The sequence below is a fragment of the Synechococcus sp. KORDI-49 genome, assembly GCF_000737575.1.
Taxonomy (GTDB): Bacteria; Cyanobacteriota; Cyanobacteriia; order PCC-6307; family Cyanobiaceae; genus Parasynechococcus.
Genome location: NZ_CP006270.1, coordinates 489,779 through 710,154, shown reverse-complemented (window position 1 = coordinate 710,154; position 220,376 = coordinate 489,779). Strand labels below are relative to the sequence as shown.

The window sequence follows — 220,376 nt, the reverse complement described above, 5'->3', positions numbered from 1 at the left end:
CCACCACGTCCAGGGAGGCGCCGATGCGGGCGACACGCCTTCTCAGTTCAGACCAGCTCACCGTCATCGCGGAGCACCGAACAGCTCGCCTAAGCGACGATTCTGAAGCCTGTGCAGCGCTCGTCAACGCTCTGCTTCCGCGGCCGGTTGTTCGGATGGTTGCACCGGTGCTGTGGTCGGCTTCTCCTGCAGCGGCGGGAGAGGCAGCACGAGCGCTGCCGCGACGCTGGAGGCCAGGGCGAGACCGCCGAGCACGGGGGCACTCAGGCGGCGCTGCAGAGGAATCTTCTCCACCAGCTCCTGACGCGGCAACGGCCTGTTCTCGGCCAGCTGCCAGCTCAGCTGGACCCGCTGATCGAGTCGAAGCCGGTCCAGGCAGCGCACGAGATCCGAGAGCTCGGCGTCATCGAGCATCAGCCGCAGCGGCTCGATGCCGTCCTGACTGCTGCGCAGCAGCAGCTGATGCTGGGCCCCTGCCGGTTCAATGGTCACGACGTCACCATCGGAGGCGAAGGACCGCCCCACGCCGGAGAGCAGGTGGCGGGCGTAGGGCATCACCACGGCCATCAGTGCTTCCAGGTGTTCGCGGGTTCCCTGGAGTTCCGGGGCTGCCACCAGCTGCATCCGCCATCCGGAGAGGATCCCGATGGCATCCACGGGTTGCCCTGAAGACAGATCCGGGTAGCCCTCCACCAGCAGTCGCGCAGCGGTCTGTTCGTAGCGGTAAGCGTTCTTCTGCATGCTGCGGTGAGTCAGGGCGTCGGGTCGAGGAGGGTGGCCCGCAGGCGATCGATGCCACCGGGCCCGGCCACCAGCGCCAGTGTGCTGATCAGCTGACGGCGGATCGGCGCACCGGATTGCTTGTCGAGCAGCCGCAGAACGGCTCCCCGCCGGGGGTTCATGCGTTCCTCGATCAAGTCATCCAAGCGGGTTTCGAGCAGCTGCCATCGCTGGCGGGTGAGCTGCTCCGGCTCCCGGGAGGAGAGCAGCTGATGCAGCATCGGATAGATCCGTTCCGCCATGGCGCAGACCAGACAGATCAGAGACTCCGCATCCAGCGGTGCCAGCTGTTCCCGCCGTGTGGTGCGCCGCAGTGGGTTGTGACAACGCCGTTTCCAGAGTTCAACCCGGTTGGGAAACTGGGATTGCAGCCCCATCTGGTGGCTGGTCCAGAGCATGAACTCGCCGGCATTGAGGTCGAGAGCCTCGATGGTGAGCAGCAGCAGATCCAGTCGTTCCACACCACGTCGGCCGAGGCGGGCACCCTGGGGGGCAGAGGCATCAGTCATGGCTGCGATGATGCCAGGGGTTATGCCTCTGCGTCATCAGGCTTTGGATCTTCAGCCTTTCATTCGATCAATCCCTGATTTTCCCAAGCCAGGCATTCTGTTCAGGGACATCAATCCCCTGCTGAGCTCCCCCCAGGCCACGGCTGAAATGCTTCGCCGTCTCGGAGAGGTCTGCGACACCCTGCGTCCCGATCTGATCGTGGGAATCGAGGCCCGGGGGTTCATCATCGGTGCCCCGCTGGCTCAGCGTCAGTCCCTCGGGTTCGTGCCTGTGCGCAAACCGGGAAAACTTCCGGGCGGGGTGATCGGCATCGATTACAGCCTCGAATACGGCAGCGATCGCCTGGAGATTCAGGAGGACGCCCTCAACGGCAAGCCGAGGGTGCTGGTGGTGGATGATCTGCTGGCCACCGGTGGCACGGCATCGGCGGCAGGTGCCCTGGTGGACAAGGCCGGTGGCACGCTCTGCGGTTTCGCCTTCGTGATCGAGCTCGATGGACTCGGTGGTCGCGCGGCCCTGCCGCAGGGGCTGCCTGTGGAAGCCCTGCTCGTCTATTCCTGAGTGTTCTCCCAATCGAGCACCTGCTGAAACTGCTCGAGGCTGAGCAGACCGAAGCTCCAGAGCACGATCGGCAACGGTGCCTGCTCCAGTTCGGCCTGGCGCAGGCCGAGATTCAGGGCGTTGTCACTCAGCCCGAGCCGGCGCTGCAGAAAGTGGAGCAGCGCCTCCGATGGAAGCGGCTGAGGGTGACTGCAGACAACCATCACCCGACTCCGGTTCAGTTCAGTCTGGCAGGGGGCGTCCAACCCGCAGCGGGCCATCGGTCATGGCACTGAGGCAGAGGCGCCGAAGTGGGGAGCTGAGGGCCAGGCAGGGCAGAAGCAGCTGCCGGAAGGCCACCAGCAGGGGGTGACGGTTCGAGAATAGCCGCACGAGAGCATCCGTGGCCAGTCCCACCATCAGCAGATCCGGCCAGCGTCGACGGCTGTAACGGGCGGCGGTGCGTGGGCCGATGCCTTGGCTGGCCACAAGGTCCGTCAGCGTCTCGACATCGCGCCAGCAGAGATTCAGGCCCTGCCCCCCCACCGGATGGCAGCGGTGACCGGCCTCTCCCACGAGAACGGCCGGGCCGTGACGGAGGCTCCGGGCCAGCATCCAGGTCTGGGGGAAGGCGGCCGGTCGGTCAAGGAGCAGATCCGGTTCCACTCCTTCCGGCAGAACCGTGGCCAGGGCATCGAGGAACGCTCCATCGGCCAGGTCTGCGCGGTCGAGGCAGTGCTGCATCGGAGCACTCCAAACCACCTGATAGGAGCCATCGGCCATGGGAAGCACCGCCAGGGGGCCTTCCGGTCGGAACAGCTCGTAGGCCCCACCGGGTTCGACACCGCGCAGAACCACCTTCGCCGTCAGGCAGCCCTGCCGGTAACGGTGCTGAACCACGTCGATGCCCCAGGACTGTCTGGTGGGAGACGACGGACCATCCGCTGCGACGACGAACGCAGCTGGCTCCCTGGTCATTTGATCCTGATCTCGGCCCAGACCAAGGGTCACATGGGGCGACTTCTCCAGCCTGGCCAGAAGCAGCCGCATCAGCGGACGGTGGTCGAGGATCCAGCCGATGGCCTGGTGACGACGGTTCCTGCGGCGCAGATCCTGCTGGCCGAACAGCACACGACCACCGCTTCCCGCATCGCGCAGGTCCAGCCGGGTGAAGGGAACGAGAACATCGCCCAGGGATGTCCAGAGGTCCAGGCGCTGAAGTAGCCGCCGACTGGAGTGGGTGATGGCATAGGCCCGGCTGCGACTCTGCAGCTCCGGGGCCGTGAGGGGGTCTTCAAGCAAGACGCTCTGGCCTTGATGGGCCAGAGCCAGAGCGAGGAGAGATCCTGTGGGACCGGCTCCTCGAACATGAATGGACGGTGATGTGTCCGGGGGTGAGGCGACCATCAGCAGAGTGTGGCTGAGGTCACCCCTTCAGCGTGAGCCTCAGCCCAGACCCAGCAGACCGTGGGTGAAGGCTTCTCCGCCCAGGGCGATCTCGGTGGCGAGAAGGGCGATGAAGCCCAGCATGGCCATGCGGCCGTTCAGCTTCTCGGCACGCTCGTGAAAACCCCAGCCACGCTCTGCTTCCACCACTTCCATGCGGGGCTCGGAGGCGAAGGCATTCAGGCGACCGCCGTCTTCGGTGGTGACGGTGGCGCCGCGGATGACGGGAGCGGAAGGGGTCTGAGCCATGGTCGCCTGGGGTGTGATTGCAACGAAGTGTAAACCAGGTTTAAGAAATGTATTGCGATGGGGGTCAGCGGCGGGCCAGGCGCAGTTGGCACAGCTCCTCGAAGGCCGGTCTGAGCAGGAAGGGATAGTCGCCCACCCAGAGGCGCAGCCCTGGAATCCAGGCGTCACTCAGGGCGCTCACCCGAGAGAAATCCTTGCGATCACTCAGAACAAGGCAACGAACCACCGTGCCCTGGCGGATCACCTGATGTTTCTTGTCCATCGGAAAGGCCAGGCGTCCGAGGTAGCCGTCCTCGTCCTCCAGCTCCAGCAGCATCCAGGTGCGGCGGTTCTCCACCAGCTCCAGTTTCCCGCTGCTGTCGGCCTGCTCATGGCGGTTTTCGATGCGCTCGCGGGTGGTCACCTCGGCGACTTCGCCTTCAAACAGAGCTGCCGAGGGATACCGGCGAAGCGTGGCGTTGCGCTGGCCTGCCTGCACGATCGGCCCCCAGAGCACATAGAGAAGGAAGACCACCCCCGTCACCAGCCAGAACGGTCCCCAGCGACTGGCCATCTGGCTCTGGCTGATCAGCAGCGTGATCACGCCGCCGATGGCAGCCACCATCACCCGCTGCAGGATCTCGCGCGGCGAGCCCAGCGCGGCCCTGAACTGACTGCCGGTGGCCACCGCCGGAATCAGGCGCTGCAGCTCACCGGGGCGTAGGGGGATCAGCATGGGATGGGGCGATCAGATCAGTCGTTCGAGGCCGTAGACCAGGCTCTCGAGAGAGCGCACCCTGCGAACCGTCAGCAGCACTCCCGGCATGTAGGCGGAGCGATCGATGGTGTCGTGACGCAGGGTGTAAGTCTCACCCGGTGCGCCGAACATCACCTCCTGATGGGCCACGAGCCCGGGAAGACGCAGCGAGTGGAGTCTCAGGCCACTGTCGCGCCGACCGCCGCGGGATCCCTCCAGTGATTCGTGCTCATCCACCTCCGGTGGATTGAAGCTTTTGCCCAGCTCCTCCATCAGTTCAGCGGTCTTGATGCAGGTGCCGCTGGGAGCATCGGCCTTGCGGTTGTGGTGCAGTTCCGTGAGTTCCGCGTGGTCGTAGAAGCGTGCGGCTGCAGCGGCCGCCTGCTGCAGGAGCACCATGCCCACCGAGAAGTTGGGAATCACCGCCCCGCCGATCGAGGCCTTCGCGGAGAACTGGGTCAGATCATCCAGCTGCTGCGGGGACAACCCTGTGGTGCCGATCACCGGGTGAACGCCGTAGGCGATCGATGCACGCGTGTGGTCGTACACCACCGAGGGATGGGTGAAATCCACCAGCACGGCACCGGCCTCGGCCGCCCGCACCGACTGACTCACGGCGCAGAGGCATCCCTCGAAGTCGGCGGTGACCGCCACCTCCAGCTCACCGAGGCCGAGTTCCAGACCCACGTCACAGCCTTCCTTCCCTGGAGTGTTGTCGATCGCTCCCACCAGGGTGCAGTCCTCGGCTCCTTGCACGGCTCTGATCACCTCGGCCCCCATGCGTCCGAGGGCACCGGCCACGACAACGGGAATCAGGGCGGTCATCGCTGCGCTGCAAACATCCCAAAGCCTATGGGGCTGATGTTGTAACGCCGCACTGGAAATCGTCGCAACGGACCGTGCCTGAACGTAGGGTTCTTCACATTGCTCAAAGTGCGCAGATGTTCACGCAGGTCCGCTCCGCCGATCGTCGCGTTGCTCCTGTGGAGGGTCAGAACCACAAGTCCGTGATGAAGGCGGTGTATGTGGTGCTGGAGCCTCAGTATCAAAATGCGCTCACCCAGGCCGCCACGGCGCTGAACGACTCGGGGGGCGACCTCGGGATCGAACTGAGCGGCTATCTGATCGAGGAGCTGCGCGACGAGGACAATTACGCCGGTTTCTGCGCCGATGTGGCTGAGGCCGATGTCTTCATCGCCTCGCTGATCTTCATCGAGGATCTGGCCCAGAAAGTGGTGGAGGCCGTCGCCCCTCATCGGGATCGTCTGAAGGCGGCTGTGGTTTTCCCGTCGATGCCGGAGGTGATGCGCCTCAACAAGCTCGGCAGCTTCTCGATGGCCCAGCTGGGTCAGAGCAAGAGCGCCATCGCCGGTTTCATGAAAAAGCGGAAGGAAGCGGGTGGCGCCGGCTTTCAGGACGCCATGCTCAAACTGCTGAACACGCTTCCCACCGTTCTCAAATACCTGCCTGTCGAGAAGGCTCAGGACGCCCGCAGCTTCATGCTCAGCTTCCAGTACTGGCTGGGAGGAACGCCGGACAACCTGCGTAACTTCCTGCTGATGCTGGCGGACAAGTACGTCTTCCCTGCCGCTGAGGGTGAGGGGCGGCCTGCGATGGAGGTGGCCGAGCCTGAAGTCTTCCCTGATCTGGGCATCTGGCACCCTCTGGCCCCCTCGATGTTCGAGGACCTCAAGGAGTACCTCAACTGGACCTCCAGCCGCACGGATCTCAGCGACAAAGCACGCAAGGGCCCGGTGATCGGCCTGGTGCTGCAGCGCAGTCACATCGTCACCGGCGATGACGCCCACTACGTGGCCACCATTCAGGAGCTGGAGTTCCGCGGTGCCCGTGTGATTCCGATCTTCTGCGGGGGCCTGGATTTCTCCAAGCCGGTGAACGCCTTCTTCTATGACCCGCTCAACCCCGAGCAGCCACTGGTGGACGGAATCGTCTCCCTGACCGGCTTCGCTCTGGTGGGTGGTCCCGCCCGTCAGGACCACCCCAAGGCGATCGAATCACTGAAAAAGCTCAATCGCCCCTACATGGTGGCGTTGCCACTTGTCTTCCAGACCACCAAGGAATGGGAGGACAGCGACCTGGGTCTGCATCCCGTGCAGGTGGCTCTTCAGATCGCCATACCGGAGCTGGACGGTGCCATCGAGCCGATCGTGCTCTCCGGTCGTGATGACGCCACCGGCAAGGCGCACACCCTGCAGGACCGCGTCGATGCCATCGCCGAGCGCGCCATCCGCTGGTCATCCCTGCGGATCAAGCCCCGCACCGACAAGAAGCTGGCGATCACGGTCTTCAGTTTCCCCCCCGACAAGGGCAATGTCGGGACGGCGGCTTACCTCGACGTCTTCGGTTCCATCCACCGTGTGATGCAGGAGATGAAGGCCAAGGGGTACGACGTGCAGGATCTGCCGGCCACACCCAAGGCATTGCTGGAGGCGGTGATCAACGACCCCGAGGCGATGCAGGGAGCTCCGGAGCTGTCCATCGCCCATCGGATGAGCGTCGAGGAATACGAGCGTCTCACCCCGTATTCGGAGCGATTGGAGGAGAACTGGGGCAAGCCTCCGGGCAATCTCAACAGCGACGGGCAGAACCTGCTGGTGTTCGGCCGCCACTTCGGCAACGTGTTCGTCGGCGTGCAGCCCACCTTCGGTTACGAGGGTGATCCGATGCGTCTGCTGTATTCCCGCAGTGCCAGTCCTCATCATGGCTTTGCGGCCTACTACACCTATCTCGAGAAGATCTGGGGCGCCGATGCGGTGCTCCATTTCGGCACGCACGGTTCGCTGGAGTTCATGCCCGGCAAGCAGATGGGCATGAGCGAAACCTGCTACCCGGATTCGTTGATCGGCGCTCTGCCGAACCTTTACTACTACGCGGCCAACAACCCATCGGAGGCCACGATCGCCAAGCGCCGGGGCTATGCCTCCACCATCAGCTACCTGACGCCCCCGGCTGAAAACGCAGGGCTCTACAAAGGTCTGAAGGAACTGGGTGAGCTCGTCGGCTCCTATCAGCAGCTTCGCGAGGGCGGGCGCGGCATCCAGATCGTCAACACGATCGTGGAGACAGCCCGTCAGTGCAATCTCGATAAGGACGTCGAATTCCCTGAGGACGATGCGGCGTCCATGGATCTCGATGGACGTGATGCCCTCGTCGGTGCGGTGTACCGCCAGCTCATGGAGATCGAGAGTCGCCTGCTGCCCTGTGGTCTGCACACCATCGGCAAGCCGCCGACGGCGGAGGAAGCGATCGCCACGCTGGTGAACATCGCTGCCCTGGAACGCGAGGAAGATGGCCTGCGCTCTCTGCCCGGTCTGCTTGCCGAGGCGATGGGCCGGAGCATTGAAGAGGTCTACAGGGGGAATGACGAAGGCGTGCTCGCCGATGTTGAACTCAACCGCACGATCACCGAGACGTCCCGCGCCGCCGTTGGAGCGATGGTGCGATCCCTCACCGGCCGTGACGGTCGTGTGAGTCTGCGCAACAGCTTCGGCTGGTTCTACGACCTGCTCGCCAGGTTCGGCTTCCAGCTGCCCTCCCCCTGGCTGCGAGCCTGCTGCGGAGCCGGCTTCGTCCAGGTCGATGCCACGGAGCTCGACAAACTGTTCGGCTACCTGCGTTTCTGCCTCGACCAGATCTGTGCCGACATGGAGATGCAGAGCCTGCTCAAGGCACTCGATGGCGAATATGTGCTGCCCGGACCGGGTGGAGATCCGATCCGCAATCCAGGCGTGCTGCCCAGCGGCAAGAACATTCATGCCCTGGATCCGCAGGCCATTCCCACCCGTGCCGCCGTGGCTGCAGCCAAGGGCGTGGTGGACAAACTGATCGAACGCCAGCGTGAGGAGCAGGGCGCCTGGCCCGAGACCATCGCCTGCGTGCTCTGGGGAACCGACAACATCAAGACCTACGGCGAGTCGCTGGCTCAGATCCTCTGGTTCGTCGGTGTCAAACCGATGCCCGATTCCGTCGGTCGCGTCAACAAGCTTGAGCTGATCCCCCTCGAACAGCTCGGCCGCCCTCGGATCGACGTTGTCGTGAACTGCTCCGGCGTGTTCCGCGATCTGTTCATCAACCAGATGGCGTTGATCGACCAGGCCGTGAAAATGGCGGCTGAGGCCGATGAACCGCTGGAGCAGAACTTCGTTCGCAAGCACGCACTCGAGCAGGCTGAGAAAGAGGGCACCAGCCTGCGTGATGCCGCTTGCCGCGTGTTCTCGAATGCCAGCGGCAGCTACAGCTCCAACGTGAATCTGGCGGTTGAGAACAGCACCTGGGAAGAGGAGGGCGAACTGCAGGAGATGTACCTCTCCCGCAAGACCTTCGCCTTCAATGCCGACAACCCCGGCGAGATGAATCAGAAGCGGCAGGTGTTCGAGAGTGTGATGAAGACCGCCGATGTCACGTTCCAGAACCTGGATTCAGCGGAGATTTCGCTCACCGACGTGAGCCATTACTTCGATTCCGATCCCACCAAGCTGATCAAGGGGCTGCGAGACGACGGCAAGGAGCCCACCAGTTACATCGCCGACACCACGACAGCCAATGCTCAGGTGCGCTCCCTGAGCGAAACGATCCGCCTCGACTCCCGCACCAAACTGCTCAATCCGAAGTGGTACGAGGGCATGCTCGATTCCGGCTATGAGGGGGTGCGCGAGGTGGCCAAGCGTCTCAATTTCACCCTCGGCTGGAGTGCCACCAGCGGTGCTGTTGACAACTTCGTCTACGAGGAGGCCAACGAGACCTTCATCAACGATCCCGAGATGCGCAAGCGTCTGATGGAGCTCAATCCCAACAGCTTCCGCCGGATCGTGGGAACGCTTCTGGAGGTGAACGGTCGTGGCTACTGGGAGACTTCAGACGAGAACATCGAGCAGCTCCAGGAGCTTTACCAGGAAGTGGAGGACAGGATCGAGGGCGTTGTCACCGACTGAAGCGACCCTCTGATGCGCGCTCGCTGATGGTCCGGCCGGCGAAATCCACGCCGGCCCAGCGTTGATAGTCGTCCAGGCTTCTCTTGTCTCCAAGCCCGTAGCGATCAAGATCGTTGACGTCGTCAGGAGTCGGTCTCAGGCGATCCTGTGGAACGGTCTCAAGCGTTCCGAGCAAGGTATGCACCCGCACCAGGGAGCGCCGGTTCAGCAGAAACCAGTCGCTGTGGTCAGACCAGTGCGTCGCTGATGCGTCGTTTCCGTTGCTGCTGGATTTGTAGAGGTGAAAGAGCAGCAGCCGGTGAGGGCTGTACAGGTTGAAGCCATGGGTCCAGAGCCGTGCCGACATGGACACCTCTTCGCCGTAGAAGTACAGGCTGGGGTCGTAAGGCACCTCCGGCACGATGCAGCCTGGACCGAACAGGAAGCCGCCGGCCATGAAGGCATTGGCCAGAGGTGCCGCCGGCTGTTGCTCCGGCAGTTGATAGCGGCTGATGCCCTGGAACTTGAGGATGCCGAAGTCATCAAACCGGTGTGCCGCCATCACGGGCAGGGTGTTGAGCTGGAGGCTGCACGGCAGCTGGAAGCCGTTCGGATACACGCTCAGCACCGCCTTCGGATCCAGGCAGGCCTCCCATGTCTTCACCAGGTCGTCATCCCAGTTCTGCACAGCCCGCATGTGGCTGTCGATCTGCAGCAGAAAGTCCTCTCCCCCGTAGAGCTGCTGGGCCTGATGCCGCGCCCAGCAGGCCCCCCGGCTGTCTTCCGCCCTGAACGGAATCAGCGCCAGGCTGCAATCCTGCGGGAAGGCTGTGGCGTTCCAGGCTGCAGGATCGCTGTCCGCGAGCTGAAGGCAGATCCCGAAGCGCAGCCGCTCGGGTTGGGCGGCCCGTTCGATGAGGTTGTGCAGTGTCGCCGGCAGATCCGGATCTCTGTAAGCCGCGATCTGAACAAAGATGCTGGGCGACGGATCAGTCACGCGGTTCAGGCCAGGACCAGAGTGTGGCCGCCATGCGCAGGGTCTGGTGCATGGGTCCAACATCGTGCACGCGCAGCACGGCGACACCGGCCTGGCTGCAGCGGCAGGCCACCGCGGCTGTTCCCCAGATGCGGGCCTTCGGTTTCGGTTCATCGAGCACCGTTCCGATGAACCGCTTGCGGGATGGGCCCACCAGCAGTGGGATGCTTCCGCGGCTGAGCTGTTCCAGGCCCTTCAGCAGCTGCAGGTTCTGCTCGGCAGTTTTGGCAAATCCGAGGCCGGGATCCCAGATGATCTGATCCATGCGGATCCCGGCCTTGAGGGCTGTTTTGGTCCGCTCCTCCAGTCCCTCGCGAACCTCCTGGATCACATCGTCGTAGTCCGTGAGGCTGTCCATCGTGCGGCTGTTCCCCCGGCTGTGCATCAGCACCACCGGGCAGCCGGCTTCGGCGATCAACGGAAGCATTGCGGGATCGCGACGGCCTGCACTGATGTCATTCACCCAGTCGGCGCCTGCCTCCAGGGCTGCCTCCGCCACCGGTGCGAGAAAGGTGTCCACGGAGATCAGGGCATCCGGGAAGCGTTCGCGGATGCGACGGAGCGGGGGCAGCAGACGACGCAGTTCCTCATCAGCACCCACCTCGCTGGCTCCCGGACGGGTGCTCTGGGCACCGAGGTCGAGCACGTCGGCCCCCTGGCGCAGCTGAATGGCCGCCTGGGACACGGCCTGGTCGACCTGCAGAAAGCGACCGCCGTCGCTGAAGGAGTCGGGGGTGATGTTGATCACCCCCATCAGCGTGGTGCGCCTCCGCCAGCCCTCAGGCCAGGGGCGACGGTCAGGGCGTCTGGTAGTTGGCAATGCGGGCGAATCCATCCGGCTTGAGCGAGGCACCTCCGACCAGCACCCCGTCGATGTCACTCATCGCCATCAGCTCATCGATGTTGGCCGGTTTCACCGAACCGCCGTACTGGATGACCAGATCCATGGCACCCACCCAGCTGCGGATCAGCCCGCAGATGCGGTTCGCTTCCGATGCCTCACAGGTCTTGCCGGTGCCGATCGCCCAGATCGGTTCATAGGCCACCACCAGCCTGTTGGCGTCCAGGCCCTCGAGTCCCTGTTCGATCTGGCGACGGATCACCCGTTCAGCTTCCCCGCGTTCCCGCTGCTGATCGCTCTCGCCGACACAGACGATCGGGATCAGTCCGTTGGCCTGGGCGCACCGGGCCCTGTGGTTGATCTGCTCATCACTCTCACTGAAATACTTGCGCGGCTCGCTGTGGCCAACGATCGTGTAGTGCACCTTGTGCTCCAGCAGCATCTCGGCGGAGATCTCAGCTGTGAAGGCACCCTCGGCCTGCCAGTGCACATTCTGACTGGCCAGCTGCACCCGACTGCCGTCGGCGAGGCCTGCCATCGTTGAGATGGCTGTGAAGGGAGGAGCCAGCACCACATGGCGGTCGTCCGGTGTCGCTTCGATCAGCGGCAGGAACACACCCATGTAGTCCCTGGCCTGGGCACAGGTCATGTGCATCTTCCAGTTGCCGGCGATCACCCGTCTGCGCACGCCCAGATCCTCTGCAGAACTGCGGGCCAACTTACGGCGCGATCGTTGTGGCCTCCCCGACGACACCGTCCTCTCCGGCCAGGCTGACCCGGTCCCCCTCCGCCAGCTGGCGTCCACGGCGGGTCTCCACCGTGCCGTTGACGCTGACCTCGCCGTTCTGGATGCGCTGTTTCGCCTCTCCACCGGTGGAGACCCAGCCCTTCCACTTCAGGTACTGATCGAGCTTCATCGCCCACGGGCGTGTGTCACAACATTGATACTGTGCCCGGATGTTCACCCCCTCCCAGGCCGGATTCCGCCGGCTGCTGCCGCTGCTGCGTCCCCACCTGCGACAGCTCAGCTGGGGTGTGCTGTGCATGCTCATCTACGTGGGAAGTTTCCCGCTGCTGATCCGTCTGGCCGGTCAGTTGTTCCCAGCGCTTGGCTCAGGCGATCTCAACAGGGTTCTGGGGTTGATCGGACTGGCGCTGGTCATCTTCGCGGTGCAGAAGCTGGCCCAGTTCGGTCAGGATTCCCTGCTGGCCGGTCCTGCCCTTCAGGTGAGTCAGCGACTGCGCAGTGATCTGTTCCGCCGGTTGCAGACGGTGGAGCTCGGAGCGTTGGAGAAACTGTCGGCGGGTGATCTCACCTATCGGCTCACGGAGGATGCCGATCGGGTCAGTGAGGTTCTCTACAAGACCATTCACGACACCCTTCCCAGCCTGTTGCAGCTTCTGGCTGTTCTCGGCGTCATGCTCTGGCTCGACTGGAAGCTCACCACAGCGATCCTGCTGCTGGCACCGGTGATCGTGTGGCTGATCAGCCTCTTCGGGGCCCGGGTGATGGTGGCCACAGAACGCAGCCAGAAAAAGGTGAGCGAGCTGGCGGGTCTGCTGGGGGAGGCGATCGAAGGTCTGCCGCTGGTTCGGGCCTTCGCCGCCGAGAGCTGGCTTCAGGATCGCTTCGAAGGGGAGATCGACCAGCACCGTCAGGCCCGTCATCTCACCTACAGCCTGGTGGCGTTGCAGCATCCGGTCGTCGGCAGCATCGAGGTCGCGGGCCTGTTCGCCGTTCTGGCGATGGGAGCAGCCCGTATTCAGAGCGGGGATCTGGACATCAACGGTCTGAGCAGTTATCTGACGGGCCTCGTCGTGCTGATCGATCCGATCGCCCATGTCACCAACAACTTCAACGAATTTCAGCAGGGACAGGCTTCACTGCGGCGTCTTCGCCAGATCGAACAGGAACCACAGGAGCCCCCGGATCCGGTGAACGCCGTTTCCATCGGATGCCTGCAGGGAGATCTCAAGCTGGAGCAGGTGTCCTTTGGGTATGACCCCGCACAGCCTGTGCTGCGATCGGTTGATCTGAGTGTGCAGGCCGGAGAGGTGCTTGCGCTTGTCGGCCCCTCCGGAGCGGGCAAGAGCACCCTGTTCTCGCTTCTGCTGCGGTTCAACACCGTGCAGCAGGGGCGGATCCTCCTCGACGGTCATGACCTCAGCCGATTGCGGGCGCGGGATCTGCGCCGTCAGGTTGCGCTGGTTCCCCAGCGCACGACGGTGTTCTCCGGAAGCGTTGCCGAGGCGATCCGTTTCGGCCGGCCGGCCTCGGATGAGGACGTGGAGCAGGCCGCCAGGCTGGCCAATGCCGATGACTTCATCCGGGCCTTGCCTCACGGCTATGGCACTCAGCTGGAGGAACGCGGCAGCAATGTTTCGGGCGGTCAGTTGCAGCGGATTGCGATTGCCAGAGCCGTGCTCGGGAATCCATCCCTGCTGCTGCTGGATGAGGCCACCAGCGCTCTGGATGCAGAAGCCGAAGCAGCGGTGCAGCTTGGCTTGAAACAGGCGATGGCCGGCCGCACCGTGCTGGTGATCGCGCATCGTCTCGCCACGGTGCAGGAAGCGGACCAGATCGTGGTGCTGGAACAGGGACGGGTCGTCGATCGGGGCACGCACGATGCGCTGATGCAGCGCGGTGGTCGTTACCGGGATCTGTGCGAACGACAGTTCATCCGTGATCTGCAGAACGGCTGAACGCTCTTAAAGTCGGCATGCCGGATCCGATCACTCCCGGCAGCGACTGATGACTGACTCCGCAGCGAACAATCCCAACCCCGTGCTCACCTTCGAGGGCAAGCGATACGACCTCAACACCCTCCCTGATGATCTGAAGGAACTGGTGCGGGGCATGCAGGTGGCTGACGCCCAGCTGCGCATGCATGAGGACACCCTCAAGGTGCTGGCGGTGGGACGACAGAGCCTTGCGATGCAGCTGAATGAAAAGCTCCAGAACGTCACGCCTCTGCCAGAGGGTCAGGGTTGACCCTCTGGACATCCGCCTCTCCTCAGGACCTGAAGTTGTAGGACCTGGAGAGGCGGAACACCGTTCCGCTGAGCAGCAGCAGCGCCACAAGATTCGGGAGAGCCATCAGACCGTTGAGGGTGTCGGCGACACCCCAGAGAGCTCCTCCGGTTCCAGCCACGGACGCAAACACGACCATAGCGACCCAGAACAGACGGAAGGGCAGAACAGCCGCTTCGCCGAACAGATAACTCGTGCAGCGCTCTCCGTAGAAGCTCCAGCCGAGGATCGTGGTGAAGGCGAACACGATCAGTCCCACGGTGACAACGACGCCGCTGCCGGGGAGGCCGCTGTTGAAGGCCGTGATCGAAAGGGTCGCTCCGCTCAGCCGTTCACCGGCACTGTCCATCACCGTGTAGGCCTTGGTGGTGATGATCACCAGAGCTGTCATGGTGCAGATCACCAGGGTGTCGATGAAGGTGCCGAGCATGGCCACCGTTCCCTGACGGACGGGATCATCGGTCCGGGCCGCGGCATGGGCGATCGGAGCACTGCCCAGACCGGCTTCATTGGAGAAGATGCCTCGTTTGAAGCCCATCAGAACCACCTGCCCGAAGGCTCCGCCTGCGGCAGCTTCGCCGCTGAAGGCGTTGGTGAAGATCGTGCCAAGGGCATCAGGAATCGCACCGGCGTTGAGGGCCAGTACCACCAGGCAGGCTCCCACGTAGAGAACAGACATCAGCGGCACGATGGCTGAAGCGGCCTGGGCGATCCTGCGGATGCCTCCAATAACAACGGCGAAGACCAGCACGCCCAGGACGATGCCGGTGAGCAATCTCGGAACACCGGCGCTTTCCAGGGCAGAAGAGACTTCAAAGGCCTGGACGCCGTTGCCGATTCCGAATCCGGCCAGCATGCCGAACAGGGCGAACAGACCGGCCAACCAGCTCCATCGCTCACCAAGGCCGTTGCGGATGTAATACATCGGGCCGCCGACATGATTTCCCCGCTCATCGGTTTCACGGAACTGCACCGCCAGAACCGCTTCGGCGTATTTCGTGGCGATGCCGAAGACGGCGATCACCCACATCCAGAAGACCGCACCGGGTCCACCCACAGCGATGGCACCGGCAACACCCGCGATGTTTCCGGTGCCGATGGTCGCCGACAGCGACGTCATCAGGGCCTGGAACGGCGTGATCTCGCCCTCCTTGAGACCGGCCGCCGGTCGCAGCATCATGCGGACGCCGTAGAACAGCCGCTGCAGCGGCATGAACTGCAGACCCACCATCAGCACGATGCCGGTGAGAGCGATCAGCGTGACCGTTGGCGGCCCCCAGACGAATGAATTAATCGGGCTGTTGATGGCCTCAATGGCACCGTTCAATTCCATCACCACCAAAGCCGAAACGTTTGGAGATGGTGTCACAGCTGATCAGCTGCTGCAATCCAATCAAAGCGCTTGAAGATCTTCGAAGCGGAAGGTCTGGCCGCCATCATCGGGATCGTTGTCGTTCTCGATCACGCGCTCCTGCAGCACCCAGGGGCCTCCGTCGGGAAGTTGGGTGAAGGTATCCGTGAACCTGTTGCGCGCACCGCGGGCCTCGCCGGTGGCAGGGTCGGCATAAGCACTGGTGTACGTGTGGCTGAGGTAGCCGGCTCCCGTGTCTGTGACATCCGTGGTGAAGATCGTCACAACCGTTCCATGAATGTGTCGATGCACCATCGTCACAACGTCGTCCTTGATGCGATAACGATCGCCTTCATTTTTGCCGCCCACAATCACCTCAGTGCCCACCGCATCGGTGTCGCCAGCGGTGAAGGTGTTCTCACCATGGGTCTGCTCAAAGCTGCGTCGCACCCGATGGATGGCGACTTCCCAGAGTTGGGAATTCACGGCTTTCAACACCTCAGCATCCTCGATCCCCTGCACCTGGGCCTTCAGGTCGGCTCCGACTTCGAATGTTCCTTCAACCTGGCGATCCCCCTGCAACCAGAGGCAGCGGCCGCGGTAACCCTGGAAGCCTGGCTCCCAGGTGTAACGATTCTCGTAGCAGCGTTGGAAGGCGGTTTTCAGATCACTTCCAGGCATCACAGGTGCGGATGTGGTCACGACGGTTCTGCAGCTCAACCAACCCTATCCAGCCAGCGTCGGTGGCGTTCAGCCTGCAGTGTTCTGGAATGTTCCGAAGGATGACTCCAGTAGCGACTTCACGATGGGCACACCCGTTTCGAGACTGTCTTCCCAGGCACCGGGGACGTAGATGAGCTGCTGAGAATCAGAAACATCGAGAGCGGCTGATGTCGCATAGAGCGAGAGGACCATGCCATCGGTGAAGGGATGGAGCTGCCCATCGCCATCAATGTCGGCTTCCTCGAGAGATGGCGCGATCCCTTGAAAAAGACCGGCGACGGTGTCGTCGAGGTAAGTGAGGATGTCCTCGGCGGATTGTCTCTGGGCCGTCCCTGTCACGAGATCAGACAGATTGATGGCGGCGGACGTGCCCAGCTCTGGATGCCCCAACTGTCTGGGTCGGGGTCGGTTGGGGATGGGTGGTGCCTCGATCAGGGTGTCCACATCGATGGCAATCGTGTCTGAAGCAAGATTGCCATTGCCGTAGGTATCGCTGAATCTCTCTTCAAGCACCTTCAAGGTTGCTGTTGTCGTGACATTGACCATGGGAGTGAAGGTGGCCTCAAAGGTTGTGCCTTCACCGGAGAGTGCTGAAAGGGTTCCGCCGCTTACAGAGACATCATCGAGTCCGAAATCACTGGAGGGTTCTGACAGCGTGAACCGGATCTGTGTGCTTTCACCGATGCCGAGGGTTGAGCGGTAGCTGCTGAGGGTGAGTTCCGGTGCGATCGTGTCAATCGTGAGCATCAGCGACTCAGCTTGGATGTTCTGATTTCCGGCGGCATCCGAAAAGCTGCCGGCTTCAATCACAGCACTAGCTGTGGTTGTGGTATCGGAGAAAGGGGTAAACAATGCTGTGTATTGCGAGGCATTCACAACGGTGAAATCCGTGAGTGCACCGCCACTGACGTTGAAGTCATCCAATGTGAAATCAAAGGAAGGTTCCGAGAGTTCCGCCGCCAAGATTGTTGATTCACCGATCGTCAGAGTTGGATCGCTGCTGCTCAGCGCGACAGTTGGAATGGTTGTTTCCACAGTCATCACAATGTCGGCTGATGCGGTGTTGGAATTTCCAGCAGCATCCGTGAGGGTGTTGGCATCCAGAAAGACCGAGGCATCATCCGTGCTGTCCGGCGTCGGCGTCATGACGAAGGTGTATTCCGTGTCACTGACGGTGTTGAAGCTGTATTCCGAATCGCTGATCTTGTTGAAGCTGGACGTGGCTTTACCGAAATCTGAAATCTGACCTCCGCTGACGCGGAGGTCGTCTGCGGAAAAGGTGGCGATCGGCTCTGAGAGGGTTGCTCGGATCGTGGCTTTCTCTCCCGCCGTCAGAATGTCATCGCTGCTGCTGAAGGAGATGGTCGGCACGGTGGTTTCCACCGTGAGATTGATCTCGGCATCCGCGCTATTGGTGTTTCCGGCAAGATCTGAAAATTCCCCGATGGCGATGGAGAGAAGGCCTTCGGCGGTGCTTTCAGCGGATGGTGTGAAGATGCCGGAGTAAGACGTGGCACTGCTGGCTTGCAGTTGGGACAGTTCTCCTCCCTGGATCAGCAGAGAGTCCTGGGAAAAATCCGGAGACTCCTCCGAGAGCGTGATGGTGATCGTTGCGGTTTCGCCAGCTTTCAGGTTGTCGTCTGAGCTGGTGAAGACCAGAAAAGGCTCCGTTGTTTCAACAGGGATGGACAGGGTTGTGTCGTCGGCATTGTCATTGCCTGCAAAGTCGGAGAACGTTGCCGCATTCACCTGCACGATCCCGGTGGTCGTGCTGTTGACGGAGGGGGTGAACGTCGCGGTGTAGAGGCTGGTGCTGATGGCCTGGAAGTCGCTGAGCTCGCCGCCGCTCACGATCAGGTCGTCTTCCGTGAAGGTGAGCGAACGTTCCGACAGTTGCGCGGAGATCGTGGCGCTTTCCCCGACGGTGAGCATCGCATCGGATCCCAGTCCACTTGCCGTCAAAACGACCGAAGGAACGGTGGTCTCCACGTCCATGGAGATCTCGGAGGCCGTGGCGTTGCTGTTGTCCTCCAGATCGGTGAAGGCCCCGATGGCAACGGAAATCACACCATCGCTGGTGCTGTCCGCTGCCGGTGTGAACAACGCGGTATAGCGAAGCTCGTTCACCTGAGTGAAATCGGAGAGCACCCCGCCGCTGACATCGAGATCGTCTTCCCCGAAATCCTCGGAGACCTCCGAAAGTGTGGCGCCGATCAGGGCGGTCTCTCCTGCCGTCAGTTTGTCGTCGGTTGTTGTGAGCGAGACCCACGGGATCGAGGTGTTCACCGTGATCGTGACCAGCTCGTTCTCTGTGTTCAGATTTCCCGCGGCATCGGAGAACGCTCCGGCACCGATGGTCACGGTGCCATTGACGCTGCTCTGGGGGGTCGGTGTGAACAGGGCCGTGTATTCCGTTGCGCTGATCCGATTGAAATCGCTGATTTCGCCCCCGGTGGCGATCAGGTCTGCGGCAGAAAAATCCTCTGATCCTTCAGACAGGACGGCGGTGACGATGGCTGTTGCCGAGGTGGTCAGCGTGGAGTGGGTCAGCTTGACGCTGGGTGGTGTCGTGTCTGTTGTTGAGGCCTGGCTCTGCAATGTGAGGACACCATCGATGACCTCTGTGGTGGTGAGAGTCGCCGAGATCTGATCTTGCGTCGATCCCGTGATCAGGACCTCTTCCAGCCGAAGATCCAGATCGATGCTCTGATCCAGGGTTCCTGCCGGTACCCGGAAGACGAGGCTGCCCAGATGGAGGGGATTGGACTCACTGATGCTCTCGGCATCATCCACTGACAGGCCCACAGGACCGGCGCCGACGATGTGGAACACCCCCCCCGTCGCTGTTTCCGTCAGCATTCCCGCTATTGCGGTGAGCTTGGAAGCACCCTCTCCGCTCTGTTCCGTCGCTTCATCCACAAGCCAGCCGGCAGCCGAACCACTCAGCTGTGAGATGGCATCCATCAGGGGGATGTTGTCGGCGAGGATCTCGAGCGACTCTTCCTCGCTTTGAATGAGATTTAAGGCCGATGAATCATAATGAACCTTGATATTGAAACCGTTGATCGATGTGATCCCGTCATCGAGTTTTGTGATGTCGATGGGGATCGTGATGACCCTCTCAATGCTCGTTGCAGAAGGCGCGTCCACGCTTCCGATCCGGACGATCGGATCGAGAGGGCTTGTTTGATCGTCGTCCTGACCTGACAGTGCCTGATTGCTGTTCAGATGATCACTGGCTGAGGCGGATGATTGGAGTAATAAAATATCGCCGTTATTATTGATCCAATTGGGTTGTCGTGAGGTTAAGCCTGTTTTCACGACATTAAGGGCTAATCTTGATCAGATTAGCAACATGCTTTCATTCGGGCCACTGAATACATCGTCGGTGACAAACGCACTGGATGACATGATCGCGCTGTCTGCGTCTGTGCGGCTTTTCATGCTTGTTGCTGATCCGGTTGCTCGTCAGGACGGTCAGCTGTGGACATCCTGCAACGCATGGATGCTCAGCGTGGGCTGGCCCTGAAGGGCCGCGATCGCTTCCACGGCGGCCCGTGCACCTGCCAGCGTTGTCACGGTCGGCACGGCGTAATCAAGGGCGGCACGTCGCAGGTACTTGTCATCGTGCGCGGCTTGGCGGCCAATCGGTGTGTTGATGACGAGCTGCACCTGTTTCGAGCGAATCAGATCCTCGATGTTCGGGCGCCCTTCGTGCACCTTGAGCACGGATGTCACCGCCAGGCCGGCGTCCGCGAGGGCGTTGGCGGTGCCGGAGGTGGCGATCACCGAGAAGCCGAGCTCGATCAACCTGGCAGCGACCGGGATCAGCGCCTGTTTGTCCCGGTCATGGGTTGAGAGAAACACGGTTCCACCGGTTGGAAGGGCTTCACCAGCCCCCAGCTCAGCCTTGGCGTACGCCATGCCGAAACTGTCGGCGGAACCCATCACTTCACCGGTGGAACGCATCTCCGGTCCCAGGACCGTGTCCGCGCCGGGAAAGCGTCGGAACGGCAGCACAGCTTCCTTGATGGTCTGCAAGGGAGGCTTGGGTTCATGATTCAAACCGACTTCGGCCAGGGTTTCGCCCGCCATCAGGCGTGTGGCGATCCGTGCCAGTGGCTGCCCCGTGGCCTTGGCGACAAACGGCACCGTGCGGGATGCTCTTGGGTTGGCTTCGATGATGTAGACGATTTCCCGTCCTTCGCTGTCACGCTGGACGGCGAACTGCAGGTTGATCAGTCCTTCCACCTTGAGTGCCAGGGCCAGCCCGCGGCTCCACTCGCGAATGATCGCAAGGGCTTCTTCGCCGAGGGAAACGGAGGGCAGGCAGCAGGCGGAATCCCCGGAGTGGATGCCAGCCGGCTCGATGTGCTCCATCAAGCCACCGATCACCACGTTGCCTTCCCTGTCGCAGAGTGCGTCGACATCCACTTCCACGGCGTTTTCCAGGTACTGATCGATCAGCACCGGGTGATCGGGCTCCACCTGAACCGCTTCACGCATGTAGCGGTTCAGTTCCTCTTCGTCGAACACCACTTCCATGGCGCGCCCTCCCAGCACATAGGAGGGTCGGACCACCACCGGGTACCCAACCCTGGTGGCGACGTTCCGGGCTTCCTCTTCACTGCGGGCGAGGCCGTTTCTCGGCTGGCGGATCTCCAGGGTTCTGAGGATCGCCTCGAACTGTTCCCGGTCTTCAGCGCGATCGATCGATTCCGGTGAGGTGCCCCAGATGCGTGTCCCGGTGGCACGTCCCGCGTCCGTGTCCAGCCACTCAAGCAGGGGGATCGCCAGTTTGAGCGGGGTCTGACCGCCGAACTGCACCACCACGCCATCGGGGTGCTCCGCCTCGATCACGTTCAGCACATCCTCCAGGGTGAGCGGCTCGAAGTAGAGGCTGTCGCTGGTGTCGTAGTCGGTGGAGACCGTCTCTGGGTTGCTGTTCACCATCACGGTGCTGATTCCTTTCTCCTGGGCCGCGAAGGAGGCGTGGCAGCAGCAGTAGTCGAACTCGATGCCCTGGCCGATCCTGTTCGGTCCACCTCCGAGGATCATCATTCGACGACCTGATCCGGAGCTGTGCACCTCATTCGAAGGGGGCATCGTGATCAGCTCACCGGCGTCATTGAGCTTCTGCAGCGGCCTCTCGTAGGTGGAGTAGTGGTAAGGCGTCGTCGAGGCGAATTCCGCGGCACAGGTGTCGACGGTCTTGAACACCGGGTTCACCCCCAGGGTCTGCCGCCGATCCCGAACAGCCAACTCCGTGGAATCGGTCGCCCAGGCGATCTGCCGGTCGGAGAAGCCGAGTTGTTTGAGCTGGAGAAGCTCCTCCGCATCCAGGCTCGCCAAGGCACGTCCCGTTAGCAGCTGTTGCTCCGCATCAATCAGCCGTCGCAGCTTCGCCAGGAACCAGGGGTCGATCCCGCTGATCCTGTGCAGGTCGTCATCACTGCGTCCGATCAGCATCGCTGTGCGAACCCAGAGAATCCGTTCCGGGGATGGGGTCCGAAGCAGACGGTCGATCTCTCGCTCGGAGATCTCCGGTTCCGGTCGATCGCAGCCCCAGCCGGACCGGCCGATCTCGAGAGATCGCATCGCCTTCTGAAAGGACTCCTCGAAGCAGCGTCCGATGGCCATCGCTTCCCCGACCGATTTCATCGACGTGGTGAGAATCGCCGGACTTCCGCGGAACTTCTCGAAGGCGAAGCGAGGGATCTTGGTGACCACGTAATCGATCGTGGGCTCGAAGCAGGCCGGCGTTTTGCCGGTGATGTCGTTGAGGATCTCGTCGAGGGTGTATCCAACGGCGAGGCGAGCGGCGATCTTCGCGATCGGAAAGCCTGTGGCCTTGCTGGCGAGGGCGGAGGACCGGCTCACCCTGGGGTTCATTTCAATCACCACCACATCGCCGTTCACGGGATTGACGGCGAACTGGATGTTGCTGCCGCCGGTGGCGACCCCGATCTCGCGGATGATCGCGATCGACTGGTCGCGCAGTCGCTGGTATTCCCGATCCGTCAGGGTCTGGGCCGGGGCCACCGTGATCGAGTCTCCGGTGTGAACCCCCATCGGGTCGAGGTTTTCGATGCTGCAGACGATCACGACGTTGTCGGCCAGATCGCGCATCACCTCCAGTTCGAATTCCTTCCAGCCCAGCAGGGACTGCTCGATCAGGATCTGCGAAACCGGGCTCGCCTCCAGTCCGCTCTTGCAGATCGCCGCATATTCCTCCGGGTTGTAAGCGATCCCACCGCCGCTGCCCCCCAGGGTGAAGGCGGGACGGATGATGCGGGGAAAACTGCCGATGGCGGCACCCACGGCCTCCGCCTCCTCCAGGGACGAGGCGATCCCGGAGGGACAGACCCTGACGCCGATCCGTTCCATCGCCTGCTTGAACAGCAGGCGGTCTTCGGCTTTCTGAATCGCCTGCAGATCGGCACCGATCAGCTCGACACCGAAACGCTCCAGTGTTCCGTTCTCGGCCAGGCTCACCGCCAGATTCAGGGCGGTCTGCCCGCCCATGGTCGGCAGCAGGGCGTCGGGACGTTCCCGTTCGATCACCTGCGTCACGAGATCCGGGGTGAGCGGCTCGATGTAGGTCCGATCCGCCATTTCCGGATCGGTCATGATCGATGCCGGGTTGGAATTGACCAGGATCACCTGGTATCCCTCGGCGCGGAGAGCTTTGCAGGCCTGGGTTCCGGAGTAATCGAACTCGCAGGCCTGGCCGATCACGATCGGGCCTGATCCCAGCAGAAGGATGCGTTGCAGATCTGTCCGCCGGGGCATGGAGGTCGTTCTGGGCCAGACATTGAAAGCCTCTCACGCAGCAGTTCCCCCACGGCACGAACGGTGAGGGACCGGGGCCTCGCTACCTTTGACACATCAAAGGAACCCAGACGCGATGAGTGAGCTCCAGCGCCTCAAGGGGCTGCTGCCACCGGAAATGCAGAGCTGGGTGTTCGTCGAGTCTGCTGCCGCTGTGGACCCGCCGCTGATCACCCTTGAAGAGATCGGCCGCGATGAGGTCGAGATCCAGGTGGATCTTGAAAAGTGGGACAGCATGGCTCTCGATCACCGAAACCTGCTCTTCTGGCATGAGGTCGGTCGCATTCAGAACGACACGATCCCCAGGGATGGCTGGGAGATGGCTGCCCTCGCCATCGGTTTGGGTGGTGCCATCGGCGAACTCTGGGTTCAGGACGGCCTTCTGCTGTTGATGGCCCTGGGGCTCTCGGGTTTCGCCGGTTACCGCCTCTACCTCAAGAACAATTCCGAGAAGCGTCTGCAGGATGCGATCACCGCAGACGAGCGGGCCATCGACCTTGCCTGCCGATTCGGATACAGCGTTCCGAACGCCTACCGCAGTCTGGGTGGTGCGCTGAAGGAGCTGGTGGAACAGACCCGCAAGAAGCGCCGTCGCAGCTTCTATGAAGATCGCCTGGAGGCGCTGCGTAAGAGTGCCAGCAAGGCGCGTGCCGAGATGGCGCAGCAGGAGGGATCCCGCAGTTCCGTCACCAGCGAAAACGTCTATGGATAGTGAACAGCTTGCCGAGCTCGCTGCGGATGCCTGTGACGACCGCAAGGCCACGGACATCCGTCTGATCCGAGTCGACGAGGTTTCAAGCCTGGCCGACTGGCTGGTGATCGCAGGGGGACAGTCGGATGTGCAGGTGCGGGCGATCGCTCGCTCGGTCGAGGACCGGCTGGAGACCGAAGCGGAGCGACTCCCGCTGCGAAAGGAAGGTTTGAATGAGGGGCGATGGGCGCTGCTCGATTACGGCGAACTCATCGTTCATGTGCTCATGCCCGATGAGCGGGGGTATTACGACCTCGAGGCCTTCTGGAGCCACGGCGAGACCCGGGTGTTTCTAGGTTCGCCGCAGGATGTTCCTGCGGGGTCATGACCGAGTCCGTCGCCTGTCCGGTTCCTCCCGAGCAGCGTCCACTGGAGGAGTTCCAGCAGTTGACGGAATCCTGGTTCTTCTCCTGGCCTGCCGGGGCTAACCCACGGCTGCGCTGGCGTCTGGCAACGGCATGGTTGCTGATGCTTCCCGTGTGCACGCTGATCGCCAGCGGCAGTTGGACGCTGCGTGGCGACCCACCGCGGCTGGTGATGGCAGCTTCCGTGGCAGCGCTGGTTCTGCCTCTGTTTCTGCTGATGCGCCAGTGGCTTGGCTGGACCTACGTGATGCGCCGCCTGCTGGCTGAATCGGTGGATTACGAGGAGTCAGGCTGGTACGACGGGCAGACGTGGGAGAAGCCCGTGTCCTGGCGTGAGAAGGATCAGCTCGTGGCCCGGCATGAGGTGAGGCCGATCCTGGGTCGGCTGGCACGTGCCATGGCCCTGGCCGCCGCACTCATGCTGGGGGGGGCGAGCCTCTGTCAGGCTCTCTGAAACGAGGCTCGTTCGAGGATGCCCCTCTCCTCCGGTTTCAGCGGCGCATCACGCTCCGGGACTGCGCCATTGGAGGTGACCCTCTGCCGCGGCTGCATCGGCGAGTCAAAGCACAGGGTGCACGCAGTTGTCTGTGACGGGCGCGGACGGGTTCTGATGTCTGCCGGTGATCCCGGCTACGAGACTTTCATCCGCTCCGCTCTGAAACCGTTCCAGGCCCTGCCGTTTCTCAGCAGTGGGGCCGCTGCCCAGATGGAGGCCGGTGATCGGGGCATCGCCATCAGCTGCGCGTCCCACTCCGGCAGCAATGAGCATGCCCGTGAGGCGTTCAGGCTGCTCTGGAATGCTGAGCTGGAGGCCTCCCATCTGCAGTGCCCCGTTCCTGAAGGGTCCGACAGCCCGTTGCAGCACAACTGCTCCGGCAAACACGCCGCCTTCCTGGCCACGAGTCGAAAAATGGCCTGGCCCCTCGACAGCTACCTGCAGAGCGACCATCCGCTGCAGAAGGAGGTGAACCGGAGGGTGGCGGAACTGCTGGGGCTGCCGGCAGCGGAGCTGGTGGCGGCACGGGATGACTGCGGTGCTCCGACCCTGCGACTGCAGCTGGCGCAGATGGCGCTTCTCTATGCCCATCTCGGGGCTTCGCGCCATGCGGAACTGGAGCAGATCAGCCGGGCGATGCTGGCGCATTCTGATCTTGTGGCCGGTGCCGGCCGCTTCGACACCGAGTTGATGGGACGAAGCCATGGTCAGGTGCTCTCCAAGGGAGGCGCCGAGGGAATTCAGTGCCTCAGCCGCATCGGTGAGGGCCTTGGGGTCGCCATCAAGGTGGAAGACGGCTCAAGACGTGCCAAACAGGCTGTGGCGCTGCATCTGCTGCGTCAGTTGGAATGGCTCACGCCCATGAGCCTTCAGGAGCTCGAAGAGCAGGTTCTGATCCTGAATCCCGGCGTGCACCTCGAGGTGAACGGTTCTCTGCAGTTCCAGCAAAGCTGAAAGGATTCTGTGTCCGGCGACACCGATGTGTATGATTTCAGAGGGCAACGCGGGGTAGAGCAGTCTGGTAGCTCGTCGGGCTCATAACCCGAAGGTCGGGAGTTCAAATCTCCCCCCCGCCACCACTTCTGTTTGGATTGAAGATCCCTTCGGGGATCTTTTTTTGTACCGGATCCGTTGCCTGTGAGCTCTTCTTCTGAGCACGTCAACGCCAGCTGGGATGCGATCGTCGTCGGCTCCGGAGCGAGCGGTGGTGTCGCTGCCATGACCCTCGCCGAGGGGGGCGCCAGGGTGCTGGTGCTGGAGGCAGGTCCGGATCTGAGCCGTGCGGTGGCCTTCGGAACCCCGGTCGGAAACATGCTGCGTCGGCTCGCGGGGATCAGCAGCGGCCGGCATCGCCGTCAGGCGCAGCATCCCGGCTACTGGAAGGCCAACCCGGAGCTGTATGCGGATGAACGCCGTCATCCCTATGAGCACCCTGTCGAGCGCCCGTTCCTGTGGACCCGGGGTTGGCAGGTGGGAGGCCGCAGCCTCACCTGGGGGGGCATCACTCTGCGGCTCTCGGACGAGGATTTCGCGGGGATCCGCAGCAAGGAAGGCGTGATCCGCTGGCCGATCGGCTTTGCTGATCTGGAGCAGCACTACAGCGATCTGGAGCGGCAGCTCGGGGTCTTCGGTGCCAGGGATGGGTTGGCTCAGCTTCCCGACGGTGTCATGTCAGATGCGCTGCCGAGCACCGACGCCGAGCTGCGCTTCGCTGAGGCGGTCCGCGAACGTCTTGGCCATGCCGTGATTCAGTCGCGGGGATTCGCGCCTCATGCTCCGCAGCGGACGGATGACTGGCCAGCTTCCAGCAGCCGAGGCAGCACGCTGCAGCGGGCGATCGCCACCGGACGCGTTGAAGTCATGGCCGATCAGATGGTCGAGCGGCTCTGTCTGAGTGCGGATGCGTCAACGGCGACCGCGGTGGTCGCCGTTGACCAGACCAACGGCGAGCGCAGAACGCTGAGTGCTGATCTCGTCATCCTGTGCGCCTCGACGATTCAGACCCTGTCCATCCTGCTGCGGACACGTCAGTTCTCATCAGGAGGTGCTGCGGTGGATCCCTCAGGGCGGCTCGGGACCCGTCTGATGGACCATGTCTCCACCAGTCAGTTCTTCGCCATGCCGGGTTCCGGGGAGCGGCCGCAACCGCCTCTCAGCGGAGCTGGAAGCTTCTTTCTGCCGTTCGGGCGTCATCTCTCCCAAGCGTCGTTTCAGGGCGGTTACGGACTCTGGGGAGGCATCGGCCGTTTCGATCCGCCGACGTGGTTGCAGCGGCGTCCCGGCACGGTCACCGGCTTCCTGATCGGCCACGGTGAAGTGGAACCGCGGCTTGAGAACCGTGTGACGCTGAGCGACAGAACCGATCGATGGGGGGTGACGGTGCCCCACATCGACTGTCGCTGGGGCGAGTCGGAACGGGCGATGGTGACGCATATGCAGCGGACGATGGCGGAGTGCATCGAAGCCGCCGACGGGCAGGCGCTGGAGATCCGGGAACTGTTTCACCTTCCTTTCGTGGAACCGCTTCTCGGCGGCGCTGTCGCCCTGTCGAAGCAGGCAGCTCCTCCGGGTTACTACATCCACGAAGTGGGTGGAGCCGCCATGGGGAAGCAGGCCTCCGAGAGTGTCGTGGACCCGGACAACCGGCTCTGGGGATGTCGGAATGTGCTGGTGGTGGATGGAGCCTGCTGGCCGACCTCGGCCTGGCAGAGCCCGACCCTGACGATGATGGCCATCGCCCGGCGCGCCTGCAGCAGAGCTCTCAGCTCTCGGGACGGCTGAACAGGTCGTCCAGGTAGCGCTCCATCACGGCATGGTCCTCGCAGCCGTTCTGAAACAGAAAATGGGCGAGCGCGGAACTCATCACGCGGTACTGATCCCAGTGGGGGTGGCCTCCGATGAACTCCTTCATCCCTCGGTAGAGGACTTCCGGGATCTCTGTTTCGAGACTCACGTACGCCGGAACTGTCTCTGTCGTCGTCGCGGCCAATCCCATGTCATGGCATCGCTCAAGGTGATTTCTGTCCATCAAGGCAGGTCGCTCAACCCGTACTGCGAATAAGAAAGCCACATCGGGCCGTCCTGCGTCAAAAGGGTGAGCGAATTGGGAAATTCGCTTGAGACTGTATGAGACAGCAGTGACGGATAGGGGTCTTGTTGCCAGGGCCCGCGGCTGATCCGCGGTTGAGCACCATCTCAGCACTTGTCAACCTTTCCGGAGGGTTAAGAGGCTTCCCCACAGCGCCGGACGAGATGGCTGGCATCACTGGAGCCCGGGGAGGCTGCTGTTCAGCAGCCTGTGGAAAAGGCGGGGACAACGCCGGCTGCCATGGACTGATCAGAAAATCTCATCGGCGGAAAAATCCAAGCTGTCCCCCGCGAGAACCGGCCGATCCGTGCGTCCGGACCAGGGTTATCTCTTAAGACTTCTGTGAGGAATCGGAACGTTCGAGACTCGCCGGGCCGAGGGGGTGGCCGCTGTGGGGATAAGGGGGGTGATGCGCATGGTCGTGTCCGTGCTCATGGTCGTGACCGTGCGCATGGGTGTGAGCGATCGGGGTTCCATCCGGCTGGCAGGCGCCGGTGCACTCCCGTTCGCAGAGGGTGCAGCTCTCCGCCAGTCCCTCCACGTGGTGATGGTGACTCTCCTGAACCCGACCGACGTCCTGTTCAAAGCCCAGCACCTGTGCTCTGTACTTGCAGAGCGAGCAGTTCATGGCGGTGTCACCTCGGAGAACATCGTCCACCCGCTCGCGGAAAGTCTCCAGCACCAGGGGGTGGTCACCCAGATACCCGGCGGAGATGAAGTTGATCCCCGGGTGGTCCTGGGCCACCCGTTCGGTGTGCTGACGGATGCGGCTCACCAGGACACCGGAGAACAGGAAGTAGGGCACGACCACGATGCGGCGGAAGCCGAGCCTGACGACGTGGCGCAGTCCGGGCTCCACGAGCGGAAAGGTCACCCCTGAATACACCGTTTCCCCCCAGCCGAAACCGAAGCCCTCAACAAGCATTCGCGTCACCTTGGCCACATTGGAGTTGGCATCGGGATCGGAGGACCCCCGTCCGACAACCACCAGAAGCGTTTCCGAGAGCGGTACGTCATCGCTCTGACGCTCGATCGCCTCTCGGACCCTGGCTCCCGCTGCCGCCACCATCAGGCGATCGACACCGAGCTCTCGCCCGTAATCGATCGGAAGGCCGGTTTCCGCCGTGTAGGTGTTGAGCACCGAAGGGATGTCGTTCTTGGCATGCCCTGCCGCGAAGAGCATCGCCGGGATCGCCAGGATGCGGTTCACCCCTTGCTGCCTGAGCGCCTCAAGGCCGTCGCGCAGGATCGGGCGGGCGAATTCGAGATAGCCGTGTTCGACAGGCATCGGGGCCAGCCGAGGCCGCAGCTGTTCGACCATTCCGGCGAATTCCTCCACCGCCAGACGGTTGCGGCTGCCATGGCCGCAGATCAGCACCCCGAGCTTGTCCTCGGAGCCTGCGGTGCTGAGATCCGTCAAGACGTTGGGTCCACTGATCGAATGGGTTGACCCTATTCGCCGAAGCGGGGCCAGCTGTGCATGTCGGATCTGTTCAATCTCCAGGCGGCTGATGCGGCCATCGCCGGTGTGATCTCTCCGCAGGCAGACGACTTGCCGTCCCTGCTGCAGGCCTGGAGTGGCCCCCGTCCGCTGAGGGTCTGCAGTGGCGGCACCAGTTCCCGCTGCGCTGTCGACGGCTGCTGGAGTCTCGATCTGCGTCCTGGATTCCAGGACCTCACGCTGTCCCCTGATCGCACGACGGTGCGGGTCGGTGCGGGGCGGACCATGGGGTCGCTGCTCGAGGTGCTGGCGGCTGAGGGTCTCACGATCACGGCCGGCCTGTCGGGGCATCCCGGCATGGGGTATGTGCTGACCGGAGGCATGGGACCTCTGAGTCGTCGCCGGGGACTCGCCATCGACCAGCTCAGCGAGATCCGCGGCGTCTGGGGCAACGGCCGCTGCTTCGCGCTGCAGCCGTCAGATCATCCGGAGTGGCGGGCCCTGTGCGGTGCAGCACCGTTTCTGGCGATCGTCACCGACGTCACGCTGGCCTGCCTGCCGCTGACTCCGCTATGGGTGGCACGGCGTTCCGGTCCGCCGGAACAGCTGGGGGAGTGGATCGCCGAGGCGGAGTCCTGGCCCGATGTGCAATCGCTTCAGTGGTGCTGGCGCGGATCCGAGGTGCAGGGGCTGCAGGTGAGCCTGGAGCCGTTTGAGGGGGGAGTGCCCATCGCCGGCCAGCATCAGCTGCCCTCGCTGGCATCGTCTCCGGTTGATGGAAACCGTCGCCATGGTGAGGTCGTCGGTCTGCTGGGTCCGGCAGCTGCTGCGGGCTGGGGGCGTCTGGTGCCGGATCTGACCAGGCTGATGCGCCGGAGCCCGGACGGTTTCTGCAGCCTGTCGGCCCAGCAGCTCGGTGGAGCCACCGCGAGAGTGCCGGTCGATGCCTCGGCGTTCCGGCACCGCGATGCGGTCTGGAAACCCTGGATCACGGCGGTCTGGTCGGCCGGCGATTCCGAGGCGCGTGAGCGAAGCCTGGCCTGGCTCGAGGAGGTCTGGGCGCTGCTCCAGACAGTCTGTCCCGGTGTTCACCTGGCCCAGCTGCATGACCATCTGCCTTTTCACCAACGGGAACTGGAGCTTGCCTTCGGTCCCTGGCTGTCGGAGTTGCGGCTGCTGAAGGCACGTCTGGATCCCGCCGGCAACCTGCCTCAGCTGTGATCTACGGTCGCCGCTGCCCGCGGCGTCACAGAGCATGGCCCAACGCTCCAGTCCTTCGCTGGTGAATCAATGGTTCGCCAATCCGAGCAGGGATCTCCTTTCCGGTCTTGTGGTGGCGTTCGCGATGATTCCGGAGGCGATCGCCTTCTCCGGCATCGCCGGGGTGGATCCCGCCGTCGGATTGTTCGGTGCGTTCTGTCTCTCGCTCACCATCGCGGTGGTGGGGGGGCGCATGGCGATGATCACCTCCGCCACCGGCTCCACCGCGCTGCTGATGACCGGTCTGGTGGCCACCGGGGAGGCCAGGGGGGCCGGTCTGGGTGTGCAGTACCTGATGGTGGCTGGGTTGCTGACTGGAGTCCTGCAGTTCCTGTGGGCCTATCTGCGTCTGGCCTATCAGATGCGATTCGTTCCTCAGGGTGTTCTCAGCGGTTTCGTGAATGCGCTCGCGCTGCTGATCTTCCAGGCGCAGCTCCCGCAGCTTGGGCTGGATGTTCATCACGGTGAGGCCACTGCCGGACTTCCCCACGGGGGGCAGATCCCGATCGTGCTCGTGCTCGTGCTGATCGGACTGCTGATCATCTATGGCCTGCCGCGACTGACGCGGGTGGTGCCCTCTCAGCTCGTGGCGATCATCGTGCTGACCGCCATCAGCATCGGGTTCGGCTTCGAGATTCCAACCGTCAGCAGCCTTGGGGCGCTGCCTTCCGGACTTCCCTCCTTCAGCCTGCCGTTCGGGGAGGGGGGCGTCCCCTTCAATCTCGACACGCTCGGGATGGTGCTTCCCACGGCGCTGGCGATCTCCCTGGTGGGTCTGATGGAAACCTTCCTGACCCAGGACATCCTCGACGACAAGACCGACACCACCACGGACAAAAACGTCGAGGCCCGCGGGCAGGGCATCGCCAACATCGTCTCCTCCCTGTTCGGTGGCATGGCGGGCTGCGCGCTGGTGGGTCAGTCGGTGATGAACGTCGACAACGGCGGGCGCACGCGGCTCTCCACGTTCTTTTCCGGTGTGAGCCTTCTGGCGATGATCCTGCTGGCCGGCCCCTGGCTGAAGCAGATCCCGATGGCGGCTCTCGTGGCCGTGATGATCAGCATCGCCGTCAGCACGGCGGATCTCAACGGACTGCGCAACATCCGCCGCATTCCGAAGAGCGATACCTCCGTGATGCTGATGACGTTTGCGGTGACGATGCTCACCACCCCCCACAACCTTGCCCTTGGTGTGCTGGCCGGCGTCGCTCTGGCGGGGATCCTGTTCAGCCGCAAGGTGGCCAAGGTGATTCAGGTGGAAACGGTCGATCTCAGCGACGACGAGCGGCTTTACCGCGTCAAGGGACAGTTGTTCTTCGTCAGCAAGATCTATTTCGTGCAGGGATTCGATCTGCACGATCACCCGGCCAGGATCAGCATCGACATGTCCTCCGCTCACATCTGGGATCAGAGTGGCGTGGCGGCTCTCGACCAGGTGATCCGCAAGTTCCGCGTCGGCGGTTCAGCGGTCTCGGTGGTCGGTCTCAACGAGGAAAGCCTCGATCTGTTCGAGCGGATCGGTGGTCAGGAGAGTGCTCACGCCTGATCAGCGTTGGGGGGTGTCACTCGGGCGCAGGACGATGACGATCGTGCCTCCCACGATCAACAGGATCAGCACGCCACCACCGATCAACGGAAGCAGAAGGTCGGTGTCCATCAGGCGTTCTCGGATGACCGCATCATGGCGGCTCAGCGGGAGGCCAGAGGGTTGTAGAGAACGGCCAGGCAGCTCGTCAGATCGGTGCGCATCCCGGCCAATCGCGTCTGAATCACCTGATCCGCGGGGTTGAGCTGCACGTAACGCAGCGTCACGTCATTGCCGATGCTCATCAGGATGCAGAGGGTCTCCAGGTCGCCGCTGCTGGTGGCGCGATCCTTGGCACCATCCACCAGCACCTTCAGCAGAGCCATCTTGTTGTTGTAAGCCTGTCGGTCGCCTTCCTCCCAGGCCATCGCAGGCATCTGCAAGAGCAGGCTGATCAAGGGTGCCACCAGCCACCGGATGGCGGGCATGAAGAAGGAACTGAGGATCTGCAGAACCTAGAGGCTTCAATGGGGTTCAGCCCGGATCTGGGACAATCCCACCCGATCTGTCCCATGGCCATGACCCGATCCGGAATCCGCGTTGTGATCGGCGCCCTCGGGGGCCTGGCGACGCTGCTCAGTTCCTGTGCCTCCCTCGGCAGTGCCGACAGCACGCGTCTGGATCTCGTGAAGCAGCGCGGTGAGCTGATCTGCGGCGTCAGCGGCAAGATTCCGGGCATGAGTTTTCTGCGGCCGGACGGCGGCTACGAAGGCTTCGATATCGATATCTGCCGAGCCATGGCTGCGGCGTTCCTCGGAGATCCGGACAGCATCCAGTACAGGCCGCTGACGGCCCCGGAACGCTTTACAGCCCTGCGCTCCGGGGAGATCGATCTGCTCTCCCGCAACACCACTTTCAACCTGAGCCGGGATGCCTCCGGAGGCAACGGACTCAGTTTCGGGCCGATCGTCTTCCATGACGGTCAGGGTTTGATGGTCAAGACCGGCAGTGGCGTCACGTCTCTCGAGCAGCTGTCAGGCAAGGCCATCTGTGTGGGCTCAGGCACCACCACCGAGCAGAACCTCAACGACGTCTTCGAAACGCGTCAGCTGCCGTACACCCCGATCAAGTACCAGGATCTGAATCAGGTGGTGGGCGGCTATCTGCAGGGGCGCTGCGCCGGCATGACCTCGGATCTCACGCAGCTGGCCGCCGCCCGCTCAGGGTTTCCGGATCCCGAGCAGCACACGATCCTCGAGGAGCGGCTGAGCAAGGAGCCGATGGCTCCCGCGGTGGTGGGAGGCGACCAGCGCATGGCCGATGCGATGCGCTGGGTGGTCTTCGCTCTGATCGAGGCGGAGGAACGCGGCATCACCCAGGCCAATGTCGATGAGGTGTTGAAGACGGCGCAGGCAGATCCGAGCCAGGCGGCCCTTCGCCGCTTCCTCGGGGTGGACGGTGGGCTCGGCAGCAAGCTGGGACTGCCCGATGATTTCGTGGTTCAGGTGATCAGAGCGACCGGTCATTACGGCGAGATCTACGACCGTCATCTCGGTCGCGACAGTGCGGTGACGATTCCCCGGAGTGTGAACCGTCTGGCTGGCGACGGCGGCCTGATGGTTTCCCCTCCCTTCTCCTGACGGACCTGCCGCGATGCATCGCCGACTCTGGATTCAGATCGCTGCCGCGGCACTGCTCCTCGGTCTGGCCGCGGTCCTGATCAACAATCTCGCCGTGAACCTGATCCGCACCGGACTGGGTCTGAGCTTCGGCTGGCTTGCGCGTCCTGCCGGTTTCGCTCTCGCAGAGACGGCTCTGCCGTACAGCCCCTCGGACAGCTACGCCTGGGCTCTCACCATCGGCTGGCTGAACAGCCTCAAGGTCATCCTCAGCGGCCTCGTGCTGGCCACACTCCTGGGTGTTGCAGCAGGGGCTGCCCGCAGCAGTGGCAACCGCCTTCTCCGCCGGTTGGCGGCGGCTTATGTGGCCCTGATCCGTCAGGTGCCGCTGCTGCTTCAGCTGATGTTCTGGTACTTCGTTGGGTTTCTGGGGCTTCCGGAGACTCCTGTCGGCGGGTTGATCGGGTTGTCCAACCAGGGCATCCGTCTTCTGGGGCTGGATCTGAGTGTCGAGTTCTGCGCCGTGCTCACCGGTCTGGCGGTGTTCACCGGTGCCTCCATCGCCGAGATCGTGCGAGGTGGGATCAATTCCGTGCCGAGAGGGCAGTGGGAGGCCTTCCGCAGTCTCGGCCTCGGTGAGGGGCTGGGGATGCGGCGGATCGTTCTGCCTCAGGCGCTTCCGGCGATTCTTCCGGCCCTCACCAGCCAGTACCTGAACCTGGCCAAGAACAGCACCCTGGCGATCGCCGTCGGCTTCGCTGACCTCTACGCCGTCAGCGACACGACGATCACTCAGACGGGCCGTGCGATCGAGGGCTTTCTGCTGCTGCTGCTGAGCTTTCTGCTGCTCAATCTGCTGATCAGCAGCGGCATGGCCGTGCTCAACGGTCTGGTGCTTGGACGTCTGAAGGGGAGCCGTTGATGAACCGCGTCATCGATCGACTGCTGACGCTCCTGATGCTGGCCCTGCTCGGATGGGCCGGTTTCAGCGGGGTGCACTGGCTGCTGTTCGCCGCCGACTGGACGGTGGTCACGGCCAATCTGCCCTTGTACGCGGTGGGGGGGTATCCACCGGATCAGCGTTGGCGGCCCCTTGTGTGGATCGCTCTGCTGATCCTGATGACCGCAATCACGCTGATGGGCCCCCGACGCGGCTGGCTGCGTCGGGGGCTTCCGGCGCTCTGGAGCCTGATGGTTCCGCTGGGAGTGGTGCTTCTCGCCGGTGGACTGGGTCTTCAGCCAGTGCCCACCCGTGAGTGGGGCGGCTTCAGCCTCACGCTGCTGCTCACCGTCTGCAGCGCCCTGCTGAGTCTTCCGGCGGGGGTTCTGCTCGCGCTTGGACGGCGCAGCGAACTGCCGGTGCTGCGTGTGGCCAGCACCGCTTACATCGAGGTGATGCGGGCGGTGCCATTGATCGCTGTGCTGTTCTTCGGACAGCTGCTCATTCCCCTGTTTCTGCCTCCGGGGCTGGAACTGAACCGGGTGTTGAGAGCCGTGATCGCCTTCGCTCTCTTCGCTGCGGCATACATCGCTGAGGACGTGCGTGGTGGGTTGCAGGCGATCCCACCCACGCAGACGGAAGCGGCCGCGGTTCTGGGACTCTCGCCGTTCCAGAGCCTGCGACTGGTGGTGCTGCCCCAGGCGCTGCGCATCGCTCTGCCCGCCCTGACCAATCAGGCGGTGGGGTTGCTTCAGAACACAAGCCTGATGGCGATTCTCGGCCTCGTCGAACTGCTGGGAATCAGCCGCAGCCTGCTGGCCAATCCGGCGTTCATCGGCCGCTACCTCGAGGTGTATGTGTGGCTGGCTGCGGTTTACTGGCTGGCCTGCACCGCCATGGCGCTGCTGGCCCGCCATCTGGAGATCCAGCTCGACCCCCTCCGTTCCTCCTGATGACCGTCGCCATCCGAGCCATCGATCTGGTGAAGAGCTACACCCCAGGCCAGCGGGCTCTCGATGGGGTGGGCCTCGAGGTGATCAGCGGAGAGGTTCTGGTGGTGATGGGCCCCTCCGGATCCGGCAAAAGCACTCTCATCCGAACCTTCAACGGTCTGGAGACGCTGGATTCGGGCCGGCTGGATGTGCTCGGGATGCGCCTGGATGCGAGCCACGACGAACGGGAGGTGCGGGCGATCCGGCAGCGAGTGGGAATGGTGTTCCAGCAGTTCAATCTCTTCCCGCATCTGTCGATTCTCGACAACATCACCCTGGCTCCGATCAAGGTCAAGAAGATGTCTCCGTCGCTGGCGGAGCAGCGGGCGGTTGATCTTCTCGAGCAGATGGGGATCGCCGAGCAGGCCAGGAAATATCCGGCCCAGCTGAGTGGCGGCCAGCAGCAGCGCGTGGCGATCGCCCGTGCCCTGGCCCTCGATCCGGAGGTGATGCTCTTCGATGAACCCACCAGCGCTCTGGACCCCGAGCGTGTGAAGGAGGTGCTGGATGCCATGCGTCAGCTGGCGGCTGGCGGCATGACGATGGTGGTGGTCACCCATGAACTCGGTTTCGCCCGGGAGGTGGCGGACCGGGTGATGTTCATGGATCAGGGCAAGGTGGTGGAGACCTCCGACCCGGAGACCTTCTTTAGCAATGCAAAGGAAGAGCGCAGCCGCCGGTTTCTGCGACAGATGATGTGACCTACGCGATGCGCCTCCGGCCGCCGCTTCCTTCAGCTCTCGCAGAGCGGCATCCGTGCCAGCGCTCGTTCAACGGCCATCAGTTCCCGCTCGGTGTCCAGCCAGCTGTCGTTGCCGAGGGGCAGGGTCTGCACCTGTTCGGACAGTCGCAGCCTGAGTTGTTCAAAACGCCGCTGCAGAGTTCGACGGAGCATGGCGGTCAGTCGATGGACGGTTGCCACCCTGGCACAGGGGTGGTGCGGTCGTGCCGGCGGTCCTTGGAAACCTTCACGCCATGCTGCTGAGCCTGATCCCCTGTCTTCTGGTCGGGTTCTGGATCGGAGGACGCCATCCCGATCTCTCGGGTCGCCTGGCGTTGCCTCTGGTGCGTTTCGGTGTGCCGCTCAGCGTGATGGGTCTGTTGCTCAAGGGCGGCTTGAGCGGCCAGATGCTGCAGGCGGCGCTGCTGGCGGCCGCGGCGATCGGGGTGGTGCTCGTGGTCGGCGCCAGGGTCCCGCCGCTGCGTCGCCTGCTTCCCGGTCCCTGCAGCAGGCTCGGAAGTTGCGTCGGCAATACGGCCTATGTGGGCATTCCCCTGGCGCTGGCGTTTCTGCCCGCCTCGGCTCTGCCGATCAGCATCGGCTACGACCTCGGAGCGACGCTGCTCACCTGGAGTGTCGGTCCAATGCTGATCGCGGCGCCTTCTCCCCGAGAGGGCGGCAGGGCGATCAGGCTGCTCATGAGCCTCACCGCCAGCCCGGCGGTGAGGGGGCTGGCCGGAGCTCTGCTCGTTCAATGGACCCCGTGGCGTGCAGGGGTCGCCGAGGCGATGTGGATCCCCTCGCAGGTGGTCATTCTTCTCGCTTTGGCGGTGGTGGGTCTGCGTCTTGGCAGCATCGCCCGTGATCGTCGGGCGCCGGGGCCTCTGGCGGCTTCCGTGGCTCCGGTGCTGCTGGCCAAGCTGATCGGTTACCCGCTGCTGCTGCTGAGCATCGGTCTGCTGCTGCGGCTTGATCCCTTGATGATTCAGGCCCTGACGCTTCAGGGTGCTGCTCCGGCGGCCATCTCCCTGCTGTTGATCGCCGAGTCCGCAGGACGGGATCAGGACCTTGCGGCCGGGCTTGTGCTGTGGAGCACGGTCTGTGCTGCGCTGACAGCCCCGATCTGGGGTGTTCTGGTCACCATTCTGTTCAATCAGGCGTGATGATTTGAAGTGCGGCAGTGATCAACAAAGTGCCGCTCAAAAATATTCATCTTTCTTCCTACGTTTTGTTAAGAGCGCGTCGGCGGGGCGGGATTCCGCCTTGTGACGGTTGATGGATCGTCGTTACATTGGAGCTGTGGGTTTCGTCGGAGATGTCGATGGGAGAGGTTGATCTCGTTGGGTCCGTTGTTCTGGTGTTCTTGATCACAGTCCTGACCGTGATCGGCTACCGCATCAATCAGGTGGTGTGAAGTCCTGTACTTCTGCCTAGACCCTCTGGATCCTCGGTTGCTGCAGGATTTCCTGTTGTTTGATGTGTTGTCAGATACAAGTGATTGATGCGTGCTGTCTTACTGCAAGCCTGCGCTGATCGTTGCCGTTGAGCTCATCCAATGCTCAGCTCCCCAGGTGCACACGGCAGATCAATCCACTGGCGGAAACTGTTGCAACATTGCTGACTTCCCGGAACGTTCAGGGAAGAAAACAGCGAAAGGTCAGGTTCACGCGTGATGTCCTGATTCGACGCCGGCTCGGAACCCCATGCATCCATTGCTGCTGGCATCCGGGATGCATGACCAGCAGGTCGCCGTCCGCCAGGGCAAGGGTCTCCCTCCGCATAGGGTCCTGGCGATGGCGCAGGCAGAAATCGCGGGTTGCCCCCAGCGACAGTGAGGCGATCGGCCGGGTCTGGTCAATCTCCTGTTCGTCATCGGCATGCCACCCCATGCGGTCCTCACCGTTTCGGTAGAGGTTGAGCAGGCATCCGTTGAAGCACGTTCCGCAGGCTTCGTTCACCTGCTGCCGCAGCAGCTCGAACCAGCTGGGCCAGCCCTCACCGCAGTGGGTCGTGCCGCTGTATCGGTAACGCAGTCCTTCGCTGGCCAGGAACCCCGTCAGGCGAGGCACGGCGTGTCGGCGGCCGTACACCTGGACCATCGGCTGCTGCCATGCCATCTCCTGCGTGATGGTGCGCTGCCAAACGTTGCTCCGCTCCGGCGGCAACCAGCCTCGGTGCAGCGTCCAGGGCTGCCGGCTCGGGCACACAGGCGGTGCCATGTCCGGACTGTTCATGACATCCACCCTGGTTGTCGATGGCGCCAGCCTGAATGATTCAGGACCGTCTCGTGTTGCAGGCACAGCCCCTCATCGCCCTGCCTCCGGGGCTGCCGGCTCCGTGAAGGGGGATGACAGGCCTGCTCGGTCTGCGGCAACCAGCCCATACAGTTCCGTGATGGCGGCACGCATCACCGAAACCGAATTCCTCAAGCGGGCGGAGCAACGCTTCGGCGATCAGTTCGACTACAGCGAAATGCGCTGGCGCAGCTACAAGAGCCCGGTCAAGATCCGCTGCCGACGCCATCCGGTTCAGCTGATCTGCATCACCCCGGAAAAGCACCTCCAGACCCTGGGGGGCTGTCGACATTGCCTGAGGGAACGTCGCATCGCCACGCTTGAGCGGGAACTGAACCGCAAGGCTGCTCCGGAGCGTTCCGAGAGCCTGGCCCTTCAGCCTCAGGCGGTCAGACTCACCCGCTGATAACAGAACCAGAGCCACTGCTGAAACAGCAGGTTGCGATGCGACCGCCAGAGCGTCTGGGGATGATCCGCATCGAAGTTCTCCGGAGGCGGTACATCGCCCCGAGCCCGGTCTCGTTCCATCTCTCCCAGAATGCGTCCCACGTTGTATTCCGGGTGGCCGAGATGCATCAGCTGTCGCTGATCCGGGGTTTCAAAGATCGTGTATCCAACCCGCTCGCCATGGGAGAGCAGGCGAAGGCGTCCCTGACGCTGGGCTGATTCCATCGCTGCATCGGAGAGGCCGGCATGGCGACTCTGCGGACAGAAGAAGCGATCATCCTGCGTCCCCATCAGCGGATGGCCCGGAACCAGGCTTCGCATCGGGTAGATCCCGAACAGCTTGCGCTCGAAGGGGATCTTGTCGACCCCGGCGAGATAAGCGAGAGCGAATCCCGCCCAGCAGAGTCCCAGGGTGCTGGCACAGCTGCTGCGGGCCTCTCCCACCAGCTCCACCAGCTCGCTCCAGTAGGTCACCTGCTCGAAGGGCAGATGCTCCACCGGAGCCCCGGTGATGATCAGACCATCCAGAGGGCCCTGCGCCAGGGCTTCCTCCCAGGTGACGTAAAGCTGATCCAGGTGTTCCTGGTCCCAGCTGCGGTAGGCGTGTGAACGCAGACGGATCCAGATCGGTTCGATCTGGAGCACGGAAAGCCCCAGGGGATGCAGCAGGTTGAATTCGTACTGCTTGCCCAGAGGCATGATGTTCAGGATTCCGATCCGCAAAGCCCGGATGTCCTGGCGTTCCGCCTGCTCGGGCTCGATCCAGGAGATCCGGTTGCGTTCCACCGCACCGATCTTGTGATAACTGCGGGGAAGAATCAGTGCCATGGGGCTGTCATCGGCATCTAGCTGAGAACGGCGAGCGCCTGATCGAAGTCGTCCCTGATGTCGTCGATGTGTTCCAGACCGACGGAGACCCGCACCATGGTTGGTGTCACGCCTGCGGAGGCCTGTTCGGCTTCACTCAGCTGCTGATGGGTGGTGGAGGCCGGGTGGATCACCAGGGTCTTGGCATCGCCGACGTTGGCCAGATGGCTCGCCAACTTGAGGCTGTCGATGAAGCGAACGGCATCCTCATAGCCGCCGTTTAGGGAGAACATCAGCATGCAGCCCATGCCCCGCCCGGTGAGATATTCCTTGGCGCGTTCGTGGTAGGGGTCCGCGGGCAGGCCGGGATAGCTGACCTGTGCCACCTTCGGATGCTGCTGCAACCAGCTGGCCAGGGCCATGGCGTTCTCCGTGTGGCGTTCCACCCGCAGGCTCAGGGTCTCCAGTCCCTGCAGCAGCAGGAAGCTGTTGAAGGGGCTCAGGGCCGGACCCCAGTCCCGCAGGCTTTCCACGCGGGCACGCAGGGCGAAGGCCACATTGCGGTTATCGGGAACGCCGAGCATCTTGCAGATGTCGCTGCCGAAGCCGAAGGCATCCCAGTGCACCAAGCCGTGATAAGCCGGGCTGGGCTGGCTCATCAGTGGAAATTTGCCGTTGCCCCAGTCGAAGGTGCCGGCATCGACGATCACGCCACCAAGGCTGGTGCCATGGCCTCCGATCCATTTCGTGGCGCTTTCCACCACCACATCGGCGCCATGCTCGATCGGGCGCAGCAGGGCTCCGCAGGCCCCGAGGGTGTTGTCGACGATCAGCGGAATGCCTCGCTCCTTGGCGAGAGCGGAGAGGCCCTTGAAGTCGGGGATGTTGAAGCGGGGATTGCCCATCGCCTCGACATAGATCCCTTTGGTCTTGTCGTCGATCTGTGCGGCGAAGCTCTCCACGTCATCGCCATCGGCGAACCGGACGTCGATGCCGAGGCGGGGAAACTGCACCTTGAACTGGTTGTAGGTGCCCCCGTAGAGGAACGAGGTGGAGACGAAGTTGTCTCCTGCCTGCATGCAGTTGGTGATCGCCAGGAACTGGGCCGACTGCCCCGACGCGGTGGCCACGGCTGCCATGCCGCCCTCCAGTGCTGCCACCCGTTTCTCGAACACGTCTGTGGTGGGATTCATCAGACGGGTGTAGATGTTCCCGAATTCCTTCAGGCCAAACAGATTGGCGCCGTGCTCCGCATCATTGAACACATAGGAGCTGGTCTGATAAATCGGCACCGCTCGGGCGTTGGTCGCCGGATCCGGCGATTGGCCGGCATGCAGCTGGAGGGTTTCGAAGTGAGGGGACATCGTGCGTGGGAGGGAGCGTCGTCGCTCCGATCTAGTTGTCCTGTAGCTCGGGTTTGTCGGTCTCGGCCAGGGATGGGAAGGTTCCGCGCAGAAAAGCCTGGATTTCGCTGAGGGCGGTGCTGCGGAACTGCACCGCCGTTTCGGCGGAGAGAACCGGGTAACGGCGGTCCGCGCCTTCGCCATCGCGCAGGTGACGCCAGCGGTTCGGTTCCTTCTCCTTCAGGGTGTTGAGGGCTGCCTCGAAGTCATAGTCCTTGATGGTTCCCAGTTCCGCTGCCTGCCCGGCCAGGGTCTCGCGCAGCGGGCCCAGCCCCTTGGCCTTGAGGGTGTCCGGCAGACCGAGCACGGGGGCGTAGTGATCGAGCAGGCGCAGTTCGGTCTCCAGCATCAGCGGCCAGGCCCCCTGTTCCTCCTCGGCGATGCTCATCTCCGCTTCAGCGGAGCGCATCGCATCGCGGTGGAAGCTCAGCCACTTGTAGTAGGTCTTGTCCTGGGTGGGTTTCTTGGCGGCGGCCCTGCCTGAGAGGATGGCGGGAAGAGCATTTTCCGCCTTCCTCAGGAACAGGCGATCCTCCCGCTCCAGATTCATCGCGCCCCAGCGCTGCCGGTACTCCCAGAGCTCGACATAGCGGGAGACATCCTGGGCAGTCCAGCCCAGGGCCTTGAGTTCATCGCCCCGATGAGAGGTTTCCTTGGGCACGCGCTGCTCTTCAAGCTCGTTGTCAGCGTAGGTGGCGATGCTCAGTCGGCCGGTGGTGCGCTCTGCGGATGTCGGCGCAGGTAGTCCTGCACCGGCACGCGGCGCGATTCGTTGTAACCCACCGGCAACCACAGATCGCCTGCGTCGGCATTGAAGTGGATTTCCCAGTGATACAGGCCTGTGTACGCACGCGGATCCTCACGGATCAGAGAGGCGTAGAGCAGGACCGCTTTGCCGTAGTAGTCGCTGTTGTTGTAGCCCCAGAGGCCGCGACGGATGTCCTTGAGGCCTCCCCGTCTCACCAGATAGCGGGCGGCTGCCTGGATCGCATCATGGGGATCGCGGATGTCCCCAGCGCCGATGCCGGGTTCCGCCCAGGTGGTGGGAAGAAACTGCATCGGTCCACGGGCGTTCGCCACCGAGATGCCGTCAATGCGTCCCATGCCCGTTTCCACGAGGTTCACGGCTGCGAGCACCTCCCACTCGATGCCGGTGGCCGCCTCCGCTTTGCGGTAATAGGCGATCAGCTGTTCGGCTGGTTCGGGCTGGATGATCCGCCAGGCCGGAAGCGAGGAGGGCCCTGTGCCCCTGCTCATGCGCAGGAATTCCCGCCGTGCCGCCAGATGCCGTTCCGCGATGCTCCGCCAGCGTGCGGGCAGAGCCGCCACAACCCTCTGCGAGCGCGGACGGTCCTTGGACAGCACCCGATAGATGACCTGCTGCTGGTGGCCGAGGTCGGGCAGGGCATCGGCAGGCGTGGCCGGATCCCGCAGAGCCGACTCCACGCTCAGGAGCAGCTCGGCTGCCGCTTGATCATCCGCAGGCACCCGCGGGTAACGACGCTCGGGGGGGGTGGGGGCCGACGCCACGATCGGTTCTGTGGCCGGTGCCGGTGTGGAGGCAGCGGAGTCGCCGGCTCTGTTCTGGTTCCCCAGAGCGGTGATGGTCAGGCCGAGACTGGCTAGCACCACTGGGAGCAGCAGGGCTGGGCGGAGTCGCATGACCGCTTGTGCGTGACGACTGGACCTTACGGCGAAGATCAGGCCTGAAGGAATGTGCTGCGGTCGTGAAAATCGGCCTGGTGCTGCGGATGGCGTAAAGCCCAGTGACTAAGCCCGGCCTCGCCTCGGTCGAGCACGCAGCTCAGGGCCAGGTCAGGACAGATCTGCTCAGGCCACCAGGGAGTCAGTGGAAATCTTGCGTCCAGCCGCAACTGATGGTGCCAGCGGCGCAGGCGGATCAGAGGGGCTTCCGCCAGGTCCTGGGGGTGCTGTCCCTGCCGGTAGGCATCGAAGCGGTAAAGGGCCCAGTCGCCGCTCGCCGAGAGATTGATCTCCCAGTAGTCCGGGCATCCCGGGAGAGCCAAGAAGGCTTCGAAACAGGTGGTGGTCCAGAGACCATCACGGCGTTCACCGTTCGTCTGCAGTCCGTCGATGAGCCCATCCGGAGTCACGAGATCCGCCAGACCGGAGGAGGCGGTCGTGAGCACGCCATAGCTGAGCTCAAGCCATCCATCCCGGCTCCAGATCATCTCTGCACTCACCTTCAGTCCGGAGGGAAGCCCCCCCTCGAAGGGGACCAGGCGCGAGGCCTGGCGCAGCATCACGGCAGGGCGAGGCATCTCAGTGTCCGTTCCCGATGTCGGCTCCGAGCTTCCGCACCAGGGCCCGGATTGCGTCCATCTGTGCTTCGATGCTGGCCGTCAGACGGAACTGCACGGCTGCTCGGTGCAGGTTGTGATCGGGCCGGTTGGTGCGGAAGTAGACATCCCCCTCCAGATGGTCCGTCAGAAATCGCAGTCCCAGTTCGAGGGGGATCAGACGGATGCAATCCGGAAGGTAGTGAAGATCCCATCTGCTCAGGAAGCCTCTGGCGACTGTCAGGTAGCCGTCGAGGATCGCTTCGCAGAGTCCGAGATCGAAATGCACGGCGTCGAGGTTGGTTTCCTCCTCGCCGACGGGATTGCAGCAGGACCGCAGGCAGTCGCCGATGTCGTAATGGACGAGGCCCGGTTTGACGGTGTCGAGATCGATCAGGCCGACAGCCTTGCCACTGGCCTCATCCATCATCACGTTGTTGATCTTCGGGTCCCCGTGAATCGGACGGTGCCGGAGTTCTCCCCGTTCCAGTGCGGCCTCGAGCACGTCGATGCCCCCGCGGCGTCCGTCCACGAAGGCGATGGCCTGAGCAAGCAGGGATCCTTCGGGGCAGGCAGGCCTGGCCACGGAGTCGAAGTGCTTCAGATATGCCGGTGTGACGTGAAAATTCTCAAGGGTGTCGGCGAGGTGTTCGGCCGGCAGGTCGCTGATCAGGCTGTGAAACATTCCCAGGCCGTAGCCCACCTCTTTGGCCTGATGGCGATCGCGGATCACGTCAGAGGTCGTGGCGGCTCCGATGTAGGTGATCGACCTCCAGAACTGGCCGTCCTGCTCCACCCAGTGGGCGTCCTCCCGGCAGCGAACGACGGTGGGAACCTCCCAGCGGCGCCCGCTCAGCTCCGGGGGAGGGGAGGCCAGCCGACGCTGCACGTGATCGCCCAGGGCCACCAGGTTCCGCATCACCAGATCGGGCCGTTCGAACACCGTGGTGTTGAGGCGTTGCAGCACGAAGGCTCCTCCCTGGGCATGCCCGTCGTGCGTCACCAGAAAGGTCTCGTTGACATTGCCGGAGCCAAGGGCCCTGATCGCGGTGATCCGCTCGCGGGGATGGAAGCGATCGGCGATGGCTTCCACAGCCTCGGTCATCAGCGATCGCAGCACACTCAGACCCGAACCATCGCGCTGTTCCTGGGCGAGTCCGGTCTGTGGTGTGCAGAAAAGCAGCCGACTCAGATGTCGAGCTGGCTCTCGATCACGTCCATGAGCTGCAGATAGGCGGGGAGCCCGGCGTTCGCCTCCTCCAGGGTGACCTCGCCGCGCATGGCGCGTCGTGCGTTGTCCGCGATCACAGCGTTGACCACCAGATCCATGGCTTCGGGTACCTCGAGGTTCTGGAGCGCCTCGGCGTAGCGACGGGCGTGGGTGGGACGGACCGACTCCTGGCAGTAGTTCGACAGTTCGCGGCTTTCTGTCATCACCCGGTAAGCGGTCTCCTTGACGGCCGGACGGCCGTAGACGGCCATGTAAAGCAGGTTCACCATCGACGCGTCATGGATGGGGATGGCGTACTGCCGAGCGATCAGGGGCCAGTAGCGGAGGGATTTCAGACCTTCCAGGGCGCCCTTGCGCAGCCCGGCCTGCTCGCACCAGGCTTCCAGCTCCTCCATGGAGGCGGGGCAGCGCCCCGATTCCCGCATTTTGTCCGCCAGGACCTGACCAGCCTGGAAGTTGCGGGTGGGACTGCCGGACACCGGCAGCATCATGCTGCCGCGGACATCCGCCACCATCGCGGTCAGCTGGGAGAAGGTGTGATCGCGCACCTTCTCGAAGTCACCGTCGCGCACCAGGGTGGCTTCAATCCGGGGAACGGCGTAGCCGAGCTCCGTGAGCGGAATCGGCTGACGGTGGTAGAGCTTCTGTCGATCGGTGCGGGCCATGGAGACCGTGGCGGCCTGATCCAGACACTGATCAAGGAGCAGGGTCAGCAGCGTCGGCAACACGCCGGGGTTGTCCTGGTGGTAGGCGTAGCCGAAACCGGCGAACACCGAAGCCATGTTCTTGGCGGCCTTGATGTACTGGCCTTCCACGTTGTGAACGCCCGCCGCAACCTGGATGTTCGGGGAGAGGCGATCCAGCAGTTGCGCCCCCAGCATCGCCGTCAGCGCATTGGGATGGCAGAAGTTGGCGGTGAAGCTGTCGAAGGGGTTGCGCAGAGCTCCATGGCGGTGGAAGCCTGAGAAGAAGGCAAGGTTCGGCTGCTTCTCACACAGCACATAGGCGGTGTTGGAAATCGGGTCGTGGTTGAAGGATCCCGCCAGACAGGCCAGCACCACCTGGTCTCGCCCCAGCTCATCGCGCAGCCGGCAGGCTTCCTGCAGGTCCTCCTCAACGTGGTTGCTGTTGGCGCTGAGCACCACCAGTTCGCAGCGTTGAATCAGATCCCGGAGGGTGTTCGGCACCTGATCGCCACCCTGTGAGCTGGTGCCCATGCCGATCACCGTTTCCACGTGACCGGTGTCCATGCTGTCGATGGCGTCCTGGCTGAAGGCCCCGAGCAGGTCCCGTCCTGGCCGGGCTGCGAGCATCAGCCGCCCGGCCGCGTTCTGCATCGCGCAGTTGTAGGCCAGCGAGGCGGGATACAGGCCAACGCTGTAGAAGCCCACCTTGGCTGAATCGAGCTCCAGCACCCGCCGCCGGATCGACGCCGCGTCGACACTGCAATCGAAGAACGAGTTCTGCATGGGGAGAGCCTACGGAGCCCACCTCTGCTGAGACTGTCGTTGTGCTGCTTCCCATTGATGTCCCTGACCCTCTACGGCGCTCCCCGCACACGCGTTTCGATGCCGCGCTGGTATCTGGAGGAAAAGGGCATTGCCCATGAGCTGGTGATGCTGGATCTCGCGGCCCAGGAACATCGTCAGCCCCCCTACCGGGCGATCAATCCCTTCGGCAAGCTGCCCGCTCTGGTGGACGACGGCTTCCAGGCGCCCGACGGTGGGCCTTTGAAGCTGTTTGAGTCGGGGGCGATCCTGCAGCATCTGGAGGATCACCACAGCGGCGAGGATCGCACCGCTGCTGAACGCAGCCTGACCAGCCAGTGGCTGCTGTTCGCCAACGCCACGCTGGCGATCGCCCTGTTCGTGCCCAGCAACCGGGAGCGGGAGTTCCCTCGCCTGATGGAGGAACTGAACCATCAGCTGGGTTCCGGCGGGCCTCTGGTGGGGAACCGATGGGGGGCAGCGGACTGTGCGGTGTCCGCTTACCTGGCCTATCTGCCGATGTTCTTCCCTCAGGAGGATCTGACGCCGTATCCGGCTGTGCAGGAGCTGATCACAGCGACGCAACATCGACCGGCCTATCGACGGGTGATGGGGCTCGACTAGATCTCGCTCGTCCGGGAGAGGGCGCGGGGGAACGTCTGTGCATCCGTCAGCCCGGCTTCAGCGCACCAGTGCCGGAAGAACGGAGCGATGTCGTTGTGGTTGTAGTCGGTGAACAGCTCCTCCCCTGGGGCGATCTCGCGGCTGGCGATCAGATCCATCCAGGGGCCATCGAGCCGGTGCAGCAGGTTGGCCGGGATGTTGTGGTTGAAATAGGCGCTGACGCTGTTGATGTAAGCGATGCCCCCGGTTCCGGCCACGAACCAGGAGAGGTGTCGGGCGATCTCCGCCGGGGTCTCCTCCCTGGCCGCGGCCAGGTAGAAAATCAGTGCCTCCAGCTCTTCCTGATCCCGGAGCAGAAGCACGATGTTCTCCCCTTCGCCATCGGCTCCTCCAGCGGCGAGGCAGTCGGTGAAGGGCAGCATTCGGCTGCGTCGCACCAGTTGGCCGCTGCTCAGCGGCTCCAGGGTGAAACGACCGTCTCCGGCACCCGGGAGGGTGGATGCAGCAATGCGGGATCTGATCTGAAATCCTGCATCGCTGCGACGACGCCAGAACAGACGGCTGGACGCGGCCATGACTTGCGCGTGCTCACGCGCCAAGGCTGTTCACCGCAGATCGATCTGTCCGCGTGCTGGATCACCTCGAGCTGTTCCGAGGCGCCAGTCCGTCTCCGGCCAGCAGTCCCTGCTGCCAGCGCGCGGTCTGCCGGAGCAGCACAGCTGAGATCAGTGCCATGAGCACGCCAATCCAGTTGAACGGGCTGATGCCGATCAAGGCCGCTGAACCCCACAGAACTCCCCAGAGCCAAGGACGCAGGGCCCGGATGCGGCGAAGCGCCGTTGAGCAGCTGCGGCAATTCACCGTATGGCTGTGATAGCGATCCATCAGCGCTGCGGTCTCAAGACGCGGCGGCAGAGGTTGCCCGACGAAGGGTCCGCCGCCATTGCCGTTCAGCCAGCGATGCAGCGCCGTGACGTAAACATCGGCGCTGGTCGGCAGGAAGAAGGCCCGTTCCGCTTCCGCGCTGCCGCCGGCCTGCTCCAGCACGCGCTCCTGCCAATGCAGAAAGATCTGGTCGTCTTCGAGAACCTTGTGGTTGCCGATGTGCTGCAGCCAGCGAGGACGCAATCCGATCAGCAGCCGCGGGACCGCTGACTGGAACTGAAAGGGGAAGCGGGCGAACAGGCGGCATTCCCCCCGGCGGATCGGCACGGCGTAGACCACCGTGAGGATGCGTGCGAATCCCTTCGCGGTCAGGTCGTGCCACATCAGTTGTGGAGCATCGAACCTGGTGGCCTGGGAACCGAGCGTTCCCCTGCGTGGCCCCTCCTCCCAGAAGGCCTCGAACCCGTCCTCGCCTTCGCGGGTGATCACCGCCTGAACTGGGGAAGCGTTCTCCCGTTTTCCCACGGTCTTGTGGTGCGTGAAGGGCACATGGCTCACATCCAGAACGTTCTCCAGCAGGGTCACCGCATCCATCGGCAGGTCGCGGAAGGTGTCCTGAACGGTCCAGCTGTCCGGGGTCTCCTCCAGAGCCGGCACCAACGGCAGACGTTCCTGGTCTGCGGATTCGGGCGCACCCGTCCAGACAAACAGCAATCCCTGGCCCGTGGCCGTGGGCAAGCTGGCGCAGCTTGAGCGTCGCCCTTCCGGACGGGTGCTCTCCTCGGCCTGCGGGATGTGACGGCACTGTCCGTCTCCATCGAAACTCCAGCCGTGGTATGGGCATTCCAACTGCCCATCCCTGTTGATCCTGCCCTCGCTGAGCGGGACGAGCCGATGCGGGCAGACGTCGGGAAAGACACGCCAGCGATCTCCGGAGCTGTCCCACCAGATCACCAGGTCGCGTTCCAGCAGGGTGAACCGACTGGGCTTCGCCGGATCGAGGTCCTGCAGGTAGGCGACGGGCCACCACTGCTCGGTCCAGGTGGGATGCATGACGTGCCTTGGGAAGGGGCCATGATCGCCAGGTTTTCGGCCCGCCGCGTCGCCATGCCGCGCCTCACTCCGGATCAGCTGCTGCAGGAACTGGCCGTCGTTGATGACCTGCTGATCGTGCAGGACCTCGATGGTGTGTGCATGCAGTTGGTGAAGGATCCGCTCACCCGCCGGATGGATCGCAACTACGTGGAGGCGGCGGCTCTCCTCGAGGGGGCCTTCGTGGTGCTCACCAACGGCGAACACGAGCGGCGCCGTGGTGTGAACCGTCTGGTTGAACAGGCACTTGAGGATCAGACGCGACCAGCGCGTGAAGGGTTGTACCTGCCTGGGCTGGCAGCGGGTGGGGTGCAGCTGCAGGATCGCCACGGCAACGTCAGCCATCCAGGGGTGAGCGATGCCGAGATGGCTTTTCTGGCCGCGGCACCGGCACGGATGGAAGCGCTGCTGAAGGAACGGCTCCCGGCGGTTCTGCCCGAGGTGGGCTCAGGCGATCTCGAACGGTTTGCCCATGTGGCGGTGCTGGACACCCAGGTGTCTCCGACCGTCAACCTCAATGCGGTGTTCGGTCTGATCCCGAACGACGTGCCACGGCAACGGCAGCTGCAGAGCCTGCTTGAGGCGTTGATGGAACAGCTGCTGAACGAGGCGGTGGATGCCGGATTGGCGGGGTCTTTCTTCCTGCATGCGGCGCCGAACCTTGGCCGTGATGCGGCTGGTCGCGAACGGTTGAAACCGGCGGAGCGTGGTGATGTCGGAACCACCGACATCCAGTTCATGCTCACCGGTTCCCTGAAGGAAGCGGGGCTGCTGGTGCTGCTGAACCGACACATCGCGGCGCGTTGGGGGGAGGCACCCCTGGGGGATGACTTCCATGTGCGGACGGCGCCTCGCGACCATCAAGGACTGCTCGAGCTGGCACGGACCCGGATCCCGCCTGAGCGGATGCCTCTCCTGGTGGGAGTGGGGGACACGGTGACGTCCACGGCCTCTCCCGACGGATCGGGCTGGCTGCGGGGTGGCAGCGACCGCGGCTTTCTGACTCTGCTGCAGGAGCTGGGGGCCTGGAGCGGCCAGGACAACCGGGTGATCCTGGTGGATAGCAGTCATGGTGAGGTGGACCGTCCAAGCCTCGCCGATGGGCAACTGGTCGGGATCAGTGATCCGCAGGATCCGTTGCGGCTGGATCTGCTGATGCCTGAGGGACCGTCGGCCTATGTCAGTTGGTTTGGGCGGCTGGCTCACGCTCGCTGCTCGTCGGCAGCTGATGATCGACCCACTCCCGGGTCGGCATGACCCGCAGCAGGAAGGGCATCTGGGTGATCGAGGGCTTGCCCCCGCTGACCCAGACCGCCTGTTCCTGGCTCCACGGCCGTGTCCCGGGAATGATCAGACGGGACTTGGAGGCGTGATCCGGCAGATAGGCCGCCAGAAAACCCTTCTGCTCCACGAAGTGCTTCAGGTCCCGGAAGTGGACTCCATCGGCGGTTTCCACCAGTTCCAGCTTCCCGTCCGCCCGCAGCCCGTAGACGATCCGGACATCAGCGAGGTGCATCTCGCCGTAGACCCCTTCATAGGTCTCGGGAGCGACCCGGGTGGTGTTGGTGAAGGCGTGGAGCCCTCCGATGAACATCCGAAGGTTCTGTTCCAGCTCGGGGGTCAGCGGGCCGTACCCGAATTCCAGAGCGCCGTCCCGGGTGATGCCCATCCAGGCCCGTTCCCGGGCTGCTGTGAGATTCCCAGCCCGCCAGGTGCCGTTGGCCAGCATCAGGTCACCGTGAAGACGCATCCCCAGCTCGCCGTTGCCCCGTCCGCGGGCAAAGGTCGGCCCCGACGTGAACAGCAGGGCATCGGTGTCTTCGTTGGCGTCCATCTCCCGGTTCCAGCCCCCGAAGAATTCAACGTCGATCCAGCGGGGATCAACGACAGCGCTGTGGTAGCCGATGCTCACGCTGGTGCCGTCCGGCCGAAGCAGGTCCAGGTTCCGGTCCGGGTGGAACCGCACCAGGTCCTCGCGAGGCGGAGGTGGAGGTGGAGGGGGCTCGGGCTCTGCGAGCATGTCGCTGATCACCGCCGGCAGCTCTGCCTGGTGGTTCTCCCATCCGTGCCACCACAAGGCACAGCCGACCCCCACCATCGCTGAAAGCAGGCACCACGTGGCCAGACGCAGGGTTCTCACGGCAGGACCGGGAGGAGTGGGACCGGGAAACGCATTCAGTCTGAGGAGTTAAGAGAGTTGAAGCAACATCACGAATGCATCAATGTTTCTTCGAGAACATTGCCAGATGAGTGATCAATCACGACAGTGACAGCATGGATTCGGAGGCTCCCAGATGGATGACACTCCACCCCGCCAGCAACACGGAGTGTGCTGACGTACAGGTCCCTGCTCCAACAGTCTCAATTCACGAAAGAAGTCATCAGGATGTCTGAGACCGTTTCAAGGTCTTGGATCCGTCCTGTTCCCCGATGCATCGTCTCAGGTGCCCCCGGGCAATCTGACTTCATGCTTGGACGTCATGGCCCCAGGGCCCTTGGCAGTAACTCCGTCTGAAAACTGAATTTCTTTTTTCGCAATCAGCTGGCCTGATTGTCTCGATCACAACGATCTGGATGTCAATGACCATCGGATCGCGAGGTCCGATCTGAAAAGATCGGACCTTGTTGTGGATGCTGTTGACGTTGACTGCCGGTTCCGAGCCGTTCCCGTCCCTGCAGCGCGGCAGGTTGAGCACCCTTCAGGTGAACCTCGGCTACCGCTGCAATCAGAGCTGTCGCCACTGCCATGTGGACGCCGGACCCTGGCGCACGGAAATGATGGCCGACGCTCTGATGCAGTTGATTCCCCAGGCGGTACGGACGCAGCGCATCTCCTGCCTCGATCTCACCGGTGGAGCGCCGGAGCTGCATCCGGGTTTTCGAAAGCTCGTTCAGCAGGTGCGGGCCGATGGCGTCGACGTGATCGACCGCTGCAATCTCACGATCCTGTCCGAGCCGGGACAGGAGGATCTCGCTCTTTTTCTGGCGGATCAAGGGGTGCGGGTGATCGCCTCTCTGCCCTGCTACAGCGAGTCCAATGTGGATCAGCAGCGGGGAGAGGGAGTCTTTGAACGCAGCATCAGTGGGCTTCGCCAGCTCAATGCTCTTGGCTACGGCAACGGAGATGGCCGCCTGGAGCTGCATCTCGTCTACAACCCGCAAGGACCATCACTGCCTCCGGCTCAGGCTCCACTGGAGGAGGCTTACAAAAAAGAGCTGGCCGTTCTTGGGATCCGCTTCGATCGCCTGCTCACCCTGGCCAACATGCCGATCAAGAGGTTTGCGCGAGATCTGGCCCTGCGCGGGGAACTGGAGCGTTATCAGCGCCTGCTCGAGGGGGCTCACAACCCTGCCAACGCCTCGGCGGTCATGTGCCGTGAGCTGCTCAGTGTCGACTGGCAGGGCAATCTCTATGACTGTGATTTCAACCAGCAGCTGGAGATGCCGCTGTCGGGTCGGATCCGTCGTCTGGAGGATCTGGTGCTGGACGACACCGTGGTCACTGGCCAGGTGATTCACACCGATCGCCACTGCTTCGGCTGCACCGCCGGCGCCGGCTCCAGCTGCGGTGGGGCCCTTCAGGGATGACCGGTGTCGGGATCGGGGCTCTGGTCCGCGCGCGAAAGCCAGTCCAGCCGGATCGAGGCCGGGGCGAACAGCAGCACGTTCTCGCCCACCCGCTGCTGGTGACCATCGAGGGCATGAACGCCTCCGCTGACGAAGTCGGCGGTGCGCTGGGCCTGGTCCGGATCCATCCGGGACAGATTCAGCAGCACCGTTCGCTGGTCCCGCACGGCGAGGACCGCTTCCAGACCTTCCTCAAAGCGCTGAGGTGTCATCACGATCACGTCGTGCCAGCCGTCGGAATGGGAAAAGGACATGCGTCCATGATGGTGGGATTGGAACAACGTCCAGATGCAAAAGTCGCAGATTGCTGGCAGCACCCTGATGGTGTTGTTCGGGCTCGGCTGTCCGGCTGCCCTGGCAGACCATCACGGCGGACAGCCCAAACAAGCCATGTTCAAAACCAAGGCTGAGGCCGAAGCGGCGGCACCTGGATTTGGCTGCACGGGAGCACATCAGATGGGAGCGATGTGGATGGTTTGTGCCGAGCATTCCGATGCCGGACACAAGCAGGCCCACTGACGGATGACTGCTGAATCAGGTCACTGCGGAAGCAAGCCGAAACGGATCGCGGTCGGTGTCGCCCCGCTCGGAACCATCTCCATCGGCATCGTGCCGATGGGCGTCATCTGCATCGGTGTGGTGCCGATGGGAGTGGTTTCCATCGGCGTTGTCGCGATGGGGGTGATCAATGCCGCCGTTGTCGGCATGGGTCTTGTCGCTGTCGGAGTCAACACCATGGGAGTGATCACGGCCGGCCCGATGAGCATGGGGCTCATCCAGATCCGCTCCACCACCAATCCGCGATATCTGGCCTACCCCAGCCGTGAACAGGCGGAGGAGCAGGCCAAAAAGCTGGGCTGCCTCGGTGTGCATCGCATGGGGGATCGCTACTGGATGCCCTGTGATGAGCATCCCCGTTGAGCGGAAGCCTCCGGAGGCTCAGGGCTTGCAGTCCGGGCAGATGGCGCGGACCTTGAGGCTGGATTCGATCAGTTGAAATCCGAATCCATCCGCCGCTGCCGCTCCGGCGGCGAGAACAGGCTCGCTTTCGAACTCCTCGGTTCGCCCGCAACGGATGCAGACCACGTGGTGGTGGTCGCGATGGTCCGCTCCGGTGAGCTCGAAGCGACGTCCTCCCTCACTCAGCTCCAGCTCCTGAAGAAAGCCCATGTCCGCGAGCAGGCGCAGGGTGCGGTACACGGTCGCGAGGGAGACTTTCATCTCCCGATGGGCCAGCTGCTGATGGACGTCCTCCGCGCTGAGGTGGCATCCGGCTCCCAGCCGTTCGAAGAGATCCAGCACTCGCCTCCGCTGAGGCGTCAACCGACGGCCACCCTGATGCAGGCCCTGCTGCAGAGCACCACTTTCAGAGATCGACGGCGGGGGTATGGACAACGCTGCCGGGCTGCTGTTCTCAACAGTAACCACTAATGAGAGTGGAGACCAGGCGTGTCGGATGCTCCTGGCGTGAACACGGAATTCAGCGGACGGTGGTGATACCTTCCGGGCGACCTTTTCCCTGTCTGCTGGTGGAAACACACGTGCTCACCTTCAGGATCACCACACCCTTCGATGAATGGGCGAAGACCTACGACGGCTCCGCCGATCTGCAGAAGGCCGCAGGCATCACCTCTCTGTACCGCGGCGTCAGCAAGGACGACCCGAGCCGATGCTGCGCCGTGATGCAGGCGGAAGCCGGCGTGATGGAGCGGTTCATTGCCGACAACGCTGAGCTGATCGCTTCCTCCGGCCACGTGCTGGAGAGCACGACCGCCCAGGTGTTCCTCGATCACGCCTGACCCCATCCGCCTGAGCGAGATGCGCATCCTGCAGCTCACCGATCCCCATCTGGTGGCCGCAGATGCTGCCCGGGTGCGCGATCGCCCTGCCCTGCCGCTGTGGCATCGCGCTCTCGACCAGGTGGAGCTGCTGCAGCCGGATTGTCTGGTGGTGACCGGTGACCTCTGCCAGGACGAGAGCTGGGGTGGCTATGCCCGGCTGAGGGATGCGCTGCAGCTGCGTGTGAACTGTCCTGTCGCCCTGGTTCCCGGTAACCACGACCATCCGTTGCTCCTCGATGCGGTCCTGGGTCGGTTCTGCACCACCGCGCCGGCTGAGTTGGTCGTGAGCGGTGTGCGTCTGCTTGTGCTCAACAGCCATTGGAGCGGTCATTCCGCCGGTCGCCTGGGGGCTGGTCAGTTGCAGTGGCTGTCCGAACGCCTTCAGCAGATCGCTGGTGATCCGATGCCCCTGGTGGTGGCGCTGCACCATCCACCGATGGCCATCGGTCATCCGGTGATGGACACGATGAACCTGATCGATCATGGGGCGCTTCGCCGCTTGCTCCTCCCGCTTGAGGCTCTGCGGGCGGTGGTCTTCGGTCACATCCATCAGCACTGGGAGGGATGCTGGCCTGATCGCGTGGACGTGCCTCTCCTCGGCGCCCCTTCAACGCTGAAGAGTTTTCAGAACGTTCAGCCCTGCCCTCTCAACCGGGCTGAAGATCCTGGTGGTCGGCTGCTTGAGATCGATGCCAGCGGTCGGCTCAGCCATCGTGTGCTGCGCTGGCCGACGCTCTGATCTCAGCTCCCCTGGCCCTGCGCAGCCCGGAACGCCTTGAGTTTGTCCATGTCCTTCTCGTGGTCGATCGAGTAGTCGGTCAGCACCAGGGCCTTGCCGATCGTTCCAAGGGCATATTCCATCCGATCCAGGTCTCTGCGCCCCTCCTGGGTCTCACGGGCTGCCCGGATCACATCGGGCGTCAGGTCAGCGGCGATTCGTTCGATCGCCTCGGTGAGAGCCCGGGCCTGATCGAGCGGACTGGTCGACTCCATCGGATCCCCCGGAGCTGGTCCAACGAACTCTGCCAGTCGTTGGTCAGAAGCGGATCGCCGGCGGACGCCTCTGGCCGGGAACGGCAACGACGTTGAAGGCAAGTGACCAGCGTTCACCGTCTCCGCGGAAGGGCATCACCGAGTGCGGCTGCCAGGCGGGAAACACATAGAACTCTCCGGGAATGGGCAACACATAGTGAGCCATGCCTGTGCGGAATGACTGGAGATGCCATTCCTCCGGGCCGTGAAAACAGAGCTGTCCATCGAAGCTGTCTCCACTGATCTGATTCGGCACCTTCAGGAAGATCACACCCGAGAAGCTGCCTCCATGGGTATGCATCGGGTTGTAATCACCTGCCCGCTGGCAGTTCAACCAGAGATCGATCATCTGCAGTCCGTAGCCACCCTGAACCCAGGGACCACGCCCCTGGGGTGGTTCACGGTCCACGACGTGACGGATCCAGCGGTCGCAGGCCGGCAGCAGATGCTGATCAGCCAGCTCCTGGACACCGGGCTGGTTCGGCATCAACTGGCGTTGCTGGCTGAGCTGACCGGCGAGTTTCGGCGATGCATCCGGACTGGCCTGCGGATTGCTCAGAACCGACTCGCTCAGCTGCATCAGTGTTGATTGCAGAGGAGCCGGCAGTGTTCCCTTGAGAATCGAGCGAGGGAAGAGGTCAAGAACTTCCACGCATGCGCCCGCAGCTGCAGGACATCCTGACAGCGCCAGAGTGAAGGCTCTGTCCACCACGATCCCCATGGCTGCTGCCGTGCTGCTGACCCTGGTCGTGCTGCTCAGCAGCTCTCTGCAGGCTGGGCGAACGGCTCAACCCCTGAAGGTTGACAGCTCACCGCCCGGTCAGCGTGGCCCGACCGCCGAGCTGTTGCAGGGAGGGTCCCTGACGCTCACCACACGACGCACGCGTGCGCGTTTCCCCGATGGCAACCGGATCTGGAAGCTGGACCTGCGGCGCGATGGGCTGCTGCTGGCCAGCTGGGATGCGGTCAGCGGCATCGCTCAGCGCCAGGATGCCGACCGGCTCTGGAGCCCAGGCAATGCGGCACCTCTGCCAGCCGGCCGCTACCGCCTCGGACCGCCTGAGCCATGGGGCGCGGATCTCTGGTTCGATCTGCAGCCGCGTTTCAAGACCACACGCAGCGCCCTGGGCATCCATCACTGTTATCCCGGCACCGGTTGCATCTGCATCCCAAGCCGTGCGGATATCAATGCCCTTGCGGCCTGGGTCAAACGCGGCGAAATCCGCACTCTGACCGTGATCAACTGAACCAAACAGATCACAGCCTGAGGTCAACTGCAGCACGCCATCTGAGGGATTTCATCTCTAAAAACACTGTGAACCCACTCCCCGGAACGGATTCATGGGCGACGTGAACATCTGGATGATCGTCGGCTTCCTGCTGGCGGCGTATTCCGTGGTGGCCAACGACTCTCTGCAGACGCTGGGTACCTACATCTCCTCGAACAAGACCCGCACCCCGAAGGTGGTGCAGATGGGCTTCATCTGCTCCGTCACCGTCACCGTCATCGTGCTGATGCTGGGCTTTTTTCTCAACGATGGTGATCCGGCCTGGGGCCGGCTTGAGAAGTTCGAGCTGCCTGAGCCGTTCGGCTGGGTTTATGTGATTCCACCCATTGCGGTTCTGGCCCTGACGCAGTGGGGAGCTCCGGTGAGCACCTCCTTCCTGGTGCTCTCCTCCTTCAAACCGGCCAACATCGGCAAGCTGCTGGGCAGCTCCCTGAGTGGTTACTTCCTCGCCTTTGCGTTGGGACTGGCCGGCTATGGCCTCGGCATGTGGCTGCTGGAGCGCTGGGTGTTCCGCCGCACCCAGGAAGGAAAGGATTTCAACAGGGTCTGGTACGGCCTGCAGTGGGTCTCCACCGGCTTCCTCTGGAGCATGTGGCTGGTGCAGGACCTGGCCAACATCTTTGTGTTTCTGCCCCGCAAGCTGGATGTCTTCCCGATGGCCATCTGCACGGCCGTTCTTTGCGTGGGTCTCTGCTTCCTTGTCGCCAGTGGTGGTGGCCCGATTCAGGCGGTCTTGCGATCGAAGACCAACACCTCCGACCTCCGCTCGGCAACGGTGATCGACTTCTTCTTCGGTCTCTGCCTTCTTTACAAGGCCTTTCTCTCCACCTTTCCGCTCAGCACCACCTGGGTGTTCCTCGGATTGCTGGGTGGCCGTGAAATCGCTCTGCGCATCAAGGAGCAGGAATTCGAGTACACCTTCACCAATCGAGAGAGCGGCAATCTGGGCAAGATCATCGGAAGCGATCTGTGGAAGGCCTTCATCGGTGTGGTGGTCAGCCTGGTGATCGCCCTCGGCATTCAGCCCCTCCTGAGTGTCGGTTGATCCAGAAGAGCTGCTCGGTGCGGCCACCGGGCAGCTCGACCACGCGTTATAGTTTAAGGAATAATTAAGTGGGCAAAGCTTGACCATCGCTGCCCATTTCGGCGAAATGGCGTCAATTCGTTCATCACTGCACTGACAAGCTCACACTCCCACCCGCGCGATCACAGCGGCCGCTTCCGATCCAGCGGTGCTCCCAAAGCGAGGGCCGTTCAGGTCTGGCTCAAGCCCGATGTTCTCCAGAGGCTTGACGCTTACTGCGCGATGTACGGCATCGGCCGGGGCAAGGCCATCGGCCATCTTCTCAAGGGAGCCCTTCCCGATCCCAGCTGGGTTCCCCATGATCTCGCCTTGCCGGGGCATGGCGATACGGAGTCGGCGGTCACGGGGGGGATTGATGTCCTGGAGGAGGAAGGTGCTGGTGATCCTGCATCCGATCCTGAGCTTGAGCATCTGCGACGGCAGCCGCGGCCGGCAGCCCGGTTCCGGGTGGGCGATCGGGTGAGCAACAACAGCGGTGGGCGTTTCGGGGTGATCGCACCGGAACCCAAGCAGTGGACCGATGCGGTTCGGCTCCCCGGTGGAGACCTGCGCGCCGGTCACTGGAGCTATGCCGTTGCCTGGGATGGGCAGATGGGTCTCACCATCCGTTACGCGGAGGATCTGCTCCGGTCGGCGCGCGAGTCGAGAAAAATCTGTTGAATCACTCCTTGGCGAGAGTGCATAGCTAGGGAGAGGGAAGTCCAGACCCGTCATGGGACGCTCGCTTCTTCCTCTCGTTCTCGTCTCACTGCTGGGGTCTGTGGCTCAAGCTGCTCCAGTGCAGGAGCTCATCGCGCGTCAGTCCATCCTGGATGCCGATCGCTCTCTGGTGGCAGCCGGCTGGCGACCATCACCGCAGCAGCAGCCGTCCGCGGCGGAGCGGGAGTGGTCCAAGGTGCCGTTGAAGAGTCTCAGCACCTGCTCCGGAACCGGTGCCGGTTTCTGCCGTTTCGACTACGTGCGGGATTCTCAGCGGCTGTCGGTGGTGACGGTGCCGTCCAGTCCGGGCAGGCCGTCGGTCGGGCGTGTGGAGCGCTGGTGGTGATCAGGGGTTGAGCCGCTGTTCGGCCCACCGCTGCGCCAGGGACCAGGTCAGCCTTCGGTGGGGGTGATGGCCGAGATCCAGCAGCTCCACACGCTCAATGGTGAGCGTCAGCACCAAAAAATGCTGAGGTGGTGGAGTCGTTTCCTCGATCTCGACCGGATACTCCACCCCGGCGTTGAAGGGCTGACCCGGCTCCGGCCAGGCCCACAGCGCCCGACCGCCAGGAGAGAGCTGTTTCCAGTGGTTGCGGCAATGGTCGGGGTCCTGCGCGATGGAACACAGTTCGATGGCTCCGCGGAACCGGTATTGCTGTTTGGCCTTCGGCAGCAGCCAGCAGGTCTCCACGGCCGGTTGATGGGTGAGTTCGGCGGTCTTGCTGCTGCGCCCGTCGGTGTAGAGCAGCATCCGGCTCTGCGCATCCCAGCCGCGGAACACCAGGGTGCGGACCCGTGGCGTTCCATCCGCTGCCGTGGTGGCCAGTTGCAGCCAGCGTGCTGCCGGTGTGCGGCCTTCGCGCTGCAGGGCGCTGCGCAGCAGAGGCCGCCAGGGGGGCAGGGTCATGACGATTCAGAGTCCATAAAGCCGCGCCTGTTCGACGGCGGCACGCACGACGATGGCGTGTCGCCTCACCAGTGGCTGAAGCGTGTCGTACCCCCCGCCGATCACGGTCGCGACCGGAAGGCGGCGCCTCAGGCAGGCATCCAGCACCAGTCTGTCGCGCTGCATCAGACCCTCATCGCTGAGGTCGAGTCGACCCAGCCGATCATCCCGGTGGGCATCGACACCGGCGTTGTAGAGCACCAGCTGGGGGCGGATCTCATCCAGCAGCCCGGGCAGCCTGTCACCGATCACGGCTAGGTATTCCTGATCGCCGGTGGCATCGGCAAGGGGCAGGTCATGATCACTGGCCACCTTGCGCAGTGGGAAATTGCTTGCCGCGTGAACCGACACGGTCACGACCCGGGGGTCATCGGCGAAACAGGCGGCGGTGCCATCCCCCTGATGCACGTCCAGATCCAGCACCAGCACGCTCTGCAGCTCGTTCCTCTCCAGCAGCACCCTGGCTGTGACGGCGCAGTCGTTGAAGATGCAGAAGCCACTACCGAAGTCCGGATGGGCATGGTGTGTTCCGCCTGCGAGATGGCAGGCCAGGCCATGACGCAGGGCCAGCCGGGCGCAGAGCAGCGTGCCTCCAACGGCCAGCCAGGTGCGCTGCACCAGCGGCCGTGTGGGCGGGAGTCCGATGCGTCGCTGCTCCGGACGTGTCAGCCGGTCGCCGCTGAAGGCTTCGTGGTAGCGGCGCGAATGAACCCGTTCGAGATCCCGCCGCGCCACACTCACCGGTCGGTGAAGTTGTGAGTGGCTGATCACACCCTGCGCCAGCAGAAGGTCGTGCAGCATCCGGAACTTCGCCATCGGAAACCGATGGGTGGATGGCAGCGGCGCCGAATAGAGCGGGTGATAGACGACAGGGATGGGCACAGGAACGGACCTTGTGGCCGTGAATGCCTGTTGATGCTGGATGGCGGAGCCTTCGATCGAGGCCGGTTGAAGGCCGATGCGTCTTAAGCCGAGCGGCGCTCCATCAGCCAGGCATTGAAGCCGCTGGTTTCCAGCTCGCTGATGCAGTCGCGGATCTTGTTCAGGTGGCTTCGCTTGATGCTGCCAAGTCGCTTGCCTTCTGTGCTGCCGAGCCCGGCTGACAGCCGGCGCTGATTGAGCAGATCCAGCTCGCGGTCGAGATGTTCCATCAGTGCGAGCAGGGAATAGCCGTGCCGGATCTGCTGTTCGCTAAGGGATGTGATGAAACGCCGCATCGGCCGTTCCTTAAGCCTCTTTTAACTCTGCCACGCTCCCCGCAGCACCTTCCAAAGAAAAAGGCTCCTGGCGAATGCCGGGAGCCTCACGTCCGTGTGAGGGGTGTCTCAAGCCCCTGCGGCCATTCTGACCTCCACTGATCGGCTCAAATGTGAAACAGAATGGCTGGACTGTGTCCAGGTGCGACCAAAACCTCGGATTGAGGTTCAGGGCCGCAACTCCGGCATCCCGATCTGCAGCTGCGGCCAGGTGAGCGTGGTCCCCTGCTCTGCGCTGCGCACCAGCAGCCCATAGGCCGTGTCGTTCTGCAGGGTGATCTTCACATTGCAGCTGTCCACAGCTGTCGCTCCCTTGCCGTCGCTTCGCCAGCGTCCGAGGCGACGGGCGGCGATGGTCCTTCCGTCCTCCAGGCTCAGCTCCAGAGTGTCCGGGGTCTGCAGGACCTCACAGGCTTGAGCCACTGCGTTGATGACGCACTGGGTGGTCCGTGCCTCCCTGGATGGTTCGGCTGTGGCGGGAAGCGTTGTGATCATCAGGCTGATCCAGCCAGCCAGCGTCAGTCGTCGGGAACGGCCCATCAGTTGAGGATCACAGTGTCCGTGGCCACGCAACGCGTCCAGGCTGTTTTGGGCAGCTTCGGGTTGTCGCGATCGGCGATCTTGTACATCAGCTTGAACTGGCAGAAGCCCTGTGTGTCTTTCAGAGGCGGGACATGAACCCGTACTTCTGGAAGATCCAGCTGGAACCGGGCTGATTTCTCCGGCTGGGAGTAGAAGATCGTTCCCGGTTTCACAGTGAAGATCCCCGCCGCTGCAGGCTGTGCCACAGCCGCCAGAGTCAGTGTTGCGGCCAGAATCGATCGCATCGTGCGTCTGAAAGAGGGCGACGCTAGGGAGTGAGTTTCCGAGCGTCAAGCGTCATACCCCTGCACCGCTATGACAATCAGGCATCTGTCTACGCCACATATGGGGCACAAAAAAGCCCCATGCGTCGCACGGGGCCGGGTGATGGGGACAACTTTATTCTGCATTGTCGGGTCAACGCCATATCTGGTGATTGCCAAATGAGTGACACCAGACCTATTGGTGAAGCGTGTGCTGGCGCCGGGGTTTCTCCTGATTAGTGTCAGCCCATGCCGGGTGATGGGGATCACCCGCGTCGATCATCAGCTCCGGGCGACCACGTCGGAGCTCTTTCCCTCTCCCCATCCCGGCCGCTCTGTTTCGTGAGTTGTCAAGCGTTTTCAGGTTCGTCCGGTGGAATCGTCTGCCAGCCGCTCTGCCACTGCGTTCGGTCCTGCAGTTCCTGAAAACTCTGTCTCAGCCTTACTTCTGGCGTGAGCACTGAAACCAGTTCCACCCAGCGCCCTGAGCCACGCCCCCCCTGCAGCACCAACCTGAAATGGCGTCGCCCCTCGCGGGGATGGCGGCTGGTCCACGCCAAGGCCGGTTTCCATGTCACAGAGATGCTGTGAGCGGATGGACTCCACGATCGTGATGGATGGGACGTCGATCGGTTGATCTGTCCGATCAGACGTTGCCGCTTCAGGCCAGACTTTGATGCTCATGGACCCTGGCCTTGACGAACTTCCGCATCGTTCGCGATGACAGCGAGGAGGACGCCATCACGCGCCTGCGCTTCGGCAGTTACGACGAGGCCTACGACGAACTGGAACGCTTTTATGCCGGTCTCTGTTGTTCGGATGACCGTGTGGAGTATTCGATCAAGAAGGTCTGCAGCCTTCCTTGAGGCAAGCCGCTGATAGCCACATTTTATTTTCCGGCAAGAGAGGTTATTTAAAGAGTTGTTACCTGAAGTCCAAAGACTTCCGTGGGTTAAATCAGTAGAAAAAATAAAAACGGAAGAAAACCTTATAAACGGCTCAGGTCGCTCCGTAGCAGGAGCCACGGTGTGGGAGTCCACCTTCACAAAGTTTTTCTTATTTAGGAAAAATGAAAACACCTCTGCTCCTAACTGCGCTTCTCCTGGCGGCTCCAGCGGCTGTTCATGCAAGCGTCGCCGGCTCGGATGACCCGAACATGGAGGGCTCCACCCAGCGCATGTTCATCATCAATGCCACCACGCCTGGCGGACTGACCTTCTCCGGTGCCGGCACAGCCACCTTCAACAATGCCGTCGGCACCTCCAACCAGTTCAACGTCGGCTCCAACACCAGCATCGGTGTGAACGGAAGCGTGTCGGCCACTCAGGAATTTGATGGCTTGTCCAACGGTGTGATGCAGATGGGGGCAGGCAGCAGCCTGATGCAGACCAACGGCACCTCCTCCTCCGCTGCTGCCACCCAGGCTGCTTCCTCTGCTGCCAACTCGGTTGCAACGGAAACGGCCATGCGTGAATCTCACAGCACGGGCTGGGAATCAGCCACGACGGCAACGAACCTGTCCTCCACGGAGACCGGCAACTACGGCAGCTACAACCGTGAGGGCGAGTGGGAGTGGACTGCTGATTACGACACCTCTTGGGGGGATCTGACTGCTGCGCAGCAGGCTTCCTATGGGACTTCAGGCCAGACCGCTTACGAAACCGAGCAGAGCAACTTCAACGAGTTCAAGAACGCCTACACCACGTCCTACAACCAGAACTACAACTCCAGCTACAGCTCTGCTTACAACAACGTCATCACCAACAGTTCCTCTTCCGCAAGCGAGTCATCAGCGACTGGCATCATCAAGGGTGAATTTCTCACCACGGAAGACTCCGTCACCGCCATCGGTCAGGAAGGGCAGTTGGGTGCCATCGTGAGCTCTGCCTTGGCAGCAGCGACCAGCACCGGAGCTGACGTTGGCTCATCATCCTGGACCGCTGCCTTCAACGCAGCGTATGAGGCTGGCTATCAGCAGTCCGTCGGTTCGACTAGCACTGTCAGTGACAGTCAGGTTTCCATCGAAGGCCTGGGTGCCATCGCCAGTGTGAATTCCGACGAAAATTCCAGTTTCACCGTGAATCTGGATCGCCTGGAAGCGTTCAAGTCCACAGGCACGCAGACCAATTCATCTGCGACAGCCAACGGTTCTGCCACAGCGACGTTGTCCACCAACTCCTTCGCGACTCAGAACAACCAGCGCACCGCGTCCGCCTTCATGCAGGCCTTCGCTGCCAATTGATCAAATCGCAAGTTCGATTGATTTGGGAGGGGCTTCGGCCCCTCCTGGTTTAAAACTGTTCAGGGATTGTTCATTTCATCAGCATGATCAGCTCTCGATGTCAGTGCTGATCATGCTGATTTTCTGTATCAGCCGCTGGCCACGATTGCCGACGTTGTTGTTCTGAAAGTACTTCATGTCCATGCATCGTTATCAGGTTTTCTACTGCGAGCAGCCTGACGGAAACGCAGGGTTTGAGCCCGTCATCGCGTCGGATGCCTACGAGGCCTGTCGGGAGATGGAACGCAGGCACCCAGGCGCTTTATTGGCTTCGATTGATGGTGAACTGACGGATGAGGTCACGGCAAGGAAGCTGTTTGCGCACTGGCTTAGCTCCATCTGACTGACGGGATTCCACCTGGATCACACAGGGATCTCCGCTTCGATGGTCCATCCTTCCTTGGTCAGCGCATCGGCTGCGTCAGACGCATCGCGAGAGCAAACATCCACGAGGCGAAACAGCTCGCCCTTGTAGCAATACAGCCTGGTTAAACCGATCACGGCGGGGACTCCCGGGTGTCGACAACGTCATCCAAGCTTCTCGGACCAGTTCGCGCAAGTCACCAGCTCCCATGCTTGCGGTTGGCGCGAATGGTGTGGTGAGCACAAAAAAACCGCTCCAGAGGTGGAGCGGGAGTCTTGGCCGTAGTAATCCCCATCACCCGGCACACCACCACATCTTGAGGTGTCGAGACGATTGTAGTACGAGATGTACCACAGATATGGGGCGTCAAGATTTCCTCAAGGAGTTTGTTGAGTTTGGTTTGTTCTGTGTCGTGTATCACTGCAGCACTAGATCTGGTGGCTTAGGGGGGGTAAGTTAGGTATCCCCATCACCCGGCCTGCCCCAGAGGCAGGCTTTTTTATTGGTCGGACACCATGTGTGGTGTTTTTGAGTGCGACGACGCCAGGTCAGCCTCGAGAACGATGGGTGGTGGCCTGCAATCGGAAGCATCTGATCAGAGGAAGGCAGGACCAGCCCGTGACCGGGCCGCTGCAGTCCAGTCAAGAGAACAGATCCAGAAGCTCTTCTTTGTGAGCACGCCGACGTTGAGCGGAATCCAGCGAGGATCCAGCAGAATCAGTAAAGATGCTCAGCCGACAGGCCAAAGCACGACATGGACGGTGGGTGCCATCATCAACGATGGTTCCGACCGCGGATCCGTTGGATAAATGAAGGGTCATCGAAAATCTTTGAATGCCGATGGTCTATCGAAAATTTCACAGATCTTCAGGACGGTTTGCCGTACTCAGTTCATCAAGGATGAGCCAATCGACAAGGTTGATTCCTTATCTCGGCTCAATCCCCAGTTTCTGGATCCGCATCAAAGCAATAACAGATCTTCAATGCTTTCGATGACTGGACTTGTTCATTCAATCCGGACCTTGGCTTGGCTTCATCTGTTGGATCTGAAATCACATCCTCCAACTGAGGGATTGAAGCAAAGTCCGACATCCCCTAATTGGGGGATGTCGGATCCGTTTCTTTGAACAAAACTTGAGCTCACGACTGTGAGGTGCCGTGGTTGTTCTTCCACAACTGAAATTGAAGGCTGAACGTGATGAACTCATCAGGTTGATGTGCAGACCCTTGCATCAGCAGGCCAGTGACCAGTGCATCAAGGAGTCATTCACCACGTTCGTCTATGGGATGGGCAATAGGAGTGTGCTGGACTGCCTTGCTGTGATGAAGGTGTCATCAGCCGTGAAGTAGTTGTCAGAACCAATCACCTCTTTCTTCCAGCCAATTGCTGAGTCGGCCAGAAACTTTGATGATTGTTTTGATGAATAAATGGAAAGTTTGTGATCAACGTGTGATCAATCTCAACTCAGTCAGATCAATCGGATAATCTCTCCATCGTCTGTTACGAGGTGAGTCGAAGTCTTCTCTGGCCGGCGTTCACAATGGTCTCCCAGGCGTGACGGGTGTGGGTCATGTCTTGTCAGAACGACCCCAGAAACCATGTGGTGATTGGGGTGTGGGAGTGGAGTGAACCATGATTGGTCCCTCGTTCTGCGCTTTGAGTTTCGCCTGCTCGTTCAGCTCCGCTTGGAGAAAGATGCCAACTAGCGAAAACATGACGATCACAAGCACTGCTGCGACCAGATACATGACAGATCGTGCGACAGCTTCGTCTTGCATTCGGCTTGATTCGCTCACGGCGCAGCGCTGAAAGGCCTTGACGGTTTATCAGGCTCAGCGTGCGAGTGCGATTACGAATCATTCTCTTTTGTATTGGCGTTTAACGAACTGGGTAGGGGTTGACACTTCTGACAGTCTTGGTGAGTTTCCGTGTTGTTCCTCCCCACAGGCTAGAAACATCGATATCGCCTGGCCCTAATGGGTCTGCCTTGAGGCATTGCCGTGGGGTATCAAACACCTGAGATTGAACGTGGGGCTTCAGTCACCGCAAGAACATCCGCACGATCCTGCCCCATGGCAAGGTTCATGATTCAGGTGTCCTGTCGAACAGGCTTCTGAGCAAAAGACTTTGCCTCCAACAACGACAGCCTTGGCTTCTTCAACTTGGCATGTGCACTTCAGGCAGGCACACGGACTTGTCGTGGTCATGTTGAATTATCGATTTACTATCAGTCTACTGCTGCCGGGCACGTTTTCATTGGCCCCGGACGAGCCGTCGTTCCGTAGGTTCTAGCAGTGCCACACTGGCCACCTCGTGTGGGTGTGCCATGGCCCTGGATCAGCTCAAGGCGTTCATCCTGAAAATGCAGGCTGACGACGCCCTCAAGCAAGCCGTTTTGGCGGCATCGACAGCGGATGATGTCGCCAAAATCGCCGACGGGCTGGGTTTTGAGTTCAGTGGCGATGAGCTGCTGCGGTTCAATGGGCAGAAAGTTGGAACGGTCACTGTGGTGAAGCCGGATCACCCGGGCGAGTACCACTGATGCTGGGAGCCACTGAGCTGGTGCTCCTCGGTATCGCGTTCCTCGGTCTTCAGGCTTGGTGGCTCGGCAGGGTTTTTCTGGCTCGTCCAAGGCAGCCCAGACCGCTAGGCAAGCCAATGAGAGCGAACTCACTCCAGGGTGAACGGAATGTGCTGCAGAGAATCTTCGATCAATCCTGATCAGCACCCAGCGGATTGCATTCCTATCGGAACGCGGTTTCATGATTGAAATACAGATATCCCGCGTGATGCCCGAGCTCCTGAAGCGTCAGATTGAACGCCTGGAAATCGCCATTGACTTGTCGACGGACTGGCTCGAGATCCAATACCTGATTTCTGAGTTGGATCAACTCAAAGCCCTGTACGACGAAGCAGAGATTGATGCGGCTTAGCCCTTTTGAACTTGATGAGAGCCGTGGTTGTTGTTCAACCAGCCTCGTGTCATCCATTCGCGTCACCCCTGGGGTGATGAAGGTTCTGGATCGGCGCAAGGTGGTTGTGACTTTGGTAGCAGCTGAGCCTTGAACAATCAGGTTCAGGGGAGTTATGAGGGCTCCAGCTGGTTCATGAACCGTTGTCTGAGATCCACAGCTGCATCTCATTGATCGAGCAAGCTGCCGGTTTACCGATCACTGCACCGGCTGAGATTGCCGATCTCACGTTCCAGCTCTGCAACATGGGTGGCGAGCTGGTGTCAGTGGAAGGCTTTGGCGAAGGCCTTGGCAATGCGCTGAATCATGCAACGGGCTCCAGCGCCTGGATTGCTCAGGGTTAGTGTTCGCTGAAGCCGTCTGCCTCTCAAGCCTCCGACTCCTGATGCGGGCTGTCAATGGAGCTTGGAGGCTCCGATCGGGCATTGGGCACTGGCCATTTGTCGCAGAACAGCTGCCGTGGCGCTGCGGTTGTTGAATGCTCGATAGACGGCGAGCTGATTGCTCAAGTCCTGGCATTGCCTGTTTTGGGAGTCCATGAGAGATGTCCTGGATGCACAAACCATGACTCCTGACCCGCAGCAGGAGATGTGCCAGATGCCACCAACCGATGCCTGGGCTCATGGCCGAGGTCGTCGAGGGTTGGGTGGATTTGCATTCCGCAACACAAATCCTGATATTTGTGTGTCTGTGAGATAATCAATAAACGCGAATGGCCAAGAGACCACAACGCGCGATCCAGATAACGGAGCAGACCAAGTGAGCAAGAAAGGACTCCAACCATTTCTGATGGGTTTGGCCAAGACCATTCGTAAGAACAAAAGCAAAAAACAGGTTGAACTGACCGGTTACGAATCGGCTCAGCGCAAACGCTTTCTCCGTTCTGAAGCGGAAGATGCCTCTTGAGCTCCGGGCAAGGTGTTCGCACCAACCTCAGCAAGCCTGCATGCATTCCCATGAGGAACAGGGTGTCTGTTGGTCGTCCATGGGGAAGTGCGGAGAGCTTGTCGCCTACCGAACGCTTCGTCTGTACACAGCCTGTTCAATCTCTGGAAATGCGTAGGGAGACTGATTGACCTGCTGCTTGATTGCTTTCAAGCATGCATGTGATCCGTCGGAATACCCTTCGTCAATGACAGTCTGGAGTGCATTTCTCCAGCGCATTCCCTCTGCCAGCAAGCTCTCAAGCTGGTAAGCAGCTTCGTAGCTCATGCATGTGCCCGCCTGAGCAGCCGCGGGCAACATCAAACCAAGGGCAAGGATGGAAAGCAATGGCTGATGCGATGCAATGGACTCAGTCAGGAGCCTAATCCGCTTGATCGGGGCCACTTCACTGGCCCATCGGTCCGGCAGTCACAACCGATACAGATTCTTGGTAAAGTATTCAAATCGTTGGCCTGGGATTCCCGGGTGCAGTTCGTCTCAAGCCATGCAACGGGGGCTTGGGCGCTGTGGAGCGACGTTATGTCTCCTCTCCCTCTGATCCAGGCTCGTCTTCTGCGTGCGCAACGTCTTGCTGCCGCTCAGAAGCTGATGGCCAGGACGTCACTTAAAAAGTGACACTGCAGCCGCTCCTCCTGGGGCGGCTTTTTTTGCTTTCCGATCGTTCATCACGCTGGATTGCCTGGACCCATCACATCAGCGCATTGAATCCTGTGAAGTACAGAATTCCACTGCAAACCAGGCCGAGCATCCAAAACACTGATCTGGCGAGTGGCACGTTGAACACATAGGCGCTGATATAGGCCACTCGAAACAATGGGTGTGCCAAAGCGGCATACAGGGTGATCACGGGAAGCGTCTGACCGTTGAAGCTTGCAATCACGGCCAGCAGTGTTGCTGGTGCGTGGATCGTGAACGATTCAAAACTATTTTGCTGTGCCCAGCTAGCACGTTTCCCCCAGGCAGGGTACCGATCAAACATTGTGCGAAGCGCAGCCAGATCCTTGATTTCAAGCTTTGCTTGAAAGCGAGCGATATAGATCAGAATGATGCTGATCAGCAGCGTGCCGAGTGAAAGGACAAGTGACCAGACGTATGGTGTAGTGCTTACAACCGAGGAGTGCGATAGCGCAGTCATCAGGCGTTTGTGGTGGCATGAACTGCTGACAATTTAGAAAGTTGGGGCGAAAAAATCCTTGCCGTGGGAGAGCGCCACTTTTTTAATCGGATCTGGCTAGCAATCTGCTGCGTGTGTTCTCAATGCCAACTCCCATTCGGCAGGATCCTGTTTCAGGCAGGTGTCACCTCCTGCGAGACGGGGCTTGTCAGCCGCCATTGCAATATCGAACGGCACCGGCCATTCCATTCAATTCAATGGATCCCGGCCTTTGGTTGGCTGGAATGTTCATGATTGTGTAGACGCATGCGTTGTGGTTTTTGGCTTGTTGAGAATTCTGTGCAAGGTTGGACAGGCCGGCATCGACGATGAGCAGGATGCCGACCAGCGTTCCTGTTGAGACTGTCGCCAGGAGTGGCAGCAAGTGTGCATTGAGAAGGTCGCGCGTTTTTGACATTGATGTTGTGCTTCTCTCCTGGTTCTAACGCCATCGCAATGGCTGTGTTCAGCTCCATTGCTCTCTGTTCGGCTTCTCACGCTACGACGGATGAACCTGTTTTTCCCAACGTGCTGACAGGAAGGAAATGCTTTGTCTGTGTGGTTGTTGCTTAACGGCCTTCACAATGCTCGACAGCTTTTAAGTAATTGACCTTGCCGGGGCCTTGCTGGCTCTCGGGATTGATGGCGTTGCGCATCTGAATCTGCGCATCGACGCAGCGATTGAAACGATGGTGCCTGACCGCCTGTGGCACGAGCAGCACTCCGATGCTGATCAGACTCAAGGTGCAGAGAGCGGAAAGGACCGGATAGGCATGGGCGCGGACCATCTCGCGGACAGACAGCGGGCTGTTGCTGTGGTCGGTCATGACTGTGTGGTGGGCGTTGTTGCTTGTGGCCCCCATCTGCTCGATGGATCAAGGGGCCGAATGAAACCCATTTCGCCGAAGATAAGCGGCAGCTCTGCGCCTGGGCGTGGATTTGGCATCCGGGGCTGCCAGAGATGCCTCGAGTCGCAGGACAACGGCCTCGCGCTTCGCCGATGTTCGATCGCGCGGAACGAATGCTGAGCCGTTCCAGAACAGTGACGTCATGATCACTCAACATCGATGCCCAAGCCCCCGTTCCCTGGCTTGGATCGAGCTGCGCTCCCCGGGTGGCGGAGTGAACGATGGGTAGCTGTTGCTACAAAACCGTTGTAGTCCGGCTGGCCTTCGCTGTCCACGGCAGCCGTGGGAGGTTGTGGGCGTCAGCAGGAATGGTGTTCGTCGTTCTCCTGTTTGTCCTGGATTGGATCAAGTGGACGTGGCTGTGGCGATGCCCCGATCGTGTCCTGGCTGTCCAGGCAGGAGGAACACAGCAGCTTGCCTTTGTGGCGCCAGTAGGTCGCCATGGATCGTTCAATGCGCATGTTGCAGCCATGGCATCGGAACAGAGGCATCGTTTGCGGGCAACGCAGGCCTTCTAACGCGGCAGCATTCTCCGCCTTGTGTCTATGAAGGCAGCTTTGCAGGCGAGCAGGACGTGTCAGGGTCGTGTCGGGGTGGTGCCGGCAGCGGGATGCCTTGCCAAGCAATTGCCATCAGCCCCCGAGGTGGCTCACCACGGCGCTGAGGTTCATGCCTGCCTTCTGATACCCGGCGACAGCCAGAGCGACGACAGAGAAATTCAGCAGCAGAAACGTTGTGACCAGCTTGATTTCATCTTTCATCAATCCACGATGATCGGCCATTCCGGTGACTGTGAGCGAGGTGTTCAGCCCGTGACCGTCTGTCAAAACAACATGAACGCGCTGGGCGGCCGCAGCCGTTAACGTTTCTTCATAATATTTGCGATGCAGATGCTCGGAATTCTTTTTCCGTTGGCCTACGCCGTTGTGTTCATTTGTTTGCTCCTGCAGGCCTTTCGAATGATGAGAGTGTCTGCCAACTCAGCGTCATCGGCGCCATCGGACAGAACAGGGTTGCAAACTGTTCATCCGGAATTGCTGGATCAAAACGGACGAGTCACCAGTGAAGAGCTTTGGGCTGTTCGTTTTTCAGAGCAGGGAGAAGCCGGCTGGGCAGCCGAGGCGGGCTGACGTCGAGAGTCACGGCCGCTGGGCGAATTCCATCCATCGAGGTCAGAGCAGGCCTTTGGCTTTCAGCACTGCGACCCGGATGCCGCCGAGCTTTGCCCAGCAATTCAGCGCCGCTTCTCTGGAGCTGTGCGGTCGCCAATCATCTTCCGCCACCCTGCGGTCGATCAAGGCGGCAACACGCTCAACAACGGCCTGATCACTGGGAACGCTCAGCTTGATGATCTGACCATTCACCGTGATTTGAGATTGGAGGGATCTGTCGGAGCCCTGCTGATTTCGTGCCATGGCAGAAGCGCTGATTGGACATCTCCCCAATCACCCGCAGGAAGAGAGAGGTTGAGCTCACGGCAGGACGATCCGCGCATCGTGATGATCTCACCCTGGCGATAAAAAACCCGATGCCGACGGCACCGGGTTCGCGTAAGCGGTTTGGGGCACCGCTCAGATGGCAATCGGGGAGACAGGATTCGAACCTGCGGCATCTTGCTCCCAAAGCAGCACCCCTGTTTCGCGTCTGACTCGTTTACTCCAGTCGTGATGCGAGTTCTGACTGGGTTTGGCTGCCATGAGGTGTCACCTGCTGTCACTAGCTGCTTGACGTTTTGCACACATTTTGCACACACTTTGGTAGCAACATGCCTCTCCCGGGATGCCAGCCATCTCCTTCAGCGAGCCCTGGGTCAAGCCCTTTCGCGATCAAGTGCGTGTGTCATGTGGATCGGGCTGGAAGGTGCTCAACAGCCGTGGTCGGATGCGTTTGCAAGTTCAGGACGTTGGCAGCGTTTCTCTGCCTTATGCCTGGACCCTTGAGGGCTCCACTCAGGCCCTGCCCCGCATTCAGCAGATCTTCAAGCGGTGGGCTGGTGGACAGATCACCCTTGCCGCTGCAGCGCAGAACGCCAACACCGCCAGCAGCCATCAGCAGCTGGATTGCAGCCAGTTGATCGAAAAATATCGGCAGTTTGTCCCTAACGCTGGTGATACCACCTGGAAGACGTTCTATCTGCCAGTCCTGCGTAACTGCACCAAGGCATTCGAAGGCAAACCACCCGTGGACGGCGAGGCGTTGGCGATGCAATGCCTTGCGCAATGGGAGCAGGGCTCACGCATGCGTCAGACGTCTCGTCAGAAGCTGTACGGCTTCCTGAACTGGGCGGTGCAGCGCGGACACCTCAAGCCCATTTACAGCCCGCCTGCGGCGCTTCCAGAGGTGCTGAAGGCCAAGCGCATCGGATACCCCCTCAGTGATGCTCAGATCCTCCAGCTGCTGGACAACCTCCCCAAAGGCGAAGTGCATGACCGCTGGCGGTTCGCTATTCAGCTCTGTGCTGTTTATGGGCTCCGTCCTGAAGAGCTACGCCACCTCCGCATCAAGGACGGGGCAGACGGACCGGAGCTGTGGACGATCTATCAGAAATCGATGGGCGGCACTAAAGGAGCCAAGACGGAACCCCGCAGGCTGCACCCGCTGCTTCTGCGTGATGCCGATGGCACTGCCATCGATTGGAATCTCCAGGCACGCCTGCAGGTCGGTGAGCAGCTCCCGCCGTTAAACCGCAACGGCGATGGTGGGCAGGCGCTGAATCAGTACCTGCGCCGTCGTGCGTTCTGGATGGCGCTGCGTGATGAAGCCGAGCACCAGGGCGAACAGCTGACGCCGTACAGCTTTCGCCATCGATATGCCAAACAGGCTCACGCGGCACGGCTTGCCGTTGCAGAGATCAGCGAGGCGATGGGCCACACCATCGAGGTGCATCTGAAGTCGTATGCACGTTTCAAGCCAGATGCGACGGCAGCAAATTTTGCGGCGGTCAACCGTTAATGACTCTGCACGTCAATCAACTCGCCGTTAACTGGCAGCAGATTGTTAACCCGGTTAACAACTCTCAATAAGCGACGCTAGTTGAAAACCGTGCCGCAGGATGACCCATGGCCGTTTTGGCCAGAAAGGACCCAAGCCGGTGGGGTTCGCTCACCGCTTGTCGGATTTCGCCATGGAAGCCACCACTTGCTGCAGCTCTGCTGGTCTCAGGATGAAAATCTCAGTTCCAGGCCGCCTGTAAGCAGCAAATTGCTTGTGTAGCTCTTTCTCCCGATGCAGAGCTGCCGGTCCATCCTGATGGGCTTCATGAGCGATCAGCTCACAGGGTCCGAACTGCTTGATTCGGTTTGGGATTGATGAGGCCTTGCCGATCTTGAAGAAGCCAGCACCGCTCGCGGTCTCCTCGAACGTGAGCAGCCGGACGAGATAAACAAATGAATCTCGCCGTATCTCAAGGGATTCGACTGCGAATGCTTGCCCCCCTTCACGCTTAAGGATTCGAGGCGGGTTCCCCCAGCGCTGCGCAATGGATGCCATGAGTGGCTTTGTTGCTTGGGGGCTGGAGCGAATCGTGAATGAAGTTCCGTCTTCCCACGTCGCTGTCCACTTCGTGCCCCGCCTGCATTCCCTCGGATGATGCCCGCCCATCAGGCAGTCCATCCCCTCCTCTAAGCGAGGGACTCCAGCATGTCTAAACGCATCGGCTTTCCAGTACGTCCACACCGTTCCCTTGGACTGATTCGCGGGGTCTTTCCACTGTTTGCAATACCAGTAATTTTCCAAAGCCCCGGCATAAAACTGCTCCAACAAGAGAATGGGACTGATCAGCTCAGACCACATCCCCTGAAAGGGGGAGTGTGGCGGTCGTGAAATCCGTCCCCAGCACAGGTAGCCGTGTTGGCCAGACTTCATCCCATGCCGAGCAAGGATCGTGCCACGCATGACCCCCCGGAGAAGCCCGGTGGCGAAGGATGGCTGGCGAATGCTGATCAGCAGAAGCTCGTTCAGTTCAAGCCCGATTCAGCGACCGCTCATGCACAGTGGGTTGCCGTGCGCACCTACAGATGGGTGCCACCCAGGCCACCCGAACCGATGACGCGCAGACGGATGCTGCGGCATAACGCGATCGAGGCATGGGAGACGATGATCAAAACAGGCTGGGTCCGGTGCAGACCGCCTGTGCGGTAGTCATCCGTCAGTTGAGGGAAGCAGAGCTGCGATCCATACTTGGGGCATGAAACGCCTCCTGTTGCTATTGCCGCTGCTGGCAGCAGCTCAACCAGTTGAGGCGAGCATCTACGCCGATTTATTTGCGCGCACTGTTACCGGAAGAAATGACGGTTCAGCTGACCTTGTAATTACTGACGGCACAGAAAATGTGATGACGGTCTCAGAAGCGGCAAAGACACCACCGGGGACAACGGGAATGAAACCCAATGAAAAACTTACCGTCCCAATGAACCGGGCCGGTTTCAGGTATTACAACAATCAATTCAAAAGATTGCAGTCCTTGAAATTAGAAACACTAAATACCCGCTCCCTTCAGAAGGGAGGTGACAACAGTTGGAATTCAAATCAATGCCCACCAGGAAAAAGGGTGTATCGAAAAACAGCTTTGTTTGGCTTGATAAAAGGCAAAGAGATTTGCCTCAGTGATTATGAGGCAGAGTCATTGCGCGCTAGACAGCTTGAGAGCTTTCAGGAAAATATTAGAAACATGGAAACTCAACGCAGGCTTGAAGACATAGAAAGACAGGTGAGATTCAACGGTTTCCCAGCAATTATACCGTAGACAATCTTAATCACGAAAGCTAGGCAGAACAAAATGATGCAGCTGCTCAAGGATTCCCGATAACAGCTTCTCAGTTTCTGAGCGATCTGCTGCGTCTTACTGCTTCACCAGTGCTGCAGTACATGCGGTTTTTGTGTTGGTTTTGCAAGATAAGGGAGGCCAATCTACCCAGGGGCCCTTGCTGGTGAAGCAAGCCTCAATTGGATCATCTGAGATACTTGACAGTGAGTCACGACTCGCGCGAAAATAATAGTATTCGCTTTATGGAAATCGACAAAATGTAGAGATATACTGGATCTTCCAGCTTTCGAATTCTCGAGACTTGCGCAGGGCTCAGTGTTTCATGGCTAAAAATTCAGCAAGAAAATCAGTGCATCTAATAGATTCGATTCCATGGTGGAATCTAGTTTTTAGAATCTCTGAGTGGAGTGGCTATGCAAATTCTGCCTCCCATGCTTCGCCCTGCATAGCGGATTGTGCATATAGCGATCTAGATATAGCAGCCAAGAACAGTGATAGTGATATCTTGCTCCTTGGGCACGCAAATAATGTATCCTTACAATTAGAAAATGGCAATTTACCTGAACAAGTTGCTGACCATATTGATGCAGTTGCATCAGAAACTTCTTCGCCGAGAGTTGCGATAGCCAGCGATGATATCACTCTAGGAATTGATGAAACAGCCGTAATCACCTTCACTCTATCGGACGCCTCCACTGATTTTAGCGTCGAAGATATCTCCTCCAGTGGTGGCGCTCTGAGTAACTTTGAAGGCAGCGGTAATTCCTACACAGCAACATTCACGCCTACTGCGAACAGCACCAGTCAAGGTGTTATCTCCGTCGCTGCCGACACTTTTAAAGATTCTGCTGGTATAGCTAACAGTCAAGGCGCCAACATTGCTATTACGGTCGATACACAGGCGCCAACAATTGCTCTTTCAACAAGCTGGCACAACAACATCCTGACGCCAGGAACCACTGAAACTATCACCTTCACACTGTCAGAGAATTCCGAGAACTTTACGCTGGAGGATCTAACCGTAAGCGGTGGTGAGATGATTAACTTCACCACCAACAGCCCCACGGAGTACACGGCTGTTTTCGTGCCGGCAGAGCAAAGCGTTACCACTGGTATGGTCGCTGTGGCAGCCGGAAGTTTCTCCGACTCTGCTGGCAACGTCAACAGCGACGGTGCGTCAGTCTCTATGCGGATCGACACGGTCGATCGCACCGCACCAACGGTGACGATATCCACCAACACTCAGCAACTGGGCGTGGGTCAGACGGCAACCGTCACATTTACTCTCTCGGATGCATCATCTGACTTCACGGCAGAAGATGTGACCGTGAGCGGTGGTGAGCTGAGCAATTTTGAAGGAAGCGGGACGTCTTACACAGCAACCTTCACGCCAACGGCTAACAGCACCACGGATGGTGTTGTCTCCGTGGCTGCTGACAGCTTCACGGATGCCGCTGGCAACAAGAACACCGGAGTGGAGAGCATCACCTACAGCGTGAACACGATCCCGCCGGACACCACAGCACCAACCATTGAAATCACCACAAGTGATGATTCGTTGATCGCAGGTGAAACTGCTGGCATCAACTTCACCCTCTCGGAAGCTGCCACAGATTTCGCTGTGGGAGACGTGAATGCCAGCGGCGGTGCCCTTAGCGATTTTGCTGGCACAGGGGCTGCCTACACAGCGACCTTCACGCCGGCAGCCAACAGCACCGCTGATGGTGTGATTTCAGTTGCAGCCGAAGCTTTCACCGACGCAGCTGGTAATGCCAGCAGCGCTGGCTCGGTGACCATGACGGTGGACACAGCAGCTCCAACCATCACCATCACAAGCGACGACACGTCACTGACGTTTGGTGAAACGGCCGAAATCAGTTTCAACCTATCGGAAGCGTCCACAGATTTCGCACTCGAGGATGTGACTGCCAGCGGCGGCGCCCTCAGTAATTTTGCGGGCACAGGGGCTTCCTACACAGCAACCTTCACGCCGACACGCAACAGCAGCGCTGATGGTGTGATTTCAGTTGCAGCAGGGGCTTTCACTGACTCAGTCGGACATGCCAGCGCTGTTGAAGTCTCAGTAGCAATGGCAGTGGACACCTGGCCTCCAGCGCCAAGCCCAATCCCAGCGCCAAGCCCAAGCCCAGCGCCAAGCCCAAGCCCAGCGCCAATTCCTGTCCAAACCCCTACTCCTCTCCCCGAGTTTAAATATGAATTGTGGAATAATTACTTGTATGTCTATGAAGGTTCGACTGAGATACCGTCTGATGGGAGATTTAAATACAAAAATATTTTCAATATAAGCCTTCCCGACAGCTTAATCTCGATTGGCGATTCTGCCTTCGAAGGCAATCAATTGACAAATGCTCTGATTCCAAGCTCCGTAATATCTATTGGAGACAATGCATTTAAATACAATGACCTGTCTGAGATCCGTATTCCTGAAAATGTCATATCGATTGGTGATCAAGCATTTTATTGGAATAACCTAGAGCAAGCTTTTATTTCAGACTCCGTTGTGTCGATCGGGAATTCTGCCTTTGAAGGAAACAGCTTGATAGCAATAACACTCCCTAATTCAGTTAGATCAATTGGCCATTCTGCCTTTAAGGGCAACGATTTGACGGAAATTGATTTACCCAGTTCTGTCACCTTTGTCGGCATGGGCGCCTTTGAAGGAGGTGAATTAAAAAAACTAGCCATCCCGGGTTCCATGGAGATAGTGGATAATTATGCTTTTTATAAAAGTGGCCTAGATAAGGTCACCATTCCAGATTCCATATCATCAATTGGCATTGGCTCTTTTGCAGGAAACCACCTAAAGGAGGTTGTCATTCCAGACTCTATTAGTACCATTGGAGAGATTGATTCTAGTGATAAGTGGAATGAGCTCGCCCAATTTTTTATCCCCGACACTTGGATGTCAATGGGCGCATTTGCTCATAATTTAATAACATCTCTCGACATTCCCGACTCTGTCGTTTCGATAGGTGACTACACTTTTTACGGTAACAATTTAAAAGAAGTTGATATACCTAGCTCGGTATTGGCGATAGGCAATTCCGCGTTTGAAAGCAATGAGCTTTTGCGGCTCGCTATTCCAGAATCCGTTATTAATATTGGTGATTACGCATTTGCAGAGAATAGCCTAATAGAGGTATCAATCCCGAACTCCGTCGTCTCGATTGGTGACAATGCATTCGTAGGTAATGGATTAACGAGAGTCGTGATTCCCGACTCAACTCTTTCGATTGGTGACAACGCTTTTAAAGGCAATCCTATTGCTTCAGTTGAACTGCCATATCATCATAAAGATGACATTCCGTATTCAGCCTTTCCAGAAGGGGCTTCATTTTCAATAAGGCAGACGACCACATTGCCCGGGCCAATTGCCAAGAACTATGTTTCCGCTGCACCGCCTATAAGAGAGGATGAAATATATAGTGGAAAAATCTTCGGGGATATTTATTCCGAACTGGTTAAGTATAAGGGCTATCCTGACTCCGAGTTTGACGCATCTAGCTTTCTCTTGAAAACTGTCTCATTAGGTGAATCAGAGGCTCTGCTGACTGCGGAGCAGGCTGGAATCAGTTTTTCTGCAGATGGTCTCGTCACGATAGATACGAGAGGTGCTCCCTATCAGAGTCTGAACGAGGGAGAAGTTATTGATGTCGTTGTTGGATTCATTGTTACTGATAGCTTTAACAGGAGCGATGAGGGCTCGATAACATTCAGGGTCCAAGGACGAGCTGACGAGGTGGTAAATCCGACTGGAAGCCAAAACGAATTTGGTTTTACCGGCAACGATCAGATTTCAATAGGATCTTTTCAGTCAAGAGATGTATTGATTGGCGATATTAATGGTAGTGGGCAGCATGAGGTTTCAGATGCGATTATGGTTTTACGACATATTGTTGGGCTTGAAGATCGCCTCGCTGAATTTCCAGGAGTTGATCCGATCACTCTAATGGATGTTGATGGCAATGGTCAGGTAGGGGTCTCGGATGCAATTACAATCCTGCGGGCAATTGTTGGTTTGCACGAACTTGTTTCCTCAGTTCAGGTATAAAAATGAGGAGGTACTTCAAGATCTTGTTTGCAGAGCCCAATTCAGCGGCAGAATTGAGCTTCCAGATGCGGTGAGTCTGCCATGTCTGGGAGATTTCTCCTTTCAACAACCGGTTGTACCGGTTAGACCGACGCTTTCGGTACACGGCTGGGTTCAATCTTGGCTTGCGTTACCCGATCAACCAGGTTGTCAGTTTTACCGGTCAAACCGGTGATTGATTCTGGTGCGGCTGGCGTGGCTTCAACGTCAACAACCGGTTCTTCCGAAATCTCCGATTTCAATGGGAATAAGGGCAGTACGATATCTACCGGGCGGTAGAGCTTCGCTGGCTTGCCTCCCTTGGGTCCGGCGGGTCGCTCACCAGCGCGCTGCAGTAGGTGCTTGCGATCCAGAGCGGTGATCGTCTCTGCCGCTCGGTTCGGCATGCAGTCCAATGCGTCTGCGAGGTGAACTGCATCCATGCCGCGGTGGGTGGCTTTCCAGTGATGTGCCATATCCCGCAAAGCTTGGTGTTGTCGGTCTTCCAGCTTGTCGATCACCTCTTGGATGGCTTGGGCCTGAGCCACCTCCTCGCCGCTGCCATGGCAAATCCAGCCCGCATCGGTCTGCTCAATCACCATGTCGAGAGGCATGTCCTCTCTGCCCTCGGTGCTGAGCTTCAAACGGTTGTCCCGCGGTGCCAGCGGGTTGCCGCTGTTGTCTTGGCACCAATTCAATGTGATGGTCTGAGACACAGCCCCAGGAAGTGCATTGCTGCCGCGGCTGGCTTCTGAAGCTCTAGTGCCACCACCCTTTTTGCTGTGATGGATGAGGGCAATGGTCGGGTGATAACAAGCCGTCGCCTCTTGCAGGTCAAGCAGTGGATCGGCGAAAGATGCATCCTTCTCCTGCAGGCCCATCTGAGCCGTACAGGCGTGATAGCTGTCGATTCCAACAATCAAGTTGGGATGCTTTCTGCAGTAACCGGCGATAGTTTCGATGCCCTCGTCGTCAAGGTGCAGGGGAGCACCTTTGTGAAACAGCGCCACAATGCAGTCCCACATATGGTTGTCACAGGTGAGGAGGCCCGCGAGTTTCAGGCACTTGGCCCAGTCACGTTCGGGTTGATCAGACCCGACGATCAGAAACTTTGGTGGCTCTCCGCGGTGAAGCCGTCGGCCAAGAAACTCGTCTCGACCATGTGCCAATGCTCCGAACAGTGATGTCACCAATCTGGTCTTGCCTAGCTTTGGTGCTGCGGTGATCAGGTTTGTTACACCGCGAATGAACACACCATTCCACAGCCAAGGGGCATCACTGATGTGAAGCTGGCCTCCTTGCTCGATTGGACCGGCAGGACTATTCAGTGCGCGGCGCGCATCCCATAACATTCGCCGAAGCTCTGCTTCTTGGAACCGATGAATAGCTTGGTTGTCGCTTAATGCCCTGAGATGCGCGAGGCGATCTTGTGAGGTGATCTCTTCGTCCTGGACGATTTCCATTGCCCTTGCGCGGAGCATCTTTAGATCAGCAGCAGGATCAGCTGATCTGTTGTTCTGCTGTGTGGCCTGCCGAGCGCGTTCCATTGCGATGCCCTCTTGGAACGCCACTTGTTCTTCTTTGGTGCTGAAAATTGGAGTGTTCATTTCTGAACCCTCCGCGCGCACTGTTCCCAGATCAGGGCAGCCATAGGGAACCGACAATCGTGTGCTTCTGCAATTCGCTGGTAATGCTCGGCTGACCAGCCTTGCTCTCGGCCCTGCCTCAGCAGGGCACTGGTATTGGAGACATCAATGTCTTGCCAGGGCCAAGTTTCTCTGGACTGAATGGACGCAGCTTGTCCGTTTCTGGACTCGGCTGTAACATTCAGTAGATCGTTTTGTGCTTGGCCCCCTGTTGATGCAGGGGGTTTTTTCATGCCTGCACCTCTTTGATGATTTGGTTCCGGTAGTTGTCTCTGTAGCTTTCAATTGTTTGACTGCGCCGTTTGAGTAGTTCTTCTCGGCGCTCATCTTCCGATTTGACAGCCTCAAGAGTGCGGCGTCGCTGCATCTCTCGAATTGATGGAATGTTGTAAATGACTGGCCCACCAATTGCCCCCGTCGCGTAAATCCAGTGCGTTCCAGGGTCCAGCCTGCGCTGACGGCGCATGCTACGAAGGGTGCTTTGTTTGACCGATAGCAACTTTGCTGCTTCGGGCTCATGCACCCATTCCTCAAAATGAGTCATCTTGCTGAAAGAGGAGCAAACCCAGTCGGAACCCCAGTTCTCGCCCACTGGTTTAACCGTCCTTTCTGACTGACAATTCTCCTCAGGACAGGGACTCGTCACGTCCGAATCTGCTCTGTGACTGCTCTCCCTCTTGTCAGGGTCACGGGGGCACAGTCAGACCCCGCGGTTTGCATTCCTACCGGGAGGCCAACAAGAGCCTTAACCCAGCGTGAACTGAATAGTCAGAAATTCCAGCAATGCTTGAAAAGAGCCTTACACGCTTTCCGATTCTGTCAAGAGGTCCTACCTGCTGCCCGCAAAGTTGTGTGCAAAACCCTGTTGGCGCCGTGATCTATGCACACATTTTGCACACATCCGTGGCTTTTCAATAAAAAACCGCCCCACTAGGGGCGGCGAAGATGTCAGCTGGGGACTGACTTCATTAGGCATCGGGGAGACAGGATTCGAACCTGCGGCATCTTGCTCCCAAAGCAAGCGCGCTACCAAACTGCGCCACTCCCCGGCGCTTTTCCATTGTAAGTGTCAGTGGCGATCAGGCTCCCGGCTGCAGGAGTTCCGCCAGTGCCACGCCGCTGCGGAGAGCCCCCTCCGCCCGGCCGAATCCGGCTCCTTCAATCCAGTCACCGCAGAATCCAATGTTGCTTGCCATGCACCACTGCAGCGATGTCGGCAGCGGATGGTTCAAGGGCTGCGACGCACCCCAGCGCATCACGCCCAGGCTTCTGGCCTGAGGCCACTGACGCATCAGCGCAGGAAAGGCTTTCAGGAGTTCGGGCAGCAGCTCCATCAGCCGGTGTTCCTCTCGTTTCAACAGTGCCGGCTGACTGGACGGCGTGATCGGCTCGCCGGAATCCAGGCCGTGCACCACAACGCCGAGACCTCCATCGCTCTGCGGATGCACCACAACGCGTTCCACCTGCCAGCGGCGTTGTGCCTCCGGTGTCAGCAGGATCTGGCGGGGCAGGGGGGCGTTGCGATCATCCTCTCCAGGAAGTTCCAGCATCAGGTTCCAGCGCACGGCCGCGCGGCTGCCTGCCAGCTGTTGAAGCACCCGATCCAGATCCGGATCCTGATGGGCCGGGATGGCGGAACGCAGCGGCACATCCGGCCAGGCGAGCATCGCAAGAGAACGGGGGTGGGCCAGCAGCGTTCCGCTCATCACCAGGATGCGCGCCTCCACCGCTGTCTGTCGTGTGTCGTCCATCAGCAGCCAGTGGCCGCCGGTGTGCTGCAGCCAGCGCACCCGAAACCCGAAGTTGCGCTCGAGGCTTGGACTTGCCTGATCCAGCAGCCCCTCGCAGAGGTGGGCCATCGTGGGCTGTCCCCGATGCCAGGCGCCTTTGTCGCTGTGCTCCTCGGGAGCATCCACCATCTGGCCGGTGGCATCCAGTCCTGTGATCCATCCCCATTCGCGGCGCAGCGTGCCTTGCTCCCGCAATGGCCGCAACAGCTGTTCCACCCCATCGGGCAGGTGCTCCGACAGCTGCAGCCCGGGAGCGCCATGGTCGAGTCGCCAGGCGGGGTTCTCTCGGCGACGACGGGTGGCCATCCGACCGCCGGGTCCTCGCCCGGCCTCCACTACGGCGGTTGTCCCTTCAAATCCCTGCTGATGCAGCCTTGCCAGACAGGCAGATCCCGCCAGCCCCGCACCGATGACGGCCAGATCAACCTTCGACCGGTCTGGCATCAGGTCACATCCAGTACTTCTCGGCCGCTACACGGGAAAACAGACCCCCCAACAGGGCCAGCAGCAGAGTCAGTCCAAAGAAGATGAAGTAAGCCATCCGGCAGACCCTGCGATGGGTACAAATGCTCGTGTGTCATAACAGCGGATCGTTGGCCTGCAAGGTCGGATCAGCTGCCGGCGATCACCGCCGGAGACGCATTCCTTCATCGTCACCGTCGTCAGCATCACCGGCACGATCACCGAAAACCTTTCCCAGCGCACGTTCGTGAACCGAGCCAGTGGCTTCCGGGTCGTTATCGATAGCGATCAACAGGCCCGCCATCGGTGATTCACGCTTATTGATCTCGCATCAGTTGGGGCAGATCATCCCGGGCAAGCCGGCTCCATCCGGGACATGATCGCGAAACGCCGTTCCGTCAGGCGGACGGAGGCCTTCTGCTCGATCATGCGGAAATGCATGGGTCGCCTGAGATTCGAACTCAGGACCAGCCGGTTAAAAGCCGGATGCTCTACCGCTGAGCTAGCGACCCGCCCTCTGGGGAATGCCATTTCAGGCACCAATGGACATTATCACCGTGGCTACCGGGAGACTGGGGCTTGTCCCTTGAGCGTTCATGACCGTCTCCTCTCCCTGGCCGGCACCGAGGATCGACCCAGGGGCCTGGGTGGCGGCGTCAGCTGTGGTGATCGGCGATGTGGAGATGGCAGCCGGCAGCAGCCTCTGGCCGACAGCCGTCGCACGCGGTGACCTGGAGGTCATCCGCATCGGTGCCTACAGCAATGTGCAGGACGGTGCCGTGCTGCATGGCGATCCAGGTCAACCCGTGGTCATTGGAGCGGAGGTGACCGTGGGCCATCGGGCTGTGATTCACGGTGCCACCCTCGAGGATGGATGTCTGGTGGGCATCGGTGCTGTGGTGCTCAACGGTGTGACCGTCGGCGCCGGTGCCCTGGTGGCAGCCGGTTCCGTGGTGACCAAGGATGTTCCGGCCCGCACGATGGTGGTGGGTATTCCGGCTCAGGCCAAGCGGGAACTGGCGGATGAGGCTGTGGCGGAGCAGCGGGCCCATGCGCGCCGCTACGCCGAGCTGGCCGGCCGCCATGCCGCGCTTCAGGGTTGATTGCTGCGAAATCGATCAGCTTCCTTCCAGGAGCGCCCGCAATCCGTTCACGGTCCGTAAGATCGCCGGGCATCTAGCCCCACTCATGAGCTTCGTCCGAGTCGCCATCGGCCTGGTCCTGATCCTCGCGATCGTCGGCTACTCCGCCTTCAGCGTGATCACCACCGGTCAGGTGCTGGGCATCGACGCGCGTCTGTTCCTGGTGGTGGCACCGGTTCTCGCCGCCGTGGGCTGGGCGGCCTTCAACATCGGCCGTGCCGCCGTCGGTCAGCTGCAGCTGTTGCTCAAGCGCAGCCGCGCCTGATCCTTAGGGTGAAGGCTGAAAGAATTCAGCCGCTTGACTGATCAGCCAGCCGTGATCACCGTTCTCGGGGCTGGTCTGGCCGGCACCGAAGCGGCCTGGCAGGTCGCCGCTGCAGGTGTTCCTGTGCGGTTGGTCGAAATGCGGCCGATCCGACGATCACCGGCCCATCACAGCAGCGATTTCGCCGAGCTGGTCTGCAGCAACAGCTTTGGTGCGCTCAGCAGCGATCGTGCCGCAGGCCTGCTTCAGGAAGAGCTCAGGCGTCTGGGCTCGCTCGTGATCGGCACAGCCGATGCCCATGCGGTTCCAGCCGGAGGAGCTCTTGCGGTGGATCGCGGCCGGTACAGCGCGGCGCTCACGGAGGCCCTGGATCAGCATCCTCTGGTGACCATCGAACGGAGGGAGCAGCAGGCTCTCCCAGCCGATGGCGAGATCACGGTGATTGCCACCGGTCCGCTCACCAGTGAACCGCTGGCGCAGGATCTGAGGTCGTTCACCGGCCGCGCCGACTGTCATTTCTTTGATGCCGCCAGCCCGATCGTCCACGGCGACAGCATCGATCTCACCGTCGCCTTCCGCGCCAGTCGCTACGACAAGGGCGATGCCGACTACATCAACTGCCCCATGGACAAGGAGCAGTACCTCGCCTTCCGCGAGGCGCTGCTGGGGGCGGAGCAGGCTGAGCTCAAGGATTTCGACAAGGAGGAGGCCACCTTCTTCGAGGGATGTCTGCCGATTGAGGAGCTGGCCCGGCGCGGTGAAGACACGATGCGCTATGGCCCCCTCAAGCCGATCGGGTTGTGGGATCCCCGCTGGGGCGATGTGAACGATCGGGATGTGCGGCGAGCCAAGCGGGCCTACGGCGTGGTTCAGCTGCGTCAGGAGGACAAGGACGGACGCCTGTGGAATCTGGTGGGGTTCCAGACCAACCTCAAGTGGGGGGAACAGAAGCGGGTGTTGCAGATGATCCCTGGACTTGAACAGGCCGAATTCGTTCGCTTCGGGGTGATGCACCGCAACACCTTTCTGGAATCTCCGCAGCTGCTGACGCCCACCCTGCAGTTCCGCAGCAGGCCATCGTTGCTCGCGGCAGGCCAGATCACCGGCACAGAGGGCTATGCCGCCGCCGTTGCCGGCGGTTGGCTGGCGGGCACCAATGCCGCCCGTCTGGCCCGCGGTCTGGAGACGATCGATCTGCCGCCCACCACCATGAGCGGTGCACTCACCCACTTCGTGAGCGAAGCGCCGACGGCGAAGTTTCAGCCGATGCCCCCCAATTTCGGTTTGCTGCCGGATCTGCCGGAACGGATCCGCGACAAGCGGGCCCGTTACGGCGCGTACCGGGATCGGGCTCTCGCGGATCTGGAACGGGTTCAGTCCCAGTTGCTGCATCCCCTCCTGGCATGAGCGACGACGCGCTGGCCCGCCGCATCGAACAGCGCTCCCTGCGCTTCGGCATCGGCGCCAACGCGGTGATGACCCTGGCCGGTTTTGTGGCTCACGTGCTCACCGGATCCTCAGCCCTGCTGCTGGATGGCCTCTATTCGGCGGTGTTGGTGGGCTCCTCGCTGATCGCCAGCCGCATCAGCCGCAACGTGGTGCGGCCGCCGGATCGCGCCTGGCCCTATGGCTATGAAGGTCAGGAAGCTCTGTATGTGCTGTTCCGCTCCCTGGTGTTGCTGGGAGTGATCGGCTTCGGGCTCAGCAGCTCCTGCGGCACCCTTATCGACTGGTGGCGGGGTGCAGAGATTCCTCCACTCACCCTCGAGCCGGTGGCCGCTTACACCGTCGCGGTGACGGGCCTCTGCTGGCTGCTGTCCTGGCGGCATTTCCGTGACTGGCGGCGCACCGGTCGCATCTCGCTGCTGCTTCTCACGGAAGCGCGCAATGCCCGCATCGATGCGCTGATCACAGCTTCCACAGGTCTGGCACTGCTGGCGACGCCGTTGCTTCAGACCACGCTTCTGGCTCCGCTGGCTCCGATCACCGATGCGCTGCTGGTGCTGGCGGTGAGTGGGGTGCTGCTGAGGGAGCCGCTGCAGGCGCTGCGGGATGCTCTGAGCCAGGCTGCCGGTAAGGCGGCCGATCCTGGGGTGCTGCAGCGCACCCGACAGGTGCTGATGCAGGAACTCTCCGGGCTTTCGCTGCAGATGATGGATTTCACCGTGCAGCAGCTGGGCCGCACCGCCTTCGTGGTGGTGTACATCAACCCCCTGGAGCCACTGGACAGTGCCACGGTGGACGGGCTCCGCCATCACATCGATGCGCGCTGCAGCAACGAACTGGGACGGCCGGTGCGCGCTGAGGTGATTCTCACGGTGATGCCTCCGATCCACCGGAGCGACCCTGAGCAGCAGCCCGCCCCCTAGCGTCAGGCGGTCGAAGCGGTGTCATGAGCGAGCAGCAGCACTGGGATGCCGTGGTGATCGGCGCCGGCATCGGTGGTCTGGTGACCGCCAGTCAATTGGCGGCCAAGGGGGCGAAGGTGCTTGTGCTGGAGCGCTACCTGATCCCCGGTGGCAGTGGTGGTGCCTTCCGACGCAAGGGTTACACCTTTGATGTGGGGGCTTCGATGATCTTCGGCTTCGGTGAGAAGGGTTACACCAACCTGCTCACCAGGGCTCTGGCGGATGTGGGGGAGCGTTGCGACACCATCCCGGATCCAGCCCAGCTGGAGTACCACATGCCCGGTGGGCTGCAGATCGCCGTGGATCGCGATTACGAGCAGTTCATCGCCGATCTCTCCAGCCGTTTTCCGCATGAAGCGGAGGGCATCCGCAAGTTCTATGACGCCTGCTGGCAGGTGTTCAACTGCCTCGATGCGATGCCGCTGCTGTCGCTGGAGGACCCGGCTTATCTCACCAAGGTCTTCTTCAAGGCTCCGCTGGCCTGTCTCGGCCTGGCCCGCTGGCTGCCCTTCAACGTCGGGGCGGTGGCACGCCAGCACATCAAGGACGAACAGCTGCTGAAGTTCATCGACATCGAATGCTTCTGCTGGTCGGTGATGCCAGCGGATCGCACCCCGATGATCAATGCCGGCATGGTGTTCTCCGATCGCCATGCGGGTGGAATCAACTATCCCAAGGGCGGCGTCGGCGTGATCGCCGAGAAGCTGGTGAAGGGTCTGGAGCGCCATGGCGGGGCCATCCGCTACAAAGCTCGCGTGAGCGAGGTGCTGCTCGAGAACGGCGACGCTGTGGGTGTGAAGCTCGCCAATGGCGAGATCATCCGTGCGAAGCGGGTGATCTCCAACGCCACCCGCTGGGACACCTTCTCAGGATCGGCCGACAGCTCCGCCCGGGCCGGTCAGGCTCTGGTGGACGAGCACCACACCCCCCGGAAGGAACAGGTCTGGCGTCGGCGTTATGTGCCCTCCCCCTCCTTCCTGTCCCTGCATCTCGGGGTTCGGGCTGATCTGATCCCGGCGGGCAGCCATTGCCATCACCTGCTGCTGGAGGACTGGGAACGGATGGAGGAGGAGCAGGGAGTGATCTTCGTGTCGATGCCCTCGCTGCTGGATCCTGACCTCGCCCCGCAGGGGCACCACATCGTGCACACGTTCACCCCCTCGTCGATGGAGGCCTGGAAAGGGTTGTCGCCATCCGAGTACCGCCAGAAAAAGCAAGCGGATGCAGCGCGGCTGATCCAGCGGTTGGAGGCGATCCTTCCAGGACTGGCCGGTGCCATCACCCATCAGGAGATCGGTACCCCCCGCAGCCATCGTCGGTTCCTCGGCCGGTTCCAGGGCAGTTACGGCCCGATTCCGGCGATGCAGCTGCCTGGTCTGCTGCCGATGCCGTTCAACCGCACCGGAGTGAAGAACCTCTATTGCGTGGGAGATTCCTGTTTCCCAGGCCAGGGGCTGAACGCCGTGGCATTCAGTGGCTTCGCCTGCGCCCATCGTGTCGGCGCCGATCTGGGACTGAACCCCTGGGCGCTGCCGGCTTGAAGGAACAGGGCCTGCGAAGCCGCCCAGCTGCCTAGCTTGGCCTGCATCGGGCTCCTGTGATGCCGTTCGACTCCTCGCCCTCCGCTGCCGATCTCGCCCGTTATCTCGAGCAGCGGGGTGATCTCAGCAAGCCCTGGTATCTGCAGATGCTGCGGCTGCAGAAGCTCAAAGAGACCAAGGGGGAGATGGATCCTCAGGACTACATCGAGCGGATTCAGGAGGCCCATGGTGATCTGATGCGACTGGGTCAGGTCTGGAAGGGCCGTGAAGCGGAGTTGTTCGAGGGGACCGATTCACCCACCGGCGGGAACGAACCGCTCCCAGGCTCACCCGACGATCGTTGAGCCCCATGGAACGCTTCCGACTCTCTCCACTGATCCGATTCACGCTGCTCAGCCTGTATGCGGCCCTGGTGCTGCCTCTGCCGCTGCTGGCTCCAGCCGAGCTGCGCTTGTGGATGGTGGTGGGGCTGCTGGTGGGACTGGTGCTGGTGCTCGGGTTGCTCAGTGAGCAGGTGGAAACCGATGACGACGGCATCCGGGTTCGTTATCCGGCCTGGATCCGCTGGCTGTTGCGTCGGGGTTGGGTGATGCGCTGGCAGGACATCCGGGATCTGGTTCCGGTGGGAACCAGTCAGGGGGGAACGGTGTACTACCTCAAGGCGGCGGACCTACGCCATCAGTTACTGCCGCAGCGCATCGACCGTTTCGATCGGTTTCTGCAGCTGCTGAGCGAACGAACGACCGTGAAGACGGCTGGCATCGGCCGGTTGACCCCTCCCTGGACCTATCAGGTTCTCGCTGTGATCTCGGCAGGGATGGTGCTGATGGAGGCAACGGCTGCTTTCGCCATCAGCAGCGGCTGGATCAGCCTCCCGGAAGGCTATCCAGGCTGAAACGGTATCCGCGTTGACGAACGGTGGTGATGCCGCCGCCTTCGCCAAGCCCAGCCTGCTCAAGCTTGCGGCGCAGGGTCAGAACCTGGGTGTCCACCGATCGAGGACCTCCACTGAAGGGAGGCCAGGCCATGCGCAGCAGTTCCTGGCGGCTGCGGACAAGCCCGGGGGGCATCAGAAGAGCGCAGAGCAGGGCGAATTCCCGGGGGCTCAGCTCCACGGGCTGGTCCCGCAGGGTCACCTGACGCAGCAGCAGGTGCACCTCGAGTGGGCCGACAGTGACGCGTTCCTGCAGGCCGCTGTGGCCACGCTTCAACAGGGTGCGGCAACGAGCGGCGAGTTCCTCCAGGCCGAAGGGCTTGCGCAGCACGTCGTCGGCTCCGTCGTCCAGCAGGCCCACCACAGGTTCAGCCCCACTGCGGGCCGTCAGCACGATCACCGGGCAGCGCAGCTGTTCTGAGAGCCGCAGCGCTGAGCTCTGCTCCAGCAGTTCCGCGCTCACCAGCAGATCAGGCGACTGGTCCTGGCAGACCTCGAGAGCCTCGGCCGCCTTGCCGACCGCTGCTGTCAGGTGACCGTCCTGGCGCAGGCGCTGCACTAGCACGGTGCGCAAAGTCGGGTGCGGCTCCACCACGAGGACTCGGGATGGCTCCTGGCCGGTCCCTGAGGTCTGCATCGCCATGGATGCCAGAGAGGCATCGCTGGCGTCAGCCGTGATGTCGCGGGGTGTTGAAGTCACGGGTCTGACGTAAGCGCGCTTACGCTAAGCCGAAATTCCTGGCACGCTGGTAACAGAGGCAGCGGTCTCTTCTGATGACGGCACTTGAGGATCCCGATTCCATCCGGCATTTCCAGTCCCTGTGCGATGCCTGCCAGGAGCTGACACACCGTTATCACGGGCCTTCCGAGCTGCGTCTCTATGCCGATGGCTACCTCCATGCCCTGCGTCGCACCGGTGCATTGGATTCGCGTCAGCAACACCGTCTGGAGCAGCTGATCGAGCGCTGGATCATGGATCCCTCAAGTTTCATCGGACCCGACGGGGATGTGAGCACGCTGTACATGCGGCATCCCCAGGGCTACTGATCAGCTGGCAAGCGCCACCTCGAGTTTTTCCTTCAGCTCACCGGCGTTGTACATCTCGATCAGGATGTCCGAACCACCCATGAATTCACCCTTCACGTACACCTGAGGAATCGTCGGCCAGCTGGAGAATTCTTTGATTCCCTGACGGATCTCCATATCAGAGAGAACGTCGAAGGTCTCGAAACTCACCCCGAGGGAGTGGAGGATCTGAACGACATTGTTGGAGAAGCCGCACTGGGGCATCAGTTTTGAGCCCTTCATGAACACGAAGACCGGGCTTGATGCAATCAGTGTTTCGATGCGGGAGCGGGTGGAGTCGTCCATGGAGAGAGCGTGTCAGTCGGTGGGTTGGTCTGCGGGCACTGTGGTGTTCAGTGCCAGGGCATGAATCGCCTCGCTGGCCAGCTCCTGCTGCAGAGCGGCATACACCATCTGGTGCTGACGAATTCTGGACAGGCCTGAGAAAGCCGATGAGGTCACACTCACCTGAAGGTGATCACCACCCCCAGTGAGGTCCTCCACGGTCACCACAGCATCGGGGATGGCCCGCTGAATGGCTGCTTCGACGGCGGCCGGCTGAACCATGGGGGGAGAAAGACCTGAAGACGATGCTGACAGATCAGTTGGCGCCTGCGGGGGAGGCTCCCTTGAACTCCGTGGTGGCGAATCCAAGTTCGACCAGACTCTGGTAGGCCTTCTGCCCCTGGCTTTGGGAGGGGGTCATCAGCTTGACGACTTCCACCAGAACAGGAACCGCCACCTCGGGTTGGTTCTGACGCCGGAACAGGGCCGCCAGGCGCAGGTTGGATTCGGCCAGCAGTCCGAGAGCTTCACGGCCCTTGCTGTCCATTTCACGAGGAATGCGGGCATCAAGGCCGCGGAACGCACCGCTGAGGTCGCGGTAGAAGCCCAGAAGCTGCTTGGAGGCCTTGCGGGCGTTGTCGTATTCGCTCCTGGCAGTGGCGAGATCACCCCGTGATGCTGCGGCGTCGCCGCGGGCGATCATGGCCCGCACAGCATTCGGATTGAAGCCGCTTTCACTCTGCGCCAGAACGCGGGAGCTGGCCTCAGGTGACTGGGCAAGAACCGGAGATACGGTCAGCCCAAGGCTTGCCAGCAGGGCGGTGGCCGTCAAAAGTGCACGACAACCCATCGGGGCGGCGAAGCGGAGTTGGCGGACTTTAAAAGGATTGCAAGGGCCGACCCACTGCTGCACGGGCCGCTTGTTCAGCCGCATGCATCCGCTCGGCCAGCTGTTCGTTGAAGTGGCGGCTTGCACCGCGGTCGGTGGTGTCGGGCACGCTCAGGGGTGCGCCGAAGCACAGAGCGGCCCGGCTGAGTGGACGAGGTGGCGCCTGGCTGTATCCGAGTCCGATTGGAATGACCGGGACCGTTACGCCGCGGCGCTGGGCCAGCTGGGCGAGCCTCACCAGACCCTGGTGAAGCTTGATGGGTTGATCCTGGCGCTTGATCTGGCCTTCCGGAAACACCACCAGCTGCTGACCGGCTGCCAGCAGGTCGATGGCGAAGCGCAACGTCGTCATCGACGGACGACCCTGATCCACCGGAAAACAGCCCAGTCGCTGGAGGAACCAGCCCTGCACCCCCTTCATCTCAGTTGTCGTGACCATGAAGCGGCAATCCCGTCCGGTGACCCTTCGTCCAGCGGCCATCGGCAGCATCAGGGCATCCCAGCGGGCGCGGTGTGTCGGCGCCAGCAGCACCGGGCCTGACATCGGCAGATGCTCCGGGTTGAGCACGATGCGTTCCCGGAACTGCAGCGGCAGGGCGAGATCCTGCGTGACAAGCATCGCCAGCGGGGCCCAGAACGGATCGATCCCCACCTTCAGGACGGATTCGCGAAGAGCTGAGGCCGCGGGCAACGGGCTGGCGGAGCGCAACGGTCAGCGAACTTAATCGGACCCTCCGCTCTGCATAGGATCCAGCCTCAATGTGTTGCTCGGATGGCCAGCCTCGGGGTCAATATTGATCACATCGCCAACATCCGCCAGGCTCGGCGCACGGTGGAGCCGGATCCCGTTCCCATGGCTCTGCTCGCGGAACTGGGTGGCGCCGATGGCATCACCGTGCATCTGAGGGAGGACCGTCGGCACATTCAGGACAGGGATGTGGAGTTGCTGCGTCACACGGTGCGCAGCCGGCTGAATCTCGAGATGGCGGCCACTGCTGAGATGCAGACGATCGCCCTGCGCATCCGGCCGGACATGGTCACGCTCGTTCCGGAACGGCGTGAGGAGGTGACCACGGAAGGGGGGCTGAACATCGTCGGACAGACCCCCGATCTGAAGAGGCTGGTGGAGCGGCTTCAGGACGAGGGCATCCCCGTGAGCCTGTTCGTTGATCCTGATGCGGAGCAGCTGGAGGCCTGCCGGACCTGCGGAGCCCGATGGGTGGAACTGCACACCGGGGCCTATGCCGAGGCGGACTGGAATCGCCAGCCCATCGAGCTGGCCCGCATCCAGGAGGGCTGCACCATCGCCCGTCAGCTCGGGCTGCGGGTGAATGCCGGTCACGGCCTCACCTATCAGAACGTTGAGCCTGTTGCTTCGATCGCCGGCATGGAGGAGCTCAACATCGGCCATACGATCGTGGCCCGTTCCGTAGCCGTCGGACTGCAACAGGCGGTGCGCGAGATGAAAGCTCTGATTCAGAATCCGCGACACGATCCCCTGTTCGGACAAGCTCCCGGATGAGCAAATACCACTTCGTCGCTGCCAGTGAACGGTTCCTCACCGAGGAGGAGCCCCTTGAGGAGGTGCTCAGGGAACGGCGCCGCAATTACGCCGAGACCGATAAATCCGTCGATTTCTGGCTCGTGCGCCAACCCGCTTTCCTGGCGGCACCCGAGTTCGCCTCGCTCACTGCGCAGCTGCCACAGCCTTCTGCGGCGGTGGTCTCAACGGATTCGACTTTCATCACATTTCTGAAGCTGCGTCTGGAGTACGTGCTGGTGGGCAGCTTCGAGGCCCCCTCCACCGAGATCCCTGACGCTCTGGCCAGCAACGCCTGATGAATCTCAGTTCCTTACCCGTTCCGCAACGGATCGCCCTGCTGGTGAAGGCTCTCGACGGTGCGGAGAAGACCAACCGTGCTCTCGCCACCTGCGCTGACGCCGACGCCATGGTGGAGATCCTGCTCGGGGCTTCAGCCAAGCTCGGTCTCGGGCTGACCCGTCGTGATCTCACCGAAACTCCACCGATCCGCGACTGGATCTGGTTCAAGAACAACGATCCCCTGATCACCGTGGGGGATGCCAAACCGCGGTATCGCCGGGAGCAGCCCACGAAGCCGGAGCCTGATGCTCCCCGCCGTCGCTTCCTCGGGCTCTTCTGAGCCTGACAGGTGTGCGGTTGCTGATCAGAATCAATACTCTGCCCGGTCGATCCTTTGCCAGCCCCGCGTCAGCACCACTGGGTCATCGGTGATGTTCACGGCTGCGATCGATCCCTGGTGTCCTTGCTGGCGGTGTTGCCCTCTGACGATCATCTGGTCTTCTGCGGGGATGTGATCAATCGAGGTGGGGGGATCGAAGCCGCGATGGATCTGGTGTGGACCCTGGTGAGGCTGGGGCGTGCCACCTGGCTGCGCGGCAATCATGAACAGGACCTGATCGATGCGCTGGAGTCGAGCGGCGACGGCTCCGCTGAAGCCCTGTTCAGCCAGGACACCGTCCGCCAGCTCGGGGAGCGACGCACCCGCTCCTGGCTCGATCGCCTTCAACAGTTGCCGTTGAAATACAGCGCTGAAGGCTGGAGTGCCACGCATGCCGGTTTCAACAGCGACGGGCAGCCCGATCTGTCGATCCGGGAGCCCTTCTGGGAGTCCTATGACGGCCGCCACGGGCGGGTGGTGATCGGCCACACTCCACGGCCAACGGTGGAGCGCCATCCGAGCATCGTCCTCGTCGACACCGGTGCGGTCTACGGAGGCCTCCTCTCGGCTTATTGCCCGGAGACCGATGCCGTGGTGCAGGTGCAGGGATCCGGAGACGGATGCCTCTTGCCACGGCCTGATGATCCGCATCGCGTTCCGGACGTTCTGGCCGGGGATGCCACCAGTTGCTGACGCTCTATCGCAGCAACCGCGCGGAGTTTCTCGCTGCGCTTCTGGCCCGTCAGCTCAAGGAGGAGTGTCCCGGGCCGATGGAAACGGTCGAGGTGATGGTCAACACCTGGCCCACCAGCCGCTGGCTGGGGGAACAGCTCGCTGCCGCCAACGGCATCAGCTCACTGGTGCGTTTCCCCTTCCCGGGCAGCCGGTTGCGCCAGCTGGTGCGTCTGGTGCTGCAGCTGCCTGCGGAGGAAGACGACCCCTGGCGGGCCGGACGACTCGTCTGGGTCGTCTTGGATCAGTTGCCGGCACTGCTCCGGGAGCCTCAGGCGGCTCCTCTGCAGCGCTGGCTGGAGAGACGGGAAGCCTCCGTTGAAACCCTGAGCCGCGACCGCTGGCAGCTGGCCCGCTCGATCGCCGATGCCCTCGATGACTATGCCCTCTATCGACCGGACACCCTCACGGCCTGGCGCCACGGGGATCTCAGGGCGCAGGCGGACTGGCAACCGCTCCTCTGGCGCCGCTTGGCTGAGGTGCTCCCCCGGGAGCCCTTCGGTCTGCAGGTGCGTGAGGCGGTGCAGCGCTTGCGGGAGGGAACGGTGCGCCGGGAGGATCTGCCCCGCCGTCTCCGCCTTTTCGGCATCAGCGCTCTGGCCCCTGTGCAGGTGGAGCTGATCCAGGCACTGTCGGGCTGGGTGGATGTGGAGATCTACCTGCTCACCCCCTGTCGCGATCTCTGGCAACGCTGCGGCAGCAGGCGTCTCGAGCTGGGTGCGGACTGGTTGGAGCCCCCGGACGGAACTTGGCTTGAGAAGGCTCCCCGGATGGAGGCCACCCTGGGCCGTATGGGGGCGGAGTTTCAGCAGTTGCTGGAGGGATCCGGAGAGACCCAGCTCGGGGAGGTGCGCACGGGGGATCTGTTCGCCGATGGCGTCAGCATCGCCGCTGCTTGCAACCGGCCGCCGACACTTCTCGAGCAGCTGCAGACCCAGCTTGCGGAGGCCGAAACGACGGATGCCGAGAGTCAGGCGACCACGCTGACCCTCAGCCCGAACGATCAGTCGCTGCTGTTTCAGTCAGCCCCCGGCCCCTGGCGGGAAGTGCAGCTCGTCCGTGATCGCATCCTGCAATGGCTGGCATCGGATCCGGAACTCGAGCCCAGGGATGTGCTGGTGATGACCCCCCAGATCGACCGGGCCGCACCGCTGCTGGCATCCGTGTTCAATGACCGCGGCGCGACGGGAGTGGACCTCCCCTGGCGCCTCACTGATCGCAGTCAGCAAAGCAGTCCGGGCCTGTCGATGGCCATGCTGGATCTGCTGCAGCTGGCCGGCGGACGTCTGACGGCCAGCGGCCTCGAGCGGCTCCTGGCCAACCCGGCGGTCCAGCGGCAGCAGGGGCTGTCGGCTGAGGAGAGCGCTCTGCTCACAGCCACCTTGCAGCGCAGTGGATTCCGTTGGGGCCTCGATGCCGATGAGCGGGGAGGCGATCCAACCCACAGCCTTCGCTGGTGTCTGGATCGCTGGCTGCTCGGTCTGGTGCTTCCCGATCAGAGAGGTCTGGCGCCCGGAGGTGTTGCACCGTTTCATCAGGATCTGGATCCGGATCAGCTGGCACGCTGGTGGTCCCTGCTGGATCGGCTGGCGGGGTGGATCGCTCAGTTGCGCCGTCCGCAGCCCTGTGCGGGGTGGGTGGAGCAGCTGCAACGTCTGCTCAAGGACCTCTTCGGGAACGGTGGCGCCTGGGAGCGGGAAGGACAGAGCTGGTTGGCGGCTCTGGAGGAGTGGCGCCGACGTGCCGAGACCTGCGAGCTCGACCTGGAGGCATCGGTGGTGTTTGAAGTGTTGTCTGAGGCTCTCTCGGTCGACAGCGGTCGCTTCGGTCATCGCAGCGGCGCCCTCACGGTCAGTGCCCTGGAGCCGATGCGGGCCATTCCCCACAAGGTGATCGTGCTGATGGGTCTGGATGGGCGGGATTTCCCGCGTCAGAGCAACCGACCGGGCTTTCATCTGCTGGAACAGCAGCGCCAGCTCGGCGATCCCCGCGGAGGAGATCAGGATCGCTACGTGCTGCTTGAGGCTCTGATGTCGGCCCGACAGCATCTCCTGATCAGCTGGTGCGGACGCAGCGAGCGCACGGGTGAGGAGCTGCCACCGGCGGCACCCGTTGACCAGTGGTTGCGATCGCTGAGGAGCCAGCTCTCCCCGGAGCAGGCGGAAGGACTGCTGCTGACGCCGCCTCCCAGTCCCCTTGATCGCGCCAATTTTCAGATCAAGGCGCCACTCAGCTGTGATCGCCGTCAGCTCGCGGCACGCCTCTGCCTGGATCAGCCACGCCCTCCCGCTCCGGAGGGACTGGCCTTGCCTCTGGTCTGGGATCCCCCCGAGCCCCCCGATCCGCCCGAGCCGACTGCGTTGCCGGTGGAGGAGCTGCTGCGCTGGATGATTCAGCCGCAGGCGGCCTGGTTGCGGCACCGCCGGCTTCATCCAGGAGAGGGGGTCGAGCCGGTGCGTGATCTGGATGATCTGGAGCTGGACGCCCTGCAGCGTCATGGCCTGCTGGAAGAATCCCTGGATCTGCATCTTCTCGGCAGGGACCGTCCCGATTGGTGTCGCGATCTGGAGGGCCGCGGCGTCCTTCCGGCGGCGGCAGGAGCCGCGCTGGAGCAGCAGGAGCTCCTGGATCGCTGGGCAGCACTGGCTGCTCAGATTGAACCCTTCGGCCCATGCCGTCGTGAACAGCGGCAGCTCGCCGGTGCTGCTGTCCCGCTTCTGTACGCGGGGGACACCCAGTTCGTGGTGCAGGTGGGACGGCCCGGCGCCCGCGGGGTGATGCGGGCATGGCTTCAGCATCTGCTGCTGTGTGCTGCCGATGACCCTCCGATGGGCACTGGAGTGGTGGGTCGAAGCAGCACGAAGGCAGGTGCGGAATTGCTGCTGCTCTGGGATCCTCTGTCGGTGGAGGAGGCTCTGACGATCCTCAGCGACCTGCAGCGTCTGGCGCAGGATGGCTTGTCGCAATGCTGGCCCGTGCCGCCGAAAAGCGGTTGGCAGATGGTCTGGCAGGAGCAGCGGAGGTGCGGCAGTGGTGAACAGGCATTCCGTCAGACCTGGCTGGACGAACGGGATTCACCGGCGATGCAACTCTGCTTCGGTGTTGAGTCGGACCCGGCTCTGCTGCTGCAGGCTCCCGGATTTGAGAACGCATCCCGCCAGCTCTACGAGCCGATTCTCCGCGCCCGCAGGACTTGAACATGAGGCAGATCCACTGCTTCACGAGCCAGTGGTCTGCCCTGCCGACGAAACCTATTCAGAACCTCCTGGTCGTGCTGCGGTTCCGACCCGCTTTCGACACCCAGTCAGCGGATGGTCACCGAGAGAGCTCATCGTGCAGCTGTTTCACCTGCTGCTCCAGCTGAACGATCGGGTCGCCAGCAGCCTCCTCACCGAGATCCTTCACGCCCCAGAAGCGGATCCTGTTCTCCCAGGCCGGAAAGCCTGAACGCACCATCGGCCGATGAGCAGCGGCATCCACCGCGATGATCAGATCTGCCTGCTCCAGATCCCTTTCCTCCACCTGGCGAGGCATCGGCTGAATGCCTGGATCAAGCTCGATCCCCCGTTCCCGCAGCGCCTCCAGAGCTTCCTTCGCCATCGGACCGACATTCCCGCTGGCGGGATCCACCTGCAAACCGGCGGAGCGCACCGTCAGCTCAGGGTTGCCCCGGCAGAGATGGCGCAGCAGGGCTTCGGAGAAGCGACTGCGGAAGTAATTGCCGGTGCAGAGGAACAGAACGTCGGTCACGGCCACGGTGGAGAACCTGTCGTCTTGTTCTGGCAAGACAGGTGCTGCCGGACAGTGCTGTTCAACACCGAGCTACCAGGGTGTTGTGGGTCATGAACCTGAATTTAAGGAAATAAAACATCAGCAATCACCGCGGATGTGAATTTTGTTTGACCAAAGGGAATGCCAGTTCATCTGCGACTACTTTCATGCCAGCGCCAATACCATCGCGGCTGCTCGAGTGTTCTTTGAGCGCCATCTCTTTGGCTTGGTATTCAAAGATCTGGACTCCTGCTCCGATGAACACTTCCTCGTCTCCAAAGTTCCGCTTCGGTGCTGAGTCCAAGAATGGACCGGTCAGCTTTGCAGCATCACAGACAAAAAGTATTGACTCGGCATTGACAAATGCCGAGTTCCGTCGTCGTGCCTGCAGTGGGATGTCACTTCCCTTCGGCCCTCGCGATCACAATGAGTGCCCCCACCGTGTCACCTCAAGGGTGTTGGCAGGCACGGATTCAGACAGTCTGGATCCGGTGATTGAGGCTGCTTACCGCCAGGTCTTCGGTAACTGCCATGTGATGGAACAGGAGCGATCTTCCACTCTGGAGGCACAGCTGAAGGATGGTCGTCTCTGCGTCCGTGACTTCGTGCGTGGTCTGGCCAAGAGTGAGTTCTACCGCGCTCGTTTTTATGCAGCGGTTCCCCCGACTCGTGGGGTCGAGCTCGCGTTCAAGCATGTCCTCGGTCGTCCGCCGCTCAGTCAGAGCGAAGTCTCCGGCTGCATTGAGCAGCAGGCCAGTGAGGGATTTGAAGCCGTGATCGACAGTCTTGTGGATTCCCCTGAGTACACCGAAGTCTTCGGAGCCGACACTGTTCCCTATGTGCGTGCCTTCACATCAGCCGGTGGCATGTCGATGATGAACTTTGTCAGGATCGCGGCGATGGAACAAAGCTTTGCAAGCAGTGATCGTTCCAGAGGCTCTGACAGTATTCTTCAGAACAATCTGGCATCAGGTTCGGTTCTTGAAATCAACGTCCCGGAGGCTCCTCTGTACATGAAAACTTCAATGTCCTGGTCCGGCGGCAAGCCTCCGGCGACCTATGAAAAGCTGTGGCGTGGTCTCGCTATCGTCGGAGGCGCTCACCTGGCGGGAATGCTGGTGAATGTGATGGCCCAGATGTTCGGTTACAACGGGCTCGATCGGATTCCTGCAATGTTCCTCGGGCTCTGATCGCTGAGAGTCAGAAACCAAAACTGTTGACGAGGGCGAAGATGTAAAGCCCGACGATGGCCACTCCGAGCAGCCCGATTGATGTTAATTGGCGTGCCATGGCAAAAAGATCGGCACGTCTGTTGTGGCTCAGCACCCAAATCGTGTCAATCAGCAAGGAGCAATGGTGAGGGAACGCCATCAGACTTCTGATGTCGCTTCCCGGCATGGTTCAGCGGTTTGAGGCCAACAGCTATCCCCTGGTCCCAGGGCTGCGCCTGCTCGAGGCCAGCGCCGGAACCGGCAAGACCTTTGCGCTCGCCCATCTCTGCCTGCGGCTGATCACCGAAGCGCAGCATCCGCTGGAGCAGCTGCTGGTGGTCACCTACACCGAAGCTGCGGCGGACGAGCTGCGTTCACGCATCGGCCAGCGCTTCCAGGCTGCCCTCGAAGGCCTGGAAGCGCTCGAGACTGAGGCTGCTCCTCCAGCTGCCGACCCGGTTCTTGAGAACTGGTTGGAGCATGCGGCAGACACCACGCTTCGCAGGCAGTGGATCAGCTGCCTGCTTCTTGCGCTGGAACAGCTCGATCGGGCCGATATCACCACGATTCATGGCTTCTGCCGCCGCACGCTGCGGCGGATGGCCCTCAGCAGCGGGGCTGCCATGGATCCTGAGCTGGAGACCGACTCCACCGACCTGCTGCAGCAGGTGGTGCAGGACATCTGGCGTGACCAGCTGCTGACGTTGCCTGCGGATCAGCTCATTGGTCTGCGCCAAAGCGGGCTGTCTCCGGAGGCGATGGTGCAGGCCCTGCGGGTTCTGGACGGCGAGCCACATCCCTGCGTTCTCGCAGAACGGGATGACTTCGACCCCGACGAACCCCTTGCCGCTCAGCTGCAGCTCTGGATGGGGCGCTGCTGGGAGCGTTTTCTCATTCTCTGGAAGCGGGATGGCGAATCGCTCGAAACACGCTTCCGCAGCAGTGCCGCTCAGTGGAAGGCCCAGGGCTGCAGGGACACAAAGCCCTACAGCGGCAAGCCCCGCACGGATCGTTGCGCATTGCTGGATCGGTGGATTGCCGATCAGAACGGCATTCCGTCGCTGACCGCGATTCGCGCGCAGAAGGGACTTCTGCGCGACTACTTCCACCCCGGATGCTGGTGCAGTACCGCCAGACGCTGCGGCGAGAGCGATCCCTCGCTGGCGGCAGCGGAGCTGCAGCAGGTGATGGCCGCCCTCTGGGACGGACCACCTGAGCGGGTCTGGCGCTTTGTTCTGAACCGCGCGCTCCGGGAGCTTGCCGCGAGGCGGACGCGCCGCGGTGTGATCTCGTTCCCCGGGCTGCTGGCGGCCCTGGATCCGGGAGAGGAGGACGCTCCATGGCTGGAGCCGTTGCGGTGTCGTTACCGGGCCGTGATGGTGGACGAATTCCAGGACACCGATCCCTTGCAGTGGCGCTTGCTGCGCCGGACCTTTGCGGAGCGGGGGAATCATCTGCTGTTGCTGGTCGGTGATCCCAAGCAGGCCATCTACCGATTCCGAGGCGGCGACCTGGACACCTATCTCCAGGCACGCCGTCAGGCGGACCGGATTGACGCCCTTCAGGAGAACTTCCGCACCACACCGACTCTGATGCGTGCCCTGAATGATCTGATGCGCCCTGGACTGGTGCGTTCCGAACTGCCGGTGCCTGCGGTGGAGCCCCGCGGCAGTGCGCAGGCTCCTCCGCGGGGTTGCCCGCTGCAGCTGCTTCATTGGTGCGGAGAGACTCCGCTCACCAAGACGGCACTGGTCGAGGAGCTGCCACTGCGTCTGGCGGATGCCGTGCTGCGGCTCCTGCAGGAACGGGACGACCTGACGCCTGCGCAGCTCTGCCTGCTGGTCAGCACCCACCGTCAGGCCACGGAGTTGCGTCGGGCTCTGTCGAGCCGAGGCCTGCCGACCCGTCTCGTGAGCCAGGGGGATGTGTTCGAGACGGAAGCGGCCGTGGTGCTTCAGCGCCTGCTCGATGCTCTCGCCCAACCCGGGGATGAGCGGCGTCTGCGGTTGCTGGCCTGCTCGCCCCTGATGGGATGGCCGCCTGATGATCTGAGCATCGACGGTCGCCTGGACCAGCTCGCCCTGCGGCTGCGTGCATGGGCGGTCCAGATGCCGACGATCGGTCTTCTGGGATGCCTTTCGGACCTTCTGGATGGAGAGCGGATGGCGGAGCTTTCCGATCGCGGCCGGATGCTCGGTGATCTGCAGCAGGCGGCCCGGCTGGTGCAGGAGGTGATGCACCGTCAGGGACTCGACATCGCCAGTGCCGCGACCTGGCTGAGGCGTGAGCGTCTGCACCCTGCTGATCCCGTTCCTGAACCGCGTCAGCCCCATAGCGATCTCGTTGAAAGTGCGATCGCCGTGGTGACCGTGCACCGCAGCAAGGGGCTGGAATATCCGGTGGTGATCTGCCCGACGCTCTGGGAAGGCCCCCGGGTCGGGGGTGGTCCGCTCTGGCGGGACGGCGGGGAGGGTTCCTGGCGGTTGCTGCTCGATTCCCGCTGGGGACGGGGGCTGGACCTGGCGCAGCAGGAGGAGACGGCGGCGATGGCTGAGGCGGAACGCCTGGCCTATGTGGCGCTCACCCGTGCACGCTCCCAGTTGGTGCTCGTCTGGGCCAGGGTCACGCGTCAGGAGGGCTCTCCGCTCGTGAGCTGGCTGTTCGGTGCGGATGCCGTGGGTCAGCCGATCGATCAGTTGACGGATGAGCGCCTCAGTGCGGAACTGGCTGAGCGAGCTCTGGCGATCGAGCTGACCAGCCTGGAACCGCCGGATCCGGCACCCCGTCGCTGGCGCAGCCCTGCGCCAACTGACCGTCTCTGCATCGGTGCGGTTCCGCAGCGAATCGACCGCCGCTGGGGCCGCTCCAGCTACTCCGCCTGGACGGCCACGTCGGAGGATCCGGCCCGTCATGAGCAGGGTCGCGATGCCGATCCTGAGGGTGAGGAGATCCTTGATGAGGTCGACGACCACTGGCCGGAGGATGGCCCGCTCCGTGATTTCCCGCGGGGTGCCTCTGCCGGGGACTGCCTGCATCGCATTCTTGAGCAGGTGTCGTATCAGCCCTCCACACCGGATCCGGAGCTGGTCGAGGCGGAGCTCCGCCGCGCGGGGCTCGACATCAGCTGGGTCCCGGCGGTGCAGCAGGGTCTCCGCCTGGTGGTCGAGACCCCGCTCGGTGGTCCCCTCGGCGATCTGAGCCTCGATCAGCTCGCCCCGGAGCAGCGACACCCCGAACTCGGATTCGACCTGCCGGTTGAGCAGGTGCGCACGGCTGATCTGGTCAAGGCCTTTCAGGCCGAGCCTGAGGCCCGTTTCGGGGAGGACTATCTCGAACGGCTGGCGAGCCTCTCGGTGAACAGCCGCGGGTTTCTGACCGGATCGATCGATTTGGTGTTTGTGGATCCCAACCTGCGCTGGTGGGTCTTGGACTGGAAAAGCAACTGGATCGGCGAACGCTCCGGTGATGGCTCAGACGACCGCTGCGGTCCGCGTCATTACACCGATGCGGCCATGGGCCTGCAGATGATCCATCACCACTACCCGCTGCAGGCTCATCTGTATCTGGTGGCTCTGCATCGCCATCTGCGCTGGCGCCTCCCCGGCTATTTGCCTGAACGTCATCTGGGTGGTTACGTCTACGCCTTCCTGCGCGGGATGCCCGGTTCCCGTCAGCCCGGCTCGCGTGCCGCTCCGGGGCGGATCGTCGAGCCGGCTCCACTGAGGCGGGTGCTGGCTCTCGACCGGTTGCTGCAGGAGGGGGGACGGTGACCGGAAGCAACTGGCCCGCCGGTTTCGCCGCAGCAGTGCATGCGGTGCTGGTGCGGCATCGACCGCCGTCCGAGACGGATGCCGCTCTCGAACAGCTCAGTACCGATCTCGTGGCGGCTCTTGAGCAAGGCGAGCTTTCACTGCCGCTGACGGCGGAGCGCCGGGCAGTGGCGCGATCCAGCGGCTGGCTGACTGGCGAGGCGGCGCCGCTGATGGTGGAGGGGGAGCGGATCGGCTGGCGCCGCTGGCTCACAGCGATGCAGGCGGTGGTGGATCAGCTGTTGGAGCGGGCTTCCAGGCCTGTGCCTGTCTCCCGCTCCGGTGCGCTTCCGGATCTGCCGCGGGGCCTGAATCATGAGCAGCGCCAGGCGGTGCTGGCACCGGATCACCTGTCTGTGGTGCTGCTCAGTGGTGGACCCGGCACCGGCAAGACCAGCACCGTGGTGGAGATGCTGCAACGGGCGAGGGCCCGCCATCCGGATCTGCGCATCGGCCTGGCCGCGCCCACCGGAAAGGCATCGCGCCGTCTGGCGGATGCCGTTCGCCCCCGATGTCCTGATCTCCCATGCAGCACGCTTCATCGTTGGCTCGAGGCTTCCAGTGCTGGGTTCCGCCGCAACCGGAGCCGGCCTCTGGAGCTCGATCTCCTCGTGATCGACGAGATGTCGATGCTGGATCTGGCGTTGATGCAGGCTCTGTTGGAGGCTCTTCCCTCCGGCTGCCGCCTGATCCTGGTGGGAGATCCGGCACAACTGCCGCCGGTGGGCAGCGGTGCGGTCTGGCATCGGCTTCAGGACCCTGACGTGCGGGACCGCTTCGGGCCTGCTGCGGTGCAACTAATGCACGTCTACCGCAATCGCGGCGCCCTTGCTCAGCTGGCCAGCAGGCTTCGCGAGGACGGTCTGGAGGGATTCGCGCAGGAACTGGATGGATTGCCGCCGGCAGCGAACGTGCTGCATCGACGGGAACCTCTGCAGCGACTGCCGTTGGCGCTGCGGAAGAGCTGGCCCTCGCGTTTGGAGCGTCTGGCTCAGCTGGCATCAGGCCTCGAGATGATGCAGGAGGCCGATCTGGAGGAGGCGTCCCAGCCATTGCTCAGGGAGCTCGAGCACGATCTGGTGCTCTGTCCCAGACGCCAGGGGCGCTGGAGCCTTGAGGATGTTCATCGCACCCTGCTGGGAGCGGCCGGCGTCCAGGACCCCTGGAGTTGGCCGGTCGGTCTACCGGTGATCTGCGGCAGCAATCAGCCGGAACTTGGGCTCGCCAACGGCGATCTCGGCGTCAAGCTCGGGCTTGGAGAGGGCTCCTGTCTGCTGTTCCGTGTGCTGGGCGCAGACGGCAGCGTCGTGGTGAGGCGGCTGCATCCGGCCCGGCTGCAGCGAGTGGAGCCGGCGGTGGCGCTCACCATCCACCGAGCACAGGGCAGTGAGGCGGATGGCGTCACGGTGCTTTGGCCGCATTCGCTGCAGTCCGATCCCCTGGACCGTCACGCCAGCCGGCTGCTTTACACGGCCATCACGCGTGCGCGTGACACCCTTGAGTTGATCACTCCGGACTGAATGCGGGTCCAACGCCCCTGGGGCTGGTACGAAGACCTCCTCTCCGGAGACGGGTACAAGGTGAAGCGTCTGCTGGTCCGCAGCGGTCGGCAGCTCTCACTGCAACGTCATCACCATCGCAGCGAAAGCTGGACCGTGGTGGCCGGGGATGGCGCTCTTCTCTGCGGTGAGACGTGGCAGGACGCAAGCATCGGTGTGATGCTCACCATCCCATGCGGCACGGTGCATCGCGCGCGGGGCGGACAGAGTGATCTGATCATTCTTGAAGTGCAGCACGGGGCCGTTTTGCGTGAGGACGACATCGAGCGGCTTCAGGATGATTACGGCAGGGTGATAAGTTAAGAACGAACCTTTGAAGCGTGGGCAACACAACCGGAGTGTGATCGTTGATCACCGGGAGGTTGTGAGCCTGATTTCAGAGATCAATCAGGCTAGGGCCACTTTTCATGACAGAACAGCAGCAGCAGCACGGGGAGACCCTGTGCGCCGTGGATCTTTCCGCATCCGAACTTCCGGCGAAGAGCCCGGACGACGTTTTCACCACCACAATCGATGCCTCAGCTGAGGATCCTTCCGGATTTGCGGGGTTCGGGTTCAGTGAAGCGCTGCTCCGCACGCTGACTGACAAGGGCTACAGCGAACCCTCTCCGATTCAGCGGGCGGCCTTCCCTGAACTGATGCTCGGCCGCGATCTGGTGGGTCAGGCTCAGACCGGCACCGGCAAGACCGCTGCCTTCGCACTGCCTCTGCTGGAGCGTCTGGAGTCCGGCAGCTCCAGACCCCAGGCGCTTGTGCTGGCTCCGACCCGTGAGCTGGCCATGCAGGTGGCCGACTCGTTCAAGGCCTACGCCGCCGGTCATCCCCATCTGAAGGTGCTGGCGGTTTACGGCGGCTCGGATTTCCGCTCCCAGATCCAGACCCTGCGCCGCGGGGTTGATGTGGTGGTGGGGACCCCTGGACGGGTGATGGACCACATGCGCCAGGGAACCCTGGACACCAGTGGCCTGCGCAGCCTGGTGCTGGATGAGGCCGATGAAATGCTGCGCATGGGCTTCATCGACGATGTCGAGTGGATTCTCGAGCAGTTGCCTGAGCAGCGGCAGGTGGTGCTCTTCTCGGCCACGATGCCGCCCGAGATCCGAAGGCTTTCAAAGCGTTATCTGAAGGATCCTGCCGAGGTGACGATCCGGACAAAGGATCAGGAGGGGCGTCGGATCCGCCAACACTCGATCACGGTGCCGATGAGCCACAAGCTGGAGGCCCTGCAGCGGGTTCTCGATGCCTGGGGTGGGCAGGGAGTCATCATCTTCGCCAGGACCAAGGCGATCACGCTCACCGTCGCCGAGACCCTTGACGGCAGCGGACATCAGGTGGCCGTGCTCAATGGCGATGTACCTCAGAACCAGCGTGAGCGAACGGTGGAACGCCTGCGCAGTGGATCCATCGACATCCTGGTCGCCACCGATGTGGCGGCCCGCGGCCTGGATGTGGATCGCATCGGGCTGGTGATCAACTACGACATGCCCTTCGACAGCGAGGCTTACGTGCACCGGATCGGCCGAACTGGTCGCGCCGGCCGGTCCGGAGAGGCGGTGCTTTTCGTGACCCCCCGCGAGCGTCGATTCATCAGCAATCTCGAGCGCGCCACGGGCCAGCCGATCGAGCCCATGGAGGTGCCGGGGAATGCGGCGATCAATCAGGGGCGTCTGGATCGGCTTCACCAACGCCTCAGTGATGCCGTGCAGAGGGAACGACCCTCAGAAGAGGAATCCGCTCTGCTCAAGGAGCTGATCCAGCGCATCGGAACCGAGCGCGACATCACCCCTGAGCAGCTGGCCTACGCGGCCCTCAATCTGGCGATCGGTCCGGAACCGCTGCTGCGCCAGCAGGGGGATGACGAGTGGATTCAGAACAACAGCCGTCGCGAGCGTGATCGTGATCGTGACCGCAAGAACGGTGATCGTCGCGGAGAGCGGTCGAGCCGGCCTGCGGAGGAGTCGATGCAGCGTTACCGGGTTGAAGTTGGCCACCGGGACCGGGTCAAACCGGGCAATCTTGTGGGCGCCATCGCCGGTGAGACAGGACTTCAGGGCCGCATGATCGGTCGCATTCAGATCTTTGAAGATCACAGTTTCGTCGATCTTCCGAAGGGGATGCCAGAAGATATCTTCAGCAATCTGCAAAGGTTGAAAGTGATGAACAAGCAGCTGCAGATCACTCAGGCCAAATGACAACGTTGCTGACAGCAGCTGTTCTGGGCCTTCTGCTCGTGGCCCTGCCAGCTTCCGCTCAGGAGGACGAAACGATGATCAAACGTTTCTGTCTTGCAGCATTCGACGCGGCCATGAAGCAAGCAGGCAAAACCCCTCCTGACGGTATGGGGGGATCCACCTGCGATTGCTTCATCCAGCAGGTGAATCAGGGGGCAGGACTCGATGCCGCCAAGCAGACCTGCACGGCTGAGGCCATCAAGGCGTTCAAGAGTTGACCTGGGGGGTCACGCGTCGTTCCGCCAGAGCAAGTTCCTCCACCACACGGATCAGCTCCAGCTGCACGTCCGGAAGGCTCTCTCTGATCAGGGTGTTCAGAAGCACCAGTCGATCGCACGGGATCAACTCTCCGTCAGTCGTCCAGTGCAGGGCTTGAAGTGAAAACGACGACATACGCTGATCCACTGTCAGGGTCTTCTGACAATGGGGGCAAACATCGCTCCCATGTCATGGTCTTTCGATTTGCTTCTCTTTTTCGTGTTGAATCGTGCGAGGGCCCTGTAACGTCAGAGTGCTGACGCCTGAGCATCGGAACTCCGACCTCTTCGGAGCCGGCTCGCGCGGTTGAGCACATCCAAAGGTTCCACGTTCATGACCATCTACATCGGCAATCTCTCGTTCCAGGCCGAACAGGAGCACCTGTTTGACCTGTTCAGCGAGTACGGCGAGGTCAAGAACTGCAGCCTCCCTCTCGACCGTGAGACCGGGCGCAAGCGCGGTTTCGCCTTCGTTGAGATGGTGAATGACGAAGACGAGCAGAAAGCGATCGACGACCTCCAGGACGTCGAGTGGATGGGTCGGATGATCCGCGTGAGCAAAGCCACTCCACGCGAGCGCTCAGGTGGCCCCCGCGGTGGCGGCGGCGGCGGTTATCGCAACTGACCTGGAGGCCCCAGGCGGCACCGTCCTGAAGTTCCAGCGCGATCTCCTGGGTCTGGATCCAGGAGAGGCCCGCTGCTGACGATGTTGAAACAGTGACGGATCCAACCCTCAGGACGATTGCAGACATGCCCCCTTTGAGGCGCTTGCTTGGTCATCTGGCGCCCCAGAGACGGCTGGTGATCACGGCCGTCAGTTGTTCCCTTCTGAACAAACTGTTCGACCTGGCGCCTCCAGCACTGATCGGTCTGGCGGTTGATGTGGTCGTGCGGGGCCAGCAGTCATTGCTGGCCGGCTTCGGCATCAGCGGCGCTACGAACCAACTCGGCGTGCTGGCTCTGCTCACGATGGTGATCTGGAGTGCCGAATCGCTGTTCGAATACCTGTACGGAATCCTCTGGCGCAACCTGGCTCAGACCACGCAGCACAGCCTGCGGCTCGAGGCCTACGCCCATCTCCAGAGGTTGGAATTGTCCTTCTTTGAGCAGGACAGCAGCGGACGGCTGCTGTCGGTGCTCAATGACGACATCAACCAGCTGGAGCGGTTCCTTGACCGTGGTGCCAACGAGATCCTGCAGCTTCTCACCACGGTTCTGGTGGTTGGGATCGGCATGGCGGTGATCGCACCGGGTGTGGCGGTGTTCGCCTATCTGCCGATTCCTGTGATCCTTGTCGGGTCGCTGCGCTTTCAGAAGCGCCTGCAGCCCCGTTACCGGGACGTGCGGGCCCGCGCTGGTGATCTGGCGGCGCGGCTGTCCAACAACATCGGCGGCATGCTCACGATCAAGAGCTTCACTGCCGAGGCGCTTGAGCTGGAACGGCTGCGCGGAGAAAGTGAGGCCTACCGACAGAGCAATGCCAGAGCGATCCGTCTTTCAGCCGCCTTCATTCCGCTGATTCGTTTCGCGATTCTGTTCGCTTTTCTGGCGATCCTGCTGGTCGGGGGCTTCAAGGCGGTCGCCGGCGAGTTGGAGGTCGGCACCTACAGCGTGCTGGTTTTCATCACCCAGCGACTGCTTTGGCCGCTCACCACCCTGGGCCGCACGTTGGACGACTACCAACGTTCCATGGCCTCCACCCGTCGGGTGCTGGACCTGATCGACACCCCGATCGGCATCCGGAGCGGTCCGATGGTTCTGGACCGGCGGCTGGTGCGAGGGGAGCTGCGTTTCGAGGCGGTGGACTTCGCCTATGACGAGCGACCTCCGCTCCTGCAGGACTTCAATCTGGTGCTGCCCGCAGGCAGCACGATCGGCATCGTCGGTTCCACCGGCTCCGGTAAGAGCACGCTGGTCAAGCTGCTGCTGCGCCTCTACGACCATTCCGGCGGTCGCATTCTTCTGGACAGCCGCCCGATCGAGACACTGCGTCTCGAGGATCTTCGCCGGGCGATCGCCCTGGTCAGCCAGGACGTCTATCTCTTCCATGGAACGGTGGCGGAAAACATCGCTTACGGCAGCGATGCGGCCGATCCTGCTGCGATCGAACGTGCGGCCCGACTGGCCGAGGCGGCGAGCTTCATCGAGGAGTTGCCCCATCGCTACGAGACCCTGGTGGGTGAGCGGGGGCAACGTCTGTCCGGTGGCCAGCGTCAACGCATCGCGCTGGCCAGGGCGATTCTCAAGGATGCTCCGATTCTGGTGCTCGATGAAGCCACAGCAGCGGTGGACAACGACACCGAGGCAGCGATCCAGCGTTCTCTGGAACGGATCACCCGTGATCGCACGACCCTTGTGATCGCCCATCGCCTGAGCACGATCCGGCATGCCGATCGCATCGTGGTGATGGAGCGGGGACGCATCGTCGAGCAGGGCCTCCACGATGATCTGCTCGCCCTCGGCGGCGTTTACACGAACTTGTGGCAGGTGCAGGCCGGGGAACGGGCTTGCGCTTCCTGAAGAACCCGTTGCCTGCGGTCGGACCGGTGACCATGCTTGAGCGTGACTTACCTGGCTCTGCCATCAGTCCATGGCGATGGAGGCCTCGGTCAGCCACGTAATGCACCACCCCCTTGGGGTGTTCGCTCTGTTGGTGGCGATCAGTGCGGCCGTGCCGCCCCTGATCCGACGCCTCGGCTTGCCTGATCTGGTCGGTCTGCTGCTGGCGGGCGTGCTGATCGGCCCCCATGCTCTGCAGTGGGTGGACACCGACAGCGAGACGGTGCGGCTGCTCTCTGATCTGGGAGCTGTCTATCTGCTGTTCACGATGGGGCTGGAGATCGACCTGGAGGAGTTCAACCGGGTCAAGCGCCGCTCCTTCATCTACGGCTTGCTGATCCTTCTGATCGGGGTGGCCACTGGGGTTTCCATCGGATGGATGGCGGGCTTCGCGGGGGTGTCCTGCCTCTTGCTCGGGGCGTTGATGGCCACGCACACGCCGCTGGGCTATCCGATCGTCCGCAGCTACGGAGCTCAAAAGGATGAGGCGGTGGTGGTGAGTGTCGGGAGCACGATCTTCACCGACATCGTCGCGCTGCTGTTACTGGCGGTTGGCCTTGGTCTGGGCAAGGGGGATCTCAGTGGGGCCGGCCTCACCTGGTTGCTGGTGAAGATCGGCTTGTTTGCCCTGATGGTGGTGCTGGGGATCCGCTGGCTGGGACAACGTCTGGTGATCCGCGGGATCAACGATGAAAACAGGATGGTTCTGGCCGTGCTGGTCGCCCTGTTCCTGGCGTCCCTTGGGGCGGAGCTGGCGGGGGTGGAGAAGATCGTCGGCGCCTTCCTTGCTGGACTGGCGGTGAATTCTGTTCTCCCGGAGGGGCGGGTCAAGGAGCAGGTGATCTTCATCGGGAGTGTTCTGTTCATCCCGATCTTTTTCATCGACCTCGGCCTGCTGCTGGATGTGGGAAGCCTTGGGGAGAGCCTGTCCAACTATCAGTTCACGGGCCTGATGCTGGTGGGAGCGATTGGCGGCAAGGGACTGGCCTCCTGGATCAGCGGGGCTCTGTTCGGTTATCGCCGGTCGCAGATCCTGATGATGTGGTCGCTCACCATGCCCAAGGTGGCCGCCACCCTCGCCACCGCATTCATCGGTTTTCAGGCGGGATTGCTGAATCAGATGGTGCTCAATGCCGTCCTCGCCGTGATGGTGGTGACCGCCACCCTCGGCCCGATCCTCACGGAGCGGTCGGTGACGCGCTTGACGGAGGATCGGCAAGGCATGGTGCCGACCAGCTTCGGGGAGGAGGCTGCCACCGCTGACGGAGTCAGTGAGGTCGTGCAGCGACCGTTGCGGATCGTGGTGCCCATCGCGAACCCCGGCAATGAAGGGGGACTGCTCAACATCGCGTCGCGGCTGCTGCGTGGATCAGCTGGTGGGGAGGGATTACTGCTGCCTCTCGCCATGGTCAATCCCAGTCTCGAGGAGGTGCGCGGCGGCCTCAACCGCGCTGTCGTCGCGGCCCGTGGTCGACTGGCTGCCGCAGCGGCGATCGGCAGTTCCCTGCAGGTGCCAACCCGAACCCTGCTGCGACTCGACGAGGACATCGCCGGGGGCATGAGCCGCACCGCCCTCGAACAGTCGGCGGACCTGCTGCTGATCGGAGCCGGACGGGCGGACCAGCTGCGGGCCTGGTTCCTCGGAGACATCGTCGATGGGGTCTGCCGCACCGCCCATTGCCCCGTCGTGGTGGTGAACCTCGGGCGTCAGCGCGTCACCGCCCTCAGCCGCATCCTGGTACCCATCAAGGATCTCTCCGCCAGCGCACGCGAGCAGTTTGAGCTGGCCCTGAGGGTGATCAACACAGCGGCGCTGGAGGAGCGCACCCGCATCACGTTGCTGCATGTGCATGATCCCCGCTTCAGTGGGCAGGACCGGCGCTGGATGGAGGAGCAGCTGATCCGCTGGAGGCCTCAGGGGATCCCGGCAGAGCGCTTTCACATCGTGATCGTGCGTGGGCCAGGCATCGATGTGGCGATCCATCGCCTCAGCCGTGAGCATGACCTCGTGATCCTTCGCACACAGCGCAGACGGGTGGCCGGCTTGCCGATCCCCGGCAGCGACCGCACGAGCAAGTTGATCAGTCAGCTCCCCTGCGCGGCGATGGTGATCAGCGATCCGCTGGTCTGACCATCCAGAACAAAAGGTTAAGGCAAGGTCAAGCTCTGGTTATGGTAAAGAGATGGTGATCCAGTCCTCGCCGAAGCCGCGTCGACCCCTCTGGGTTGCGGCTTTCATCGGCCTGTCTGGAGGGTTGTTGCTCTCGGTGCCGCTCAGCCGCTTGAGCGGGGATCAGTCCGTCGAGTCGATGCCTTTGCCGCTGGGAAATCCCTTCGGCAGCTGGGCTGGTTTTGGGCCGAAGGAGGTTGTCGTGCTGGGCCGGGATGCGAGCGGCAGCAACACCGATGTGATCTTCACCGTCAGGGTCCAGGGAGGTCGCACGACGATCACTCAGATTCCCCGTGACAGCTACATCGACAGCGATGGCTTCGGAGCCATGAAGATCAACGGTCTGCTGGCGAGAGGAGGTGCGGAGGCGGTGGAGCGAGAGCTCACGCGATTGATGAACCGTCCGATACGTCATCACATCGTGGTCCGGTTGGATGCGATCGAGACGCTTTCCGACATGGTCGGCGGCATCGAGGTCGACGTGCCGAAGCGTCTCTACTACGTCGACCGCAGCCAGGGTCTGGTGATCGATCTCCAGCCGGGTCGACAGATTCTCAGAGGCGGGGATCTGGAGGGGTTCCTGCGCTGGCGTCAGGATGGGCGTGGGGATGTCGGCAGGCTTGAGCGCCAGCAACTCGCGTTGAAGGGACTGTTCGAGCGGATGCGGCAACCTCAGAATCTGATTCGCCTTCCGGCCTTGATCGCCGCCGCGGGCGGTCAGCTCCAGACTGACCTCGGTCCGTTGCAGATGGGCGGTCTGATCGCCGCGATGGGGACCACCGATCTGGAGACCAAGCGATTGCGGGCCAAGCCGTTCTATCGCGGGGGCATCAGCTATCTGGACACGGAATGGCCTGCGCGGGACCCCAGCGGTGCCGAGGCCAGCGAGGCGAGCAGCCGCCGCTTTCGATTTCTGTTCTGAATCCCGCCAACGGGCTTACACCAGCAGATTCAGGGAGCGCACCACCCGTCCGCAGAGATCGCTGACTTTCGGCCAGCGCTCTTCGTTGGTGCTGGTGGCCAGGGTGTAGAGACGCCCGCGGTCCACCACCACCGTTGCCAGCTCGTGGCGGTCACGATCCTCCAGGTGCACGGCGTACTCCAGGTCATAAAACGTGTGCCCGTTGGTTTCACGCTCCCCGGCTTCGATCAGCTCGGCTGTGCGGCCGCTGCCTGCGGTGGCGATCACCTCACGGCGCAGCCTCTCTCCCACCGCCACCGCGCTGCCCAGCTCGCTGAGGTCGTTGCTTTCGTCCACTTTGTTCACCATCAGGCTCACGGTCTCGTCGCTGTGGATGAGGTCGTGAAACACAACCCTGGGGCCGTTGCTCACCTGCACCTGGGTCCAACCTGTTGGGTAGAGGAAGGCGAAGCGTCCGTCGGGGCTCTGGTACGACTGCAGTCCGGCGGTTGGACCGGCTGCGCAGGCTCCCAGGGTGAACGCCAGGGCTGCACAGGCCAGCAGTCGGGTGAGGGATCGGAACAGCTGCATCGTGGCCTGAACGGATCGGGGCATTCTGCCTAGAGTCTGATTATGCGGCGGCAGACCCCTGAGCGGCTTCACCCGACCGTTGGCCCGACTGATCGATCAGTTCGAACGGCTGCCCGGCATCGGCCCCCGCACAGCCCAGCGTCTTGCCCTGCATCTGCTCAATCAGCCGGAGGAGCAGATTCATCAATTCGCTGATGCTCTGCTGGCGGCGCGCACTCAGGTGGGCCAGTGCCAGACCTGTTTTCATCTCTCGGCGGAACCCCAGTGCGAGATCTGTCGCAACCCGGAGCGGACCAACGGTCTTCTCTGTGTGGTGGCGGATTCCAGAGACCTGCTGGCGATGGAGCGCACCCGGGAATTCCGTGGGAGGTATCACGTTCTCGGTGGCCTGATCTCGCCGATGGACGGGATCGGCCCTGAGCTGCTTCAGGTGACATCACTGGTGGAACGTCTCGGCAGGGAGGATGTCAGCGAGGTGATCCTGGCGCTGACCCCCAGCGTCGAAGGCGACACCACCAGTCTTTATCTGGCGCGACTGATCAAGCCGTTCTGTCAGGTGAGCAGGATTGCCTACGGGTTGCCGATGGGCAGCGAGCTCGAGTTCGCCGATGAAGTCACGCTGAGCCGGGCACTGGAGGGGCGTCGACCGGTCGAATGAACCGAATCCCTCAATCTGAAAGGAGCCTGAGAACCCACTGAGAAACACGACAGATGACGGTGTGAACCTTGAAGGACTGCCTTAAGACTTGATGGGTCAGGTCCTTCCCGATGACGTTTCCGCTCTTCTGGCTTCCCCGCCGGCGCTCCCTCAGCTCCCGGGAGATCCGCTTCGAGCGGCACGATGAACGGGCGGCCCGGGCTGTCGAGCTGTTGCCACAGCCGCAGCCACCTCTGGTTGCGATGGAGCTGCCTGAGCCGATCGATCCATTCGCCCTGGAAATCGTCACGGTTCCCGACATTCCCGAGCCGTTGAGCGCGGTGCAGGACGAGCTGGATCAGATGGCCCAGGCCCTGGTACCTCCGGAGCTGCCAGAGCCTGCATTTGAGATCCCTCAGTTGGACGTTCCTCCCTTGGACGTTCCTCCCTTGGACGTTCCTCCCTTGGACGTTCCTCCGTTGGACAGGCCTGAACTTTCTGCTCCCGCGTTGGACGCTGTTGCGCTGAACGGTGCTGACTTCGGGGCCCTCAACCCCGACCCACAGCCGACGGTGGTGGCCCGATGGAACGAGCTGGCTCTGCAGGCGATCCGGGCGGATAAGCCCGTGCCAACCGTGATCACGCGCGCCCTGCATCTGGCCCACGCTGCGATGTACGACACCTGGGCGGCGTTTGATCCCATCGCCAAGGGGGCCTACACCGATCTGCGACGCAGCAGCCTGACTCCTCAGCGGACGATTGAACGGGCGATCAGTCATGCGGCGCATTCCGTTCTATCGACTGTGTTTCCCCACCACAGCGATCGATTTGATGACCTGCTGGAGCAGCTTGGCTTCGATTCAGCTCGACATCCGATGGCGCGTTTCGGCCGCCAGGTTGCCGAGTCGGTGCTGTCAGCGAGGGCTGAAGACGGCTCCAATGCAGGCAACGGATACGACGATCCGTCGGGCTATGCCTCCATCAATCAGGAGGGAAGTGGGGAGTTCGATCCCAACCGCTGGACTCCGCTGCGAATTCCCAACGGCACGGCCGTGGATGAGAACGGGATTCCCATCGCCACGGATGATCCCTCGACCTACACCCTGCAGAGTCCGCTGACCCCGCACTGGGGCGATGTCACCCCCTTTGCAATCAGCGATGGTGCCGCATTCCGTCCGGTGGCCCCCCCTCAGCTGGGTGATTTTTCGGTGTACACCGACGCGACAGGCTTCACGTCCACCAACGATGAGGCCTACAGGCGCCAGTTCACTGAGGTCGCCGCCATCAGTGCCACGCTGACTGCCGAGCAGAAAGCGATCGCTGAGTACTGGGCGGATGGGCCTCTCAGTTCCACACCTCCGGGGCACTGGAATGAATTTGCTCATGATCTTTCAGCCCGCGAGGAGTACGGCCTGGCAGATGACGTGAAAATGTTCTTCGCCCTGAACAATGCGTTGTTTGATACCGGTATCGCCGTATGGGATGCCAAATATGCCCACGATTATGTTCGCCCTCAGACAGCGATCCGTCATCTTTTCGAAGATCAGGAGATCATCGCCTGGGCTGGACCGAACAAGGGATCGCAGACCATTCTCGGTCAGGACTGGCAGCCCTATCAGGATGTGACCTTCGTCACGCCTGCCTTCCCTGAATACACATCGGGCCATTCCGGCTTTTCATTCGCTGCCGCAACGGTGCTCGAGGCTTACACCGGTTCAGATGTGCTGTTTGATGGACACAGCCGCGGGGTGCAGGATCTGGATGGTGATGGAGAGCGGGATCTGATTGGTGCCTGGTCGACGGATGAGTTGTCCTTTGAGGAGTACGACGGAGACACGATTCGTCTGAGCTGGAACACGCTCTGGGATGCGGCGGCGCAGGCTGGACGCTCGCGTCTGTACGGTGGGATTCATATTCAGGACGGCGATCTCCGAGGCCGTGCCATGGGTCAGCAGGTGGCGGAAACGGTCTGGGGTCAGACGGAATCCTTGTTTTCAGGTTTCGGTGAAACCTCTCAACTGATCTGACTCGCCGTTGGTCCCCCCTGCGGATGTCGTGTTGTCTGAATAATCACGTCAGTTGAAGGATGTGGTTGGGTGCATCCAGCAGTGAAGCTGATGACGTCCAGCGGAATTTCGATCTTCTCTACTTCGAGCCGAAGGGACGCCTGTTCTTCAATGAGAATTGAGTGGAGCGCGATTTTGGAGACGGGGGCCTTCTTTGCACCATGAAGAATGCCGGTGAGATCACAACCGATCAGATCGCTCTGGTCTGATCCCGTGGAGCCTCAGTCGGTCGTTGGTTCAGCGAGCTCTCAGGGAATCCTTTCCGGCCCCTCAAGTCCGCGCTGAATGCCATGAGGACAGTGGAGCCAAGGGTGAGAACCCTCCCAATCACACCACTGAACCGTGACGACGACGACGCTGACCTCTCGAGAAAGCGCTGTACTCCAGCTGCTCTGCGAGGGATGTTCGAACCGAGAGATCGGGCGGGAGCTTCATATCGCTGAGACCACCGCCCGGGACTACGTTCAATCCGTGATCCACAAGATGAACACCCGCAACCGCACCTCGTGCGCGGTGGAAGGAATCCGGCGGCGACTGGTGTCCTGACGCGGCAACAGCAATGAGTTTTGTAGCGGAAATCACACTTCCCTGAAATCAGGGCGACATTGAACTCGCCGGTGGCATCGCTCCGGGTGGGTTCACCCTCCTGGCCACCGGCTCCCACCATCCGCTGCCGACACGGTCAGAATCAGGGCTGGTCAGCTCACTGCATGAGCAAGTACAGCGCCATTCCCCCTGCCGAAAGGCTTCCCGAATGGCTTCGCCGCCCGATCGGGAATGCTTCTGACCTGGAGCGGGTTCAAGGCCTGGTGAAGCAGAACAGGTTGCACACGATCTGCGAGGAGGGGCGCTGTCCCAACCGCGGCGAGTGCTACGCATCCGGCACGGCCACTTTTCTTCTGGGGGGATCGATTTGCACCCGCAGCTGTGCCTTCTGTCAGGTCGAGAAGGGGCAGGCGCCGATGCCGGTCGATGCCGGCGAGGCCGTGCGAGTGGCCGAGGCCGTGGAGGCGATGGGGTTGCGTTACGTCGTGCTCACCGCCGTGGCCCGCGATGACCTCGACGACCATGGCGCCGGGTTGTTCACGTCCACGATGGCCGCGATCCGGCAGCGCAATCCGCTTGTGGCCATTGAGGTGCTCACCCCGGATTTCTGGGGGGGTGTCACGGATCAGGAGCAGGCCCTGGCGGCGCAGCGAGGGCGGCTTGCCACGGTGCTGGCCGCCGAACCGGTGTGCTTCAACCACAATCTGGAGACGGTTGAGCGTCTGCAGGGTGAGGTGCGGCGCGGAGCCACGTATCGCCGTTCGCTTGGACTGTTGGAGACGGCCAGGACGCTTGCGCCGCGGATTCCCAGCAAGTCTGGGCTGATGCTCGGACTCGGCGAGACCCGGGATGAGGTGATCCGTGCGATGCAGGATCTGCGTCGTGTCGACTGTCAGCGCCTCACATTGGGTCAGTACCTGAGACCCTCCTTGGCCCATATCCCAGTGGCCCGCTACTGGACGCCCGAGGAATTCGCGGAGCTGGGGGAGGTCGCCCGGGAGCTGGGGTTTGACAAGGTCAGCAGCGGTCCTCTGGTGCGGAGCAGCTATCACGCGGCGGACTGACGCCAGCGCTGCTCGCTCAGGGTCAGAACCGAGCAGCAGTCCGCACACATCAGAACTCCGGCACCGCCCCACACCAGACGCAGAGGGAGATCCACCGGCGCTGCTGCCACCTCCCGTACCGGTGTGAAACCGCGCTGCCGGAAGTAACGCACCAGTCGTCTGTGCTGGCGGTCGTCGTCACGAATGGCCAGAAGCCTGGCCCGGCGGCAGGGGGTGCTCTCCAGAGCCCAGGCCATGGTTGCGGCCCAGATCAGGTCTCCGACTCCGCTCGGAGCTGAGGGCAGCACCCGCATTGTGTCGAGTTGCAATCCGCTGATGGCGGGGTAGGCCCAGCCTTTCAGTTCCCCGAGCAGTCGTGGCGGACCATCCGATTGGCGTGATGCCACCACGAGCCTCAGGGCCCAAAGCCCGAGCGGCCGATTCAGCCTGATGCGCAGCAGCAGTCCTCGGTCGCTGGCGTCCGATTCCAGGTCAGCGAGTTGAGGAACGTCGGCACATCCGGATGTCATGGGCCTCCATCAGGGCCGAGGTCGACGCCCATCGTCGTAAGGAGCAGTGCTCCAGCAGTCTCTTCAGTTCCCTGCCGGTCCAAAGCAGCGCCGTCTGCTGGGAGGTCTGCGTCTGGGGATGCATCAGATGCCATCGACCAACCCGTCATAGAGCCCCTGCGCCGTTGTGCAACCCCTGGACTGTCACAGTGCCACTTGCTGGTCTCATGCTGCTTCTTGGTCGTAGCGATCCGCTGAGATCACAGCGTCCAGGGAAAGTGCTCCGTAGAGGTGTGGGAAAAGCTCCCCGGTCGGAACCGCGTCAGCCCGCAGTGGGGCGGTCAGCTGGGCAGGGTCGATGCGCAGCAGCAGCACGTTTTCTGCATCGGCGTAGAAGCGATCAAAGGTCGCCTTCACCTGCTGTTCCCACGAGCAGTGAATGAATCCCACTTCGTCAAGGCGCATGCCTCTGGTGGAGATCCGGTAGGAACCCTCTGCCCTGGCCATCCGCCAGTCTTCGGCGAGGGCCAGATGGAACAGGGGTTGATCTCTCGGGACCGGCACAGCATCGGCAGGGAACAGCGGTTGAAGCCCCCCGGGACTCCAGGGATCAGCCCGCTGCATCAGGCGCTCGAACATCGGATCCTCGAGAAAGCTCCGAAGCCAGATGCGCAGAGGGGCCAGCTCGGCATCCGCGTCGAAGTCCTTCGGATCGGCGATTCGCCATTGGCGAACAAAGGGCCAAAGGGCGCCGTCGGTGACGCCCATGCAGGGTCCGCTCAGCCAGCCCCGCGCCGCAATCCGTTCACTCCAGCGCTTCAGGATGGAGATCCCCGCATGGCGGTGGTGCTCGCGCCGCTCTCCTGGATAGCGGTCGGTGTACTTGAAACGATCCAGGTGGTGCTTGAACGGGCCATCGTTCTCACGGATCAGATCCGCGCTGCCTTCGCCCCTCTGCAGCAGATCGCGCGGATCCGCCTGCTCAAGCGCCCAGCGCATCACCTGCAGGCTCTCATCGATCACCTGCCCGCCCTCGAGCACCAGTACCGGAACGGTCCCTTTGGGTGACACCGTCAGCATTTCCCTGGGCTTGGCCTTGAGTTCGATCTCGCGCCAACGCACCAGAAGCCCAGCCTGCAGCAGGGCCCAGCGCGCCCGCATGGCGAACGGGCAGCGCCGGAAGCTGTAGAGGATCGCGGTCATGGTCGTGCGTCTTTCGGGCAGATGCGCAATGCTGCCCCTGGAGTGTGCTCCACGCCCATGCGATGGCTTGTCCCGATCGGAATCCTCGCCTGGATGGCAGGGCTGTTTGTTGCGCATCATGCGATCCATGCCGGTGGCTGCATGACGGAAGCCCGATGGGCGTCGCAGAACGATGAGGTCTACGACCGCGAACTGGAGGTGGAGTGATGGCCCGCAAACGCATCTCATTCCGAGATCCGGTCTGGCTGATCCCGATGGTGATCGTGGTGCTTGCCTGTTCCGTGCAGACCTTCCACCTGGTGCAGCATGCCAAATACTGCAAGAGCAACGCGGAGTGGACCTCGATCTACGAGCAGAAGGCGGAGGATGCCCTCGATGAGGACGACAGCTGATCGATCTGTTTCTGGCGCATCGTGAACCGTTCCCGGTCGCTGTCGCTGAAGCGATCGATGCAATGCAGGCACTGCACTCCCTTCACATAACTGGGCAGATCCCGTTGCTCCGGTGACAGGGGCAGCCCGCAGGCGTGGCAGAGGCTGTGGACTCCAGGTTCCAGCTGATGGTTGAGCGCCACCCGCTGATCGAACACGAAGCATTCACCCTGCCAACGGCTGTCCTCTTCCGGCACCTGTTCCAGGTACTTGAGGATGCCGCCCCGCAGATGGTGCACCGGGCCGAAGCCGCTCTGCTGCAGGTAGCTGCTCGCCTTCTCGCAGCGGATGCCACCGGTGCAGAACATGGCGATCCGCTGCGGCTGTCGCTGCGCGATCAGTGGGCGCAGAGTCCGCTCCGCCCAGTCCGGGAAGTCGCGGAAGCTTTCCGTGCCTGGATCGAGGGCTCCTTCAAAGCTGCCGATCGCGGTCTCATAGCTGTTCCTGGTGTCGATCACCAGCGTGTCGGGGTCATCGACCATGCCGTTCCAGTCCTGTGGATCCACATAGATGCCCACGCTGGACCGTGGATCCGCTCCGGCCACACCCATGGTCACGATCTCCTTCTTGCGTCTCGCCCTGAACCGTCGGAACACAGGCCTGTCACTCCAGCTGCACTTGACCTCGAGCCGCTCGAACGGCTGAGCCCCCAGCGCAAGTCGGTCGCGCAGTCGGGTCAGCAAGGCTTCCACGCCCTGCGCAGGCCCGCTGATCGTGCCGTTCACCCCTTCCTCGGCAACCAGAACAGAGCCGAGCACATCCCCCCGATGCGCCAACGGCGGCAGCTCAGCAAGAATCGCCTCACGCCGTTCGTCGTTCAAGGGTGTGAAGGCGTAGAAGGCTGCCACCATCAGCCGGTTCATGCCGCAGTCCGGCCCTTCATGATCAATCGTTCCGTTCATGGGTTTCGGATGATTTCGGCGCTGATGACGCTGGTGGTTCCGTAGGGCCCGAATCGTGTGGCGCACGCAGCCCCGCAGCTGGCTCCCAGCTTCACGGCCCGCGTGGCACTCCAACCCGCGGCGAGTCCTGCCGTGACTCCGGCCGCGAAGCTGTCGCCGCACCCATAGGACTCCACCAGAGGAGCATCGGGTGCAGAGGCTGCATAGCGGCCACCCGGCCGCAACCAGCCTCCATCGGCTCCCTCCGTTGCGATGACCAGAGCTGGCGCGGGGTCCAGAGCATCCTCAGGAAGCTGTTCTCCCGGATCGAGGGCACTGCCGATCAGGGCGTCCAGTTGGACGGCGGCTCCCTGCAGGACGGGCAGGCGCAGCCGTGGTGTTGCCGTCAGCACCCTGGCAGCCCGGGCACGGCGAAGGCCATCGGCATCCGTCGCGGAGACGAACACGCCATCACAATCCTGCAGCAGCTCCCAGGGCAGGGAATCCTCTGCCGTCGGCGTCAGTCGTTCGCCGATCACCGTGATCGCCCGATCACCGGTGTGGTCCACGAGGCTGAGGCCGCGGCGGCTGGGCTGATCTCGCCAGGCCACGTGAGGATCCACTCCAAGTTCCCGTAATCGCTCCACACTCCGTCGTCCGATCGCATCGCGACCGAGGGCCGTGAAAAAAGGCACCGTGGTTCCTGTCAGCCGTGCCAGCTGAACCGCCACAACGGCACCGGCTCCAGCCGGTTCCTCCAGACTGCGGGCGGCCCGGCTGATCAATCCCGGCCGAGGCAGGGCATCGACCTGAAGGAAAGTCACCCATTCCTGATGGCCGATCACTGCCAGCTTCACCGGCGGGAGGCCGGATGCGGCTTGCATCAACATCAGTTGTCCCGTCGGGTATCGATAATCCGGGCCAGCTCCAGCACATAACCCGCCGTGCACCAGCGTCCATGGCTGCGAGCGCGGTTTTCGGGGTCGGACCGAATCTCGGCGGTTTCGGCCATCAGCAGATCGAGCTCCCCCTGGGGAAGTTCGTAGAGATCCTGCAGTTCCACCTCACGGCCGAGCAGATGGCTGCGAAACCATTTGCGTGACTGCTCCTGGGCTGGAATCTCTCGCGGCATGGCGGAACTCCGCGGGGGGATGGCGTGATTCAGAGGATTCCGAGGGGCCCCTTCTTCTTCTTGCAGTAGCCGGCGCCGATGTTCACCCACCCCTCCAGACATGCCTCGCCGTTGGTGGGAGCCACCTCGTAGTAGACGGGCGAGACACACGTGGTGCCGAGGGTGTTCACATAGCCCATGGGGCATTGGTCATGACCGGCAGCCTTGGGAATCTCCTTCTGAGCGAGAGCTGCTGCAGGAGCCAGCAGAATCGGCAGCAATGCCAGAAGGAACGGACGCATGACAGGGGAGTGAATGCAGTTCTGTCTTAGCTCAGGGCGCAAGCCAGGCTCCCGAATGCGTTGCCTCTCAAGGAGCGCAGCTGACGGGGGATTCCGCGTTCTCCTGCCAGTTGGCCTGCACCCCTGCATCCCTGAGCAGCTGCCGGTCGGCCTCCACATCCGGATTGCCGGTGGTGAGGAGGGTGTCGCCGTAGAAGATCGAATCAGCTCCGGCCTGCAGGCAGAGGATCTGGGCTTCCCGGCTCATCGATTCACGCCCGGCGCTGAGCCTCACGCGTGCGCGGGGCATCAGGATCCGCGCTGTCGCCACCATCCGAACCAGGTCCAGTGGCTCGAACGGAGCCTGGTCCTGTAGGGGCGTTCCTTCCACAGCCACCAGACCGTTCACCGGAACACTCTCCGGATGGGGATCCATGCCGGCCAGCACCTGAAGCATTGAGGCGCGGTCTCTCAGCGATTCGCCCATGCCGATGATGCCTCCACAGCAGAGGGTCACCCCGGCTTTCCTGACCCGTTGCAGGGTCTCCAGCCGTTCCTGGTACGTGCGGGTCGAGATGATCCGGTCGTAATGCTCGGGGCTGGTGTCGAGGTTGTGGTTGTAGGCAGTGAGCCCGGCATCGGCGAGCCGTTCCGCCTGTCGGTCGGTGAGCATGCCTGCGGTCACGCAGGCTTCCAGGCCGAGCTCGCGCACGCCCCTCACCATCTCCAGCATCGCCTCGAAGGGGGTGCCGTCACGGATCTCACGCCAGGCCCAGCCCATGCAGAAGCGGTCGGCACCGGCCTGCTTCGCGGCCCGTGCCCTCTGAAGCACGGGCTCCACCTGCATCTGAGCATCGAAGCCTGTGACGTCGCTGCTGTTGTGGATCGACTGAGAGCAATAGGCGCAGTCCTCTTCGCAGCCCCCGGTCTTGACGCTCAGCAGCGAGGCCAACTGCACCTTGTAACCGGGGTTGGCTTCCCGGTGCACGGCCTGGGCCTGCCACAGCAGCTCCATCAGGGGCTGCCGGAGGAGGGCCAGGATTTCCTCGGTGGTCCAGTCGTGGCGCAGGGTCAGCGTCATGGCGAAATCGGATCCAGGCCCCCGAAGCGGCGTTGACGGCTCTGATAGTCCAGCAGGGCTCTGGTCAGGGCTTCAGGGCCGAAATCAGGCCAGAAGACGTCGGTGACATGGATCTCCGCGTAGGCCAGTTGCCACAGCAGGAAGTTGCTGATCCGGTGTTCACCACTGGTGCGGATCAGCAGGTCGGGATCCTGCTCGCCGGCGGTGAACAACTCAGCCGCAACGCTGTTCTCATCGATTTGCAGGGGGTCGAGCTCGCCATCTGCCGCCCGCTGGGCGAGCCTCTGGGCAGCGCGCACCAGCTCGCGTCGTCCGCCGTAATTGGTGCAGACGTTGAAGTGAATGCCATCGTTGCCGGCCGTCCGGTCGGTGGCATCGGCGATCAGCTCCTGCAGTTTTTCCGGCAGTCCTTCCAGATCGCCCAGGAAACGGATGCGCACCTGTTCCTGCTCCAGCGACCGCAGCTCCTTCTGGAGAACGCGTTCAAACAGAGTCATCAGGAAATTCACCTCATCGCCGGGCCTCGCCCAGTTCTCCGTGGAGAAGGCATAGGCGGTGAGAGCCTTGATGCCCCAGTCGCTGCAGAGGCGAAGCGTCGATTTCAGGGCCTCCACCCCAGCGCGGTGACCCATCACCCGCGGCAGGCCGCGGGACTCGGCCCAACGGCCGTTTCCGTCCATGATCACCGCCACATGGGATGGAAGCCGAGCGATCTCAAGCTCCGGCGGGCAGACGGAACGGGGAGCGGCGTCGGTGCTGGCAGCCGGTGGTCGGCTCAAGACAGCGATTCTGACGGGGAGCTCCCCACCGTACGTCGTGCAGGTGGCAGGGCCTCCGCCGTGCTGAACAATTCGCGCAGCAGCTCCTGCAGACGACTGCTGGTGATCGGACGTTCCAGACGGCCCTGATTGGCAAGGGAGAGGGTGCCCGTCTCCTCGGAGACGACGATGCAGATGCAGCGGTCAAAGCGTTCGGTGATCCCTAGCGCCGCGAGGTGGCGTGTGCCGTAGCGGCTCACGCTGTGACGGGACAGAGGAAGAATGACGCCGGCCGACTCGATGCGATTGCCTCGCACCAGCACGGCACCGTCATGGAGCGGTGTGTCGGCGGCGAACAGGTTGAGCAGCAGCTCCCGGCTGAGCTGGGCTCCGATGGTCACCCCTGGATTGAGGAAATCCTCCGGACGCAGATCGCTGCCCAGATCGACAACGATCAGGGCTCCGCGGCGTTGCTGGGAGAGTTTTCCTGCGGCGTCGGTGATGTGGGCCACGGTGCCGGCTGTGGCACGGAACTCCTTCTGGGGATTGCCCAGCAGCACAGCAAGCCGGCCGGTGCCCAGAAGTTCCATCAGCCGACGCAGTTCCCCCTGCCAGAGAATCGCCAGTGACAGGGAGCAGGCGAGAACGAGGGCATCCACCAGCTTCGAGGTGAGCGGCAGGTTGGCGAACCGCTGCACGAACCAGGCGGTGGCCACGAGGAACAGATAGCCGCGCAGCAGCCAGAGGGTCCTGGCCTCGTTGACCCGCGAGAACAGCAGAAAACCGATTGCAGAGGCAAACAGGACGTCGAGAACAAGGCGCGGATCCACCACCGCCAGCACGTTCACCCCGCCCATCTCCCTGCTGCCATCAACGTACCGCTCGGAAGCGCTCCGGCAGCACGTCGTAGCGCAGCAGGTCATCCGGCTGCTCGCGCTTCTGAACCAGCTCAGCCGCTCCGTCATTCACCACCACCGCAGCCGGGCGGGGGATGCGGTTGTAGTTGGAGCTCATCGACGCGTTGTAGGCACCGGTGGCGAACACCGCGACGATGTCGCCACTGCTGGTGGTCGGCAGATTGAGGTCCTTGAGCAGCACGTCGCCCGACTCACAGTGCTTGCCCACCAGGTTCACCGTTTCAGTGGCTTCCGCCAGGGGCCGGTCCGCCAGGCAGCAGGTGTAGAGAGACTGGTAGGTGATCGGCCGTGGGTTGTCGCTCATGCCACCGTCGATGGCGACGTAGGTGCGCACTCCCGGGATCGTCTTGCGAGACCCCACGCTGTAAAGCGTGATGCCTGCCGTGGCGACCAGAGACCGCCCCGGTTCGCACATCAGACGGGGAAGCTCCAGATCCCTTTCTCGGCATGCCGCGGTAACGCCCTCCGCCACCACCTTCACCCAGTGGTCGATGCTCGGCGGGTCATCGGTTTCCACATAGCGGATTCCAAGGCCACCCCCCACGTTGAGATCGGTCACCGGGTGGCCGAGCCGCCGGGCCAGGCCGAGGGCATCCGCCATCACCGCGGCCAGGTCGCGATGGGGCTCAAGCTCGAAGATCTGAGATCCGATGTGGGCATGCAGACCGGTCAGTCGCGCCCAGGGTTGTCCGACCAGTTGCTTCAGCACCGACTCCAGCAGGTCTGGATCGAAGCCGAACTTGCTGTCCAGATGTCCGGTGCGGATGTATTCGTGCGTGTGGCACTCGATGCCCGGGGTGAAGCGCAGCATCAGGCGTGCCGGTTCGCCGCCTGCTGGCACCAGCTGCTCCAGCCGCTCGAGGTCGTGCTGGTTGTCCACCACGATCGTCACGTCGTTGTCGTAGGCGAGCAGCAGTTCCTCATCGCTCTTGTTGTTGCCATGCAGCACCATCCGCCGACCGGGCATGCCCCCCTGGAGCGCCGTGAGCAGCTCACCGGCGGAGACGGCGTCCAGTCCCAGCCCCTCGGCCGCAGCGATGCTGCTCATCAGCAGAGAGCTGTTGGCCTTGGAGGCGTAGACCGGCAGCGACTCTCCCGGGTAGTGCCGTTGAAGGGCGTCCCGGTAGGCGCGGCAGGTGCTGCGCAGGGTCACCTCATCGAGGACATACAGCGGTGTCCCGTAACGCTGCGCCAGTTCGCTCAGCAGGCAGCCGCCAACGAGAAGCCTGTCCTGGTCATCCAGCTCCGTGGTGAGGGGCGCGAGATTGCGGTTGGGGCTGCTCGGATCCCGGGCCGCTTCGTAGGGCCTTGTGCTGGCGATGGTCTGAGTCAAAACGGACCGGCGTAGATGGGCAATGTAGGAATCAGAGCTCCCCGGAACGGTTCAGCCATCACCGTCATCGAACTCGACACCTCCTGGTTGTCCGCCTGTCTCGACCTGGATCAACGCTGCCTGAGGGGACTGTGGAACGAGGAGCAGTGGCGCCGTGAACTGGAGGAGCCGCAACGGCTGTGTCTTGGGCTGATCGAGGGGGAGCGCCTGCTGGGTCTGGCCTGTGGCTGGCTGGTGGTCGATGAGCTGCACATCACAGCGGTGGCGGTGGATCCGGGTCGACGCCGCTGCGGTCTCGGCCGTTCGCTGCTGGACGCCCTGTTGCAACGGGCACGGATGGAAGGGGCCCGGCACGCCACGCTGGAGGTCTCCACTGACAACACTGCCGCTGTCGGTCTCTACGACTCCCATGGATTCCAGATCGCCGGTCGCCGCCCCAACTACTACCGAGATGGCCGAGATGCCCTGATCCAGTGGTGTCGGCTCACGCCAACGGAGTAGCCAGCTGACCGATCTAGATGATGTTCGGTTTCCCGTCCTCGGAAGACAAAAAAGCCGCACATCTTGGTGGGTTCATTATTAATTTCTGGCTGTACAAGCCCAGTCAGAGACTGGTGAGTCACTGAATCAAACAATCACTCGCAGAGGTCCCTCAACCCTGATAGCTTGGGAAGACTTACGCATCGGCCTCGACGATGTTCGAACGATTTACTGAGAAGGCCATCAAGGTGATCATGCTGGCCCAGGAGGAGGCCCGTCGCCTGGGTCACAACTTCGTGGGAACCGAGCAGATCCTTCTGGGACTGATCGGTGAAGGCACCGGAGTCGCAGCCAAGGTTCTCAAGTCGATGGGCGTGAACCTCAAGGATGCCCGCGTCGAGGTGGAGAAGATCATCGGACGGGGTTCGGGCTTCGTCGCCGTTGAGATCCCGTTCACGCCCCGTGCGAAGCGGGTGCTGGAGCTCTCCCTGGAGGAGGCCCGTCAGCTGGGCCACAACTACATCGGCACGGAACATCTGCTGCTTGGACTCATCCGTGAAGGCGAGGGCGTCGCTGCACGGGTGCTGGAAAACCTCGGTGTCGATCTGGCCAAGGTCCGCACGCAGGTCATCCGCATGCTGGGTGAGACGGCAGAGGTCTCTGCCGGTGGCGGTGGCGGCGGCGCCAAGGGTTCCACCAAGACGCCAACCCTGGATGAATTCGGCAGCAATCTCACCCAGCTCGCAGGGGAGGCCAAGCTGGATCCTGTGGTCGGCCGACATAACGAGATCGACCGTGTGATTCAGATCCTCGGTCGCCGCACCAAGAACAATCCGGTGTTGATCGGTGAGCCCGGCGTGGGCAAGACCGCCATCGCCGAGGGGCTCGCCCAGCGGATCCAGCAGGGTGAGATCCCTGACATCCTCGAAGACAAGCGCGTTCTCACCCTCGATATCGGCCTGCTGGTGGCAGGGACCAAGTACCGGGGTGAGTTCGAGGAACGCCTCAAGAAGATCATGGAAGAGATCAAGTCCGCCGGGAACGTGATCCTGGTGATCGATGAGGTGCACACCCTGATCGGGGCTGGAGCCGCCGAGGGAGCCATCGACGCCGCCAACATCCTCAAGCCGGCTCTGGCCCGCGGAGAGCTCCAGTGCATCGGCGCCACCACCCTTGACGAGTACCGAAAGCACATCGAACGGGATGCAGCTCTCGAGCGTCGCTTCCAGCCGGTCACGGTGGGAGAGCCCTCCATCGTCGACACGATCGAGATCCTTCGGGGGCTGCGTGAGCGCTACGAGCAGCATCACCGCCTCAAGATCACCGATGACGCTCTCGTCGCCGCCGCCACACTCGGCGACCGCTACATCTCCGATCGTTTTCTTCCGGACAAGGCCATCGATCTGATCGACGAAGCTGGATCACGGGTGCGACTGCTCAATTCGAAGCTTCCGCCTGAAGCGAAGGAAGTCGACAAGGAACTGCGTTCCGTCCAGAAACAGAAGGAGGAAGCCGTTCGCGATCAGGACTTCACCAAGGCCGGAGAGCTGCGCGAAAAGGAAGTGGAACTGCGCGAACAGATCCGCACCCTGCTTCAGAACAACCGTGTCGAAGCCAGCCCTGATCCGGAGGCCTCCTCTGAAAGTCAGGTTCCTGAGGCTTCCGAGTCGTCCCCCATGGTCAATGAGGAGGACATCGCCCACATCGTTGCTTCCTGGACCGGTGTTCCGGTTCAGAAGCTCACCGAGAGCGAGTCCGTGAAACTGCTGAACATGGAGGAGACCCTCCACCAGCGCCTCATCGGCCAGGACGAAGCGGTCAAGGCTGTCTCCAAGGCGATCCGCAGAGCTCGCGTCGGCCTTAAGAATCCCAATCGACCGATTGCCAGCTTCATCTTCTCCGGCCCCACCGGGGTCGGAAAGACGGAACTGACCAAGGCTCTGGCCACCTATTTCTTCGGCAGCGAAGAGGCGATGATCCGCCTCGACATGTCCGAGTTCATGGAGCGCCACACGGTCAGCAAGCTGATCGGCTCCCCTCCTGGCTATGTGGGATTCAACGAGGGCGGACAGCTCACCGAAGCCGTGCGTCGCCGTCCGTACACCGTCGTTCTCTTTGACGAGATCGAGAAGGCTCACCCGGATGTGTTCAACCTGCTGCTTCAGCTGCTTGAGGATGGCAGGCTGACCGATTCCAAAGGTCGCACCGTCGATTTCAAGAACACGCTGATCATCATGACCTCGAACATCGGTTCGAAGGTGATTGAGAAAGGTGGCGGTGGCCTCGGTTTCGAGTTCTCCGGCGAGAGCGCCGAGGAGTCTCAGTACACCCGGATCCGCTCCCTGGTGAACGAGGAGCTCAAGCAGTACTTCCGCCCCGAATTCCTCAACCGTCTCGACGAGATCATCGTCTTCCGTCAGCTCAGCCGCGACGAGGTCAAGGAGATCGCAGAGATCATGCTCAAGGAGGTGTTCGGTCGCATGGGCGAGAAGGGCATCACGCTCACCGTCTCCAATGCCTTCAAGGAGCGTCTTGTGGAAGAGGGGTACAACCCGGCCTACGGCGCCCGGCCCCTGCGTCGCGCTGTGATGCGTCTGCTCGAGGATTCCCTCGCCGAAGAGGTGCTCTCCGGACGGATCAAGGACGGCGATCACGCTGAGGTGGATGTGGATGAGAACAAGAAGGTGGTGGTGCGTCACATGGGACGTGCCGAAGCGACACCTCAGCTCGCCGGCGCCGGCGTCTGATGGTCGGTTCCATCTCAACCCACGCCATCGCCCCAGCTGCGGTGCTGCGGGGGGATGGTGCCTGGTCGGATGCTCTGCCTCGCATAGCCGCTCTGAGCTCGGCTCCCCTGCTGCTCGGACGCAGCGGGGCAACAGCCCGGCTCAGAGAATGTCTCGAACGGGATCTTGAGGCTGCCGGCCTGCCGACCCGTTCCGTTGAACTGGACTTCGATTGCTGTGAAGTCGACCTGCAGCGGCTTGCGGTTGAATCCGCCGGTTGTGATGCCGTCATCGCCGCAGGAGGCGGCAAGGTGCTGGATGCCGGCAAGTTGCTGGCTTCCCGGCTCGGCCTTGCCTGCATCACCGTCCCTCTGAGTGCTGCCACCTGTGCCGGCTGGACCGCTCTGGCCAACCTCTATTCACCGGAGGGTGCCTTTCAGGGCGATGTGGCTCTGGAGCGCTGTCCGGATCTTCTTGTGTTCGATCACGACCTGGTTCGTCAGGCTCCCCCCCGCACCCTGGCCAGCGGGATCGCCGATGCGCTGGCGAAGTGGTACGAAGCCTCTGTCAGCAGTGGTGACAGCAGCGACGGGCTCGTGCAGCAGGCCGTTCAGATGGCGAGAGTGCTCAGAGATCAGCTGATGATCGATGGCGCGAAGGCCTTGCAGGACCCGACCGGTTCAGCATGGGTGAGAACGGCAGAAGCCTGTGCTCTCACGGCCGGCGTGATCGGTGGACTGGGGGGTGCCCGCTGCCGGACCGTCGCCGCCCACGCTGTTCACAACGGCCTCACCCTGCTGCCCGATTGCCACGGAGTGCTCCACGGCGAGAAAGTGGGTTTCGGCATCCTTGTTCAACTTCGTCTTGAGGAGCGGCTGGGCGGGAATCGGCTCGCTGGCCAGGCCCACCGTCAGCTGCTCCCGCTGCTGCGGGAGCTGGGTCTTCCTGTCACTCTCGATGACCTCGGACTCGCGGGTGCCAGCCTCAGTGACCTTCAGCGGGTGTGTCAGTTCGCCTGCCGCGAGGGATCAGACCTGCACCATCTCCCCTTCACTGTGAGCCCTGGCGCCCTGCTGGAAGCACTGGTGGGTGCGGCCGAACCCAGCCTTCTCTCCTCTTGAACCAGCTGCTGGACCAGCTCCGACCGACTCTGCTCGATCCGCGCGCACGCGATCTGGCGGGAACCGTTCAGTGGTGGCTTCTGCCTGGTCTCGAAAGTGATCAACCCTTCCCGGTGGCGGTGCTCGGAGAGGGGCCACCCCTGCTGCTGCTGCATGGTTTCGACAGCAGTTTCCTGGAATTCCGTCGCCTGGCACCGCAGCTGAGTGATCGGTTTCAGCTGTTCATCCCCGATCTGTTCGGCTTCGGTTTCTCCCCCCGGCCTTCCGGGGCCAGCTATGGCCCGGAGCCGGTGCTGCGTCATCTTGATGCGCTGCTGGAACGTCTGCCGCCATCGTCCGTGGGGCTGATCGGAGCATCGATGGGTGGAGCTGTCGCCGTCGAGCTGGCCCGACGCCACCCGGAGCGAATCCGTCAGCTGCTGCTGCTGGCTCCCGCCGGTCTCAGCGGCCGGCCCATGCCGCTTCCCCCCGTGCTGGATCGGCTCGGAGTCTGGTTTCTCTCCCGTCCCGGCGTGCGCCGGGGTCTCTGCTCTCAGGCCTTTGCTGATCCAGCGGCTTCGGTCGGCGCACCGGAGGAACAGATCGCTTCACTGCATCTGCAGGTCCCGGGCTGGGCGGATGCGCTGGCGGCCTTCGCGCGCAGCGGTGGGTTCGCCGGTTGCGGCGAACCCCTGCCGGATCAACCGCTGCATGTGATCTGGGGAGCGCAGGATCGTATCCTTCGCCCGCGTCTGAAACAGGCGGTGCTCGATCTGCTCAAGCGTCCGGTGGAGACCTTCGAGTTCTGCGGCCACCTGCCCCATCTCGATCAGCCTGAACGGGTGGCCGAGCGTTGCCGGGAGTATCTGGCCGGTGTCTGATCCGCTTCTCAGTCTCATCTCCACCGGTCTGAAGCTCTGGGTCCGCAGCCGCTGCGACAGCGTCGGATCGCTTGAACTTTCGCTGCAGGGATCCAGTCTCGGGTTGCTGCGAGGTCATCTGCAGGGGGCGCGGCTGGAGGCCAGGGAGGTGCGTTTTCAGGGCCTGCCTCTGCAGCATGCGGTTCTGAGCAGCGGTCCGATACAGGTGGATCTGCAGCTGCTTCAGCCTGGTCGGATGCTGGCTCTGCAACATCCCTTCAGGCTTGAGGGGGATGTGACGATCACCGGCCGCGACCTGAATGACGCGCTTCTCGATGAGCCCTGGCGCTGGCTTGGAGACTGGCTGTCGGAGCAGCTGATGGGATTGACGCCGCTGGGCGGCCTGTGGATCGACAACGACGTGCTCGAGCTGCAGTCCCCCGTGGCGGCCCAGAAGGACCCGGCACGCCGCCGCTTCCGTCTCAAGGCCGCCCAGAACACCGTGATGATCCAGCCGCTTACGGAAGAGCAAGGTGCAACCCTGCTGCCGATGGACCCTGAGATCCACATCCTGGAAGCGTCCCTGCAGGGTGGTCAGCTCACCCTTCAGGGCGAGGCGCGCGTGAACCCCTGAGGAGATTTCGTGCGCTCAGGTGAGCAGCTGGTCGCTCAGCGTCACCAGGTAGTAGATCACCGCGGGGGTGAACAGATAGCTGTCGATCCGATCGAGGATGCCCCCGTGACCCGGGAGCACATCCCCGGAGTCCTTCAGGCCGGCATCCCGCTTCATCATTGATTCGGTCAGATCACCCACCAGGGCGATCAGTGCCACCAGGGCTCCCAACAGCAGTCCGGGCAGCCCCTGCCATGGCCACCCCATCACCCGTGCGCAGATCAGGCCGATGACCATGGCGCAGACGAATCCACCGATGGCTCCCTCCACCGTTTTGGCCGGTGAGATGGGCGACAGAGGGCGTCGACCGAAGCGCTTGCCGAAAGCCCACGATCCGATGTCGCTCCCGACGATCATCAGGCAGGCCGAAAAGGTGATCGCCAGGCCGCTGCTGCAGAGGTCCGCCGTGGCCGGTGCCAGCCCTGGGGCGGAGAGATTGCGCAGTGCCAGCCAGTGGCTGGGCAGAAAGCCGAGATAGAAGAGTCCGAAGATCGAAGCGGCGATGTCAGCGATCGAACCGGTCACCGGCTGAAGCAGCAGCCATCCGCAGATCGCCGCTCCCGCCAGTGGCAGCACAGCGGCCGCCAGCGCTTCCGGCATGCCGCCCTGCACCGCCCACTGGCTGCTGAACAGCAGCAGCTGGCAGGCCACCAGCGTGGTCTTGGTGGCGGGACGGATGCCCTTGAACTGGGCCATCCGGAAGAACTCCAGCAGCGCCAGATGCACGATCACGCCCACTGCTGCGGTGAACCACCATCCCCCCAGCACCACCACCAGGGCACCGAAACAGCCCACGGCGGTGCCGCTCAGCACGCGTTGACGCAGCGCACCGCGTTTCAGCTGTATCGAGGTCGTGGCTGGGATGGCCTCGCTGATCACGGACTTCCGGCGACAGGTCGTTCAGCGACCGAAAATTCAGCGTAACAATCGCCTCAGGGCAGCACCTCAAGCCGCACCGGCACCTCACCGTCCGAGATCATCTTCAGTTCGGTCGCAGCACCCTGGGCAAGGTCGATCACACGGTGCTGCCGATGCGGCCCCCGGTCGTTGATGCGCACCACGACGGTCTTCCCATTCGTGAGATTGGTCACCCGCACCCGCGTGCCGAACGGAAGGGTCCGGTGGGCCGCGGTCATGGTTCCCTGGCGAAAGGTCTCACCACTGGCGGTGCGTCTCCCGTAGAAACCCGGGCCGTACCAGCTGGCGGCTCCATCGACCACGCGCAGCAGTCTCGATTCCGCCAGGACGGGGGCTGTCAACAGCAGGGGCAGCAGCAGCAGCAGGCGGATCATCCTCGTGACGAGGGCGTCTGCGTCATTGAACCGCTGTTGTCGGTGATGCGCACGCTCGCCGGCAGCTGTTCGCCCCAGAGCCTGCGCTGGCGCAGCAGCCACTGGATGCGGTCGCGATCCAATCGTTCTCCGGGGATCAGCAGCGGGATTCCGGGTGGGTAAGGGCAGAGCAGTTCCGCGGCGATGCCTCCCTCCGCCTCCGCGAGGGGGACGCAATGGCTCGCAGCACGCCAGGCCTGACCGATGGGCAGCAGCGGTGATGCCACCAGGGGGAGTGGAGGCGGCTCGAAAGCAGGCTGGGGCACGCGCCCGGGGTGTTCCTGAATCAGACGTCGCCAGCTGCGGTGCAGGGCAGCGGCCAGGCCTCGGTGCCGCGCCAGGCCAAGGCAGAAGGTGAGGGTGGCTGGCTCGGGCAGTTCTGCCACCAGCCCCCTGGGCAGCAGCCAGGCATCCGCTTCCACCCCGCTGATGCCGGCGCTGCCGCTGTGCAGGACCAGCCGAAGCGGATCCTGGGTGTCCAGCAGCGGCAGCCCCTGTCGGCACAGCTGTTGCTTCAGTCCCCGGGCTTCGTTCAGCCGGTCCTGGAGCCGTCGGCGTCCCTGTGGAGTTCTCCATTCGGCCAGTGCCGTCTCGCAGGAGGCCAGCAGCAGGGCGCTGGGGCTGCTGGTCTGCAACCAGCCGAGGCTGCGTTCCAGAGCAGCCGGATCAACCCGTTCCCCCTGCAGCCAGAGAACCCCCGTCTGAGCCAGACCCGCGGCGGATTTCTGCAGGGAATGCACCACCAGATCAGCTCCAGCGGTCACCGCGGAGCTGGGCAGCAGCGGATCGACTGCCGCCGCGAAGTGGCTGCCATGGGCTTCATCCACCAGCACCGGCCAGCCTCTGCCCTGCAGCAACCGGATCAGTGGTTCCGGATCTCTTGCGTAGCCCTGGTAGGTCGGATGCACCAGCACGGCGGCGGCCACCGGGGTGTCCAGATCCCTCAGAACCCTTTGCAGCCATGAGGCATCCATCGGTGCCGGCTGCCCTCGGTCGGTGTGGAACGGGATGTCGTAGAGCACGGGGGTGAGATCCCCCAGCAGGCAGGCCTGGATCATGCTGCGGTGGACATTGCGCGGCAGCAGCACCGCTTCCCCCGGGCGTCCGATGGCCAGCAGTGCGGCCTGCAGCAGACCGGTGGCCCCGTTCACTCCGAACCAGCAGCGCTTCACGCCCATGGCCGCCGCCGCGTCGGCCTGACTGTCCGCGACGGCCCCATCCGGCTCCAGCGGCCCCCCGACCGTTGGCAGTTCAGGCAGATCCCAGATCCCGGCCCTGCTGCGCAGCAGTTCTCGCAGTGCCTCTGGAAGTGCTGCTCCGCGGCCGTGGGCGGGCAGGAACAGGTTGCGGCCCCGTCCCCGTCGCAGCAGCGAGACCAGAGTCATCGAATCCGGCTTTTCTTCTTAAAGTCTGATGCTGTGAAGGCGGGTTCCGATGCGATACGACCCCGGACGGGATCTGGTCTGGTTGCTGCTGAGGCCATGGGTGGCCATCCCGCGCCTGCTGCAGCTGGTCTGGTCCTTCACAGGACTGGTGATCGTGGTTCTGATTCAGGGAGGCAGCTCTGATCCGGCGGTTCAGCAGCGACTGGCCCGCAGGATCCTCAACACGCTCACTGGCCTCGGCCCCTGCTTCATCAAGGTGGGGCAGGCCCTGTCCACCCGCCCTGATCTGGTGCGGCGGGACTGGCTCGAGGAGCTGACCCGCCTGCAGGACGACCTGCCCGCCTTTCCCCACGCCATCGCGCTGAAGCGCATCGAGCAGGAACTCGGTGCTCCGGCTCACGAGCTGTTCGAGGAGTTTCCCGACCACCCCGTTGCCGCTGCCAGCCTGGGCCAGGTCTACAAAGCCCGGCTGCAGGGCAAGGCCTGGGTGGCGGTGAAGGTGCAACGCCCCAACCTCACCTTCATCCTGAGGCGGGATCTTGTGCTCATCCGTGCTCTCGGGATCACCGCTGCACCGCTGCTTCCCCTCAATCTCGGCTTCGGGCTCGGCGACATCATCGACGAGTTCGGCCGCAGCCTGTTCGAGGAGATCGATTACGCCCAGGAGGCGGCCAACGCCGAGCGCTTCGCGGCTCTGTTCGCTGACAACGATGCGGTGTACGTGCCGCAGGTGGAGCGGATGCTCAGCTCCACCCGGGTGCTGACCACCACCTGGATCGATGGAGCCAAGATGCGCGACAGCGCCGAGCTCGAGGCGCTTCGACTCGATCCTTCAGCCCTGATCCGCACCGGCGTGATCAGCGGGCTGCAGCAGCTGCTCGAGTTCGGTTACTTCCATGCCGATCCACACCCCGGCAACCTCTTCGCTCTGCCCGGGCGCAGCGGTGATCTCGGGCATGTGGGTTACGTGGACTTCGGGATGATGGATTCGATCAGCGATTCCGACCGCCTCACTCTCACGGGAGCTGTGGTGCACCTGATCAACCGCGATTTCGCATCCCTGGCCAGGGATTTCCAGAGCCTCGGTTTCCTCAGCCCCACGGCGGATCTCACCCCGATCATTCCTGCCCTGGAGGAGGTTCTGGGAGGAAGTCTCGGAGATTCGGTGGGGTCGTTCAATTTCAAGGCGATCACAGACCGCTTCTCGGAGCTGATGTTCGACTACCCGTTCAGGGTCCCGGCCCGGTTCGCCCTGATCATCCGCGCCGTCGTCAGTCAGGAGGGCCTGGCGTTGCGCCTGGATCCCCAGTTCCGGATCATCGCTGTGGCCTACCCCTACGTGGCCCGCCGCCTGCTTGCGGGTGACACCACCGAGATGCGGGAGAAGTTGCTGGAGGTGATCTTTGATGAGAACGGTCGCCTGCGTCTTGATCGGCTCGAGAGTCTGCTGGCGGTGGTGGGTCAGGACGCCCCCGCCCCCGGACGGGAGCTTCTGCCAGTGGCCGGGGCGGGTCTGCGGCTCCTGCTGAGCCGTGACGGTGCCGATCTGCGCAGGCGTTTGCTGCTCACGCTGATCCGTGACGATCGTCTTCATACCGAGGATGTGCGAGCGCTCGCCGGACTGCTCGGTCGCACCTTCGGGCCCGCCCGTATCGCCGGCGGACTGCTGCAGCGTCTCAATCCCATGGCAGCGGCCTGACCCCTCCACGACATCGCTAAGGTCGCGGCTCCCGCCGATGACCTCGATGTATGAGGAGATGACTGCTGAGCAGTTCGAAATGCTGCTGCAGATGGCGGTTCCGCCTCAGCCGCCCTATCTGCTCGCGGGTGTCGGAATGGCGATGGGCATCCTCTGCGGCCTCACCTTCGGCCGTCAGATCCAGAACAAGCTTGACCGCTGGAAGCAGGACCGTCTTCCGTTGCTGCCTCTCGGCAACGTCGAGACGACCCTCAGTTACACGGGCACGGTGATCGGGATCACGCTGTTCATCGGCTGTTGTCTTCAGATCTTCGGATTCGCGGCGGGCGCCTCTCTGCTGGTGGCTCTGGTTCTCTCCCTGCTCACCGGAGGAGCCCTCTGGGCTCAGCTGGAGCGATTGATGCAGCAGGTGGAGCAAGGCAATTTCAAGGCCGTGGACTTCGACAACTTCGACGAATTCTTCTGATCAAGGACAAGGGTTTTGTCGACTGATCCGCGATCTGAGGTCAGACTGATGTGGTCTTGATCACACCAGTGTGACAACCCTCCCTGCGGCAGTCGCCACCAGCCGTCTGCTGGTTGTCGAGGACGACGACAGCATTCGCGAGACGGTGGGAGAGGCTCTCCGGGCTGAGGGGTATGAGGTGACCACCTGTGCCGACGGTTCGGAGGCCCTCAGCCTGTTCACCGACGAGCCGTCCCAGCATGTGGATCTGCTCGTGCTCGATCTGATGCTTCCGGGGCTGGGGGGACTGGACCTCTGCCGGGAACTGCGCCGGTTCAACAACAACACGCCGATCCTGGTGATCAGTGCCCGGGACAGTGAAACCGATCGGGTGCTGGGTCTTGAAGTGGGGGCGGATGACTACCTGGTGAAACCCTTCGGCCTCCGCGAGCTGGTGGCCCGCTGCCGTGCCCTGCTCCGCCGGGCACGCCAAGCGCCGACCCTTCTGCCTGAGATCTACACCCACGCGAATCTGACGCTGTACATCAACGAGTGCCGCGTCACCCGGGACGGTCAGGACCTGAATCTTTCCCCGAAGGAATACAAGATTCTCGAGCTGTTCATCCAGCATCCCAAGCGCGTCTGGAGCAGGGACCAGCTTCTCGAGAAGATCTGGGGACTTGATTTCGTCGGAGATACCAAAACGGTGGATGTTCATATCCGCTGGCTGAGGGAGAAGATCGAGGAGGAACCCTCATCCCCGCAGCTGATTCGCACGGTGCGGGGTTTCGGATACCGCTTCGGCTGAAACTCCGTGCAGATTCCTGCCGTCCTCGCGTTCGTCGCCGGAGCGACACTGACCCTTGTTCTGCAGCGTCGGATCCGTTCCCGGTCGAGGAGGAGGAAGGACGAAGACTGTCCGGGATTTCCTCCCGGAGCCGTCAACACTCCCCAGCTGCTTGCTTGGATCGATGCCGCCACCCAGGGATGGCTGATCCTGGCGCCGGATCTGTCCATCGCTTACATCAACGCCCGCGCAGAACGGCTGCTGCATATCTCCCGCAACCTGCTCGTGCGCGGCATGCCGCTGGAGGAGGTGCTGTCGATTCCGCAACTCGAGGAAGCGATCATCAGCACGCGTCATCAGCAGCGTCCCCAGCGCTCGGAATGGGAGCAGCTGGGAGAACCGCTCGAGGCGTTCGTTCTGCCGGGGTCGGATGAATGGCTGCTGGTGCTGATCCAGAGCCGACAGTCGCTTGAGGCGCAGCAACAGCAGCAGGAGCGATGGGTGAGCGATGTGGCCCATGAACTGAAGACACCGCTGACCGCTCTGATGCTGGTGAGCGATCGTCTGGAAATGGCAGTGGAGGGCAAGGACACCGTCCTGGTCCAGCGTCTTCAACGGGAGCTGCGCCGCCTGCAGTTGATGGTGGAGGATCTGCTGGAGCTATCCAGGCTCGAGAACAGCCTTCCGCAGGAGAGCGGCAGCTACACCGCGATCAGCCTCGAGGATCTGGTGGACAGTGCTTGGAGCAGCATCCGCCCCCTCGCTGAGGAGCGCGAGGTGCAGCTCGATCTCGATCGTTCGGAACCCGGCCCGATGATGGGCGATCAGCGGCGGCTGCACAGGGCTGTGCTCAATCTGCTGGACAATGCCCTGCGCTACTCCCCCGAAGGCTCCACGGTGGAGGTGACGGTGATGCCCAGCGGCGGCTGGTGGCTGCTCAGCATCCGTGACCACGGACCGGGACTGAGCGAATCCGATCTGGGGAACATGTTCCAGCGCTTTTACCGCGGCGATCCCTCCCGCGCTCGTTCAGCCCGCAGCGGCAGTGGGCTGGGTCTGGCGATCGTGCAGCAGATCGCCGTCAACCATGGCGGCCGTGTCGAGGCGCGCAACCATCCCAACGGCGGCACCTGCATGGAATTGCTGCTGCCCAAAAGCTTTCTGACGTGACCCGGCAGCGTCTGCAGAAGCTGATCGCGGCTGCCGGCCTCTGCTCCCGTCGTCGGGCCGAGGACTGGCTGCTGCAGGGACGCGTCACCGTTGATGACCGGGTGGCTGCACTGGGCGATCAAGCGGATCCGGCTCAGCAGATGATCCGGGTCGACGGTCGTCCTCTGGCCGCAAGGCAGGAGGCACGCGTGCTGCTGCTGAACAAGCCGATCGGTGTGATCTGCAGCTGCCGCGACCCCCAGGGGCGCCGCACCGTTCTTGATCTGCTGCCACCTGGGATGCGGCGTGGACTGCACCCCGTGGGCCGCCTGGATGCCGACAGCCGCGGGGCACTGCTGCTGACCGACCAGGGAGAGCTGACCTTGAAACTCACCCATCCCCGTTACGACCACCGCAAGACCTATCGCGTCTGGGTGCAAGGGCAACCCGATGCCGGAGCCCTTGACCGCTGGCGGCAGGGCTTGATCCTCGATGGCCGCATCACCCGTCCCGCCCATGTGCGTTCGCTGCGATGTCGAGCCGGCAACGCTCTGCTGGAGGTGGAACTGCAGGAGGGCCGCAACCGCCAGATCAGGAGGATCGCCGACGATTTAGGCCATCCGGTGCTCGACCTGCAGCGGGTTGCCATCGCCGGATTGGCTCTCGGAGATCTGAAGGAAGGCGGCTGGCGGCTGCTTCAGAGGGGAGAATGGACACCGTTGCTTGACGGGGACGCGCCCCCGCGTTCCGGCCCATGCGCCTGAAGTTGCCCCGTCCCTGGTGGCGTCGGTCCAGGCGATCGGGCGCCGCGGAGGGAGAGTCGATCACCGGATCACCGGAGAGCCTGCAGGAGATCGGGGCGTTGGTGCGTCGCCGCCGTGAGGATCTCGGACTCAGCCTGCGCGACCTCGCGATCGAGACCCGGATCACCACGTCGGTGATCGAGGCCCTGGAGCGTGGCTGGAGGGATCGCTTGCCGGAACGCACCTATCTCGCCTCGATGCTGCCGCAGCTGGAAGAGCGCCTGGAGCTGCCGACCGGGAGCCTTGATCCAGCACTGCCTCCACGGGCGCCAGCCCTGCGGTTGGATGCGAGCGGCCGCGGGCTGCGGCGGTTCACTCCAGGCACGATCGACGTCCTCACCACCTGGCAGGGATCGGTTGTCTATGCCCTGGCCATCGGTCTGAGTCTGATGGCCCTCAACCGACAGCAGCAGGATCTTGCCCTGCGCAACAGTCAGACGCTGGAACCGGTGCAGGCCGACCTGCGTGGCCTCAACCGCCTGGAGACCGCGTCGTCCCCCAAGGATCCAGTCGTGCGGGCGCTGCGGCCGCTCGAGCAGGCAACTCAGCGTCGGCCCGAAGAGTGGTTGAACGCCGGCGGCGGCCTTCGCCCCTCCGGCATCGGTGTGCTGCAGCTGCGCCTGAAGCAAAACCGCCGGCTGCGACTGTTCAGCGGAGGCGGGGACCGGTTGCAGATGGACGTGAAAGCAGGAGCGATGACCCTGCAGCTGCAGGCTCCCCTCGAGCTGGTGATCACTCCACCTCCGAGCGATGACGACCGTGTGCTCTGGGATGGCAAGCCCTTGCTGTCTGTGCCGAACAGGCAGGGGGTCTACCGGGTGGATTCGAGCAAGCCGGAAGCGCCGGCGAGGGAGCGGCCCCAGACAGCTCCGCGCTCGCCGTAACCCCTCAGGGCGCCGTCGAGGGCGGCATCGAAGCTGGCAAGACGCCAGCTCCAATTGCCCTCGCAGGTGCCTGGAGTGTTGAAGCGAGCCCTGTCATCCAGGTGCAGCAGATCCTGAAGTGGCGCCATCACCAGAGCCGCCGTGGTGGAGAAGGCCATGTCGAAGAGATGCCAGGCCGGTGCCTGCAACTCGCCGTTCACCCTGCGGGCCACACGGTTGCGGCTGTCCTCATCAAGCCGCTGCCACCATCCCAGGGTGGTGGGGTTGTCGTGAGTTCCGGTGTACACGACCCAGCGGTTCCCCTCGATGTTTTCGGGCAGATAGGGATTGTGCGTTTCACCGTCGAAGGCGAACTGCAGCACCTTCATTCCCGGCAGCTGAAAGCCGTCCCGCAGGGCCTCCACATCCGGGGTGATCACCCCCAGATCCTCGGCGATCAGGGGCAGGGCGCCCCCGCCGTCCGCCTGCAGCCGTCCCAGCAGTGCCCGACCAGGGGACGGTTGCCAGCAGCCGTTCTGTGCGGTGGTGTCCTGTCCCGGCACCGCCCAGTAGGCCGCCAGTGCCCGGAAGTGATCGAGCCGCAGCAGGTCGGCGAGCTGACGCTGGCGGGCGATGCGCCGACGCCACCAGCGGAAGCGGCTCAGGCGATGACGGTTCCAGCGATACACGGGAGATCCCCACAGCTGGCCGGTCTCCGAGAAGTAGTCGGGAGGCACTCCGCTCTGGGTGGTCAGTTCGCCGTTCTCCTTCACGGTGAAGAGCGGGCGATGGCTCCAGACATCGGCGCTGTCTGAGCTGACATAGAAGGGGATATCGCCGAACAGCAGCACCCCCCGCTGTCTGGACAAGTCACGGATCTCCTGCCACTGACGGTCGAGATGCCATTGCATCAGCCGTTCCTTGAGCAGCTCATCCCCATGGTCTGCCGCCCAGGTGCGCAGCGCCCTCGCGTCATGACGGGCCAGCGCATCCGGCCAGGACCACCAGGGGCCCTGCTGCTGCTGGTGGAGCACGGTGAACAGGACATGGTCCTCGAGCCAGCTCTGGTCACCGCACCATGCGGAGAACTGGCGCTGTCGCTCGGTGTCCTGCAGCGACCAGTGCTGCAACAGGGCGTCGCCAAGGGCGTCACTGCGCCGGTCCGCCAGCTGGAAATCCAGTGGGCCCACCCCGTCACACGGACTGTCTGCGCCTGGCAGGGACGCTTCGGCGTCCTGGGTGATGAAGCCCTCACGGCAGAGATCCGCCGCATCCAGGAACCAGGCGTTGAGGGCGAAGCAGGAGGGGGAGCTGTAGGGGGATCCGGTCGGATCCGGAGGCGCAAGAGGCAGCATCTGCCAGACACCGATGCCGTTGTCGGCGAGCTGCCCCACCCAGCGACGGGACGGCTCTCCGAAGCTTCCGCAGACAGGACTTCCAGGCAGGGCTGTGGGATGCAGCAGCACTCCGGTGGTACGCGCCCGCGACGGGGTGGCCTGATTCATCGGAGCCTCTTCACAGCACAAGGATGGCCTGATCAGAACAGCGCCGCATCCCCGAGGTCCTGACCCGCCATTCCCTCGCGCACCACCCGCTCGAAGAACTGCTCGAGAGTGTCCTCTCCGTAGGACGGAGTGGCCTCCGCGTCGTATCGCTGGGTTTCCTCGTCCCACACGAGCATCGATTCACTGGCGTAGTAGCGCCCGATCCTGCCGAATTCTGCGGTGTCCTGCAGGCTTGGAACCAGCCTGGCGAGACCCTGGAGAACGGCGATCGGCGCGTCCATCAGGGCGATCGGCAAGGACAGCATCCGGGGTGTGCGGCCGAGGGCCCGGAAGAGCATCTCGCCCTGCTCCCGTGCACTGAGAGCCGGTCCGGGGCCTCCGATGGGCAGCACCTGGTTGATGCGGTCCTGATCGTGAACGCAGTCGGCCATGAAGCGGGCCAGGTCGGCTTCGCTGATCGGCTTGCAGCTGGCCAGCTCCCCGCCGCCGAACATCACGTACGGCCCGCCGCGGCGGCAGCTCTCGACCTGCCCCCCAAGGCTCTTGAAGAAGGCGGTGGGACGCACGATGGAATGGGTCATCTCCTCGTCGGCGCGGAGCACGGCTTCGAAGGCGAGCTTCGCTTTCTGAAACTCCAGCAGAGGTTTCTGCACGCAGATCGCCGACAGCAGCACGTAGTGAGCGACTCCGGCGCGGCGACCTTCCCGGTAGGTGTTCAGGGTCGCCTGATGGTCGATGGCCCAGGAATCCTGGCGGCCACCGCTGCGGGAGGCGAGGCAGGACACCACCACATCGGCGGGCTGATCAAAAGCCTGGGTCTTCAGCGAGGCGGGATCGAGCACATCGCCGAAGCGCACTTCGGCTCCAGGACAGTCAGCGATCACCTGATCGCGCGTCTGGCGGCCTCCGATGCCGCTGCGTTCGCGCGCGAACGCCACGACGTCATAGCCCCGTCGGACCAGCTCCCGAACCACGAAACGACCGATGTATCCGGTGGCTCCGAACACCACCACCCGAACCTGCTCCGGAGGGCGGTTTCGGAAGTCGTGGCGCAGAGACATGACGAACTGGTGGGCGGTCAACAACGCTAAGGATCGGACAATTGGGCGAAACTGATCCGCGACGCTGAGTTCCGAGAGATGGAGCCGTCCGCGCAGGACACCCCGACGAACTGGCTGGGCCGCCGTCCGCTACGAGCGATCCTTCGCATCCTGGTCACCCTGGCGGGCGTCGGGGCCACCGGCTGGGCCCTGAGCACCGTCTGGCCGGAACAGGATCGGGTGGCCAGGGGGGCTCCCCCATCCGTCGACAATCCGGCCAGCCTGGCCCCTTATCCCCTTGAGCCCGTCACCGTGCTGCTGGTGGGCGTTGACTCGGACACTCTGAGCGCTGCCAGCAACCAGGCGGCTCCGCAGGGGCCTGCCAATGCCGATGCCCTGCTTCTGCTGAGGATCTCCTCCGCTGAGCCGCTGCAGCTCCTGCAGGTCCCCGTTGAGCTGGCGGTGCAGCTCCCCGGCAGCCAACAGCCGATGGCTCTCGGCGGTGTGTGGCAACAGGGCGGCGTCGCGCTCACCGTGGATGCTCTGCAGGAGATCATCGGCCTGCCTGAGGGCGTGCCGCAGCGCTACGTCGTGATGCCGAGAAACGCGCTGCGCACCGTGGTTGAGGCCCTCGGGGAGGTGGAGGTGACCCTCAATCAGACGTACCAACGCACGGACAAGGCTCAGGGCTACACCGTGAATCTGCAGGCGGGCCGGCAGAGCCTCAATGGAGCACAGGCGGAGCAGCTGGTGCGCTACCGCAAGGACAGTCAGGACCATCCCAACCGCCGCATCCGTCAGCAGATCCTGCTGCGGGCCATGATCTCCCAGGTGCAGTCCGCCAGTGGCATCGGCATCATCCGAGGCCTGCTCGAGGACATCGCCGGCCAGATGGACACGAACCTCAGCGAGGCGGAGATGCTCGGTCTGGCGGCTGCCCTGATCGCCAGTCCCTCGCCGGCGACGATCACTCAGCTGCCCCTGGCGACGCGTGCTGGCAAGCAGACCCTGCGTCAGCTCAAGCCAGGACTGTCTCAACCGCTCTGGCCATCCTCCTGATCACGGCTGGGGCGGATCCGCTCCGCGAGCAGGGCGAGTCCCTGCTCGCGTTCCGGGCGCCCTTCCGGCGCGATCCAGCTCACCCAGGGCAGTCCGTCCCGCTTCCGCTGAGTGGCATTCCAGCTCCCCTGCACCTGCACCAGGCCGATCAGGGAGACGCCCAGCTGCCTGCACAGTGCGGTGTAGGCCGCCGCTGCACCGGGGACACCGCCATCCGGGTCTGCCCCCACCAGGAGCAACACCGGCCGATGCCAGTCAGCAAGGGCTTCCAGCCAACTGCCCCCTTCAGGATGCAGCCGCCCTGGATCGCCGCTGATGCGGATCAGCTGCGCGCTGCTTTCCGCTCTGGAGAGAACCATCTGGGGCGGCTCACCGATGCCATGACAGAGCAGCGGCATGTCGCAGACACGGGCCAGCCCTTCGGCGGCTGCGCGCATGGTCAATTCCGGCAGGGGGCCGGCACTCACGAGTACCGGATGACCTGTGGACATGAAGCACCAGCTCACCACTACCATCGGATTACAACAGAACCAGTCCCGCGGGCGCCGTGACAAGCTTCCTGACAGCAGCCCGCGCCGAGCAGGAAAGACTGCAGCAGGAGAGCCGGCGTCTCCGCCTGTTCAGCGGTACCTCCAACCCTGGACTGGCCAGGGAAATCGCGGCTTATCTGGGTGTGCCGGATGGCCCGAGGGTCTGCAAACGCTTCGCCGACGGTGAGCTCTACGTGCAGATCCAGGAGTCGATCCGTGGCTGCGATGTGTTTCTGATCCAGCCCACCTGCGCTCCGGTCAACGACCACCTGATGGAGCTGCTGATCATGGTGGATGCCTGCCGACGGGCATCTGCCCGACAGATCACCGCCGTTGTGCCTTACTACGGCTACGCCAGAGCCGACCGCAAGACCGCCGGTCGTGAGTCGATCACCGCGAAGCTCACCGCCAACCTGCTGGTCAAATCCGGTGTCAACCGGGTCCTCGCGATGGACCTTCACTCGGCGCAGATTCAGGGATATTTCGACATTCCCTGCGATCACATCTACGGCTCCCCGGTGCTGGTGGATTACCTCTCCACCCAGAACCTCGGCGACATCGTCGTCGTCTCACCGGACGTCGGCGGCGTGGCCAGGGCCCGCGCCTTCGCCAAACAGATGAACGATGCTCCCCTGGCGATCATCGACAAACGGCGCACCGGACACAACATGGCGGAAAGCCTCACGGTGATCGGAGACGTCTCAGGACGGACCGCTGTGCTGATCGACGACATGATCGACACCGGCGGCACGATCTGCGCCGGCGCCCGACTGCTGCGTCAGCAGGGGGCCAAGCGGGTCATCGCCTGCGCCACCCATGCGGTGTTCTCTCCTCCGGCGAGCGAGCGTCTGTCTGCCGAGGGATTGTTCGAACAGGTTGTCGTCACCAACAGCATTCCGATCGAGCCGGATCGAACCTTCCCCCAGCTTCATGTGCTGTCCGTTGCCAACATGCTGGGCGAGGCGATCTGGCGGATTCACGAAGAAAGCTCCGTCAGTTCCATGTTCCGCTGATCCGACTGTGAAGCGACCACTCCCTCCGGTCGTCGTTCTCCTCGGTCTTGCGCTTCTCTGCTCGCTGAATCCGGGGGTACGGGCCCAGTCTCGCCTGGATCGACTGTTGCGGCCCCGCCCGGTGATGGGGGTCTGGCTGACCAACAGCCCCAGCGACCTCTACTACGACAAAACGCGGATCCGCGACGCCATCGCCGAACTGAGGCAGGCCGGCTTCACCCGGGTGGTTCCCAACGTCTGGAGTCGGGGAACCACGTTTCACACCAGTGACTTCGCACCGGTGGAGCCACCGCTGGCGTCCGTGGGTGTTGAGCTCGATCCGATCTGCACGATCGCCGAGGAAGGGCGCAGGAACGGGATCCAGGTGATGCCCTGGTTCGAGTACGGGCTGATGGAGCCGGCCGATTCCGATGTGGTGCGGCGGAATCCGGAGTGGGTGCTGGCGCGGGCTGATGGGCAGACCTGGATGACCATGCACGGCAGTCATCGCATGGCCTGGCTGAATCCGGCCCATCCGCAGGTGCGTCGCCGCTTCATCGGACTTGTGGTGGAGACCCTGAAGCGCTGTCCGATGCACGGGCTTCAGCTCGACGATCACTTCGCCTGGCCAGTGGAATTCGGCTACGACGCTTACACAGCCGCGCTTTATGAAAAAAGCACGGGTGCTCCGCCTCCGCAGGATCACACCAATCGTCGCTGGATGACCTGGCGTCGTCATCAGCTCACCGGTCTTCTGCGGGAGCTGCGCAGCAGTCTGGATGCAGCGGATCTGCCCACACGCATCAGCCTGTCGCCAGGCCCTTTTCGCCAGGCTTACAACCTCTGGCTGCAGGACTGGGAGCTCTGGGCCATGGGTGAGCTGATCGATGAATTGGTCGTTCAGAACTATGCGTACTCCGTGAAGGGTTTTGCCCGAGATCTCGATCAGCCAGCCCTGCGCAAGGCGCGTGAGTGGAGGATTCCCACACAGATCGGAATTCTCGCCGGCTTCGGAAAGCGCACGACGCTGATGTCGGATCTGCAGCAGAAAGTGCGGTTGTCGCGTGAGCGCGGCCTTGGTGTGATCTTCTTCTACTGGGAGGGATTGTGGGGAGTTCATGTGCCGGAACGGATCCGGACCGAGCGCTACAGGGCTTTTCAGAAACTCGGCACAGGAGACTGAGAGCCTGCGGCTCTTCGCAGGGCTCATCCGCTCGTCTGTGCCACAGCCTCAGGTCATATCCGACTACTTTGAATCGACTCTTTCAGGCGTGTTGTGAAACAGGTCGAAGTCAATCAACTGAGGGCAAAGCTTCATCGTCTCGATCTCTCAGATGAATTCATTGCGCGCTACATCCAGAAGCTTCAGGACAACGGAGAAAGCTACAAAGTTGCCTGCAAAACCATCGATCGCTGGGAAAAGCCTGACTCATCTCAATTCGTTCTGCAGGCCCTGGTCTGCGGTTTTGCCGCAGCGATCCTGGGTGGATGGTTTGCCATGGTGAGCTGACGACAATCGTTTCCGTTGCCAGCGAAACCGTCAAACTGAAACTTGATCAGTGATGAATGCCCCATGGAAGAGGCTTATGTGCTGCTGGTCATCGTGATCAGTGTCTGGGTTCTTCTGAAAATCCTGCCTGGACTGAATCCCTGATCACCGCCTGATCAACAGCAGCGTCACGCACAGCACGCCGATCAGAGGGCCTGGCGGTAAATCACCAGCAACCGCAAGCATCATTCCGCCCCCACAGAGAAGCAGGCCGGTGCCGGCGGAGCGCAGCATCAGATCGCTCAGGCTGCGGCTGCGCTCCACATGCACAAGCACTGGAGCGCAGAGCAGGCCGATCACCAGCACGATGCCGACGGCGGTGATGGCACTGATCACCACCAGTGCGGTGATCACGATGGCGAGAAAACGAATTTGAGTGACCGGCCTTCGGGCCGCGACCGCTCCCTCGGGATCCACCCCGAGAAAAACAAGATCCCGGTAGTGGACGAACAGCAGCATCAGCAGTGCCAGAGCGGCGATGGCGGTGCGGATCAGGTCGTTGCTGCCTGCGGCCAGAAGATCACCGAACAGCACGGTTTCCAGATCGACGCGTGCCTGCAGCAGGGGCACCAGCAGCACGCCGAGGGCCGTGAATCCCGCCAGAACGGTGTTCATCGCTCCCTCCTCCCGTCCCTTGAAGCGCTGACTGAGACGTTCGGCCAGCAAGGCTCCGATCAGACCGCTGATCAGGCCACCGATGGTGGGATCCAGGTTGAAGGCCAAGGCCAGCACGAGCCCCGGCAGCATCGAATGGGCCATCAGATTGGCCAGCAGGATGCGTCTCTGAGTGATCAGCAGTGATCCGGTGGCCGGGCAGATCAGCCCGATCAGCAGGGCGAGCAGCAGTGGCGTCAGCCACCAGAGGTCGAGCTCATTCACAGCAGTGGCTTCCCATCATGCAAGTCAGGTCGGAGAGCTTGGCGCGCACATCTGCCGGGCTGCCGCTGGCGAGCACCGATCCATCGAGCACGACCACGCGGTCGTAACTGTCGAGAGCGCTGCCCCAGTCATGGCTGCTCACCAGCAGAGTCTGACCGGATTCGGCCTGTTGACGCATCACGCCGAGGAGATGTTCACGGGTGGGGGGATCGATGGCGCTGCAGGGCTCATCCAGCAGCAACACCCCCGAGTTCTGCATCAGAGCCCGGGCGAGCAACACCCGTTGCTGCTGACCACCGGACAACTGGCTCAGACGCCGGGACGCCATCTCTGCCATGCCGACCCGTTCGAGCAGGTCGTGGCAGCTCGGTCCGCCAGTTCGACGACGTGCTCCATTGCGACCCAGGTTCACCATGTCGCTGACCGTGATCGGGAAGGTCCAGTCGATCGCGGCCCGCTGAGGCATCAGGGCAACGCTGCATCCGCAGACCACGTGTCCACCGCTGGCCACAAGACGTCCCTGGAGCAGGTGGAGCAGGGTGGACTTTCCAGCCCCGTTCGGCCCGACCAGAGCCGTGAGTGTGCCTGGGCAGAGGTCCAGATCGACATGGTTGATCACCTGACGCCCGCCGTAGCTGAAGCAGATGTCGCTGGCCTGGAGGCGGTTGTCAGTGGTCAAGGCGTGAGGTGTCACGGGTGGTGATGGTTCACTTGCTGAGGCGGCGAACCAAGGGTTGCAGAGATCCGGAAGACTTGCAAAATGATAATCATTCTCAGCGTGATTTTCATTTGTCTGCTCGGTTCTGGTCGCGAACAGTCCTTGCCGGCGGAGTCCTGGCGGTCTTCGCGTCATGTCTCCCGGCGCGGGCCGCACAGCTCACGGTTGTGGCCGTGGATGGCACGCTCTGTGACATCACCCGCACCCTGGCGTCATCGGCGGCCGCTGTCACCTGTCTGATCCCGCCGGGTGGCGACCCGCATGGATATCGGTTGAAGCCCAGCGACCGACAGGCGCTCGCCAAGGCTGATCTCGTTCTCCACAACGGATTCGGCCTGACTCCCTCCGCCTCAAAAATCACCACCTCCGGGAAGGTGGTGGCGGTCGGAAACGTCGCTCTTCCGAGGTACAAGGGCAACGACCCGCACATCTGGCACGACCCTGCCAATTCCGCAGCGATGGTCACCGTTGTGGCGAACAGCATGGCCCCATTGCTGCCACAGGCAGAGCGTGCAGCGCTGGGTGCCCGTGCGGCGAAAGCCAAGGCTGTGTTCGTTGCCCTCGGCGGCTGGGCAGGTGCTCAGTTCTCCGGATTGCCGGCGGCCAAGCGTGTTCTTGTGACCGATCACCAGACCTACAGCCATCTGGCCAGTCGATACGGTCTCAAGGAGATTTCGATGCTGGACAGCTACACCACCGGAGGTGTTCTGCGACCGTCCAGTTTTCAGACGATCACGGTCGCGGTGAAGGCATCCGGTGCCGAGGTGATCTTCACGCCGTCTCTTCCTGCCAACAAAACACTGCGTCGCATCAGCCGCAGCACCGGATTGCCGATCGCCAAGACACCTCTCTATGGAGAGGGCGTGGCCTCGGGGCAAACCGCTGTCTCAACAGCGACGTTGAACATCTGCACGATCGTGAACGGCCAGGGCGGTCGCTGTGATCGGGGCGCTGCCGAGAAACTCGCTCAGCGCTGGTCCGCCATTCCCTAGTTGATCGATATCCACCCGTCCTCGTCTGTTCTCCTCCACCCAACGTCTCATGTTCCGCTCCCGTTCCCTGCTGCTGGCCCTGCTGCTGCTCCCTCTGTTTCCTGCTCCTTCGGCTCTGGCCCACGGGTCCCATGGCGGAGGCGGTGAGGACGCTCTCGAAGCCGGTGAATTCGATTTCACACCGCTGATCACGGTCGAAGCTCACGGTGGCTTCGATACCAACCTGGAGGACAGCCCCAAGCACTACGCCGTCGATGCTCTGTTCGGAGGCGTCTTCGAGTGGGGCCTTGGCAATGGCGGCAGTCTGTCCATTGAGGCCGCTGTGGGACCGACGCTCGTCTGGGGAGAGGCCGAGCATTTCTACGGCAAGGTCCATGCCTACCATGACGACCACGAGGAGCATGACGACCATGACGAGCATGAGGGTGAAGAGCATGACGAGCATGAGGGTGAGGAGCATGACGAGCATGAGGGTGAGGAGCATGACGAGCATGAGGGTGAGGAGCATGACGAGCATGAAGGTGAGGAGCATGACGACCATGCCGATCACGACGATGACCATGACGACCATGACCACGGGGAACATGCCCATGAAGGCCATGACCACGGGCATGGAGACACCGACTTCCAGCGAGCGGACGTACGCGGCTACCTGCAGGTCCGTTATGCCCCGAACGATCGCCTGAGTTTCTCCGTTGATTGGAAGCCCTATTTCGTCACTGAGGATCAGGGAGACGATGTGCAGGGCCTGAAGAACGAGATCGGAGCCAAAGTGCTCTGGGCTCTGGGTGACGGAGATGTGAACTTCGGCCTGGGTGACGGACTGGAAGATCTCGTCAATGGAGTGTTCCTGTCTGTTGAGCACCGACAGGGATGGGAATCTGATGGCGTCTGGATCGGTAATTACACCGATCCGCGCGTCGGCGTCGGCTTCACGATCGGGTCGGATCAGATCAATGTCTCGATCGAAGCTGGGCCTCGCTTCTACACCCCCGGCAGTTACTCAGGACTCGATCAGCGCACCGACTTCGCCGGTGAAATCGAGCTTTTAGTGCCTGTTGGCGATGCCAATCTGTTCGCTCACTGGCAGCCGACCTATAGCGGCACGGATGCTCCCGGTTGGGGTGAAGGCTGGCAGCACCACATCGGCACCGGCATGAGTTTCACCTTCTGATCCGTGTCAGGGGGACAGCCACTGGGCTTCCCCCACATCGACCGGCAGGATCTTCCGCCACTGAAGGGTGTCGGCATCCATCAGGGCGGGATGGGTCTCGCGTCGGTCTGGTTGCAACACCGTCAGCAGCAGCTGCCGGCTGACGGGATCGAACTGCACCGGAGTGCCTCCTTTCATCGACCACGGTTCCAGCGGCTGCTGTTTCAGTTGTGTTCCTGCTCCATCGATCAGCAGGATTGTGTGAACCCCGCGATCACCAGTCCACTCCCCCAGCACCGCCCAGATGCGTTCGCCGCTGCCGTCGCAGGCAACCCCCAGCACCGCCTTCTCCCCTAACCACAGCTGCCGCGGAGCGAGGCCTGGAATCACGAGCTCGATCGAGCGGCGGTAATCGGGCCAGTGGCGGATGAGCACGGCCCGTCCGGAGGCGGCACAGAAGGCTCCCAGTTCGCGACTGCCGGGGAGGGATTGCGGAGGACGGCCGTTGTCGACCAGAGGGCGAAGGCTGAGGTTGTCATACGAGGGCACAACGAGACCGCCTCCGGCTGGAATCAGCTCCATCGGACCCGAGGAGATCTGACTCAGCTTCTGCCGCTTCCCATCGGCTTTGATCAGCTCGACCCGTTCACTGCCAGGGAAGAATCCACCGGTCTGCAGCAGCAGATCGCCATTGAGGTTGCTGCTCAGATGACCGAAGAGCACTTCTTTCTCCGCCAGCAACTCAAGTTGCTCAGGCTCAGGTGGTTTCAACTCCTCGCGCCGTCGGGCCAGGCTCTGCTGGGTGAGATGTCGCAGCCAGATTCGCTCCCCGCCTTCGCCATCGCTGCTCACCATGGCGACGCCCTGTCCGTTTCCGATCGGCGTCAGCTTGGTGATGCGCTTCCACACCGGGCTGAGTGGTTTCCAGCTCCCGTCATGATCCAGAAGCTGAAGCTGCTCCCCGTCGTCCACCTGCCGCGTCACCAGCAACCACGGACGGGGTTCCCACCACCAGGTCTGGGTCGCCATCGGATTCAGACGCTGGTCGCGTCCAGCCAGCTCGAGCTTCAGCGGGCCAGCAATCACCTGGTCGGCGTCGATCACCAATCGCAGAGGGTTGTTGGTTCCGAGCCAGCGGTGGTTCAGGGCGGGGACCAGCCGGCTTTCGGAGCTGACGTTGTTGCGGTGCATCGGCCGGCTGAAGCGCAGATCGAGGGCCGCGCTGCCTGAATGAATCTGCTGTTGGCTCAGGGTCACCAACCGTGGTGATCGACGCAGCAGCACCTGCTGCTGAATCAGCACCAGTGCGGCCGCGAGTACCAACAGAAATGGGAGACGACCGGTCAAGGCTCCAATGGCCGCTTGGGGCGGGGGATGGTTGTGATGGTTGTCGGCACCACTACGGCAATGCGTTCGCCATGGCGGGTTTCCACCGCCATGGTCCCCTGGATCGCCAACCACTGGTTGGCTTTCGGTTCGGCGTCGGCTGGCCAGGCCACCGGCAGACCTGAAGGGGTCGCGTCGGCCAGGCAGCAGCGCACGGTGAGCCTGGCGATCAACGGTGGACCGTCGGGTTGACTCCAGACGAAACCGCTGATGTTCAGCGGATTGCCGGCGACAAGATCGGGATCGGGCTGGCTGCGCAGCAGGCGCACCCATTCGGTGAGGCTGCGCTGTTCCGGTGGCAGCACGAAGGCCAGCTCCGGTGGTTCAGGCAGCCCCTGGGGACGGTTGTTCGCGAGATCACTGAAGGATGGGTTCGGCGGCATCAGCAGCACCAGCCCAGCGACGACAGCGCTCACCAGCCAGGGCCAGCGGTGTACGTCCCGCTGACGGCGGTTGCGGATCATCACCATCACGCCGGCGAGAAGCAAGGCCAGTCCGGAAGCACCGACCAGGGAATGAAAAATGCCGCGCAGGAGCAGATCCAGGCGGCCGCTGAGCACGCTCCACAGCACCATCCACCCCCACAGGATCAACAGCAGGCCGCGTGTCATCTCAACCTCCGGATCACAGCTGCCACAGGTTGACCCACTGACCGATCAGCAACACCCCAAGGCTGGCAGCGACGGCCGTGATCGCGATGGCGCGGGGCCGCATCAGCACCGTGAACAGTCCAGCCAGTTTGAGGTCAACCACCGGTCCCAACAGCAGGAAGGCCAGCAGCGCACCCGGGGTCACCTGGGCGGCGAAACCGAGGGCGAGAAAGGCATCCACGCTTGAGCACACCGACACCACCACCGCCAGCACCATCAGGGCCAGGATCGAGGCCGTCGGGGCGCCACCGATCTCCAGCAACCAGCTGCGGGGCAACCAGGTCTGCACGGCGGCGGCGATGACGCATCCCAGCACCAGCAGGGCGAGCAGATCCAGGAACTCCCGACTGCTCTGATCCAGCACGTCCCGCGGCGACGGACGCTGCGCTCTCGGTGCCGCGTTGGCTGGCAGCGGCGTACCGATCAGGCCGCTGCCCCGCTGCAACAGGTCCAGGTTGCGCAGCGGCTGACTGAGACGTCGTTCGCTTAACAACGCCGTTTCCAGCAGCTGCGACTCGGGGAGTTGTGCCAGCAGCAGGCTCAGCAGGATCGCCAGCAGAAACGCCCCGGCAGGTCTGGCGATCAGCAGCCAGGGTTGATCGGGAAAGGCAGCCCAGGTGCTGGCCAGAACAATCGGATTCAGCACCGGTGCAGCGAACAGGAAGCCGAAGCCGGTTCCCAGGGGTGCACCACTGGCGAGCAGGCGGCGAGCCACCGGAACGTTGCCGCATTCACAGGCCGGCAGGGCGAATCCCATCAGTGCGCCGGTGATCGGAGCCAGCAACGGGTTGCTGGGCAAGCGGCTGACCCAGGCGCTCTGAGGCACCAGCCAGCGCGCCAGACCGGCGATCAGCACCCCAAGCAGCAGAAACGGAATCGCTTCCAGCAGCAAACCCTGAAAGATTGCCCAGGCGGTGGCCAACCGTTCCACGCCATGCCCGTTGAAACAGTGGTGATCTTCTCAGCTCCATGGGGAATTGCAACACCGGGTGTGTGGCATTGCACGTTGATGGTGATGAAGGCACGGTTGATCGCACTCCCCAGGAAATCATCTTGATTCGGCAGATGTCATCCGGGCTGGGAGGAATGAGCTCGATGCAGATGTTGTCCTGCCTTGGAGATGGTGATCTCCTTTCCATCCTGAGTGATAGTTCAAAGAGTTGGCAGCTAGGCACAAACGATGAACCATGACTGCAAGAATGATTATCATTCTCGCTATTTTGGTCCAATTAAAGCGTTTGTGGATGTTTTTGCTGCCTTTGCATCCCAGTTCGCCGGTCCCAGTCAGTGTTAACTGCTACAAGACGGATGTTTATGACACAGAGGTTCCTGTGCGCGTACATCTGCTGGTCGCAGCGTCTGCTCTTGCTCTGCAGCCTCTGCTGGCCTCCTGCTCGAGTGTGGATACATCCACTTCCGACACCAGCAAGGTGGATGGCGCTGAGGTTGTCAGTGCAGACCAGTCCCCTGAATGCCTGGCGGGAGATCGTCCTTATTTCGGCGACACACACCTCCACACCAGTGCGTCACCAGACGCCGGAATGTTTGGTAATAAACTCGATCGTGATGTGGCGTATGAATTCGCTCAAGGAAAGAAGGTCACCTCAAGTATCGGCGAAGAAGTTCAATTGCGACGCCCGCATGATTTCATCGTTGTTGCTGATCACGCCGAGAGTATTGGCCTTCAGCAGGCCATTGAACGTTCCGACGAGGGCTTGATCAATGACGATTTCGGGAAGAGGCTTCATGATCTCGTTAAAGAAGGGAAGGGTGTTGAGGCCGCTTCTGAGTTCATCCGGGGTGTAGCCCTTGGAACCTCCAAGAAGCTCCCCAAGGAGTTCTCTGCGAGTGAGTGGGGGGCCAATCTCGACAGTGCTGAGGCCAACAACAAGCCAGGGGTCTTCACAGCACTGGTCGGCTTCGAATGGACAAGTCAGCCTGGCGGTGGAAACCTGCACCGGGTTGTGATCCTCCGTGATGGCAAGGATCGTGCTGAACAGATCACTCCGTTCTCGGCTTACGACTCGGAGGATGTTGAGGATCTGTGGACCTTCATGGATGGCTATGAAAACAAGACCGGAGGACGTGCCATCGCCATTCCGCATAACGGCAACCTGTCCAGCGGAACGATGTTCCTGCCGCGTCACCAGGAGACCAATCAGCCGATCGATGCTGATTACGCACGCCGCAGGCAGAAGCGGGAGCCCCTCTTTGAAATCACTCAGATCAAAGGCCACAGCGAAGCCCATCCCCTGCTGTCGCCCAATGATGAATTTGCCGATTTCTGGTTGTTGGACAACTCCAATCTCGGCGCATTCAAGGCTCCTACAAAAGAGATGATGCGGTATGAGTACGTCCGTCCTGGCCTGCGCAGGGGCCTTGAGTTGCAGGATCAGCTTGAGGGTGTCAACCCGTTCAAGTTCGGTGTGATCGGTGCCACGGACAGCCACACCTCCCTGGTCACCACCGATGAAGACGCTTTCTTCGGAAAAGCGTTCACTTCAGAACCTTCCAAGGACCGCTGGAAAAAGTTCCTCTTGCAATCCGCAACGGACAAGGCCTTCGATATGTACAACTACCAGATTGGCTCTTCGGGCCTCGCTGGTGTTTGGGCATCGGAAAACACCCGAGAAGGTTTGTTTGATGCCATGGAGCGTAAGGAGGTATTCGGCACAACTGGAACGCTGCTTTCCGTGCAGATGTATGGAGGCTTCGATTTCGATGGCAGTGAGCTTGCTGCTAAAAACTGGTCAAAAGCGGCCTGTTTGAAGGGGGTCCCGATGGGTGGGGATCTGAGTCAGGCACCGGAAGGCAAGGCTCCAACGTTCCAGATCAAGGCGCTTAGAGATCCCGATGGAGCCAATCTTGACCGTATTCAGATGGTCAAGGGTTGGCTGAAGGCCGACGGAACCACGGATGAAAAGATCTACAACGTCACCTGGTCGGACCCAGACAAGAGAGTTCAGGCCGACGATGGCTCCATCCCGTCCGTCGGAAACACGGTGGACGAGAAAGAAGCCACCTTCAAAAACAACATCGGGGCAGCGTCACTGAGCGGCTCCTGGACCGACCCCGACTTTGATCCCAGCCAGAGAGCTTTCTACTACGTGAGGGTGTTGGAAATTCCCACTCCAACCTGGTTGGCCTTTGATCGGAAGAGATTCGATAACTATGCAGAAATGCCTCAGGATCTGCCCTACAGCCATCAGGAAAGAGCCTTCTCCAGTCCTGTCTGGTATAACCCGTCCTGATCGCTTGTAGATGTGGGCGGGGAGTGATCTCCGCCCTGAATATTTCTATGGCTAAGTTTCAACAATGGCGATCCTTGCTTCGGGAGCCTGTTGTTCAATTTCTACTGATTGGAGCGAGTCTGTTTGTCGTCAATGCCGCGTTGAGACCATCTCAGCAACCAATCGCTGCTGAGATTGTGATCACCGACGATCAGGCGTCGGGCATGGTCAGTCAATTCGCTCTCACGTGGCAGCGTGCTCCCTCCAAGGAGGAGCTTCAGGCCCTGATCGATGACGAAGTCCGCACCGAGGTCTATGTGCGCGAAGCGATGAAGCTCGGGCTTGATCAGAACGACACAATCATCCGGAGGCGTCTTCGACAGAAGATGGAGTTCCTGAATGAGAGTCAGTTCCCCAACAAGGCGCCGGCAGAGTCTGAGCTTGAGGCCTACTTCACCGCCAATTCCAAGCAATACCGCACCGATGCAGTGGTGTCGTTCCGCCATGTCTTCTTTGATCCGCAACAACGCGGTGATTCCCTTGCGGACGATGCGCAGGCCGCGCTTCTGCTGTTGAACAATCAAGACCAGGAGATGGAGCTCAACGGCCTCGGTGACCCCATCGATCTCGCCGATAACTGGACCGACCTCTCACGCAAGGATCTCGTCGCGTTGTTCGGCTCCACCTTCACGGATGCACTGCTCAGTCAGGCCCAGGGGCGATGGACCGGGCCGATCGAATCGGCTTACGGTCGCCATCTGGTTCGGGTGGAGTCTGTTGCAAAGGGGGCGATTCCCGAGCTCGATGACATCCGCGCAGAGGTCACTCGCGACTGGTTTCAAGACAAGCTTCGCCGATACCAGGATGATGCCTATGAGCGCTTGTTGAACGGCTACAGCGTGCGTCGACCGGAGTTGACTCCGTGATCCGTCGAATCTGGCCCCTGCTGCTTTGCTTCGGCTTCCTCTGGCCCGGCGTGGTGTTGGGTCATGAGTTGATGCCCGGCTACCTCGAACTCGAGGAAACAGCTCCCCAGGTGTATGACGTGATCTGGAAACTGCCCCTGCAGCGCGGTGCAAGGTTGCCTCTGGCTCCTCGATTCCCTGACGATTGCGCCACCGAGGGCAGTCTGGATGCACGGCTGGAGCGTCGCGCCCTGGTGTACACAGCGCAACTCTCCTGTGAGACGTCTCTCCAGGGACGGCTCGTGAGCATTGACGGATTGCGCGCTGTCGGCACGGAGGTGCTGCTGCGCGTGACGTCCCTGGATTCATCAGGGCCGGAAACCATCCTCATCCAACCGGAGAAGGGGGAGGCGCTGATCGGAGCGATCAGCAGCGATGCGCAACAGACCAGTGCCATCACCTATCTGCGCCTGGGTATCGAGCACATCCTGCTCGGTGTGGATCACCTGCTCTTCGTGCTGGCGTTGCTGCTGATCGTCAGGGATGGCTGGACGTTGTTCAAAACAATCACGGCCTTCACGGTCGCCAACAGCGTCACGTTGTCGGTGGCGGCGATCGGGGTGATGCGTGTCCCGGCGCCGCCTCTCAATGCGGCCATCGCCCTGTCGATTCTGTTCATGGGTGTTGAGGTGGTCCGCACCTGGCGGGGGCAAAGCAGCTTCACCATCCGTCGTCCCTGGGTGGTGGCGTTCGGGTTCGGTCTGATCCACGGCTTCGGCTACGCAAGCGGTCTCGCTGATCTGGGCTTGCCCCGCGGCGAGCTGCTGCTGGCGCTGCTGCTGTTCAACATCGGCATCGAGATCGGCCAGGACGTCTTCGTGTTTCTGGTGCTTGCTCTGAAGCGCTCCTTTCGACAACTCGAGATTCACTGGCCCCAGTGGGCAGTGCGCCTTCCCGGTTATGCGGTGGGGGTTGCCGGGGCCTTCTGGACCCTTGAGCACACCACCGCGTTGTTTCTGCCAGGAGGTTGACGATGACCCGCCGTATGGCCCTGCTGCTGGGTTTGATGATCACGCTCGCTCCCGCCGCCCGCGCGCATGTGGAGAGTGGTGGTGCCGGCAGCCTGCTCTCAGGCTTGCTGCATCCCGTCACCGGACTCGATCACGTCGTGGCGATGGTTGCTGTCGGCCTTTGGGGAGCGGTGCTGGCCGCTCCGGCAATCTGGCTGCTGCCGGTGGCTTTCCCGATGGTGATGGCGCTCGGTGGTCTGATCGGATTGCTGGGACTGCCTCTGCCCGGCGTGGAAGTTGGAATCGCGATCTCGGGCATGGTGCTGGGGCTGCTGGTGGCGCTGGAACGGCGTGTTCCCCTTGGCGTGGCGCTGGCCCTCGTGGGGGTGTTCGCTTTGTTCCACGGTTATGCGCACGGCCGTGAACTGCCGGATGGAGCCAATGCTCTGTTGTTCAGCCTGGCGTTTGTCGCCGCCACAGGGCTGCTGCATCTGGTGGGCATCCTGCTGGGTGAGCTGCGTCGATGGCCTGTGGGCCGCCGACTGGTGCAGCTGATCGGCGCTGCGATCACCATCAGTGGTGTCTGGTTTCTGCTTCAGATCTGACCGATGTCGCCCTTGTTCGCCCACCTGATGGAAACCGGTTTCGGCGGGTTCTATGACGGCATCGCCCATCTGTTGATCACGCCGGCGGATCTGCTGCTGGTGCTGGGCCTGTCGCTGCTGTCAGGTCAGCAGGGGCAGGCTGGGGGGCGCATGCTGCTGCTGGTGCTGCCCCTGAGCTGGTGGCTCGGAGGATGCCTGGGACAGGTGCTGGCCCTTGGGGATTCCCTCGAAACGATCAGCATCCTCTGGTTCACGGCGATCGGATGTCTGGTGGCACTGCAGTGGCGTATGCAGCCGCGATGGCTTGCTGTTCTGTCCGCCCTCAGCGGTCTGCTGTTCGGCCTCGGCAATGGCAGCACCATGGCCCTTGAGGGGCCACTGTCTCTTGATCTGCTCGGGGTTGTCAGTGCTCTTTCGGTGCTCGCCGCCCTGGTGAGTGCGCAGACCTCCGTCAGCCACCGCGAGTGGGTCCGCATCTCTCTGCGGGTGGTCGGCAGCTGGATCGCTGCCGCGGGATTGCTCACGTTGGGCCTGCAGTTCAGGGGGTGATCAGCAACGGTGGCCGGATCGATCTTCTCTTCAACCAGCGTTAATACCGATTGCTCTGGTAGCGCTCGCTACTCATGCTGAACAAACAGGCAACGCTGCCCGTGGCATTTCTCCAGGCCATCCAGACCACACTCCTGCGCTATCAGAGCACCAGGGATCACGAGCAGGATCTCTATTTCTCCTCTGCACGCAACCTGGCTCGTGCTCAGTTCCAGCTGGCGGATGAGGAACTCAGTCGTCGGTTGTGGCAGGACGTGGCTGAGCGGGAGCTCGATGTGGATCGCATCCTGAATCTGATGTACGGCTGCTGGTTCCAGGAGGATCGGGAGGCCATGCAGGAGGCGGATGCGGCCTATTGCGCCAACAGAGTCGCCGGTGGAGTGCCGCCGTCTCAGGTCGGAATCTTCGAGCACTGCTGAGCGGTCGTCGCTGCGCCGGGTGCTGAGGCGGTGAACGTCATTCTCCTCGGTCCCCAGGATTGCTGGCTGGATGACACCACCGTGCTGCTGCGTGATCGGCGGGCGGTTCACATCCTTGAGCTCCTCAAACCGAACCTCGGTGACACGCTCAGGGTCGGCATCCGCGATGGTGCTCTGGGCACAGGTCGGGTGGTGGCCATGGATGCTGCGACGGTCGAGCTTGCGGTTCAGACGCGCGAACCACCACCGAGGCGCCATCGGTTCGAGATCGTTCTGGCCTTGCCAAGGCCGAAGATGCTGCGCCGGATTCTGCGCACGGTGGCGGAGTTCGGGGTGTCGGATCTGCATCTGATCAACAGTGCCCGGGTGGAGAAAAGCTTCTGGCAGTCCCCCCTGCTGGCAGGCGACAAGGTCGAGGAGGCTCTGCTGGCTGGGATGGAGCGCTCCTGCGACACCGTCGCGCCCCGGGTGCACCAGCACAGATTGTTTCGTCCCTTCGTCGAGGACCGTTTGGTGGAGATCTGCTCCGGTCGTCCCTGCCTGATCGCCGAGATGGGATCGCCCCAGGCTCTGAGCAGTGCGGCCGATGGGCCTGCGGTGGTGATGATCGGCCCCGAGGGAGGCTTCGTGCCGTTTGAACTGGATCTGGCCCAGGCGGTGATCGCCCGGCCGGTGCATCTCGGGGAGCGCTTACTCAGTGTCGACACGGCTCTGACGGCGGCGCTGGCCCTGGGTTGGGGATGATGAAGGCGTTGACGACGACGACCCATGGGTGACATCACGGCTCCAGACGGGCTTCAGGCCCTGGTGGCCGATCTCGGCAGAGGCAATGTGATCGACTCCGAGCTGCTGGAGGGTGGTCCGTTGGAGGCCCATGAACTCGACGACATGGATGCCGATCAGGCGGCCCAGGTGGCGGCCCATTGTTTTGCCGTTCTCTTCGGACACACCGTGGAAGAGTCGACGGGACTGGAGGGAGACAGCGATGCCGGTGAGTGGAGAGGCCGTGTCGATGGCTTCGGTTTTGTGATCAGCCGGGATGACGTGGGGGATCTGGTGCTGGATTTCAGCGTGCAGGCCTGAGCAGCATCAGCAGACCTGATCCGGTCACGATGATGGTGAGGGCACCGAGCAGCACCGGGTAGACCGGCTGCAGATTCAAGGGGCCGAAGTTTCCGGTGTGAATCTTGAGCAACCAGAAGGCATCGATGTTCATCTCCAGCAGAAGGCTGTAGAGCGAACCGGTCGCCGCTGTCAGCAGCAGTGGAGCTGCGGCGATCGGTACGACCCACCGGTGCAGTCGGCGGGCCTGACGCTGGCGGGAGGTGTTGCGGTGATCCATTAGTGCTTTCGCAACTGCCGGTGCAGTTCCTGCTCATCCGCGCAGGGCATCCACTTCCCGTTGTTCTGATGAACCGTGGAGCAGCCGATCTCTTCAGCGCGCTTCTTAGCCTCGCTCCGGCTTTCGTAGATCCCTTTGCCGTGGCCGTGAGCCGGGCCGATGGTCAGCAACGGCGCGATGAACAGAAGTGAAAGAGCTGTCGGCACCGTCAGAACGGCGTTGATGGCAGACCCTCGCATTGTTCGGCGGACATCTATGTGTCGATCCTGCCGGATCTGTTCCGGCACCTGGGGGTTGAAGGCTTCGGGGATCTTCATCTGCGCATCAAGTCCGGCGCGGGGTCACGCAGGGGTCTCCAGCTCTCATGAAGTCGAGTCGATCCGTGGCGGGGTCGTACAGCGAGAAGGCGGCTCCCTGGCCGATGCCGATCACGCTGCGTTTGGGAACGGCCTGTTCCTGCTGCTGTTCGCCGGCTGTGTCTTTCACATGCGATTGAATGGCACCACCGGTCAGTTCCAGGCGGAACTGTTGACCGCTGCGGGCGGTGAACAGGCGGTTCACATCCAGCCGGGTGAGGCGATCCAGAAGGATGAGAGGCGACGTTTCGCTTGTCAGCCGATCGCCGATGTCGGCGGAGCTGCCATGGATCAGGGCGCAATCCAGTTCGATGAAGCCGAACTGCAGGGAGGCAAGCCACGGGAGATGGCGTTCATCAACAGCTTTGAGCAGTGCGTCGACGGCATCGTCGCCATGCTCCCGGCGCAGCACCTGTGCGTTCTGATCACCGCGGTATCCCCGTTCGGCCAGCAGCTGCTCCTCCCACCATCCATAGATGCAGTCGGGCTTGAGATCACCGCGTTTGGGCTGGCGCAATCGCTCCAGCAAGGCATCGCAGTTGCGCTCAGGGCCGATCAGATCCCCCAGCACGAACAGACTTTCGACGCCCCGTTGCGTTGAGAGGTCGCGTTGAATCCGCTCATAGAGATCCAGATCACCGCGCAGTCCACTGACCAGAGCCCAGCGTTCCATCAGCGCTCACACACGTGGCTGGCGTCGTCGGCCCGCTCGGCATATTCGAAACCATGGCTCAGCCGCCAGGCGAACACCTCAGGCAGGCCGGCATCGACGATGGCCTGACAGGTTTTCGCCACGTCGTACTCCACCTCACGGATCGTCACCTCACCACTGGTGTCGTTGTGGATCACATACGTCGCCTTGGTGTCGCCATGGCGGGGCTCACCCACGGATCCCGCGTTGACGATGCGGCGCATCGGCAGGGTCAGTTCCTGTTCCGTGGCCCCCTCGCTGCCGGCCTGTTCCACGGTCACCCGGATCGATCCACCACTCAGTTCGCGCACATAGGGCTGGTGGGTATGGCCGCAGAACAGCGTGTCCGCTCCGGCGGTTTCGACCCGCTCCAGCGCCGCAAAAGCACTCATGTCTGGCAGCAGATATTCGTGCTGACTGTTCGGGCTGCCGTGAACGAACAGCAGCCGGTCGCGCCTCAGGGTCATCGGAAGGCTGGCCAGGAAGGCTTTGTTCTCGTCCGTCATCTGTTCAGCGGTCCAGTGATGCGCCCGGTGGCCTCGCCGTTCCGCCAGTTGCGAGGGGTAGCTGCATTCGCAGGCATTAAGGCCATCGATGATGTCTTCATCCCAGCAGCCCTGGCAGGTGGGGATGGCGCGTTCCCTCACGAGCTGCACCACTTCATTCGGTTGGGGGCCGTAACCCACCAGATCTCCAAGGCAGGTGATCGTTTCAATTCCCTGCCGATCGATGTCCTCCAGCACAGCCTCAACGGCTGCCAGGTTGGCGTGGAGGCATGAGATCACGGCGTGGGCCATGGGCGTCATCGGGTGAGGGTGGTCTCGGGTTGCTGGTCGCGCATCGGGGCCTGATGCATTTCCAGCACGTCATCACTGATCAGGCAATCGTCGATGGTGGTCTGGATGCCGATGCCATTGAGAGCTTTGCCCTGCACCACCAGCTCCGACGAGCGTTTGGGTCGGCCATGGGGTGGCTCCACCCTCTCCAGGGGCAGAAACTGCGAGCCCTGTTGACTCACCATCCAGTTGCAGAAGAAGGCACGGCCGTCGGGGAGATTCATCAATGCCTTGGCGCGGTAGACGTCGCCATAGGCACCATTCACCAGCTCGAACCAGAAGCTGCTGAGGCTGTTGGGGTCCCAGACACTGTTGTGGAGGCTGAGGCTCCAGGCCTCCAGCCTGTTGAACGCCAGCGTGTCCTGGCCGGGTAACTCCGGATCACGGCCGAAATGGAGGCATCGGTCCGGTCTCAGCTGGAGGGTGTCCAGTTGCGATCGGATGGCTGGGTCGATGGCCTCGGGGGCTCCCTCCGGCGGGGCCTGGAATTGCTGCAGCTCAATCAGGTTGATCCGATCAGCCGCAGCGGGGCTGGGCTGTGGAGTCGAGAGGTCCTCAAGCGATGGGATCTGGTCCTGCAGCCAGGTCCGGTCGATGCCGGCATCACAACCCTGCTCGAGGCCTTCTTGGCTCGTGCCCTTCAGACGCAGGTATCCGCAGGGACCCGGATGCTCGCGCAGTGTGTTGAGGATCCAGGTGGTTTTCCCGCACCCCGGCGGACCTGAGATCAACCAGGTTGTGCTCATGGTCTCCAGCATCCGCCGTCGGGTGGGGGGACGACAGCCCTTCTCTAGTGGGAATCGTTCTCATTCTGGTGGTTGGGATGGCCCCCTGTCCACCGCGATGCGCAGAGCGTCACCGGGCGCATGGTCAAGGTTCGGGCTACGGACTCGCGGGTCGTCGTCTAGCAACGCGCGGTTTTTTGCGTGAAAGGGATTCAGAGATTGTTGGGTCGAAGTCGACTGGGTCGGTAGGAGATGAGGAATTGATGGCGTCCCATGGAGGTGCTGTTCACGGCTGTGATCAGATCGTCACCGGTATTCCAGACCCACAACTGTTGGTTGACCTGGCGATCGTCGATGCTCATGCTCAACGGCTGCCCATAGCGATGACGAAGGCCTGCCAGCACTTCGGTCATATCGCTCACCTCAAACTCGTAGGCCAACGACCTCAAGCCGGTGCCGGGACTCAGTTCAAACGTTGACTGGACCACTGGGATTTCATCGAGGCGTGCGTTCAGCGCCTGATACTTCTGCGGTTGATCGGGGCCTGCCTGACGGATTTCGCCGAGGTGTGCTGTGACTTGATCCAGCGTCATGCCCCACTCAAGACCTTCGATACAGGCAGACACGTCTGCCGCCCCAAGACCCACGATCGCAAGGCAAGCCAGCAGATGGATCACAAGGTTGCGCAGCGGCCTCAGGGTCAAGCGTCCGGAATGGTTGGAATCATTCTGTCGGCATCTGCGTTCTCCGCATCGCGCCACTCCTGTGCAGAATCTTTGAACCTGCGTTGATGGGTTGGCTGCAAGCGGTTCTCAAGCAGCCAGCCAACGCTGGCCGTGGTGGCCGCTGCTGCCGCTTTATCCCTTTGGCCGCCGTCGCACGGTGTTCAGTGAGCTGATCCCTGGCCAGCTCTGGAGCCTGGAGCAGCTGCAGGGGGTGTATTACGTGGCCGTGCCGGTGCGGCTCACCGTGGCCAAGGTGCCCGGCGGGCTGATGTTGGTGAATCCACTGCCGCCCACCGGTGAGCTTCGTCAGGCCATTGCTGGCCTTGAACAGCAGCACGGCCCGGTGCGCACGATCGTGCTCCCCACCGCCTCCGGCCTGGAGCACAAGCTGCCCCTCGGCCCCCTGGCCCGCGCCTTCCCGGATGCGGAAATTTGGGTGTGCCCCGGTCAATGGAGTTTCCCGGTGCAGTTGCCCTTGTCCTGGTTGGGCGTTCCAGCACACCGCACCAAGGTGTTGCTCGACGATGGCGTCCCCCATGGCGACGTGTGTGAGTGGATCACGCTTGGACCGCTCGATCTTGGTGTTGGTCGCTTTCAAGAGATCAGCTGTTTTCACCGCCCTTCCGGTGCCTTGATGGTGACCGATGCGTTGGTTGGCATTTCGGCTGAGCCACCGGCTCTGTTTGATCTCGATCCAACGCCGTTGCTGTTCCACGCCAGGGAACGGGGTGACGAGCCGCTCCTCGATACGCCCGAGGCGCGGCGGCGGGGCTGGGCCCGTTTGGTGCTGTTCGCTTCCTATCTGCGGCCGGAGCCGCTCGAGGTTCCCCCGATTTCCGAGCTGCTCCGCCATGCCTTCCGGCCTGGTTTACGGACTGCCCGCGCTCACTTCGGCCTCTATCCATTCCGATGGCGGCAGGGCTGGCAGGACGCGGCCATGGGGCTGATCGGAGACCATCAACCTCTCCTTCAGGTGGCGCCCGTGGTGGAACGACTCGTGCTGCCGCGCGCCTTGGAGACCTTCCTGCAATGGCTTCAGCAGATCGGGAGACTCGATGGGATGCGGTGGCTTGTGCCAGCGCACTACAGCGCTCCGATTGCCTTCAGCCCCCAACGCTCCGATGAGCTCTGCTCACAGCTCAACACAGACACTTGGGCACCCAGTGATGCGAACTGGGCGTTTCTGAGCTCAATCGATCAGCGTCTGCTGAAGCTCGGCGTGGTCCCGACGGATCCGCAGCTCAGAGGTTGAGTTGGTCGTCGGGCTCGATCGCCATCTGATCATCGGCGAACAGCGTTTCCTCCAGTTCCTTTCGCTGCTCCATCTGGCGCAGGAAGTAACCGGTCATCATCGCCGAGGCCAGCATGTTGGCCAGGTTCTCCCTGTTGGAGGTGACTTTCACCTCAAAGTGCTCGCCGGGGAGCATCCCCAGCAGTCCCTGAACGTTGTGGCGGATGATGTCCTGGATCTCGCCGCTCGCTGATTTCGCGACCCTCTGAAGGGTGTCTGGAGACTGTTCCTGCAGATACTGGATCAGGCTGTTCCCCGCTTGACCGTCGTTGTTATCGGTGGTCAGGAACTCGGGGTTAAACATCCCGTGTTATCTGCATCACGGCCCTGACCCTACCCCAGCCTCAGAGTTCGATTCGATTCCGTCGGTGGTGGAGAACCGAATCGGTCCGAAGCGATTCAGGGGCCAGTACCGCCAGATCGCAGTGCCGATCACGTTCGCTTCCGGCAGCGGACCCCAGAGATGGGAATCCAGGCTTGCGTTGCGGTTATCGCCCATCACCCAGAGCTGATGATCCGGCACGGTCACCGGTGCCATGGCGTAGGTGATCGGCTCATCCAGCCAGGGCTCCGGAACGGGCTCACCGTTGCGGATCAGGAGGCCGTCGCGTACTTCCAGCTGGTCGCCCGGATGCCCCACCAAGCGCTTGATCAGCGCGGCGGAGGCGTCGTACCCGGCGTCCACCAGCTGAGCAGGTGGCGCGAACACCACGATGCTGTTCAGAGGCAGCTGCCGACCCCGCTGCTGTTCCAGGGGAGGTCGGATCTTCTCCACCAGGATTCTGTCCTGCAGCTGCAACGTGGGGAGCATCGATCCGGAGGGGATCCAGCGGGGCTCGACCACCAGCCATCGGATCAGCAGCGCCAGGAGGGCCCAGAGGATCAGGCTGCGCCAGAAACCACCCTCGCGGGGGCGATCCGGTGGGGACGGGGAGGGACTCATGGCCGCACCCTCGCATCGGGTGGGCTTGGATCAGGGACGGATGAGATGGTGCTGCAGCAGGATTCCTGCAGTGGTGCTCTCCTGCACTGTCGGTTGCCCGCGCCAACCTCGAAGCGGCTCTTGGCCTGCTCCGCGCCCTGCACGGTCAGGGGTTGCGGCGTTTGGTGCTCTGTCCAGGCAGTCGTTCCGGTTCTCTGGCGACGGCGTCGGGCCTGATGGCGTCGCAGGGAATGCTGCAGCTGTTCACGGCGATTGATGAGCGATCGGCAGCCTTCCTCGCCCTCGGGATGGCGACGGCGGCCGGCAGGTCCGTGGCGGTGGTGACCACCTCGGGCACAGCGGTCGCCAATCTGCTGCCAGCCGCCGTCGAGGCCGATCGCAGCTGTCAGCCGCTGCTGCTGCTCACGGCCGATCGACCGGAACGGCTCAAGAACTGCGGAGCGAATCAGACCGTTAACCAGGAGCAGTTTCTGAATCCTGCCTGCCGCTGGGTCGGCAACATCGCCCCGACTGGTCTGCACGCTGCTTCAGCTGCCGACATCGATCGTCTGGCTTTACGGGGATGGCGCCATGCCCAGGGGCAGGCCGGTCAACCTCCCGGTCCGGTTCATCTGAACATCCCGTTCGAGGAGCCGCTCCACGCCGCCCTCCCCGATCAGCAGCAGGTGCTGTGCGGGTTGCGAAACCCTTCTGCTCCTGCAGTGGGCGTCGCCGAAAGCACCACCACCGTTGATCCGCCGGAGGCCTCAGCTCCGGCCCTGGATCCCGCAAAGGCGGGCGTTGTGGTGGCAGGACCATGGCGGGGACTGAGCACCGATCTGGCGGGGTATCGCGGTGCGCTCGCGGATTGGTTGGAGCGCAGCGGCTGGCCTCTTCTGGCCGATCCGCTGGCCGCTCTGCCGGTGGAGTGGCCCGGTCGGGTGCATCACTGGCCGCTGCTGCTCGATCAGTTCCACGGCGGCAGTGATCTGCAGGTGCTGCGTCTGGGAAGCATGCCTGCCAGTCGGGCGCTGGAACGCTGGCTTGCTGCCGCCAGGGGGCCTCAGGTGCTGATCAGTGAAGGCGATGCCCGTCCGCTCGACCCGCTCGGCCGAGCCGCGCCGTGGAGCGGGGGGATGGAGGCCTGGCTGGCTCAGCAGTCCCCCGGACGGGCTGGTCTGAGCACCGCCTGGGCGGAGCCGGACCATCGTCTCGGCGCCCTGCTGGATGAGCTTCTTCCCTGCAGGGGGGCTGTGACTGAGCCCGCGCTCGCCCGCGCCCTGGGTCAGCTGCTGCCCAGCGGTCTGCCTGTGATGCTGGCGGCCAGCTCCCCCGTCCGGGACTGGATGCTGTGGAGCGGTAAGGGTGGGGCTGATCGCCGATGTTTCAGCTTCCGCGGTGCTTCCGGCATCGACGGCACCCTGTCGCTGGCCATGGGACTGGCCTGGTCGCTGGGACCAATGGTGCTGCTCACGGGTGATCTGGCCCTGCTGCACGACGCCAACGGCTGGCTTCACGGCGGTCCTGACGGGCCACCGTTGCTGGTGATCCTCATCGACAACGGCGGCGGTGGAATTTTCCAGCAGCTGGACATCCAGCAGCAGGGCGAGGAGCGATTCGATCAGCTGTTCGCCATGCCACAGCGGGTCGATCCGCTGGCACTGGCTGCGGCCCATGGCATTCCCGGGCGGGCTCTCAGCTGTCTGGAGGATCTGCATGACGCCCTGGACTGGGGTCTGGCGCAACAGGGCCCCGCGCTGCTGCGGGCCTGCACGGATCGACGCGGCGATGCGGTTCTGCGCCAACAGCTGCACTCCGCTGCTCAGAATGAGGCGATGACGCTCTGAAGCCGATGTCCCTGGCGCGGCGGGTTCTTCCCGGTGAATCGATCGTCGCGTGGCAGCCCTGGGGCACCTACACGGACATCCTTGTCGACCGCTGCGATGAAGGCATCGCCCGCATCGCCATCAACCGGCCGGCCAAACGCAATGCCTTCCGGCCGCAGACGGTGGTGGAGCTCTGCGATGCCTTCAGTCGTGTCCGCGATGAGCGGGAGATCGGCGTGGTGCTGTTCACAGGAGCGGGGCCGTCCCAGGACGGGGTCCACGCCTTCTGCGCCGGCGGTGACCAGAGCGTGCGCGGCGACGGCGGTTACGTGGGGGAGGACGGCCTTCCGCGACTGAATGTGCTCGATCTCCAGCGGATCATCCGCAGCCTGCCGAAGGTGGTGATCGCCCTGGTAGCCGGGTATGCCATGGGGGGCGGTCAGGTGCTGCATCTGCTGTGCGATCTCAGCCTGGCTGCTGACAACGCCGTTTTCGGGCAGACCGGTCCAAAGGTGGGCAGCTTCGACGGCGGTTACGGCGCCGGCTTTCTGGCCCGGGTGGTCGGCCAGCGCAAAGCGCGCGAGATCTGGTTCCTCTGTCGTCGCTACGGCGCTGAAGAAGCCCTGAGGATGGGGCTGGTGAATGCTGTGGTGCCTCTGGAGGAGCTGGAGGCGGAAGGGGCGCGCTGGGCCCGGGAGGTGCTGCAGCACAGTCCCACGGCGATTCGTTGTCTCAAGGCCGCCTTCAACGCCGAAACCGATGGGCTGGCCGGCATCCAGGAGCTGGCCGGACAGGCCACCCACCTCTTCTACCGGACCGATGAAGCGCAGGAGGGGCGTGATGCGTTCCTCGGCAAACGCCCCCCTGATTTTTCCGGGACTGGCTGGTTACCCTGACGTCGATGCTTCCACTGACGCCCCCGGATCCGGCTCCGCTGCTGCGGTCAGCGTCGATGGATTCGGTCATGGCGGCACTGGCATCACTGCCTTCGGATCTGCTGCAGAAAAAGGAGCGTCACATCGTGATGCTGCGCGGTCGCCGTCGGCTGCTGCTCCTCGAGAACGGCGGTTTGCGCAGCGCCTTCCCCGTGGCTGTCGGTATGCCCGGCTGGGAGACCCCCACCGGTCGCTTCCGGGTGATGGAGAAGATCGACCAACCGATCTGGGTTCATCCGGTCACCGGAGAGCGCGTGGAGGAGCAGGGGCCTGATAATCCCCTCGGCAGCCACTGGATCGCCTTCCATCGCGATTGCCTCGGGCGTGATGCCCACGACGGTGAAACCTGGATCACGATCGAGGGTTGCACCACCACCGGTTTTCACGGCACCCCGCATCGCTGGACCGTGGGGCGTGCGATCTCCCATGGCTGTGTGCGTCTGTACAACGAAGATGTGCGATCCCTCTACCGGCAGGTGAATCTCGGAACACCGGTGACGGTGCTGCCGTGACGGCCGGAGCATGCAGCGCGGGCCGGGGTTGCCCCTAAAGTCGCCGCGCCAAGTCGGAAGTCCATCGATGCGCATCCTGTTCGCCGCCGCCGAATGCGCCCCGATGATCAAGGTGGGCGGGATGGGCGATGTCGTCGGTTCGCTGCCCCCGGCTCTGACCCGACTCGGGCACGATGTGCGGCTGATCATTCCGGGCTACGGGAAGCTCTGGAGCAAGCTCGCGATCCCGGATGAGCCGATCTGGCGCGCCCAGACGATGGGCACCGAGTTCGCTGTCTACGAAACCCGCCATCCCTCCAACGGCCTGACCATCTATCTGGTGGGGCATCCCGTGTTCGATCCCGAGCGGATCTACGGCGGTGAGGATGAAGACTGGCGATTCACCTTCTTCGCCAGCGCTGCCGCCGAGTTCGCCTGGAATGTCTGGAAGCCTCAGGTGCTTCACTGCCATGACTGGCACACCGGCATGATTCCGGTGTGGATGCACCAGGACCCGGAGATCAGCACGGTCTTCACGATCCACAACCTCAAGTACCAGGGACCCTGGCGCTGGAAGCTGGATCGCATCACCTGGTGCCCCTGGTACATGCAGGGAGATCACACGATGGCAGCGGCGCTGCTCTATGCCGATCGTGTGAATGCGGTCTCTCCGACCTATGCCCAGGAGATCCGCACGGCCGAATACGGCGAGAGACTCGACGGACTGCTGAATTTCGTCTCCGGCAAACTGCGCGGCATCCTCAACGGAATCGATCTCAAAGCCTGGGATCCCGCCACGGACAGGGCTCTTCCCGCCAACTACAGCGCCGAGGATCTCTCCGGCAAGGCGGAATGCAAGCGCGTTCTCCAGGAGCGCATGGGGCTGGAAGTGCGTGACAACGCCTTTGTGCTCGGCATGGTGAGTCGCCTGGTCGATCAGAAGGGGGTCGATCTGCTGCTTCAGGTCGCCGATCGCCTGCTGGCTTACACCGATTCCCAGATCGTGGTGCTCGGCACCGGCGACCGGGGGCTGGAATCAGGCCTGTGGCAGCTGGCCTCCCGTCATCCCGGTCGCTGCGCTGTCTTCCTCACGTATGACGACGATCTCTCGCGGCTCATCTACGCCGGCAGCGATTCCTTCCTGATGCCGAGCCGCTTTGAGCCCTGCGGCATCAGTCAGCTCTATGCCATGCGCTATGGCTCCGTTCCGGTGGTGCGCAAGGTGGGTGGTCTGGTGGATACGGTTCCCCCCCATGACCCGGCAGCTGACGCCGGCACCGGCTTCTGTTTCGATCGTTTCGAACCGGTCGACTTCTACACAGCACTGGTGCGGACCTGGGAGGCCTACCGCCATCGCAGCAGCTGGAACCAGCTGCAGATCCGCGGCATGACCCAGGACTACAGCTGGGATCGTTCCGCTGTGCAGTACGACGCGATGTACCGCGATGTGTGCGGTATCAAGACCCCCACTCCGGATGCGGCGATGGTGGAGCAGTTGTCCCTGGGACAGGATGCCGATCCGTCCCGGAGCGCCGCAGACAAGAGCGCACCTCAGAAGGATCCGGCGCCAGCGGAACTGGCACCAGCAGCAGAGTCTCCATCGGAGCAGCCGCGTAACCCGCTCAACCGGCTGTTCGGCCGTCGCAGCTGATCTTGCCCAATCTGCCGGCCCCCTACGTCAGTCCATGGCGTGAGTTCGCCCGCAACCTGCGGTCGATGGCGGCGGATCTGAGGTTGCGGCTTCAGGAGGTCTGGCGTCGTAATCGAGAGGGCGATCTGTCCGTTCCCGGCTTCTGGCCTCAGGAGTTGGCCCCCTGGTTCTGGCCGCTCCTTCTGGTGCTGCTGTTGGGGTTGGTGCTGCTGCTGCCCGGGCGTTTCACGCGCAGCCTTGCCGGCAATCCCCCGCCTGATCCGAGAGCGGTTCCGTCCAGCGAGATCCCCTCAGCACCCCCCTCAGCACCCCCCTCAGCACCCCCCTCAGCACCCCCCTCACCCCCCTCACTCACCGCGCCTCCCGTCGCGCCGCCGGCGGAGAGCGTTACTGAAAAGCCTCCTGTTGTGCCGTCTCTGGATCCACTGCTTGAGCTTCTGCTGGGACCGGACGCCCCCAGCCAGCTGCTGGTCTCGGCCCGACCGGATGGGCAGGCGCTCCAGCTAGTGCTGGAGCTGTCCGATCGCTGGTCTGCCGTGCCTCTGGCCATGCGAAAGCAGCTGGCAGAGGACTGGCAGCAACGCAGCAATGAGCTGGGCTACGAGCAGCTGCGTCTGGTCGATGCGGAAGACCGTCTCCTCGGGCGCTCAGCCCGGGTTGGCGTCGGCATGATCCTCTACGACATCCCCGCCTCGGCATGACTCTGCGGATTCAGCAGTTGATCGATCTCTGGGGACAGCCTCGGGGGGCATCCCTGGACCCGCAGCAGACGGTTGGCTCGATCGTCACGGACAGCCGCCGGATGCAGACCGGCGGGTTCTTCGTTCCCCTGGTGGGAGAACGTTTCGATGGCCATGCGTTTCTGGAGCAGATCAGTGCCAGCGGAGCTCAGGCCGCCGTGGTGTCCAGAAGCTGGAATCAGCCCCTGCCTGAGGGACTGCTGCACTGGCGTGTCGATGACACTCTCGATGCCTACCAGCAGCTGGCCCGTCAGCATCGTCTTGCCCTGGACCTGCCGGTGGTGGCGGTGACGGGTTCCGCGGGCAAGACCACCACCCGCGAACTGATCCGGGCGACGCTGTCGTCCCTGGGGCCGGTGATGGCCAGTGAAGGCAACAACAACAACGACATCGGCGTACCGCTGACGCTGCTGGAGACCACGGCAGCCCACGGCGCTGTCGTGGTGGAGATGGGCATGCGTGGGCCTGGGGAGATCGCACGTCTGTCGCGATGCGCCGAGCCTGGTCTCGCGGTGATCACGAACATCGGCACGGCCCACATCGGACGTCTCGGCAGTCGTGAGGCCATTGCTGCCGCCAAGTGCGAGATCACGGCCGCCCTCCATCCCGATGGCGTCGTCGTGATTCCCGCTGGGGATCCTCTTCTGGAAACGGCGCTGGCTGAGGTCTGGACAGGCCGTGTGCTGCGGGTCCGCCTGGAGGGGGATGCCACGGCGGCAGCTGATCTGACCGGTGAGGTCTCCGCGGAGCACCTGATGTTTGACGGCCATTCCCTGTCTCTGCCGCTGCAGGGGCGCCACAACGCCCGCAACCTGCTGCTCGCCGTCGCTGTGGCCCGGGAGCTGGGTGTTGCCGATGAGGCTCTGGAGGATCTGCAAGTGAGCGTTCCCGGCGGCCGCAATCGGCGTCTGCGTCAGGGCGGGCTCACGGTTCTCGATGAGTCCTACAACGCTTCGCCGGAGGCTGTCCTGGCCGCTCTTGAGTTGCTGGCCGTTCAGCCCGGCCGTCGCTTCGCCGTGCTGGGAACGATGCTGGAACTCGGTGACCGCAGTGTTGAGCTTCATGCCGCTGTGGCAGCCCGGGCTGCGGAGCTGAAACTGGACGGACTCGTGGTTGTCGCGGCAGATCCCGAGGCCGCCGCCATGGCAGCGGCCGCAGCATCGCTTGATCGCCTTGCGGTGGTGTCGAGGCCGGACGCTGCCGCCGAGCCGTTGCGGCATTGGCTCCAATCCGGTGATGTGGTGCTGCTGAAGGCCAGCCGCGGTGTCGCCCTGGAACGTCTGCTGCCGTTACTGCCTTCGGTGTGACGGGCCTGAAAGGGTGATCGTCTCGAGGACCTGATCGCTCCAGCCTCGATCAGCCCTGCAGGACACCAGCGGGGTCAGTCGGATCGTCAGCGGACGTCCTGCCGCGATGTCCACCCGCAGACCGCTGTAGGCATGGCGTCCTTCCGCCGGCGGCCAATCCTTTCCGATGTAGAGATCGCTGCTGGCTACGTGCTTCTCGCTGCCGTCGTCATTCATTTCCATCAGTCGTGCTCCCTCGCGGCGCTGACTGCGCAGGCCATAGCCGCTGCCGCCGCAGATGACCCAGTGGATTCCACTGTCCGCGTGGCCGGTGTCGTGGGTGCGCAGCACCTCCAGGCAGTGGGCGTGACCGCTGAGCACCAGGTCCACAGGAGCCGCTGCGGCCATGGTGTCGCCCAGCGATGCGGCGACGCCATCCAGCACCTGCCGGAGCCGCAGGCGGATCGCCATGGTGTCGGCCTGGGTCCACTTGGTCGCTTCGGTGACGTACGGAGGGTGGTGCATGGTCAGGATTCTTCCCCGCACCGTCGGGTCCCGATGCGAGGCGATCAAGCCGTCCTTCAGCCACTTCAGCTGGGCTTCGTCCACGGTCGCCCCCTGCCCGATCCGGCGGCGCAGATCCAGAATCGACTCCTGGAGTGTCTCCAGTTCATCGAGCAGAGCATCGCGGCTCTCCTCATCAACACCACCACTGGCCAGAGACTGGTAGACGTGATTCTGTTGGTGTTCGCAGGCCTGCAGCTCCTGTTGCAGGCTGCGGCGATCCTGCGATGGCGCCACGGGCGAGATCAGCGTGTTGGAGTCGATCGCGAAGACGTCGACCCCTGCATGGCGGAATCGGTAATAACGGTTTGGCAGGCGGGTGAGCCGTCCCGGCCGGTAGTGGAGGCAGCGATGTCCGTCCCACACGGCGTCGTAGTGGGTCTCGAGATGCTGCTCGAGTCGGGAGGGAGGCAGCTGGTGGAGCACATCCATGAACGCCTGGGCATAGACCTCTCCCTGGCCTGAGCCGCGCCAGCCGGCGTCGACATCGTGGAACCACTGCAGATGACGGCGCAGGGGCAGGGTCAGACCTGCCACCAGCGCCACAGGGAAGGAGAGGTCGTAGTAGTCGTGATTGCCGGGAACCGGGAGGAACGGCTGGTTGAACACCATCCCCTCATGGCTCAGGCTGGACCATTGCTCTCCGTCCTGGAGCCATTCCCGATAGGGGCGCAGAAAATTGTCGCGGTACTGATCCGCTGCTCCCACCAGATAGACCACATCACCTGTGTGAAGCAGAAAGGCCGCATCCGGCTTGTGGGGTAGCAGCCGTTCGGCGATCCGCCTCGGAGGGCTGTGGAAGCGGTGACGGCCGGTGCCGCTGTCCCCGAGCACCAGAAAGTGGAACGGGTCCTCTTGTCCGGGCTGATCCCCATCCGGCTCGAGCACCAGGCGTGTCTGGTCGATGCCCCGGCTGGTCAGCGCCGGCTGTTTCCAGCGCACCCGCTCCGCCATCCGGGTGATCTTGCGCTGGATGGTGGGGTCGCTGGCGAGGTTCAAGGTTTCAGGCGGATCGGAGCCACCACCTGCAGGGCTCCCGGTTTGACGGACACCGTCATCTTGTCGGCGTCAAGAATCTCCCCATCCACCACCAGCTTCTGAGTCTCCTCCAGTTCAACCTCGATCTGGCGGGTCCGGAAACAGGCGATGTTGTCGTGGTTGGCGGTGTTGCTGACGATCGCCGACCAGGCCAGGCTCGACAGAACCGAAAACCCACTGATGCGGTCTTTCGGGGAGGCGACGATCACCTCGAGAAGACCGTCGTCGGGGATCACCTGGCCGAAGCCCTGGGCCATCACGGAGGTCGCGGGTGCGGCGTTGGCCACGGTGATGGCACTGGCTTCGAGGTGATATTCCTCGCCGTCGATCCGTAAGGTCGCCTTGAACGGCTGCTGGTCCACCAGCTGACGCGCTCCCGAGAAGATGTAGGCCATCGGCCCGAGGATGTTCTTCAGTTCACGGCTTGCCTTGTTCACCATTCCCGCCTCGAATCCGAGGCCGGAGAGCAGGATCATCGGCTGGTCGTTGCACATGGCGACGTCCACCAGGCGTGTGTTGCCCAGCAGCAGATTGGTGCAGGCGGCCTTCACTCCCGTTGGGATGCCGAGGGCGACTGAGAAGGCGTTCGCCGTTCCACGGGGAATGATGCCGAGGGGGATGTCACTGTCCGCCAGAGCACTGGCGACGGCTCCGACGGTTCCGTCACCTCCGGAAGCGATGATCAGCGATTCGCCTTCCCCCTGCTGCTCGAAGGCCTTGATCTCCTGGATCAGTTCCCTGGCCTGCTGGGCGGGGTCGAGATTGGGTTGGGTCATCCAGATCTGAAGCATGATCTGGGGTTCGAGATAACTGCGGATCTCGGCCAGTTCGCTGACGGGGTCCCCCTGGCCGGCCACGGGATTGAAGATCAGATAGCCCCGCCGGCTGCCCTTGATGCCCCGCACCAGTGCGGAAGCGGAGGCGGGATTCAGGGCGATCGGCAGATCATTGAGCAGGGCTGCACGCACCAGGGGTTCCGACAGCACATCTCCGGCCCGCTCGCCCGTGGGCGAGGGGAAGTGGATCAGTCCGCTGATCTCTCCCTTCAGGATCGTGGCGGCCATCTCGATGTCACCGCCGCTGCGGATGCCTCGGCAGGAGGTGATCGAGAGCTGGCCCAGGGTGTTGCGCTTGGACAGTTCCGCCAGCACGTCCTCGGCGATGAGCAACGAAAACCCTTTCAGCAGCTCGGCGTTGTTGCCGATCCAGGTCCCGAGCGCGGGACAGACGCTGGAATCGGCGTTCAGAACCAGGGTCGAAGGCATGTGGATGGTGTGGAGTCAGTCTCCGGAGCTGCGGCTCCAGCCCTCCTTGTTCATCTGGCGGGAGCGTCCGATGGCGAGGGCACCATCCGACACATCCTTGGTGATAGTCGAACCGGCTGCGACCGTCACCTCCTTCCCCAGAGACAACGGAGCCACCAGCACGGAATTGGCCCCGGTCTTGCTGCCGTCGCCGATCACCGTGCGGTGCTTCCGAACGCCGTCGTAGTTGGCGGTGATCGTGCCGGCCCCAACGTTGACGTTGTCGCCAAGGCTCGCGTCGCCGATGTAGCTGAGGTGATTCACCTTGCTGCCAGCTCCGATCTGACTCTTCTTCACCTCAACGAAGTTGCCGATGCGGCAGCCCTTGCCGATCTCAGCCGCCGGTCGGAGATGGGCGAACGGGCCGATGCTGACGTCGTCCGCCACGGTCGCCTCTCGCACCACCGAATGCAGAACGGTCACGGCGTCTCCGAGATCGGCATTCTCCAGCAGCGAACCTGGTCCCAGACGGCAGTTGTCTCCGATTCGGCAGGATCCCCTCAGATGGGTCTGGGGTTCGATCACCACATCTCTCCCGAACCGGCAGTCCTCACTCAGGGTGCAGCTGTCCGGATCGACGAAGGTGACCCCCTCCGCCATCCAGTGCTCCCTGAGCCGCTGTTGAAGCACCGCTTCGCACTGCGCCAGCTGTCTGCGGTTGTTGATGCCGTTCACTTCATCGGGATCCGCCACTTCCAAATGCATGGCCCGTGGCAGCATCGCCACGGTGTCGGTCAGGTACAGCTCTCCCTGGTCGTTATCGGTGCTCAGCTGCGGCAGCACCCCCTCCAGCGCTTGCCAGTTGAAGCAGTAGATGCCTGCGTTGGTGAGGGTGTTGCTGCGCTGCTCCTCAGTGCAGTCGCGATGCTCGATGATGCCGCTGACCTGTCCCGTTTCATCAGCGAAGACGCGGCCGTAGCCGGTGGGATCCGAAAGCCGAGCCGTCAGAAGCGTGACGTCGGCGCCGCTGTTCCGATGACCGTTCACCAGGGACTCGATCGTTTCCGGGCGTAGCAGCGGTACATCGCCGTTGAGCACCAGCAGTTCCCCTTCGAAGCCCTTCAGCACCGGCAGCAGCTGCTGCACGGCGTGACCTGTGCCGTTCTGGGGTTGCTGCAGAACGAACTCCAGACCGCCGATCGGGCTCAGCTTCTCCTCCACCCGTTCAGCCTGGTGACCCACGATCAACAGCCGTCGTTCGGGCTGCAGCGTCCGGGCACTGGCCAGAACCCGCTCCACCAGGGTGGCTCCCGCCAGAGGCTGCAGAACCTTCGGCAGAGCGCTCTTCATGCGAGTGCCCTTTCCAGCGGCCAGAACAGCAACGGCAAGCATGTCGGGCGTGATCGAAACGGCCGGAATCTACCGGGATCAGCCGGTGGAGTCCTGCCGCCAGCGCCGCTGCCAGGCGTTGGTCGGCTCGAGGCTGCATCCGTCCTGTTCCATGCTCCGGCGCCGCAGGATGGCAGCGCTGTCGTCGGTGCCGCTGGGATCCCGGAAGGGCACGGCGGCGCGGGTGTGGAGATGCTCTTCCTCCATCAGCGACAGAGCTCTCCAGCCCGGCCCCCCATCAGGAATCGGCGCTCCCGGGCGCACGGCCATCGTGCCGCTGCTCCAGCCCGGCCGTTCGCCCGGGGCCGGCAGCAGCGAGAACAGCATCAGACCGTTCCGTCGCAGGCTGGCCCGCACCGCCGCCGATCGGCTGTAGGTGAGCAGACGTCCGCCGGCAGCCAGACGCCCGGCCAGGCCAGCCAGGAACTCCTCACTCCACAGCTCCGGACAGCGCTGGGGTGAGAAGGCGTCCTGAAGGATGAGATCGAAGCTCTGTCTGCCGGGGATCTGGCCCAGCATGGTCCGGGCGTCTCCCCAGAGCAGCCTGCCGTTGCTGCCTCCTTGACGCCAACTGCCGTGATCGCGGATCTGCTCCAGCACCTGAAGGACGGATGCCGACCAGCTGCTGCGGAAGTCCTGCCGGGCCAGGGCCAGATCCAGAGGGCGATGGTCCAGTTCCAGCCCACACCACTCCAGCTCAGGAGGTGGTGTCGGCAGCGCTTCCAGCACCACGGCGCTGTTGTAGCCGAGACCGACGCAGACATCGAGCACTCGGAGCGGTGTCCCCTCTCGGAATCGCTCGAGCTGAGCCGGCAAGGCGAATTTCGCCTGGGCTTCGTTGCGGGCTCCTGCTGAGTTGTGAAAGGCCTCGCCGAAACGGTCGCTCTGCAGGCTGAAGCTGCCGTCCGCCGTGGGATAGGCGTGCAGTTCTCCGAGGTCAGCTGCGCAGTCGGGCAAGGTCGTCCCAGAAGGTCGGGTAGGACACGGCCGCGGCTTCACTCCGGGCCAGGGTTGAGTCTCCGCTCGCCAGCATGGCTGCCACCGCCAGGCTCATCGCCACTCTGTGATCGGTCTCACTGTCGAGAGCGGTGCCCTGCAGAGGACGGCCTCCGCGAATGGTCATGCCGTCCTCATGTTCGTCGATGTCCGCTCCCATCGCTCTCAGCTGTCTGGCCATCACCGCCAGCCGGTCGGTTTCCTTCACCCGCAGTTCCGAGGCTCCGCTGATGCGGCTTTCGCCGGCGCAGAAGCAGGCGGCGACGCTGAGGATCGGCACCTCGTCCACCAGTCGCGGCATGATCGATTCCCCGAATTCAAAGGGCTGGAGCGGCGCCTGACGCACTCTGAGATCGCCGACCGGTTCACCCGCCACATCCCGGCGGTTGAGCACCTCGATGCGGGCCTGCATCTGTTCCAGAACCTCGAGGATGCCGGTGCGCGTCGGATTGAGCCCGACATTCTCGATGGTGAGATCGGCACCGGGCACAAGCGACCCAGCCACCAGCCAGAACGCGGCCGAGCTGATGTCTCCCGGCACCACCACTGACTGGCCCCGCAAATTGGCACCGGGCCTGACCGTGATGTGCCGTCCCATTTCCCCATCCACCTCGAGATCGGCACCGAAGGCCCGCAGCATGCGTTCGCTGTGATCTCTCGACTGGGCCGGTTCGATCACCGTGGTCGGACCGTCCGCGGTCAGAGCGGCCAGCAGCAGAGCGGATTTCACCTGAGCGCTGGCGACTGGCGTGCCGATCACCGTGCCTTTCAGCTGTCGTCCCTGCACGGCCAGGGGAGCGAGATTGCCGCTGTCACGTCCTCGCACCTCAGCGCCCATGGCCGAGAGGGGCTGGCCCACCCGTCGCATCGGGCGACGCCGCAGTGAGGCATCGCCATCCAGGATGAAATGCCGACCGCTCCGACCGGCCAGCAGTCCGAGCATCAGCCGCATGCTGGTGCCGGAATTGCCGCAGTCGAGGATCACCGACGGCTCCTGAAGGCCTTCGAGGCCGACTCCCTGCACCGTGACGGTGGCGCCAGGGGTGATCGGACTGATGGCGACTCCCATGGCCCGCAGGCAGGCTGCGGTGCTCAGCGGGTCCTCGGCCGGCAGCAGTCCTTCGATGGTTGTCGTGCCTTCGGCAATGGCCCCGAACAGCAGTGAGCGGTGAGAGATGGACTTGTCCCCGGGCACCGTCACCCGGCCGGAGAGGCTGCCTCCAGCCGGCAGCACACGGGGGGTGGACGGGCTGCCGGTCGCGCTCAAGACTTCGGGGAAACAGCGACCGTTGATCCTATGGGGCGATGCTGAGCCGCTGCATCAATCGATCCAGGGCATAGCCGAACAGGCTCGGATCCGGTTCGGACTGCCCCAGGTCATCGAGTCCCAGCTCGTGCCATCGCTCCGAGACCCGCTGCTCCAGCGATGCCGGACGGCTGAGCGGTTCCCCCCAGTCGTGATTCTTCTCCGGTCCGACCTTGGTGGTGGCATCGATGGCCAGACGTCCCCCCAGCCCCAGCTGTTCGCTGGCGAAATCCAGGCTGTCGAAGGGGGTGTCCGCAAGGGTGAACAGATCACGCTGAGGGTCGACCTGAGCTGCGATCGCCCAGACCACCTGGCGCGGGTCGCGCACATTGATGTGTCGATCCACCACCACCACGAACTTCGTGTAAGTGAACTGAGGCAATGCGCTCCAGAAGGCCATGGCCGCGCGTTTGGCCTGGCCTGGATAGGCCTTGTCGATGGAGAGCACCGCCAGCTTGTAGCTGAGCGCCTCCATCGGCAGGAAGAAATCGGTGATCTCCGGGATCTGCTGGCGCAGGATCGGTGTGTAGATCCGGTTCAGGGCGATGGCGAGCATCGCTTCCTCCTTGGGAGGACGGCCGCTGAAGGTGGTGAGGAAGACGGGATCCCGTCGCTGCGTCATGCAGTGGAAGCGCACCAAAGGGGAGTCCTCCACGCCCCCGTAGAACCCCATGTGATCGCCGAAGGGGCCGTCCGGCAGCACCTCCCCGGGGGTGATCGTTCCCTCCAGCACCACCTCGCTGTGGCTGGGCACCTGAAGGTCGATCGTCTTGCAGGGGGTCAGCCGGACGCCTTCACCGGCATAGATCCCCGCGAACAGCCATTCGCTCAGCTGCACAGGGATCGGTGTGGCCGCTGCCATCACCAGCAGGGGGTGGACGCCGATGGCCACAGCCACTTCAAGCTTCCTGCCCATCGCGGCGGCCTTGCGCAGATGGCGAGCCCCACCGCGCACGCTCAGCCAGTGCACCGTCATGGAGTTCACCGACTGCTTCTGAAGGCGGTAGACGCCCACATTCGGCACACCTGTCTCAGGGTCCTTGGTGATCACCAGCCCGAGGGTGATCACCCCACCGGCATCTCCGGGCCAGGGGCGGATCAGCGGGATGCTGTCGAGATTCACCGCGTCGCCCTGGAAGACCTGCTGCCGGCAGGGCGGCATCAGATCCCGATCCGGACGAGCCTTCACCAGATCCCAGAACACCCTGGCGAAGCGTTTGGTTTCCCCAAGGCCTTTGGGTGGTCTGGGTTGCTGCAACAGGGCGAGCCGTTCCCCGAGTTCCTCGAGCTGCTCGGCCCGCTCAAGACCCATGCTCCACACCACCCGTTCGACGGTCCCGAGCGTGTTCACCGCCACAGGCATGGAGGAGCCGATCACGTTCTCGAACAGCAGCGCCGGACCTCCCTGGGCCAGCACCCGGTCAGCAATCGCCGCCAGTTCCAGATCCGGATCCACCGGAGCGGTGATGCGACGCAGCTGACCGCGTTGATCGAGCAGCTCAAGGAAGCCGCGCAGGTCACGGGTTGCCGGGCCGGTCTGGAACAGAGGCATGAAGGCGACGGTGCTGCGCTGTCGGTCTCGGTACTGTGTCGCACGCCGAATCCCAGCGTGGCCATGCAGATCTCCTACTTCCATGTGCCTGCCGAGATGCCGGCGGACGTCCGGCCCGAGGCGGCGGTCGTGATCGATGTTCTCCGGGCCACCACCACCATCGCCTGGGCTCTCCAGAACGGTGCTGAAGCGGTGCAGGCCTTCGCGGACCTCGAGGATCTCCGTCAGGCGGCCGACCTCTGGCCCGAATCCTCCCGACTGCGGGTGGGAGAGCGCGGCGGGCAGACACTGCCTGGCTTCGATCTCGGGAATTCACCCGTGGCCGTGCTGCCCGAGACGGTGGCCGGCAAGCGTCTGTTCATGAGCACCACAAACGGCACGCGGGCTCTGGATCGCGTCCGCGATGTCCCCTTGCTGGTCACGGCTGCTCTGCCCAACCGCGAAGCGGTGGCAGAGCGGCTGTTGGAGAAGCGGCCCGCTTCGGTTGCGATTGTGGGCAGCGGCTGGGAGGGCTCGTACTCCCTGGAGGATTCCCTGGCGGCAGGAGCCCTTGGTGCCCTTCTGACGGAACGGGACCCGGCAGCCACCGTGATCGCCAACGATGAGCTCTCCGCTGCCATCGCCCTCTGGCAGAACTGGAGGCAAGACCCGGAAGCCTGCCTGCGCATCGCGAGCCATGGTCAGCGCCTGATCGGTCTCGGCGACCACGATGCCGATTTCCGCTGCTGCGCTGGTCTCGACCAGATCAGCGTCGTTCCGACTCAGATCGAACCAGGCGTTCTGAAGGCCGCATGAGCGGCTCTAAAGTCGCGCTCACAGAGGTGGGATCGTGAACGATTTCCTGGCGGCTGCCGTGCAGCTCACGAGCAGTCAGGACCCGGAGGCCAATTTCACGGCGGCCGAGGAGCAGATCGATCTGGCAGCACGACGCGGTGCCGAGCTGGTGGGTCTTCCGGAGAACTTCGCGTTCATGGGGGACGATGCCCGCCGTCTCGAGTTGGCACCGACCCTGGCGGAGCAGTGCAGCCGGTTTCTGGTGACCATGGCGCGTCGCTATCAGGTGACGCTGCTGGGAGGGGGCTTCCCGGTCCCGGTCGGCGATGGGCAGCGCACCCTGAACCGGGCTGAGCTGGTGGATCGTGACGGCCAGCTCCTGGCGAGGTACGACAAGATCCATCTGTTTGACGTCGATCTTCCGGACGGCAACACCTACCGGGAGTCGGCGACGGTTGATGCCGGAGGGGAACGACCTCCAGTGGTGGACGTGCCCGGTCTCTGTCGGCTGGGGGTGTCCATCTGTTACGACGTGCGCTTCCCTGAGCTCTATCGCCACCTCGCCGATGCCGGCGCCGACCTGCTGATGATCCCCGCCGCCTTCACGGCCTTCACCGGCAAGGACCACTGGCAGGTACTGCTCCAGGCCCGTGCGATCGAAAACACGGCCTATGTGCTGGCTCCGGCTCAGACCGGACTTCACTACGGGCGGCGTCAGAGCCATGGTCACGCCATGGTCATCGACCCCTGGGGAACGGTGCTTGCTGATGCCGGTGTCCAGCCCGGAGCCGCCGTCGCTCCGGTCAACTCCGCCCACGTCGGACACATCCGTGCGCAGATGCCGAGCCTGCGTCATCGTCAGCCAGCTCTGTTCTGAGTCCGATGGCAGCGGCGTCATCCCGCCGAATCTCCTGCCTGGTGGCAGCGGCGCTCCAGTTGGCGTTGCTGCTGCCGTCGCTGCCGGCCAGGGCAGCCAGCGCCTTGTCCGCCTGGGCATTCACCGAGCGAGGCACGCTGCAGCTGCGCACCGCTCGCAATGCACGGCTGGAGGCCTTCTATCAGGAACCGAGTGACGGCCGCGGCACGCGGGTCTGGATCGACTTTCCCGGTGAGCTTCGCTTCCCGCGCAAGCTGCTCGGTCGTGGCGCCGTCAAGGAGATCCGTCTTGGAAAACCACGGTCCGGTGCAACGCGGCTGGTGATCGAATTCCGCCCAGGTGTGGAGCTCGATCCAGCTCAGCTCCAGTTGCGAGGTACTGCTCCGGATCGCTGGGAGCTGGCCTTCACCGGCTTGCCCACCCAGGGTCTGGCTGATCTGGGGGAGGGAGATCTCAGTGGTCGGGCCACGGCCTGGAGACCCACCGGACGCTTCGCGCCCAGCAGGACGCCGGTTGATCCCTCAGGTCTGCCGATGGTTCCCCTCAACCGCTACCGGGTGGTGATTGATCCAGGTCACGGGGGGCCTGATCCCGGTGCCGTCGGCATTGGCGGTCTGCGGGAGACGGATGTGGTGCTGGATGTCTCGTTGCAGGTGGCAGCTCTGCTGCGGGCAAGAGGTGTCGATGTTCGGCTGACCCGCAGTTCCGAAGTGGATGTGGATCTCCCTCCCAGGGTTCACCTCGCCAATCGCTCCGCCGCGAACGTGCTGGTCAGCATCCATGCGAATGCCCTCAGCATGGATCGTCCCGACGTGAACGGGATCGAGACGTTTTTCTTTTCAGATCCCCGTTCCGGACGTCTGGCTGGCTACCTGCAGCAGCAGATGATGGATGTCTCTCCAGGCACTCCCGACCGGGGCGTGCGTCGGGGACGTTTCTTCGTGATCCGGCGTTCCACGATGCCCTCCGCCCTGGTGGAGATGGGTTTCGTCACCGGTGAGATCGATGCTCCGCGGCTCGCCCAGGCGGCCCATCGACGACGCCTGTCTCTGGCTCTGGCGGCAGGGATTCTCAACTACCTCAACCGGGAGGTGCGATGAAGCCGCTGCTCGGTCTGTTCGACAGTGGCCTTGGAGGTCTCACGGTGCTGAGGCGGGTGCTTGAACGCCACGGTGCCGTCAGCTGCATCTATCTGGGAGATACGGCCCGTGTTCCCTACGGCGGTCGTGACGTCCAGGAGCTCCGCCAGATCGCCGCTGAAGTGGTGGGATGGCTGCGGGATCAACAGGTCTCAACGGTGGTGATGGCCTGCAACACCACCAATGCCCTGGCGAAGGATGTGGCGGAAGCGGTCGCGGCGGGACCGGTGATCGGGTTGATTGAAGCGGCGTCCTCCATGGTGCGGACCTCCCGGGTGGGCGTGCTGGCAACCGCTGCAACGGCGGCCTCCGGCGTCTACCGCAGCTGCATCGAGGCGACGCGTCCGGGCACGCTGGTGGTGGAGCAGGCCTGCCCCTCCTTCGTGCCGTTGATCGAACGGGGGGACTTTGCCTGCACTGAGCTCAGAGAGGCCGCCGAGACCTATCTCGCTCCGCTGCTGGAGGCCTCCGTTGACTCGATCGTGCTGGGCTGCACCCACTACCCCCTGCTGGCACCGCTGCTGACGGAGCTGCTGCCGGAGACCGTCGAGCTGATCGATCCTGCGGTGGGGGTGGCCCGGGAACTCGATGCCGTCCTCGGGACGGCGCAACCGCTGAGCTCAGGCCGATCGGCTTTGGAACGCTGCCGCTTCTGCGTCACGGCGGATGGCGAGGGTTTCGCGGATCGTGCCGCTCCCTGGCTTGGAGAGCGGCCTCTGGTCCATGAGGTCGTGCTGCGGTCCCGAGAGAAGGGCCACTAGGATCTCGGCGCCGAGGGGTTTCATGATCACCGTCACCGAGCTGCTGGAACCGGTCGAGAAGGATCTCGAGACCCTGCTCGGAGACCTGCGCAGTCTGATCGGAGCCGGTCATCCGATTCTTCAGGCTGCTGCAGAACATCTCTTCAGTGCGGGAGGCAAGCGACTCCGGCCTGGGATCGTGTTGCTGATCTCGCGTTCTCTGGCGGCCGGTGGCGAGTTGTCCCCCCGCCATCGCCGACTGGCGGAGATCACCGAGATGATCCACACCGCGTCACTGGTGCATGACGATGTCGTGGATGAAGCGTCCACGCGGCGTGGTGTGGCCACCGTCCACAGCCGCTTCGATGCCAGGGTCGCTGTTCTCGCCGGAGACTTTCTTTTTGCACAGGCCAGCTGGCATCTGGCCAATCTCGACGATCTCGACGTCGTGAAACTGCTCAGCCGGGTGATCATGGATCTGGCGGACGGTGAGGTGAAGCAAGGTCTGTTCCGGTACGACACGGCTCAGGGTTTCGAGACCTATCTCGAGAAGAGCTACTGCAAAACCGCTTCGCTGATTGCCAACAGTTCCCGTGCCGCGGGGGTGCTGAGTGGCTGCAATGAAATCCAGCTCGACAGCCTTTACCAGTTCGGTCGTCAGCTCGGGCTCGCCTTCCAGGTGGTTGACGACATCCTTGATTTCACCGGCAGCGACCAGCAGCTCGGAAAGCCTGCTGCCAGTGATCTGGCCAGCGGCTATCTCACGGCTCCCACCTTCTATGCCATGGAGGAACAGCCGGGTCTGAAACCACTTATCCAGCGGGAATTCAGCGGCGAAACGGATCTACAGGACGCTCTCGCCATGGTGCGCTCCTCCCGTGCGATCGAACGCAGCCGTGAACTGGCTGAGACCTTCGCCCGCGAATCCCGGGAGTCTCTTGCCTGGCTGCCGGAATCGGATTGCAAACGCGCACTGCTGGAGTTGCCTGATTTCGTGCTCAGTCGCCTGTACTGATCAAGGTTTCGAGCACAATCTCAAGGCTGTTGATCCGAGCGGGGTTTCCGTCGATCTCCGACGTACCCAGTGATTCGTTCAGCGTCCAGACCTGGCACCCCGCGGCCAGTGCCGATGCCGTTCCTGCCTGGGAATCCTCCAGGGCCCAGCAACGGTCAACGGGAATGCCCAGCCTTGCGGCGCCGAGTTGGAACGGCGCTGGATCAGGCTTCCCTGCGCTCAGCTCCGGATCATCTCCGTAGACCCGCATCCCGATCTGCGTCAGCCAGGGATGGGGAGCTGACTTGAACAGCACCGACTTCTCAGCGCTGCTGGTGACCAGAGCCATGGCGATTCCAGCTTGATGGCAGTACTGCACCAATGCTTCCGCTCCGGGCATAGCCCTGGCCTCGGGCAGCAGCTGCCGCACGATCGGCTGCTGAACCGCGAGAAGAGTGTCCGGATCCACCGGTTCGGGCAGCCATGCACTCACCTGCCGAGCGCAGTCATGCCGACGCCGTCCCTTGAGCTGCTGCAGCTGTTCGCTGTTCAGGTTCCCGCCGAAATGGGCCGCTGCATCGGACCAGCCCCTGCTGTGCAGTGGCTCGGTGTCGAGCAGCAGACCATCCAGATCGAACAGACAGGCCAGGGGACGGGATGGCATCACCATCATTCATTCGGGGCAGGGGAACTTGCCGACGGTTTGATACGGGAGCCGGATCGTGAGGCGATGACCTCTTTAGCCTGCGGGGCGAGCTGCGCTGTCCTCGCCTGCTGTGACCGACTCCAAGACAACCATCGAAAGCGTGCTTCAGGAGCAGAGAGTCTTCGACCCACCGGCGGAGCTGGCTTCCGGTGCGCGGATCGGCAGCCTCGAGGCCTATCGGTCGATGGCGGAGGCGGCCAAGCAAGATCCCGACAGCTTCTGGGGAGATGCGGCGCGTCGGGAGCTGCACTGGTTCGAGCCCTTTCACACCGTTCTCGATTGGAGCGATGCCCCGTTCGCCCGCTGGTTCGAGGGCGGCACCACCAATCTTTCCTTCAACTGTCTGGACCGACACCTCGAGGGTCCCACCGCGGCCAAGACGGCATTGATCTGGGAGGGAGAGCCCGGCGATGTCCGGCGTTTCACTTACAGCGAACTGCACGCTGAGGTGTGCAAGGCCGCGAACGCTCTGCGGGCGATGGGAATCGGCAAGGGCGATCTGGTGGCCCTCTACATGCCGATGGTTCCAGAAGCGGCCATCGCCATGCTCGCCTGCGCTCGCATCGGTGCCCCGCATTCCGTGGTCTTCGGTGGCTTCTCTGCCGAGGCTCTGCGGGATCGGCTGATCGACGGGGAGGTCAAGGCGGTGATCACGGCAGACGGCGGATTCCGCAAGGACAAGCCCGTCTCCCTGAAACCGGCTGTGGATGCCGCTCTCGCCGGTGGTGCCTGTCCGTCGGTGAGCGGAGTTCTGGTGGTGCAGCGCACCAAGCAACCGGTCGAGATGGTGGAAGGCCGTGACCTGTGGTGGCATGAGCTGGTGGCTGGGCAGAGCAACGTCTGCCCAGCTGAACCGATGGCCAGTGAAGACCGGCTGTTTGTGCTCTACACCTCCGGTTCCACCGGCAAGCCGAAGGGGGTGGTGCACACCACTGCCGGCTACAACCTCTGGGCTCACCTCACCTTCCAGTGGATCTTCGACATCCGGGATGAGGATGTCTTCTGGTGTACGGCTGATGTGGGTTGGATCACCGGCCACAGCTACATCGTCTACGGCCCGCTGTCCAACGGCGCCACCACGGTGATGTACGAGGGAGCGCCGCGCCCCTCCAAGCCCGGGGCCTTCTGGGAGCTGATCCAGAAGCATGGGATCACGATCTTCTACACCGCCCCCACGGCGATCCGAGCCTTCATGAAGAACGGCAGGGACGTGCCGGATCAATTCGACATGAGCAGCCTGCGTCTGCTGGGAACGGTGGGAGAGCCGATCAATCCCGAGGCCTGGATGTGGTACCGAGACGTGATCGGTGGCAACCGCTGCCCGATTGTCGACACCTGGTGGCAGACGGAAACCGGTGGGGTGATGATCAGCCCCCTCCCGGGCGCTACCCCCACCAAGCCGGGATCCGCCACCCTGCCGCTGCCAGGCATTCAGGCCGACATCGTCGATGCCGAAGGCAACAGCTGCGGGCCTGATGAAGGTGGGTATCTGGCGGTGCGGACCCCCTGGCCCGGAATGATGCGCACGGTGCATGGCAACCCTCAGCGCTTTCGCGAGAGCTACTGGGAGCACATCCGCCCCGCGGATGGGTCGTACCTCTATTTCGCTGGCGATGGTGCTCGCCGCGATGCCGACGGTTATTTCTGGGTGATGGGCCGGGTGGATGACGTGATCAACGTCTCCGGTCACCGCCTCGGCACGATGGAAATCGAGTCAGCTCTGGTGAGCCATCCCGCGGTGGCGGAAGCCGCTGTCGTGGGGCGTCCCGATGACCTCAAGGGTGAGGGCATCGTTGCTTTCGTCACCCTGGAGGCGGGGCGCGAGTCGTCGGGTGATCTGATCAAGCAGCTCAGAGCGCATGTGGGATCGGAGATCGGCCCGATCGCACGGCCGGATGAGATTCGCTGCAGCGATGCTTTGCCGAAAACCCGCAGCGGCAAGATCATGCGTCGGATCCTGCGTGCCCTGGCGGCAGGTCAGGAGGTCAGCGGCGACACCAGCACCCTGGAGGACCGCTCCGTGCTGGACCGCCTGCGCGCCTGATCAATCGGGCATCGTCCATTCGGCGACAGTCGTCGTGAGCCTGCTCAGCACGGCGGCCCGCTTCGGATCATCGGCCCAGGCCCCCAGCAGGCTGCGCCGAAGTCCGGCGCTGGCTGGGGTCAGGTGGTCCCCAGGAAGCTGCTGGAACACCGTGGCATCGTCGCTGCGCTGATTCAGTGCCGGAATCAGCTCTTCACTCTGGTCGAGCCCATCGCTGCCGAAGCGCACCACCAGATTGCGCGGTTGCAGATAGTGGCGGCTGATCAGCCGCAGGGTCTCCGCCGGTCCCGGGCTGAATTCCGTCTCCACTCCCAGGCGTGGGGCGATGTCTCCGAGCAGGGGAATGGATCGATCCGCTTCGAAGTTGTTGAAACTGAGGGCGACCAGCCCACAGCTGCCGCGGCCGCCATCGGGAGCCAGCAGGTGCAGTTTGCAACCCAGGCTGTGGCCGAGGCGCAGCGGCGGTGGCAGCCGGCCGCTGCGCTCCTCGAGGTGGCGACGGGCTGTTCGCAGATCGCTCCAGGCCTGGCGTGCCTGGCTCTGATGGTCGAAGCCCGGGACGTACGACCAGGCATGAACCGCGACGTCTCGGGCTACCAGACCTTCCAGAAGACGCCGATAGCTCAACTGCGGCGTGGCCGCCAGATAGCTGCCGCCGATGAACTCGACCAGCGCCCGCGGACGGGGGGGCCTGAGCTGCCAGATCGATCCCAGCTGACGCCAGGTGTCACTCATGCCCGTGATCCGGCCAGGTCGTTCAGGATGCGATGCGCCTCACGGACATGGGCTGGACCATCCAGCAGGTTGTCGAACCGATGCCGGATGAGTCCGTCTCCGTCGATCACGTAAGTCACCCGGCCTGGGAACAGACCCATGCTGCGGGGCACTCCGAAGCGCCGGCGCAGCGTGTTGCCGGGATCACTGAGGAGTGGGAAAGGCAGGTTGTGGCGGTTGGCGAATCGACGATGGCTGATGGTGTCATCGCCGCTGACCCCCCAGACCAGAGCGCCCAGCTCCCGAAGCTCGGAGTGATTGTCTCGGAAGCTGCAGGCCTGCAGGGTGCATCCCGGGGTGTCGTCCTTCGGATAGAAGAACAGCACCAGGCTGCGTCCCCCCAGTGAGGCGCTGGAGTGGCGATCGCCGTTCTGATCCGCCAGTTCGAAGGTGGGGATCCGGTCACCGACACCGAGGGACATTCAGACACTTCCGCAGCGATGAGCCTAGGAATCGGGCGCTTGCCCCGGGAGTGACAATCAGATCATTCTGCAAGGCTTGTCGGAATGGGAGATCTCGCCTCTGGTCAGCTGGATCTGCTCGGAGGGTTCTCCGACCCTGATCCCGGGCCTGCAGGACCGACGTCTCTGCTGATCATCGACACCGAGACGACGGGACTGGATCCGGAGCTGGATCAGTGTCTCGAGCTGGGGGTGATTCTGTTCTCGGTTCCGTCCCGGGCCGTTCTCGCCCAGCAGTCCTTTCTGCTGCCCGTGGAGAGCAACGCCGCCGAGGTCATCAATCGCATTCCCGCGGCTGTGACGCGCCTGCCCCAGCCATGGAAGGAGGCGATGCGGTATTTCCAGAGCCTTCTCGAGGCAGCCGATCTGCTCGTGGCTCACAACGCCGCCTTTGATCGACAGTGGTTCGGCCAGGGTCTTCTTCCCGCGGTGTCCCATCCGTGGCTCTGCACCATGGAGGATGTGCGCTGGCCTGCCGAGCGTCAGCTCCGTGCACGTCCGTCGGTGCGGGATCTCGCACTCGCCTACGGCATTCCGGTGTGGGCGGCTCACCGGGCCCTGACGGACTGCATCTATCTGGCTGAGGTGTTTCAGCGCTGTGAAGATCTCGAGCAGTTGATCGCCCAAGCTCTGGAGCCGCGACGCCTGGTGCGCGCCAGGGTGTCCTTCGATGATCGTCATCTCGCCCGCGAGGCAGGGTTCCGCTGGAATGATCCGGTGAAGGGTGCCTGGACCCGCAGGCTCACCCGTCGTGAAGAGGCCGAGCTTCCTTTCGCTGTCGTGCCGGTGGAGGTCGTTCCAGACCGCCTGTCTGCCTGACAACTCAACGCTTTTGCTTCAGCACTCCGAAGCCACTGGGGTGTTTTCAGATCAGGGCCGTCGGCTTGATCAGGGTGTTGCCATGGCCGCTTTCATCCACCATCAGACCCGACCCCTGCGCTGTCGCCTGCGTCAATGGCAGCAGGTACGCACCTGGGCTCGCCTGATCAGGGAAGCGGAGGCTCTCTGGCATGTTGATGTCCGCGCCTTGCGTCGGATGGGTGCCCAGGAGTTGTCGCAACTGATCGAGGAGGTCCCTCCGACTCATCGACAGCGGGTCAACCGTTGGCTTGATTGCTATTCAGTGTCCACCCGATTACAGACAGCAAAGACCTCGGATCACACCAACGGCCGGTGCTGAGTCAACGTTGAAACGAGCAAGAACCTACTCCGCTCCTGGGAATTCGTAGATCCTTAACCGTTCCCTAACGACGTATCTATCGCTGATTAGCTACTCCTAGGTCGCCAGTTTCTCCCTAGGCCTCTCATGAGCTTCGCTAAGAAGGCTCTTCTCTTCTCTTCCGTGCTCGCCCTTGGGGCTGGCATGTCTGCATCCGCTGCTGAAAAGCTGAACGGTGCCGGTGCATCTTTCCCCGCCAAGATTTATCAGCGTTGGTTCGCCACTCTGGCCAAGGAAGGTGGTCCTCAGGTCAACTACCAGGCTGTTGGTTCCGGTTCCGGCCGCAAGGCTTTCATCGACCAGACCGTGAACTTCGGTGCATCGGATGACCCGATGAAGAAGAAGGACATGGCCAAGGTCAAGCGCGGCGTCGTTCAGATCCCCATGGTCGGTGGCACCATCGCCTTCGGGTACAACAAGCCCGGTTGCGATCTGAAGCTGACCCAGGAGCAGGCCGTCAAGGTCGCCATGGGCAAAATCAGGAACTGGCAAGACCTCGGCTGTCAGCCCGGCACCATCACCTGGGTGCACCGTTCCGATGGATCCGGAACCACCAAGGCCTTCACCAACTCCATGCAGGCCTTCTCCAGCACCTGGACCCTGGGTACCGGTAAATCCGTCAAGTGGCCTGCTGGCGTCGGCGCCAAGGGCAACTCCGGTGTCGCCGGTGTGATCCAGAACCGCCTGGGCGCCATCGGTTACGTCAACCAGTCCTACATCAAGGGCAACGTCGTCGCCGCTGCTCTGCAGAACAAGTCCGGTGAGTTCCTGAAGCCCTCCGTGGCTGCAGGTGCCCGTGCTCTGAACGGCATCACCCTCGACAAGGATCTGGCTGGCAAGAACCCCAACCCCACCGCCAAGGGCGCATACCCCATCGCCACCCTCACCTGGGTGCTGGCTTACAAAACCGGCAACGGCGGCAAGGCCAAGGTGGTCCAAGACGCCTTCAACTACATGCTGAGCAGCAAGGCTCAGAACGTGGCTCCTTCCCTGGGCTTTGTTCCCCTGAAGGGCGACATCCTGGCCAAGGCCAAGGCCGCTGTGAGCAAAATCGGTCAGTGATTCTGAGCTGAAACAGCTCCCTCGGGAGATGTCTTGTTCATCACCAAGAGGGCCTTCGGGCCCTCTTTTTTATTGACCTTCCGGCCGTGGTCCGATTCCCTTTTCTCATTCTTGGACAAGCGTTAGACCACCCTTAACCGAATGGCCCCCAGCCCTTTGCCTGGATCAGATGTTGTGCTCCATACACTTCACTTGTATCCGCGGAACACCCCATGGTTGCGATTCCCTCCCGTGAGCTTTCACCTCGGCGCGATGGCTTCAGGGGACTTCTCGAAAGCAATTATCAGAAGCGCAACCTGGTGCATCTCACCGCTGGAAGTGTTGTTCCGCTTCTGAAGAACAGCATCTGGCTGGTGGTGCGCGGCATGGTCAAACTCGGAGCAGTGTCAGTTCACGGTGATGAGCTGCTGCTGGGTCTGGCGGGCCCCAATGAACCTTTCGGAGAACCCCTCAGCACCGTCGAGGCCTATGAAGCTGTCGCGCTGACTGACTGCGACCTGCTGTGCATGACCACCGCTGAGGTGGAACAGTCCCCGCTGCTGGCGATCGCGATGATGGATGCCATTGCCGCCCGCTACCGCCAGGCGGAGTACATGCTGGCCCTCCTCGGACTGCGGCGCGTGGAGGAGAGGGTGCGTGGATTCCTGGAGCTCCTGGCCCAGGATTACGGCCAGCCCTGTGATGACGGCCTGAGGCTCAACCTGCGCCTGACCCATCAGGAAATGGCCAGCGCCCTGAGCACCACCCGCGTCACCGTGACCCGGGTCATCGGATTGCTTCGCGATGAAGGCTGGCTGAAGATCGATGCCCAGCGGCATCTCGTGATCGCACACCTGCCCCGACGCTGAGCGTCGGGAGCACCCATGAAAAAGAGCCGGCGGGGATCACCGGCTCGTGGCCTGAATCGAGGAATCAGGTCATGGGACTGGACGGAAGAATCGGAGCGGCGGGATTTGAACCCACGACCCCCACTACCCCAAAGTGGTGCGCTACCAAGCTGCGCTACGCCCCGTCAGAAGCAAGTTATCACAGGGCATTCCGGCGTCCTGCCCCCAGCCGGGAAGCTCGTTGTTTCTCCCCTCTGCGAAGCCGCTTCAGCAGATGGAAGGTCAGCTGATCCCTGGTCAGACTTGCGTAATGCCCCAGTCGCTGCTGCTGCGCCAGCCGCCGCAATTCCCGCAGGGACATCGCGGCAAGGCGAAGTTCGGGGAGAATTCTCCAGGCTCTCGCCCTCATCGGCAGCGTTTCCACCGGTGCGGTGGCCTGGCCGATGTTGAGGGTTCCATCGGCCAGCCATTCAGGAATCAGCACCACCAGAACGGCGATCAGTCCATACAGCTCCACCAGACCCCTTGGCAGGGGATGCAGCTGTCGGCGCTCGTGTCTCTCGTGCGGAGCGGTCACGTGAGGTCAGTCCGACGCGCGGATTCCCCACACGATGCCATTGACCGCAACCGGATCCCCGAGGCGTGCTCAGATCCGCAATGTTCCGGGATCGGTGGCCGGTTGCTCACGCCAGAGCAGTGGTGATGCGGGGTCGGCGTGATGGGTTCGGGTCTGAACGATCAGCCCGAACACCAGCATCAGGGTCAGCAGCAGGGCCAGCAGCACCTGACGATCGGAGAGCCTTTCGGGCATCAGTTCAGTCTGATCGGACTGTTGTCGCTCCGCAGCACGCAGTGGCTGATGGACCAGTCGTAGGACTCCCAGACCCTCGGCGGCAACCGATAGTCCGCCTTGTCGAACCCGCTCAGAACAGCCCCGGTCGGCATCGCTGAGCAGTAAGGACGGCTGCCTGGCTTGGCCAGGTATTGCTGGTGGTAGGGCTCGGCGTAATGGAAGGTGCGATCCGCCTGGATCTCGGTGGTGATCGCTCCGAAGCCACGCTCCTGCAGGGCCTGCTGGTAGGCGTCCCGGCTGGCCAGCGCCAGGCTCATCTGCCGATCCGTCGTTGTGTAGATCGCGGAGCGGTACTGGCTTCCGGTGTCGTTGCCCTGGCGATCCCCCTGGGTCGGGTCGTGGCATTCCCAGAAGAGTTTGAGCAGATCGCTGAAGTCAATCGCTGGGGTGCTCCACACCACCCGAACCACTTCGGTGTGACCGGTTCGACCGCCGCAGACCTGTTGGTAGGTCGGAGACTCCACCTGACCTCCCGCGTAGCCGACGGCCGTGCTCACGACTCCCGGAAGGCGCCAGAAGCCCTTCTCCGCTCCCCAGAAACATCCGCAGGCGAAGATCGCCTCCTCCTGGTCACTGAGCAGGGGCGCGCGCAGAGGCGTCCCCAGAACAGCGTGACGCTCCGGTTCGGCGACGTCGGGTGAACCGCCGCTCGGGGAGAGCCAGGAGGGAAGCATCGGAGGGATCATTCAGAGAAGTCACCCTAGGCAGACGAAGCTGTTCAGGTCGTCTGGTTCTGTTCGGAGGGGTCCAGCTGGATGTGATTCAGCAGCGTGGTCACAAAGGCGAACAGAAGGAACGGCAGGCTCAGCACCAGGATCAGCCCAACTCCGACAAGCGCGAACAGAGGACGGGATGAGCCCATCAGGGCGAGGCCTGCAGCCAGGCTGACGAAGATCACAGCCATCCAGGCGAGCACCTGGCCGTAGATATCACCGAAGGTGAGGGTGCAGCGCACGGAGAAAGGAGTGCTGCTGGTCATGAACTGCTCTGGCGTTTCCTCAGCTAAGCCCCTTGACCATGGTGTGAGGCACAAGCTTCCAACTTCTTCAGAAAGCCATGGCATCGAGTTGCTCGGCGGCCTGCTCGCGCTCCCACAGCCTTCGGTAGACCCCCGGGACGTGAATCAGATCGTTGTGGTGCCCCACCTGCACGATCCGTCCGTTGTCCATCACCAGGATGCGATCGCAGGCTGCAGCGGCGGACAGCTGATGACTGATCATCACGATCGTGCGATCAGCCTGGGCTCTGATCGAAGCCAGAATGGCGGCAGCCGTGTTGTTGTCGACGCTGGCGAGGGCATCGTCGAGCACCAGCACCGGAGCCGGAACCAGCAGAGCTCGCCCGAGTGCCGTTCGTTGTCTCTGGCCCCCGCTGAGGGTGATTCCGCGTTCCCCGACGATCGTGCTGAATCCATCCGGGAAGCCGCGGACGTCCTGGATCAGGCGTGCCTGATCGGCGGCTTTCTCCACCCGTTCATCGGGGGCGTCGGGCTCCCCGTAACGCAGATTGTCCGCAAGGGTGCTGGTGAACAGGAACCCCTCCTGAGGAACCATCGCCACATCGCGCCGCAGTCGGCCCAGGGGCAGCATGGTGACGTCGATGCCATCCAGGAAGAGCTGGCCCTCCTGCACCGGCACCATGCGACCGAAGGCACGGGCGAGGGTGGTCTTGCCGCAGCCCACCGGCCCGACAATGGCGACGAGCTCACCGGGCTCGATGCTGAAGCTCAGGTCGATGAGCGTGTCCCGCTCCGCGCCCTCGTAGCGCACAGAGAGTCCGCGGGCTTCCAGCCGTCCACTCGCAGACGTCTGACCGGGATCTTGATGATTCCCCCTGTCCTGGATGAGGGGCTGTCGCTGGAGCAGTTCCTCGACCCGCTCAAGGCTGACCTGGCCTGTTTGAAAGGTGTTCAGAGTGAAGCCGAGCAGGGCGGTGGGGAACACCAGCCGTTCCACATAGAGGATCAGGGCCACCAGACCTCCGATGCTGAGGGTGCCGGCCTCCAGCTGGCCACTGCCCAGGGCGAGCAGCAGCAGCAGAGAGATCGAGGCGATGCCCTCGAGGAGCGGGAACAGCGTGCTCCGGGTGCGGGCCAGTCGGATGGCGCTGTCCCGGTAGTGCCGGTTGAGTGAAGCGAAGGCCTCCTGTTCGGAGACCTCCTGCCCGTAGATCTTGATGGCACCGATGCCCGAGAGATCCTCCTGGATCAGCTCGCTCAGCCTGGAGAGGGTCTCCTGCTGCCGCCTCTGCTGCCGCATCATGCGCCCGCCGAACAGCCGCACGGTGCCCAGCATCAGCGGGTAGAGACCAACCGCTGCCAGCGTCAACCAGGGGTCGATCGCAAGCATGAACGGCAGGGTGAAGCTGTAGGCAAGAACGGTGTTGGTGAGGCTGAGAATCGCAAAACCCAGCAGCCTCCGGATGTTCTCGACATCGCTGGTGGCACGGCTGATCACCTCACCGCTGCCGGTGGACTGAACCCAGGCCGGCTCCTGCCTCAGCATGTTGTCGAACAGTCGCTGCCGCAGCTCCACCTCCACCTGTCGTCCGATGCCGAACACCAGCTGACGCGACAGCAGACGCACCCCTCCCATCGTGGTGGCGAGCACCACGATCCAGCCCGCCTGACGCAGCACACGGTCGTAGGAGAAGCCGTCCTGGAGCTCATCGATGACGCGACGCACCTCCATGGGGATCGTGACGCTGAGGATGTTGACCACCACCAGCGCCAGAGCTCCCAGAAGCACGGTGCGCCGGTGAGGTCGCAGATAGCGGCCGATCAGATCGAGGCGCATGGCGGCCATGCCGTCTCCCGTGCAGGCCGACAACCTAGGCAGTGGCCGATTGCGTCAGGCTGGTGCAATCGGGAACCGAGTCGATGTCCGAGCCCACCCAGAGCCATCCGCTCCACACCATCGATCGCGATCACGTCGATCGACTGCTGGCGCGTGAGACTCCCCGCGACGGGGACCTCACCGATCTGGCTCGCTTGCTGATCCGCTACGACGGCTTCCCTGGAGCCGAAGATCTGCAACGGGACCTGGATCGGCTGCTGACGCTGTGGTCGCTGACGCGAGACGACCTGAACAGCCGCGTGCGCAGCCTCTGGGCGAGTGGCTTCCGTCCAGGCCAGGCTGTGGACGATGCCGTCGGTTCAGGCTTCGACACCACAGAGAACGATGCCGGCTGAAGACCCGCGCAGCCGGTCTGGTCAGGTTCTGGACGTTTGAGTGATAGTGGTGGAGTCCCCATCACCTGGCCCGGCGTGCTCTGCACCCCGGGTTTTTTTGTCACCGGTTGCCCACGATGTCGCCCCACTCTCCTTCCTGGTCCGCATTGCTGGATGGCCTGCTGCAGGGGGGAGACCTGAGCAGCGCGGAGGCGACAGCCCTGATGCGGGCCTGGCTGGCGGAAGAGCTTTCACCCGTGCAGACCGGTGCCTTCCTGGCCGGGTTGCGGGCCAAGGGAATGGTGGCGGAGGAGCTCGCGGCGATGGCATCCGTTCTGCGCGAGGCCTGCCCGCTGCCCTGTGAACGGCCGGATCTGGCCATGGTGGACACCTGCGGCACCGGCGGTGATGGTGCCGATACCTTCAACATCTCCACCGCCGTGGCCTTCACCGCAGCGGCGTGTGGTGTCTCGGTGGCGAAGCACGGCAACCGCAGCGCGAGCGGCAAGGTCGGATCAGCGGACGTGCTCGAAGGCCTCGGTCTGCAGTTGAAGGCCCCTCTGCCCCGGGTCGTTGACGCGCTCCGCAGCACGGGGATCACTTTTCTGTTCGCCCCTGCCTGGCATCCGGCCCTCGTGAACCTCGCGCCTCTGCGTCGCAGTCTCGGCGTCCGCACGGTGTTCAATCTGCTGGGTCCCCTGGTGAACCCCCTGCGCCCCCAGGCCCAGGTGCTTGGGGTGGCTCGGGACACTCTGCTCGATCCGATGGCGGGTGCCCTGCAGCGGCTCGGCCTTCAACGGGCCATCGTTGTCCATGGCGCCGGCGGTCTCGATGAAGCCTCGCTGGCCGGCAGCAACCAGTTGCGACTGATCGAGAAGGGTGAGGTGCGCTCTCTCTCGCTCACTGCCGAGCAGCTGGGACTGGAATCGGCCCCTCTGGAAGCCCTCCGCGGTGGGGATCTGTCGATGAACAGCACCATCCTTGAACAGGTGCTGCGCGGCCAGGGAGATGCTGCTCAGCGTGACGTGGTCGCCCTCAACACAGCACTGGTGCTCTGGGTTGCCGGAGTGGAGCAGGACTTCAGTATCGGTGCCGCCATGGCCCGCCAGAGCCTGGATCAGGGGCATCCCTGGCAGCGACTGGAGGCCCTTCGGCGGGCCCTTGCCGATGGAGATGGACAATAAGAAGGTGATGTGCTGCGGCTGGCTGCCTTGATCTCCGTTTCTCCGTCCGCGCAGGCCCATCTCGTGTTGGCGGACGGCACGGTGCTTTCGGGCCATGCCTTCGGCAAGCGGGGATCGGTTGTCGGGGAGGTGGTGTTCAACACCGGGATGACCGGCTACCAGGAGGTGCTGACGGATCCCAGCTATGCCGGGCAGCTGGTGAGTTTCACCTATCCCGAGCTGGGCAATACGGGAGTGAATGGAGAGGATCTGGAGGCGGAGACGCCCCATGCACGCGGAGTGATCGCCCGACAGCTGTCGCCGTGTCCCAGCAACTGGCGCAGCACGGGTGATCTCCAGAGCTGGATGGTCGGCCATGGGCTGGTCGGGATCTGCGGTGTGGACACCCGGGCACTGGTGCGTCATCTGCGCGAGGCCGGTGCGATGAACGGCGTGATCGGGAGCGACGGTCGTACTCCGGCTGAACTGATGCAGCAGCTGAAGCAGGCTCCTTCGATGGAAGGGCTGAACCTCGCCGACGCTGTCAGCACGCGGACTCCCTACGCCTGGCAGTCCCCCTGCGCTGCGAGCTTCGATCAGCGGCTGAGGACGAATCCTGAGGAGCGCTACCGGGTGGTCGCGATCGATTTCGGCATCAAGCGGGCGATCCTGGATCGGCTTGCTGCCCATGGCTGTGCCGTCACGGTGCTTCCTGCCAGCACCGATCTGGAGACCGTGTTGGACCATCGCCCGGAAGGGGTGTTCCTCTCCAACGGTCCTGGGGATCCGGCCGCGGTCTGCGGCGGAATCAGCCTGGCCCGCCAGTTGCTGGATCAGCCGGATCTGCCCCTGTTCGGGATCTGTCTGGGCCATCAGATCCTCGGTTTGGCCCTCGGCGGCAGCACCTTCAAGCTCACCTACGGCCATCGAGGACTCAATCATCCCTGCGGCACGCATGGCCAGGTGGAGATCACCAGCCAGAACCATGGATTTGCCCTTGATGCGGCGTCCCTGGACAGCAGCCGCATCGCGATCACCCATCTGAATCTGAACGACCGCACCGTGGCGGCTCTCGCGCATCGCAACCGACCTGTCTTCGGTGTCCAGTACCACCCGGAAGCAAGTCCAGGCCCCCATGACGCGGACCACCATTTCGCCAGGTTCGTGACCTTGATGGCGGATCGGCGGTCCAGTGGTGGTTGACGCCGTCCAGCCTCACTAAAATCTCGCCCAGAGGTCTCCCGGGAGCTGAACCCATCAGCGAATTGCAGCGACTGACCGTCTCCCTCCGAGGCGGCTTCGAGCAGAGGGACGGATGTCTGGTGTTCCACTTCACCGGGCAACTTGATGCCTATTCGGAGAAGCAGTTCATGGCCTACGTCGCAGACGTTCTTCAGGCCAGCAGCCTTCCGGCGGTGATCGACCTCAGCAAGATCGATTTCCTCGATTCATCCGGTCTCGGCGCTCTGGTGCAACTGGCCAAACAGTGCACCGATTCGAAGCGATCCTTTCAGCTGGTCGGCAACTCCCGTGTCACCCAGACCGTGAAGCTGGTGCGCCTTGAGGGCTTCCTGCATCTCGTCGACGACCTGCCCACCGCCCTCAGCCAGCTGGCGGCTTGAGCGACTGGATCCACGGGTGGACCGGCACCGGCGGCGGTGATGAACTCGGTCCTCTCCAGCTGGCCTGGTTGGGGGATGCGGTCTGGGAGCTGCATCAGCGCCTGCGTCACTGCCGCAGTCCCGGTCGTGCCGATGTTCTGCACCGTGCGGTTGTGGATCAGGTCTGTGCTGATGCTCAGGCCCGTGCTCTCAAGCAGCTTGAGCCACTGCTGGATGACCGTGAGCTCGACCTGGTGCGTCGTGGTCGGAACCGCGCCGGTCGTGGCCCCCGGCGCGGCGATGCAGCGGTTTATGGAATGGCGACAGGATTTGAGACAATGGTGGGCTGGCTGTTTCTGAACAACCCAGCCCGTCTCGCTCAGCTCCTGGATTCGCTGGAGTCGGACGGGTCGGATCCGAGTCCTCCGTCCGCCCACACCTCTGTCGCCCATGACACCTCGCTTTGAACGCCGCTCCGGTGGCCCCCCCCGCGATGGTCGCCAGGGACGGGGGGAACGTCGGCGTCCGGTCAACGGCAGCGAGTCCCGCGACCGCGGCGACTGGCCAAGGGAGGGTGAGCGTCGGGGGGAGCAGGGCCGTGTCGGTCGCCCTGGAGCTTCGCGACCCGGTGAACGACCGCAGCGTCGTTTCTCGGACAATCAGAACCGCGTGGTCAATCCACGCACCAGAGACAGAGACCCGCAGCGAAGGGAGTTTCGCCCTGACGACGGCCAGTGGTCAGCGGATCGCAGGCGGCCGGAAGGGCGTCGACGCTCAGTGGATGAGCGGCGCCAGCCCCCGATCCGCTCCCGTCATGGTTCCGCCCCGGGCGCGGCGGTCCGCAGTCAGCGGGAGGAGATCCCGGATGCGGCGGCAGCCTCTCCGCCGCCGGATGATCTGGTCTGGGGGCGCCATGCCAGCCAGGCGGCCCTGGAATCCGGTCGCCCCATCCATCGCATCTGGTGCACGCCCGAGATGCGCAGCTCCGCCAAGTTCCTGCAATTGCTGCGAGAAGCGAAGGCATCCGGTGTCCTCGTCGAGGAGGTGACCTGGGCCCGGCTGGGCCAGATCACCAGTGGGTCGGTGCATCAGGGAATCGCTCTGCAGACGGCTGCTGCGGAGACCCTTGATCTCGATGGCCTGATCAAGGGCTGTTCCGATCTTGGTGAACCCGCACTGCTGCTGGCATTGGATGGGGTGACCGATCCTCACAATCTCGGAGCCGTGGTCCGCTCCGCGGAGGCGATGGGAGCCCATGGTCTGGTTCTGCCTCAGCGGCGCAGCGCCGGACTCACCGGGTCGGTGGCGAAGGTGGCTGCCGGAGCCCTGGAGCACCTGCCGGTCGCCCGGGTCGTCAATCTCAACAGGTCTCTGGAGAAGCTCAAGGATTCCGGTTATCGCGTGATCGGCCTGGCGGCGGAGGGGGATGTGACCCTCACGGATGCTGACCTCGACGGACCGATCGTTCTGGTGACCGGCTCAGAGGACCAGGGGCTCTCTCTGCTGACGCGTCGCCATTGCGATCAGCTGGTCCGCATTCCCCTGCGGGGCGTGACGCCCAGCCTCAATGCCTCGGTGGCAACGGCGCTCTGCGTTTACGAAGTGGCACGCCGCAGCTGGATGAAGGACATCCACGGACAGGCTCCCTCGCCGCCGGTGGTGCGTCCACACACGGCTCCGGGACGCAAGTCCAAGGATGCAAGCCAGGCTGCTCCGGAGCAACGGATCGATCTGACGCTGTCCGCTCCAACAGAGGAGGCGGACCTTCACTTTGATCAGAGCATCCAGCTATCTCCCTGAGATCACATCTTTTTCGGTCTGGTCGGTGCAAAATGCGCAGAGAATCTCAAGGTCCATGAGTCCTTTGATCCGGCCGCTGCGCAGCCTTGCCAATGGACTTGGAATGGCCTGGTGGGCCCGAGTCGAAACGAGCGGCCCTGACGTCACCTACTGGTTCGGCCCCTTTCTCTCCCGAAAGGGTCTGGAGGATCAGCTGGGTGTCTTCCTCGAGGACATCGGCTCGGAGCAGCCTCAGTCCATCCGTCACAGCCTGCTGCGCACCCGCCGTGGCGAACCGCTCACCATCGCGGCTGAGGGCTGATCACACGACTGATAGCGTCGCCCTGACATGAAGCCGGGACGATGACGATCAGCGCGTGGCGTCAGCAGCTGCAGAGCGGGGAGATCTCTGCTCGTGAGCTTGTCGAAGAGCATCTCCAGCGGGCGGCAAAGACCGAGAACGAGGTCCACGCCTTTGTGGACGTCACAGCGGATCGAGCCCGGGCCGATGCTGATCGCATCGATCTCGCCCGCTCCGCTGGGGAGGCGCTTGGACCTCTGGCGGGAATCCCTCTCGCCATCAAGGACAACCTCTGCACCCGGGGTGTGACCACCACCTGCGCCAGCCGGATGCTGGAGAGTTTCGTGCCGCCCTACGAGTCCGCTGTCACGGAACGGTTGTGGCGCGCCGGTGGTGTTCTGGTCGGAAAGACCAACCTGGACGAGTTCGCCATGGGGGGCTCCACGGAAACCTCCGCGTTCGGTGCCACAAGCAATCCGTGGAACACCGATCACGTCCCCGGGGGATCCTCGGGCGGCAGTGCGGCGGCTGTCGCCACGGGGGCCTGCGTCGCTTCCCTCGGCTCGGATACGGGTGGCTCGATCCGTCAGCCGGCTTCGTTCTGCGGCGTGGTGGGTCTCAAGCCCACCTACGGCAGGGTCAGTCGCTGGGGGCTCGTGGCGTTCGCCAGCTCCCTGGATCAGGTGGGTCCCTTCGCCACCAGCGTTGCCGATGCCGCGGAGTTGCTGCAGGTGATCGCTGGCCCTGATCCGCGTGATTCCACCTGTTTGAACGCCGAGGTTCCGGATTTCAGCAGTGGTCTCAACCGGTCGATCAAGGGCTTGAGAGTGGGCGTGATCCGCGAGTGCTTCGACGCCGAGGGCCTGGATGCCGAAGTGAAGGCCTCCACCCAGGCCGCTGCTGCGCAGCTGGAGGCTCTGGGGGCCGAGTTAGTGGAGGTGAGTTGTCCGCGGTTTACCGACGGAATCGCCACCTACTACGTGATCGCACCGTCCGAGGCCTCCGCCAACCTGGCCCGGTATGACGGCGTGAAATACGGCTTCCGAGCCGAAGACGCCGAAAGTCTGGCCGCGATGACGGCCCGCAGCCGTGCCGAAGGATTCGGCGCCGAGGTGCAGCGCCGCATCCTGATCGGAACCTATGCGCTCTCCGCCGGTTACGTCGACGCGTATTACCGGAAGGCACAGCAGGTGCGCACCTTGATTCGCCGCGACTTTGATGCAGCCTTCCAGTCCGTGGATGTGCTGCTCACGCCGACGGCACCGACCACCGCTTTCCGGAGTGGAGCCCACGCCGATGATCCGCTGGCGATGTACCTGGCTGATCTGCTCACGATTCCGGTGAACCTGGCCGGCCTGCCCGCCATCAGTGTTCCCTGCGGATTCAGCCAGGCCGGCCTTCCCATCGGCGTTCAGCTGATCGGCAATGTGCTGGATGAGGCGCGTCTTCTGCAGGTGGCCTCCCAGTACGAGCAGGCTGCTGACGTGCTCTCTCAGCGTCCCGAAGCCAGCCTGGTTCCCTGATTTCCACCACATCTGGTGGAGGCTGTGCAGTTCGTACGCTTGATCTTGCGTTGGGTCCTAGGCTGACCCCATGGCATTCGTACCACTTCACAACCACAGCGACTACAGCCTTCTGGATGGCGCCTCGCAGCTGCCTTCCATGGTCGAGCGTGCCCGGGAGCTCGGCATGCCCGCCATTGCGCTGACGGATCACGGTGTGATGTACGGAGCCATCGAGTTGCTGAAGCTCTGCAAGGGCACGGATCTCAAGCCGATCATCGGCAATGAGATGTATGTGATCAACGGTTCGATCGACGATCCTCAGCAGAAAAAGGAGAAGCGCTATCACCTGGTGGTTCTTGCCAAGAACGCCACCGGTTACCGCAATCTGGTGAAGCTCACCAGCATCAGTCACCTGCGGGGGATGCGCGGCCGCGGAATCTTCTCCAGGGCCTGCATCGACAAGCAGCTGCTCAAGCAGCACAGCGAGGGGCTGATCATCGCCACAGCCTGTCTCGGCGGTGAAATCGCCCAGGCGATTCTGCGCGGGCGTCCTGAGGTCGCCCGTGATGTGGCCCGCTGGTATCAGGAGGTGTTCGGAGACGACTACTACCTGGAGATTCAGGATCACGGTTCCCCCGAAGACCGCATCGTCAATGTTGAGATCGTGCGGATCGCCAAGGAGCTGGGCATCCAGCTGGTGGCCACCAACGATGCGCATTATCTGAGTAAGCAGGACGTCGAAGCCCATGACGCGCTGCTCTGCGTGCTCACCGGCAAGCTGATCAGTGATGAGAAACGGCTGCGCTACACCGGCACCGAGTACATCAAGACCGAGGAGGAGATGCGTCGCCTCTTCGTCGATCATCTTGAGCCCGAGGTGGTGGAGGAGGCGATCCGCAACACCGTGCGTGTCGCCGAGAAGGTTGAGGACTACGACATCCTCGGCAAATACCAGATGCCCCGTTTCCCGATTCCCGAGGGGCATACGTCCGTCACCTACCTGCGCGAGGTGACGGAGCAGGGATTGCGGGACCGTCTGGAGCTGGCGTCAGAGTCCCCGATCGATCCCGCCTATGCCGATCGGATGGCCCATGAACTCAAGATCATGGAGCAGATGGGATTTCCCACCTATTTCCTGGTGGTGTGGGATTACATCCGCTTCGCCCGTGAACAGAGCATCCCTGTGGGCCCGGGTCGCGGTTCCGCCGCCGGTTCACTGGTGGCCTACGCCCTGGGGATCACCAACATCGATCCGGTCAGCAACGGGCTGCTGTTCGAACGCTTCCTGAATCCCGAACGCAAGTCGATGCCTGATATCGACACGGATTTCTGCATCGAACGCCGCGGTGAGGTGATCGACTACGTCACCGAGCGCTACGGCGAGGACAAGGTGGCGCAGATCATCACCTTCAACCGGATGACATCCAAGGCCGTGCTCAAGGATGTCGCCCGTGTGCTCGACATCCCCTACGGCGATGCCGACCGTCTGGCGAAGCTGATCCCCGTGGTGCGCGGAAAGCCCGCCAAGCTCAAGGCGATGATTGGTGCTGAATCCCCGAATCCCGAATTCCGCGAGAAATACGAGGGTGATCCGGTGGTGAAGCGCTGGGTCGACATGGCGATGCGCATCGAAGGAACGAACAAGACATTCGGCGTTCACGCTGCCGGTGTCGTCATCGCCGCGGATCCATTGGATGAATTGGTGCCGCTGCAGCGGAACAACGACGGTCAGGTGATCACGCAGTACTTCATGGAGGACGTGGAGTCGATGGGGCTGCTGAAGATGGATTTCCTCGGCCTCAAGAACCTCACGATGATCGACAAGACCCTTGAGCTGGTCGAGGTGAGCAGTGGGACCCGCGTCGATCCCGACCGTCTGCCTCCGCAGGATCCCGAGACGTTCGCACTGCTGGCGCGGGGAGATCTCGAGGGGATCTTCCAGCTGGAGTCGAGCGGGATGCGTCAGATCGTTCGTGATCTCAAGCCCTCATCACTGGAGGACATCTCCTCGATCCTCGCCCTGTACCGGCCCGGACCGTTGGATGCCGGATTGATTCCCAAGTTCATCAACCGCAAGCATGGACGTGAGGCGATTGATTTCGCTCACAAGATCCTTGAGCCGATTCTCAGCGAGACCTACGGAATCATGGTTTACCAGGAGCAGATCATGCGCATCGCGCAGGATCTGGCGGGGTATTCCCTGGGACAGGCCGATCTTCTTCGTCGGGCCATGGGTAAGAAGAAGGTGGCTGAGATGCAGAAGCATCGCGGCATCTTCGTGAAGGGGGCAGCGGAACGCGGCGTTGACGAGAAGGTGTCCGATGAGTTGTTCGACCAGATGGTGTTGTTCGCCGAGTACTGCTTCAACAAGAGCCATTCCACGGCCTATGGGGCCGTCACCTACCAGACCGCTTATCTGAAGGCGCATTATCCGGTGGCCTACATGGCTGCTCTGCTGACGGTGAATGCCGGCGCCTCCGACAAGGTTCAGCGCTACATCTCCAATTGCAATGCGATGGGCATCGAAGTGCTCCCACCGGATGTGAACGCGTCCCGCATTGATTTCACACCCACGGGCGAGCGGATCCTGTTCGGTCTGTCGGCGGTCCGCAATCTCGGCGATGGTGCGATCCGGAAGTTGATCGCCTCTCGCGAGTCGGACGGTCCGTTCCAGTGCCTCGCTGATCTGTGTGACCGGATTCCATCGTCGGTGCTGAATCGTCGTGGTCTTGAGTCTCTGATTCACTGCGGGGCCATGGATGCTCTTCAACCCGACGGCAACCGGGCCCAGCTGATGGCTGATCTGGATCTGCTTCTCGACTGGGCCTCCTCACGGGCGAAGGATCGGGACAGCGGTCAAGGCAACCTGTTCGATCTGATGGCAGCCCCAGCGGATGCTGCTGATGCACCCGCTGATCTCAGCCTTGCTCCCAAGGCGGCACCGGTGGCGGACTATCCGCCGACCGAGAAACTGCGGCTCGAAAAGGATCTCGTCGGCTTCTATCTCTCGGACCATCCCCTCAAACAGCTGTCACCGTCGGCCAGCCTCCTGGCTCCGATCGGTCTGGGATCCCTGGAAGAACAGGCCGACAAGGCCAAGGTGAGCGCAATCGCCATGATCAGTGAGTTCCGCCAGGTCACCACACGCAAGGGTGACCGGATGGCGATTCTTCAGCTGGAGGATCTCACCGGCAGTTGTGAAGCGGTTGTGTTCCCGAAGAGTTACGCGCGTCTGTCGGATCATCTGATGGCCGAGGCCCGATTGCTGATCTGGGCCGGTGTCGACCGCCGAGATGACCGAGTTCAGCTGATTGTGGACGACTGCCGTGCCGTCGACGATCTCACGCTTCTAGTGGTGGAGTTGCCGGTGGATCAGGCCAGCGACATCGCCGTGCAGCACAAGTTACGGGAGTGCCTTCAGCAGCACCGGCCCGACCGCGAAGAGCTCGGTGTGCGTGTTCCGGTGGTGGCGGAGGTGCGCCAGGGGCCATCGGTCCGTTACGTCCGTCTTGGCCCTCAGTTCTGTGTTCGGGATGCTGTTTCAGCAGCCGAATCGCTGCAGGCCATGGCCTTCTCCGCACGATGCAGCGGTCGGTTGGTTGCGGCCTGAGTTGCGTCAGTCCTTTTCTTTCTGCGCTCGGATCGATTGACGCATCCGCTGCAGGTTGGGCCGCAGATTCTCAAGACCCAGAAGAGATCCGGGCTGCGGCTCCCAGCTTGTCGTCAGCACTCCGAAGCTCAGCCCTGCAAGACCGAGAAGAAACAGAGCGCCTGATCCTGTCAGGGTCACACCCGGTGGAATGTCTGCGATTCCCCGGGTCACCAGCACGTAGCTGAGGACGAAAACTCCCATGCCAGCCAGTGATGGCAGACCGGTGAACACGGCAACCCGTCGCGCCATGCGATTGGCAATCGGGCGTGGAATCGCTTCCTGGCGTGCGGCCGGCGCTGCCTGTGCCTTCTCGCTTCGTTCCCCCTTTGCGCCCTTGGGCTCAAAGGGCAACGGGTTGCGCCGGTCCGACATCAGACTTCAGCCGCGGATGCCGAGCTTGCCGATGATGTCGGAATAACGCTGTTCACTCTTGTTGCGCACATAGCTGAGCAGCCGCTTCCGACGTCCGATCATCTTCAGCAAGCCCTGACGGGACGAGAAGTCGTGCTTGTTCTGCTGCAGATGGCCGCTGAGACGGTTGATCCGCTCGCTGAGCATCGCCACCTGAACCTCGGCTGAGCCGGTGTCGGTGCCATGGGTCTGATGCGTGTTGATCAGCTGCTGCTTTTCGGTGGTATCGAGCGACATGCGGGGGTAAAAGCCCTTGTGCTGCAAACAACCATCTTACCGGGTCGACCTCACTGGAGGCTTAACTGCTTCAGGCATGCCCGCAACCAGGCGTCCTCCCCTGTCCCGGGGGGAAGCGTGTCCTTCACGGCGCGGATCGCCGCACGGATCTCGGAATTCTCGTAACCCAGCACGTTGAGGGTGTTGACCAGATCCCCCGGGACGCCGTCCTGAACGGCTCTCTCTCCCTTGGACTCCTGGCCTTTCACGGGCTCCGATTCCTGGAAGGATGCACGCTGGTTTTCCAGAGTCGAGCGCAGCTCGACCGTGATCCGCTCCGCGGTGCGCCGGCCCACCCCCTGGGCTTGGCTCAACAGGCTGAGATCGGCATCGATGATGGCATCGACAAGATCTTCAACACTGCATTCCTGAAGCAGGGCCAGTCCCACCTGGGGCCCCACACCGTTCACACTGATCAGGGTGCGGAACAGTTCGCGCGTGCTCAGAGACTGGAATCCATACAGGATTGTGTCGTCGTTCTGGCAAACCTGGTGAATCCAGTAAGCACGCTCTTCGTGTTGTGTGATGTCGTTCCAATCACGCTGGATAACATTGACTTCGTAGCCGACAGATCCACATCTCAAAACAATGAGATGACGATTGCCTCGCTGATACGTCGCAAGAATCGTTCCGCTCAACCAGCCGAGCATCCTGATCTGCCCTTTCTGACACCCTAATCCAGGACCCGTTCTTATCAAGCTGGATGAGCATCGACCCGGATGCTTGACACAGATTGCTGGGCGCTCTTCCTGAACGTTGATTCAGACCATTCGGATTGATCCCTTCACGCCGGAGGATTCGGGGATTTGGTTGACTTTCCGTGGTCTATTTCGGTTTCGATTGGTCAAGTCAAGTTGTCGCTTTTGGCCCGTTGTTGATGTTGTCGTTGCCGAGAGCATCGCTCGCGGCGGTCCGGTCTTGCGCTCCTCCGTGTCTTTGGCTTGCTTGGATAGGGAGGTGCATCGGCGACAGGCCGGAATCATGGTCCTCACATGCTCTCGATGGATGCTGCGTCAGCTTCGCCAGGTCTGTCTCTGGTGCCTGATGACCGTCATGCTGACGGCCTGTTCCCTGGGCAATGAACCGCCGAGGTCGATCATCAACGAGGCATTGGCTCAGCAGATCGTGATCACGCAGTCAGCGATTGCTTCGAGCCTGAATCTTCCCGTCTCCACCGACGTGCCCAGCGTTTCGCGGGTTCGGATCGAGCAGCAGGAGCAGATCAAGCTTGATGGGGCGCGTCTCGTGCATCTGCTCGGCTCTTTCGACTGGCAGCTTCCGGGAGACAGCATGCGGGTCGACAGCGCCTTCGAGCTGTTTCTTGAACGGGGGGAGCAGGGCGACAGCTGGTCTCTCGCCAGGCCACTGGCCTCATCCCCTGGAGAGCAGCAGTGGCAGCTGTTTCCTCTCGGCCTGGAGCATGCCTGAGGAGGCCATCTGCCGGAAGGCGTCAGCGTCTGGCGGCGAGGCTCACCAGGGTTGAAATCAGGACGAGGATGCTTCCGCTGATCACCCAAGCATTCAGGGACTCCGAAAAGACCAGCCAACCCCAGAGTGCAGCGAACACGACCTGCACATAGTTGATCGATGTCGCCCGCGCGGCCGGCATCCGGCTCAACCCTTCCGTCACCCAGATCTGTCCCAGCTGGGTGAACACGCCAACCCCAAGCAACCAGATCCACTCCGCTCCCAGGGGCATCACGCCTTCACGAGCCACCAGCGGCAGGGTGAGCGGTACAGACAGCATCGGGAAGTAGAGGATGATCACCAGGGGGTGTTCCGTGCTGGAGAGCCGGCGCACACAGACGTAGGCCAGTGCTGTGAACACGGCACCACCAAGAGCGATCACGATCGCCGTCATCGGCAGTGTGGTCATCCCACGGCTGAGCCAATCCGGCTGCGCGACGAGCATGATTCCGCCCCAGCCCAGCAGCACCGCCAGCACGATGCTCCGGCGCAGCCGCTCCCCCAGGAACACGGCTGCTGCCAGTGCCGTGAAGGTTGGATAGGTGTACTGAAGAACGGTGGCCGAGGCGAGCGGCAGCACGGTGATCGCCTCAAAGAAACAGAGCAGGGCCAGGCTTCCGCACAGTCCTCGCAGCAGCAGCAGGCCTCGTCGCTTTCCCCAGGGCGAGACGTTGGCCAGTTTCAGTCCCACCGCGGTGAGCACCACGCTGATCAGGGCGCGACACAGCACCACTTCCGCCACGGGCAGCCGTCCCCCCAGCTGCTTCACGCAGACGGTCATCAGGCTGAAAGCCAGAGAGCTGAGAACACAGGGCCTGCACAGCTCAAAGCCGGCTCGGAGTTGATCAGCGGCAGCCTTCATCCGTTCCGATCGTTCCAATCGTCTGGACATGGCGGTCGGCTCACTCTGATGGTTCCGTCCTCTGAAGGTCCTCCTCCGGAGTGGAGATCAAGGCCGAACCTGCTCCTAACGTGCCTGCCGGTCGCCTGTCCTGTCGTGCGGTTGCAGGATCCGTCACTGGACGGCAGGGCGTGACTTCGCAGAATGGCCCCATGGTGAACGCACGCCTGCACCCCCGCACGATCGACGCCGTCAAGGAGCGCGCTGACATCGTCGATGTGGTGGGAGAGCACGTTGTTCTCAAGAAGAAGGGGCGTGAGTTCGTCGGGATCTGCCCGTTCCACGACGACAGCAAGCCGTCGATGACCGTGTCGCCGCAGAAGCAGTTCTATTACTGCTTCTCCTGCGGTGCGGGTGGGAACTCCATCAAGTTCCTGATGGAGTTCCAGCGCCAGAGCTTCAGTGACGTGGTGCTGGAGCTGGCTCGCAAATATCAGCTGCCGGTGGAGACCGTTGATGGTCCTCAGCAGGAACGTCTGCGTCAGCAGCTGTCCCGTCGCGAGAAGCTTCAGCGGGCTGTTTCCCTGGCCTCTGGTTGGTTTCGATCGCAACTCCAGAGCCCTGCCGGCAAGGAGGCCCTGGCGTATCTCACGACCAAGCGGGGATTGTCCGCGGCGACGCAGGACGCGTTTCAACTCGGCTACGCTCCGGATCAATGGGATGGCCTGCTCAGCCATCTGCAGCAGGTGGAGGGGCTGGCACCAGAGGTGCTGGAGGCGGCCGGTCTCGTGGTGCCCCGCAAGGGTGGCAACGGGTTCTACGACCGATTCCGCCATCGCGTGATGGTGCCGATCCATGACCGTCAGGGTCGGGTGATCGGATTCGGTGGTCGCAGCCTGGACGGCAGTGAACCGAAGTATCTGAACTCTCCGGAGACGGAGCTGTTCGAGAAAGGCAAGCACCTGTTCGGTTTGGACAAGGCGGCCAACGCCATCCGCAGGGATGACCGCGCTGTGGTGGTGGAGGGCTATTTCGATGTGATCGCCCTGCATTCCGCCGGGGTCAACAACGCGGTGGCCGCTCTGGGAACGGCCCTGAGCAGCCAGCAGATCACGCAGCTCTGCCGCGTCAGCGACAGCAAGCGGATCGTGCTGAATTTCGATGCCGATCGGGCCGGAATCCGGGCGGCGAATCGTGCGATCGGCGAGGTCGAGCAGCTGGCCATGCAGGGTCAGCTGGAATTGCGGGTCCTGCACCTTCCGTCGGGCAAGGACCCTGACGAGTTCCTGAAGGATCACGGCGCCGGGGATTACCGAGCGCTGCTGGATCAGGCCCCCCTGTGGCTGGACTGGCAAATCGAGCAGGTCCTGGAGGAGCGCGATCTCAGTCGCTCCGATCAGTTCCAGCAGTCCGTCAGCGAGTTGGTGGCTCTGCTCGGCAAATTGCCGCAGTCGGCTGTGCGGACCCACTACCTGCAACGGGTGGCCGAGCGGCTCAGCGGCGGGCAGGGGCGCCTCGCGCTGCAGCTGGAGGAGGATCTGCGTCAGCAGGTGAAGGGACAGCGCTGGCACGGACGTGCCAGTCGTCACGAACAGCCTGGGGAGGCCAGTCAGCGGGAACGCTGCGAGGCCGACCTTCTGCGGCTGTATCTCCACTGCCCGCGCCATCGCGCTGAGGTTCGTCAGCAGCTTCGTCAGCGTGAACTGGAGGACTTCGCCTTGCAGCCGCACCGGCTGCTCTGGGCTGCGATCACGGAACTGGAGGAAACCAATCTCGGCGTCGGCAGGCTCGAGTTGATCAGCCGTGCCGAGGACACCGGGGATCAGCTGGCGGACCTGGATCTTCCCAGGCTGCTCACCGATCAGCTTCTGCTCGAGAACAGTGCTCTGGTGTCACGGCTGACGCCCCTGCTGGAGCCTGGAGAACTGGATCGGGTCTCCCTTGCTGAGCCTCTCGTCCAGCTGAGGGGGACGACCGCGCTGCTGGAACGGCAGAAAAGTCTCAAACGCTGCCGGCATCTTCTGGAGGCCTGGGGCGGGCAGCGACTGCAGACGCTCGAGGCCTGCATCGCCACGCTGATCGAGCATCAGCCAGCGGAGGAGCCGGTGGATATGGAGCAGTGCATTCAGGATCTCTTCGACGAGCTCAATCGCGATGCTCTCCGTTATCAGGAGCTGTACTACAGCGAACGGAAGCACATCCTTCATCTCGATCAGCAGCGATGCAGCGGCTACGGCGATCAGGAGCCTCTCTCCGCCTGACCCACAAGCTGCATGAGAACACCTCTGGGGTCAGTCGGTGATCGAGCGTCTTGATACCTTCGCCTTTGTTCTGTTCCACAGCAGGAGCTTGGATGCCGTGAGTGATGTCGATCTCTGCACCACTCCGGTGATCACCTGATGGGAATCTTCGAGCGTTATCTCTCCCTCTGGATCGGTCTGGCGATCGTGGCGGGAGTCGTCCTCGGCGGCTTGCTGCCCGATCTGGCGGCCTGGATCGCCTCGCTGGAAGTGGCTCGCATCAACCTTCCCATCGCCATTCTCATCTGGGGGATGATTTTCCCGATGATGCTGGCGGTTGATTTTTCCGCCATCGGCGGCATCCGTCAGCAACCGCGCGGACTGCTGATCACCGTGGCGGTGAACTGGTTGATCAAGCCGCTCACGATGACGGCTTTGGCCTGGTTGTTCATCCGCGGCCTGTTCGCTGCCTGGATCCCGGAAGCGATGGGCCAGGAGTACGTGGCCGGGATGATTCTGCTGGGGGTGGCTCCCTGCACGGCCATGGTGTTCGTGTGGAGCCGCCTCAGTGATGGCGATCCCAATTACACCCTGGTGCAGGTGGCGGTGAACGACCTGATCATGGTGTTCGCCTTCGCCCCGATCGCGGCGCTTCTGCTCGGGGTGAGCGATGTGCTGGTGCCGTGGGACACGATGATCACCGCGGTTGGTCTGTTCGTGGTGGTGCCCCTCGCGGCGGGCTGGCTGACGCGGGTGTTCCTCCACTCTCCCGGCCGGATCGAGCGGCTGGAGGCACAGCTCAAGCCGCTGGCGATCACGTCTCTGATCGCCACGGTGCTGCTGCTGTTCATGGTGCAGGCCCAGGCGATCCTTTCCAATCCACTGGCGATCGTGCTGATTGCCATTCCACTGATTCTCCAGACCTATCTGATCTTCTGGATCGCGGCTCAGTGGATGCGGGTCTGGGGCCAGCCGCGCACCATTGCTGCCCCTGGCGCCATGATCGGCGCCTCCAATTTCTTCGAGCTGGCGGTGGCGGTTGCCATCAGCCTGTTCGGGTTGAATTCCGGCGCCGCTCTCGCCACCGTGGTGGGCGTGCTGGTGGAGGTGCCGGTGATGCTGTCGCTGGTGGCGATCGCCAACCGGAACCAACAGCTCTTCCCCGCCTGAGATGTCTGAATTCTTCGAAGCGATCTGGCACGGCGAGGGGGTCGGGGACGGCGGTGATCTGGAGGAGACCCTGCAGGCCTATGCGGTTGTGAAACCGGAGGACGGCGACTGGGTCGAGGCCTGTGCTGCCGAGGGGGCCGACCCCGTGATCGAGCGTTTCGCCTCCTTCGACGCCTATCTGGACAACGCTGATCCGCTGGAGAGGATCGCCGTGACACCGCAGATGATCATGGAGGCGATCGCCCTGCTGCCGTCCTGATGCCTGATGCTCAGCTGGATTTTGCGGCCCTGCAGCCCGTCAACCACCTCTGGCCGTCCCTGGTGGAGCGGCTCGGCACCGATCGGGCTCAGCGGGCGGTTCGTCAGGCTCTGGATCTGCAGGGCATGCGCGGCCATCACGGCACCTTGCCGGTTCTGTTCATCGAGACCTGCGGGCTGGCTCTGGCCAGCACGGACCTCGTCCGCGAGCAGATCGGTCTGAATGCTCATGGCGAGCGCATGGTGCTGCTGCTCAGCAGGCGTGAGCAGGCGGTACAGCTGCTGCAGCAGACCTAGAGGATGTGCGCCGGCGGATCGGTGAGGCTCCGCTTCATGCGTCGTCAACGGGCATGAATGGTCGGCAGATCGCTCAACCGGGTGGTGGCGGCCCGGCTGAGGCGTTCCCGGCGCATCATCCAGCCCGGCTGCAGGCCACAGGCCGCCCAGTGCACCGTGCCGCGGCCGTAGCGCTGATTGAGCCGATCGATCGTCTGCATCAGGCACTCCCGCTTCCCTTGCTGCTCCGCGCTCATCGGCACCATCAGATGGGACTGCAGCGTGTCGGTGCCCTGCAGGTGCTGCATCAGCACACCGGCCTTGGCCAGTTGCCGGTGCGGCCGGAAGATGCGATCCACCAGCGGTAATGTCGCCTCGAGCAGCACCGCGGTGTCGTTGCTGGGCAGATCCAGCCGGGTGCTGGCGGCCTGGCTGTAGAACGCCGGGATGAAGGGGCTGGTGCGGGTATAGACCGTGAGGGCGGCGGCCCGCTGGCGTTGCCTGCGCAGTTTCTCCGCTGCGCGCACCACGTAGGTGGCCACGGCCTGGCGGAGTTCTTCGAGGCTGGTGATCGGGCGGCTGAAGCTGCGGCTGACGCAGGTTTCCTGTTTCGGTGCGGGTGCCAGATCCAGAGGCAGACAGGCATGGCCACGCAGCTCCCGTTGCAGTCGCAGCCCCACCACACCGCATTTCGCCCGCAGTTCTCCACTGGGCATGTCTCGCAGCTGCCGGGCATTGGTGATGCCCCGCAGCCGGCACCAACGGGCCAGCTTGCGACCGATGCCCCAGACATCCTCGATCGCAACCGTTTCCAGCCAGTTGTCGGCGTCATCGCAGCGACCCAGATCGAAGACGCCGGCATGGGCCGGCACCTGCTTGGCCAGACGGTTGGCCAGCTTCGCCTGCCCTTTGCTGGCTCCCACACCGATGGCGATCGGCAGCCCCAGATCCTGTCGAACACGGGCGCGAAGCCGGCGGGCCCAGTGCTGCAGATCGCCGCTGCGGGGACGACTCAGCCGTGCGAAGGCCTCATCGATCGAGTAGATCTCCAGCTCTTCGCAATGGGTTTCCAGCAGGCTCATCATCCGCTGGCTCATATCGGCGTAGAGGGCGTAGTTGGAGCTGCGCACCACCACGTTCTGGCGTGCCAGCTCCGTGCGCGCCTTGAAGTACGGCGTGCCCATGGCGATGCCGAGGGCGCGGGCCTCGGCGCTGCGGGCCACGATGCAGCCGTCATTGTTGGAGAGCACCACCACCGGTCGACCGATCAGGGCGGGATCAAGGCTCTGCTCGCAGGAGGCATAGAAGTTGTTGCCGTCGATCAGGGCGGTGGCCGAGGGCATGGCGTGGTTCAGAGCGGATGGATCACGTGAACCGCCACACCCCAGATCTGCACCTCGCCGCAGCGGTGCAGTTCCAGGGGCGGATAGTTCGGATGGGCTGCCTCGAGTCGCAGGCGACCGCGGTGGCGCACCAGTCGTTTGAGGGTGAATGCACCGTCCAGCACGGCGACGACCACCCGGCCCGGGCGAGGGTCGAGGCTGCGATCCACCACCAGCAGATCACCGTCGTGAATGCCGGCGCCCGTCATCGACTCGCCGCTGACCCGCAGGAAAAAGGTGCTGGTGGGGTGGCGGATCAGCTGCTCATTGAGGTCAATTCCCACCTCCACGTAGTCGTCGGCCGGGGAGGGGAAGCCGGCCGCCACCCGCTCGCCGGCCAGCGGCAGACTCAGTCGCGCCCGCCTGGGCTGCAGGGGAAGCGGAGGTTGGTGGAACTCCACAGCGGACGACGCGACCTGCTTGATAGTACAGGTGTACTGAACTGGCTCGCGGGGAGGATGGTGTGGTTTCGCGCATGATCCGTGGCCGACACTCCTTACCTCGTGGCGCTGGCCCTGATCGAGCAGGAAGGGCGGCGAGCGTTGCCGCTGGCCGGACGATCCCAGAAAGAGGTGGCGGCGGAGGGGGAGGCGCCGGACGAACTGGGGCGGGCCCTGGTGCTTGAGCTGCTGCTGCGGGTCTGGCAGCGCAGCGACGAGGGGCTGCTGAAGCGGGCGGCGGCGGCGGAGAGTCTGCTGCTGGTGGAGCTGCCGATGGAGCGGCTGCCGGAGGATCTGCCGGTGCTCAAGGCGGCCTGGCTGAACAGTGGCGACGCGGAGGCGTTCAGGAAGGGCCTGCAGGGGATGAGCCCGCGGGCCTGGACCATCGCCGTGGAGAAATTCCAGCCGGTGAGCCTGACGCAGCTCTGGTGATGCCAAGGCGCTCGTTCGCCCAGTGGGCGACGAGCGAGGCGAGCAGGGTGTCGCGATGCCCGAAGACGCGGATCATGGGCGCTTGCTGAGAATGTTTCGCAATTCAATCCGAGTCCGGAGAAAATTGCAAGTGATTCTCATTAGCGTCGTCACGAGGCGCCGCTGGCTCCGTCCTGCTTCAGGTGGGTTTCCATGCAGCGCGTGACGCAGGTGCCGTCATCCAGGCTGCACTCGGTGATGCAGACGAAGTAGTCGTCGACCGCTGCCCAGCGTTCGCTGAGGGGTGCGGTGCCGGAGCTGCCATTGGGTTCAGCCATGATGCTGTTGATTTGCCGTGATGATGTGATTTATCACCGGTAATGAAATTTCAAAAGTCATCTGTGAAGTGTGGCGAAGTACCTAGGAGAGATTGCCTAGCGTTGCCAGGGGAGAGATTCTGTTGCGGCGCTCATTGCGCCTGTCTGTAAATACTTATTTGCGAACTAATAAGGGTTGCAGTCGTGATTCGTGATTGCCCCTAGCTTGCTGGGATTCGATGTCGAGGGTGGTCGTGAAGTCCCGTGCACAAGCTCCAGCCTGTCACCTGAGCTGGACGGTCAGGAAGATTTCAACCGGTCTTTATGCGGTTGCCGCAACAAGTAATGGCTCTGATTATGACTTTGTCGGTAACTATCGATCTCTGGCTGATGCTCATCGTGCCGGTCGCTTGTATGCCCGTCAGTTGATTCATCAGACTCATCTGATGGCGAGAAGTGCCTGATGCTTTCGGCATCATCTGATGCGCCTCACTCCATCAGTGGGTGCCCCCAGACATTCACGGCAACGGAGTAGCGCTCCCCTTCGAATGGGTTGATCCGATGCAGCACGCCGGCAGAGAACAGCACAACGCGATTCACCACAGGTGGCACGGAGATCACCGAGCGGAAGTCGGGGGAGGCGATGGGGCTGTTCTGCTGCACAGGCGCGTTGTCGGCGATGAGCAATTCGCCGCCTGCACAGCTGACGTGGGGATAGAAGACCGTGGACAGCAACGGCAGGTCATAGCGCCCGTCTCGCCCGGCCGTCGCTTCGTGCTTGTCAATGTGCCAGTCCAGGTCGTTGTTGGTGTTGCACCACCATTCGTAACCAGCGGCCTGTGGGGTGAAACGGTCGAGCAGCGGCCCCAGTCTCTTCCGGATGTAATGCTCCACCAGGGACTGCTGATCGGGCGTGTGGAGCGAGCGTGCCGACCGGTCTGACGCGTCGGCCGGAATCCAGCTGAACAGGTTCCGCCCTTCACTGGCTTGTTTCAGGTCGCCGTGAAGGTCGCAGAGGTGGCGCAGTGCCGGAATCTCCTCGTTCGGGATCAGGTTGTCGACCACGTGCAGCATCGGTTCAGGCTCGGTGATAGGGGCTTCCCTGCAGGATCGCCTGGGCACGGAACAACTGCTCGACCAGCATCAGACGGGCCAGCTCATGGGGGAAGGTCATCGGCGACAGGCTCAGTCGCCAGTGGGCTTCTGACTTGAGGTCATCGGTGAGGCCATCGGCTCCACCGATCACAAAGGCGATCCGTTCACTGCTGATCTGCTCCAGCTTGCGGGCGAAGGGAATCGAGGCAAGCGTCTCTCCCTGCTCCATCAGCACCACCAGTCGCTCATCAGGCCGCCGCGCGGCGCGGATCGCTTCCGATTCCTTCTCAGGAGTGCTGTCTCGCAATTCCACGATGCTCAGGCCCGGCAGTCGTTTGCGATAGAGATCGATACCGTCCTGGATCCAGCCGCGGCGCACCTTGCCCACGGCCAGGATGCGGAGGCGTGAGGGATTCAATCGGCGTCCTCGTCGTCCTCCAGCAGCAGCTGTCCGAAGGCCACATAAAGGCTTTCCTCTTCACTGCCGGGAGTCACGGAAGGACGCCGGGGGCGGGTCGTCTTGCCCTTGCCACTGCTGCCGCTGGGAGGTGGAGGCAGTTCGGAGCTGCGGATCGGCGACTCCAGTGGGTTGGTTTGCGGTGGCTGGCGCCTGGCTTCCAGCTGCTTGAGGCGGGCCATCAGATGCTCAGGAACAGTGCCGTCTTCGCTGACCGTCATCAGTTCCCGGAACAGCGCATCGGGATCCTGTTCCGTCTCCACCCTGTGGCGTTTCGGGCCGGTCTTCGGCGTTGTCGTCGCGTCGGCGTTCCCTGCTGGATCGGGAAGCTTCTGAGGCAACTGCCGTCCCAGTTCCCGGAGACGCTCGAGGCTGCGAGGGTCAAAGCTCATCGGATCCTCCGCTCAGCCGCAACCCAGAGTGGTGCGGGTCTCGCGGCCGGTGATCGGATTGATTCCATCGGCCATCGCGCAGAGGCTTTTCAGCTGGTCACCGCGCATCGGTACATCGGTGAAGTCCGCTCCGGTGATGGTGACGTCCTGGAAGCGGGTGTTGAAGGCAAAGGCACCCTCCAGAACGGCGTCGGAGAGATCTGTTCCGGTGAGCACCGCTGCGTCCAGGGTGGCTTCGCGAAGGTCAGTACCGCTGAGATCGGCGTCCTGCAGCTTCGCTCCGTAAAGACTCGCCCCCCGCAGATCTGAGCCGGAGAGATTCGCTTCCCGCAGGTTGCTCAGGTTGAAGGTGGCGCCCCGGAGATCCTTGTCCGAGTAATCCGCTCCGATCAGCACCTGTTTGGCGACATCCATCGCGGCGAAGGATGGTGCTGCTCCGCTGATCAGGAGGGGCACCAGCAGCAGCGTGGTGGCCAGAACCGCCAGTAATCGTCGATGCATGGAGTCGTGTTCCACAACAGGACCCTAGGCCTGGCGGAACGGGGAATGCTCTGAACGCCCCTCTGCGTGTCCTGTCCATGGCGGACTCCCTGACTCTCGGCCGTCGCGCGGAAGCGACAGCCCTTGAGCTGCTGCGCTCGACGGGATGGAGGTTGCTCGATCGCAACTGGCGTTGCCGCTGGGGCGAGCTGGATCTTGTGCTCGAGAAGGATCGGCGACTGTTGGTGGTGGAAGTGAAGGGTCGTCGTTCACGCCTGCGTGCTGACAGCGGGGCGGCCGCCTTCGATCAGCGGAAACGACGCTGTCTTGCCAGAGCGATCAGTTGCTGGCGTGCCGTCCACCCCGAGGCGGAACGGCAGCAGTTGCAGGTGGTGCTGGCCCTGGTGCCACTGTCCGGCCGCCGCAGGGGCGTGCGCTGGCTTCCTGTGCATCAACTCGGCTGAACTCGGCAGCTGGTGCACAGTGAATCCATGAGCTTCCATGGCCACACCGCCCGCAAACGCTTCGGGCAGCACTGGCTCCGCGATGCGGCGGTGCTTGATCGCATCCTGGAGGCGGCGGACCTGCAGCCCCAGGATCGCGTGCTCGAGGTGGGGCCCGGACGCGGTGCCCTCACGGATCGTCTGCTGGCGTCGTCCGCTGCTGCGGTGCATGCCGTGGAGCTGGACCGGGATCTGGTGACCGGCCTGCAGCAGCGTTTCGAGAATCAACCGCGTTTCTCCCTGACCCAGGGGGATGTGCTGGAGGTGCCTCTGCTGCTCCCGGATGCCTGTCCCGCAGGGAAGGTGGTTGCGAATATTCCGTACAACATCACTGGCCCATTGCTGGACCGATTGATCGGACGGCTTGATCAACCGGTCGACCCGCCCTATCAACGCCTGGTGCTGCTGGTGCAGCAGGAGGTCGCCCAGAGGATCCGGGCGCGGCCCGGACACAGCAGCTTCAGTGCCCTGAGTGTGCGCATGCAGTTGCTCGCCCGATGTCGCAGCGTCTGTCCGGTTCCACCCCGTTGCTTTCAGCCGCCTCCAAAGGTTCAGTCGGAAGTGATCGCCCTTGATCCGATTCCAGCGCATCAACGGCTGGAGCCTGGGCTGGCACGGCGGGTGGAGGGGCTGCTCAGGCAGGCCTTCCAGAGTCGCCGCAAGATGCTCCGCAACACCCTGGCCTCGCTTGCGGAACCCTCCGAGCTGGAGGCACTGGCCGCAGCCGCCGGGATCACCCTGCAGCAACGGCCCCAGGAGGTGGCCCCTCAGGCCTGGGTGGCACTGGCGAAGGGCTTGAATCGGAGCGAATGATCAGCGCCTCGGCATGAGCACGATCACGGTGACGGCTCCGGC

At 62.8% G+C, this 220,376-nt stretch carries 245 protein-coding genes, 4 tRNA genes and 1 pseudogene (2 of these 250 running past the window's edge); 129 read left to right on the top strand and 121 right to left on the bottom strand.

Annotated features, from left to right (window positions below; translation table 11 throughout):
* The 3 genes in view from KR49_RS03855 to KR49_RS03845 are tightly spaced (at most 56 nt apart) and all read right to left on the bottom strand, a layout consistent with a single transcriptional unit that may run on beyond the window.
* Window positions 1-67, bottom strand: partial view of a hypothetical protein gene (locus KR49_RS03855; protein ID WP_043691820.1) — the 5' portion only. Its footprint begins 179 nt before the window's first position; only the first 67 of its 246 coding nucleotides appear in the window; the start codon lies at window positions 65-67; its stop codon lies off the left edge, out of view.
* 56 nt (window positions 68-123) lie between these two features.
* Window positions 124-741 carry a DUF4335 domain-containing protein gene (locus tag KR49_RS03850; protein ID WP_043691817.1) on the bottom strand — a complete coding sequence of 206 codons (618 nt, stop codon included), beginning with the start codon at window positions 739-741 and terminating at the stop codon, window positions 124-126.
* An 11-nt stretch (window positions 742-752) separates the two neighbouring features.
* Entirely contained in the window at window positions 753-1,289 is a 537-nt protein-coding gene (locus KR49_RS03845) for a DUF3038 domain-containing protein (RefSeq protein ID WP_043691815.1), read from the bottom strand.
* Here KR49_RS03845 and KR49_RS03840 point away from each other — a divergent pair.
* Window positions 1,288-1,851 (top strand): adenine phosphoribosyltransferase, encoded by a 564-nt coding sequence (locus KR49_RS03840; protein WP_052378155.1) that lies wholly within the window; start codon window positions 1,288-1,290, stop codon window positions 1,849-1,851. The two genes, KR49_RS03845 and KR49_RS03840, sit on opposite strands and share 2 nt — an antisense overlap.
* Here KR49_RS03840 and KR49_RS03835 read toward each other — a convergent pair.
* From KR49_RS03835 to dapB, 5 genes are all read right to left on the bottom strand, one after another.
* A complete protein-coding gene (locus KR49_RS03835; RefSeq protein WP_043691812.1) occupies window positions 1,842-2,054 on the bottom strand; it encodes a DUF2949 domain-containing protein in 213 nt (70 codons plus the stop codon). The genes KR49_RS03840 and KR49_RS03835 overlap by 10 nt on opposite strands.
* 19 nt (window positions 2,055-2,073) lie before the next feature.
* Window positions 2,074-3,237, bottom strand: a complete 1,164-nt coding sequence (locus KR49_RS03830) for an FAD-dependent monooxygenase (protein WP_043691808.1) — start codon at window positions 3,235-3,237, stop codon at window positions 2,074-2,076.
* Between the two features lie 39 nt (window positions 3,238-3,276).
* Window positions 3,277-3,525 (bottom strand): high light inducible protein, encoded by a 249-nt coding sequence (locus KR49_RS03825; protein ID WP_043691805.1) that lies wholly within the window; start codon window positions 3,523-3,525, stop codon window positions 3,277-3,279.
* Between the two features lie 64 nt (window positions 3,526-3,589).
* Window positions 3,590-4,240, bottom strand: a complete 651-nt coding sequence (locus tag KR49_RS03820) for a hypothetical protein (protein ID WP_043691802.1) — start codon at window positions 4,238-4,240, stop codon at window positions 3,590-3,592.
* A 12-nt stretch (window positions 4,241-4,252) separates the two neighbouring features.
* Window positions 4,253-5,086: a 4-hydroxy-tetrahydrodipicolinate reductase gene (gene dapB, locus KR49_RS03815; protein ID WP_043691800.1), complete on the bottom strand. Its 834-nt coding sequence runs from the start codon at window positions 5,084-5,086 to the stop codon at window positions 4,253-4,255.
* A 116-nt stretch (window positions 5,087-5,202) separates the two neighbouring features.
* On the opposite strand from dapB, the gene KR49_RS03810 reads away from it, so the two are divergent.
* The gene (locus KR49_RS03810) at window positions 5,203-9,213 is read left to right on the top strand and encodes a magnesium chelatase subunit H (protein WP_043691797.1); all 4,011 of its coding nucleotides are present in this window, start codon (window positions 5,203-5,205) and stop codon (window positions 9,211-9,213) included.
* Here the strand turns inward: KR49_RS03810 and KR49_RS03805 are convergent.
* From KR49_RS03805 to KR49_RS03790, 4 genes are read right to left on the bottom strand one after another with little or no spacing between them, the layout of a single operon-like run.
* Window positions 9,203-10,189: a GlcNAc-transferase family protein gene (locus KR49_RS03805; protein WP_043691794.1), complete on the bottom strand. Its 987-nt coding sequence runs from the start codon at window positions 10,187-10,189 to the stop codon at window positions 9,203-9,205. The two genes, KR49_RS03810 and KR49_RS03805, sit on opposite strands and share 11 nt — an antisense overlap.
* Window positions 10,182-11,063, bottom strand: coding sequence for a dihydropteroate synthase (gene folP / locus KR49_RS03800; RefSeq protein WP_156957241.1), 882 nt, complete (start codon window positions 11,061-11,063; stop codon window positions 10,182-10,184). The genes KR49_RS03805 and folP overlap by 8 nt, the downstream gene beginning before the upstream one ends.
* Window positions 11,026-11,757, bottom strand: coding sequence for a triose-phosphate isomerase (gene tpiA, locus KR49_RS03795; protein WP_043696700.1), 732 nt, complete (start codon window positions 11,755-11,757; stop codon window positions 11,026-11,028). The genes folP and tpiA overlap by 38 nt, the downstream gene beginning before the upstream one ends.
* A 31-nt stretch (window positions 11,758-11,788) precedes the next feature.
* Window positions 11,789-11,986 carry an RNA-binding S4 domain-containing protein gene (locus tag KR49_RS03790; protein ID WP_043691788.1) on the bottom strand — a complete coding sequence of 66 codons (198 nt, stop codon included), beginning with the start codon at window positions 11,984-11,986 and terminating at the stop codon, window positions 11,789-11,791.
* A gap of 40 nt (window positions 11,987-12,026) precedes the next feature.
* Between KR49_RS03790 and KR49_RS03785 the strand changes: the two genes are divergently transcribed.
* Both KR49_RS03785 and KR49_RS03780 read left to right on the top strand, forming a co-directional pair.
* On the top strand, window positions 12,027-13,772 hold the full coding sequence (locus tag KR49_RS03785) for an ABC transporter ATP-binding protein (protein ID WP_043691785.1): 1,746 nt from the start codon (window positions 12,027-12,029) through the stop codon (window positions 13,770-13,772).
* A gap of 49 nt (window positions 13,773-13,821) precedes the next feature.
* Complete coding sequence (locus tag KR49_RS03780; RefSeq protein ID WP_043691783.1) at window positions 13,822-14,061, top strand: DUF6447 family protein; 240 nt, start codon at window positions 13,822-13,824, stop codon at window positions 14,059-14,061.
* Window positions 14,062-14,083: 22 nt separating this feature from the next.
* Here the strand turns inward: KR49_RS03780 and KR49_RS03775 are convergent, their stop codons facing one another.
* The 4 genes from KR49_RS03775 to carB all read right to left on the bottom strand — a co-directional run bounded on the left by KR49_RS03775 (window position 14,084) and on the right by carB (window position 22,966).
* Complete coding sequence (locus tag KR49_RS03775; protein WP_043696694.1) at window positions 14,084-15,433, bottom strand: sodium:alanine symporter family protein; 1,350 nt, start codon at window positions 15,431-15,433, stop codon at window positions 14,084-14,086.
* A gap of 60 nt (window positions 15,434-15,493) precedes the next feature.
* Window positions 15,494-16,132, bottom strand: a complete 639-nt coding sequence (locus tag KR49_RS03770) for a DUF3386 domain-containing protein (protein WP_043696691.1) — start codon at window positions 16,130-16,132, stop codon at window positions 15,494-15,496.
* Window positions 16,133-16,201: 69 nt separating this feature from the next.
* On the bottom strand, window positions 16,202-19,138 hold the full coding sequence (locus tag KR49_RS03765) for an Ig-like domain-containing protein (protein ID WP_156957089.1): 2,937 nt from the start codon (window positions 19,136-19,138) through the stop codon (window positions 16,202-16,204).
* Between the two features lie 513 nt (window positions 19,139-19,651).
* Window positions 19,652-22,966: a carbamoyl-phosphate synthase large subunit gene (gene carB / locus KR49_RS03760; protein WP_043691776.1), complete on the bottom strand. Its 3,315-nt coding sequence runs from the start codon at window positions 22,964-22,966 to the stop codon at window positions 19,652-19,654.
* A 115-nt stretch (window positions 22,967-23,081) separates the two neighbouring features.
* Here carB and KR49_RS03755 point away from each other — a divergent pair, with 115 nt between their 5' ends.
* From KR49_RS03755 to KR49_RS03730, 6 genes are all read left to right on the top strand, one after another.
* Entirely contained in the window at window positions 23,082-23,717 is a 636-nt protein-coding gene (locus KR49_RS03755) for a DUF3318 domain-containing protein (RefSeq protein WP_043691773.1), read from the top strand.
* Window positions 23,710-24,084 (top strand): ribosome silencing factor, encoded by a 375-nt coding sequence (gene rsfS / locus KR49_RS03750; RefSeq protein WP_043691771.1) that lies wholly within the window; start codon window positions 23,710-23,712, stop codon window positions 24,082-24,084. The genes KR49_RS03755 and rsfS overlap by 8 nt, the downstream gene beginning before the upstream one ends.
* A complete protein-coding gene (locus KR49_RS03745; RefSeq protein WP_043691768.1) occupies window positions 24,081-24,575 on the top strand; it encodes a CGLD27 family protein in 495 nt (164 codons plus the stop codon). Before rsfS ends, KR49_RS03745 begins: the two co-directional genes overlap by 4 nt.
* Before the next feature lie 18 nt (window positions 24,576-24,593).
* Window positions 24,594-25,571, top strand: a complete 978-nt coding sequence (locus KR49_RS03740) for an asparaginase (RefSeq protein WP_043691761.1) — start codon at window positions 24,594-24,596, stop codon at window positions 25,569-25,571.
* 48 nt (window positions 25,572-25,619) lie between these two features.
* Window positions 25,620-25,696 (top strand) — tRNA-Met (locus KR49_RS03735).
* A 58-nt stretch (window positions 25,697-25,754) separates the two neighbouring features.
* Entirely contained in the window at window positions 25,755-27,398 is a 1,644-nt protein-coding gene (locus KR49_RS03730; RefSeq protein ID WP_043696688.1) for a GMC oxidoreductase, read from the top strand.
* On the opposite strand, the gene KR49_RS03725 is transcribed toward KR49_RS03730, so the two are convergent.
* Window positions 27,379-27,645 (bottom strand): DUF2811 domain-containing protein, encoded by a 267-nt coding sequence (locus KR49_RS03725; RefSeq protein ID WP_043691758.1) that lies wholly within the window; start codon window positions 27,643-27,645, stop codon window positions 27,379-27,381. The genes KR49_RS03730 and KR49_RS03725 overlap by 20 nt on opposite strands.
* A 391-nt stretch (window positions 27,646-28,036) precedes the next feature.
* On the bottom strand, window positions 28,037-29,125 hold the full coding sequence (locus tag KR49_RS03720) for a sirohydrochlorin chelatase (protein WP_043691755.1): 1,089 nt from the start codon (window positions 29,123-29,125) through the stop codon (window positions 28,037-28,039).
* A gap of 60 nt (window positions 29,126-29,185) precedes the next feature.
* On the opposite strand from KR49_RS03720, the gene KR49_RS03715 reads away from it, so the two are divergent.
* Window positions 29,186-30,367, top strand: coding sequence for an FAD-binding oxidoreductase (locus KR49_RS03715; protein ID WP_043691753.1), 1,182 nt, complete (start codon window positions 29,186-29,188; stop codon window positions 30,365-30,367).
* A gap of 34 nt (window positions 30,368-30,401) precedes the next feature.
* Window positions 30,402-31,952 carry a SulP family inorganic anion transporter gene (locus tag KR49_RS03710; RefSeq protein WP_043691750.1) on the top strand — a complete coding sequence of 517 codons (1,551 nt, stop codon included), beginning with the start codon at window positions 30,402-30,404 and terminating at the stop codon, window positions 31,950-31,952.
* A gap of 143 nt (window positions 31,953-32,095) precedes the next feature.
* Here KR49_RS03710 and KR49_RS03705 read toward each other — a convergent pair whose 3' ends face one another.
* Entirely contained in the window at window positions 32,096-32,419 is a 324-nt protein-coding gene (locus KR49_RS03705; RefSeq protein WP_043691747.1) for a hypothetical protein, read from the bottom strand.
* A gap of 90 nt (window positions 32,420-32,509) precedes the next feature.
* Between KR49_RS03705 and KR49_RS03700 the strand changes: the two genes are divergently transcribed.
* Genes KR49_RS03700 through KR49_RS03685 form a run of 4 tightly spaced genes read left to right on the top strand, consistent with a single transcriptional unit; the run spans window position 32,510 to window position 36,183 of the window.
* Entirely contained in the window at window positions 32,510-33,571 is a 1,062-nt protein-coding gene (locus KR49_RS03700; RefSeq protein WP_043696684.1) for an amino acid ABC transporter substrate-binding protein, read from the top strand.
* A 13-nt stretch (window positions 33,572-33,584) separates the two neighbouring features.
* The gene (locus tag KR49_RS03695) at window positions 33,585-34,472 is read left to right on the top strand and encodes an ABC transporter permease subunit (RefSeq protein WP_043691745.1); all 888 of its coding nucleotides are present in this window, start codon (window positions 33,585-33,587) and stop codon (window positions 34,470-34,472) included.
* Window positions 34,472-35,443, top strand: a complete 972-nt coding sequence (locus tag KR49_RS03690) for an amino acid ABC transporter permease (protein WP_043691742.1) — start codon at window positions 34,472-34,474, stop codon at window positions 35,441-35,443. The genes KR49_RS03695 and KR49_RS03690 overlap by 1 nt, the downstream gene beginning before the upstream one ends.
* Window positions 35,443-36,183, top strand: coding sequence for an amino acid ABC transporter ATP-binding protein (locus tag KR49_RS03685; RefSeq protein ID WP_043691739.1), 741 nt, complete (start codon window positions 35,443-35,445; stop codon window positions 36,181-36,183). The genes KR49_RS03690 and KR49_RS03685 overlap by 1 nt, the downstream gene beginning before the upstream one ends.
* 32 nt (window positions 36,184-36,215) lie before the next feature.
* Here KR49_RS03685 and KR49_RS14210 read toward each other — a convergent pair whose 3' ends face one another.
* Window positions 36,216-36,377: a hypothetical protein gene (locus tag KR49_RS14210; protein ID WP_173402123.1), complete on the bottom strand. Its 162-nt coding sequence runs from the start codon at window positions 36,375-36,377 to the stop codon at window positions 36,216-36,218.
* An 80-nt stretch (window positions 36,378-36,457) separates the two neighbouring features.
* Here KR49_RS14210 and KR49_RS03680 point away from each other — a divergent pair, with 80 nt between their 5' ends.
* A complete protein-coding gene (locus tag KR49_RS03680) occupies window positions 36,458-37,366 on the top strand; it encodes an AEC family transporter (protein WP_043691736.1) in 909 nt (302 codons plus the stop codon).
* Window positions 37,367-37,837: 471 nt separating this feature from the next.
* Here KR49_RS03680 and KR49_RS03675 read toward each other — a convergent pair whose 3' ends face one another.
* Window positions 37,838-38,437 (bottom strand): alpha-ketoglutarate-dependent dioxygenase AlkB, encoded by a 600-nt coding sequence (locus KR49_RS03675; RefSeq protein WP_253912811.1) that lies wholly within the window; start codon window positions 38,435-38,437, stop codon window positions 37,838-37,840.
* Between the two features lie 160 nt (window positions 38,438-38,597).
* On the opposite strand from KR49_RS03675, the gene KR49_RS03670 reads away from it, so the two are divergent.
* Window positions 38,598-38,903 carry a hypothetical protein gene (locus tag KR49_RS03670; RefSeq protein WP_043696682.1) on the top strand — a complete coding sequence of 102 codons (306 nt, stop codon included), beginning with the start codon at window positions 38,598-38,600 and terminating at the stop codon, window positions 38,901-38,903.
* Here KR49_RS03670 and KR49_RS03665 read toward each other — a convergent pair.
* The 7 genes from KR49_RS03665 to KR49_RS03635 form a co-directional block, all read right to left on the bottom strand.
* Window positions 38,879-39,772 carry a homoserine O-succinyltransferase gene (locus KR49_RS03665; protein ID WP_043691731.1) on the bottom strand — a complete coding sequence of 298 codons (894 nt, stop codon included), beginning with the start codon at window positions 39,770-39,772 and terminating at the stop codon, window positions 38,879-38,881. The genes KR49_RS03670 and KR49_RS03665 overlap by 25 nt on opposite strands.
* A 17-nt stretch (window positions 39,773-39,789) precedes the next feature.
* Window positions 39,790-41,115 (bottom strand): O-acetylhomoserine aminocarboxypropyltransferase/cysteine synthase family protein, encoded by a 1,326-nt coding sequence (locus tag KR49_RS03660; protein ID WP_043691728.1) that lies wholly within the window; start codon window positions 41,113-41,115, stop codon window positions 39,790-39,792.
* 31 nt (window positions 41,116-41,146) lie between these two features.
* Window positions 41,147-41,815, bottom strand: coding sequence for a hypothetical protein (locus KR49_RS03655; protein WP_043691726.1), 669 nt, complete (start codon window positions 41,813-41,815; stop codon window positions 41,147-41,149).
* Window positions 41,816-41,856: 41 nt separating this feature from the next.
* Complete coding sequence (locus tag KR49_RS03650; protein WP_043691724.1) at window positions 41,857-42,816, bottom strand: transglycosylase SLT domain-containing protein; 960 nt, start codon at window positions 42,814-42,816, stop codon at window positions 41,857-41,859.
* Between the two features lie 38 nt (window positions 42,817-42,854).
* Complete coding sequence (locus KR49_RS03645; protein WP_043691722.1) at window positions 42,855-43,436, bottom strand: DOMON-like domain-containing protein; 582 nt, start codon at window positions 43,434-43,436, stop codon at window positions 42,855-42,857.
* 1 nt (window position 43,437) lies between these two features.
* The gene (locus KR49_RS03640) at window positions 43,438-44,559 is read right to left on the bottom strand and encodes a phosphotransferase enzyme family protein (protein ID WP_043696680.1); all 1,122 of its coding nucleotides are present in this window, start codon (window positions 44,557-44,559) and stop codon (window positions 43,438-43,440) included.
* A gap of 83 nt (window positions 44,560-44,642) precedes the next feature.
* Window positions 44,643-46,154 carry a hypothetical protein gene (locus KR49_RS03635; RefSeq protein ID WP_043691719.1) on the bottom strand — a complete coding sequence of 504 codons (1,512 nt, stop codon included), beginning with the start codon at window positions 46,152-46,154 and terminating at the stop codon, window positions 44,643-44,645.
* A 57-nt stretch (window positions 46,155-46,211) separates the two neighbouring features.
* Between KR49_RS03635 and KR49_RS03630 the strand changes: the two genes are divergently transcribed.
* Window positions 46,212-46,796, top strand: a complete 585-nt coding sequence (locus KR49_RS03630) for a glutathione S-transferase family protein (protein ID WP_043691716.1) — start codon at window positions 46,212-46,214, stop codon at window positions 46,794-46,796.
* Here the strand turns inward: KR49_RS03630 and KR49_RS03625 are convergent.
* Both KR49_RS03625 and KR49_RS03620 read right to left on the bottom strand, forming a co-directional pair.
* Window positions 46,793-47,371 carry an SET domain-containing protein-lysine N-methyltransferase gene (locus KR49_RS03625; RefSeq protein ID WP_043691712.1) on the bottom strand — a complete coding sequence of 193 codons (579 nt, stop codon included), beginning with the start codon at window positions 47,369-47,371 and terminating at the stop codon, window positions 46,793-46,795. The genes KR49_RS03630 and KR49_RS03625 overlap by 4 nt on opposite strands.
* 61 nt (window positions 47,372-47,432) lie before the next feature.
* Window positions 47,433-48,734: a Rieske 2Fe-2S domain-containing protein gene (locus KR49_RS03620; RefSeq protein WP_043691709.1), complete on the bottom strand. Its 1,302-nt coding sequence runs from the start codon at window positions 48,732-48,734 to the stop codon at window positions 47,433-47,435.
* Window positions 48,735-48,788: 54 nt separating this feature from the next.
* Between KR49_RS03620 and stpA the strand changes: the two genes are divergently transcribed.
* Window positions 48,789-50,030 (top strand): glucosylglycerol 3-phosphatase, encoded by a 1,242-nt coding sequence (gene stpA, locus KR49_RS03615; RefSeq protein WP_043691705.1) that lies wholly within the window; start codon window positions 48,789-48,791, stop codon window positions 50,028-50,030.
* On the opposite strand, the gene KR49_RS03610 is transcribed toward stpA, so the two are convergent.
* The gene (locus KR49_RS03610; protein WP_043691703.1) at window positions 49,954-50,913 is read right to left on the bottom strand and encodes a hypothetical protein; all 960 of its coding nucleotides are present in this window, start codon (window positions 50,911-50,913) and stop codon (window positions 49,954-49,956) included. The genes stpA and KR49_RS03610 overlap by 77 nt on opposite strands.
* A 503-nt stretch (window positions 50,914-51,416) precedes the next feature.
* Here KR49_RS03610 and arsS point away from each other — a divergent pair.
* Complete coding sequence (gene arsS / locus KR49_RS03605) at window positions 51,417-52,361, top strand: arsenosugar biosynthesis radical SAM (seleno)protein ArsS (RefSeq protein WP_371257652.1); 945 nt, start codon at window positions 51,417-51,419, stop codon at window positions 52,359-52,361.
* Here arsS and KR49_RS03600 read toward each other — a convergent pair.
* Window positions 52,352-52,654 carry a cell division protein SepF gene (locus KR49_RS03600; protein ID WP_043691697.1) on the bottom strand — a complete coding sequence of 101 codons (303 nt, stop codon included), beginning with the start codon at window positions 52,652-52,654 and terminating at the stop codon, window positions 52,352-52,354. The two genes, arsS and KR49_RS03600, sit on opposite strands and share 10 nt — an antisense overlap.
* A 34-nt stretch (window positions 52,655-52,688) precedes the next feature.
* Between KR49_RS03600 and KR49_RS03595 the strand changes: the two genes are divergently transcribed.
* Both KR49_RS03595 and KR49_RS03590 read left to right on the top strand, forming a co-directional pair.
* On the top strand, window positions 52,689-52,919 hold the full coding sequence (locus tag KR49_RS03595; protein WP_043691694.1) for a hypothetical protein: 231 nt from the start codon (window positions 52,689-52,691) through the stop codon (window positions 52,917-52,919).
* A 3-nt stretch (window positions 52,920-52,922) separates the two neighbouring features.
* The gene (locus tag KR49_RS03590) at window positions 52,923-53,321 is read left to right on the top strand and encodes a GLTT repeat protein (protein ID WP_043691693.1); all 399 of its coding nucleotides are present in this window, start codon (window positions 52,923-52,925) and stop codon (window positions 53,319-53,321) included.
* A gap of 18 nt (window positions 53,322-53,339) precedes the next feature.
* Here KR49_RS03590 and KR49_RS03585 read toward each other — a convergent pair whose 3' ends face one another.
* Window positions 53,340-53,795 carry a Fur family transcriptional regulator gene (locus KR49_RS03585; RefSeq protein ID WP_052378154.1) on the bottom strand — a complete coding sequence of 152 codons (456 nt, stop codon included), beginning with the start codon at window positions 53,793-53,795 and terminating at the stop codon, window positions 53,340-53,342.
* A gap of 134 nt (window positions 53,796-53,929) precedes the next feature.
* Between KR49_RS03585 and KR49_RS03580 the strand changes: the two genes are divergently transcribed.
* Together KR49_RS03580 and KR49_RS03575 are read left to right on the top strand one after the other, a co-directional pair.
* Window positions 53,930-54,199 (top strand): DUF3764 family protein, encoded by a 270-nt coding sequence (locus KR49_RS03580; protein WP_043696674.1) that lies wholly within the window; start codon window positions 53,930-53,932, stop codon window positions 54,197-54,199.
* 19 nt (window positions 54,200-54,218) lie between these two features.
* Complete coding sequence (locus KR49_RS03575; RefSeq protein ID WP_043691690.1) at window positions 54,219-54,980, top strand: metallophosphoesterase; 762 nt, start codon at window positions 54,219-54,221, stop codon at window positions 54,978-54,980.
* 2 nt (window positions 54,981-54,982) lie between these two features.
* Here the strand turns inward: KR49_RS03575 and KR49_RS03570 are convergent, their stop codons facing one another.
* Both KR49_RS03570 and KR49_RS03565 read right to left on the bottom strand, forming a co-directional pair.
* Window positions 54,983-55,234 carry a hypothetical protein gene (locus KR49_RS03570; RefSeq protein WP_043691687.1) on the bottom strand — a complete coding sequence of 84 codons (252 nt, stop codon included), beginning with the start codon at window positions 55,232-55,234 and terminating at the stop codon, window positions 54,983-54,985.
* Window positions 55,235-55,277: 43 nt separating this feature from the next.
* On the bottom strand, window positions 55,278-55,925 hold the full coding sequence (locus KR49_RS03565; RefSeq protein WP_052378291.1) for a putative 2OG-Fe(II) oxygenase: 648 nt from the start codon (window positions 55,923-55,925) through the stop codon (window positions 55,278-55,280).
* 40 nt (window positions 55,926-55,965) lie between these two features.
* Between KR49_RS03565 and KR49_RS03560 the strand changes: the two genes are divergently transcribed.
* The 4 genes from KR49_RS03560 (at window position 55,966) to KR49_RS03545 (ending at window position 58,691) form a co-directional block, all read left to right on the top strand.
* Window positions 55,966-56,520 carry a hypothetical protein gene (locus KR49_RS03560; RefSeq protein ID WP_253912810.1) on the top strand — a complete coding sequence of 185 codons (555 nt, stop codon included), beginning with the start codon at window positions 55,966-55,968 and terminating at the stop codon, window positions 56,518-56,520.
* 94 nt (window positions 56,521-56,614) lie between these two features.
* The gene (locus KR49_RS03555) at window positions 56,615-57,607 is read left to right on the top strand and encodes a hypothetical protein (RefSeq protein ID WP_052378153.1); all 993 of its coding nucleotides are present in this window, start codon (window positions 56,615-56,617) and stop codon (window positions 57,605-57,607) included.
* 261 nt (window positions 57,608-57,868) lie between these two features.
* Entirely contained in the window at window positions 57,869-58,306 is a 438-nt protein-coding gene (locus KR49_RS03550; RefSeq protein WP_043691679.1) for a hypothetical protein, read from the top strand.
* Between the two features lie 52 nt (window positions 58,307-58,358).
* Entirely contained in the window at window positions 58,359-58,691 is a 333-nt protein-coding gene (locus KR49_RS03545) for a hypothetical protein (protein WP_043691676.1), read from the top strand.
* Here the strand turns inward: KR49_RS03545 and KR49_RS03540 are convergent, their stop codons facing one another.
* The 6 genes from KR49_RS03540 to KR49_RS13205 all read right to left on the bottom strand — a co-directional run bounded on the left by KR49_RS03540 (window position 58,692) and on the right by KR49_RS13205 (window position 61,952).
* The gene (locus KR49_RS03540; protein ID WP_043691673.1) at window positions 58,692-59,252 is read right to left on the bottom strand and encodes a pyridoxamine 5'-phosphate oxidase family protein; all 561 of its coding nucleotides are present in this window, start codon (window positions 59,250-59,252) and stop codon (window positions 58,692-58,694) included.
* Between the two features lie 6 nt (window positions 59,253-59,258).
* Window positions 59,259-60,173, bottom strand: a complete 915-nt coding sequence (locus tag KR49_RS03535; RefSeq protein WP_043691670.1) for a histone deacetylase — start codon at window positions 60,171-60,173, stop codon at window positions 59,259-59,261.
* 83 nt (window positions 60,174-60,256) lie between these two features.
* The gene (locus tag KR49_RS03530) at window positions 60,257-60,508 is read right to left on the bottom strand and encodes a hypothetical protein (RefSeq protein WP_043691666.1); all 252 of its coding nucleotides are present in this window, start codon (window positions 60,506-60,508) and stop codon (window positions 60,257-60,259) included.
* A gap of 207 nt (window positions 60,509-60,715) precedes the next feature.
* Window positions 60,716-61,087, bottom strand: coding sequence for a hypothetical protein (locus tag KR49_RS03525; protein ID WP_043691665.1), 372 nt, complete (start codon window positions 61,085-61,087; stop codon window positions 60,716-60,718).
* Entirely contained in the window at window positions 61,087-61,374 is a 288-nt protein-coding gene (locus KR49_RS03520) for a hypothetical protein (RefSeq protein WP_043691663.1), read from the bottom strand. Before KR49_RS03520 ends, KR49_RS03525 begins: the two co-directional genes overlap by 1 nt.
* Window positions 61,375-61,742: 368 nt before the next feature.
* On the bottom strand, window positions 61,743-61,952 hold the full coding sequence (locus KR49_RS13205; RefSeq protein WP_371257651.1) for a TIGR02450 family Trp-rich protein: 210 nt from the start codon (window positions 61,950-61,952) through the stop codon (window positions 61,743-61,745).
* A gap of 135 nt (window positions 61,953-62,087) precedes the next feature.
* On the opposite strand from KR49_RS13205, the gene KR49_RS14085 reads away from it, so the two are divergent.
* From KR49_RS14085 to KR49_RS03510, 3 genes are all read left to right on the top strand, one after another.
* Window positions 62,088-62,258, top strand: coding sequence for a hypothetical protein (locus KR49_RS14085; protein WP_162176151.1), 171 nt, complete (start codon window positions 62,088-62,090; stop codon window positions 62,256-62,258).
* 290 nt (window positions 62,259-62,548) lie between these two features.
* Window positions 62,549-63,634 (top strand): hypothetical protein, encoded by a 1,086-nt coding sequence (locus KR49_RS03515; protein ID WP_043691661.1) that lies wholly within the window; start codon window positions 62,549-62,551, stop codon window positions 63,632-63,634.
* Window positions 63,635-63,809: 175 nt separating this feature from the next.
* On the top strand, window positions 63,810-64,016 hold the full coding sequence (locus KR49_RS03510; RefSeq protein WP_084187947.1) for a hypothetical protein: 207 nt from the start codon (window positions 63,810-63,812) through the stop codon (window positions 64,014-64,016).
* A 20-nt stretch (window positions 64,017-64,036) separates the two neighbouring features.
* Here the strand turns inward: KR49_RS03510 and KR49_RS14205 are convergent, their stop codons facing one another.
* The 3 genes from KR49_RS14205 to KR49_RS13200 all read right to left on the bottom strand — a co-directional run bounded on the left by KR49_RS14205 (window position 64,037) and on the right by KR49_RS13200 (window position 66,245).
* Window positions 64,037-64,174, bottom strand: coding sequence for a hypothetical protein (locus tag KR49_RS14205; RefSeq protein WP_173402122.1), 138 nt, complete (start codon window positions 64,172-64,174; stop codon window positions 64,037-64,039).
* 1,432 nt (window positions 64,175-65,606) lie between these two features.
* Complete coding sequence (locus tag KR49_RS03495; protein ID WP_156957088.1) at window positions 65,607-65,834, bottom strand: hypothetical protein; 228 nt, start codon at window positions 65,832-65,834, stop codon at window positions 65,607-65,609.
* Between the two features lie 240 nt (window positions 65,835-66,074).
* Window positions 66,075-66,245, bottom strand: coding sequence for a conjugal transfer protein TrbI (locus KR49_RS13200; RefSeq protein ID WP_071839648.1), 171 nt, complete (start codon window positions 66,243-66,245; stop codon window positions 66,075-66,077).
* Window positions 66,246-66,364: 119 nt separating this feature from the next.
* Here KR49_RS13200 and KR49_RS03490 point away from each other — a divergent pair, with 119 nt between their 5' ends.
* The 3 genes from KR49_RS03490 (at window position 66,365) to KR49_RS03480 (ending at window position 67,354) form a co-directional block, all read left to right on the top strand.
* Window positions 66,365-66,580: a Nif11-like leader peptide family natural product precursor gene (locus KR49_RS03490; protein WP_043691649.1), complete on the top strand. Its 216-nt coding sequence runs from the start codon at window positions 66,365-66,367 to the stop codon at window positions 66,578-66,580.
* Window positions 66,581-66,827: 247 nt separating this feature from the next.
* Window positions 66,828-66,971 (top strand): hypothetical protein, encoded by a 144-nt coding sequence (locus KR49_RS14200; protein ID WP_173402121.1) that lies wholly within the window; start codon window positions 66,828-66,830, stop codon window positions 66,969-66,971.
* Between the two features lie 182 nt (window positions 66,972-67,153).
* Window positions 67,154-67,354, top strand: coding sequence for a hypothetical protein (locus KR49_RS03480; RefSeq protein ID WP_043691645.1), 201 nt, complete (start codon window positions 67,154-67,156; stop codon window positions 67,352-67,354).
* Between the two features lie 1,289 nt (window positions 67,355-68,643).
* Here KR49_RS03480 and KR49_RS03470 read toward each other — a convergent pair.
* The 4 genes from KR49_RS03470 to KR49_RS14470 form a co-directional block, all read right to left on the bottom strand.
* Window positions 68,644-69,090: an MAPEG family protein gene (locus KR49_RS03470; protein ID WP_043691641.1), complete on the bottom strand. Its 447-nt coding sequence runs from the start codon at window positions 69,088-69,090 to the stop codon at window positions 68,644-68,646.
* Window positions 69,091-69,277: 187 nt separating this feature from the next.
* Entirely contained in the window at window positions 69,278-69,493 is a 216-nt protein-coding gene (locus KR49_RS13765; RefSeq protein ID WP_156957087.1) for a hypothetical protein, read from the bottom strand.
* Between the two features lie 184 nt (window positions 69,494-69,677).
* Window positions 69,678-69,935 carry a hypothetical protein gene (locus tag KR49_RS03465; protein WP_043696665.1) on the bottom strand — a complete coding sequence of 86 codons (258 nt, stop codon included), beginning with the start codon at window positions 69,933-69,935 and terminating at the stop codon, window positions 69,678-69,680.
* 713 nt (window positions 69,936-70,648) lie between these two features.
* A complete protein-coding gene (locus tag KR49_RS14470; protein WP_256381029.1) occupies window positions 70,649-70,777 on the bottom strand; it encodes a hypothetical protein in 129 nt (42 codons plus the stop codon).
* A gap of 123 nt (window positions 70,778-70,900) precedes the next feature.
* Between KR49_RS14470 and KR49_RS13195 the strand changes: the two genes are divergently transcribed.
* Window positions 70,901-71,146, top strand: coding sequence for a DUF2973 domain-containing protein (locus KR49_RS13195; RefSeq protein ID WP_371257649.1), 246 nt, complete (start codon window positions 70,901-70,903; stop codon window positions 71,144-71,146).
* A gap of 42 nt (window positions 71,147-71,188) precedes the next feature.
* On the opposite strand, the gene KR49_RS03450 is transcribed toward KR49_RS13195, so the two are convergent.
* Window positions 71,189-71,431, bottom strand: coding sequence for a hypothetical protein (locus KR49_RS03450; RefSeq protein ID WP_052378152.1), 243 nt, complete (start codon window positions 71,429-71,431; stop codon window positions 71,189-71,191).
* Window positions 71,432-71,897: 466 nt separating this feature from the next.
* On the opposite strand from KR49_RS03450, the gene KR49_RS03445 reads away from it, so the two are divergent.
* Entirely contained in the window at window positions 71,898-72,968 is a 1,071-nt protein-coding gene (locus KR49_RS03445; protein WP_253912809.1) for a site-specific integrase, read from the top strand.
* Window positions 72,969-73,118: 150 nt separating this feature from the next.
* Here the strand turns inward: KR49_RS03445 and KR49_RS14080 are convergent, their stop codons facing one another.
* The gene (locus KR49_RS14080; RefSeq protein ID WP_162176150.1) at window positions 73,119-73,505 is read right to left on the bottom strand and encodes a GIY-YIG nuclease family protein; all 387 of its coding nucleotides are present in this window, start codon (window positions 73,503-73,505) and stop codon (window positions 73,119-73,121) included.
* Window positions 73,506-73,883: 378 nt separating this feature from the next.
* On the opposite strand from KR49_RS14080, the gene KR49_RS03435 reads away from it, so the two are divergent.
* The 3 genes from KR49_RS03435 to KR49_RS03430 all read left to right on the top strand — a co-directional run bounded on the left by KR49_RS03435 (window position 73,884) and on the right by KR49_RS03430 (window position 78,853).
* The gene (locus KR49_RS03435; protein ID WP_043691633.1) at window positions 73,884-74,156 is read left to right on the top strand and encodes a DUF1651 domain-containing protein; all 273 of its coding nucleotides are present in this window, start codon (window positions 73,884-73,886) and stop codon (window positions 74,154-74,156) included.
* 46 nt (window positions 74,157-74,202) lie between these two features.
* Window positions 74,203-74,760: a hypothetical protein gene (locus tag KR49_RS13760; RefSeq protein WP_156957086.1), complete on the top strand. Its 558-nt coding sequence runs from the start codon at window positions 74,203-74,205 to the stop codon at window positions 74,758-74,760.
* 343 nt (window positions 74,761-75,103) lie between these two features.
* Window positions 75,104-78,853, top strand: coding sequence for an Ig-like domain-containing protein (locus tag KR49_RS03430; RefSeq protein ID WP_084187943.1), 3,750 nt, complete (start codon window positions 75,104-75,106; stop codon window positions 78,851-78,853).
* Between the two features lie 122 nt (window positions 78,854-78,975).
* Here KR49_RS03430 and KR49_RS03425 read toward each other — a convergent pair whose 3' ends face one another.
* The 6 genes from KR49_RS03425 to KR49_RS03405 form a co-directional block, all read right to left on the bottom strand.
* The gene (locus KR49_RS03425) at window positions 78,976-80,535 is read right to left on the bottom strand and encodes an AAA family ATPase (protein WP_156957085.1); all 1,560 of its coding nucleotides are present in this window, start codon (window positions 80,533-80,535) and stop codon (window positions 78,976-78,978) included.
* Window positions 80,536-80,746: 211 nt separating this feature from the next.
* Window positions 80,747-81,061 (bottom strand): hypothetical protein, encoded by a 315-nt coding sequence (locus KR49_RS03420; protein ID WP_043696656.1) that lies wholly within the window; start codon window positions 81,059-81,061, stop codon window positions 80,747-80,749.
* Window positions 81,062-81,492: 431 nt separating this feature from the next.
* A tRNA-Pro gene (locus KR49_RS03415) sits at window positions 81,493-81,566 on the bottom strand.
* Window positions 81,567-81,596: 30 nt separating this feature from the next.
* Window positions 81,597-82,751: an NAD(P)-binding protein gene (locus tag KR49_RS03410; protein WP_043691626.1), complete on the bottom strand. Its 1,155-nt coding sequence runs from the start codon at window positions 82,749-82,751 to the stop codon at window positions 81,597-81,599.
* Between the two features lie 181 nt (window positions 82,752-82,932).
* Window positions 82,933-83,073, bottom strand: coding sequence for a hypothetical protein (locus KR49_RS13755; protein ID WP_156957084.1), 141 nt, complete (start codon window positions 83,071-83,073; stop codon window positions 82,933-82,935).
* A gap of 136 nt (window positions 83,074-83,209) precedes the next feature.
* Window positions 83,210-83,281 (bottom strand) — tRNA-Lys (locus tag KR49_RS03405).
* 84 nt (window positions 83,282-83,365) lie between these two features.
* On the opposite strand from KR49_RS03405, the gene KR49_RS03400 reads away from it, so the two are divergent.
* The 7 genes from KR49_RS03400 (at window position 83,366) to KR49_RS03370 (ending at window position 89,020) form a co-directional block, all read left to right on the top strand.
* The gene (locus KR49_RS03400) at window positions 83,366-83,872 is read left to right on the top strand and encodes a gamma carbonic anhydrase family protein (protein ID WP_043691624.1); all 507 of its coding nucleotides are present in this window, start codon (window positions 83,366-83,368) and stop codon (window positions 83,870-83,872) included.
* A 181-nt stretch (window positions 83,873-84,053) separates the two neighbouring features.
* Window positions 84,054-84,176: a photosystem II protein Y gene (locus KR49_RS03395; protein WP_043696653.1), complete on the top strand. Its 123-nt coding sequence runs from the start codon at window positions 84,054-84,056 to the stop codon at window positions 84,174-84,176.
* Window positions 84,177-84,209: 33 nt separating this feature from the next.
* Window positions 84,210-85,583 (top strand): FADH(2)-oxidizing methylenetetrahydrofolate--tRNA-(uracil(54)-C(5))-methyltransferase TrmFO, encoded by a 1,374-nt coding sequence (trmFO, locus tag KR49_RS03390; protein WP_043691621.1) that lies wholly within the window; start codon window positions 84,210-84,212, stop codon window positions 85,581-85,583.
* A complete protein-coding gene (locus KR49_RS03385) occupies window positions 85,580-86,545 on the top strand; it encodes a cation transporter (protein ID WP_043691618.1) in 966 nt (321 codons plus the stop codon). Before trmFO ends, KR49_RS03385 begins: the two co-directional genes overlap by 4 nt.
* A gap of 23 nt (window positions 86,546-86,568) precedes the next feature.
* Window positions 86,569-88,125: a carotenoid isomerase gene (gene crtH, locus KR49_RS03380; protein ID WP_043691615.1), complete on the top strand. Its 1,557-nt coding sequence runs from the start codon at window positions 86,569-86,571 to the stop codon at window positions 88,123-88,125.
* Between the two features lie 59 nt (window positions 88,126-88,184).
* On the top strand, window positions 88,185-88,469 hold the full coding sequence (locus KR49_RS03375) for a hypothetical protein (protein ID WP_043691612.1): 285 nt from the start codon (window positions 88,185-88,187) through the stop codon (window positions 88,467-88,469).
* A gap of 5 nt (window positions 88,470-88,474) precedes the next feature.
* Window positions 88,475-89,020, top strand: a complete 546-nt coding sequence (locus KR49_RS03370) for a hypothetical protein (protein ID WP_173402120.1) — start codon at window positions 88,475-88,477, stop codon at window positions 89,018-89,020.
* Here KR49_RS03370 and KR49_RS03365 read toward each other — a convergent pair.
* Entirely contained in the window at window positions 88,992-89,702 is a 711-nt protein-coding gene (locus KR49_RS03365; protein WP_370594043.1) for a response regulator transcription factor, read from the bottom strand. The two genes, KR49_RS03370 and KR49_RS03365, sit on opposite strands and share 29 nt — an antisense overlap.
* Window positions 89,703-89,833: 131 nt before the next feature.
* Here KR49_RS03365 and KR49_RS03360 point away from each other — a divergent pair, with 131 nt between their 5' ends.
* Window positions 89,834-90,106 (top strand): DUF6761 family protein, encoded by a 273-nt coding sequence (locus KR49_RS03360; protein WP_043691603.1) that lies wholly within the window; start codon window positions 89,834-89,836, stop codon window positions 90,104-90,106.
* On the opposite strand, the gene grxD is transcribed toward KR49_RS03360, so the two are convergent.
* From grxD to KR49_RS03340, 4 genes are read right to left on the bottom strand one after another with little or no spacing between them, the layout of a single operon-like run.
* On the bottom strand, window positions 90,107-90,430 hold the full coding sequence (gene grxD, locus KR49_RS03355) for a Grx4 family monothiol glutaredoxin (RefSeq protein ID WP_043691600.1): 324 nt from the start codon (window positions 90,428-90,430) through the stop codon (window positions 90,107-90,109).
* Window positions 90,431-90,442: 12 nt separating this feature from the next.
* Window positions 90,443-90,691, bottom strand: coding sequence for a BolA/IbaG family iron-sulfur metabolism protein (locus tag KR49_RS03350; RefSeq protein WP_043691597.1), 249 nt, complete (start codon window positions 90,689-90,691; stop codon window positions 90,443-90,445).
* Between the two features lie 34 nt (window positions 90,692-90,725).
* The gene (locus KR49_RS03345; protein WP_043691594.1) at window positions 90,726-91,259 is read right to left on the bottom strand and encodes a hypothetical protein; all 534 of its coding nucleotides are present in this window, start codon (window positions 91,257-91,259) and stop codon (window positions 90,726-90,728) included.
* A gap of 28 nt (window positions 91,260-91,287) precedes the next feature.
* Window positions 91,288-91,989 (bottom strand): 1-acyl-sn-glycerol-3-phosphate acyltransferase, encoded by a 702-nt coding sequence (locus tag KR49_RS03340; RefSeq protein WP_173402157.1) that lies wholly within the window; start codon window positions 91,987-91,989, stop codon window positions 91,288-91,290.
* A gap of 81 nt (window positions 91,990-92,070) precedes the next feature.
* On the opposite strand from KR49_RS03340, the gene KR49_RS03335 reads away from it, so the two are divergent.
* The 5 genes from KR49_RS03335 to KR49_RS03315 are packed head-to-tail and all read left to right on the top strand — an operon-like array spanning window position 92,071 to window position 97,428.
* Window positions 92,071-92,820 carry a pyridoxine 5'-phosphate synthase gene (locus KR49_RS03335; protein ID WP_043691591.1) on the top strand — a complete coding sequence of 250 codons (750 nt, stop codon included), beginning with the start codon at window positions 92,071-92,073 and terminating at the stop codon, window positions 92,818-92,820.
* Entirely contained in the window at window positions 92,817-93,137 is a 321-nt protein-coding gene (locus KR49_RS03330; RefSeq protein WP_043691588.1) for an MgPME-cyclase complex family protein, read from the top strand. The genes KR49_RS03335 and KR49_RS03330 overlap by 4 nt, the downstream gene beginning before the upstream one ends.
* Window positions 93,137-93,460 carry a hypothetical protein gene (locus tag KR49_RS03325; RefSeq protein WP_043691585.1) on the top strand — a complete coding sequence of 108 codons (324 nt, stop codon included), beginning with the start codon at window positions 93,137-93,139 and terminating at the stop codon, window positions 93,458-93,460. The genes KR49_RS03330 and KR49_RS03325 overlap by 1 nt, the downstream gene beginning before the upstream one ends.
* Before the next feature lie 54 nt (window positions 93,461-93,514).
* A complete protein-coding gene (locus KR49_RS03320) occupies window positions 93,515-94,192 on the top strand; it encodes a metallophosphoesterase (protein WP_043691583.1) in 678 nt (225 codons plus the stop codon).
* A complete protein-coding gene (locus KR49_RS03315) occupies window positions 94,186-97,428 on the top strand; it encodes an exodeoxyribonuclease V subunit gamma (RefSeq protein ID WP_043691580.1) in 3,243 nt (1,080 codons plus the stop codon). The genes KR49_RS03320 and KR49_RS03315 overlap by 7 nt, the downstream gene beginning before the upstream one ends.
* A 118-nt stretch (window positions 97,429-97,546) precedes the next feature.
* On the opposite strand, the gene KR49_RS03310 is transcribed toward KR49_RS03315, so the two are convergent.
* Together KR49_RS03310 and KR49_RS14075 are read right to left on the bottom strand one after the other, a co-directional pair.
* Entirely contained in the window at window positions 97,547-97,987 is a 441-nt protein-coding gene (locus tag KR49_RS03310) for a low molecular weight phosphatase family protein (protein ID WP_253912808.1), read from the bottom strand.
* 121 nt (window positions 97,988-98,108) lie between these two features.
* Window positions 98,109-98,306 carry a hypothetical protein gene (locus KR49_RS14075; RefSeq protein WP_162176146.1) on the bottom strand — a complete coding sequence of 66 codons (198 nt, stop codon included), beginning with the start codon at window positions 98,304-98,306 and terminating at the stop codon, window positions 98,109-98,111.
* Between the two features lie 151 nt (window positions 98,307-98,457).
* Between KR49_RS14075 and KR49_RS03305 the strand changes: the two genes are divergently transcribed.
* Window positions 98,458-99,192, top strand: a complete 735-nt coding sequence (locus KR49_RS03305; protein WP_253912852.1) for a phycobilisome rod-core linker polypeptide — start codon at window positions 98,458-98,460, stop codon at window positions 99,190-99,192.
* 10 nt (window positions 99,193-99,202) lie between these two features.
* Here KR49_RS03305 and KR49_RS13510 read toward each other — a convergent pair whose 3' ends face one another.
* Window positions 99,203-99,400: a hypothetical protein gene (locus KR49_RS13510; RefSeq protein WP_084187942.1), complete on the bottom strand. Its 198-nt coding sequence runs from the start codon at window positions 99,398-99,400 to the stop codon at window positions 99,203-99,205.
* Here KR49_RS13510 and KR49_RS03300 point away from each other — a divergent pair.
* From KR49_RS03300 to KR49_RS03280, 5 genes are all read left to right on the top strand, one after another.
* Complete coding sequence (locus tag KR49_RS03300; RefSeq protein WP_084187941.1) at window positions 99,399-102,983, top strand: UvrD-helicase domain-containing protein; 3,585 nt, start codon at window positions 99,399-99,401, stop codon at window positions 102,981-102,983. The genes KR49_RS13510 and KR49_RS03300 overlap by 2 nt on opposite strands.
* Window positions 102,980-104,542, top strand: coding sequence for an ATP-dependent RecD-like DNA helicase (locus KR49_RS03295; RefSeq protein WP_043691571.1), 1,563 nt, complete (start codon window positions 102,980-102,982; stop codon window positions 104,540-104,542). Before KR49_RS03300 ends, KR49_RS03295 begins: the two co-directional genes overlap by 4 nt.
* A complete protein-coding gene (locus KR49_RS03290) occupies window positions 104,543-104,884 on the top strand; it encodes a phosphomannose isomerase type II C-terminal cupin domain (RefSeq protein WP_043691568.1) in 342 nt (113 codons plus the stop codon).
* Window positions 104,885-104,988: 104 nt separating this feature from the next.
* Window positions 104,989-106,773 (top strand): DEAD/DEAH box helicase, encoded by a 1,785-nt coding sequence (locus KR49_RS03285; protein ID WP_043691566.1) that lies wholly within the window; start codon window positions 104,989-104,991, stop codon window positions 106,771-106,773.
* The gene (locus KR49_RS03280; RefSeq protein WP_043691563.1) at window positions 106,770-107,030 is read left to right on the top strand and encodes a hypothetical protein; all 261 of its coding nucleotides are present in this window, start codon (window positions 106,770-106,772) and stop codon (window positions 107,028-107,030) included. The genes KR49_RS03285 and KR49_RS03280 overlap by 4 nt, the downstream gene beginning before the upstream one ends.
* Here KR49_RS03280 and KR49_RS03275 read toward each other — a convergent pair.
* On the bottom strand, window positions 107,020-107,205 hold the full coding sequence (locus KR49_RS03275; RefSeq protein WP_043691560.1) for a hypothetical protein: 186 nt from the start codon (window positions 107,203-107,205) through the stop codon (window positions 107,020-107,022). The two genes, KR49_RS03280 and KR49_RS03275, sit on opposite strands and share 11 nt — an antisense overlap.
* Before the next feature lie 198 nt (window positions 107,206-107,403).
* Here KR49_RS03275 and KR49_RS03270 point away from each other — a divergent pair, with 198 nt between their 5' ends.
* From KR49_RS03270 to KR49_RS03255, 4 genes are all read left to right on the top strand, one after another.
* Window positions 107,404-107,694 carry an RNA-binding protein gene (locus tag KR49_RS03270; protein ID WP_043691556.1) on the top strand — a complete coding sequence of 97 codons (291 nt, stop codon included), beginning with the start codon at window positions 107,404-107,406 and terminating at the stop codon, window positions 107,692-107,694.
* Between the two features lie 125 nt (window positions 107,695-107,819).
* On the top strand, window positions 107,820-109,589 hold the full coding sequence (locus KR49_RS03265; protein WP_043691553.1) for an ABC transporter ATP-binding protein: 1,770 nt from the start codon (window positions 107,820-107,822) through the stop codon (window positions 109,587-109,589).
* A gap of 70 nt (window positions 109,590-109,659) precedes the next feature.
* Complete coding sequence (locus tag KR49_RS03260) at window positions 109,660-111,759, top strand: cation:proton antiporter (RefSeq protein WP_043691550.1); 2,100 nt, start codon at window positions 109,660-109,662, stop codon at window positions 111,757-111,759.
* 52 nt (window positions 111,760-111,811) lie between these two features.
* Window positions 111,812-112,720, top strand: coding sequence for an LCP family protein (locus KR49_RS03255; protein WP_043691547.1), 909 nt, complete (start codon window positions 111,812-111,814; stop codon window positions 112,718-112,720).
* 15 nt (window positions 112,721-112,735) lie between these two features.
* Here KR49_RS03255 and psbP read toward each other — a convergent pair whose 3' ends face one another.
* Window positions 112,736-113,314, bottom strand: coding sequence for a photosystem II reaction center PsbP (gene psbP, locus KR49_RS03250; protein ID WP_043691545.1), 579 nt, complete (start codon window positions 113,312-113,314; stop codon window positions 112,736-112,738).
* Between the two features lie 55 nt (window positions 113,315-113,369).
* Here psbP and recR point away from each other — a divergent pair, with 55 nt between their 5' ends.
* The 4 genes from recR to lipA all read left to right on the top strand — a co-directional run bounded on the left by recR (window position 113,370) and on the right by lipA (window position 117,603).
* Window positions 113,370-113,948, top strand: coding sequence for a recombination mediator RecR (gene recR / locus KR49_RS03245; RefSeq protein ID WP_071839647.1), 579 nt, complete (start codon window positions 113,370-113,372; stop codon window positions 113,946-113,948).
* Between the two features lie 110 nt (window positions 113,949-114,058).
* Window positions 114,059-115,954, top strand: a complete 1,896-nt coding sequence (locus KR49_RS03240; protein ID WP_052378151.1) for a vanadium-dependent haloperoxidase — start codon at window positions 114,059-114,061, stop codon at window positions 115,952-115,954.
* Between the two features lie 381 nt (window positions 115,955-116,335).
* Window positions 116,336-116,539: a response regulator transcription factor gene (locus tag KR49_RS03235; protein WP_043691542.1), complete on the top strand. Its 204-nt coding sequence runs from the start codon at window positions 116,336-116,338 to the stop codon at window positions 116,537-116,539.
* 164 nt (window positions 116,540-116,703) lie between these two features.
* Entirely contained in the window at window positions 116,704-117,603 is a 900-nt protein-coding gene (gene lipA / locus KR49_RS03230; RefSeq protein ID WP_043696637.1) for a lipoyl synthase, read from the top strand.
* On the opposite strand, the gene KR49_RS03225 is transcribed toward lipA, so the two are convergent.
* Together KR49_RS03225 and KR49_RS03220 are read right to left on the bottom strand one after the other, a co-directional pair.
* The gene (locus tag KR49_RS03225; RefSeq protein WP_043691539.1) at window positions 117,588-118,112 is read right to left on the bottom strand and encodes a hypothetical protein; all 525 of its coding nucleotides are present in this window, start codon (window positions 118,110-118,112) and stop codon (window positions 117,588-117,590) included. The two genes, lipA and KR49_RS03225, sit on opposite strands and share 16 nt — an antisense overlap.
* A 204-nt stretch (window positions 118,113-118,316) precedes the next feature.
* Window positions 118,317-119,294 (bottom strand): DUF952 domain-containing protein, encoded by a 978-nt coding sequence (locus tag KR49_RS03220; protein ID WP_043691537.1) that lies wholly within the window; start codon window positions 119,292-119,294, stop codon window positions 118,317-118,319.
* A gap of 57 nt (window positions 119,295-119,351) precedes the next feature.
* Between KR49_RS03220 and KR49_RS03215 the strand changes: the two genes are divergently transcribed.
* Together KR49_RS03215 and KR49_RS03210 are read left to right on the top strand one after the other, a co-directional pair.
* Entirely contained in the window at window positions 119,352-119,501 is a 150-nt protein-coding gene (locus tag KR49_RS03215) for a hypothetical protein (RefSeq protein WP_156957083.1), read from the top strand.
* On the top strand, window positions 119,501-119,686 hold the full coding sequence (locus tag KR49_RS03210) for a hypothetical protein (RefSeq protein ID WP_043691531.1): 186 nt from the start codon (window positions 119,501-119,503) through the stop codon (window positions 119,684-119,686). Before KR49_RS03215 ends, KR49_RS03210 begins: the two co-directional genes overlap by 1 nt.
* On the opposite strand, the gene KR49_RS03205 is transcribed toward KR49_RS03210, so the two are convergent.
* The 8 genes from KR49_RS03205 to lysA all read right to left on the bottom strand — a co-directional run bounded on the left by KR49_RS03205 (window position 119,641) and on the right by lysA (window position 126,087).
* Entirely contained in the window at window positions 119,641-120,627 is a 987-nt protein-coding gene (locus KR49_RS03205) for a rhodanese-related sulfurtransferase (RefSeq protein WP_084187938.1), read from the bottom strand. The two genes, KR49_RS03210 and KR49_RS03205, sit on opposite strands and share 46 nt — an antisense overlap.
* Complete coding sequence (locus KR49_RS03200) at window positions 120,624-121,490, bottom strand: PfkB family carbohydrate kinase (RefSeq protein ID WP_156957082.1); 867 nt, start codon at window positions 121,488-121,490, stop codon at window positions 120,624-120,626. Before KR49_RS03200 ends, KR49_RS03205 begins: the two co-directional genes overlap by 4 nt.
* A 5-nt stretch (window positions 121,491-121,495) precedes the next feature.
* Window positions 121,496-121,738, bottom strand: coding sequence for a hypothetical protein (locus tag KR49_RS03195; protein ID WP_043691529.1), 243 nt, complete (start codon window positions 121,736-121,738; stop codon window positions 121,496-121,498).
* 29 nt (window positions 121,739-121,767) lie between these two features.
* Window positions 121,768-122,019, bottom strand: a complete 252-nt coding sequence (locus KR49_RS03190; protein WP_043691525.1) for a hypothetical protein — start codon at window positions 122,017-122,019, stop codon at window positions 121,768-121,770.
* 67 nt (window positions 122,020-122,086) lie between these two features.
* Window positions 122,087-123,079 (bottom strand): biotin synthase BioB, encoded by a 993-nt coding sequence (gene bioB, locus KR49_RS03185; protein WP_043691522.1) that lies wholly within the window; start codon window positions 123,077-123,079, stop codon window positions 122,087-122,089.
* Window positions 123,076-123,858, bottom strand: coding sequence for an isoprenyl transferase (locus KR49_RS03180; protein ID WP_043691519.1), 783 nt, complete (start codon window positions 123,856-123,858; stop codon window positions 123,076-123,078). The genes bioB and KR49_RS03180 overlap by 4 nt, the downstream gene beginning before the upstream one ends.
* A complete protein-coding gene (gene cdaA, locus KR49_RS03175) occupies window positions 123,855-124,694 on the bottom strand; it encodes a diadenylate cyclase CdaA (protein ID WP_370593972.1) in 840 nt (279 codons plus the stop codon). Before cdaA ends, KR49_RS03180 begins: the two co-directional genes overlap by 4 nt.
* 13 nt (window positions 124,695-124,707) lie before the next feature.
* A complete protein-coding gene (lysA, locus tag KR49_RS03170; protein WP_043691516.1) occupies window positions 124,708-126,087 on the bottom strand; it encodes a diaminopimelate decarboxylase in 1,380 nt (459 codons plus the stop codon).
* 15 nt (window positions 126,088-126,102) lie between these two features.
* On the opposite strand from lysA, the gene rimI reads away from it, so the two are divergent.
* The 5 genes from rimI (at window position 126,103) to KR49_RS03145 (ending at window position 131,887) form a co-directional block, all read left to right on the top strand.
* A complete protein-coding gene (rimI, locus tag KR49_RS03165; protein WP_052378149.1) occupies window positions 126,103-126,588 on the top strand; it encodes a ribosomal protein S18-alanine N-acetyltransferase in 486 nt (161 codons plus the stop codon).
* Between the two features lie 194 nt (window positions 126,589-126,782).
* The gene (locus KR49_RS03160) at window positions 126,783-129,314 is read left to right on the top strand and encodes an ATP-dependent Clp protease ATP-binding subunit (RefSeq protein ID WP_043691512.1); all 2,532 of its coding nucleotides are present in this window, start codon (window positions 126,783-126,785) and stop codon (window positions 129,312-129,314) included.
* The gene (locus KR49_RS03155; protein ID WP_043691511.1) at window positions 129,314-130,414 is read left to right on the top strand and encodes an iron-containing alcohol dehydrogenase family protein; all 1,101 of its coding nucleotides are present in this window, start codon (window positions 129,314-129,316) and stop codon (window positions 130,412-130,414) included. Before KR49_RS03160 ends, KR49_RS03155 begins: the two co-directional genes overlap by 1 nt.
* Window positions 130,411-131,274 (top strand): alpha/beta fold hydrolase, encoded by an 864-nt coding sequence (locus KR49_RS03150; protein WP_043691508.1) that lies wholly within the window; start codon window positions 130,411-130,413, stop codon window positions 131,272-131,274. Before KR49_RS03155 ends, KR49_RS03150 begins: the two co-directional genes overlap by 4 nt.
* Window positions 131,267-131,887, top strand: a complete 621-nt coding sequence (locus KR49_RS03145; RefSeq protein ID WP_043691504.1) for a DUF2993 domain-containing protein — start codon at window positions 131,267-131,269, stop codon at window positions 131,885-131,887. The genes KR49_RS03150 and KR49_RS03145 overlap by 8 nt, the downstream gene beginning before the upstream one ends.
* Window positions 131,888-131,902: 15 nt before the next feature.
* On the opposite strand, the gene KR49_RS03140 is transcribed toward KR49_RS03145, so the two are convergent.
* The 3 genes and pseudogenes from KR49_RS03140 to KR49_RS03130 all read right to left on the bottom strand — a co-directional run bounded on the left by KR49_RS03140 (window position 131,903) and on the right by KR49_RS03130 (window position 134,642).
* The gene (locus tag KR49_RS03140; RefSeq protein WP_052378148.1) at window positions 131,903-132,805 is read right to left on the bottom strand and encodes a phosphatidate cytidylyltransferase; all 903 of its coding nucleotides are present in this window, start codon (window positions 132,803-132,805) and stop codon (window positions 131,903-131,905) included.
* 53 nt (window positions 132,806-132,858) lie between these two features.
* A pseudogene (locus KR49_RS03135) lies at window positions 132,859-133,155 on the bottom strand (septal ring lytic transglycosylase RlpA family protein); the annotation flags it as partial.
* Window positions 133,156-133,214: 59 nt separating this feature from the next.
* Window positions 133,215-134,642: a lysine decarboxylase gene (locus KR49_RS03130; protein ID WP_052378147.1), complete on the bottom strand. Its 1,428-nt coding sequence runs from the start codon at window positions 134,640-134,642 to the stop codon at window positions 133,215-133,217.
* A gap of 49 nt (window positions 134,643-134,691) precedes the next feature.
* On the opposite strand from KR49_RS03130, the gene KR49_RS03125 reads away from it, so the two are divergent.
* From KR49_RS03125 to KR49_RS03100, 6 genes are all read left to right on the top strand, one after another.
* A complete protein-coding gene (locus KR49_RS03125) occupies window positions 134,692-136,341 on the top strand; it encodes an AarF/ABC1/UbiB kinase family protein (RefSeq protein ID WP_043691501.1) in 1,650 nt (549 codons plus the stop codon).
* Window positions 136,342-136,387: 46 nt separating this feature from the next.
* Entirely contained in the window at window positions 136,388-136,807 is a 420-nt protein-coding gene (locus tag KR49_RS03120) for a hypothetical protein (RefSeq protein WP_043696613.1), read from the top strand.
* A 70-nt stretch (window positions 136,808-136,877) separates the two neighbouring features.
* Window positions 136,878-137,594, top strand: coding sequence for a response regulator transcription factor (locus tag KR49_RS03115; RefSeq protein ID WP_043691498.1), 717 nt, complete (start codon window positions 136,878-136,880; stop codon window positions 137,592-137,594).
* 6 nt (window positions 137,595-137,600) lie between these two features.
* Entirely contained in the window at window positions 137,601-138,743 is a 1,143-nt protein-coding gene (locus KR49_RS03110) for a cell wall metabolism sensor histidine kinase WalK (protein WP_043691496.1), read from the top strand.
* Window positions 138,740-139,486, top strand: coding sequence for a pseudouridine synthase (locus KR49_RS03105; RefSeq protein ID WP_043691495.1), 747 nt, complete (start codon window positions 138,740-138,742; stop codon window positions 139,484-139,486). Before KR49_RS03110 ends, KR49_RS03105 begins: the two co-directional genes overlap by 4 nt.
* Before the next feature lie 2 nt (window positions 139,487-139,488).
* The gene (locus KR49_RS03100; RefSeq protein ID WP_253912807.1) at window positions 139,489-140,409 is read left to right on the top strand and encodes a RodZ family helix-turn-helix domain-containing protein; all 921 of its coding nucleotides are present in this window, start codon (window positions 139,489-139,491) and stop codon (window positions 140,407-140,409) included.
* Here KR49_RS03100 and malQ read toward each other — a convergent pair.
* Window positions 140,337-141,893, bottom strand: coding sequence for a 4-alpha-glucanotransferase (gene malQ / locus KR49_RS03095; protein ID WP_043691491.1), 1,557 nt, complete (start codon window positions 141,891-141,893; stop codon window positions 140,337-140,339). The genes KR49_RS03100 and malQ overlap by 73 nt on opposite strands.
* Window positions 141,894-141,925: 32 nt before the next feature.
* Entirely contained in the window at window positions 141,926-142,954 is a 1,029-nt protein-coding gene (locus KR49_RS03090; RefSeq protein ID WP_043696610.1) for an NAD(P)-dependent oxidoreductase, read from the bottom strand.
* A 78-nt stretch (window positions 142,955-143,032) separates the two neighbouring features.
* On the opposite strand from KR49_RS03090, the gene KR49_RS03085 reads away from it, so the two are divergent.
* Window positions 143,033-143,992 (top strand): LCP family protein, encoded by a 960-nt coding sequence (locus tag KR49_RS03085; protein ID WP_043691489.1) that lies wholly within the window; start codon window positions 143,033-143,035, stop codon window positions 143,990-143,992.
* Here KR49_RS03085 and KR49_RS03080 read toward each other — a convergent pair.
* Window positions 143,968-144,483 carry a hypothetical protein gene (locus tag KR49_RS03080; protein WP_043691488.1) on the bottom strand — a complete coding sequence of 172 codons (516 nt, stop codon included), beginning with the start codon at window positions 144,481-144,483 and terminating at the stop codon, window positions 143,968-143,970. The two genes, KR49_RS03085 and KR49_RS03080, sit on opposite strands and share 25 nt — an antisense overlap.
* 56 nt (window positions 144,484-144,539) lie before the next feature.
* On the opposite strand from KR49_RS03080, the gene KR49_RS03075 reads away from it, so the two are divergent.
* The 3 genes from KR49_RS03075 to KR49_RS03065 all read left to right on the top strand — a co-directional run bounded on the left by KR49_RS03075 (window position 144,540) and on the right by KR49_RS03065 (window position 147,024).
* Window positions 144,540-145,535, top strand: a complete 996-nt coding sequence (locus KR49_RS03075) for a ribose-phosphate pyrophosphokinase (RefSeq protein WP_043691486.1) — start codon at window positions 144,540-144,542, stop codon at window positions 145,533-145,535.
* 124 nt (window positions 145,536-145,659) lie between these two features.
* Window positions 145,660-146,697 (top strand): glycoside hydrolase family 10 protein, encoded by a 1,038-nt coding sequence (locus tag KR49_RS03070; RefSeq protein ID WP_253912851.1) that lies wholly within the window; start codon window positions 145,660-145,662, stop codon window positions 146,695-146,697.
* A 93-nt stretch (window positions 146,698-146,790) separates the two neighbouring features.
* Window positions 146,791-147,024 carry a hypothetical protein gene (locus tag KR49_RS03065; protein ID WP_043691485.1) on the top strand — a complete coding sequence of 78 codons (234 nt, stop codon included), beginning with the start codon at window positions 146,791-146,793 and terminating at the stop codon, window positions 147,022-147,024.
* Between the two features lie 144 nt (window positions 147,025-147,168).
* On the opposite strand, the gene KR49_RS03060 is transcribed toward KR49_RS03065, so the two are convergent.
* Both KR49_RS03060 and KR49_RS03055 read right to left on the bottom strand, forming a co-directional pair.
* Complete coding sequence (locus KR49_RS03060; RefSeq protein WP_043691483.1) at window positions 147,169-147,942, bottom strand: metal ABC transporter permease; 774 nt, start codon at window positions 147,940-147,942, stop codon at window positions 147,169-147,171.
* On the bottom strand, window positions 147,935-148,621 hold the full coding sequence (locus KR49_RS03055; protein WP_253912806.1) for a metal ABC transporter ATP-binding protein: 687 nt from the start codon (window positions 148,619-148,621) through the stop codon (window positions 147,935-147,937). Before KR49_RS03055 ends, KR49_RS03060 begins: the two co-directional genes overlap by 8 nt.
* Before the next feature lie 110 nt (window positions 148,622-148,731).
* On the opposite strand from KR49_RS03055, the gene KR49_RS03050 reads away from it, so the two are divergent.
* Window positions 148,732-149,652: a metal ABC transporter solute-binding protein, Zn/Mn family gene (locus KR49_RS03050; RefSeq protein WP_043691480.1), complete on the top strand. Its 921-nt coding sequence runs from the start codon at window positions 148,732-148,734 to the stop codon at window positions 149,650-149,652.
* Between the two features lie 49 nt (window positions 149,653-149,701).
* Window positions 149,702-150,826 carry a hypothetical protein gene (locus KR49_RS03045; RefSeq protein ID WP_043691478.1) on the top strand — a complete coding sequence of 375 codons (1,125 nt, stop codon included), beginning with the start codon at window positions 149,702-149,704 and terminating at the stop codon, window positions 150,824-150,826.
* A 6-nt stretch (window positions 150,827-150,832) separates the two neighbouring features.
* Here the strand turns inward: KR49_RS03045 and KR49_RS03040 are convergent, their stop codons facing one another.
* The 3 genes from KR49_RS03040 to KR49_RS03030 are packed head-to-tail and all read right to left on the bottom strand — an operon-like array spanning window position 150,833 to window position 153,772.
* Window positions 150,833-152,128 carry a hypothetical protein gene (locus KR49_RS03040; protein WP_253912805.1) on the bottom strand — a complete coding sequence of 432 codons (1,296 nt, stop codon included), beginning with the start codon at window positions 152,126-152,128 and terminating at the stop codon, window positions 150,833-150,835.
* A gap of 20 nt (window positions 152,129-152,148) precedes the next feature.
* Window positions 152,149-152,802: a TIGR03943 family protein gene (locus KR49_RS03035; protein WP_043691475.1), complete on the bottom strand. Its 654-nt coding sequence runs from the start codon at window positions 152,800-152,802 to the stop codon at window positions 152,149-152,151.
* 13 nt (window positions 152,803-152,815) lie between these two features.
* The gene (locus KR49_RS03030; protein WP_043691473.1) at window positions 152,816-153,772 is read right to left on the bottom strand and encodes a permease; all 957 of its coding nucleotides are present in this window, start codon (window positions 153,770-153,772) and stop codon (window positions 152,816-152,818) included.
* A gap of 268 nt (window positions 153,773-154,040) precedes the next feature.
* Between KR49_RS03030 and KR49_RS03025 the strand changes: the two genes are divergently transcribed.
* The 8 genes from KR49_RS03025 (at window position 154,041) to KR49_RS02990 (ending at window position 160,642) form a co-directional block, all read left to right on the top strand.
* Complete coding sequence (locus KR49_RS03025) at window positions 154,041-156,092, top strand: DUF3604 domain-containing protein (RefSeq protein ID WP_253912804.1); 2,052 nt, start codon at window positions 154,041-154,043, stop codon at window positions 156,090-156,092.
* A 176-nt stretch (window positions 156,093-156,268) separates the two neighbouring features.
* On the top strand, window positions 156,269-156,997 hold the full coding sequence (locus tag KR49_RS03020; RefSeq protein ID WP_253912803.1) for a peptidyl-prolyl cis-trans isomerase: 729 nt from the start codon (window positions 156,269-156,271) through the stop codon (window positions 156,995-156,997).
* Window positions 156,994-158,007, top strand: coding sequence for a HupE/UreJ family protein (locus KR49_RS03015; protein WP_253912802.1), 1,014 nt, complete (start codon window positions 156,994-156,996; stop codon window positions 158,005-158,007). The genes KR49_RS03020 and KR49_RS03015 overlap by 4 nt, the downstream gene beginning before the upstream one ends.
* A gap of 2 nt (window positions 158,008-158,009) precedes the next feature.
* Window positions 158,010-158,591: a HupE/UreJ family protein gene (locus KR49_RS03010; RefSeq protein WP_084187932.1), complete on the top strand. Its 582-nt coding sequence runs from the start codon at window positions 158,010-158,012 to the stop codon at window positions 158,589-158,591.
* Between the two features lie 3 nt (window positions 158,592-158,594).
* The gene (locus KR49_RS03005) at window positions 158,595-159,140 is read left to right on the top strand and encodes a HupE/UreJ family protein (RefSeq protein ID WP_043691468.1); all 546 of its coding nucleotides are present in this window, start codon (window positions 158,595-158,597) and stop codon (window positions 159,138-159,140) included.
* A gap of 74 nt (window positions 159,141-159,214) precedes the next feature.
* A complete protein-coding gene (locus KR49_RS03000; protein WP_052378146.1) occupies window positions 159,215-159,559 on the top strand; it encodes a hypothetical protein in 345 nt (114 codons plus the stop codon).
* Between the two features lie 30 nt (window positions 159,560-159,589).
* Window positions 159,590-160,303, top strand: a complete 714-nt coding sequence (locus KR49_RS02995) for a 16S rRNA (uracil(1498)-N(3))-methyltransferase (RefSeq protein WP_043691466.1) — start codon at window positions 159,590-159,592, stop codon at window positions 160,301-160,303.
* A gap of 24 nt (window positions 160,304-160,327) precedes the next feature.
* On the top strand, window positions 160,328-160,642 hold the full coding sequence (locus KR49_RS02990; RefSeq protein ID WP_043691464.1) for a hypothetical protein: 315 nt from the start codon (window positions 160,328-160,330) through the stop codon (window positions 160,640-160,642).
* Here the strand turns inward: KR49_RS02990 and KR49_RS02985 are convergent.
* The 6 genes from KR49_RS02985 to KR49_RS02960 all read right to left on the bottom strand — a co-directional run bounded on the left by KR49_RS02985 (window position 160,626) and on the right by KR49_RS02960 (window position 164,213).
* Window positions 160,626-160,901, bottom strand: coding sequence for a hypothetical protein (locus KR49_RS02985; protein ID WP_043691463.1), 276 nt, complete (start codon window positions 160,899-160,901; stop codon window positions 160,626-160,628). The two genes, KR49_RS02990 and KR49_RS02985, sit on opposite strands and share 17 nt — an antisense overlap.
* Window positions 160,901-161,140 (bottom strand): DUF3721 domain-containing protein, encoded by a 240-nt coding sequence (locus tag KR49_RS02980; protein WP_043696594.1) that lies wholly within the window; start codon window positions 161,138-161,140, stop codon window positions 160,901-160,903. The genes KR49_RS02985 and KR49_RS02980 overlap by 1 nt, the downstream gene beginning before the upstream one ends.
* Before the next feature lie 85 nt (window positions 161,141-161,225).
* On the bottom strand, window positions 161,226-161,930 hold the full coding sequence (locus tag KR49_RS02975; protein WP_043691461.1) for a hypothetical protein: 705 nt from the start codon (window positions 161,928-161,930) through the stop codon (window positions 161,226-161,228).
* Complete coding sequence (locus tag KR49_RS02970) at window positions 161,930-162,745, bottom strand: metallophosphoesterase (RefSeq protein ID WP_043696591.1); 816 nt, start codon at window positions 162,743-162,745, stop codon at window positions 161,930-161,932. Before KR49_RS02970 ends, KR49_RS02975 begins: the two co-directional genes overlap by 1 nt.
* 5 nt (window positions 162,746-162,750) lie before the next feature.
* Window positions 162,751-163,530: a GTP-binding protein gene (locus tag KR49_RS02965; RefSeq protein ID WP_043696588.1), complete on the bottom strand. Its 780-nt coding sequence runs from the start codon at window positions 163,528-163,530 to the stop codon at window positions 162,751-162,753.
* Between the two features lie 191 nt (window positions 163,531-163,721).
* Window positions 163,722-164,213: a hypothetical protein gene (locus KR49_RS02960; protein ID WP_253912801.1), complete on the bottom strand. Its 492-nt coding sequence runs from the start codon at window positions 164,211-164,213 to the stop codon at window positions 163,722-163,724.
* Between the two features lie 91 nt (window positions 164,214-164,304).
* On the opposite strand from KR49_RS02960, the gene KR49_RS02955 reads away from it, so the two are divergent.
* On the top strand, window positions 164,305-165,486 hold the full coding sequence (locus KR49_RS02955) for a DUF4336 domain-containing protein (protein WP_043691460.1): 1,182 nt from the start codon (window positions 164,305-164,307) through the stop codon (window positions 165,484-165,486).
* Here KR49_RS02955 and KR49_RS02950 read toward each other — a convergent pair.
* Window positions 165,476-165,829 carry a DUF760 domain-containing protein gene (locus tag KR49_RS02950; RefSeq protein WP_043691458.1) on the bottom strand — a complete coding sequence of 118 codons (354 nt, stop codon included), beginning with the start codon at window positions 165,827-165,829 and terminating at the stop codon, window positions 165,476-165,478. The two genes, KR49_RS02955 and KR49_RS02950, sit on opposite strands and share 11 nt — an antisense overlap.
* Window positions 165,830-165,844: 15 nt before the next feature.
* Window positions 165,845-166,468, bottom strand: coding sequence for a signal peptidase I (lepB, locus tag KR49_RS02945; protein WP_043691456.1), 624 nt, complete (start codon window positions 166,466-166,468; stop codon window positions 165,845-165,847).
* Between the two features lie 125 nt (window positions 166,469-166,593).
* Here lepB and menD point away from each other — a divergent pair, with 125 nt between their 5' ends.
* From menD to murF, 6 genes are all read left to right on the top strand, one after another.
* Window positions 166,594-168,294: a 2-succinyl-5-enolpyruvyl-6-hydroxy-3-cyclohexene-1-carboxylic-acid synthase gene (gene menD, locus KR49_RS02940; protein ID WP_043691454.1), complete on the top strand. Its 1,701-nt coding sequence runs from the start codon at window positions 166,594-166,596 to the stop codon at window positions 168,292-168,294.
* 5 nt (window positions 168,295-168,299) lie between these two features.
* Window positions 168,300-169,169, top strand: coding sequence for a 1,4-dihydroxy-2-naphthoyl-CoA synthase (gene menB / locus KR49_RS02935; protein WP_043691452.1), 870 nt, complete (start codon window positions 168,300-168,302; stop codon window positions 169,167-169,169).
* A 5-nt stretch (window positions 169,170-169,174) separates the two neighbouring features.
* Window positions 169,175-169,720 (top strand): L,D-transpeptidase, encoded by a 546-nt coding sequence (locus tag KR49_RS02930; protein ID WP_043691450.1) that lies wholly within the window; start codon window positions 169,175-169,177, stop codon window positions 169,718-169,720.
* A 67-nt stretch (window positions 169,721-169,787) separates the two neighbouring features.
* Window positions 169,788-171,350 (top strand): glycogen synthase GlgA, encoded by a 1,563-nt coding sequence (gene glgA, locus KR49_RS02925; protein ID WP_043691448.1) that lies wholly within the window; start codon window positions 169,788-169,790, stop codon window positions 171,348-171,350.
* Between the two features lie 2 nt (window positions 171,351-171,352).
* Entirely contained in the window at window positions 171,353-172,051 is a 699-nt protein-coding gene (locus KR49_RS02920) for a hypothetical protein (protein ID WP_052378145.1), read from the top strand.
* Window positions 172,048-173,397 carry a UDP-N-acetylmuramoyl-tripeptide--D-alanyl-D-alanine ligase gene (gene murF, locus KR49_RS02915; RefSeq protein WP_043691444.1) on the top strand — a complete coding sequence of 450 codons (1,350 nt, stop codon included), beginning with the start codon at window positions 172,048-172,050 and terminating at the stop codon, window positions 173,395-173,397. The genes KR49_RS02920 and murF overlap by 4 nt, the downstream gene beginning before the upstream one ends.
* Here murF and KR49_RS02910 read toward each other — a convergent pair.
* The 6 genes from KR49_RS02910 to KR49_RS02885 are packed head-to-tail and all read right to left on the bottom strand — an operon-like array spanning window position 173,380 to window position 181,465.
* On the bottom strand, window positions 173,380-174,939 hold the full coding sequence (locus KR49_RS02910; RefSeq protein WP_043691443.1) for a metallophosphoesterase: 1,560 nt from the start codon (window positions 174,937-174,939) through the stop codon (window positions 173,380-173,382). The two genes, murF and KR49_RS02910, sit on opposite strands and share 18 nt — an antisense overlap.
* The gene (locus tag KR49_RS02905) at window positions 174,936-176,243 is read right to left on the bottom strand and encodes a YegS/Rv2252/BmrU family lipid kinase (RefSeq protein WP_043691441.1); all 1,308 of its coding nucleotides are present in this window, start codon (window positions 176,241-176,243) and stop codon (window positions 174,936-174,938) included. The genes KR49_RS02910 and KR49_RS02905 overlap by 4 nt, the downstream gene beginning before the upstream one ends.
* 15 nt (window positions 176,244-176,258) lie before the next feature.
* Window positions 176,259-177,614, bottom strand: coding sequence for a bifunctional UDP-N-acetylglucosamine diphosphorylase/glucosamine-1-phosphate N-acetyltransferase GlmU (gene glmU / locus KR49_RS02900; RefSeq protein ID WP_043691439.1), 1,356 nt, complete (start codon window positions 177,612-177,614; stop codon window positions 176,259-176,261).
* 36 nt (window positions 177,615-177,650) lie between these two features.
* Window positions 177,651-178,568, bottom strand: a complete 918-nt coding sequence (locus tag KR49_RS02895) for an MnmC family methyltransferase (protein WP_043691437.1) — start codon at window positions 178,566-178,568, stop codon at window positions 177,651-177,653.
* A complete protein-coding gene (gene aroA / locus KR49_RS02890; protein ID WP_043691436.1) occupies window positions 178,549-179,874 on the bottom strand; it encodes a 3-phosphoshikimate 1-carboxyvinyltransferase in 1,326 nt (441 codons plus the stop codon). Before aroA ends, KR49_RS02895 begins: the two co-directional genes overlap by 20 nt.
* A 28-nt stretch (window positions 179,875-179,902) precedes the next feature.
* Window positions 179,903-181,465: a UbiD family decarboxylase gene (locus tag KR49_RS02885; protein ID WP_043691434.1), complete on the bottom strand. Its 1,563-nt coding sequence runs from the start codon at window positions 181,463-181,465 to the stop codon at window positions 179,903-179,905.
* A 63-nt stretch (window positions 181,466-181,528) separates the two neighbouring features.
* Here KR49_RS02885 and KR49_RS02880 point away from each other — a divergent pair, with 63 nt between their 5' ends.
* The 5 genes from KR49_RS02880 to sds are packed head-to-tail and all read left to right on the top strand — an operon-like array spanning window position 181,529 to window position 186,010.
* The gene (locus KR49_RS02880) at window positions 181,529-182,260 is read left to right on the top strand and encodes a 2-phosphosulfolactate phosphatase family protein (protein ID WP_043691432.1); all 732 of its coding nucleotides are present in this window, start codon (window positions 181,529-181,531) and stop codon (window positions 182,258-182,260) included.
* Window positions 182,261-182,294: 34 nt separating this feature from the next.
* Window positions 182,295-183,116 (top strand): carbon-nitrogen hydrolase family protein, encoded by an 822-nt coding sequence (locus tag KR49_RS02875; RefSeq protein ID WP_043691431.1) that lies wholly within the window; start codon window positions 182,295-182,297, stop codon window positions 183,114-183,116.
* Window positions 183,117-183,121: 5 nt separating this feature from the next.
* Entirely contained in the window at window positions 183,122-184,216 is a 1,095-nt protein-coding gene (locus KR49_RS02870) for an N-acetylmuramoyl-L-alanine amidase (RefSeq protein ID WP_043691429.1), read from the top strand.
* Window positions 184,213-185,016 carry a glutamate racemase gene (gene murI / locus KR49_RS02865; protein ID WP_043691427.1) on the top strand — a complete coding sequence of 268 codons (804 nt, stop codon included), beginning with the start codon at window positions 184,213-184,215 and terminating at the stop codon, window positions 185,014-185,016. Before KR49_RS02870 ends, murI begins: the two co-directional genes overlap by 4 nt.
* A 22-nt stretch (window positions 185,017-185,038) precedes the next feature.
* Window positions 185,039-186,010, top strand: coding sequence for a solanesyl diphosphate synthase (gene sds / locus KR49_RS02860; RefSeq protein ID WP_043691425.1), 972 nt, complete (start codon window positions 185,039-185,041; stop codon window positions 186,008-186,010).
* Here sds and KR49_RS02855 read toward each other — a convergent pair.
* Window positions 185,994-186,653, bottom strand: coding sequence for an HAD family phosphatase (locus KR49_RS02855; RefSeq protein ID WP_043696582.1), 660 nt, complete (start codon window positions 186,651-186,653; stop codon window positions 185,994-185,996). The two genes, sds and KR49_RS02855, sit on opposite strands and share 17 nt — an antisense overlap.
* Window positions 186,654-186,765: 112 nt before the next feature.
* On the opposite strand from KR49_RS02855, the gene acs reads away from it, so the two are divergent.
* Window positions 186,766-188,739, top strand: coding sequence for an acetate--CoA ligase (gene acs / locus KR49_RS02850; protein WP_043691423.1), 1,974 nt, complete (start codon window positions 186,766-186,768; stop codon window positions 188,737-188,739).
* Here acs and KR49_RS02845 read toward each other — a convergent pair whose 3' ends face one another.
* Both KR49_RS02845 and KR49_RS02840 read right to left on the bottom strand, forming a co-directional pair.
* Complete coding sequence (locus KR49_RS02845; protein ID WP_043691421.1) at window positions 188,740-189,474, bottom strand: DUF1350 family protein; 735 nt, start codon at window positions 189,472-189,474, stop codon at window positions 188,740-188,742. It abuts the gene before it with no gap.
* Window positions 189,471-189,935: a peroxiredoxin gene (locus KR49_RS02840; protein ID WP_043691420.1), complete on the bottom strand. Its 465-nt coding sequence runs from the start codon at window positions 189,933-189,935 to the stop codon at window positions 189,471-189,473. Before KR49_RS02840 ends, KR49_RS02845 begins: the two co-directional genes overlap by 4 nt.
* A gap of 84 nt (window positions 189,936-190,019) precedes the next feature.
* Between KR49_RS02840 and KR49_RS02835 the strand changes: the two genes are divergently transcribed.
* From KR49_RS02835 to KR49_RS02820, 4 genes are all read left to right on the top strand, one after another.
* Window positions 190,020-190,793 carry a 3'-5' exonuclease gene (locus KR49_RS02835; protein WP_043691418.1) on the top strand — a complete coding sequence of 258 codons (774 nt, stop codon included), beginning with the start codon at window positions 190,020-190,022 and terminating at the stop codon, window positions 190,791-190,793.
* Window positions 190,794-190,875: 82 nt separating this feature from the next.
* Window positions 190,876-191,154, top strand: a complete 279-nt coding sequence (locus tag KR49_RS14360) for a hypothetical protein (RefSeq protein ID WP_071839761.1) — start codon at window positions 190,876-190,878, stop codon at window positions 191,152-191,154.
* Between the two features lie 126 nt (window positions 191,155-191,280).
* Window positions 191,281-192,255: a phosphate ABC transporter substrate-binding protein PstS gene (gene pstS, locus KR49_RS02825; protein WP_043691414.1), complete on the top strand. Its 975-nt coding sequence runs from the start codon at window positions 191,281-191,283 to the stop codon at window positions 192,253-192,255.
* A 212-nt stretch (window positions 192,256-192,467) separates the two neighbouring features.
* Window positions 192,468-193,103: a Crp/Fnr family transcriptional regulator gene (locus KR49_RS02820; protein ID WP_043691412.1), complete on the top strand. Its 636-nt coding sequence runs from the start codon at window positions 192,468-192,470 to the stop codon at window positions 193,101-193,103.
* Between the two features lie 90 nt (window positions 193,104-193,193).
* Here the strand turns inward: KR49_RS02820 and KR49_RS02815 are convergent.
* The 6 genes from KR49_RS02815 to KR49_RS02795 all read right to left on the bottom strand — a co-directional run bounded on the left by KR49_RS02815 (window position 193,194) and on the right by KR49_RS02795 (window position 196,739).
* Window positions 193,194-193,267: transfer RNA gene (locus tag KR49_RS02815), tRNA-Pro, on the bottom strand.
* Window positions 193,268-193,281: 14 nt separating this feature from the next.
* The gene (locus tag KR49_RS02810) at window positions 193,282-193,659 is read right to left on the bottom strand and encodes a Rho termination factor N-terminal domain-containing protein (protein WP_043691410.1); all 378 of its coding nucleotides are present in this window, start codon (window positions 193,657-193,659) and stop codon (window positions 193,282-193,284) included.
* Window positions 193,660-193,728: 69 nt separating this feature from the next.
* On the bottom strand, window positions 193,729-193,893 hold the full coding sequence (locus tag KR49_RS13745; RefSeq protein ID WP_156957080.1) for a hypothetical protein: 165 nt from the start codon (window positions 193,891-193,893) through the stop codon (window positions 193,729-193,731).
* Entirely contained in the window at window positions 193,893-194,609 is a 717-nt protein-coding gene (gene msrA, locus KR49_RS02805; protein ID WP_043696579.1) for a peptide-methionine (S)-S-oxide reductase MsrA, read from the bottom strand. Before msrA ends, KR49_RS13745 begins: the two co-directional genes overlap by 1 nt.
* A 44-nt stretch (window positions 194,610-194,653) precedes the next feature.
* On the bottom strand, window positions 194,654-194,914 hold the full coding sequence (locus KR49_RS02800) for a hypothetical protein (RefSeq protein WP_043691408.1): 261 nt from the start codon (window positions 194,912-194,914) through the stop codon (window positions 194,654-194,656).
* Window positions 194,915-194,981: 67 nt separating this feature from the next.
* On the bottom strand, window positions 194,982-196,739 hold the full coding sequence (locus tag KR49_RS02795) for an ABC transporter ATP-binding protein (protein WP_043696576.1): 1,758 nt from the start codon (window positions 196,737-196,739) through the stop codon (window positions 194,982-194,984).
* A 74-nt stretch (window positions 196,740-196,813) separates the two neighbouring features.
* Between KR49_RS02795 and KR49_RS02790 the strand changes: the two genes are divergently transcribed.
* The 9 genes from KR49_RS02790 to KR49_RS02750 all read left to right on the top strand — a co-directional run bounded on the left by KR49_RS02790 (window position 196,814) and on the right by KR49_RS02750 (window position 207,063).
* Complete coding sequence (locus KR49_RS02790; protein WP_043691406.1) at window positions 196,814-197,125, top strand: DUF3288 family protein; 312 nt, start codon at window positions 196,814-196,816, stop codon at window positions 197,123-197,125.
* 116 nt (window positions 197,126-197,241) lie between these two features.
* Window positions 197,242-198,288 carry an anthranilate phosphoribosyltransferase gene (gene trpD, locus KR49_RS02785; protein ID WP_043691403.1) on the top strand — a complete coding sequence of 349 codons (1,047 nt, stop codon included), beginning with the start codon at window positions 197,242-197,244 and terminating at the stop codon, window positions 198,286-198,288.
* Window positions 198,289-198,318: 30 nt separating this feature from the next.
* Window positions 198,319-199,470 (top strand): glutamine-hydrolyzing carbamoyl-phosphate synthase small subunit, encoded by a 1,152-nt coding sequence (gene carA, locus KR49_RS02780; protein ID WP_371257664.1) that lies wholly within the window; start codon window positions 198,319-198,321, stop codon window positions 199,468-199,470.
* A 62-nt stretch (window positions 199,471-199,532) separates the two neighbouring features.
* Window positions 199,533-199,889, top strand: a complete 357-nt coding sequence (locus KR49_RS02775) for an STAS domain-containing protein (protein ID WP_043691400.1) — start codon at window positions 199,533-199,535, stop codon at window positions 199,887-199,889.
* The gene (locus tag KR49_RS02770; protein ID WP_052378144.1) at window positions 199,886-200,335 is read left to right on the top strand and encodes a ribonuclease III domain-containing protein; all 450 of its coding nucleotides are present in this window, start codon (window positions 199,886-199,888) and stop codon (window positions 200,333-200,335) included. The genes KR49_RS02775 and KR49_RS02770 overlap by 4 nt, the downstream gene beginning before the upstream one ends.
* A complete protein-coding gene (gene rlmB / locus KR49_RS02765) occupies window positions 200,319-201,668 on the top strand; it encodes a 23S rRNA (guanosine(2251)-2'-O)-methyltransferase RlmB (protein WP_043691398.1) in 1,350 nt (449 codons plus the stop codon). Before KR49_RS02770 ends, rlmB begins: the two co-directional genes overlap by 17 nt.
* Before the next feature lie 55 nt (window positions 201,669-201,723).
* Entirely contained in the window at window positions 201,724-201,969 is a 246-nt protein-coding gene (locus KR49_RS02760; RefSeq protein WP_043691397.1) for a DUF1816 domain-containing protein, read from the top strand.
* Window positions 201,970-202,010: 41 nt separating this feature from the next.
* Window positions 202,011-203,471 carry an Asp-tRNA(Asn)/Glu-tRNA(Gln) amidotransferase subunit GatA gene (gene gatA, locus KR49_RS02755; RefSeq protein WP_043691394.1) on the top strand — a complete coding sequence of 487 codons (1,461 nt, stop codon included), beginning with the start codon at window positions 202,011-202,013 and terminating at the stop codon, window positions 203,469-203,471.
* Window positions 203,472-203,541: 70 nt separating this feature from the next.
* On the top strand, window positions 203,542-207,063 hold the full coding sequence (locus tag KR49_RS02750) for a DNA polymerase III subunit alpha (RefSeq protein ID WP_043691392.1): 3,522 nt from the start codon (window positions 203,542-203,544) through the stop codon (window positions 207,061-207,063).
* Window positions 207,064-207,069: 6 nt separating this feature from the next.
* Here the strand turns inward: KR49_RS02750 and KR49_RS02745 are convergent, their stop codons facing one another.
* The 3 genes from KR49_RS02745 to ruvA are packed head-to-tail and all read right to left on the bottom strand — an operon-like array spanning window position 207,070 to window position 208,442.
* Complete coding sequence (locus KR49_RS02745) at window positions 207,070-207,477, bottom strand: PAM68 family protein (RefSeq protein ID WP_043691390.1); 408 nt, start codon at window positions 207,475-207,477, stop codon at window positions 207,070-207,072.
* A 6-nt stretch (window positions 207,478-207,483) separates the two neighbouring features.
* Window positions 207,484-207,753 (bottom strand): 30S ribosomal protein S15, encoded by a 270-nt coding sequence (rpsO, locus tag KR49_RS02740; protein ID WP_043691388.1) that lies wholly within the window; start codon window positions 207,751-207,753, stop codon window positions 207,484-207,486.
* Between the two features lie 50 nt (window positions 207,754-207,803).
* Complete coding sequence (ruvA, locus tag KR49_RS02735) at window positions 207,804-208,442, bottom strand: Holliday junction branch migration protein RuvA (RefSeq protein WP_043691386.1); 639 nt, start codon at window positions 208,440-208,442, stop codon at window positions 207,804-207,806.
* A 355-nt stretch (window positions 208,443-208,797) separates the two neighbouring features.
* Here ruvA and KR49_RS02730 point away from each other — a divergent pair, with 355 nt between their 5' ends.
* The gene (locus KR49_RS02730) at window positions 208,798-209,220 is read left to right on the top strand and encodes a hypothetical protein (protein ID WP_253912799.1); all 423 of its coding nucleotides are present in this window, start codon (window positions 208,798-208,800) and stop codon (window positions 209,218-209,220) included.
* Between the two features lie 22 nt (window positions 209,221-209,242).
* On the opposite strand, the gene KR49_RS02725 is transcribed toward KR49_RS02730, so the two are convergent.
* Window positions 209,243-210,121, bottom strand: a complete 879-nt coding sequence (locus KR49_RS02725; protein ID WP_043696566.1) for a DMT family transporter — start codon at window positions 210,119-210,121, stop codon at window positions 209,243-209,245.
* Window positions 210,122-210,312: 191 nt separating this feature from the next.
* On the opposite strand from KR49_RS02725, the gene dnaG reads away from it, so the two are divergent.
* The 4 genes from dnaG (at window position 210,313) to KR49_RS02705 (ending at window position 214,065) form a co-directional block, all read left to right on the top strand.
* Window positions 210,313-212,361 carry a DNA primase gene (gene dnaG, locus KR49_RS02720; RefSeq protein WP_043696564.1) on the top strand — a complete coding sequence of 683 codons (2,049 nt, stop codon included), beginning with the start codon at window positions 210,313-210,315 and terminating at the stop codon, window positions 212,359-212,361.
* Between the two features lie 138 nt (window positions 212,362-212,499).
* A complete protein-coding gene (gene arsB / locus KR49_RS02715; protein ID WP_043691382.1) occupies window positions 212,500-213,510 on the top strand; it encodes an ACR3 family arsenite efflux transporter in 1,011 nt (336 codons plus the stop codon).
* A 1-nt stretch (window position 213,511) separates the two neighbouring features.
* Complete coding sequence (locus KR49_RS02710) at window positions 213,512-213,769, top strand: hypothetical protein (RefSeq protein ID WP_043691380.1); 258 nt, start codon at window positions 213,512-213,514, stop codon at window positions 213,767-213,769.
* Window positions 213,769-214,065, top strand: coding sequence for a hypothetical protein (locus tag KR49_RS02705; protein ID WP_043691378.1), 297 nt, complete (start codon window positions 213,769-213,771; stop codon window positions 214,063-214,065). Before KR49_RS02710 ends, KR49_RS02705 begins: the two co-directional genes overlap by 1 nt.
* Before the next feature lie 44 nt (window positions 214,066-214,109).
* On the opposite strand, the gene KR49_RS02700 is transcribed toward KR49_RS02705, so the two are convergent.
* Together KR49_RS02700 and KR49_RS02695 are read right to left on the bottom strand one after the other, a co-directional pair.
* Window positions 214,110-215,387: a Y-family DNA polymerase gene (locus KR49_RS02700; RefSeq protein WP_043691376.1), complete on the bottom strand. Its 1,278-nt coding sequence runs from the start codon at window positions 215,385-215,387 to the stop codon at window positions 214,110-214,112.
* An 8-nt stretch (window positions 215,388-215,395) separates the two neighbouring features.
* Window positions 215,396-215,827, bottom strand: a complete 432-nt coding sequence (locus KR49_RS02695; protein WP_043691374.1) for a LexA family transcriptional regulator — start codon at window positions 215,825-215,827, stop codon at window positions 215,396-215,398.
* A gap of 81 nt (window positions 215,828-215,908) precedes the next feature.
* Between KR49_RS02695 and KR49_RS02690 the strand changes: the two genes are divergently transcribed.
* The gene (locus KR49_RS02690; RefSeq protein ID WP_043691372.1) at window positions 215,909-216,298 is read left to right on the top strand and encodes a hypothetical protein; all 390 of its coding nucleotides are present in this window, start codon (window positions 215,909-215,911) and stop codon (window positions 216,296-216,298) included.
* Window positions 216,299-216,447: 149 nt separating this feature from the next.
* On the opposite strand, the gene KR49_RS14195 is transcribed toward KR49_RS02690, so the two are convergent.
* The 5 genes from KR49_RS14195 to KR49_RS02665 all read right to left on the bottom strand — a co-directional run bounded on the left by KR49_RS14195 (window position 216,448) and on the right by KR49_RS02665 (window position 219,039).
* Window positions 216,448-216,615 (bottom strand): hypothetical protein, encoded by a 168-nt coding sequence (locus tag KR49_RS14195; protein WP_173402119.1) that lies wholly within the window; start codon window positions 216,613-216,615, stop codon window positions 216,448-216,450.
* Window positions 216,616-217,083: 468 nt separating this feature from the next.
* The gene (locus KR49_RS14190; RefSeq protein WP_043691368.1) at window positions 217,084-217,668 is read right to left on the bottom strand and encodes a 2OG-Fe(II) oxygenase; all 585 of its coding nucleotides are present in this window, start codon (window positions 217,666-217,668) and stop codon (window positions 217,084-217,086) included.
* 4 nt (window positions 217,669-217,672) lie between these two features.
* Window positions 217,673-218,107 carry a 23S rRNA (pseudouridine(1915)-N(3))-methyltransferase RlmH gene (locus KR49_RS02675; protein WP_043691366.1) on the bottom strand — a complete coding sequence of 145 codons (435 nt, stop codon included), beginning with the start codon at window positions 218,105-218,107 and terminating at the stop codon, window positions 217,673-217,675.
* Window positions 218,104-218,538, bottom strand: a complete 435-nt coding sequence (locus tag KR49_RS02670) for a hypothetical protein (RefSeq protein ID WP_043691364.1) — start codon at window positions 218,536-218,538, stop codon at window positions 218,104-218,106. Before KR49_RS02670 ends, KR49_RS02675 begins: the two co-directional genes overlap by 4 nt.
* 12 nt (window positions 218,539-218,550) lie before the next feature.
* Window positions 218,551-219,039, bottom strand: a complete 489-nt coding sequence (locus KR49_RS02665) for a pentapeptide repeat-containing protein (protein ID WP_043691363.1) — start codon at window positions 219,037-219,039, stop codon at window positions 218,551-218,553.
* 77 nt (window positions 219,040-219,116) lie between these two features.
* Here KR49_RS02665 and KR49_RS02660 point away from each other — a divergent pair, with 77 nt between their 5' ends.
* The 3 genes in view from KR49_RS02660 to ispE are tightly spaced (at most 27 nt apart) and all read left to right on the top strand, a layout consistent with a single transcriptional unit that may run on beyond the window.
* Window positions 219,117-219,482: a YraN family protein gene (locus tag KR49_RS02660; RefSeq protein ID WP_043691362.1), complete on the top strand. Its 366-nt coding sequence runs from the start codon at window positions 219,117-219,119 to the stop codon at window positions 219,480-219,482.
* Between the two features lie 27 nt (window positions 219,483-219,509).
* Window positions 219,510-220,334 (top strand): 16S rRNA (adenine(1518)-N(6)/adenine(1519)-N(6))-dimethyltransferase RsmA, encoded by an 825-nt coding sequence (rsmA, locus tag KR49_RS02655; protein ID WP_043691360.1) that lies wholly within the window; start codon window positions 219,510-219,512, stop codon window positions 220,332-220,334.
* Between the two features lie 13 nt (window positions 220,335-220,347).
* On the top strand, window positions 220,348-220,376 hold the start of the coding sequence (ispE, locus tag KR49_RS02650) for a 4-(cytidine 5'-diphospho)-2-C-methyl-D-erythritol kinase (protein WP_043691358.1). The gene runs 901 nt beyond the window's last position; 29 of the gene's 930 nt are visible here — the first part of the coding sequence; its start codon is at window positions 220,348-220,350; its stop codon lies beyond the right edge, outside the window.

Bases quoted from the DNA above. Each gene is read 5' to 3' on its own strand.
- murI (WP_043691427.1), top strand. From the start codon at position 184,213: ATGAAGCCGCTGCTCGGTCTGTTCGACAGTGGCCTTGGAGGTCTCACG.
- KR49_RS03325 (WP_043691585.1), top strand. From the start codon at position 93,137: ATGAATCTCAGTTCCTTACCCGTTCCGCAACGGATCGCCCTGCTGGTG.
- KR49_RS03225 (WP_043691539.1), bottom strand. From the start codon at position 118,112: ATGACATCCGGATGTGCCGACGTTCCTCAACTCGCTGACCTGGAATCG.
- KR49_RS03025 (WP_253912804.1), top strand. From the start codon at position 154,041: ATGATTATCATTCTCGCTATTTTGGTCCAATTAAAGCGTTTGTGGATG.
- KR49_RS03130 (WP_052378147.1), bottom strand. From the start codon at position 134,642: ATGACTCTGGTCTCGCTGCTGCGACGGGGACGGGGCCGCAACCTGTTC.
- KR49_RS03000 (WP_052378146.1), top strand. From the start codon at position 159,215: ATGCTGAACAAACAGGCAACGCTGCCCGTGGCATTTCTCCAGGCCATC.
- KR49_RS14080 (WP_162176150.1), bottom strand. From the start codon at position 73,505: ATGGCATCCATTGCGCAGCGCTGGGGGAACCCGCCTCGAATCCTTAAG.
- dnaG (WP_043696564.1), top strand. From the start codon at position 210,313: ATGGTGAACGCACGCCTGCACCCCCGCACGATCGACGCCGTCAAGGAG.
- KR49_RS03080 (WP_043691488.1), bottom strand. From the start codon at position 144,483: ATGTCCACAGGTCATCCGGTACTCGTGAGTGCCGGCCCCCTGCCGGAA.
- KR49_RS14210 (WP_173402123.1), bottom strand. From the start codon at position 36,377: ATGCTCCGTCGAACTCTGCAGCGGCGTTTTGAACAACTCAGGCTGCGA.
- trpD (WP_043691403.1), top strand. From the start codon at position 197,242: ATGTCGCCCCACTCTCCTTCCTGGTCCGCATTGCTGGATGGCCTGCTG.
- psbP (WP_043691545.1), bottom strand. From the start codon at position 113,314: ATGCCCCGATCCGTTCAGGCCACGATGCAGCTGTTCCGATCCCTCACC.
- KR49_RS03620 (WP_043691709.1), bottom strand. From the start codon at position 48,734: ATGCATCCCACCTGGACCGAGCAGTGGTGGCCCGTCGCCTACCTGCAG.
- KR49_RS03125 (WP_043691501.1), top strand. From the start codon at position 134,692: ATGCGATACGACCCCGGACGGGATCTGGTCTGGTTGCTGCTGAGGCCA.
- KR49_RS03595 (WP_043691694.1), top strand. From the start codon at position 52,689: ATGCAAAAGTCGCAGATTGCTGGCAGCACCCTGATGGTGTTGTTCGGG.
- KR49_RS02745 (WP_043691390.1), bottom strand. From the start codon at position 207,477: ATGTCGGACCGGCGCAACCCGTTGCCCTTTGAGCCCAAGGGCGCAAAG.
- stpA (WP_043691705.1), top strand. From the start codon at position 48,789: ATGCCGCGCCTCACTCCGGATCAGCTGCTGCAGGAACTGGCCGTCGTT.
- KR49_RS03085 (WP_043691489.1), top strand. From the start codon at position 143,033: ATGGAGCCGTCCGCGCAGGACACCCCGACGAACTGGCTGGGCCGCCGT.
- folP (WP_156957241.1), bottom strand. From the start codon at position 11,063: ATGGATTCGCCCGCATTGCCAACTACCAGACGCCCTGACCGTCGCCCC.
- KR49_RS02710 (WP_043691380.1), top strand. From the start codon at position 213,512: ATGTCTGAATTCTTCGAAGCGATCTGGCACGGCGAGGGGGTCGGGGAC.
- rpsO (WP_043691388.1), bottom strand. From the start codon at position 207,753: ATGTCGCTCGATACCACCGAAAAGCAGCAGCTGATCAACACGCATCAG.
- KR49_RS02880 (WP_043691432.1), top strand. From the start codon at position 181,529: ATGCAGATCTCCTACTTCCATGTGCCTGCCGAGATGCCGGCGGACGTC.
- KR49_RS03540 (WP_043691673.1), bottom strand. From the start codon at position 59,252: ATGACCCTGCCCCCCTGGCGGCCTCTGCTGCGCAGCGCCCTGCAGCGC.
- KR49_RS03680 (WP_043691736.1), top strand. From the start codon at position 36,458: ATGCTGCTGAGCCTGATCCCCTGTCTTCTGGTCGGGTTCTGGATCGGA.
- KR49_RS03335 (WP_043691591.1), top strand. From the start codon at position 92,071: ATGGCCAGCCTCGGGGTCAATATTGATCACATCGCCAACATCCGCCAG.
- KR49_RS03160 (WP_043691512.1), top strand. From the start codon at position 126,783: ATGTTCGAACGATTTACTGAGAAGGCCATCAAGGTGATCATGCTGGCC.
- KR49_RS03525 (WP_043691665.1), bottom strand. From the start codon at position 61,087: ATGGGCCGTTCCCGACGACTGACGCTGGCTGGCTGGATCAGCCTGATG.
- KR49_RS02970 (WP_043696591.1), bottom strand. From the start codon at position 162,745: ATGGCCCACGCCGTGATCTCATGCCTCCACGCCAACCTGGCAGCCGTT.
- KR49_RS03775 (WP_043696694.1), bottom strand. From the start codon at position 15,433: ATGGAATTGAACGGTGCCATTGAGGCCATCAACAGCCCGATTAATTCA.
- KR49_RS02760 (WP_043691397.1), top strand. From the start codon at position 201,724: ATGAGTCCTTTGATCCGGCCGCTGCGCAGCCTTGCCAATGGACTTGGA.
- KR49_RS03755 (WP_043691773.1), top strand. From the start codon at position 23,082: ATGAGTGAGCTCCAGCGCCTCAAGGGGCTGCTGCCACCGGAAATGCAG.
- KR49_RS02795 (WP_043696576.1), bottom strand. From the start codon at position 196,739: ATGGCCGCCATGCGCCTCGATCTGATCGGCCGCTATCTGCGACCTCAC.
- KR49_RS03670 (WP_043696682.1), top strand. From the start codon at position 38,598: ATGGCGGCACGCATCACCGAAACCGAATTCCTCAAGCGGGCGGAGCAA.
- rsmA (WP_043691360.1), top strand. From the start codon at position 219,510: ATGAGCTTCCATGGCCACACCGCCCGCAAACGCTTCGGGCAGCACTGG.
- KR49_RS03090 (WP_043696610.1), bottom strand. From the start codon at position 142,954: ATGTCTCTGCGCCACGACTTCCGAAACCGCCCTCCGGAGCAGGTTCGG.
- grxD (WP_043691600.1), bottom strand. From the start codon at position 90,430: ATGGACGACTCCACCCGCTCCCGCATCGAAACACTGATTGCATCAAGC.
- KR49_RS13200 (WP_071839648.1), bottom strand. From the start codon at position 66,245: ATGACCACGACAAGTCCGTGTGCCTGCCTGAAGTGCACATGCCAAGTT.
- KR49_RS03400 (WP_043691624.1), top strand. From the start codon at position 83,366: ATGACCGTCTCCTCTCCCTGGCCGGCACCGAGGATCGACCCAGGGGCC.
- lipA (WP_043696637.1), top strand. From the start codon at position 116,704: ATGAGCAAGTACAGCGCCATTCCCCCTGCCGAAAGGCTTCCCGAATGG.
- KR49_RS02820 (WP_043691412.1), top strand. From the start codon at position 192,468: ATGGTTGCGATTCCCTCCCGTGAGCTTTCACCTCGGCGCGATGGCTTC.
- KR49_RS03240 (WP_052378151.1), top strand. From the start codon at position 114,059: ATGACGTTTCCGCTCTTCTGGCTTCCCCGCCGGCGCTCCCTCAGCTCC.
- KR49_RS02750 (WP_043691392.1), top strand. From the start codon at position 203,542: ATGGCATTCGTACCACTTCACAACCACAGCGACTACAGCCTTCTGGAT.
- KR49_RS02835 (WP_043691418.1), top strand. From the start codon at position 190,020: ATGGGAGATCTCGCCTCTGGTCAGCTGGATCTGCTCGGAGGGTTCTCC.
- KR49_RS03410 (WP_043691626.1), bottom strand. From the start codon at position 82,751: ATGCCAGACCGGTCGAAGGTTGATCTGGCCGTCATCGGTGCGGGGCTG.
- KR49_RS03740 (WP_043691761.1), top strand. From the start codon at position 24,594: ATGCCCCTCTCCTCCGGTTTCAGCGGCGCATCACGCTCCGGGACTGCG.
- rimI (WP_052378149.1), top strand. From the start codon at position 126,103: ATGGGCAATGTAGGAATCAGAGCTCCCCGGAACGGTTCAGCCATCACC.
- KR49_RS14200 (WP_173402121.1), top strand. From the start codon at position 66,828: ATGCCCGAGCTCCTGAAGCGTCAGATTGAACGCCTGGAAATCGCCATT.
- KR49_RS02930 (WP_043691450.1), top strand. From the start codon at position 169,175: ATGCTTCCACTGACGCCCCCGGATCCGGCTCCGCTGCTGCGGTCAGCG.
- menB (WP_043691452.1), top strand. From the start codon at position 168,300: ATGTCCCTGGCGCGGCGGGTTCTTCCCGGTGAATCGATCGTCGCGTGG.
- KR49_RS02845 (WP_043691421.1), bottom strand. From the start codon at position 189,474: ATGAGTGACACCTGGCGTCAGCTGGGATCGATCTGGCAGCTCAGGCCC.
- KR49_RS03220 (WP_043691537.1), bottom strand. From the start codon at position 119,294: ATGACCGCGATCCTCTACAGCTTCCGGCGCTGCCCGTTCGCCATGCGG.
- KR49_RS02670 (WP_043691364.1), bottom strand. From the start codon at position 218,538: ATGAGCTTTGACCCTCGCAGCCTCGAGCGTCTCCGGGAACTGGGACGG.
- KR49_RS03190 (WP_043691525.1), bottom strand. From the start codon at position 122,019: ATGCGTCCGTTCCTTCTGGCATTGCTGCCGATTCTGCTGGCTCCTGCA.
- KR49_RS03530 (WP_043691666.1), bottom strand. From the start codon at position 60,508: ATGCGGCGTTTCATCACATCCCTTAGCGAACAGCAGATCCGGCACGGC.
- KR49_RS03385 (WP_043691618.1), top strand. From the start codon at position 85,580: ATGAGCGACGACGCGCTGGCCCGCCGCATCGAACAGCGCTCCCTGCGC.
- gatA (WP_043691394.1), top strand. From the start codon at position 202,011: ATGACGATCAGCGCGTGGCGTCAGCAGCTGCAGAGCGGGGAGATCTCT.
- KR49_RS03745 (WP_043691768.1), top strand. From the start codon at position 24,081: ATGACCGAGTCCGTCGCCTGTCCGGTTCCTCCCGAGCAGCGTCCACTG.
- KR49_RS14470 (WP_256381029.1), bottom strand. From the start codon at position 70,777: ATGAAAGATGAAATCAAGCTGGTCACAACGTTTCTGCTGCTGAATTTC.
- KR49_RS03625 (WP_043691712.1), bottom strand. From the start codon at position 47,371: ATGGCCGCGTCCAGCCGTCTGTTCTGGCGTCGTCGCAGCGATGCAGGA.
- KR49_RS03365 (WP_370594043.1), bottom strand. From the start codon at position 89,702: ATGGCGATGCAGACCTCAGGGACCGGCCAGGAGCCATCCCGAGTCCTC.
- KR49_RS03785 (WP_043691785.1), top strand. From the start codon at position 12,027: ATGTTCACCCCCTCCCAGGCCGGATTCCGCCGGCTGCTGCCGCTGCTG.
- KR49_RS03255 (WP_043691547.1), top strand. From the start codon at position 111,812: ATGGTGATCCAGTCCTCGCCGAAGCCGCGTCGACCCCTCTGGGTTGCG.
- KR49_RS03780 (WP_043691783.1), top strand. From the start codon at position 13,822: ATGACTGACTCCGCAGCGAACAATCCCAACCCCGTGCTCACCTTCGAG.
- KR49_RS03700 (WP_043696684.1), top strand. From the start codon at position 32,510: ATGACCCGATCCGGAATCCGCGTTGTGATCGGCGCCCTCGGGGGCCTG.
- KR49_RS03570 (WP_043691687.1), bottom strand. From the start codon at position 55,234: ATGGAGTCGACCAGTCCGCTCGATCAGGCCCGGGCTCTCACCGAGGCG.
- KR49_RS03275 (WP_043691560.1), bottom strand. From the start codon at position 107,205: ATGTCGTCGTTTTCACTTCAAGCCCTGCACTGGACGACTGACGGAGAG.
- KR49_RS03695 (WP_043691745.1), top strand. From the start codon at position 33,585: ATGCATCGCCGACTCTGGATTCAGATCGCTGCCGCGGCACTGCTCCTC.
- KR49_RS03510 (WP_084187947.1), top strand. From the start codon at position 63,810: ATGTCCATGCATCGTTATCAGGTTTTCTACTGCGAGCAGCCTGACGGA.
- KR49_RS03490 (WP_043691649.1), top strand. From the start codon at position 66,365: ATGGCCCTGGATCAGCTCAAGGCGTTCATCCTGAAAATGCAGGCTGAC.
- KR49_RS03350 (WP_043691597.1), bottom strand. From the start codon at position 90,691: ATGGTTCAGCCGGCCGCCGTCGAAGCAGCCATTCAGCGGGCCATCCCC.
- KR49_RS13760 (WP_156957086.1), top strand. From the start codon at position 74,203: ATGAAACGCCTCCTGTTGCTATTGCCGCTGCTGGCAGCAGCTCAACCA.
- bioB (WP_043691522.1), bottom strand. From the start codon at position 123,079: ATGACGCTGACCCTGCGCCACGACTGGACCACCGAGGAAATCCTGGCC.
- KR49_RS02660 (WP_043691362.1), top strand. From the start codon at position 219,117: ATGGCGGACTCCCTGACTCTCGGCCGTCGCGCGGAAGCGACAGCCCTT.
- KR49_RS03210 (WP_043691531.1), top strand. From the start codon at position 119,501: ATGGCCCGCAAACGCATCTCATTCCGAGATCCGGTCTGGCTGATCCCG.
- KR49_RS03685 (WP_043691739.1), top strand. From the start codon at position 35,443: ATGACCGTCGCCATCCGAGCCATCGATCTGGTGAAGAGCTACACCCCA.
- KR49_RS03195 (WP_043691529.1), bottom strand. From the start codon at position 121,738: ATGCCGCGAGAGATTCCAGCCCAGGAGCAGTCACGCAAATGGTTTCGC.
- arsB (WP_043691382.1), top strand. From the start codon at position 212,500: ATGGGAATCTTCGAGCGTTATCTCTCCCTCTGGATCGGTCTGGCGATC.
- KR49_RS02730 (WP_253912799.1), top strand. From the start codon at position 208,798: ATGCTGCGTCAGCTTCGCCAGGTCTGTCTCTGGTGCCTGATGACCGTC.
- lepB (WP_043691456.1), bottom strand. From the start codon at position 166,468: ATGAGTCCCTCCCCGTCCCCACCGGATCGCCCCCGCGAGGGTGGTTTC.
- KR49_RS03285 (WP_043691566.1), top strand. From the start codon at position 104,989: ATGACAGAACAGCAGCAGCAGCACGGGGAGACCCTGTGCGCCGTGGAT.
- KR49_RS14190 (WP_043691368.1), bottom strand. From the start codon at position 217,668: ATGCTGCACGTGGTCGACAACCTGATCCCGAACGAGGAGATTCCGGCA.
- KR49_RS03770 (WP_043696691.1), bottom strand. From the start codon at position 16,132: ATGCCTGGAAGTGATCTGAAAACCGCCTTCCAACGCTGCTACGAGAAT.
- glmU (WP_043691439.1), bottom strand. From the start codon at position 177,614: ATGCTTGCCGTTGCTGTTCTGGCCGCTGGAAAGGGCACTCGCATGAAG.
- KR49_RS03375 (WP_043691612.1), top strand. From the start codon at position 88,185: ATGCCGTTCGACTCCTCGCCCTCCGCTGCCGATCTCGCCCGTTATCTC.
- rsfS (WP_043691771.1), top strand. From the start codon at position 23,710: ATGGATAGTGAACAGCTTGCCGAGCTCGCTGCGGATGCCTGTGACGAC.
- KR49_RS03575 (WP_043691690.1), top strand. From the start codon at position 54,219: ATGCGCATCCTGCAGCTCACCGATCCCCATCTGGTGGCCGCAGATGCT.
- KR49_RS03205 (WP_084187938.1), bottom strand. From the start codon at position 120,627: ATGAACGGAACGATTGATCATGAAGGGCCGGACTGCGGCATGAACCGG.
- KR49_RS03810 (WP_043691797.1), top strand. From the start codon at position 5,203: ATGTTCACGCAGGTCCGCTCCGCCGATCGTCGCGTTGCTCCTGTGGAG.
- KR49_RS03520 (WP_043691663.1), bottom strand. From the start codon at position 61,374: ATGCGATCGATTCTGGCCGCAACACTGACTCTGGCGGCTGTGGCACAG.
- ruvA (WP_043691386.1), bottom strand. From the start codon at position 208,442: ATGCTCGGCTGGTTGAGCGGAACGATTCTTGCGACGTATCAGCGAGGC.
- KR49_RS03345 (WP_043691594.1), bottom strand. From the start codon at position 91,259: ATGGGTTGTCGTGCACTTTTGACGGCCACCGCCCTGCTGGCAAGCCTT.
- KR49_RS03515 (WP_043691661.1), top strand. From the start codon at position 62,549: ATGGAGGGCTCCACCCAGCGCATGTTCATCATCAATGCCACCACGCCT.
- KR49_RS03675 (WP_253912811.1), bottom strand. From the start codon at position 38,437: ATGAACAGTCCGGACATGGCACCGCCTGTGTGCCCGAGCCGGCAGCCC.
- KR49_RS03010 (WP_084187932.1), top strand. From the start codon at position 158,010: ATGACCCGCCGTATGGCCCTGCTGCTGGGTTTGATGATCACGCTCGCT.
- KR49_RS03155 (WP_043691511.1), top strand. From the start codon at position 129,314: ATGGTCGGTTCCATCTCAACCCACGCCATCGCCCCAGCTGCGGTGCTG.
- dapB (WP_043691800.1), bottom strand. From the start codon at position 5,086: ATGACCGCCCTGATTCCCGTTGTCGTGGCCGGTGCCCTCGGACGCATG.
- KR49_RS03370 (WP_173402120.1), top strand. From the start codon at position 88,475: ATGGAACGCTTCCGACTCTCTCCACTGATCCGATTCACGCTGCTCAGC.
- KR49_RS02800 (WP_043691408.1), bottom strand. From the start codon at position 194,914: ATGACCAGCAGCACTCCTTTCTCCGTGCGCTGCACCCTCACCTTCGGT.
- KR49_RS02975 (WP_043691461.1), bottom strand. From the start codon at position 161,930: ATGGAACGCTGGGCTCTGGTCAGTGGACTGCGCGGTGATCTGGATCTC.
- KR49_RS03445 (WP_253912809.1), top strand. From the start codon at position 71,898: ATGCGTTTGCAAGTTCAGGACGTTGGCAGCGTTTCTCTGCCTTATGCC.
- KR49_RS02885 (WP_043691434.1), bottom strand. From the start codon at position 181,465: ATGCCTCTGTTCCAGACCGGCCCGGCAACCCGTGACCTGCGCGGCTTC.
- KR49_RS03290 (WP_043691568.1), top strand. From the start codon at position 104,543: ATGCGGGTCCAACGCCCCTGGGGCTGGTACGAAGACCTCCTCTCCGGA.
- KR49_RS03830 (WP_043691808.1), bottom strand. From the start codon at position 3,237: ATGGTCGCCTCACCCCCGGACACATCACCGTCCATTCATGTTCGAGGA.
- pstS (WP_043691414.1), top strand. From the start codon at position 191,281: ATGAGCTTCGCTAAGAAGGCTCTTCTCTTCTCTTCCGTGCTCGCCCTT.
- KR49_RS03435 (WP_043691633.1), top strand. From the start codon at position 73,884: ATGCCGAGCAAGGATCGTGCCACGCATGACCCCCCGGAGAAGCCCGGT.
- KR49_RS13755 (WP_156957084.1), bottom strand. From the start codon at position 83,073: ATGGCGGGCCTGTTGATCGCTATCGATAACGACCCGGAAGCCACTGGC.
- KR49_RS02950 (WP_043691458.1), bottom strand. From the start codon at position 165,829: ATGTTTAACCCCGAGTTCCTGACCACCGATAACAACGACGGTCAAGCG.
- KR49_RS03450 (WP_052378152.1), bottom strand. From the start codon at position 71,431: ATGGCACGAAATCAGCAGGGCTCCGACAGATCCCTCCAATCTCAAATC.
- KR49_RS13510 (WP_084187942.1), bottom strand. From the start codon at position 99,400: ATGCCGGGAAGCGACATCAGAAGTCTGATGGCGTTCCCTCACCATTGC.
- KR49_RS03840 (WP_052378155.1), top strand. From the start codon at position 1,288: ATGGCTGCGATGATGCCAGGGGTTATGCCTCTGCGTCATCAGGCTTTG.
- KR49_RS03630 (WP_043691716.1), top strand. From the start codon at position 46,212: ATGTCCCTGACCCTCTACGGCGCTCCCCGCACACGCGTTTCGATGCCG.
- KR49_RS03765 (WP_156957089.1), bottom strand. From the start codon at position 19,138: ATGGATGCCATCTCACAGCTGAGTGGTTCGGCTGCCGGCTGGCTTGTG.
- KR49_RS03725 (WP_043691758.1), bottom strand. From the start codon at position 27,645: ATGGACAGAAATCACCTTGAGCGATGCCATGACATGGGATTGGCCGCG.
- KR49_RS03850 (WP_043691817.1), bottom strand. From the start codon at position 741: ATGCAGAAGAACGCTTACCGCTACGAACAGACCGCTGCGCGACTGCTG.
- KR49_RS02985 (WP_043691463.1), bottom strand. From the start codon at position 160,901: ATGGATCACCGCAACACCTCCCGCCAGCGTCAGGCCCGCCGACTGCAC.
- murF (WP_043691444.1), top strand. From the start codon at position 172,048: ATGACTCTGCGGATTCAGCAGTTGATCGATCTCTGGGGACAGCCTCGG.
- KR49_RS02870 (WP_043691429.1), top strand. From the start codon at position 183,122: ATGGCAGCGGCGTCATCCCGCCGAATCTCCTGCCTGGTGGCAGCGGCG.
- KR49_RS03430 (WP_084187943.1), top strand. From the start codon at position 75,104: ATGGCTAAAAATTCAGCAAGAAAATCAGTGCATCTAATAGATTCGATT.
- KR49_RS03045 (WP_043691478.1), top strand. From the start codon at position 149,702: ATGTTCCGCTCCCGTTCCCTGCTGCTGGCCCTGCTGCTGCTCCCTCTG.
- KR49_RS03465 (WP_043696665.1), bottom strand. From the start codon at position 69,935: ATGACCGACCACAGCAACAGCCCGCTGTCTGTCCGCGAGATGGTCCGC.
- KR49_RS03545 (WP_043691676.1), top strand. From the start codon at position 58,359: ATGGGACGCTCGCTTCTTCCTCTCGTTCTCGTCTCACTGCTGGGGTCT.
- KR49_RS03715 (WP_043691753.1), top strand. From the start codon at position 29,186: ATGTCGGATCTGTTCAATCTCCAGGCGGCTGATGCGGCCATCGCCGGT.
- KR49_RS02905 (WP_043691441.1), bottom strand. From the start codon at position 176,243: ATGCCTTCGACCCTGGTTCTGAACGCCGATTCCAGCGTCTGTCCCGCG.
- KR49_RS13195 (WP_371257649.1), top strand. From the start codon at position 70,901: ATGCAGATGCTCGGAATTCTTTTTCCGTTGGCCTACGCCGTTGTGTTC.
- KR49_RS03120 (WP_043696613.1), top strand. From the start codon at position 136,388: ATGTATGAGGAGATGACTGCTGAGCAGTTCGAAATGCTGCTGCAGATG.
- KR49_RS03360 (WP_043691603.1), top strand. From the start codon at position 89,834: ATGACGGCACTTGAGGATCCCGATTCCATCCGGCATTTCCAGTCCCTG.
- KR49_RS03645 (WP_043691722.1), bottom strand. From the start codon at position 43,436: ATGCCTCGCCCTGCCGTGATGCTGCGCCAGGCCTCGCGCCTGGTCCCC.
- KR49_RS02840 (WP_043691420.1), bottom strand. From the start codon at position 189,935: ATGTCCCTCGGTGTCGGTGACCGGATCCCCACCTTCGAACTGGCGGAT.
- sds (WP_043691425.1), top strand. From the start codon at position 185,039: ATGATCACCGTCACCGAGCTGCTGGAACCGGTCGAGAAGGATCTCGAG.
- KR49_RS03005 (WP_043691468.1), top strand. From the start codon at position 158,595: ATGTCGCCCTTGTTCGCCCACCTGATGGAAACCGGTTTCGGCGGGTTC.
- KR49_RS03215 (WP_156957083.1), top strand. From the start codon at position 119,352: ATGCGATGGCTTGTCCCGATCGGAATCCTCGCCTGGATGGCAGGGCTG.
- KR49_RS02990 (WP_043691464.1), top strand. From the start codon at position 160,328: ATGGGTGACATCACGGCTCCAGACGGGCTTCAGGCCCTGGTGGCCGAT.
- KR49_RS03590 (WP_043691693.1), top strand. From the start codon at position 52,923: ATGACTGCTGAATCAGGTCACTGCGGAAGCAAGCCGAAACGGATCGCG.
- KR49_RS03690 (WP_043691742.1), top strand. From the start codon at position 34,472: ATGAACCGCGTCATCGATCGACTGCTGACGCTCCTGATGCTGGCCCTG.
- KR49_RS03600 (WP_043691697.1), bottom strand. From the start codon at position 52,654: ATGTCCTTTTCCCATTCCGACGGCTGGCACGACGTGATCGTGATGACA.
- malQ (WP_043691491.1), bottom strand. From the start codon at position 141,893: ATGAATCAGGCCACCCCGTCGCGGGCGCGTACCACCGGAGTGCTGCTG.
- KR49_RS02790 (WP_043691406.1), top strand. From the start codon at position 196,814: ATGTCCGAGCCCACCCAGAGCCATCCGCTCCACACCATCGATCGCGAT.
- KR49_RS03280 (WP_043691563.1), top strand. From the start codon at position 106,770: ATGACAACGTTGCTGACAGCAGCTGTTCTGGGCCTTCTGCTCGTGGCC.
- KR49_RS03665 (WP_043691731.1), bottom strand. From the start codon at position 39,772: ATGGCACTGATTCTTCCCCGCAGTTATCACAAGATCGGTGCGGTGGAA.
- KR49_RS03635 (WP_043691719.1), bottom strand. From the start codon at position 46,154: ATGCAGAACTCGTTCTTCGATTGCAGTGTCGACGCGGCGTCGATCCGG.
- msrA (WP_043696579.1), bottom strand. From the start codon at position 194,609: ATGCTTCCCTCCTGGCTCTCCCCGAGCGGCGGTTCACCCGACGTCGCC.
- rlmB (WP_043691398.1), top strand. From the start codon at position 200,319: ATGACACCTCGCTTTGAACGCCGCTCCGGTGGCCCCCCCCGCGATGGT.
- KR49_RS02665 (WP_043691363.1), bottom strand. From the start codon at position 219,039: ATGCATCGACGATTACTGGCGGTTCTGGCCACCACGCTGCTGCTGGTG.
- glgA (WP_043691448.1), top strand. From the start codon at position 169,788: ATGCGCATCCTGTTCGCCGCCGCCGAATGCGCCCCGATGATCAAGGTG.
- KR49_RS02700 (WP_043691376.1), bottom strand. From the start codon at position 215,387: ATGCCCTCGGCCACCGCCCTGATCGACGGCAACAACTTCTATGCCTCC.
- KR49_RS02725 (WP_043696566.1), bottom strand. From the start codon at position 210,121: ATGAAGGCTGCCGCTGATCAACTCCGAGCCGGCTTTGAGCTGTGCAGG.
- KR49_RS03835 (WP_043691812.1), bottom strand. From the start codon at position 2,054: ATGGTTGTCTGCAGTCACCCTCAGCCGCTTCCATCGGAGGCGCTGCTC.
- cdaA (WP_370593972.1), bottom strand. From the start codon at position 124,694: ATGGGCGGGGTGAACGTGCTGGCGGTGGTGGATCCGCGCCTTGTTCTC.
- KR49_RS03070 (WP_253912851.1), top strand. From the start codon at position 145,660: ATGGGGGTCTGGCTGACCAACAGCCCCAGCGACCTCTACTACGACAAA.
- KR49_RS03260 (WP_043691550.1), top strand. From the start codon at position 109,660: ATGGCGATGGAGGCCTCGGTCAGCCACGTAATGCACCACCCCCTTGGG.
- KR49_RS03845 (WP_043691815.1), bottom strand. From the start codon at position 1,289: ATGACTGATGCCTCTGCCCCCCAGGGTGCCCGCCTCGGCCGACGTGGT.
- KR49_RS03705 (WP_043691747.1), bottom strand. From the start codon at position 32,419: ATGCCCGCCATCCGGTGGCTGGTGGCACCCTTGATCAGCCTGCTCTTG.
- KR49_RS03650 (WP_043691724.1), bottom strand. From the start codon at position 42,816: ATGCGACTCCGCCCAGCCCTGCTGCTCCCAGTGGTGCTAGCCAGTCTC.
- KR49_RS03270 (WP_043691556.1), top strand. From the start codon at position 107,404: ATGACCATCTACATCGGCAATCTCTCGTTCCAGGCCGAACAGGAGCAC.
- KR49_RS03555 (WP_052378153.1), top strand. From the start codon at position 56,615: ATGGGCGACGTGAACATCTGGATGATCGTCGGCTTCCTGCTGGCGGCG.
- KR49_RS03035 (WP_043691475.1), bottom strand. From the start codon at position 152,802: ATGACACGCGGCCTGCTGTTGATCCTGTGGGGGTGGATGGTGCTGTGG.
- KR49_RS13745 (WP_156957080.1), bottom strand. From the start codon at position 193,893: ATGCCCGAAAGGCTCTCCGATCGTCAGGTGCTGCTGGCCCTGCTGCTG.
- KR49_RS03640 (WP_043696680.1), bottom strand. From the start codon at position 44,559: ATGACCGAGGCTGTGGAAGCCATCGCCGATCGCTTCCATCCCCGCGAG.
- KR49_RS02855 (WP_043696582.1), bottom strand. From the start codon at position 186,653: ATGCCATCCCGTCCCCTGGCCTGTCTGTTCGATCTGGATGGTCTGCTG.
- KR49_RS03265 (WP_043691553.1), top strand. From the start codon at position 107,820: ATGCCCCCTTTGAGGCGCTTGCTTGGTCATCTGGCGCCCCAGAGACGG.
- KR49_RS02705 (WP_043691378.1), top strand. From the start codon at position 213,769: ATGCCTGATGCTCAGCTGGATTTTGCGGCCCTGCAGCCCGTCAACCAC.
- KR49_RS03420 (WP_043696656.1), bottom strand. From the start codon at position 81,061: ATGACTCATTTTGAGGAATGGGTGCATGAGCCCGAAGCAGCAAAGTTG.
- carB (WP_043691776.1), bottom strand. From the start codon at position 22,966: ATGCCCCGGCGGACAGATCTGCAACGCATCCTTCTGCTGGGATCAGGC.
- KR49_RS03330 (WP_043691588.1), top strand. From the start codon at position 92,817: ATGAGCAAATACCACTTCGTCGCTGCCAGTGAACGGTTCCTCACCGAG.
- KR49_RS03790 (WP_043691788.1), bottom strand. From the start codon at position 11,986: ATGAAGCTCGATCAGTACCTGAAGTGGAAGGGCTGGGTCTCCACCGGT.
- KR49_RS03660 (WP_043691728.1), bottom strand. From the start codon at position 41,115: ATGTCCCCTCACTTCGAAACCCTCCAGCTGCATGCCGGCCAATCGCCG.
- KR49_RS03550 (WP_043691679.1), top strand. From the start codon at position 57,869: ATGTACGGCATCGGCCGGGGCAAGGCCATCGGCCATCTTCTCAAGGGA.
- KR49_RS03200 (WP_156957082.1), bottom strand. From the start codon at position 121,490: ATGCAAGCCGCATCCGGCCTCCCGCCGGTGAAGCTGGCAGTGATCGGC.
- KR49_RS03820 (WP_043691802.1), bottom strand. From the start codon at position 4,240: ATGCTGATCCCCCTACGCCCCGGTGAGCTGCAGCGCCTGATTCCGGCG.
- KR49_RS03825 (WP_043691805.1), bottom strand. From the start codon at position 3,525: ATGGCTCAGACCCCTTCCGCTCCCGTCATCCGCGGCGCCACCGTCACC.
- KR49_RS14360 (WP_071839761.1), top strand. From the start codon at position 190,876: ATGGCCGCTTTCATCCACCATCAGACCCGACCCCTGCGCTGTCGCCTG.
- KR49_RS03710 (WP_043691750.1), top strand. From the start codon at position 30,402: ATGGCCCAACGCTCCAGTCCTTCGCTGGTGAATCAATGGTTCGCCAAT.
- KR49_RS03470 (WP_043691641.1), bottom strand. From the start codon at position 69,090: ATGACTGCGCTATCGCACTCCTCGGTTGTAAGCACTACACCATACGTC.
- KR49_RS14195 (WP_173402119.1), bottom strand. From the start codon at position 216,615: ATGGCTGAACCCAATGGCAGCTCCGGCACCGCACCCCTCAGCGAACGC.
- KR49_RS02965 (WP_043696588.1), bottom strand. From the start codon at position 163,530: ATGAGCACAACCTGGTTGATCTCAGGTCCGCCGGGGTGCGGGAAAACC.
- crtH (WP_043691615.1), top strand. From the start codon at position 86,569: ATGAGCGAGCAGCAGCACTGGGATGCCGTGGTGATCGGCGCCGGCATC.
- KR49_RS03300 (WP_084187941.1), top strand. From the start codon at position 99,399: ATGGTTCAGCGGTTTGAGGCCAACAGCTATCCCCTGGTCCCAGGGCTG.
- KR49_RS02980 (WP_043696594.1), bottom strand. From the start codon at position 161,140: ATGCGAGGGTCTGCCATCAACGCCGTTCTGACGGTGCCGACAGCTCTT.